The sequence below is a fragment of the Nocardioides sp. NPDC101246 genome (assembly GCF_044767415.1).
Lineage (GTDB): Bacteria > Actinomycetota > Actinomycetes > Propionibacteriales > Nocardioidaceae > Nocardioides.
Map to the genome: position 1 here is coordinate 164,782 of NZ_JBIWNX010000003.1, position 223,043 is coordinate 387,824.

Genomic DNA, 223,043 nt, shown 5'->3' on the forward strand with positions numbered 1-223,043 from the left:
CGAGGAGATCGTCATCGCCCGCGGCGACCATGCCATTGCTCGCCTCGTGCCGATCAACCGGCCGACCAGGCGGATTCTCGGCGGCCTACGGGTGAGTGTCCCCGACGAGTTCTTCGACCCACTCCCCGACGACGAGATCGCCGCCTGGGAGGGCTCGCTCGATGAAGACCTATGAGCGAGTCCTCCTCGATACCCATGCCTACATCTGGCTGGTGAGCGACCCCGACCGGCTCAGCCCCACTGCCTACGAGGCTGTGATCGACATCGACACCGAGGTGTACGTCTCGGCGGCGAGTCTCTGGGAGATCTCGACCAAGGCGCGACTCAGCAAGCTTCCCGGCGGGGGCACCTTGGCCGCCACCTTCGAGGACCGCACGCGCCTCCATGTTCTGGAGCGGCTTCCGATGGACTTCAGTCATTCACGTCTCGCCGGCGAACTCGACTGGGACCATCGCGACCCGTTCGACCGCATGCTCGCCGCCCAGAGCATGCTCGAGAACCTGCCCCTCGTGACGAAGGACTCACGGCTGCGGGACTACGACGAGATCCACACCATCTGGTGACGGGTCCGCCAGCAGGTCCCACAGGTTCCCGAACGGGTCCCTGAAGACCTGAAGATTGCCGTAGGGCTCCTCCCGCACCAGCCCGACGAGCTCGATCCCGGCCTCGACCAGCTTCTCGTACGCCGCGGGGAAGTCGTCGACGCGCAGGAAGAACGTGACCCGGCCGCCGGTCTGGTCGCCCACCCTCGCAGCCTGCGCCGGACCGTCGGCCCGGGCGAGCAGGAAGCCGGTGCCGCCGCCTGGCGGACGTACGACCACCCAGCGCTTCGGGCGGCCGTCGTTCGTGGTCGACGGGGAGTCCTCGGCGACCTCGAAGCCGAGGACGTCGCGGAAGAACTCCACCGCCTCGTCGTAGTCGGGTACGACGATGGTGACCAGGTCGAGGTGCATGGGTGAACCGTAGTCAGGCCACCAGGACGATCCGTCCGAACACCGCGCCGAGGTCCATCTGCCGGTGGGCCTCGACGGCCTGGTCCATGGGGAGCCGGTCGTGAACGACGGCGTGCAGCTCACCCGTGGCCACGCGGGCGAGCAGCTCTGCCCGAACCCCGTTCCGGGCCGGCCCCGGGACGGTGTCGAGACTGAAGGTCGCGAACGAGCGCGACTGCTGGAATGACGCGACGAGGCGACCTGCGACGTCCGCGGACGGCATCCCGGCGACCACCCCGACGACGACCATCCGCCCGTTGGCCGCCAGGCGGTCCACGAACTCTGCGGTCGCCGGACCGGCCACGATGTCGATGATCACGTCATAGCTCTCCGGCGCCGCCGCATCACCTTCGCCGGAGCGGTCGAGCACGTGCGTCGCGCCGAGCTCGCGAAGCCGTTCGCCGCGCTCGGGGGAGGAGGTCGTCACGGCGACGGCGCTCGCGCCGCCTCGGGCGGCTAGCTCGACGACCGAGATGCCGATGCTCCCCGCCGCACCCCGTACGAGCACCGACTCACCTGCCGCGAAGTGGGCGTGGACGAGGGCGAAGTGCGCCACCGTCGCCGAGCTCCCGACCGTCACGGCGTCTACCGCGGTGAGTCCGTCGGGGAGCTCGGTGATGTCATCGAGCCTGGCGACGGCCCGCTCGGCGTAGCCTCCGCCCATCCCCGTGAACGCCCATACGCGGCGCCCTACCCAGGCTGTGTCCACGCCAGCACCGACCGCGGTCACCGCTCCGGCGACCTCGCTGCCCGGAACCATCCCGGTCTCGAACCCGAGCCCGGCGAGCGTCCCGCGACGAATGACCGCGTCGACCCCACCCACGCCGATCGCCTCGGTGGCGATCACCACCTCGCCCGGACCGGGGGTCGGATCGGCGACGTCGGTCACCACCAGGCCGCTCGGGTCGCCGAACCGTTCGATCTTCACTGCTCGCATCATCGTCTCTCTCACGCTGGTTCCTGACGTACGCTGGCGAAGCTAACGGACGCCTGCGTCCACTTCCAGAAAGTGAGAGACATGGTCGAGACGTTGCCTCACAAGCTCCGCTCCGATGCGCGGAGCAACCGGGACCGGATCCTGGAGGCGGCACGATCGCTGTACGCCGAGCACGGTCTCGAGGTCACGATGCGCGAGGTCGCCCGTCGCGCCGGGGTCGGACCGGCGACGCTCTACCGTCGGTTCCCGGCTCGGCAGGTGCTCCTCGACGCCGTCTTCGCCGACGAGCTGCACTCGTGCCGGAGCATCGTGGAGGAGGGATGCGCCGACCCGGATCCGTGGCGTGGGTTCACCTCGGTCATCGAGCGGATCAGCATCCTCAACGTCGGCAACCAGGGTTTCGTCGACGCGTTCATGTCGGAGCATCCGCGCAGCGACTCGTTCGCCGAGCACCGCGCCACGCTCCTCTCCGAGCTCGCGGCCCTAGCGCGTCGAGCCCAGGCCGACGGCCGGCTACGCCGCGACTTCGTGATCGACGACCTCGTCCTCGTGCTCCTGGCCGGACGTGGTCTCGCCGCGACCCCGTCTGCCAGCAGCGTCGCCGCTGCCCGCCGCTTCGCGGCCCTGGCCACCGACGCCTTCCGTGCCGCCGACACCAACGGCGCGCTGCCGCCCGGCGCCGCGGTCGCCGCACGCATGGCCCGGAAGCACCCGCCTGCCCGCTGACCCGGCCGGCCCGTCAGCAGGTCTTCAGCGCTGCGGAGGCGGGGCCTTCGTGGGTGAGCGCGTCGAGGGTGAGAGCGATGGCGGAGGCGCTCATCGGGATGAGCAGGTGTTCGGAGAGGTCGAGGGCGCAGGCGTCCTGGATGCGTACGTTGGTGGTGTTCGGGCCTTCGGCGAGGAAGCCCGAGGTGGAGGGGACGACGACCTCGTCGGTGGCAGAGATGATCTGGGTGTAGGAGACGTCGCCCGGGGTCTCGTCACCGGCGTTCAGGTCGGCGAGGAACTGTGAGCCGGCGGCCTGCTGGGCACAGGACATACAGAGTCCGGTGGCCTCGGTGGCGCCCTCGTCCGGGATGATCGAGGTGCCGTGGTTGGACGGGGCGAGGCCGACGAGGTCCTCGACGTAGGCGGCGCCACCGAGGTTCTTGATGTAGTAGCGCGGCATCATGCCGCCCTGGGAGTGACCGACGAGCGACACCTTCTCGGCGTCGGTGACCTCGCGTACGCGCTCGATGAACTCACCCAGGTGGGCCGCCGACTCCCGGATGTCGCCGGTCGCGCGGTTGCCGTAGTCGAGCGAGTAGACGCAGAAGCCGGCTCGCTTCATGGCCAGCGAGATCGGGTCCAGCAGCGAGCGGCGATCACCGAAGGTGCCGTGCACCAGGATCACCGGCGTCGGGCGCGCCGCCGCCGGAGCGCACGCCCAGTCGTTGGACCCGGCGGGGTCACCGTAGGGCGACCCCGGCAGCGGGATCCCGGTCCGGCCCTCCCCCGCCGCGGCGGGGACCGAGATCGGAGCGAGGACGAGTGCGACAGCAGCGAGAAGACTCAGCAGGAACGGGCGCATGCCCGCTTCAACGAACAGTTGTGATCCACGTCACGGCCACATCGCCGAGTCGGCGCGTCATGACGCGCCGACTCGGCGAGGGTTGGTGTCAGAACGGGCCGACTCGGGTCAGTTGGGGTCCGCGGGCGGCGGCGGCTTCTCCGACTCGTCGGTGCACTCGACCTCGTCCTGCGGGATGTAGGTGGTCTTGAAGGTCTGGGTGTCGACCTTCGAGCCCGATCCGGCGTTGTAGAAGTCGCGCCAGACGTTGATCGAGAAGCCCTGGGCGCCCACGGTGTTCTCGCAGTTGCCGTCGGTGATCTTCTGCTTGCCCGGCGCCTTGAAGTCGTAGCGCTCGCCGGTGCGGGCCTTGATGTCGTAGATCTTGGTGGACCACATCTCGACGGTCACCGAACCCTGGCTGCTGCCGCTGGCGGGGTTGACCCAGGAGCGGATGAGGACGCCGTACTTGGTGTTGTTCTTGAACTTCAGGTCCAGCGAGGGCCAGGCGACGGTCGCCTCCCGACCGATCGGGTAGCGGTCGATGTAGAGCGAGTGCGCCTTGTGCTCGACGTCTTGGAGACCCGCGAAGAACATCGCGTTGAATGTGGTCGTCGCCATCTGCGAGACACCGCCGCCGTAGTCCTCACGGAAGACGCCGTTCTGGATCATCCAGCCCTTGGTGAACCCGTTGGCCGCCGTACGCTCCCCGACGATGCCGTTCATCGAGAAGGTGTCCCCCGGCGCGAGCACGGTGCCGTTGACCAGCTCGGCGGCGCGGCCGATGTTGACGTTGCGGTATTCGGCGTAGGGGAAGTTGGTGGTGAAGGTGGAGACCTTCTCCTTCACGCCCCAGGCCTTGGCCTCTTCGGTGGTGACCTTGGGCTTGGCGACCTTCGACTTCACCTCGACGGTGCGCTCGCCCTGGGGAGCGGTGACGACGTCGAGGAAGACCGCCTCCAGGTCCTTCTGGTTGAAGGTGACCCCGGGCTTGGCGGGGATGACCTTCGGGGCGCCGTTGACCATCTTGACGGTCGCGTCGACCGGCTTGGCGGCGTCGTCGGCGAGGGCCTTCTTGAGCACCTTCTTGAGCTTGCTGGGCGCGACCGAGGCCTGCAGCTCGCCGTCCTTGGGGTCGAACCGGATCGCGTCGCCGAACTCCTTCGGGGACAGCTCCACCGGGGTCTTCTCGAACTTCAGCGTGATCGGCCCGGAGACCGCCGGGGTGGCGACCTTGTCGACCGCCTCCTGGACGTCGGCCTCGTCGACGTCGGGGGTGAGCTCCGCGAGCGGTACGTCGGCCTTGCGGTCGCCCTCGACGAGCAGCTGACCGGCTAGCGCCGTCCGAAGCGCGTCGTCGCTGACGCCCTCGCCGGCCACCGGCTGGGTGGTCTTGACCTTGCCCTTCTTGATGACGACGTCGCCGTCCTTGAAGGGGGTGCCGGCGCGCTTGTTGACCTTGGCCGCGACCTTGGCGATCAGCTTGTCGTCGGCCTTGACGACGGGCTCGATCTCGCCACCGCCGGTGAAGTGCTTCCACAGCTTGACCGGGCTCCAGCTGCGTACGGCATTGGCCTTCTCGATCGTCGCCTCGGCGTCGAAGCTCAGGCCCGCGTCGGCCGGGTTGACCTCGGTCGTGCTGTCTCCGGCGGTCACGTTGATCGGCTGGCTGTGGGCGGGAGCGAACTTCTGGTCCAGCAGCGGCGTCGCCTCGGCGGCCGTCATGCCGCCGATGTCCACGCCCGCGACCGTGGTGCCCTCGGAGATCTTCTCCCCGGCGACGGCGTACGCAGCAGCCCATCCGGCGAAGGCCAGGACGGCGACCCCGCCGGCGACCGCGACCGCGACCTTGGTGCCGGTGCCGAGCGGCTTGCGCTCAGCCGCGACCGGCTGGGCGTAGTCGGGCTGCTCGAAGGCGGAGTGGTCGTAGGCGGCGTGGTCGTAAGGGGCGTGGTCGTAGGCGGGATGGTCGTGAGCAGGGTCGGCAGGGCCCGGCTCGTGCACGACAAACGGCCCAACGCCCATGACGGTCGCCTCGAGCGGCTCGTCATCGAGGTCGGGGGTGTCCTGGGCCTGGTTGTCGAGCGCGATCTCGGTGGCCGCTTCGCTGGCCAGGTCGGGGGCGGCGTCGACCGCGTCCGGCTCCGGGGCGAACTTCCGGTTCTTCGAGACGAACAGGAAGTTGTCCTCCTCGGGCAGCTCCGCACGCTTGGGCAGCTCCGAGCGCAGCATCGTGCTGCGCAGCAGGGTCTCCTCGGCCAGATCCTCGTCGAAGTCGCCGGCAGGGACCACGCGGGTCGCACCGTCGGGCTCGTCATCGGGAACGGTCGGAACCGGCTTGGCACCCGTGGACTCGGCAACACGGGCGTCGATCTCGATCTGAGGAATCATGATCGTCTCGATGGCAGCATCGTCCGCGCCAGCTTGGCTGGCGTTGGACCCGGCCGCGTGAGTTTGCTTCGCGGGCTCGGGGGCCTTGAAGGCCTCGGGCTCAGTGGACATGCGGGAGAGCCTAGGACCTATACCCCCCTAGGCCGAACCCGTAGCCCATCTTGGGACGTTCGTCACTTCCCGGGGAGGTCCTGATCAGCACGGGAAGCGACCCGCGACACGGTCGCGGTGGCCACCACGATCATCAGCACTGCCCAGAAGATCATCAGGTATCCCGCCACGTCGCCCGCGACGGCGTACCCGCCCGTCGGCCTCGGCGTCGCGGCCAGCGCGACCACGATCGCCCAGGCCGCGGCGTACGCGATCCTCGAGACTCCCCGCGGCAGCACGATCAGCAGCGCCGAGGATGCGGCCACGGCGAGCAGCAGACCCCACCACCAGGGGTGGACGGCGACCGCCGCGACCCCGACGAGGAGGCCGAGGAGGAGACCGGCCCCACCACGAGCCAAGCCGCCGAGCAGCCTCACAACCCGGCGAAGAGATCGGTCAGGGTGGTCTCCTCGACGTCTCCCTGGGCGATCCGGAAATGCTCGTGGGACCACGCGGTCGTGCCGAGGCTGTTGGTCATCGCGAACATGCCCTGCTCCATGTCCATCTGGGTGGGGTAGGCACGCATCGCGGCGACCTTCTGGTCGGCGTAGGCGGTGCCGTCGATCGCGGCGGCGATGTCGACGTCGGGCGTGGCCATCGGCAGCGGGCCCTCCGGGTCCATCCCGCCGAGCGCGTCCTCGTCGCCGGCCGCCCGGGCCGCCCGGAGCCCGTCACGGATCCAGCTCTCCGCGATCGCGGTCCAGAAGATCCGGTCGATCTCGTGGGCCTCGCCGAGCTCCTTCTTGTAGGTCGGCACGGCGGCGAGATGGGCGGCGTACGTCGCGACCCGGTGGGCCTGGATGTGGTCGGGGTGGCCGTAGTTGCCGAACTCGTCGTAGGTGACCAGCACCTGCGGGCGCACCTCGCGGATGATCGTGACGAGGTGGTCGGCGGCCTCGTTGAGGTCGGCGTACCAGAAGGCGTTCTCGCGGGCGTCAGGGTCGGGTAGCGCGTGGGTGCGGTCCTCGCTCCAGGTCATCCCGGAGTCGCGGTAGTTGCCGAATCCGCCCAGCCAGCGGTGGTCGATCTCGCGACCGTCGGGCGACTTCAGGGCTGCCATCGCGTCCGCGATCTCGCCGCGGCGGTGCTCGCCCAGGGCGTCGTCCTGGTCGGCGGCGAGGTGGGCCAGGCCGGGAACCAGGATCTCGCCCATCTCCCCTGCCGTGCAGGTCACCAGCGTGACCCGGGCGCCCTCGGCGAGATATCTCGCCATCGTCGCTCCCGTCGCGATCGTCTCGTCGTCGGGGTGGGCGTGCACGAGCAGCAGGCTCTTCTGAGAAGTCACGAACTCGATCCTAGGTCGGGGCGCTTTATCCGCTTCGGGTTGTCGGGGAGGTCGACGGGTTCGGGGGCGATCGAGTCGTCCGGTGCGTCCTCGGGGATGTCGAGCCAGCCGTCGTACTCGTCCACCAGCAGCTCCAGGACCATCTCCGGGGCGTCGGTCTCCACCGACCACGGGTGGTCCTCGTCGTCGTCCTCGCCCTGGTAGCGCTCCCGGCTGACCCGGGCCGTCCAGCCCTCGCGCTCCAGCGTCGCCGCCGCCGACCTGGCGTCCTCCTCCTCGAAGAAGATGCCGCGCACGGTCGAGCCTTCGGGCAGGCCGAGTACGTGGCGGAGCGCGTCGAGGAACGGGCGGTCGGGCTCCAGCCAGTCGACCGAGTCGAGGTCCTCGGCGGCCAGCCAGAGGACCTGGTCGTGCTCGCGCGGCCTCGGCTCCCCCGCGACCACCCGGGCGGTCGCGGCGACCAACCTGGCCTCCTCCCCGATGGGCGACTCGCCCTGCATCCAGTCGAGCACCTCGATCAGGCAGCCGAGCTCCTCACCGATCTCCCGGACGAGCGCCGCCTCGGGCGTCTCGCCCTCCTCGACCTTGCCGCCGGGGAGCTCCCAGCGTCCGGCGGCCTCGGGCGGGGACGTACGCCTCGCGGCCAGCACCTGCTTGCCGTCGGCGCTGAGGATCGCCGCGGCCACTACGGTCTTGGGGCTGTTCACGTGTGAGATTGTTCCCTAGACACCCGGAAAGTGGTGTCTCTTGGGTACGCTCCAACGCCGTGCCCCGCCGTCTTCTGCTCCTCGCCTGCCTGCCCCCGTCCGGGGCCCGATCATGAGCGATCAGCAGTGGCCCCCGCGGCGCCCCGGCGAGCCTCGCCCGCCCTACCGGGGACAGGAGCCCTTCCCCGGCCCACGGCAGCCGTATCCGGCGCGGCCGCAACAGCCGCACCCGGGACAGCAGCAGCCTCATCCCGGCCAGCAGCAGCCCCGACCCGGGCAGCAGCGGCCTCATCCGGGGCAGCACCAGCCCTACCCCGGCGGGCAGCGCTACCCCGAGCAGCGGCCGTACCCGGATCGGCAGCAGCCCTACCCGCCGGCACAGCAGCAGCCGTATCCGGCTGAGCAGCCGCCTTACGGCCAGGAGCCCTACCCCGAGCAGCCCTACCCGGACCAGCCCTATCCCGAGCAGCCCTACCCGGACCAGCCCTACCCCGAGCAGCCGTACGCGGGGCAGCCGCCCCCGGCGTACCCGCAGGGTTTCGGGCCCGGCCGGTTCGGGCCCGAGCCGCCGAAGAAGCGGCGGTGGCCGAAGGTGCTCGCGGGGCTGCTGGTGCTCGCGCTCGTCGGGGTCGGCGGCTACGGGGCGTACGACTTCTACGACCAGATGCAGAAGTGGGAGCAGACCACGACCGACGACCTCAACGGCGTCGGCAGCGACCTGTCGGTGGCCGTCGCGTCGCTGCGCAGCGTCGGCTGGGAGGTCACCGCCGCGGACATCGGCACCTGGCTGGAGCAGCCGGGCGCCTACGGCGACGGCCTGAAGCTGCGTACGCTGCAGGCCGATCCTGCCGGCAACAGCTTCACCGTGGCGGGCTACCGGACCTGGCAGGACACCTACGCCAAGCGCGACCACACCACGGTCGTGTGCGCGAACATCACCCTCGCGGCCGGAACCCAGAAGCCCCTGGGCGAGACGATCGCGACCTGCCCCGAGGACGTCCCGAAGACGGCACCGGACGCCGGCCAGACCGACCCCGACGCGAATGCAGGCGGGGTCACCGGTCACCTCGCCGACCTCGCCGTGAAGGCCTCCGAGCAGCGCGCCGCCGGCGCCACCGAGGGCAAGCTCCTCGAGGTCGCGGCGCCGACGAAGCCGGTAGGCGACGTACGCGCCGACTCGACCGCGCTCGTGTGCTCGCCGGGGACGAAGGACCTCGGCGAGGGCGAGGGGTACGACGAGGGCAAGCTGATCCCGGTGCGGCTCTGTGCAGTCGAAGGCCTGCCCAACACCGGCACCGAGAGCACCAAGGGCGACCCCTACTACATCGACGGCTCCGAGGGTCTGACCGTCGTCAACGCACGCATCTCTGGGGCCGCGGCGGCGCTGGTCAAGAAGGCCTCGAAGCAGGGGGTCGACCTGGTCGCGGGCAGCTCGTTCAGGACCATGAAGAAGCAGAAGGCGCTGTGCCAGACGGACGTCACCGGCGGCTGCCCGGCCGGCGACTACACGCTCACCGCGCAGCCCGGCCACTCCTCCCACCAGCTCGGCATCGCCATCGACTTCGAGCAGCCGAGCGCGACCGGCGGCAAGACCTGCGCGACGCGGGCCTCGGAGCCGGCCAGCGCGGTGTGGCGGTTCCTGAACAAGACCGCGCTGAGTGTCGGGCTGAAGCAGTACGCGCCCGAGGCGTGGCACTGGGACGCGTACGGCGGGAAGGACCGCTGCGCCCCGATGTGACCCTTAATGGCGCCGAGTCGGCGGATCTGACCCCGTGCCTGGCGAAGCGAAGCGAGCCAGAGGGGTCGGATGCGCCGACTCGGCACTCAAATCTGACCCCGTGCCGACCCCCTCAGGCGCGCGGCAGCCGAGCCAGCTGACGCGCCTGCGCGACCAGCTTGCCCTCGGAGTCCCAGACCTCGCAGTCCTCCTCGAACATGCCGCCCGAGAGGTTGCGTGAGAAGTGGGTGACCTTGAGCCAGCCCGGCGCCGGCTTGTGGCGGATGTGGCAGGTGAGCTCGAGGGTCGGCGCCCAGCCCGGCAGCTCGAGCCCGAAGGTCACCGGCGGGAGCGCGTCGAGCACCTGCAGCAGCGAGATCGGGTCGGGCTCGCGGTCGTGGTGCCGGAACCAGCCGGTGAAGACGGCCTCGCCGCTCGGCTTCGCGCCACCCCAGACGAACTGCTCCTTCGGCACGCAGAGCTCGTAGCGGTCCAGCATCGGCACGAACTTCTTCATCTCCTCGGGTGCCGTGGTCGAGGAGAGGCACTCATCGAGCGGCGGCACCTCGGGCTCGGTCGCGGTGACCCGCTCGAAACCACTGCTCTTGGCGTGGAGAACGTCGAGGTCCGCGTACGTCGCCGTGGTGGTGATCCGCAGCTCCTCGCCCTGCCACAGCTCGGCGGTCGCGATGGCCAGCGAGCCCTTGTCACGCTTGGTCTCGATGCGGACCTCCGCCGGCCCCGGGGTGCTCGCGCCGGCGTAGAACGCGCTCAGCACGATCGGGTCCGGGTGGTTCGGCAGGTGCGCCCGCAGCGCGTTGGCGATGACAGCGAGCAGGTAGCCGCCGTTGACGCCGCCGCCGACCACCCAGCCGGGGGCCAGATCGGCTGCGTACGTCTTCCCATCGATCCGGCGGACCGCGATGTCGCGATCGAACTCGGCCTGTTCGCTATTACCCATGGGTAATAATCTAGATCGGGACCCGATGTGGTGGACGATGGGGGCATGACCGACCCCCGACACCCGCACTGGGTCTACGACCACGGCTCCGAGCCGGACCCCCGGTTCACGCTGGCCAACGAGCGTACGTTCCTGGCCTGGGCCCGCACCGTGCTCGGCCTGCTCGCCGGTGCGGTCGCGCTGCACTCGTTCCAGGTGCCCACCGCGGAGGGCGTACGCATCGGGGTGATCGCCCTGCTGGTGCTCACCGCGATCCTGTGCACGGTCCTCGCGACGGTCCGCTGGGCACGGGTCGAGCGTGCGATGCGGGAGCGGCGCCCGCTGCCGGCCTTCGCGACCGGGTTCATCCTCGCCGGGGCGCTGCTGCTCATCGCGGTGCTGCTCGGCGTCGCGCTGGTCTTCTGAACCACCGGCCGATCCGCTCGTCACGAGCCTGAAACATCCGTTCCATACGGTTCGGCCATGACTGCCCCCACCGTGACGGCACTGCAGCCGGGAACCGGACCGATCAGCTCCACGACCTACCTTCCGGCCGAGGTCGACAACCTGCTGTGGGGGCGGCTGCCGTGCGCGACGGACTCCCCCGTGCTGAGCATCGCGCCGGGGACCTCGGTGACCGTGGACACGATCTCCCACGAGGGCATCCTCGAGGACCAGGGACGGAACCCGGAGAAGTTCTTCGCCGCGCACGGCGTCGAGGACGTCCTCTCCGACGCGGTCGCCCTGGCTGCCTCCGGCTACGAGCGGACCTTCGGCGTCGACGGCCCGCACGTCGTCTCGCGGCCGATCGAGGTCGAGGGTGCCGAGGTCGGCGATCTGCTCGCGATCACGGTGCTGGAGACGCTGCCGCGAGTGCCCTACGGGGTCGTGTCGAACCGGCACGGGCGGGGCGCGCTGCCGGGCGAGTTCCCGCGCGGCGACGAGCCGGTGCACAGCGTCTTCACGCCCGTCGTCGACGGGCGCGGGGTGATCGGGCCGGCGTCGTTCGCCCTCGACCCGTTCCTCGGGATCATGGGGGTCGCCGTGCCGGGGTCCGAGCGGCCGCACTCGGTCCCACCCGGCTCGCACGGCGGCAACATCGACATCCGGCTGCTCACGGCCGGGGCGACCCTCTACCTGCCCGTCCAGGTCGCCGGAGCATTGGCGTACGTCGGCGACCCGCACTTCGCGCAGGGTGACGGCGAGGTCTCGCTGACCGCGTTGGAGGCCTCGCTGCGGGCGACGCTCCGCTTCGACCTGGTTGCTCGCGAGGAGGCCGCCGCGCGGTTCGGCGAGCTCGCCGGCCCGCTGGCGGAGACGTCGGAATTTCTCATCCCCACCGGGCTAGACGAGTCCCTCGACGTGGCCGCGCAGAACTGCGTCCGCGCCGCGATCGCCCTGCTCAGCGCGCGGTTCGGGATGTCGCCGGAGGACGCCTACGCCTATCTCTCGGCGGCCACCGACTTCCGGATCTCTCAGGTGGTCGACATCGTCAAAGGCGTACACGCCACGATCCGCAAGGCAGACTTCGCCCTATGACTGAGCTCAAGCCTGTCCCGCACGGGCTGCTGCAGGCCTTCCGGGCGTACGAGAGCGCGCTGATGTCCGACGACGTCGCCGCCCTGGACGCACTCTTCGCCGACTCCCCGACGACGCTGCGCGGCGATGCCGCCGGGCTGCTGGTCGGGCACGAGCAGATCGCTGCCTTCCGGGGATCGCGCGGTGGCGCGCCGAAGCGGCGCATCGTGCAGACCCACGTGCAGGTGATCGACGAGGACCACGCGCTGATCGCGGCCGTCACCGAGCTCGACCGCGGCGGGCGCGGACTGCAGACGCAGCTGTGGGCGCGGGACCCGGTGCGGATCGAGTACGGCGGCTGGCAGGTCACCGCGGCCCACGTCTCGGCGCCCGCGCCGGCCTTCGACACCCGGATCTGGCGGGTCGTCGGCGACCCGCTGGTCTCCTCGCACACCGCCGACGGCGCCCTCTCGGGAGAGACCGTCGCGGTGAAGGACCTCTTCGCGGTCGCCGGCTTCGCGGTCGGCGCCGGGAGCCCGGCATGGCTGGAGCAGGCGCCGACGGCACCGTCGCACGCCGCCGCCGTCGCCGCCCTGCTCGACGCCGGGGCCTCGGTGCGTGGGATCGCGCGCACCGAGGAGTTCGCCTACTCCCTCTCGGGGCTCAACGCCCACTACGGCGCACCGCCGAACCCGAAGGCTCCGGGGCGGATCCCCGGTGGCTCGTCATCGGGATCGGCGACCGCCGTCGCCCTCGGCCAGGCCTCGATCGGCCTCGGCACCGACACCGGCGGCTCGATCCGGGTCCCGTCCGCCTACCAGGGCCTCTACGGGATCCGTACGTCGCACGGGGCCGTCTCGCGCGAGGGGCTGCTTCCGCTCGCCAAGGCCTTCGACACCGTCGGGTGGATGACGCGTTCGGCGTTCCTGCTGCAGGCTGTGGGTGACGTACTGCTGCCGGAGGATCCCGGATCCTCGTCTGTGTCGCTGGACGAGATCCACCTGGTGCCGGCGCTGGTCGGACTCGCCTCGGAGGACGTCGCCACCGCCGTGAGCGAGGCGCTGCCCGAGGCCAAGCCGCTGACCTGGGAGCCGGCCAGGCTCGACGAGTGGCGCCAGGCGTTCGTCACCGGGCAGGCCTACCAGGCGTGGCAGACCCACGGGGCCTGGTTGGAGACCCGGCTCGACACGCTCGGAGAGGCGGTGCGTGGTCGGTTCGAGATGGCCCGGTCGGTGACCCGGGAGCAGGCAGCCGAGGCGCGCGCGGTGCTCGCGCAGGCGCGTACGGAGATCCTCGACGTCGTCGGCGACCGCGTCCTCGCCTACCCCAGCGCCTCCTCGGTGGCACCGACCGCTGCCGAGGCGGCCGCGGTGCGCGACGACACAATGCGCCTCACCTGCATCGCCGGTATCGCCGGCCTCCCCGCCGTCTCGGTCCCGGTCCGCACCCCCACCAACCTCCCGGCAGGGCTCTGCCTGGTCGCCGCACCCGGCCGCGACCGCGACCTCCTCGCCCTGGCCCAGGGCTTCGCGGGGTAGCCGCCCCGGGCGTTACACAACGGCAACCTGCGTTGCGGACGCCGAAACGCTCGTTTCATAGGCTGCTGTGGTGACCATGCCGCTCGCCGAGTTCGATGCCCTGCCCGCCGACGAGGCGGAGGGGGTCGTCGCGCCTTGTGTGGCGATCCCCTCGTGGGCGGCCGGGCTGGTCGCGGGGCGGCCCTATGCGGACGTGGGTGCCCTGCTGGCAACCGCGGAGCGGCTGGCGTCGGCCTGGACCGACGAGGAGGTCGAGGGTGCCCTGGCCGACCACCCCCGGATCGGGGAACGCCACGCCAGCGACGGGGCGAGCGCAGCGCTCTCCGCCCGTGAGCAGGCCGGGGTCGACCCGGCCGACGCCGAGGTGCAGGCGCGGCTGAGGGCGGGGAACGTGGCCTACGAGGAGCAGTTCGGGCGGATCTACCTGGTGCGGGCGGCCGGTCGCAGCGCCGAGGAGATGCTCGCCCTCCTCGAGGAGCGGCTGGAGAACGACCCGGCTACCGAAATCACGGTGACCAGGGGCCAGCTCGCCGAGATCGCGTTGCTCCGGCTGCGAGGCTTGATCACATGACGCAGCCTCACCCGACCACCGTCTCCACGCACGTCCTCGACGCCGCCCTCGGCCGGCCCGCCGCGGGTCTCGACCTGATCCTGGTCCTTCCCGACGACAGCGGGCGCACCGCGACCACCGACGCCGACGGGCGGGTGCGGTTCGAGGGCGAGGTGCTCCCCGGGCCGCACATCCTGACCTTCGCGACCGGGCCGTGGTTCGCCGAGCAGGATCGCGAGACCTTCTTTCCCGAGGTGAGCGTCGGGTTCACCGTCACCGAGGGCGAGCACCACCACGTCGCCCTCCTGCTCAGCCCGTTCTCCTACACGACCTATCGAGGAAGCTGATGTCGATCACTCTTGGCCCCAACCAGCACGGCAAGGCGGAGGTACGCCTGGTCAAGGTCGACCGGGAGGGCGCGCGGCACACGATCCACGACCTGAACGTGTCCACCCAGCTCAGGGGCGACTTCGCGACGGCCTTCACCGAGGGTGACAACGTGCACGTGCACGCCACCGACACCCAGAAGAACGTGGTCTATGCGAAGGCCAAGGAGCTCGGCATCACCTCGCCGGAGGCGTTCCTGCTCGACCTCACCGCCTACTGGGCCGAGCAGCCGTGGGTCACCGGGTCGGTGATGAAGGCGGAGTCCTACTCCTGGGACCGCATCCCGGCGAACGAGCATTCATTCGCACGGCGCGGTCAGGAGACGCGTACGGCCGTGGTCAACCGCTTCGGCGAACGAACCTTCGTCCTCTCCGGCCTGAGCGACCTGGTGGTGCTCAAGTCGACCGGATCGGAGTTCCACGGCTTCCCGCGCGACCGCTACACCACCCTCGCCGAGACGACCGACCGGATCCTGGCGACCGAGGTCACCGCGTGGTGGCGGTGGGAGAGCCATCCGGAGGACTGGAACGAGGCCTACGACCGGATCCGCGCGATCATGCTCGACACGTTCGCGCAGGTGCACTCGCTCGCACTGCAGCAGACCATCCACGAGATGGGCCGGGCGGTGATGGAGGCGTTCGAGGGGATCGCGGAGTTCAGGATCTCCTGCCCCAACAAGCACCACTTCCTCGTCGACCTCTCCCCCTTCGACCTGGAGAACCCGAACGAGGTCTTCTTCGCCGCCGACCGTCCCTACGGACTCATCGAGGCGACCCTGCAGCGCGACGGGTCGACCGAGCCGGACGCCTGGGCGTCAGTGCCCACATGAGCCCGGTGGACCAGCGGATCGACCAGCGGATCGACCGGCGGATCGCCGCGACCTATCAGACGCTCTCGCCCCAGGAGCGCAAGGCGGCCGACACGCTGCTGGAGCATCTCGACGACCTGGCGACCTACCGCGCGGCCGAGCTGGCCTCGCTCGCGGAGGTGTCCAAGGCCACGATGAGCCGGCTCTTCCGGTCGCTGGGGTTCGACGGCTTCGACGAGGTGCGCGACCACCTGCGGGGGCTGCGTACGGCCGGCGAGCCGCGACGGGTCGAGGGCGCCCCGGACCTGAGCGCCCACGCCGAGGGTGAGGCAGCGGCGATCTCGCGGGTCGTGGAGCAGGCCGGCATCACCGAGGCGATCGAGGCCATCGCCGGGGCGAGCGAGGTGATGGTCGCGGGCTGGCGCAACTCCTACTCGGTCGCGCTCCATCTGCGCCAGCAGCTCACCCAGACCCGCGAGCGGGTCACGCTCGCGCCCGCTCCCGGCCAGGTCATCGGCGAGGAGCTGGCCGAGCTCGGCGAGGGATCGGTGGTGGTCGCGGTCGGGCTGCGGCGCCGGCCCGCGGGCTTCGGAGGGTTCGTCGACGCCGCCGCGACCTCCGGGAGCACGGTGATCGTGATCGCCGACCCGACCGGGACGGTTCATCTGGGCCGTGCCGACATCGGGCTGGAGTGCCCGGTCCAGGGCGCCCTCGCCTTCGACTCGCTGGCGGCACCGATGTCGCTGGCGAGCGTGCTCGCCGACGGCGTACTCCACCAGCGTGGACGGGCCGGGCGCGACCGCGTCTCGGCCATCAGCGCCACCTACGATCGCCTCCACGAGGTCGAGTGATGTCGGGGGCAGAATGACAGTGGAAACATCGATCCTCGGGCCTGTGCAAGGGGGAATCGGCATGACTGACACCATGTGGTTGGAGCAGGCGGTCGCACTCGCCGTGCGCAACGTCAACAACGGCGGCGGTCCGTTCGGGGCCATCATCCTCCGCGACGGCATCCTGCTCGGCACCGGCCAGAACCGGGTCACCCGCGACCTGGACCCGAGCGCCCACGCCGAGATCGTCGCGATCCGTTCCGCCTGCAAGGAGGCCGACAGCTTCTCGCTGGCCGGGTGCACCCTCTACACCTCGTGCGAGCCCTGCCCGATGTGCCTGGCGACCGCGCTGTGGGCGCGGCTGGACCGCGTCGTCTACGCCGCCGACCGTGACGACGCGGCCAAGGGCGGGTTCGACGACCTCGCCTTCTACAACCTCTTCGGCACCGGCCGCGCCAACGAGCACCACGACTGGCCGACCAAGGTCGACGAGCTGCGGATCCCGCAGGCGTACGACCCCTTCGACGCCTGGCTCGCCAAGCAGGACCGCACCGACTACTGACCCGCCGAGGCGTCACCTCCGTCGGCCGAGGCGTCACCTCCGTCGGCCGAGGCGTCACCTCCGTCGGCCGAGGCGTCACCCCCGTCGGCCGAGGCGTCACCCCTGTCGGCCGAAAGGTCACTCTCGTCGTCCGAGTGGGCATCTGATTGCCAACTCGGCCGACCTAAGTGACGCCTCGGCCGACGTACGTGACGCCTCGGCGTCAGCGGGACGTCATCCCCATCCGCTCGAGCGCGACGGACTCGAGGAGCTGGACGAGGTTGTAGAGGACCAGGGTGACCACGGTGATGATCGCGACGGCGGCCCACAGGTCGTCGAAGCGGGCGGCGGCGGGGAACTTCTGGATGTTGCCGCCGATGCCCTTGCCGGTCGAGAGCCACTCGGCCAGCAGGGCTCCGGTCACCGCACCGGGCACCGAGACCCGGGCGGCGGCGAAGATCGACGGGAGCGCACCGGGCAGCGACACCTTCCGGATCGCGGTGAGCCGTGAGCCGCCGTAGACGGCGACCAGGTCCAGCGACTGCGGCGAGGCCTGGGAGAGGCCGAACAGGACGGCAGCCAGTGCCGGGAAGAGCACCACGATGATCCCCAGCACCACGACCGACGCGGTCGAGGCACGACCGGTGATCAGCATGACCACCGGAGCGATCGCGACCAGCGGGATCGAGCGCAGCAGCAGAGCCAGCGGCATCACACCGGCCTCGACCGTACGCGACAGGTTGAACAGCACCGCCGCCACCACCGCGATCGCCATCCCGGCGAGGAAGCCGAGCGCGGCGTCCTTCAGGGTCACCCAGGTCAGCGGGAGCAGCTCCGCGCGATGGGCGGCCGCGTCGGGCCCGGTGAAGAGGTGATCGAGCACGTCCAGCGGGCCCTTGGCGACGAAGTCCGAGACGCTGGAGAACGACACGAACGCCTGCCAGAGCACGGCCACGATCGCCAGCGCCGCGATGGTGTGCAGGACGGGACCGAGGACCGCCCGCGACAGAGATCCGGCCCTCATCCGGCCCTCCCCGCGACCCACGGCGTCACCAGACGCGAAACCAGTCCCAGGAGCAGATAGCCGGCCAGGGCGACCAGGGCACAGGCCAGGAAGACGGCCCAGAGCCGCTCCGGGTCGGGCTTGCCCTGCAGGACGATCAGCGTGCGTCCGACGCCGCGGTCGGTGGAGCCCAGATACTCCCCGAGGACGGCGCCGAGGATCGCGGTCGGCACCGCGATCTGGAGCGCGTTGAGGATCGCCGGTACGGCCGCGACGAGGCGTACCTTCACCAGCTGGGTCCACACCGATCCGCCGTAGACCCGCACCACGTCGAGCGAGGCACGGTCAGCGGACTTGAACCCGAGCACGGCCCCGACGACGGTCGTGAAGAAGACCATCAGCGCGGCCAGGAAGATGGACGTACGCGACGGGTCACCGGGCTGCTCGGCGCCGCCGAGGACGACGATCGAGATGCCGCCGACGGCGACCACGGGCAGGCAGTACGTCGTCACCGCGATCTGCATGATCACCGGCTCCAGCCAGGGCACCAGCAGCACCAGCGAGGCCAGCAGCAGGGCGATCAGGTTGCCCCAGAAGAACCCGATCGACGCCTCCGTCAGCGTCTCCCGGAGCACGCCTCCCCAGAACGCCGACGGACCCGCCGCGGCCATCTCGGAGAGGACCGTCCACGGCGGCGGCACCGGCGTGAAACCGGTCCCGGGGTCGGGAGGGAAGCCGAACACCGCCACGAGCGCCCACAGCACGAACAGGACGACCACACCGATCAGACCGGCCACCCAGCCAGGCAGCTGTTGACTCGGTCGCATCAAGACTCCGCCTCAGCGCGCCCGTCGTCACCGAAGAGCAGCTCGGAGGCCCGGTCGGCCAGCGCGTGGAACTCCGGGGTACGCATCATCTCGGGCGTACGCGGTCGGGGAAGGTCGACCTCGATGATCTCCTTGATCCGGCCGGGTCGCGGCGACATCACCGCGACCCGGTCGGAGAGGAAGATCGCCTCGTTGACGCCGTGGGTGACCAGCAGGGTGGTGGCCGGCTTCTCGGTCCAGATCCGCAGCAGCTCCAGGTTGAGGTTCTGCCGGGTCATGTCGTCCAGCGCGCCGAACGGCTCGTCGAGCAGGAGCACCGACGGCTTCAGCGCGAGCGCACGGGCGATCGAGACCCGCTGCCGCATCCCACCGGAGAGCTGCGGGGGGCGGGCCTTCTCGAAGCCCTCGAGCCCCACGAGCTTGATCAGCTCGTGGATGTAGACCATGTCGGGACGCCGCCCGGCGACCTCGAAGACGAGCTTGATGTTGCCGACCACCGAGCGCCACGGCAGCAGCGCGTGATCCTGGAACGCGATCCCCAGCTCGGAGTCGCGCCGCAGCTCGGCGGGAGCCTTGCCGTCGACGTACGCCTCTCCGCTGGTCGGCGTCTCGAGGCCCGCGAGGATCCGCAGGATCGTCGACTTGCCGCAGCCCGACGGCCCCAGCAGGGCCAGGAACGAGCCCTGGTCGGTGTGGAGCTCGGTGTCCTCGAGCGCGGTGACGGCCTTCGACCCGGAGCCGAAGACCTTGCCGATCTTGGAGATGTGGATGCCGGTGCCGCCACCGGTCTCCGTGGGAGCACCGGCATCCATGAGCTTGTTCTCGGCCATGACTACTTCTGGTAGTCCTTCAGCTCGGGGTTCTCCTCGTAGATCTCCTCGATGATCGAGGTGTCGAACAGGTCCTCGACCGAGACCTCCCAGCCGGCGGCGGCGAGCGAGTCGACGGTCTGCTGCTGGAGCTCCTCGGAGATGGTGAAGAGGCCGTTCTTCTCGGTCTCCGGCGTCGAGATCAGCTTCTGCGACTCCTCGAGACCCCGCTTGGTCTTGACCGGGTCGAGCTCGCCGAAGCTGGCCTCGAGACCGTCGGAGTCGCTGGCCGCCTGGTTGTAGTGGGTGGTGACGACCTTCACCACCTCGTCGGTGGGGTTCTTGAAGGTCTCGGTCCAGCCCTTGATCTCGGCGGTCAGCAGCGCCTTGAGGAGGTCGCGGTTCTCGGCGAGGTACTGGTCGGTGACGGTGTAGGTCTCGGCGACGTACGGCACGCCGTTCTCGGCGTAGGGCAGGTTGGTGACCTCGTGGCCGGCGAGCTCGACAGTGATCGACTCGTTGGTCAGGTAGGCCATGAAGCCGTCGACCTGACCCTCCATCAGCGGCGTCGGGTCGAACTCGACCGGGACGACGGTGATGTCGTCCTTCTTCTCCTCCAGGCCGTTGGCCGCGAGGATCGCCTTGAAGACGTTGACGTTGGAGTCCTGGACGCCGATCTTCTTGCCCTTGAGGTCGGCCGGCGTCGCGATGTTGCCGCCGTCCTTCAGCGACAGGATCGTGAACGGGTTCTTCTGGAAGGTGGCGCCGATGATCTTCAGCGGCGCCTCCTGCTCGGCGATCGCGGAGCCGACCGAGGCGGCGTCGTTGATGGCGACCTGGACCTTGCCGGAGAGGAGCTTGGCGACGCCGGTGTCGGGGCCGGAGATGCCGTTGACGGCGTCGAAGCCGGCTTCCTCGTAGTAGCCCTTGTCCTCGGCGTAGAACTCGCCGGCGAACTCCTCGTTCTTGATCCAGGAGTACTGCATCGAGATGGTGCCGAAGCCCTCCTCGCTGCTGCCTTCTTCGGAGTCGGAGCCGCAGGCGGCCAAGGTGGTGGCGGCGACCACGGACAGGAGGGCCGCAGCGGCCCGGCGTTGAACTGACGTACGTCGCGAGGTCCGAGAGGCGGGGGTAGACATCGAAACGAGTTCCCTTCGAGGAGTGTCACGCATAGGTTTCGGGGACCGTAGCGAGCGGAGGTTTCAGGGGCTGGCACCGGCGTTTCGGCGTTGTAACGACCCTTTCAAGACGAACTCTCGAACAGGGCGTACGGTCCCGAGACACGGCGTCCGCTGGACAACAATGCCGTGGCTGTTGTCTAGTTGCCCAACGCCTATCCGCCGCGTCGCATGTGCCGTCGGCCACACCGGAATTGCCGTTATCGGTTCGTGACCAGCCCGAGACCTTTCGGTGATCAACGCTCAGGTCGTACGCCGCAGCAGCGGCGGGTGCAGGTGCTCGGCGGAGCCTCGGCGGAAGAGCTGAGCCGGCCGGCCGCCGTCCCGTGTCGTCGTGGTGCCCGTGGGCTCGAGGAAGGCCTCGGTCTTGGTGACCTTGCGATGGAAGTTGCGGGGGTCCAGGCGCTCGCCCCAGACGATCTCGTAGACCCGGCGCAGCTCGGCGACGGTGAACTCCTCGGCGCAGAACGCCGCACCCAGCGGCGAGTACTCCAGCTTGGAGCGGGCGCGCTCGACGCCGTCGCGCAGGATCGCGGCGTGGTCGAAGGCGAGGCCGCCGCCGGCCAGGAGCGAGTCGACCGGCCACCACTGCGCGTCAGCCGCGTCCGACCCCGCCGCGGGCACCGGCAGGTCGGGCGCGAGCGCGAGATAGGCGACGGTCACGACCCGAGCCCGCGGGTCCCGCCCCGGGGAGCCGTACGTCGCCAGCTGCTCGACATGCACGCTGCCCGGCCGGATGCCGGTCTCCTCGGCGAGCTCGCGCGCCGCCGCCTCCTCGAGGCCCTCGTCGTCGAGGACGAACCCGCCCGGAAGCGCCCAGGCGCCTCGATAAGGCTCGATGCCTCGGCGTACGACCAGCGCGCAGAGCGCCTCGTCACGGACGGTGAGCACGACGAGGTCGACGCTGACCGCGAACTTGGGGCACTCCACGTGGCAGACCCTAGAGGATCCGGCCCTAGATGATCGCGCGGTGCACCCGGGCGTGCCAGGCGCCGACGGCCGTGGCTGCTCCGATGATGATGCCGGCGAGCAGCAGGCCGCCGCCGGTGTGCCACAGCAGCATCCCGGCGCCGGCGGAGGCACCGAGCAGGATCAGCAGGACTGCGATCGCGCGGCGCGCGGTGCCGCCGCCGCGGAAGGACGCCTTGCCGGAGCCGATCGGCGAGTCGGCCGCGAGACCCGTGATCGTGCTGGTCACGACGACGGTGGTGACGTCCTTGACCGCGATGTGACGAGCGGCCGCCGCCTGGGTGCCCATCGCGACCGCGGCCAGGGTGGTGGTCGTGATCATCACCGCGCTCGAGGGCTCGTCCCCGGCGACGAACAGCAGTCCGGCCAGCGCCAGCATCACCACGGCGACCAGGGAGAACAGCAGGGTCGTGCGCCCGCTCCAGGCCTGCTTGTCGGCCTTCAGCACCCGCCCACCGAGCGCGGCGCCGGCCATGAACCCGACCAGCGCCAGCGCCGGTCCGAGGACCGGCAGATCGGTGTCGCCGACCAGCGCCATGCCGAGGATGACCACGTTGCCGGTCATGTTGCCGGTGAACACCTTGTCCAGGCCGAGGTAGCCGACGGCGTCGTTGATGCCGGTGGTGAAGGTGAGCACCAGCATGAGCCACAGGTGCATGCGGTCGGCAGGGATGGTCTTCAGCAGCGAGTTCACTCGCGCATTGTGTCGGACCCGGCTCACGCCGCGGCGATCGCTCCCGCGGCCACGGCGAGATCGGCCACGCCGGCGGCGAGCTCGTCTGGTCGGTCGGTGGCCAGGTCCAGGTGGAAGCCGAACAATGAGGAGTCGACGAGCGTGACGATCCGGCCGGCACGCTCGGGCGGAGCGCCGCAGGTGGTGACGTAGTCGCGCAGCGCGGCGTACCACAGCTCGTTGGTCTCCCGGACGACCGAGCGATAGGGCTCCATCCCGATCAGCCCGGTCGCGGCCGCCTGCAGGTAGATCTGCAGGCAGCCGTGCAGCGGCTCGGTGCGGTAGGCCCGCCACAGTGCCTCCACCCCGGCGCGTACGTCATCGGCCGGCTCGAGCGCCGCGACCGCCGCCACGGAGAGCTCGTTGGTGCGCGCCACCACCGCGGCGACGAGCTCGTCGCGACCGCCGAAGTGGTAGATCAGCATCCGGTCGCTGGTGCCGATCGCGGCGGCCAGCGGACGCAGGGTCAGCCCGATCAACCCGTGCTCGAGCACGTGCTCGACCACCTGCCCGAGGAGCTCTTCCTTGCGGTCCATGAAAAGCATTATGCCCAACATGTAGCGACTGCTACATTTAGCGGGATGTAGCAGTCGCTACACACGCCCCAGGAGGACCCGGAAGATGTACGCCGCCATTCTGCTCGTCGCCGCGATCGCGATCGAGGTCGTCAGCACCGCGCTGCTCCCCCGCACCGAGGGCTTCCGCAACCCGGGCTGGTCGGTCGCCGTCCTGGCCGGCTACGGCGCCTCGATCTGGCTGCTCTCGGTGGTCGTGGAACGGATGCCGGTCTCGGTGGCGTACGCCATCTGGTCGGGCCTCGGCACCGCACTGGTCGCGGGCATCGGCGTGATGTTCCTCGGCGAGCACCTCACCGCCGCCAAGGCCGGCTTCCTGGCGATGATCGTCGTCGGCGTGGTCGGCCTGAACCTCTCCGGCGCCCACTGACCAGGTCTCGACAAGCTCGACCACCGGACGAATCAGATCGCCGCGGCCGCGGCCCGGCCTGCCGTACGTCCCGAGAACAGGCACCCACCGAGGAAGGTGCCCTCGAGCGCGTTGTAGCCCATCATCCCGCCGCCGCCGAAGCCGGAGACCTCGCCGGCCGCGTAGAGCCCGGGCAGCGGGGTGCCGGCCGCGGTCAGGCAGCGGCCGGACAGGTCGGTCTCGAGCCCGCCGAGGGTCTTGCGGGAGAGGATGTGCAGCTTGACCGCGATCAGCGGGCCGGCCTCGGGGTCGAGGATCCGGTGCGGCTTGGCGGTGCGCTGCAGCTTGTCGCCACGGTAGTGGCGAGCGGCGTACAGGGCCGTGATCTGGGCGTCCTTGGTGAAGTTGTTGGCGATCTCGCGGTCGCGCGCCTCGATGATCCTTCGCAGCTCCGGCTCCGAGATCTGCGGGCCGGTCGGGTCCTTGTCGGCGAGGCCGTTCATACCGTGGACCAGCGCGGTGAGGTTCTCGGCGACCACGAAGTCCTCGCCGTGCTCCATGAAGCTCTTCACCGGGCCGGGGCCCTTGCGTGCCCGCTCGGCGAGCAGCTTGATGTCCTTGCCGGTCAGGTCGGGGTTCTGCTCCGAGCCGGAGAGCGCGAACTCCTTCTTGATGATCTTCTCGGTCAGCACGAACCAGGAGTAGTCGTAGCCTGTCCCGCGCAGGTGCTCGAGCGTGCCGAGGGTGTCGAAGCCGGGGAAGAACGGCGCCGGGAGGCGCTTGCCGGTCGCGTCCAGCCACAGGCTCGAGGGGCCGGGGAGGATCCGGATGCCGTGGTTGGCCCAGATCGAGTCCCAGTTGCGGATGCCCTCGACGTAGTGCCACATCCGGTCGTCGTTGATGATCTTGGCGCCGGTCGCGGCGGTGATCTCCAGCATCCGGCCGTCCACGTGCGCGGGCACGCCGGAAACCATCGACTTCGGCGGGGTGCCGAGGCGCTCGGGCCAGTGCTTGCGGACCAGGTCGTGGTTGCCGCCGATGCCGCCGGAGGTGACGATCACGGCCTGGCCGCGGAGCTCGAAGTCCTCCACCTCGGTGCGCGAGGAGGCCTGGCCCCGCTCGATGTCGCTGGGCTCGAGAACCTTGCCGGTGACACCGACGGCCGCGCCGTCCTCGATCAGCACCTGGTCGACGCGGTGCCGGAAGGCGAAGGTGATCCGGCCGGTGTCGGCGTGGGCGCGCACCCGCTTCTCGAACGGCTCGACCACGCCCGGCCCGGTCCCCCAGGTGATGTGGAAGCGCGGCACCGAGTTGCCGTGGCCGTCGGCGCGGCCGTCGCCTCGCTCGGCCCAGCCGACGACCGGGAAGATCCGGTGGCCCATCTGGTGCAGCCAGGACCGCTTCTCCCCGGCCGCGAAGTCGAGGTACGCCTCGGCCCAGCGCCGCGGCCACAGGTCCTCGTCCCGGTCGAACTGAGCGGACCCCATCCAGTCCTGAAGCGCCAGCTCGGGCGAGTCCTTGATCCCCATCCGGCGCTGCTCGGGACTGTCGACGAGGAAGAGCCCGCCGAGGCTCCAGAAGGCCTGGCCGCCCAGCGACTGCTCCGGCTCCTGGTCGACCAGGAGGACGCTCTTTCCCGCGTCCGCGACCTCGGCCGCTGCTGCCAGGCCGGCAAGGCCGGCTCCCACCACGATCACGTCGGCGTGCCGTTGAATCTCCGCAGTCATGTCGGCAGATCCTGCCACCATTACTACCCGCGAGTACATGGAACCTGTCGCCCGACCGTTCCGTCAGGTGGACAGTTGTCGGACTCGCGCCCCGAAGCGACCGCCGATCGGTGCCCGAGCGGATAGATTTTTTGTTCGTGATCGACCCCAAGGTGATGGCCAAGAGGCAGCAGAAGTGGGTCCAACGCGGCATCGACCGCACCGAGACCTGGCTGGGCCGTAGCGGCAGCAGACTCGGTCCGCTGATCCCACACATCGCGACCGCCGGGGTGCTCACCGGGGACGAGGACCACGGCTGGATCCCGCAGGGCCTGGCGTACTCCCCCGAGACCGAGCTGCTCCTGCAGGGCTACCACGGCGACAAGCTCGGTTCCGCGCTCGCCCTGGTCGACAGGCCGTCGGGCGAGCTCATCAACGCCGTCTACCTGGGCGGGCCGAAGGGCAGCGTCAGCGGCCCGGTCAACGCCGGTGGCGTCGCGGTCATCGGCGACGAGGTCTACGTGTGCCGCGAGGGCAACCCGCCCCGGCTCTACCGCTACTCACTGACCCAGATCGTCCACGCCGAACCGATCTCGACGGTCTCGACCGTCTCCCCGCTGGTCGCGCTCGCCGCCGGCTCCTACCTCGCCGCCGCGAAGGACCTGCTCTACGTGGGGTCGCACGCGAACAACCGCCTCTACAAGTACATCCGCAAGGACGACACCTGGCAGATCAAGACCCCGATCGGCGTACGCACCCCCGTCGGCACCCAGGGCGTCGTGGTCCGGGAGGAGGAGTACGTCTTCAGCGTCAACCGCGGCCCGACCCGACGCAGCCAGCTGGTCGTGCAGGACCGGGTCACGATCCGGCCGCGTGCTGTGCAGTCGCTCCCCAACCTGGCCGAGGGCGTCGCCGAGGTCGGCGACGAGTTCTTCGTGACCTATCAGTCGGGCGCCAGGCCCTACTCCCGCGGCTCCACCCGAGGCCAGACCTGGCCCTCGGCCCATATGACCCGCACTCCCCTGGCCAAGCTCGGCCTGGAGCCGCGAAAGTCGGCAGACTCCCTCTGATCTCTGGCTCAGATCTCTCGAGATCAGGCGGGCCAGTCGGTGATGTCGGCGTACTCCTCGCCGTGCCGCTTCAGCCACCCCGCGACGTACGGGCAATGCGGGATGATCCGCTTCCCCTTCGCCTTCACATCGGCCAGCGCGAACGCCACCAGCTTCGAGGCGAGCCCCTGCCCGTTGTAGGCCTCCTTGACCTCGGTGTGCACGAAGTCCACATGCTCGTCGTCGGGCAGCCGGTACGCCGCCAGCCCCGCAACGGTCTCGCCGTCCCGGATCTCGTAGCGGTGCCTGGCCGGATTCTCTACGTACTCGATCTCGCTCACGCGCACATTCTGCTCACACCCGACCAACCTCTCGCCAGGGCCGTCGATCTGGTGGACTCATCGACCGCGTCGCACTGTCGACCGGATCAGGTCTGTTCGCGTCGCTGCACTAGCCGATGACACTTCGCGAACCGCTTCACGACCCCAACCTCAGCCACAGCCAGCCGGCGCAACTGAGCGAGCGAACCGGCGGGCCCGGACGCCCGCAGAGAACACTTCTCGGGACAGACGCGCCGATGCGGCCGTCCCGCCCCCGAGATTCACGCTGATTCGCAAAGGTTCCGACGGGAGAATCACGACGACTGGTCGGTTAACTGGGCGCCGCCACAACCGAGGTGCGCCGACCGAGGCATCCGCGACAGGCACGGTGCCGTACAGGGCAGGCGCGTCGGCGGGATGTTGGCCTGGGCGACCGCGTCGGCTGTGGTGCATGAGGACGGAAGCAGTCGGGACTCGGCGCCGAATCGCAGGGAGTCACGTTGACTCATAGGGTCCACGGGCAGGCTCGCTGACAGGGACGATGACGGTTCGACCACACGGGCTAGGGGGCGGCACGCAGGCGTGAGGCCCGACGGGAGCCGACGCGGGAGTCAGTGGGGCCAACCGCGATCTGGTAGCTGGTCGTACTCCTCCGCTGATCTAGGAGCGGCGGGTGAACCGGATGGTGCCATCCGGTAGTCGTTCATGGACGTACGCCGGGGCGTGCGCCAGGCGGTGATGATGCGAACACAACAACGCCCCGTCCTTGAGGTCGGTCTTCCCGCCCGGCTGCCCACGGATCCAGATGGTGGGCGTCGCACCATTCCGGGGGCATGTCGCAGCCCTCGGCCTGACAGCACTTGGCCCGCAACCGGAGTGCCTTGCGCTGGATCGGTTGGAAGAACCGACTCGCTCGGCCGGCATCGAGGACCTCACCGTCACCGCCCAACACCCAGGGGATGATGGTCGCGTTGCACGCCATCCGTCGGGCCTCGGCTGCGGTGATGGTGGTGCCGTTGGTTTCGTCGTAGCCCAAGGTGGCGATCCCGAGGTCCTTGCGGAGGTCCTCGAGGGAGATGACGACGTTGATGGTGGTGGCATCCCCGCCGTGGCGGGGCAGGCTGGCGGGCTCGAGGGTCTCCAGAAGGCGGGCGAACCCCTGCCCCATGAGCCGTTCCCAGGGCGGCAGCGCTGCGCCCTTCTCGACCAATTGCTGTTTGCGGGGCTGGGCATATGCCTCGACCAGCCGCTTGAACCGCATCCCCATCGAGGCCGGCAGCACACCGTCGAACCCGACGGTGCCGTCGTGGTTGTCCCACACCCGGAGCGCGGTCTTCTGCTGGGCGCGTTCTTCTGCGGCGAGGAGGGCTTTGGCTTCGGCGTCTTCGAACCGGGCGGGGTCGATCTCGGCCAGGATCTTCCTGCCGACGATCGCCAGCTCGTTCGCGGTCAGCCGGGTCGCGTAGTCCACCAGCAGCTTCTCAGCCAAGACCAGGTCTTCGGCGCTGGCGACCGGGTCGGCCTCGATCTTGTCGAGTGCCTTCGTGATGACCCGGGCCTTGTCCGGGGAGACCACACCCTGGGCGAGACCGTCGGCGACGAGCTCGTACTGGGCGATCTTGGTGGCGAGTTTGATCTGGGATCGGGCGACGGCTTTGTCGACCAAGAGCTCGGCGCGCATCCAGGCCGAGGCGTCCTTGTCGCCGGTCTCCTGGGCGATGTCACCGGACGAGGCGAGGACCCGCAACCGCAGGGCGGCCTGCTGGGTCTGGATGGTCTCCAGACGGGCCAGCAGGTCCTTCTTCGTCGCGGTCCGCCAATAGGCAGGATCACTCACCAACAAGTCTTGAAGGGAGGACTCGATGGCGGCAAGAGCGGTGTCGATCGCATCACCGGGGTTGGTGCCCCAGTGGTCGACGTCGTGGTCGAGACTCATCGTGATCCCTCCCTTCAGAGGTGTGTCGTGATGGGTCTGACTCTACGCCGTCGAAGGGATACCTAGCCACCTATAGGTGCAGGTCAGAGGCCATTTTCGCGGCGAGCGAACGACCTCGCCCCTGTGGATGGTAAGTGGCCCGAAGGGCCACCCCTCCACCCCCACAAGCCCCATTAGACCCAGCAGGATTCCTCCGCGCCACACCCGGGCCGCCGCCCCGATAGCCAGCCAAATCTTTTCTCGACGGTCCCCGGCGTCAAGGACCGCGTAGCGGCCGGCGAAGCCGGCGGCCGAAGGCCGTCCTTTACTCCGGGGACCGTCGAGAACACCCTCCAAGCAAGGGTCGGCGGCCCACCCCAACCACGAAGAACATCAAGCAACAAAGATGCAGAAGATGTGCCCCGCAGGATCCGCATAAGCCCGCAACGGCTCCCCAGGATCATCCGCCCGATCGAACCGAAGCGAAGCCCCCAACCCCAGCACCCGAGCATGCTCGGCATCGAGCTCGGCCACGGACCCGACGACGGTGTCGAGATGCATGTGCTTGACCGCCCCAGGCGCAGGCCAGTCGGACGGTGCCATCTCGGACTCGTCGACCAGGTTGAACGCGAGCGCCCGACGCCCGTCGGGCCAGGTGAGCACGAGCCAGTCGTCGTCACCGGGCTCCTCGTCGCCGGGACGGTAGACGAGGCCGAGGAACTGACGGTAGAACTCGGCGAGGCCGCGTACGTCGGTGGTGTCGAGGACCGTGTGGAGGAGCTCAGCCACGCGGACCCCGGGGTGGGCCCAGCCAGCGCGGAGTGGCAGCCCGATAGGAGTCGTACGCCTCCCCGAAGCTCCACGACAGCGCGTGCTCCTCCGCGGGGATCTGGGTGCGGTCGATGACGGCGACGAAAGCGGCGACGGGGACGAGCGGAAGCCAGCCGCCGCGGAGGACGGCGTGGGCGGTGAGGAGGCCGGCCATGCCGACGTACATCGGGTTCCGGGTGTATCGGAACGGCCCGTCGGTGACGACCGCGGTCGCACCCTCGGGCTCGAGCGGGTTGAACGTGGTGTCCTTGTGCATGAACGCCCGGGCAGCACCGCCGGCGAGATAGACCGAGCCGGCCGCGAGGAGTCCGGCCGCGACAGACCTGACGACGGTCGGGCGGCGGCTCGGAGCGAGCAGGTGCTGGGCGACCAGTCCCGCGGCGACGTAGACGGGCGGCGGCACCTTCGGCATGCCCTCCACCGTAGCCCCGTGCCACGGATCCGGCCCCCTTTTTCTTGGGTGAGGACCGATCAGTGCAGCAGCGCGCGCACCAGACGCTCGGCGACGTCCGGAGCAGGCTCGGTGCGCTCGAGGGAGTGGAGCACGAATCCCCCGACCAGGGCGCGTACGAACTCTGTGACCGGCAGGTCGGCGGGCAGCTGGCCGGCCTCGACGGCTGCCTCGATACGGGTGGAGACGGTGGCGGTGATGCCGAGCGCGTCGTTGAGACGGGTGCCGATGTCGGGGTTCTCGCAGGCGGCCGCGACGAGCGAGCGGACGAGGCCGTCGTTGCCGGGCTGGGCGACGAGGTCGATGAGGCTCTGCATCCAGGCGATCAGGTCGGCGCGGATGTCCCCGGTGTCCGGTACGACCGGGTGGTCCGGCAGCAGCAGGTCCTCGATCAGGGCGTCAGCGACGACGGCGCTCTTCGAGGACCACCAGCGGTAGATCGTCTGCTTGGAGACACCTGCTTCGGCCGCGATGCCCTCGATGGTGAGGTGGTCGTAGCCCTGGGTGGCGAAGAGCCGCCCGGTCGCGTCGAGGATCGCCATGCGAGCCTCTTCACTGCGTACGGCACCCCGACGGCGCACTCCTGCTGACGCTGGCATGAACGGCATCCTAAGAGCCCGTGGCATCTCATGGCCACGGCACAGGTGTGACACATCACTCGCTCAGCAACCCTTGTCCGCAGACGTACAGGTGATTAACTGGACGGACCGTTGCGAATTACCGGAGGGATGCCGCCATGGCGGAGCTGTTGTACCGATTGGGCAAGTCGGCCGCGCGCCGCGCCTGGCTCGTGATCCTCGCCTGGGTGCTGGCGCTGTCCGGCGCCGCCGGGGCGTACGTCGCCTGGTCAGGCGAGCTCACCACCAGCTTCGACATCCCTGGGCTGCCCTCGTCCGAGGTGGTCGACGAGCTCCAGGAGGGGCTGCCCGACCTGGCCGGCGGCTCCGGCACGATCGCCTTCCAGACCGAGGACGGCACCCCGCTCAGCGCAACCCAGAAGCGAGAGATCCGGGCGCTGATCACCAGCGCCGAGGACCTCCCCGACGTCGCCGCGGTCACCGACCCGTTCCAGACCGAGGCCCAGCGCACGGCGCAGGCCGAGAAGGTCACCGAGGGCCAGGCCCGGCTCGAGGCCGGCCGCAGCCAGCTCGACGGCGCCCAGGCCAAGCTCGACAAGGCGCAGGCCGACATCGACAAGGCCCGCGCCCAGCTGCAGGCCGCCGGGATGCCGACCACCCAGATCGACGCCCAGCAGGCCGCCCTCGACAAGCAGCAGTCCAAGCTCGACGACAGCGCCGCCGACCTCGAGGCCAACACCGCCAAGGCCGAGAACGGCGCCGAGCTGCTCGAGCTCGCAGACGGGATCCGGATGGTCTCGGCCGACGGCTCGGCCGCCCTGGTCAACGTCGCCTACTCGGTCGGCCGCCTGGAGATGTCCGAGGAGACCAAGAAGGCGACCGTCGACCACTTCACCGACTCGCCCGTAGACGGGGTCGAGATCGGCGTCTCCTCCGACATCTCCCAGGAGACCCCCAACCCGGTGGGACCGGGTGAGATCGTCGGTGTCGGCGTCGCCGCGATCGTCCTCCTGGTCATGCTCGGCACGATCATCGGTGCCGGGGTCCCGCTGGTCACCGCGCTGACCGGAGTCGGCATCGGTGCGCTCGGCGCACTCTCCCTCTCCGGGGTCGTGCAGATGGCCTCGATGACCCCGATCCTGGGTCTGATGCTCGGCCTGGCCGTCGGCATCGACTACTCGCTCTTCATCCTCAACCGGCACCGCAAGCAGCTGCTCCACGGCTCCGAGGTCACCGAGTCGATCGCGCTCGCCAACGGCACCGCCGGCACGGCGGTCGTCTTCGCCGGCTCGACCGTGATCGTCGCGCTGGTGGCCCTCAACATGACCGGGATCCCGTTCCTCGGCCTGATGGGCTCGGTCGGAGCGGCCTGCGTCGCGATCGCGGTCCTGGTCGCGATCACCCTGACCCCGGCGATCCTCGGCCTCGTGGGTGGCCGCATCGTCTCCAAGCGCGCCCGGAAGAAGGTCGCCAAGCAGGACGCCGCCGAGGCCCACGCCAAGCCAATGCCGACCTGGCGCGCGCTGGTCACCGTCGTCGCCTCCGTGGTCGCCCTGCTCGCCCTCGCGGTCCCCGCCCTCGACATGCGCCTCGGCCTCCCCGACGGTGGCTCCGAGCCCGAGGGCTCGCTGGCAAAGACCGCCTACGCGATCACCGAGGACAGCTTCGGTGCCGGCGCCAACGGCCCGCTGCTGGTCGCCGCCGAGCTGCCCGACGGCCTCAACGAGGCCGGTATCCAGCGGTCCCAGCTGACGGTCGCCAAGGCGCTGGCGGACCTCGATGACGTACGCGCGGTGGCTCCGGCCGCCGTCTCCGAGGACGGTCGCACGGCGGCCTTCCAGGTCGTCCCCGAGGAAGGCCCCAACAGCGTCTCGACCAACGAGCTGGTGAACGCGATCCGGGACATGCCGGCGGTCAACGGCGACATCACGCTCGGCGTCGCCGGGGCCACCGCGGTCGCGATCGACGTGTCGCAGGGGCTCAACGACGTACTCCTCCCCTACCTCGCGGTCGTGGTCGGTCTCTCGCTGCTGATCCTGATCCTGGTCTTCCGCTCGATCCTGGTCCCGCTCATCGCGACCGGTGGCTTCGTGCTCTCGCTGCTGGCGACGTACGGCGTCGTGGTCGCGGTCTTCCAGAAGGGCATCGGCGCCGAGTGGATCGGGATCGACAGCACCGGCCCCATCCTGAGCTTCCTGCCGATCCTGCTGGTCGGGATCCTCTTCGGCCTGGCGATGGACTACCAGCTGTTCCTGGCCTCCGGAATGCGGGAGGCGTACGTCCACGGCGCGCCCGCCCGCGTCGCGGTCGCCCAGGGCTTCCGGGCCGGGCGCTCGGTCGTCATCGCGGCCGGCCTGATCATGGTCTCCGTCTTCGGCGGGTTCGTCTTCGCCGAGTCGGTGATGATCCGATCGATGGGCTTCGGGCTCGCGCTCGGGGTGCTGCTGGACGCCTTCATCGTCCGGATGCTGCTGATGCCGGCGCTGATGCACCTGCTCGGCCGCTCCGCGTGGTGGCTGCCGAAGTGGCTCGACCGCATCCTGCCGAACGTGGACGTCGAGGGCGCCGGGCTCGAGCGGGCCCACGGCCCCGCCGCTGCTGACGGGGCCACGGTCAAGCGGGAGAAGATCTCGGTCTGAGGAGGTTGTGAAGCCGAGAGTGACCTATGGACCACTCTCAGCTTCACAACTCCGGATCGTCGGTGGTGGCCGATAGGGTCATCCGCGTGAGTGAGACGAACCGAGCGAGGTCGAGCGGCGAGCTTGCTCGTCCGCGCGTGCCGAGCGAGGAAGTGACCGCGCGAAGCGCGGAGACGACCCCGGAGCTGGATGTACTGCGCCGCGTCTTCGGCTACGACGAGTTCCGCGGCGAGCAGGCGGAGATCATCGCGCACGTCGCCGGCGGCGGCGATGCGCTGGTCCTGATGCCGACCGGCGGCGGGAAGTCGCTGTGCTACCAGATCCCGTCCCTGGTGAGAGCCGGGACCGGGGTGGTCGTCTCGCCGCTGATCGCGCTGATGCAGGACCAGGTCGACGCGCTCTCCGCGCTCGGCGTGCGCGCCGGCTTCCTCAACTCCACCCAGATGCCCCACGAGCGGCAGCAGGTGGAGAAGGCGCTGCTCGCCGGTGAGCTCGACATGCTCTATCTGGCTCCGGAGCGGCTGCGGGTACCCGAGACCGGCCGGCTGCTCGACCAGGCCAAGATCTCGCTCTTCGCGATCGACGAGGCCCACTGTGTCTCCCAGTGGGGTCACGACTTCCGGCCGGACTACCTGCAGCTCTCCCACCTGCACGAGCGCTGGCCGGAGGTGCCGCGGATCGCGCTGACGGCAACCGCCACCGCCGAGACCCGGCGCGAGATCGCCTCCCGGCTCGACCTCGAGGACGCCCGCCACTTCGTGGCCTCCTTCGACCGGCCCAACATCCAGTACCGGATCGCCCCGAAGGACAAACCGGCCAAGCAACTCCTCGACCTGATCCGCACCGAGCACCCCGGCGAAGCCGGGATCGTCTACTGCCTCTCCCGCAACTCGGTCGAGCGGACCGCCGCGACCCTGGTCGGCGCCGGGATCGACGCGCTCCCCTACCACGCCGGTCTCGACGCCAGGACCCGCGCGCAGAACCAGTCCCGCTTCCTGCGCGAGGACGGCATCGTCATGGTCGCCACCATCGCCTTCGGGATGGGGATCGACAAGCCGGACGTACGCTTCGTGGCCCATCTCGACCTGCCCAAGTCGGTCGAGGGCTACTACCAGGAGACCGGCCGCGCCGGGCGTGACGGCCAGCCGTCGACCGCGTGGCTGGCCTACGGCCTGGCCGATGTCGTCCAGCAGCGGCAGATGATCGAGACCTCCGAGGGCGACCGTGCCCACAAGCACCGGCTCGGCCAGCACCTCAACGCGATGCTGGCGCTGTGCGAGACCGTCGACTGCCGGCGGGTGCAGCTGCTGCGCTACTTCGGCCAGGCCGCCGAGCCGTGCGGCAACTGCGACACCTGCCTGGCCACGCCGGAGTCCTGGGACGGCACCGTTCCCGCCCAGAAGGTGCTCTCCACCGTCATCCGGCTCGACCGCGAGCGCAACGGGCAGCGCTTCGGGGCCGGGCAGATCGTCGACATCCTGCGGGGCAAGGAGACCGAGAAGGTCCGCCAGTTCCGCCACCACGAGCTCTCGGTCTTCGGGATCGGCACCGACATCGCCGAGAGCGACTGGCACTCCGTCATCCGGCAGCTGCTGGCCCGCGAGATGCTCGCCGTCGACACCCGCTACGGCGTCTTCTCGGTCGCCGAGGCGGCCGGCCCGGTGCTGCGCTCGGAGCAGCAGCTGATGCTCCGCAAGGAGCCGCCGCGACAGGCTCGCCGCAGCAGCTCCGGGGAGCGGAAGCCGAAGGTGGCCGCCGCCGACCTCTCGCCAGAGGCGGCCGAGGTCTTCGAGCGGCTGCGGGCGTGGCGCGGCGAGGTCGCCAAGGAGCAGGGCGTGCCTGCCTACGTCGTCTTCCACGACGCCACGCTCCGCGAGATCGCCACCCGGTTGCCGGCCAGCCGCGACGAGCTCGGGACGATCAGCGGGATCGGCGAGGCGAAGCTGGAGAAGTACGCCGAGGGAGTGCTCGCCGTCCTCTAGGCAGCGAGCTTCTCGGTCCGCGCCCTCGGTAGGCTGCGCCGCGATGAGCTCCGAGGTCTGGTACGTCAGCTATGGGTCCAACATGTGCCGCGACCGTCTCGGTGCCTATCTCCTCGGTGGCCGGCCGGACGGCGCCCGGCGGTCGTACGTCGGGGCCCGCACACCGGTCATGCCGGTCGAAGACGTCGCCGTCGACCTCCCCGGGCGGCTCTACTTCGCGGGTGAGTCGACGACGTGGACCGGAGGGATGGCTTTCTACGACCACGACGCGACCGGGTCGTGGACTGCTGCCCGGGCCTTCCGGATGAGTGCCGAGCAGTTCGCCGACGTCGCCGCCCAGGAGATGGACCGGCTGCCCAGCCCGGGCGACCCGATCGAGAAGGTCGTCATCGACGGGCTCGAGGAGGGCCGTCACGAAGCAGGCCCGGGACACTACGAGACCCTGATCGAGGTCGGTCGCCGCGACGGCCTCCCGATGCTCACCTTCACCGCGCCGCACGGTTTCGACGCGGTCGCGCACACCCGGCCGTCGGCCGCGTACGTCTCGATGCTCGTTCGCGGGCTCCATGAGGCGCGCGGCTGGGATCGGCAGCGGGCCGACGCGTACGTCAGGGAGCGCTGCTGAGCGCCTCGTGCAGCAGGCCCACGGCCTTGGGCCCGACGCCGTGGAGCCTCAGCAGAGCGTCCAGGTCGTCGGGCAGGTCCGGCAGCGTGCGATAGCCCGCAGCGAGCAGAGCCCCGGTCGCGGGCCGTCCGATCTTCACGCCATCGAAGACCGGCCCCGCGTCGTTCGTCGTCGACATGGCGGACAGGCTACGGCCCAGGCACGGCGCACCGGCGGACATCCGACTAGCCTGCCCGCATGAAGATCGGACAGGCGGACGAGCGCGCGCTTCTCGAGGGAATGGTCGACATCCAGCGCGACGAGATCACCGGCATCCTCGAGGACGTCGACGAGGAGGAGGCACGGCGGAGGCTGGTCCCGTCGCTGACCACACCGTTGGCGCTGGTCAAGCATGCGACCTTCGTGGAGAAGGTGTGGTTCCACGCCCGGGTCGCCGGTGTGCCGCGCAAGGAGATCGGACTGCCCGACACCGTCGAGGAGAGCTTCCTGCTGTACCCCGAGGACACGGTCGACTCCGTCCGTGCGGCCCACCGCGCGGCCTGCGAGCGTTCCCGCGAGGTGGCCGCCGGACATGAGCTCGACGAGGAGTTCGACTGGCACGGGAATCGGGTGAGCCTGCGGTTCGTGTACGTCCACATGATCCAGGAGCTCGCCCGCCACGCCGGGCACGGCGACATACTCGTCGAGCAGATCCAGGCCGCCCGCGCAGTCAAGCTGCCCTAGCCGAGGACCGTCCTCGTCGTCGACTCGTTGACCGCCCGCTTGCGGGAGAAGGCACCGAGATCGATCTTCAGACCGGTGTGCTCACCGGTGTAGGCCACCGGGTCGGCGTCGTGGTCGTGACCCTCCTCGACGGCCGAGACGATGGCGGCGAGGAAGCGGCCGGCGATGGGGGCGTTCTTGAACTGGTTGCCGCTGGTGCCCATCGCGACGTAGAAGCCGTCCGCGTCGGTGCGGTCGTAGATCGGCGTCCAGTCATCGGCCACGTCGTAGACACCGACGACGCCCGAGGGCTGGTTGGGCACCCGGAGCTCGGGCAGCCGCCGGGCCGCGCGGGTCACCTGGGCGTCGTAGCGCTCCCGGGTGACGTGCGGGTTCGCCTCCTCGGGCGAGTCCAGCCACTCGAACGGGTCGCACTCGGGCTCGGTGCCGCCGACGACCCAGGCCCCGGCCGGACCGGGACGCATGTAGGTCCCCAGGTCGATGTCGAGGACCGCCGGCCCCGGTGCGTCGTCGGTGCCGTAGCCGGCGGGCTGAGTGACCTGGTGCACCTCCTGGCGCAGCGGCCGCACCCCGATCGTGAACTCCTCCCCGACCCCGGCGAGGCGGTTGAACCCACCCGACCATGGTCCGGCGGCGTTGACGACGACCGGCGCCTCGGCGCTGCGGCCGTCGGCGAGACCCAGCCTCCAGACCTCGCCCACCCGGTCGGCGGCAACAACCTCGGCGCGATAGACCGTGCGTGCGCCGCGACGCCGGGCAGCCTCGGCCAGGTTGTCCGCAGCCAGGCGCGGGTCGTCCACGTAGCCCGCGTCGGGCGTGTAGATCGCCCCGAGCGAGGCGGTCGCGTCCGCGTAGAAGGCATCCTCGGTGATCGGCTTGTTGGGCCAGTAGGCGCCCACGTCGACGTGCGGGAACCGCGCCGCTATCTCTTCGGGCCCGAGGTAGCTGAAGGGCACGCCCACCGCGGTGAGCCGCTCCAGGCTCGGCTCGAGCGGCACGATCGGAACGTCGAGGTGGAGCGCGCCGGTGCGGTGGAAGCGCGCCAGCGGCACCTCTGCCGGATCGAGGCCCAGGTGCTCGGCCCACCGCTCCCACATGAACTTCGCCTCCCACGACGTCGCGATGGTGTCGTAGGTGGAGTAGAGGAAGCGGATCACCGCGCTCGAGGCGCTGGTCGAGCCGAAGCCGGCGCCGGCCCCCTTGTCGAGGACGAGCACCTCGCGACCACCCCGGGCCAGCTCGTACGCCACGGCGGATCCGATCACACCGGAGCCGACGACGATCGCGTCGGCGGTGAGGGTCTCGGACACGGGTCCTCCTCGGTGATCAGGACGCAAGCGTTCCGGCAGACAAAATGGTTCGTACCCCGCCCCGACCGTATCCGACAATGGGAACGTGCCGTCCCTGAGCCAGTTCGCCGCCTTCGCGCTCGCGTCCGTCATCTTCATCCTGATCCCCGGACCGAGCGTGCTCTTCGCCCTCGGCCGGGCCCTGACCGCGGGCCGCCGCGAGGCGGTGCTCGCCGTCGGCGGCAACGCGCTGGGCCAGTTCGGCCAGGTCCTGGCGGTGGCCGTCGGGCTCGGCGCGCTGGTGGCGGCCTCGGCGACCGCCTTCACCGTCGTGAAGCTGATCGGCGCTGCGTACGTCGTCTATCTGGGCATCCAGGCGATCCGCCACCGTGCCGACGCGCGGGCCGCCCTCGACGGCGAGGACGTCGCGCGGACGACCGCGTGGGGCGCGATCCGCACCGGGATGATCGTCGGCGCGACCAACCCGAAGACGATCGTCTTCCACCTGGCCTTCCTGCCCCAGTTCATCGACACCTCCGCCCCGGCGGTGCCCCAGATCCTGCTGCTCGGGGCGATCTTCTCCGCGATGGCCTTCGCCTGCGACTCGGGCTGGGTCCTGGCCGCCAGCCGCGCCAAGGCCTGGTTCGCCCGCAAGCCCAAGCGCCTCGACGGCCTCGGCGCAGGCGGCGGCGTCATCATGATCGGCCTCGGCGCGACCATGGCCACCGTCTCCCACAGCGCCTGACGAATTCCGAAGACAGGAGCGCCGCGGTCGCAGAGACTGGGACCTATGCGGACTCCACTCTCGGGCCTCATCGCGGCCGCGATCGCCTCACTTGCCATCATCTCGGGGGCCTTGGCGGCTCCCGCCCACGCCGAGGAGGCTGCCCACACTGAGGAGGGGCGGCCGGACCCGCTCCTGGCCTTCAACCACTCCTGGGCGATGGTCGACCGGGAGACGGCTGACGCGATCGAGCACTCCGAGTACCTGGGCGAGTTCGCCGATCGCCGGATCAACACCGGCAACGACGGGACCTCGACCTGGACCGGGCGCTACCTGCTCGGCAAGGAGACCTATCTGGAGTTCTTCGGGCCGGGCGACGCCCCCGACGCGGTAGCCGGGGACACCGGGCTCGCGGTCTCGGCCGACGACGACGGCGACCTGGCCGTAGCCACGGACAACCTGCGCAAACTGGGCGTCGTCGACCCGGTCGAGTTCACCCAGGTGACCGACCTCGGCGACGGCAACCCGATCCCGTGGTTCGACGTCACCTACACGACGACCGACTACGACACCTTCTTCTCCTGGGCGATGGAATACCGCGACGAGTTCCTCACCGACCCGCGGCTCTCCTTCCCGCCGGCCGCCTACGACGGCGACGTCAGCCGCGACCGCTACAACCGCGACCGCTACCTCGACCACCAGATGCGCGACATCATCGGCATCCAGATCGCCACGACCCAGGCCGACATCGACAAGATGGTGCCGTTGTGGCGCGCCGGCGGGATCACCATCCGGGTCCTCAAGGACGGCGGCGTGCTCGCCTTCGACGGCATGACCACGATCCGCCTGCTCCCGGTACCGGCCGAGGAGGCAGGCGTACGCCACGTCATCTTCGCCCTCAACGAGCCGGCCGAGGAGCCTCAGACCGAGACGATCGGCAACTCGACGCTGCACGTCGGCCCGGGGGCGTACGCGCTGTGGACCTTCGACCCGATCGAGCCCGGAGCGACCGCCCGGTCCCAGGGGAAGGGCAAGCCGCTCCACCCGACCTTCGGGGGCTGAGCCCGGCGGTCGGCGTCGCGACCGAAATACGTTGCCCGCGACGCCGGCCTTTGCCAACCTCGACCCGTGACGACGACCACGCAGGCCACCCGAACCACGACGTCCGCACGTGTTGCCCTCGCCCTGGTCGTCTGGCTGGCGGGTTCGATGGTCGCCGCGATCGCGCTGCTCGCGCTCCAGCCGAGGACCGGTCCGGACCTCGAGGTGCTCTCGCTGGTGATGCTGGCGCCGGCGATCGGGGCGGCGGTCGCCTGGCCGCTGATCCGCGGCCGTGAGCCCTGGGCGACCCACCCGGTCTCATCCCCCGACCTGGCCCGGTCGCTCGTGCTGGCCGTGGCGGTGGTCGCCGCGTACTTCGTGGTGATCTCGGTGGCCCGTGGGAGCGCGCCGACCGTGCCGGCGCAGGTCGGCGGGGTCCCGGTCGTGCTCTTCGTCCTCCTGCAGGCGCTCGGCGCGCTCACCGAGGAGATCGGGTTCCGCGGGGTGCTCCTCCACGGCCTGCAGCGCTGGCTGTCCCGCCCCCTGGCGGCGGTGATCACCGGCGTGCTGTTCGGCCTGTGGCACGTCCAGTACTACGCCCTGCCGCCGCTCCAGCTCGCCGCGTTCGTGGTCGGCACGACCGCGCTGACGCTCACCATGGCGTACGTCATGACCGGCTCGTTCTGGCAGCGGATGGCCTCCTGCACCCTCATCCACCTCGGCGCCAATCTCGCCCTGGCGTTCGTCGGCGACGACGCGGTCCCGATGACCACCTTCGCGGCCGCGATCGTGGTGGGCGGCCTGGTCGCAGCGCTCCTCGGGTACGTCCGGCGCCCCTAGGGCAGGCCGCCCTCGCCGAGCGCCGGGTGGAGGTGCTCGGTCTCGATCGCGGTGCGCGCCTGTTCGGCGGCGGCCCGCAGGGCGACGTCGACCGGGGCGGTGCGCAGCCACGCCGCCAGGAAGCCCGCCATGAACGCGTCGCCGGCGCCGTTCGTGTCGACGACGGTGGCCGGCACCGCGGCGACCTCGTGCCGGGTCCCGTCCGCCTCGAGTGCGATCGCGCCCTTCGCGCCGAGGGTGCAGACCGCGAGGCGCGGGCCACGATCGAGGCAGGAGGCCATCAGCTTCCAGGGGTCGTCGGTGCCGTCGTCGTTCATGAACACGCCTGCGGCGGCACGCAGGAAGGGCTCGTGGAACCCGGTCGCTCTGTCGTAGTCGTGCAGGTCCATCCACAGCGGCGGGTGCTGCTCCGGCAGCCCTTCGAGCACCAGCCGGCCGAGCTCGCTCAGGTCGATCACCGCGAGGTCCGCCGCGGCCACGGCTGACCCGGCCGCCTCGACCGCGTCGGTGGACGGGGTCGAGGGGGTCGAGACGTACAACGAGACCCGGCCGCCGTCGGCCATCAGGTTGACGTGCCGCTCGGTCTGCCCGCTGGCGATCGCCTCCACGACGACGCCCGCCCCGGCCAGGCTCTTCCGCAGCCGCAACCCGTCCTCGTCGTCGCCGACCGCGGCCCACAGACGTACGTCGACGCCGAGCCCGGCCAGATGCAGCGCCTTCCCCGCCGACGTGCCGCCGATCGTGTGCCACGAGCGGCGCGCGAACTGCATGTGCGGCACCGGCTCGGGCAGCTGGTCGAGCTCGATCAGATGGTTCCAGGACGCGGGGCCGCAGACGATGACACGGGGAGCAGACGACATCGCCCTATTCCAGCACCATCGCGCTCAGTAGGTGGTGACGTCGACCGATACCGACGACGCATCCCGCAGCGACGCGATGTGCTCCGCCTCCGTGACCAGGGCATCCTGATGGCGCCGGCTCAGCGCCTCGAACGCCTTCAGGTCGACGCGCAACCTCCGCCCGTTCTTGCGTGCACGCCAGGTGCCGACGATCTCGCCGTCGACGAGCATCGTTCCGGGGTCACCGACTGTTCTCCAGACGTCCCGGTGATGCGCCGTCTCCACGATGGTGTCTCGATCGCGCAGCTGGGTGTAGGGATCTCGGGGAGGAAGCAGCCGCACGCCGGTGGGCATCCGTGCCGTTCGCAGTGCATCGAGCTCGGTCTCGAGGACCCAGGCGGTGCCACCGAACTCCACCTCGGCCAGCTCGTTCTCGAGCTGGCTCCACCACGGATCGACGTCCCCCGCTCGCACCCCCAGCCACGTCGCGAAGTCGCCTGGCGTCGACGGCCCGTAGCAACGCAGATAGCGCCGAAGCAGCTCCGCGCGCGAGGCAACCAGGTCCTGCTGAGGCACGGGGTGACCGAGCCACTCCTCGGTCAGGACGAACGGGGCCTTGTTCCCGGCACGTGGCGCGAAGCAGACGGTGCGCTCCAACGCGAGCAGACGGACACAGAAGTGCACCACCGCCTCACCGATGGGCTGGCCTGCGGCGTAGGGCCCCTCCTCGGTCCAGACCTTCCGCTGCTGAGCCGCCAGCACGGGAGCGATCCGCGCGGCCACCTCGGCCCCGAGCTCGTTGATCGCCAGTCGCCGTCCCGGCAGGACCTCGCGTGTCGCCGCCGTGACCATGTCGACCGCTTCCGCCAGGCTCAGCCCGAGACGGTCGACGGCCTGCTGCACGCCCAGCACGAAGTGGCGCCGCGCCTCCTCGGTCACCGGGAGCACCCCGGTCGTGAAGATGTGCGCCTCGGCGGTCGGGACGAAGTAGGGAGCACCCCGCATGCTCCACGTCAGCAACAGGTCCCGGCCTTCGATCGCCTCAGTGAGCGTGTCGGCCGAGACACCATCGACCCGCGCGTGGAACGCCAGCAGCGCCGACCCGGGAGGGGTGTCCTGGACACCGCATCGTCCTGCGGCGGCGACGATGCCCTGCTCTCCGAGCCGGGCATCGAGCTGGTGGGAGGCCAGTCGGGACGCGACCACCCGCTCCCGTTCGACTCGCTCGGCCACCGACCCAGCGTACGTCCGCTCACCCCCAGCCAATTGAGAGATCGCTTGTTACTACTGGTAACGTTACGGTTGGTAACAGCAGTCTGACCGAGGAGTGCACGATGACCGTGGCGACCCGCGTGCCCGCGACGCAGCGTCGGGAGATGCTGGTGACCGCGGGCGTGGAGATCGCGCGCGCCGAGGGCGGGCGAGCCGTCACGCTGGCCCGGGTGGCCGAGGCCTGCGGGGTCTCCAAGCCGATCGCCTACCGGCTCTTCGACTCGCTCGCCGACCTGCTGACCCAGATGGAGCGGCACGTCGTGGCCGGCTACGAGACGGTCGTGGACGATGCGCTTGACGACGCCATGAGGTCAGGAGCGTCACGGGCCGAGCTCCTGGAGGTGCTGACACGGACCTACGTCAGCCACAGCCTCGGCGCAGGTGCCGTCTACGACACCGTCTCCGCCGCGCGCGCCGCGACCGAGGAAGTCGAGGAGCACTTCTTCGAGGTGCCCGAGTCGTTCGCCCGGTTCTGCCGGGACAACCTCGGCCTCCCCGCCGGCGACGAGACCGCGGTGCTGGCCATGTTCCAGGGAGCGGCCGACAACCTCGTCCTCGCGATTCAGGCAGGCGCCGTCGAGCAGGCGGCCGCCGTGGATCATCTGGTCGCGCTCTTCGCGCCACTCACGTCGACCGCACCCGGGAGGCGCTCATGAACCCGTTGGCCGCGATCGGCGGCATCGTCGGGTTCGGCGTGGCCGGACTCGACCCGTTCGGCGCGCTCGTCGTCGTACCCGCCCTGGCCGGCGGCGCCCGGCGCCGCGTCATCCTGCTGTTCTTCGGCACCGCCTGGCTCACTACCGTGCTGACCGGGATCATGCTCGGCGAGTCGGTCCAGCATGTCGTCGCCTGGCTGCGCAACCTGCTCAACGTCCCCGACCCGGTGCGCCTCACGGTGCAGCTGGCCACCGGGACCGGTCTCGGCCTGTGGGCCGCCCGTCGCTGGACGCACCGCAACGACGTGAAGCCGGAGAAGACGAAGAGGTCCATGCTGGCCGGCCCGACCGGGATGAGCCTGATGGGCATCTTCTGGGGCGTGAGCGCCCTGACCGACTCCAGCTTCTACGGAGTCGCGACGATCAGCGCGAGCATGCCGAGCATCCTGGCCGTCGCCGCCGTCTTCACCGGATGGTTCCTGATCAGCCAGGCCCCGCTGTGCCTGGTCGTGCTCGCACTCGCCGCCGGCAAGGACTCCCGGCCGGTCCGGCGCGCGGTCTCGTTCGCCCGCAGGACCGCCAGGCCGGCGTCGTACGTCATGACCGGTCTCCTGGCCGCCACGTCGTTGTTCCTGCTCCTCAACGGCCTGACCCTTCCCGTCACAGGTGCGTTCCGGCCGTTCTGATCGCCGTTGCTCCGGACTCGCCCGGATGCTCAGGTCGAGGAGCGGTCGAGCCCGGCGATCAGCACCAACGCGGCGAACCCGTCCTCGGTGCCCGGCCACTGCGCCCGAACGGCGTCGATCCCGGCTCGACGGACGACGCCGCGCAGGACGGCGGCGACGATGATCGCGTCGTCGGCGTAGCCCAGCACCGGGATGAAGTCGGGCACCAGATCGATCGGCAGCGCGAGATAGACCATCAGCAGCGCCAGCCTGATCCGTACGCCGCGAGGCATCGACCGGTCAGCCGCGAGCCGGCGCAGCAGCCGCACCACGTCGGGCAGGATCCGCAGCGCCTCCCGCAGCAGGTCGCCGCGCGGACGGACGACCAGCAGCGCGACGACGAGGCAGATCCAGGTGAGCAGCAGCGCCGCCGCGATCCCGATCGCGAGGTCCCACCAGAACGAGCCCGTCATCTCCACCACTTCCCTGCCGCACCCAGTGGCGCCGCCCCACAGATTCCAGCACAGCGGGGCTGCGGAAGCCGCCGCCGTCTCCCTGTTCGAGCAGTAGGCTCGACGAACCGACATCGACGTCGGAGCCCACGGAGGCACCCATGCCACTCACCAGAGTCCACAATCTCTCGATCTCGCTCGACGGCTTCGCGACCGGGGAGCCACAGTCGGCCGAGGCGCCGTTCGGACATGCCGGCGAGCGTCTGCACGAGTGGATGTTCGCCACCCGCTACTGGGACGCCTCCGGCGCCGCGGGCGCGGACGACGCCTTCGCCCAGCGACACAGCCAGGGCATCGGCGCCGAGATCATGGGCGCGAACAAGTTCGGCCCTCCGGGCTGGCAGGACGACCCCGATTGGAAGGGCTGGTGGGGTTCCAACCCGCCGTTCCACTCACCGACCTTCGTCCTCACCCATCGGCCGCGGTCGCCGCTGGAGATGGAGGGCGGCACCACGTTCCACTTCCTGGACGCGCCTCCGGCCGAGGCGCTCGCGGCCGCGCTCGAGGCGGCAGACGGTCAGGACGTACGCATCGGGGGCGGCGCCACCGTGGTGCGCGACTTCGTCGCCGCCGGGCTCGTCGACCTGATGCACCTGGTCCAGGTCCCGATCGTCCTCGGCCGCGGCGTACGCATCTGGGACGGCCTCGAGGGCACCGAGAACGACTACGACATCGAGGCCGTCTCGACACCAAGCGGCGTCACCCACCTGACCTTCACCCGCAAGCCGGCCGACTCCTGACAGGCCGACTCCTGACGGGCCGACTCCTGACGGGCCGACTCCTGACCGGCCGACTCCTCACAGGGCGAACGGTCCGTCGAGGGCGGCCCACTGCAGGAGCATGACGGTCTTGCCGTCGATGATCCGGCCGTCCCGGGTCATCGCGAGCGCCTCGGCGAAGTCGAGCTCGAGCACCTCGATGTCCTCACCCTCCTCGGCGACCCCTCCCCCGTCTCCGGTACGGCTCGCCGGCGAGTAGGCCGCCGCGAAGAAATGCAGCCGCTCGGTCACCGAACCGGGACTCATGTAGGCGTCGAAGACGTGGTCGACGTCGGTGAGGCTGAGGCCGAGCTCCTCGGCACTCTCCCGGCGGATCGCGGTCACCGGGTCATCGGCATCCAGCAGCCCCGCGGCCGCCTCGATGAGAAGCCCGTCGGGGTGGTCGTTGACGTAGACCGGATACCTGAACTGCCGGGTCAGCAGGACCGTGCCGCGCTCGGGGTCGTAGGGAAGGAGCACCGCGCCGTTGCCACGGTCGTACGTCTCCCGCTGCTGCCTCTCCCAGCGCCCGTCCCGCCGGCGATAGTCGAGCGTGGTCCGCCTGAGCACGTGCCACCCCTGCGAGGTCAGCTCGACGTCTCGGACCACGACGTCGGGGTTGCGGGTCAGGTCCCGCCCGGCGCGGTCGAGGCCCGTGCGGCCGCGATGGTCAGGGACGTCGACGCCAGGGCGTCGGCTCATGCGCGCTGCACCTCGACCGCCGGGATCTCCGCGACGTCGTAGTAGACCGGAAGCCCGCGGCTCTCGGCGATCGCGACGTCTTGGTCGGCCCCGGTCGAGGCCCCAGGGAGCCTGAGGACGGCGTCGCAGCGCTGCAGCAGCCGCTCCGCGGTCGGGTAGAGCACCTCCTCGGCAAGCGGGTCGGTGGGCCCGGCACCGGCCGAGCTCAACACAGGCAACGCGACCCATTCGCCGATCATCGGGATATGGCCGGCGGCGAAGATCGGCCAGGCCGCCGCCTCGAGGCGGGCCAGGTTGGCAGCCATGGCCTCGGGGTCACCGTCGGTACCGGAGCGATAGGGGCCGGCAATGAGGATGAGCAAGGGCGTCGTTGTCGTCATGGCGCCAGAATACATGCAATAATGTGCAGAAACAGAAAGGAACGTGCATGCTCGTCGGACAGCGCCGCGCTCATCTCCTCCGCCTCCTGGACGAAACCGGCAAGATCGTGGCCAAGGACGTCGCCTCGGACCTCGGCATCTCCGAGGACAGCATCCGCCGCGATCTGCGCGATCTGGCCGCCGAAGGCCTGTGCCAGCGCGTCTACGGTGGCGCCCTCCCCGTCTCCCCCGCGGTCGTCGACTACACCACCCGCCACAGCGTCGAGCCCGGCGGAAAGCGTGCCGTGGCGGCCGCGGCCGCCACCCTCGTACGCCCCGGAAGCACCCTCATCCTCGACGGAGGCACCACGGCCCTCGCCGTCGCGGAGGCACTTCCCAGCGACCTGGAGTGCACCGTCATCACCAACAGCCCGACCGTCGCCTCGGCCCTCCTGCAGCACCCGAGCGCCGACCTGTTCCTCCTCGGCGGCCGCGTCTTCAAGCACTCCGCCGTCGCCTGTGGGGCCGCGGCGGTCGAGGCCGCCCAGAACGTCTCCGCCGACCTCTGCCTCATCGGCGTCACCGGCGTCCACCCCGAGGCCGGCCTCACCACCGGAGACGCCGAGGACGCCGCCATGAAGCGCGCCCTCGCCTCTCGGGCGGCTGAGACGTACGTCCTAGCCTCTTCCGAGAAGGTCGGCACGGCGTCCCCCTACCGGGTTCTCCCCTGGGGCCAGATCGCCGGCATCATCACCGACGCGGACCCGGCCGATGACGTCATCATGCAGCTGTCAGCACTCGACGTCGAGATCCTGCACGCCACCTGACCGCCTCGGTATACGGTCGCTCTTCCGACACGACGGACCCCGGAGACAGTTGTGACGACAGCCGGCATCGACGAGACGATCGAACCCGCGAGCTGGGGCTCGCCAGTTGCCGAGAGCGAGATCGCCGCGGTCGAGGCCTGGCTGCCCGCACCGATTCCGTCTGCCTGGCAGGACTATATGCAGCGCGGCCGGTGGCTCCGGCGCGGCTGGCTTCGGTCGGGCGCGTTCGTCACCCTGGAGCCACCCGCCGAGGCACGGTCACTGATGCAGGCTTGGGACGAGGCGCTCGATCTGCACCCCGGCTTCTACTGGCTGGGCACCGACGGCTCGCGACTGATCTTCTGCGTCGACCTGCGTGACCTCGAACTCGGCGTCATCGTCACCGACATCGCCGCATCGGGATGGGACGACGCCGATCGCCTCGGCATCCCGATCGAGGAGTTCATCCGCCGGATCGACGACGGCACCTTCGAGCCGTATCCCGCGACGGATTCCTGACGGCTCACATGTCCGCAAGGAACCGCTCGACGTCCCGCCGCGAACGGAGACGGACGAACCGGAGATGCCCATGGCCCGGATCGGCCATGGCGGCCTCGTACCGTTCCACCTGGGCGCGTAGGAGTCCCACGCCCAACGGATCACTGAGTCGCCCGGGCCCCAGAGACGAAGCGGGTCGCCTCGCGGACCCGCTCCACGAACACGTCTTGCTCTTCCTCGACCCATCCCGGCTGCCAGTGAATCGAGTCGAGCTCGATGTACGGCACGCCAAGAATGTCCGCCAGTCTCCTGGCGACCGTCGACTTGCCCGAACCAGAGGATCCGACAACCGACACCCGCATCACAATGTCTTCTCCATGAGCACACGACGGTATCCAATCTCGACCAGGTATCCGATCTCCTCATATCCCAGCCGCGCGTAGAGTCGCCGATTCTTGGTCATTGCCTCATGCGTGAAGAGCTCGACGTACGCCGCGCCGCGCCCCACCGCGCGCGCCTCGACATGAGCGACCAGCGCTCGACCGATCCCCCGCCCCTGATGGTCAGGCGCCACCGCGAGGTCCTCCAGCAGCACGCCGTCGTCCCCCGGGTACCTTGTGACCGCGTATCCGGCGACATCGTCGTCGACCATCGCCACCCAGACCTCGGCGGACTCGATCGCCTCCTCGTAGTCCGCCCCCATCGGATCGGGCTCGAGCCAGATCCGCTCGACGTACTTCGCGTACGCCGCACGTGCGATCTCCCTCAGCCGCGGCGCATCCGCCGGCTCCGCCGGTCTGATGCCCGCAGGGTTCGGCCCGATCGGGGTGCGCTCATGTTGGAAACCGTACGTCGCACAGGCGCTCTTGGCTCGGTCGAGTTCGGCCGAGGTCTATGTGCGTCGGGTGAAGCGGATGTCGCCGTTGGGGAGGCGTTCGTGGAGGTATTCCGGGTCGTGGGCGCGGTGGTGGTGATGGGAGCAGAGCAGGGCGGCGTTGTCGAGGTCGGTCGCCCCGCCTTGGGCCCATTCGATCCAGTGGTGGGCCTCGGCCCAGGTCCCGGGGATGTCGCAGCCCTCGGCTTCACAGGTCGCTGACCTGAGCAGCAGGGCTCGGCGTTGGGCGGCGGTGAAGAAGCGTTCCTTGCGACCGAGGTCGAGGACCTCGGAGTCGCTGCCGAGGACGGCGGGGAGGATGCCTGCGGTGCAGGCCAGGCGCCTGGCCTGGGCGGCGGTGATCGGGGACCCGCCGATGATCTGGGCGATGCCGGCTTCCTTGCGGAGCTGGTCGATGTCGATGGTCACGATCACCGTGGTCGCATCCCCGCCGTGGATCGGGAGCCGACCCGGGTCGAGGGTCTCCAGCATCTGACAGAACGCGCGTCCCAGGCGACGGTCGTAGGGCAGGTACTCACCGGTCTCGGCACGGGTCCCGTCCTCGCGCCGGGGTGAGGCGAAGGCCTCCAGGTTGGTGGCCAGACGGTCCGCGGCCGCATCCGGGACCACCGCCGTGATCCGGGTGGTGCCGTCCCCCAGGCGCCGCATGCTCAGGCGGGTCTTCTTCCGGGCGTGGGCCTCCTCGGCCGCGAGCCGGCGACCTTCTTCGGCTTCGGCGACCTCCGGGGCGATCACGTCCAGGATCCGGCGACCCAGGCGGCGGAGCTGGGCGGGGTCAAACCGGGCCGCATAGGCAACGAGCGCTTCTTCGGCCTTCGCCCGGATCTCTGGATCGAGATCGGCGGGGAGGTCGTCGAGGGCGTTGACGATGACGTGGGCTTGGGCCGGGTTGCAGGCACCGGTGCGCATCGCGGCCGCGACCAGGCCGTAGGTCCGGTCGAGGGCCTCAGCAAGCCGGAGGTCGGCACGGAGGGTTTCGGGGCGCTGGTGGGTGTGGTGATGCAGCCAGGCCGCAACATCACGGGCAGCACTCTGGGCAGCGACGTCCTCGGCGGTGGCGAGCACCCGGAGCTCGAGCTCGGCCAGCTGCGCCTTGGCCCGGGCGATCTCGAGCAGCGTGGCGGCCTTCTGCTCGGTGGCCATGAACACCGGGTTCGCTTCCGCCACAGTCTCGAGCGAGGTGGTGACCGCAACCACCGCCCCCAGCACAGGATGGCGTGGGTGTTGCAGCGTGGTCATCGAAACGGTCACCTCCCGACGTACGAACTCTTCACACCCGCGGATGCGGATGTGTTCTGGTTCGCTGGTCTCGGAGGCCCGGCAGTACGGGCTATTACTTACCCTCGCAGCTCAGCGTTCGCGCCCCTGGTTCCCCTGGAATACGTCTCACTCGTTGTGTCTCGAGTGGAACGCACGCCTCTTGAAGAGGTGGTCGGCCATCACGTTTACGCCTGCGCCGAGCCTACCACACAAAGCAAAACCAATGAACCCAATCAGGGACAGGTATCCCCAGCCCAAGCAAGACCGCTGCTGGAAGTCCGCAAGACAGCCAAATGGCACCCAACCCAGACACCCTGCTTCTAAATCTCCCAACCCAAACCCGGTATTGGCCCCACCCACGCTGGAACCCAAGCACGGGTACCCTGCCACCATGAGTGAGCCGCTGGACGACGGGCCGTTCTACCACGGCACCAAGGCCGACCTGCGCGAAGGAGACCTGCTCACCGCCGGGTTCCGGTCGAACTACAAGCCCGAGGTGGTGATGAACCACATCTACTTCACCGCGCTCCCCGACGGCGCAGGCCTCGCAGCCGAGATCACCCCCGGCGACGCGGATCCACGGGTCTACCTCGTCGAGCCGACCGGCGAGTTCGAGAACGACCCCAATGTCACGGACAAGAAGTTTCCCGGCAACCCGACCCGCTCCTACCGCAGCAGGGAGCCGCTTCGGATCGTCTCCGAGGTCCACGACTGGACCCGCCTGACCCCCGAAGCCTTGCAGATGTGGCGAGACCGCCTGGCTGCGATCCGGACCGACGACAGGGCCGAGATCATCAACTAGGCCGCCGGTCAGTGCAGGGCGGCGTCGACCGCGGTCGTGCGCCAGGCGTGGAACGCGATCGTGAGCCCCGCCCGCGTGGGCGCGCAGATGAACGGTCCGGCCTGGGCGACGAGGTCCGGCGCCAAGGGGACCACCCGGACGAGCTGAAGAGAGCCGCCGTCGACCGCGGCTCGGACGGTGAGCGCGTCGCCGGATCGGCTGACCCGCATCAGGACCCTGCGGTCGCGCCAGTCGGGCACCGGCGCCAGCGACCAGTCCGACCTACCGTCGGTGACGACGGCACCGAGCTGCGGACGACCGTCGGCGTACTCGACGCCGGCCTTGACCCAGTGCGTCTCGCTGACACGTACGAAGATCCCGGCCTGGTCGAACTGCTGCGAGAAGGCGGCCGTGAACTCGACCTCGACCGCGGTGTCCTGGTCGAACGGGGCCAGCAGGGCGTGCTCGCTGTCGTGGACGAACCCGTAGGAGGTCGTACGCCATGCGTCGCTCCCCTCCGCAGCGGTGACGAGGAGGTCGGAACCGCGCTCGACAGCAGCGACGGGCGGATGGGTCCAGCGCCCACTCCCCCAGCGGATCAATGCCGCTCCTCGAGCCCCACGGCCTCCCGCAGGATACGCACCGAGTCGGCGAGCTCCTCGTCGTCGCGGGCCCGGGACTCCATCAGGTCGGAGAGGGCCGAGGCGATGACGTTGAGCTTCTCGTGAGAAGCCTCCTCCGAGCGCCGCCCGGCGTTCTGGAGCAGCACCAGCAACAGCAGCGAGAGGACCGACGAGCCGGTGTGGATGGCCAGCTCCCACTTGGTGCTCGAGGACCAGAGGGGGAAGCTCACCGCCCACAGCAGCAGGACGACCACGATCACGTAGAAGAAGGGAGCATGGCTGACCACAGAGGTGACCACCTCCACGAAGTGTTCGAACCCGTTCCGTCCGCCGCCGCGCTGACGAGACTTCCTGGCCTTGTTCTCTCCGGTCATGCGCACACGGTAGTCCTCAGCGCCGCCGTTCAGGCGGCGATGACCGAGACGACCAGGACGTACGCCGCCGTGCCGGCGAAGATGCTCAGCGTCATGCTGCCGCGCCACAGGTGCAGCCCGATCGTGATCGCGAGGGCCAGGGCGGCCGGTCCGACGGAGGTCAGGACGACAGGGTCGGTCTCGCGGAGGGTGTAGGCGGCCAGGATGACCATCACCCCGACGGGCATCCGCTCGCCGATGTAGGCCAGCAGCGCGCTGTGCCGCAGCGGGGCGAGCATCGCGAACGGAGCCGCACGCAGGGTCCAGGTGACGGCCGCGGAGACGAGGACGGCAGAAAGGACGTACCAGTGATCAGCCACGGCTGCTCCTACGGACGGCGAGGACGTACGAGCAGACCAGCGCGGCACAGAACATGCCCATCGCGATCAGCAGCATGTTGTCCCGCGAGATCAGCGCCGCGACGAGCGCGCAGCCCAGCGCAAGAGCTGAGACCGGCACCGATCGACGGACCTTGTACGCCTCGATCCCCAGCACCACGAACAGCGCGGTGACCGCGAAGTCGAGGCCCACGACCTGCGGCGGGATCAGCGAGCCCAGACCGGCGCCGGCGGCCACGCAGAGGACCCACGCCAGGTGGAAGAACGCCTGGATGCCGACGATCCTCGTCCGCGACCACCCGGCCGCCTCCGGGGTCGCGGTGAGCGCGTACGCCTCGTCGGTCAGCGCGAAGGTGCTGTAGGCCCTCCACCCTCGGCCCTGGATCCGGTGCATCGGGAACGAGATCGCGTAGAAGACGTGCCGGAAGTTCACCAGCAGCGTGCTGACGGCGATCTGGGCCAACGGAGCAGCCGCGGCCACCAGACCGACCAGCAGGAACTCCATGGAGCCGGCGAACACGACCGCGCCGAACACCGGGGCCCACCACCAGTCGAGCCCGGACTGGACCACCAGCACGCCGAGCGCGAGCCCGAGCGGGATCACGGCGACGCAGGCGGGCAGCACGATCCGCCAACCCGCGGCCACCTCCTCGCGGGCCGTCGGCGACCCCTGGTACGTCGTCTCGGTCTCCATCACCTGCATGCCGCAAGCCTAGGAAAGTTCGGACGTCCTTGGGTTGCTCATCGCCGATGCTAAAGTGCCGCTGTGCGCAACGATCATGCGATTGACGACCTGGATCGCGCAATCATTGCCGAGCTCGAGGATGACGCCCGACTGAGCAACGCCGAGCTGGCCCGACGGGTCGGCCTCACCCCGGCGCCCTGCCTGCGCCGCGTACAGCGTCTGGAGAGCGACGGGGTGATCAAGGGCTACCACGCCAGGGTCGACCCGAAGAGCGGCGGACGCGGGTTCGAGGTCATCGTCGCGATCGACATCGCCGTCAACGACGGCAAGACCATCGAGGACTTCGAGACCGCCGCGGTCGCCGTCCCCGAGGTCACCGAGATGCGCCGCATGCTCGGCCAGCCCGACTACTACCTGCGCGTCCAGGTCGCCGACCCCGATGCGTACGAAGCGCTCATCGTCGGGACCATCTCCCGCCTGCCCGCGGTGAACCGGGTGCTCTCCCACCAGACGATGCGACTGCTCAAGGGCTGAGCGCCTGTCGCGTCCGATCGTCGGCGGGGACGAACGTCTCCAGGTGGAGGCCGTTGAGCGTGACGTCGGAGGCGCTCTCGATCTGGCTGGCGACGCTGAAGAACCGGAGCACGACGCCGCCGCCATCGATCTCCAGCGGGACGACAGGGTCGGCCGACGGCCGCGCCGACGGCTCGCCACCGGTGGGGTAGGTAGTGACCTCGTCCCGGAGCGCGACCAGGACCGGGTCACCGCCCGTGTGGGTGATGCGCCGGTCGAGCTGGTGAAGCAGGTGGGCACGCCAGACGGGGAGGTTGCGGATGCGCGGGGCGATCCCTCGCGGATGCAGGCAGAGTCGGATCACGTTGAGCGGAGGCTCGAGCAGGCTGCGGTCACAGCCGACGAGCAGCCCGTCGACGGGCTCGTTGGCATCGACGATGTCCCAGTGGTCGTCGAGGAGCAGGGCCGGGTACGGCGCGTGGGCGTCCAGCAGGCTACGGAGGCCGGCCATCACCGGCGCGAGCACGCTGTCGTCGGTCGCGCGGTGCGGATAGCGGGGAGCGAAGCCACCGGCGAGCAGGAGCCGATTCTGCTCGGCCATGGGCACCCGCATCACCTCGGCCAACCGGACGATCATCTCCGGCGTCGGCCGGGAGCGCCCGTTCTCGACGTAGCTCACGTGTCGGGTGCTCACCTCGGCCTGGGTGGCGAGCGCGAGCTGACTCAGGCACCGCAGCTCGCGCCATCGGCGAAGCTCGCTGCCGACCGACGATGACGGTGATGGTGGCATCGCAGTTGTGGTCACGACCCGAGGCTAGCCACGCCCGGATCACGACGGCCATGACCTCGGAGGTTATCGACCGGCGCACCGACCAGCGGCGAACCTTCTCGTGACAACCCGATCCGAGAGAAGGAAGACACCATGAACGACATCGTGACCCGCTACCTCGACACCTGGAACGCCACCGACGAGTCCGTGCTCACCGGGCTGCTGGCGAAGCACTGGTCCGACGACTGCGTCTACGTCGATCCGCTCGCCGAGGTGCAGGGCCGGGAGGCCGTCGGCGCGACCATCCAGGCCGTACGCGCGCAGTTCCCCGACTTCGTCTTCACCCCGGTGGGGACGGTCGACTTCCACCACCAGCAGGCCCGCTTCCAGTGGGGTCTGGGGCCGGACGGGGCGGAGCCGGTCGTGATCGGCTTCGACGTGATCGTGGTCGACGAGGACCAGCGGATCCGTGACGTACGCGGCTTCCTCGACCAGGTCCCCGCCTGAGATCAGGCTCGGGCAGGTGATGGCGCAACACACCTGCCACGCATCGGTTGGCTACTCACCTGAACCGGGGGAGGTATCAGAACCCGCCAGGAGATCAGTGTCTGTGGCAAAACAACCACGCATGGGGGAAGAGATGACCAATCAGTTCAAGGGGATCGTCAATCTCGACGTCCGGGACTCTGTCCCGGACTGGACGCCCTTCCGCGAGCCACCGGCGCCGGAGGGCGCCCCCAACGTACTGCTGGTTCTCTACGACGACACCGGCATGGCCGCGTGGTCGCCGTACGGCGGCCGGATCAACATGCCGACCATGCAACGGCTGGCCGACAACGGCCTGACCTACACCCAGTGGCACACCACGGCGCTCTGCTCGCCGACCCGTTCCTGCCTCCTGACCGGGCGCAACCACCACCAGAACGGGTTCGCCCAGATCGCCGAGGGTGCCCAGGGGTTCCCCGGCCACACCGGGCACATCCCGATGGAGAACGCCACCATCGGCGAGGTGCTGCGCGAGAACGGCTACAACACCTTCTGGGTCGGCAAGAACCACAACGTCCCGCTCGACGAGTGGGCGGTCGGGGCGAGCAAGCGGAACTGGCCGCTGGCACGTGGGTTCGACCGCTTCTACGGGTTCATCGGCGGCGAGACCAACAACTGGTTCCCGACCTTGGTCGAGGACAACCACTACGTCGACCAGCCCTCCCTCCCCGAGGACGGCTACCACCTCTCCAAGGACCTTGCCGACAAGGCGATCTCGTTCATCGCCGACAGCAAGACCTCCGCACCGAAGAAGCCCTGGTACCTGTGGTTCTGCCCCGGGGCCAACCATGCCCCGCACCACGCGCCGCAGGAGTACATCGCGAAGTACGCCGGCCAGTTCGACGACGGCTACGAGGCCTATCGCGAATGGGTGCTGCCGCGGATGGTCGAGCGCGGCATCCTCCCGGAGGGCACCCAGCTCACCGAGATCAACCCGCTGCCCGGGGAGGCCGCGCAGCCCATGGACCACGTACGGCCCTGGGAGAGCCTCAACGACGAGGAGAAGCGGCTCTTCGCGCGGTTCGCCGAGGTCTACGCAGGCTTCTCCGAGTACACCGACGCCCAGGTCGGCCGGATCATCGACTACCTCGAGGAGACGGGTCAGCTCGACAACACGATCGTCATGTACGCCGCCGACAACGGTGCCTCCGGGGAGGGCAGCCCGGACGGCACGGTCAACGAGAACAAGTTCTTCAACGCCTATCCCGAGGACCTCCAGCAGAACCTCTCGATGCTGGACCAGCTGGGCTCGCCGGAGACGTACAACCACTACCCGACCGGATGGGCGACCGCGTTCTCGACGCCGTTCAAGATGTTCAAGCGCTACACCTACCAGGGCGGTGTCGCGGACCCGCTGGTGATCTCCTGGCCGCGAGGGATCGCAGGTCGCGGCGAGGTGCGCAACCAGTACCACCACGCAGTCGACATCGTGCCGACCATCCTCGAGTGCATCGGCCTGGAGATGCCGGAGTCGGTGCAGGGGTACGCACAGAGCGAGCTGCCCGGTGTCTCGATGAGGTACAGCTTCGAGGCGGACGGTCCGTCGCAGAAGGTCGTCCAGTACTACGAGATGATGGGCACGCGCGCGCTGTGGAGCCAGGGCTGGCACGTCGTCGCGCAGCGGGCACCCCAGCAGGGCGGCACCGCCTCCGACCTCCTCAACGACACCTGGGAGCTCTACCACTCCGACGAGGACCGCGCCGAGCACCACGACCTCGCCGCCGAGCATCCCGACAAGGTCAAGGAGCTGGTCAACCTCTGGTACGTCGAGGCCGGCAAGTACGACGTACTGCCGCTCGACAACCGGTCGCTCCAGGACCTGATCAGGGAGATGCCGGTGGCGGAGATCCCCGAGGGCGGTGTCTACCGCTACTACCCGGACACCTCTCCCGTGCCCGAGTTCGCCGCCGCCGAGATCCGCGGCCGGTCGTTCAAGATCCTGGCCCAGGTGAAGCTCGACGACGCCCCGGAGGGCGTGATCATCGCGAACGGGGCGCGCTTCGGCGGGCACACGCTCTTCATCAAGGACCGGAAGCTCTGGTACGTGTCGAACTTCCTCGGCATCCCGCCTGAGCAGGTGCTGGTCTCACCGGACGAGCTGACCCCCGGAGAGCATGTGCTCGGGGTCGAGTTCTCCAAGGAGAGCCACGGCGAGCACCAGGAGGCGGTCGGGACGGCGACTCTCTACGTCGACGACCAGGCTGTTGCCAAGAGCGACTGGAAGACGCAGCCCGGCCACTTCGCGCTGTGCGGCGAAGGGCTGACAGTGGGCAAGGACGGCGCCGACCCGGTCTCGCGGGAGTACTCCTCACCGTTCGCCCTCACCGGCGCCAAGATCACAGTCGTCGAGATCAACATCGGCGACGACGTCTACCTCGACCGGGAGCGCGACTTCCACGCCGCGATGTCTCGCGACTGACGAGTGCGGCGCGGCCGCGGGAGCCGGATCCAGGCATCCCGCGGCCGCGCCGTATGTCATGACACGCGCGTGGCGCTGCTCAGTCGCGGGCCAACGCCGCCAGAGCCTCGGTCTCGAGGTCGAGGTAGCTCTCGTCGCTGACGTCGACGGCGACGCCGAGGATCTTTCCCCCGGTGAACGTGAACGGCGCCCGGTAGCTGCGGCTGACCGCGTCGGCACTGTCGAAGCCGACACAGAGGCCATCGCCGCACAGGGTGAACTTGCCGACCTGGGCACGCATCTCCCCCGTGGCCACGATCTGGTCGTCGACGTAGAGGTTGGTGGTGCCGACCGACTCCTTGTTGGGACCGGCGCCTTCGCGAACGAACTCCATCCCCAGCGCGTGCGGACCCGGGGTCAGCTTCTCGGAGACGAAGGTCTGCTCCGGCGAGATGCCGAGGAAGTTGTAGACGTAGTGCAGCTTGCCGCCCTGGAGGAACAGCGCGTGCCCGCCGAACCGAGAGCCGTGGGCGAAGATCACCCCTTCGGCGCCGTCGCCGAGGTCGACGTCCGCGATGATCTTGTACGAACGGCCGCGTACGTTGACCGCGACGCCCTCCGGGACCGCGCCGCTTCCGGGGTAGTAGAGGTAGCGGCTGCGCGGCGGCTCCGCCTGGGGCCGCTCGACCGTGATCATCTCCAGCGCGGAACGGTCGTCGAGCGGAAGTCCGTGGTACTTCTCGGCCTCCTCGAACCAGGCCGCGACCAGCTCCTGAACCTTCTCCGGAAACTCCTCGGCCAGGTTCTTCGACTCCGAGCGGTCCTCGTCGACGTGGTAGAGCTCCCACCTGTCCTGGTCGAAGTGCCCCTTCCCGGAGATCGGCGCATGGGTTGCCGCCGCCTTCCAGCCCTCCTGCCAGATGCCACGGGTGCCGAGCATGGTGTAGTACTGGCGCTTCTTCGTGGTCGGCGCGTCGGCGCTGTCGAAGCTGTACGCCATCGAAACCCCCGGCAACGGCTCCTGCTCCACCCCGCGGTAGACCTCCGGCATCTCGAGACCGGCGAGCTCCAGGATGGTCGGCACGATGTCGGTGACGTGGTGGTACTGGTGCCGGATCTCGCCCCTGGCCTGGATGCCGGCCGGCCAGTGGATGACCAACGGGTCACACGTACCGCCGGAGTACTGGCTGTAGCGCTTGAACATCTGGAACGGCGTACTGAAGGCCGCCGCCCACCCGGTCGGGTAGTGGTTGTACGTCTCCGGTGAGCCGAGCTTGTCCAGCATGGCGAGGTTCTCGGCGAGCTCGTCAGGATAGCCGTTGAAGAACTTGTTCTCGTTCACCGAGCCGGAGTCCGAACCCTCACCTGACGCGCCGTTGTCGGCGCAGTAGAAGACGATCGTGTTCTCCAGCTGGCCGGTCTCCTCCAGGTAGTCGATGACCCGGCCGATCTGGGCGTCGGTGTACTCGCTGAAGCCGGCGAAGACCTCGGCCATCCGGGCGAAGAGTCGCTTCTCATCGATGCTGAGCTGGTCCCACGGCGTCACGTGGTCGGCCGGGTTGGCCTGGTCCTCGGCCACAGGGTTCCACGGGGTCAGCTCGGTGTCCTCGGGCAGGACGCCCTTCTCGATCATCCGGGCGAGCACCCACTCCCGGTAGGCGTCGTAGCCGTCGTCGAACGCACCCTTGTACTTGTCGATGTACTCCTGCGGCGCGTGGTGCGGCGCGTGGTTGGCACCGGGGCAGAACCACATGTACCAGGGCTTCGACGGGTTGGACGCGTTCTGATCGCGCAACATCTTGATCGCCCGGTCGGCGAGGTCCTTGGAGAGGTGATAGCCCTCTTCAGGCGTGTAGGGCTGGTCGATGTAGTGGTTGTCCTCGGCCAGGTCGGGGTACCAGTTGTTGGTCTCGCCACCGAGGAAGCCGTAGAACCGGTCGAAGCCCTGTTGCAGCGGCCACTGCTGGCGACTGCCACCGGCGGAGTTGTCCTCCTCCGGAACGTTGTGGTTCTTGCCCAGCCAGAACGTGCTGTAGCCGTTGTCCTGCAGGATGTGCCCGATGGTGGCGCACTCCTCAGGAATCCGGCCGGCCTGACCCGGGAACCCGTTGGTTCCCTCCATGATCGAGGCCACCCGGTTGGTGGTGTGGTTGCGGCCGGTCAGCAGACAGGACCGGGTCGGCGAGCACAGCGCCGTGGTGTGCCACTGGGTGTAGGTCAGTCCGTTGTCGGCCAGACGCTGCAGCGTCGGCATGTTCACCCGTCCGCCGTACGGCGACCAGGTGGCCATGCCGGTGTCGTCGTAGAGCACGACGAGCACGTTCGGCGCCCCCTCCTTCGCGGTCGGAAGCTCGTACGGGGACCAGTCCGGGACCGAGTCCCGGACGTCCAGGTTGATGACGCCGTTGAATTCCTTCTCAGCCATGACTCGTCCTCTGCTCAGCGGATCCGGGCAATCACCGACCGTCAGGGGAAGTACGTCAAGGACTGAACCTGCACCCGCGGAGGTCGGCCACTCCACCGTTCGCGCGCGTGGGCGTCACTGCTTCACCCGGTTCGAGTGAGTCACGCACCGAGCCACGGCAGGGCTCAGAGGTTCTCGGCGATCTGCTTGATGGCAGCAAGGCGACGGTCCCACTCGACCCCGATGGCATCGAGGCGACGAGCCACGGTGCTGAGTCCGGAGCCGACGACCCGGTACTGGACCTCGCGCCCGGCCTGGACCGTCTCCACGAGGCCGACCTCGTGCAGGACGGCAAGGTGCTTGGCGATGGCCTGCCGGGTGATGGGCAGGCGCCGGGCGAGGGCGGACGCCGAAGCGTCGCCCTCGCCGAGGGCGGAAAGGATGCTCCATCGGCTCTCGTCGCCGAGTGCGCTGCACACGTTGACCACGACCTGATCGACGAGGTTGTCGTCGCTCATGAGTCCTGCTCGAGGAGGAGGACGAGCTTGTCGAGCTCCTCGTCCCAGCCGCCACGATGATCCGCCATCAGCCCGGTCGGGTCGCTGGTGTGCTCGAAACCCGTCTCCACGACGGTGAGCCGAGTCCCGCCAGGGGTCGGCTCGAGGGTGAAACGGAAGACCGTGGAGCGCTGTTCATCGACCGTCTCGGGCAGCGGGCCTTCCTCGTTGCACCAGCGGTAGGAGACCTCCGAGGGAGGGTCGAAAGTCTCGACCCGGATCGGCACCCGGCGCTCCCCCGGCCAGCCGATCGTGCCGAGGGCGCCGACGCCGGCACCGGTGAGAGTGATCTGACCGAACCACTGCGAGATCAGCTCGGGCTCGGTGACGGTCCGCCAGACCTTCTCCCGGGGCGCGTTGATGTGGATCGTACGGCGCACGCTGAAGGTGTCGGCCTCGACTTCTGCCCTGGGGTTCGGCGTGTTCTCCATGATGATTCCTTTCTCTCGGTATCGGCGGTCACCGCACGGCGGCGGATTCCAGTGCTCGTTCTGGTCGGGTCGAGGGTGAGGGCGCGGGGCGCAGGGAGGGGCTGGCGATCGCGGCTACGACGGCGATGGCGGCGAGGATCGCAGCGGTGAGAAGAGCCGCGTCCATGCCGCCGGCGGTGATCGCCCGCCCTCCGGCGAAGGCGCCGATGGCGTCACCGAGGTTTCCGGCGGATGCGGGCAGCGAGGCCGCGAGGATCGCACCGGGACCGGCGAGGTGTTCGACGCGGTGCTGCCACGGGGTGGTGATGCCTGCGCTGCACATGCCGAGGCAGAGCACCGCGAGAACCGCGACGGCGGTGCTCGTTCCCCACAGGAGCATCGCGACGAGTGAGGCCGATGCGCCGACCGCACCGACGGTCAGGGCGCGTGCGGCACCGATGTCGGCGAACCCTCCACCGGCCAGCGACCCGACAGCGGCGGCGATGCCGTAGCCCATCAGGCAGACTCCGATCCAAGGCCCCGAGACCTCGGCCACGCCGTCCAGGAACGGGACGAGATAGGTCAGGGCCGCAGAGACGCCGGCGAACAGCAGCACGCCGACCGCGAGCACCGCGAGCACGCTCGGCCCGAAGGCGAGCCGCAGCTGCGCGAGCATTCCGACGTCGCCCTCGGCAGGAACCCGCGGCACCACCAGCAACGCCATCACCAGGACGGCCGTGGACGCCACGACGACGGCGAGGAACGATGCCCGCCAGCCGACGGATTCACCGAGGAGCCGGCCCAACGGCATCCCCACCGCGCCGGAGACGGCGAAGCCGGAGATCACGACCGCCATCGCCCGGCCGGCGCGTTCCGGGGGCACCATCGATGTCGCCGTGGTGATGGCGGCTGCGATGAACAGCCCCTCCACGGCGCCGATCACGACCCGGGCGGCGATGAACGCCTCCAGGCCGGCGCCGAGCGCGGGAAGGAGGTTGAGCCCGGTGAACGTCACGATCGCGGCCAGCAGGACCGTCCGCCGGTCGAGGCGAGCGGTCAGGAACGTCAGAAGCGGGCCGCCGACCGCGATCCCGAGCGCATTCGCCGAGACCAGCACACCCACCGCCGGGACCGGGACCGCCAGGCCCTCGGCCATCAGATCGAGCATGCCCATCACGAGCATCTCGGCACACCCCATCACCAGCGTTCCGGCGAACAGTGCGCCCAGAGCGACCGCCGCTCGTGAACCGCGCATTGCTGAACGATCCTGTGGGTAAGACATCGGCACACCCCTTGATCTGCAACTCAATGGTTGCATATCACCGTGGCACACTCGCCATCGAATTGCAACCATTGAGTTGCACTAGCTTGGCCGGGTCCGCGGTCGTACGACCGGTTCAGCCAGGCCAGGTCAGTGGGTCGAGGTGCAGATAGAAGCGCTGACTTCCGGCGTCGAGACGGATTCCGTACAGCTCGGCGAACTCACGATCGGCCTGGCGGGCGGTGGCCTCGTCACGCCACGTCTCACGGGCGTTCGCCAGCAACAGGGCGATGTCGGCGTACGGGTCAGCACGACCGAGCCGCCCCAGGTCGATCAGTCCGGATACGCGCATCGTGTCCGGGTCCACGAGGATGTTCGGAAGACAGAGGTCGCCGTGGCACACGACAGGTGCACTGCGTTCCTGAGCCGTGCGCTGCGGCAGCTCGTCCTCGATTCCGTCGAGAATCATCGCCGGCGGCACCTGCTGCAGCTCTTCCGGCAGGAACTCGGCCTGGACCCGACCGGCGGCCACCACCTCGCGCGCGAGCGGCATCATTGTCCCGAGCCCCCTGTCGAAGGGACACTCCTCCACAGGAAGACCGTGCAGCACCCGAACGATCTCCGCGATGCTCGGCCAGGCGCGTCGAAGCGCAACGGCATCCAGCCGATCGGCCGAGACTCCGGCAACCGCACTGGTGATCAGACACGAGCCATCAGCTGTCACGCGCCAGTCGAGCACGTTCGGGGCTGGAAAACCTGCCTCGCCGAGCCAGGTGATCCGCTCTCGTTCCGCAGCCAGGTCCTGCCCCGCCGCAGCAGGAACGACCTTCGCATAGCGTGCCGCCCCGCGGTCATGAAACACAGTGGCACCAGACTCTCCGCCGCCGACCGACGCCCACGCCGCTCCGTCAGCCGGCAACAGCCCCGCCGCAATCAGACCCTCGATCATCATGACGCGAGTATCTCCACAGAGGCCCGGGCCGGGACATTCACACGTTGACGCGGAACTCCACCAACACCCGACGCCCTTCCGCGGCGAACCGCCTGCGTCATGCGACCTTCAGCGGCGTGATCGCAGCGATCTGCTAGGCCGCGCGGTAAGCGCCGATATCAGCTTCGACGGGGTAGCCCATCTCCCGGAGGCGATCGATGTCGCGACGCACCGTGCGACGCGTGACCTCCAGGCGATCCGCAAGTTCGCTGCCTGACCAGGTACGTGGAGTCTGCAGTAGCGACAGGAGGCTGAGAAGGCGTGAGGTCGGTCCGGCTATGTCCCCATATTCCTCGACAAGTAGGACAAGAACAGACCTACTTCCCATCTAGCGTCGGTCTCGTCAGCACAACCGACGAGACGAGAAGAGACCATGGCAAACACGAACGGCACCGCACCTGCCGGCTACACGAGCGTCGCGCCGTGGGTCGTCACTGACGACACCGGAGCATTGCTCGACTTCATTGCGCAGGTCTTCGATGGCGAGGAACTGGCCCGTGTCGCCACGGAAGACGGCTCGACAGGCCACGGTGAGATTCGAGTCGGAGACACCGTCGTGCTGGCCTTCGATCGGCGCCCGGAATGGCCGGCCATGCCGAGCCTGCTGCGCGTGTGGGTACCGAACGCGGACGAGAGTTTCACGAGGGCACTCGCCGTGGGGGCAACGGTGGTGACCGAACTCAGCGACAGTGCCTTCGGACAGCGCGGCGGACGAATCAAGGATCCGTTCGGCAATATCTGGTGGGTGGTGAGCCACGTCGAGGACGTTTCCGAAGATGTGATGTGGCAGCGTCTGCAGGAGCCTGCATATGCCGAGCAGATGCGCACCGCACAGGAGACGCTCGACGCAGAGCTCAGCGGCCGGACCCAGCGACGCAGCAGCGCACCCACACGCTGAGCGAGCTGATCATCAAAGGCATGCCCGCTCGAACCACAGCTCGTAGCGGCTAGGGAGGTTCTTCCAGATCCCCCGCGACGTCGCGAAAGTGCCGCGCAACTGCTCGGCGGTGTCTGGCGGAAGGACCACACCGACGCCAACCTGAGGCTTGATACACCTCTGAGCTGGCCATCGACGGCCAGATCGTCCGGGGGCCTCAGCAGGAGCAGAAGGTGCCGCGACCTTGACTGGTAAGCAACGTGGGAGCCCTGAGGTCACCAGGTGACTTCGGGACTCCCACGTTGCTGCTGTACGGCCACGGGAGCAGGGTCGCGTACGTCAGAAGAGGCTTCCAAGGACTGTCCTGAAGGCGTCACTCCAGAAACGTCTCAGTCGCTCGAGTCGTGACGCCCCGCATCGCCACTCCTTCTCTCGCTCGAGACTGGCCCTGGTCACGCCTTTCTCTTCGCCGTCCATCGCGACGTCGAGGCGTCCGTTCATCGTGTGGGTAGCGACCCGGAACACCGGCAGGTCGAGCTCTCGTGCCGCCTCGTACTGACCGACAAACTCGCTGGGGGCACGGTGAGTGGGATCCCAATAGCGTGGAAACCTCGTCATGCAGCATCCCTGCGACCTTCTCCGCGGTTCGCTTGCGTCACGCGACCTTCAGCGGCGTGATCGCAGCGATCTGCTCGGCCGCACGGTCCGCCGCAAGATCGAGGTCATAGTGTGCCTGCAGGTTGAGCCAGAACTCCGCCGACGTGCCGAAGTACCGGCCGAGCCGAAGGGCCGTGTCCGCGGTGATCGCCCGCTTACCGTGGACGATCTCGTTGATCCTGCGCGGTGGCACACCGATCGAGACCGCCAGCTTGTTCTGGGTGATCCCGAAGCCCTCGATGAAGTCCGCCATCAGAACCTCACCGGGATGGATCGGCGGGATCTTGTCAGTGGTAGTCGACGAGCTCGACATCCTCCGCACCTCCGTCCTTCCACATGAAGCAGATTCGCCACTGGTCGTTGACCCGGATGCTGTGCTGGCCTTGGCGGTCGCCCTTGAGCGCTTCCAGCCGATTGCCTGGCGGCACCCGCAGGTCGTCGAGGGTCGTCGCCGACCCGACCTGCCGGAGCTTGCGCAGAGCAACCTGCAAGATCCGTTGGTCGTACGAAGGAACACGCTCACGGTTCCACAACCGTTCCGTGTTCTTGTCCCCGAACGACCTGATCACACGACCAGCTTATAACGCGATACGTTAATAACGCTAGACGTTAAATGGGAACTCCATCGAGTCGCGGAGCCGAGCAACCTCGTCGGAGAGCTTTCCGCAGGTTGCCGTGCGGGAGCCGAAGGCCGCGGCCGGATCGTGCAGCCTCGAACGGGCCGGACGACTTCGTGTTCCTGACGAAGCCCGAGCGACCAGTGCCCCGCAGGGCGACCTACGCACCGGCACGAGCGTGCTGAGCGCCGAGCGCTTCGCGAAGCTGTCTCGAGGCGGACCGCGGTGGAGCGCCCGCGCGCCAGATTGCGAGCAGCAGATCCGCCCGCGGCTGACCCGGTTCCGTCCAGCTCGGCCCGAGCCCTGCTTGATGGAGCACGTCGATCAGGACGTCGCCTGCTGCCGTACGCGCTTCGGCCCAGGCCCGCACGTACGCCTCATCGACCTGGTTCAAGGTGGTCTCGCTCTCCACGATCGAAGGCGACGCGACGACCGTGGCACGGGCCTCCTCTCGGTGACGCAGGAACGCGATGAGGAAGTAGACCAGGGCACCAGCCCAGCTGAAGACCAGCACCATCACGATGTCGAGGACGTCCAGCCCGCCGAACCGGCCCCGGGCAGCGATGCTGCGGCCGATCAGGACCAGCGCGACGATCGTCGGCACCCACCACAGCGCTACGACCGCGACGATCCGCATCGCCTCAACCTGGCCAACCATCGCAGCTCCACTTCGTCAGCCGAGACCTCGGCCGAGACTAGCCGCGGTTCGTCAGCCGTCGACGTCGAACGGCGAAACCTCGAGTCGACCCGGAGCGATCACCCCTCAGGACTGGAAGGCATTCTTCAGCCACGCGTTCCGTCGCTCCAACAGCTTCGTCATATAGCGAGTGAGCACGAGAACGTTCGCCAACCGCCCGACTACCCCGGCGGGCGCTACGAACTCCACGACGTCCGTCATCAGGGTGCCGCCTGTGGCCGGCTCGAATCGGTGCTCGTGCCACCACCGCCGGAACGGGCCGGACTGCTGCTCGTCCACGAACCGGTGCGGAGCGTCGTACTCGCTGATCACCGAGGTCATCGTGATCGGGACGCCGAAGTGACGGGCCCTCCAGGTCGTTCACGTATGCGCCACCGACCGGATCGGCAGCCAGTATCGCTGCTCCGACCAGTCCGGCAACGGCGGTTCAAACTGTTGGGTGGCTCTCGGCGAGGTCCTGCGCGGCGGCGATCACGTCGGCAGAGTTGGTGACCATGGGTAGGTGCGCGCTGGCGATCTCGATGATGCCGTGTGCTCCGAGCTGGGCTGCGTAACCCCGCTGAGCACTGGCGGTGAGCTCGGCATCATCGGTGGTGACGACGTACTTCTTGAGCGGCACTGCGCGCATCGCTTCGTACCCCGTCGTGCGGGTGGTGAAGTACTTCACCGGCTCGGGTTCGAGGTCGGCGATCAACCGCTGCACGGTTTCTTCGTCGAGCCCCGCGGCGAGGCCCTTGCGGATCACTGGCTCGGGCGGCCTGGTTCCCGCGACGCGGAGGATCAGAGGGAGCACGCTCTCCTCGAGCAACTGCGATGGCGGCGCGGCGTACCGAAGTCGGCACTCGCCCTGGCCCATGCTCTCGCAGGTGACCGCACCCACCCCCTGGGCGTTTGTCGACAGCCTGGTGAGTGGCGACGACTTGAGGTCGACTGATGCCATCGGCCGCTGAGGGTGGTACGTCGAAGCGCACCCTCCATCCGCGCCGACGGAGAAGCACGCCCGGTGGCTACTGCGAGCCCTTCGGGTCACGCAAGCCGGTCATCGCTTCCAGCAGCGTGTCGTGGATATAGGCGAGCTCGGGCGACTCCCCACCCCATCCCTCGTCGGTGCCCTCGGCCGCCCACTCGCTCTCACCGTCCTGGGTGTCCCAGACCACATCACCGTGCTGCCAGATCCACCACAGGTTCGCGCTCGCGTCCTGCACGCGGGCGAACTGGGTGCCGAAGAAGTCGGTCGGCTTCGTGACCAGACGCGCCCCACGCGCGAGGGCACGCTCGAGGACCGCGTCGAGGTCATCGACATAGACCTGGAGCAGGCTCGGCGTGAAAGGCCAGTCCGGCTTGCGCTCGGCGAGCATGATGGTGGTCGTGCCGACGCGCACCTCCGCCTGCAGCAGCAGCCCGTCCTCGTCGATGGTGCGGGCCTCTGCGCGCTCCTCACCATCAAAGACCTCGATCACGAACCGGGTCAGTTCAACGGCATCTGCCGTGATGATGAAGGGGTTGACCGTGGCATAGCCCTCGGGGGCGGCGGGTGCAGACATCGTTTGCTCCTTGCTGATGGCGGATGCGATGTCTTCAGCCCATCACAGAGCGAAGGTCACGGTATTGAACAATTCCGCCATCGTCAGCCGGACAGCACCTGGCCCGGCGTTTGGCCGTGGAAAGCTCTCAGCGAACGAGTCAGGTGAGCCTGGTCTGCGAACCCGCAGCGTGCGGCGCACTCGATCGGCGGCACGCCCTGCAGCAACAGAGCAAACGCTTCACGCGCACGTGACAGCTGCTCGATCTGCTTGCGCGTGAGCCCTGTTGTTGCGCGGATCCGGCGCTGTTGGTGCCGCTCCGAGTAGCCCGCGTCATCGCCGGAGAGCATCCGCCGGACGTCGTTGTCGTCGCGCACCACGTCGAGCTCCAGAAGACGATAGGCGAACCCCTCGAGGTCCTCGAACTCTGGGAACGGCAATGCGTGCTGCGCAAGCGTGACCCGCCCCGCCTCGACGACGAACTGCTGCTCACCACCGAGCAGGAGCTCCTTGCTCACTCCGGGCAGGACGGCGTGAGCCTTCAGCTGGATGCCCCAGCTGTGCTCTCCGACCGTCGAGCGGATCCAGCGGTGCCCGATGGTCGGGCCCGCCAGTCCAGCAAGCAGTTCTCCGTCTGGCTCGCGGGCGAACCACAGATCCCAGTACTCGACCGCCGGCACGAGGTAGCGCTCATCTCGCGTGGCCCGCGCCTGCCATACGCACTCCAGCACGGGCGAGTCGGAATGACGTTCCTCGTACATGCGCTCCATCCGCGACGCCTACCCTCCGAAGACACGTGGACGCTGGGTGTCGATGAGCCGCCAGAGATCAGTTCGAGAACCTGAACTCCACGACGTCGCCGTCGGCCATGACGTACTCCTTGCCCTCCATACGGACCTTGCCGAGGTCACGGGCCTTGGCGACGGAGCCGGCGGAGATGAGGTCGTCGTAGGAGACGATCTCGGCCTTGATGAAGCCCTTCTGGAAGTCGGTGTGGATGACACCGGCGGCCTCGGGGGCGGTGGCGCCCTGGGGGATCTCCCACGCACGAACCTCCTTGGGGCCGGCGGTGAGGTAGGTCTGCAGGCCGAGGGTGTCGAAGCCGACGCGGGCCAGGATGTCCAGGCCGGGCTCCTCGACGCCGGCGTCGGCCAGGAACTCGCGGGCCTCGTCCTCGTCGAGCTCGACCAGCTCGGACTCGAACTTCGCGTCCAGGAAGATCGCCTCGGCGGGGGCGACCAGCTCGCGCATCGAGTTCTTGAGCGCCTCGTCGGCGAGCTCGTCGGAGTCGCAGTTGAAGACGAAGATGTAGGGCTTGGCGGTGAGCAGCATCAGTTCGCGGATCAGGGCGCGGTCGATCTTCGTGGCGATGATCGGGGTGCCGGCCTCGAGGGCCTCCTTGGCCTCGACCACGGCGGCGAGGTTCGCCTTGAGGTCAGGAGCCTTGCGCGACTCCTTCTCCAGCCGCGGGATCGCCTTCTCGACCGTCTCCAGGTCGGCGAGGATCAGCTCGGTCTGGATGGTGGAGATGTCGTTGGCGGGCTCGACCTTGCCGTCGACGTGGGTGACGTCGTCGTCGCGGAAGACCCGGGTGACCTGGCAGATCGCGTCGGACTCACGGATGTGGGAGAGGAACTTGTTGCCCAGACCCTCACCCTGCGAGGCGCCGCGCACGATGCCGGCGATGTCGACGAACTGCACCGTGGCCGGCAGCAGCTTCTGAGACTCGTAGATCTTCGCCAGCTCGGCCAGCCTCTCGTCGGGGACCCCGACGACACCGACGTTGGGCTCGATGGTGGCGAACGGGTAGTTCGCCGCGAGTACGTCGTTCTTGGTCAGAGCGTTGAAGAGGGTCGACTTGCCCGCGTTGGGAAGTCCCACGATGCCGATGGTGAGTGCCACGATCGACAATCCTAGAGTCGTACGCCGACCACGACCGAAACGCCGGACGGGACCGGGGTGGGCCGGGCACACTCTGCGGTGTGAGCGAGCTTCCCGGCACCAGCCTCCCGACCGGCTTCCGCTTCGGCGCGAGCACCGCCGCGTACCAGATCGAGGGGGCGGCCGACGAGGACGGCCGGGGCCCCTCGGTGTGGGACACCTTCTGTGCCGAACCCGGCCGGATCATCGACCAGTCCAGCGGCGAGGTGGCCTGCGACCACTACCACCGGCTCGACGAGGACCTGGCGCTGATGGCGCGGCTGGGGCTGGATGCGTACCGGTTCTCGATCTCCTGGTCCCGGGTGCTGCCGACCGGCTCGGGCGAGGTCAACAAGCAGGGCCTCGACTTCTACGACCGCCTCGTCGACGGGCTGCTCGAGCGCGGCATCGCCCCGATGGCGACCCTGTTCCACTGGGACACCCCGCAGGTGCTCCAGGACGCCCACGGCGGCTGGCTGAGCCGGAAGACGGCACAGCGGTTCGGGGAGTACGCCGCGGTGGTGGCCGATCGTCTCGCCGACCGCGTCGCCCACTGGTGCCCGGTGAACGAGCCGAACGTGGTGACGGTGCTCGGCCACGCGCTGGGTATCCACGCCCCTGGTCAGGCGCTGGTCTTCGACGCGCTGCCCGCCGGTCACCATCTGTTGCTCGGGCACGGGCTGGCGGTCCAGGCACTGCGCGCGGCGGGCGCGCGCAGCATCGGCACCGCGACCAACCACATGCCGGTCTGGCCGGCGACCGACTCCGAGGAGGATCGGGCCACCGCCGGGCTGCTGGACACCCTGTGGAACCACTCCTTCGCCGACCCGGTCCTGCTGGGCAGCTATCCGGAGGATCTCGCCCCGCTGTTCCCGGTCCAGGACGGCGACCTGGAGGTGATCAGCGCTCCGCTCGACTTCTACGGCCTCAACTACTACAACCCGACCGCGGCGGCCGCCGCTGCCGAAGGCTCGGCGAACCCGATCGAGCAGCCGCCGATCCCCGGCTACCCGACCACCGACTTCGGCTGGCCGGTCATCCCCGACGGGCTCCACGAGCTGCTGACCGCGATGCACCAGCGCTATCCGGAGCACCCGCCGTTCGTGATCACCGAGAACGGCGCCTCCTACAACACCGCCCCCGGCGACGGGGACGCCGACCGGATCGCCTACCTCGACCTCCACCTGACGCAGCTGGAGCGTGCGGTCGCCGACGGCATCGACGTCACCGGCTACTACTGCTGGTCGCTGATGGACAACTTCGAGTGGGCCGAGGGCTACACCCAGCGGTTCGGGCTGGTGCACATCGACTACGACACCCTGGTCCGCACCCCGCGTCCGTCCTTCGACTGGTACGCCTCGGTCATCGCCGCGCACAAGGCGCGACGATGACCGACCAGCAGGTCAGGCGAAGGAGAAGATGAGCGGGAAGGCCACGACCACGACCGCCGCCCACAGGCCGTAGACCGGCAGGTAGCGGGTCTGCCAGCGCTCCACGTCGTGGAACGTGCCGGTGCGGCGTACGAATCCCAGGGTGAGCCACCCGGTCCAGGCCAGATGTGCCAGCAGGATCAGGTTGAGGCCGAGGGCCGCGGTCTTGTTGGCGGTCCAGCCGAACTCCGCGATCCGGGTCAGCATCGCGCTCAGCGCGATCGCGTCGACCGCGAGCGCGGCCACGACCAGCCCGAGCTGGAGCCAGTCGAAGACGCCGGCCGGTTCCATCGGGTTGTGGGCGGAGATGGAGTAGAGCAGCAGGGCCACGACGAGGATCAGGACCGCGTCCATCAGGATCAGCAGGTTGCGGTCGACCGCGTCGAAGGAGTCACCGAGGACCATCACCGCGAACATCGCCACCAGCATCACCAGCGCCAGCGGGGTGAAGACCTTGGTGAGCACCGGCGCGATGTTCTCCACCACGTTCATCTTCACCTCGACCAGCCAGGCGGCGACCATGATCGCGCCGGGGATGCCGAAGGGCAGGATCCAGTCCTCCAGGTAGGGCTCGAGGTCGAAGCCGGCCAGGTTCCACACCCCGACGCTGAGCCCGATCAGCACGCCGGCACCCGCCGCGATGAGAGCCAGGTACATCGCCAGCTCGCCGGTGAACCTCACGAAGTCCATCCGGCGGCCGTGGGAGCGCCAGTCGCCGCCGGCGTACGCCACCGCGGTGAGCATCCACAGCACCACCGGCGTGTGGATGACCACGAGCACGGCGGTCATGCCTGGATCCTCGCCCCCGCCGACCAGGGGGACCATCTCGAACGGGTAGAGGTTGACCACGAGCACGAGCGCGGCCGCCACCGCCGTCAGGACCGCGGCGACCCGCCAGGAGACCCGGCGCTTGTACGCCAGCCAGCCGGCCACGGCCGGGACCAGCACGAACGCCACGTTGCGGACGAGCGCGAACTCGTCCAGGGACTCGACCAGGATCTTGAGCGCGACACCGGCCAGCAGCGCCACACCGATGACCAGGCCGAGGTCGCGCCAGCGCGACCCGACGACGCCGGCACCCGGCTCCGGGATGAGCACGAGCTGGCGCCACAGCCGCTCGGAGTGCTCGCGGGCGAACTCGCGCGAGACGTCGTCGAGGTTGCCCATCCGCTTGACCGCGACCAGGAACGCCTCGTCCTCGGCCAGGCCACCGGCGGCCAGATCGGCGATCTGGTTGCGGAGGTGGTCCTCCATCTCCACGATGTCGTCGGTGGTCATCGCCGGCCGGCGGGCCACGAAGCCCCGCCACTGGTCGATCTGCGCCTCCAGATCCACGCTGCGCCCGCTCATGCCAACCCCTCCGCGACCGGCGGCGTGCCGAAGCTGCGCCACACGTTGTCCAGGGTGTCGGCGACCACCTGCCACTGCCGCTGCCGCTCGGCGAGCGCCTGACGGCCGGCGTCGGTGATCGCGTAGTGCTTGCGCCGGCGGCCGGTCTCCGACCGGCCCCAGGTCGCCTCGACGTGGCCGAGTCGCTCCAGGCGGTGCAGCAACGGGTAGAGCATCCCGTCGGTCCACTCCATCCTGCCTCCGGACAGCTCGGCGACCCGCTTGCCGATGGCATAGCCGTACGACTCGCCCTCGGACAGGATGCCGAGCACGAGCGGGGTCGCCGAGGCGGCGACCAGATCCTTGTCGATGCGCATGCGCACCTCCCTCACATACCTAGTTCTTCTAGGCATGAACCCTAGCTGTTCTAGGGATGAGGTGGCGCCGTCTGCACCGAATCTCCACATATCCGACGGTCGAGACCGACCACCCAATAGGCTCGCCAACCGTGAGCGACCCCGAGGCACCACAGCGACTGCGCGAACCCGCCCATCAGGTCTCCGAGCGCGCGCCGGCCTACTGGCGTACGGCGGAGGCGATCGGCGCCGTGATCTGGCTGGCGCTGGCCGTCGGTGCGGTGATCGCGGCGATCCTGGTCCCGGAGGGCTTCTGGACCTGGATCCTCTGGCTCGTGGCCGTGGTCTTCGTCCTGGCGCCGGTGCCGGGGCTGACCTTCGTGCCCTCGATCCGGTTCCGGATCCACCGCTGGGAGGTGACCGACATCGCCGTCCACGTACGCCACGGGTGGCTCACCGTCATCGACGAGATCGTGCCGCTCTCCCGGGTCCAGACGGTCGACTCGACGCAGGGACCGCTGATGCGGCGGTTCGGGCTGCGTACGGTCAAGGTCTCCACCGCCTCCTCGGCGGGCACCGTCCAGATCGCCTGCCTCGACGACGCGCTCGCTCTCGAGGTCGTCGCGAAGCTGGTCGCGATCACCGCCGCGACACCTGAGGACGCGACGTGAGCACACCCGAGGTCCCTGACGTTCCCGATGTTCCCGAGCTCTCCGAGGCGCCCGTCGTTCCGGACGCTGAGTGGCAGCGGCTGGCCGGCTGGACGGCGGTCGTCAGCCCGCTCTCGACGCTGCGCCAGGCGATCATCCCGGCCGCGATCGGCGCCTTCGGCGCCGGGCAGGCGAACGTGTTCATCGGTCTGCTGGTCGCGGCCGGCATCGCGGTGGTCGCGGCCCTGGCCGGCATGATCCCGTGGCTGACCACGAGCTATCGGGTGACGCCGACACACCTCGAGGTACGCAAGGGCCTGTTCAACCGCACCACCCTGACCGCCCGGCTCGACCGGGTGCGCAGCGTCGACCTGAACTCGACCCTCATCCACCGCGCGCTCGGGGTCACCAAGGTCAACGTCGGCACCGGGGTCGACGAGGGCCAGATCACCCTCGACTCGCTGACCAAGGACTCCGCCGCGCGGCTGCGACGCGAGCTCCTGCACTCGGCCCCCGCGCCGGCGGCGGCCGACGTACCCGCAGCTACCGCGCCCTCGTCACAGGTCGAGCCCGTCGAGGCCACCTCCGAAGGTGAGGTCGTCGCCCGGCTCGACTGGTCCTGGATCAGGTACGCCCCGCTCAACCTCAAGAACCTCGCGATCGCGGTCGGCGGTCTGGGCGCGGTCTTCGGTGCCTTCTCCGACCTCATCCCGTGGGAGTCCTTCGGCGTCCGGGTCACCAATGGCGAGATCAACGGTGTCCCTGTCGAGGAGGTCACCCGCATGCTGTTCATCGCCGTGCCGGTCGCGATCGTCGGCGCGGCCGCGGTGTGGGCGATCGGGTCGTGCGTCGGCTACGCGGTGCGCTGGTGGGACCTCCAGGTGGTGCGCGAGCAAGGCCGGGAAGGCACCACGCTGCGACGCAGCTTCGGCCTGACCAGCACCCGCGCGACGACGGTGGAAGAGGCGAAGGTACGCGGCGCCACCTCGACCGTCGGCCCGCTGATCGGCCTCGCCGGCGGCGCCGATCTCAACCTGCTGACGACCGGGCTCGAGGACAACTTTCCGGCGGTCCTGCCGACGGCCCCGGAGCAGGTCGTCTCCGAGGTCGGCACCGACATCCTCGGCGAGGACGCGTTCTCCGCGGCGCTCACCGGCCACGGGCCGCGGCCGCGCCGGCGCTACTGGTTCCGCGCCGGCGTCGCCACCGTCGTGTGGACGCTCGTCGCGCTCGTCCCGACCGTGCTGATCGGCGTCTTCGGCGACACCTGGATCTGGTGGATCCCCCTCGCCGTGCTGGTGCTGGCACTCGTTCTCGGGCTGCTCGGTGCCGAGCTGCGCCACCGCCACCTCGGCCATGCGCTCACCGACCGCTACCTGGTGGTCCGATCCGGCTCCTACACCGCCGTGCGTACCGCGCTGCAGACCGACGGCATCATCGGCTGGCGGGTGCGGCAGACCTTCTTCGACCGCCGCGTCGGCCTGGCCCAGGTCACCGCGATGACCGCGGCCGGCCAGGAGCACGTCGACATCCCGGACGTACCGCTCGAGACGGCCATCGCCCTCGCGGCGGCGGCCACGCCGCGTACGGTCTCGGAGTTCGTCGAATAACCCGTTCCACTTCGGAGGGGCTTGGGTGGATGATCCGGCCATGAGTATCCAGATCCGCCACCTCACCTTCGACAGCGCCGACCCCCGCAAGCTCGGGGAGTTCTGGTCGGCCGTCACCGGCTGGCACCTCTTCTACGACGAGGACCCCGAGGTGATCGTCGCCCGCAGCTTTCCCTCGAAGGAGCTGATGTTCCTCTTCGTCCCGGTGCCGGAGGCGAAGTCGGCGAAGAACCGGGTCCACATCGACATCAAGCCGGAGGACACCACCCGCGACGAGCTCGTCGAGCGCGCGCTCTCGCTCGGCGCCACGATCTTCGGCGACCACCGCAAGGAGGACGGGACCGGCTTCGTCGCTCTCTGCGACCCCGAGGGCAACGAGTTCTGCATCGAGCGCGGCGAGCACGAGATGACCTCGAGCGGACCGATGACGATCGGGCTCACCATCTGACCCTCAGCGGGCGAGCACTCCGACCCGCCCGCCCGCACCGGCGGCCCAGCAGCTGCCCTGGACGCAGTCGACGGTGTGGAAGCGGGTCTGGGTGGCTCCGAACGGCTTCCACGAGCGGCCGTTGTCGTGGCTGATGTCGCTGCCGTTGGGGCCTACCGCGATCGCGGTGCGACCGCCGACCCAGGCCACCGCCTCGCGGTATCCGCCCAGGTCAGAGCCGGAGTTGATCCACGTGCGGCCGCCGTCGGTGGAGTAGGCGGCGCGGTCGACGCCGTCGTCCTCGAGGCCGAAGTCGCCACCGACCGCGATCCCCTGGCGAGGGTTGCGGAAGCCGAGCCCGAAGACGCCGGCGGCCTCGCCGGTCGCGATCGTGGAGTCGGCGGAGCGCCAGGAGCGACCACCGTCGTGGGTGGCGTAGATCTTCGCGGCCGCGCCGCCACCGCCGATCCAGGCATCGCGTGCCCCCGCGGTGACCAGGCAGGTCCCGCTGGCCGAGTAGCCGAACTCGCCCGGCGCCTCCAGGCCCCGCGTGTCCGCGATCGTCCAGGTGTCACCGCCGTCCGAGGTCGTGATGATGCGCCACTCGCCGTCGACCGGGTCGCTCATCGCGATCCCCCGCTTGCCGCCGGGCCAGAAGTCGACGCAGTTGTAGAACGCGGTCGGCTCCGCGGACCGGAACGTCTCGGTCCAGGTCGCTCCGCCGTCGACGGTCTTGTAGATCCGGCTCGCCTCGCCCTCGCCGATGGAGAGCACCACCGCCTCGCTCGCCGAGCGTGCCTCCACGTCGCGGAAGAGCAGCCCCCCGGATCCCGGTGGCGAGACCTCGTCCCACGTCTTTCCGCCGTCCGTCGTCCGGAACACTCCCCCGCCGTCCCCGCCGACCCACGCGGTCCTCCGGTCGACCGCGTCCAGCGCCCGGAACCCCTGCGTCGTATCGACGTTCACAGACGTCCAGTCGTACGCACCCCCTGACTGCACAGCCTGCGCCGCCGGCGCGAACGTGAGGGTGGTGAGAGCGAGAGTGGCCGCCGCTGCGGCTCCGACAACGATGCGCACGAAGGTTCACCCTGGCCCTGCGGGGCCGTTCTGTCCACCGATCCGGCAAACTCGTCCGCCGAATCGGTGGCTTTGGCAGGCGAATCTGTAGTTGTGGGTGACGAAAGTCGAGTTTCGTCCTCCACAACCGCGGATTCGGCGGGCCAGATGTGCGGACTCGGTAATTTTCTTCCGTGACCGGTTGGTAGCCCCTAGAGTGAATCGCCGTGCCGCGTACCAGCGGTGCAGATCGGGAGGTTGTCATGAGCGGAACGACACTGACCAGACGCGGAAGGTTGGCGGCTGCGGGACTCGCGGCTGCGGTGGCCGTGGCGATGCCGTACGCGGCGACGCACGCCGCAGAGCCGGATCCGCCCGCGACGGCCGCCGCCAAGAAGCCGACGCAGCACGGCAAGATCGTCTCGCTGATGCGCCACATGTCGCTGCAGCAGAAGGTCGGCCAGCTCTTCGTGATCGAGGTCTACGGACGCGACGCCAACAACGTCAGCGACACGGCGAAGGCCGGCAACCAGAAGCTCTACGGGGTGGACACCCCGGCGCAGGCGATCGCCAAGTACCAGCCCGGCGGCGTCATCTACTTCACCACCCGCGGCCCCGACAACATCGGCGACGCGGCCCAGGTGGCGACGCTCTCCAACGGTCTCCAGCACACCGCCCTGCAGCAGCGACCCAAGATCCCGCTCAACATCGCGGTCGACCAGGAGGGCGGCGCGCTGGTGGCCCGCTTCGGTCCGGCCAGCGGCGCCACCCAGATGCCCGGTCAGATGGCGCTGGGCGCCGACGGTTCGCCCGAGGACGCAGCCCGGTCGGCCGAGGTGATCGGCACCGAGCTGGCCGCCGTCGGCATCACCCAGGACTACGCGCCGGTCGCCGACGTCAACCTCAACCCCAACAACCCGGTCATCGGCATCCGCAGCGCCGGGGCCGACTCCGACGCGGTCTCCGACATCGTCGCCGCCGAGGTCGGTGGCTTCGACGACGGCGGCCTCTCCTCCATCGCCAAGCACTTCCCCGGCCACGGCGACACCGGCACCGACAGCCACTACGGTCTGCCCGAGGTGACCCACAGCCGCGAGGAGCTCGAGTCGATCGACCTGCCGCCCTTCGAGGCCGCGATCGACGCAGGGATCGACGCGATCATGACCGCCCACGTGACCGTGCCGGCGATCGACCCGAGCGGCGAGCCGGCCACCATGTCGGAACCGATCCTCACCGGTCTGCTCCGCGAGGAGATGGGCTTCGACGGCCTGATCGTGACCGACGCCCTCGACATGCAGGGTGCGAGCGCGACCTACCCGCCCGACGTCGCCCCGGTCGAGGCATTCCTCGCCGGTGCCGACCAGCTGCTCATCCCGCCGCAGATGGACACGGCGTACGCCGCGGTCCTCGACGCCGTCAAGGACGGCACCATCTCGCGCAAGCGGCTCGACCAGTCGGTCTACCGGATCCTCGAGCACAAGCTCGAGAACAAGATCTTCGAGAGCCCGTACGTCGACGCGGCCGCCGCTCCGGCGGTCTTCGACAACCCGGCGCACAAGGCCGACGCCCAGGCGATCTCCGATCGCACCACCACCCTGGTGAAGAACGACGACGGCCTGCTGCCGCTGGCGACCGGGGCGAAGAACGTCCTGGTCGCGGGCTGGGGCGTGGACACGACGGCGGGCATCGCGGCCGGGCTCCAGAAGCGCGGCGCGACGACCCAGGTCCTGCAGTCGGGCACCACTCCGACCGACGCGCAGATCGACGCCGCCGTCCAAGCCGCCGCGGGCAAGGACCTGGTCGTGGTGCCGACCAACAACGCCTGGCAGATCAACCCGGCGACCGGCCAGCCGACCCCGGCGGCCGTGGCCCAGACCAAGCTGGTCAAGGCGCTGCTCGCCACCGACGTCCCGGTGATCGTGACCGCGATGCGCAACCCCTACGACGTCACGTCCTTCCCCGAGGCCGCGACGGTGCTCGACACCTACGGTTACACCTCCCACCAGCTCGAGTCGCTGGTGCGGGTGCTCTACGGCGAGGTCAACCCGAGCGGCAAGCTGCCGGTCGAGATCCCCGACCTCTACCCGCTGGGCCACGGGCTGTCCTACTAGCAACACACGAAGGCGGCCCTCCCGGATTCCGGGAGGGCCGCCTTCGTGCTGCTGGTGGATCAGGAGCCGTACAGCGCCCGGATCCCGGCCGCGTCGGAGGCCTGGAACTCCAGGTCCGAGGAGGCGCCGTTGCACTGCGGGTAGTGCATGATCGAGGAGGAGTCGTACGGGGTCAGCGCACGCCAGTTGTTGTCCTCGAAGCAGGTCGCCGCCTCCGGGCGGGTGTGCTCGTGGCGGAACCCGAGGGCGTGACCGAGCTCGTGCCCCAAGATGTCACCCGGCTCCCAGTTGCCCGAGGAGAAGATCGAGTCGTCGATCAGCACGTTGCGCGAACGCTTCGAGGTCGACGGGAAGAACGCCCGCGCGATGTACTGCGAGGTGTTCACCGGCTCGACCGAGAAGAGCACGTTGGAGTTGCGGGTGGTACACGAGGCGTCCTGGGCCGGGACGTAGGTGAACTCGACCGCCGAGCTCGCCGCCTCCCACAGGCCGGCACCCTGCGCCATCGCCGAAACGATGCCGGCCTTGTCGGTCCCGAACTTGTCCGAGACACAGTAGGTCAGGTTGAGCGCCTGGGAGGCCGACCACTTGTCGTCCTTGCCGCTGACGGTGTTGACGATGAGGCCGTCCTCAGCGACGTGCTTCGGCGTCGAGACCATCGAGTTGTAGAACTTGTGCAGGTCACCCTGGTTGGACACGACCTCGTCCCCGTTGACGACGTACTGACCGTCGACGTCGACGTACGTGGACGCCTCGAACTCCTGGTAGCTCGGTGCCTCCTCGGCGAATGCGGGAACCATCGACGCAGTCAGCGCCGCGGCACCCGCAGCCGCGGCGATCATCATGGGAATACGAACTCGCATAGCTCTTCCTCCTGGAAATGTGAGCGGCCGCCCGAGATAGGGCACCCCGAGGGCCACAGGAGATTCAAGCGTTACGACCCCGGATACGGGATAGAAACTTCGGTCAAATTCCCATTCGACAGGCAAAAATTGCGACCAGAACTCGTACGTTTGCCACCGGTCGCATCACGGAGCGGGCCAGATCACCTTGTCGTCGTCGTCGACGACGGCCTCGGCGAAGGACGTGTCGAACCAGGAGGCGGCCTGCTCGGGCGTGACCTTCTGCCCCGCGTACGCCGTCACGACCCCGGCCAGCGCCGCGACGTTATCGGGATCGACCGAGCCGAACTTCCCCGGGAGCGGGTTGTCGGCCGCGACCTCGACCTCGGTGCGCCAGATGGCCGTCTCGTGCTTCTTGTCCGATTCGGCGCCGGCCAGGTCGTGCTGGTAGCCGATGCACTCCTCGACATGGTCGGCGGCGGCGCAGTAGGTGTAGGCCTTGAAGACGGCCCGCAGGACGTCCTCGACGGCGGTGGCGTGCTTCTTGGCCCACGCTGGGTTGACCGAGTAGGCGCCGAGAGATCCGGGCACGTCGAAATCGGTCGGCTCCCAGACCGTCACCTTCTCGCCGGCCGCCTTGAGCTGGTTGGGCTCGTTCGAGGCGAAGCCGACGAGCGCGTCGACCTGGCCGCGGGGCAGGACACCGGGGTCGTAGCCGACCTTGACCTGCTTCACCTTCGACATGTCGACCCCGGCCTCGGCGAGCATCGCCTGCACCCCGACCGGCACCCAGCCCTTGTGGCCGAGGGTCTTGCCCTCGAGCTGCTTGAGATCGGTGATCGAGGTGCCGGTCATCAGCACGTCGAGGCCGGCGTTGGAGTAGGACGAGACGCCGAGCACCTTCAGGCCGCTGGCGTTGGAGGTCATGATGTCCTGCTCGGAGAGGGGTCCGACCTGCACCTTCCCGGCCGCGATCAGCTTGGCGTTCTGGGAGACGTCGCCCGAGCCCGGCTGGAGCTCGACGTCGAGGCAGAGATCCTCGAAGTAGCCGAGCCGATCTGCGGCGATGACCTCCATGATCGAGGCCGACGCCTGCCAGTAGTAGCCCGACATGTAGGTGATCCGGCCGGCGTCCTGGTTCTGCTCGCAGCGCTCGGCCGAGACCGCGCTCCCCTGCTCACCGGCGGAGTCCGACGAGGACCCGCAGGCGGTCAGCGCACCCATCAGGACGGCTGCCGCGATGAGGGCAGCGGCGATCGGACGTACGCGAGACATGAAGTGCTCCTTCACTCGAGGATCAGGACTCGTGCCAGTGGAGCACTCGACGCTCGGCGAGCGTCACGAGCCAGAACAGCAACGACCCGAGCGCCGCGAGGACGAAGATCGCTGCCCACACCGTAGCCAGTCTGTTCTGCGAGCTGGCGACCTGTATCACGCTGCCGAGGCCGTCGGCCGACCCCGCTGCGGAGAGCTCAGCCACGACGGCGCCGATCATGGACAGCGGGAAGACGATCCTCAGGGACGCGAAGACGTACGGCAGCGACGCGGGCACCCGCAGGTGGCGCAGCACCTCCAGCCGGCTCGCGGCCACGGTGCGGTAGACCTGCAGCACCGGCGACGGCACCGCCCGCAGCCCGGTCGCCACGTTGATCAGGATCGGGAAGAAGCAGACCAGAGCGGTCAGGACGACCTTCGGCCCCATCCCGAACCCGAGCGCGACCACGAGCAGCGGCGCGATCGCCACCAGCGGCGTCACCGAGAGCACCACCGCCACCGGCATCACCGCACGCCGCACCACCGCGACCTCGCTCACCACGACGGCGAGCGCGAAGGCGGCGACGAACCCGATCCCGAGCCCCACCAGCGCCTCGCTGAGCGTGACCAGGGTGTTGCTCAGGAAGTAGCCCGGGTCCTCGGTCAGCACGCTCGCGATGTCGCCGAGCGGTGCGAACAGGTAGGGCATCCGTCGCGCGCCCACCTCCCAGGCGAGCCCGAGCACCACGACGAGGAGTACGAACGGGAGCCAGTAGCCCGGCCGGAGCAGCCGTGTGCGGCGGCGCAGGCGGCGCGCGGCGAGCTGCTCAGGGGTGGGGACGACCAGATGCGGCCGCTGCGGCGGGGCCGGCTGCGTACCGGAATCGAGGGTCACGAGACGACCTCTGCGTGGCTGAAGGCGTCTCGCAGGCTGTCCCGGAGGGCGAGCTCGTAGGCGTGGAACTCGGGCGAGGTGAGGAGCTCCTGGTGGCGAGGGCGAGGCAGGTCGATGTCGATCACGTCGGTGATCCGCCCCGGTCGCGGAGCCATCACCACGACCTTGTCCGACAGCCTGACCGCCTCGGAGATCGAGTGGGTGACGAAGACGACCGTCGCGTGGGTCTGCTCCCACAGCTCCAGCAGCTGCTCCTGAAGAGCCTCGCGGGTGAACTCGTCGAGCGCACCGAAGGGCTCGTCGAGAAGGAGTACGTCGGGGCGCAGCCCGAAGGCACGTACGATCGCGGTCCGCTGCTTCATGCCGCCCGACAGCTCGGCGGGCAGCTTGTGGAGCGACTCCCCCAGGCCGACCTCGCGGAGCATCGCCTCGAGGTCAGGGCGGTTGCGGCTGCCCCCGCGCCGATTGACCCCGCGCCGATTGACCTTGTGCGGCAGAGTCACGTTGCCGAGCACGCTCAGCCAGGGCAGCAGTGCCGGAGACTGGGGCACGAACCCGAAGGCCTTCGCCTCGGCCGCCTCCTTCGGAGTCAGCCCGCACACGGTGATCCTCCCGGCGTCGGCCGACTCCTGCCCGCTGATCAGCCGCAACAGCGTCGACTTGCCGCACCCCGAGGGCCCGATGATGCTCACGAACGTGCCCGGCTCGATCGTCAGGTCGATGTCGTCGAGCGCGATCAGCTCGGAGAGATCTGCCTGCTCGTAGAGACGACGGACCCCGTGCATCTCGATCGTCGCGCTGCCCACGCCTCAAACGGTAGTCCAAAGCATCTTCTGGATAGTCTGACGGGCGTGCGTATCGCCACCTGGAACATCAACTCCATCCGCTCCCGCATCGACCGGGTCGAGGCCTTCGTCGAGCGACACTCGATCGACGTGCTCGCCGTGCAGGAGACCAAGGCCAAGCCCGACCAGATCCCGACGATGGGGCTGGAGGCCCGTGGCTACGAGGTCGCCTCGGTCGGCTACGACCAGTGGAACGGCGTCGCGCTGATCTCCCGGATCGGGCTGAGCGACATCCAGGTCGGGTTCGAGGGGATGCCGTCGTTCAAGGACGTCGCGGAGGCGCGGGCACTCTCGGCGACGTGCGGCGGGGTCCGGGTGACCTCGGTCTACGTCCCCAACGGCCGCAAGCCCGACGACCCGCACTACGCCTACAAGCTGGAGTGGCTCGCGGCCCTGCAGAAGGCTTCCCAGGCCTGGCACGACGGCCCCGCGGCGATGGTCGGCGACTGGAACGTCTGCCCCTTCGACGAGGACTGCTTCGACCCCAAGCAGTTCGTCGGCAAGACCCACCTCACCCCCGCCGAGCGCGACGCCTTCTTCGCCATCGAGAAGGACTTCAAGGACGTCGTACGCCCCTTCGTGCCCGGTCCTGATGCCTACACCTACTTCGACTACTACCGGCAGCGGTTCGAGCGCAACCGCGGTCTCCGCATCGACTTCGTCCTCGGCTCTCCGCTGTTCGCCGAGCGGGTCACCGGCGCGTTCGTCGATCTGGACGAGCGCAACCCGGCGATCGGCACCGGCGCCCCCTCCGACCACGCCCCGGTGATCGTCGACCTCGCCGACTGAGGCCGAAGGAGCGGGGAACCCGCTGTCACCGCTCCTGCACGAGCCTGGCCAGGGCGGCGGCGTACGGGGCAGGATCGACGTCACCCCGGACCGCGAGCTGCTGGGTGTAGCCCTGGCAGAGGGCGACGAATGCCTCCGCGGTCGCCTCCGCCTCCACCGGCTCGCGTCCGGGCAGCAGGTCGACGACCGCGGCGCGCAGCTCGTCGACCTGCCGCTGGACGATCGCCGCGAGCGGCGCAGAGATCGCCGCTTCGGCGTAGATCTGTGCGATCAGCCGCGCATGGTCCCGCTCGAGAGCAGCCGAGCGGATGACCTCCAAGAAGCTGCGCAGGGATCGCTCCGAGAGATCGTCCGGCAAGTCCGAGGTCGTCTGGTCGCAGATCGCGACGATGAGGTCGTTCTTGCTCTTGAAGTAGCGATAGATCGCCCCGTTCGACATTCCTGACGCCTCGACGAGGTCGGTGGTCGAGGTTCCGGCGAACCCTTGGGTGGCGAAGAGCGAGCGCGCCGCGTCGAGGATCTGCTGGCGACGGGCGTCGAGGTGTTGTTGGCTTACCTTGGGCAAAATAGAGTGACCGTTCGTTTTATTTGATATCGTTCCCGACGATACCCCAGGAAGCCTGCTGACTTTAGGAGTTTCTCGTGCGCTACAAGGTCTTCGGGCGACACAGCGGGTTGCGCGTGTCGGAGTACGTGCTCGGCACCGCCAACTTCGGCTCCGCCCCGTCCGCGACCGGCCTGGCCGGAGCCAAAGAGATCTTCGAGGCGTACCTCGGAGCCGGGGGCACCACCTTCGACGTGTCGAACATCTACCAGGGCGGCGAGGCCGAGACGGTTCTCGGGAACCTGATGGGCCGAGACCGCGACGACTACGTGCTGATCGCGAAGTACGGCGGGAGCAGGCAGGATCACGTCCGCCCCGGGACGACCGGGAACGGCCGCAAGATCATGGTGCGCTCTCTGGAGGAGACCCTCACCCGGCTGGGCACTGACCACGTCGACGTGTTCATGCCGCATCTGCCTGACGGCCTCACCCCGATGACGGAGATCCTGGCGGGTCTCGACGATCTGGTTCGCGCCGGCAAGGTCCGCTACGGCGGTCTCTCGAACTTCCCCGCGTGGCGCGTCGCAGGAGCCGTGGTGCGCTCGGAGCTGAACGGTCGGGACCTGCTCGCGGGCATCCAGACCGAGTTCAGCCTCGCCGAACGGTCCGCCGAGCGCGAGCTGATCCCGATGGCTCGGGCGCACGGTCTCGGCGTCGTTGTCTACTCACCGCTGGCCGGTGGCCTGCTGACCGGCAAGTATCGACGCGGCGAGACAGGTCGGCTCAGCACGCGCCTCGCCGACCACGGCACCGCTGCGGACTCGGCCGACGCGGTGCTCGACGCCGTCACCTCGGTCGCGGCGGACCTGGGGACCGGCCCGGTCCAGGTCGCACTCTCCTGGCTCCGACAGCGCGCAGAGGTCGCCGGCACCACGATGATCCCGATCATCGGACCACGGACCCCCGCCCACCTGACCGGATATCTCGAGGCGCTGGGCGTGGATCTCACCACCGAGCACTATCGGCTGCTGGACGAGGCCAGCACGATCCGGCTCGGCGCCCCGCACGACGCGGTCGCAGACGCCCTGGCCCACGGCACCGACGGCGACCGGAGCCGCCTGGACGCCGCCGGCGCACCGGCCGCATGACCACCATCTCGAACGGAGCCCGCATGAGCGTCGGACACATCGCCTCCATCAATCTCGAATGCACCGACCCGCCGGCGCTCGCCGGTTTCTGGGCCGGCATGCTCGGAGGCGACGTCGTGATCGACACCGCCTCCTTCGCCGCCGTCAAGGTGGGAGAGCTCTACGTCGGCGCGACCCTCACCGAGGGCTACGCTCCACCGACCTGGCCTTCGGCGGAGCGCTCCCAGCAGATCCATCTCGACATCACTGTCGACGATCTCGACGCCGCGGAAAGGGCCGCGATCGACCTCGGCGCCGTCAAGGAACCCGATCAGTTCAACCCGGACCGCGCGCGTGTGCTCCGCGATCCTGCCGGGCACCCGTTCTGCCTACGCGCCTGACGGGGCCGGGCCGATCTACTTCGGTGGCTTCGGCGGCAGCGACTCAGCCACGGCGACCCCGCGGGCGACCCAGTCGGCGAGCGCGTCTCCACCGACCAGGTCGGCGGCGACGTTGACGTAGCCGGACATCGTCCGAGCGCCCATGGTCATCGGCTCGGCGCCCGCGGCGAGGGCGGTCTCGTAGGCCGACCTGCCGGTGCGGACGAGCAGGTCGTCGGCGCCGACCGCGCACGCCATGTTGCCGTTCACCATGAACGCCAGCCCACCGAACATCTTCACCTCGGTGGTGCCGGCGGGCATCAGGTCCCGCACGCGTTCGGCCAGCTCGACGTTGTAGGCCATGCCTCCATGGAACCACGAACCGCCGACCGTGCCCATCGAACGAATTGTCGGTGGTCCCTGGGAGGATCGATGGCATGGAGATCTTGATCCTCGTGCTCGGGCTGGTGATCGGTCTTGCCCTGGGCGCCGTGCTCGGGGTGCTGTGGGCGCGGGCCCGGAGCGTGGGGACGGTCGCGGCGGGGATGGTGGACCAGGCCGAGGTGATGCAGGGGCTGGACCGGCTCAGCGACCAGATGCAGCATCTCGACCGGGAGCGGGCCCGCTGGCAGGGGCAGTTCGAGACAGAGGTCGGACGGCTCCAGACCGAGACCCGATCGCTGTCGACGGCGCTGCGGAAACCCCAGGTCAGAGGCCGCTGGGGCGAGATGCACCTGCGCCGCGCGGTGGAGCTCGCCGGTCTGGTGGACAAGTGCGACTTCTCCGAGCAGGTCCACCTCGAGGACGGGCGCCTGCGCCCCGACCTGGTGGTGCACCTGTCGGGCAACAAGGAGCTGGTCGTCGACTCCAAGGTCCCCCTGGACGCCTACCTCGACGCCGCGGCCGCGGACAACGAGGACGACTATCGCGCTCACCTGCGCAGGCACACCGCCCAGCTGCGTACGCACGTGGACCAGCTGGCCTCGAAGTCCTACTGGCGCTTCCTGGAGGAGTCACCCGAGTTCGTCGTGCTCTTCGTGCCGGCGGAGTCGTTCCTCTCGGCGGCGCTGGAGACCGAACCCGGCCTGATCGAGTACGCCGCGGAGCGCCGGGTCGTGCTGGCCTCACCGACGACGCTGATCGCGCTGCTGCGCACGGTGGCGCACGGATGGTCCCACGAGGCGCTTGCCGAGCAGGCCCGGGAGATCCACCGGCTCGGCCGTGACCTGCACCAGCGCCTCTCCACCATGTCCAGCCACCTGGACGGGATCGGGCGCTCCCTCAACACCGCGGTGACCCGCTACAACCAGGCGATCGGATCCCTCGACAACCGGGTCCTGGTGGCCGCCCGTCGTTTCAATGAATTATCGGTAACCGACGATGAGCTCGAGACGCCGCGTCCGGTGGAGATACGCGCTGTCGAGCGGCTCAATAGTGTAAGGGAGGATGATCGGCGCGCCGCCGAGAATGACGGTGTGCCGGGCCCTACCGTGGGTTCGGATACACAGGCTGCATACGAGAGATCGTGACCCCATGAGTCAGCGCACCATCTGGGAGGAAGGACGCGAGTCCGGCCGCCATGTTGTCGCGCTCGGATCCGCCACGTCGCTGACGGTGACCTTCGTCGATCTGCTCATCGACGACCAGATCGGCCTGTTCTTCGACTTCGCCTTCGTGGCGATCGCGCTGACGCTCGCGCTGATCGTCAGACCCAGTGACTTCTTCGTGGTCGGCGTGCTTCCACCGCTGATCATGCTCGGCATCTTCATCCTGCTGGCCGCCACCCAGCCCGGGTCGATCGCCGACGCCGGAGACGGCTTCGTCCAAGCCGTGGTCAGCGGCCTCGGACACCACGCGATCAGCCTGTTCATCGGCTACGCCCTGTGCCTGGGCTGCCTGGTGATGCGCCGCCGCGTCCTGAAACAGCGCACCGAGACCCGCGACGAGGTCGAGCGCGAGCGCGCCCTCGCCTCCTAGCGCGCTCAGTCCAGCGCCAGGAACCCGGAGACGTCGCCGGCACCCTCACGGATGACCTCGGGCTCACCGTCGGACCAGTCGATGACCGTGGTCGGCTCGGCCGGGGTCTCACCGGCCTCGATCACGATGTCGACCTGATGGTCGAGCGCCTCCTTGACGTTCCACCCGAAGACCTCCGGCTCGGTCTCCCCGGGCAGGATCAGCGTCGAGGACAGCAGCGGCTCACCGAGCTCCTCGAGCAGCGCCTGCACGACGGCGTGCTCGGGGATGCGTACGCCGACGGTCTTCTTCTTCGGGTGCATCAGCCGTCGCGGCACCTCGGGGGTCGCCGGGAGGATGAACGTATAGGGCCCCGGAGTCGCGTGCTTGATCGCCCGGAAGGCGCTGTTGTCGACGTGGACCATCGTGCCCAGCTGGGCGAAGTCCTTGCAGATCAGCGTGAAGTGGTGGCGGTCGTCGAGACCACGGATCCGCAGGATCCGGTCGCGACCGTCCTTGTTGCCGATCCGCGAGCCGAGCGCGTAGCCGGAGTCGGTCGGGTAGGCGATCAGCTGGTCATCACGCAGGGCATCGACGACCTGGCTGATCAGACGGGACTGCGGGTTGTCAGGGTGTACGTCAACGAAGCGAGCCACGGACACGACCCTAGCGCCTCGCGCGGGCCGGTTCCTTCACCGAGGCGCAGAACCTCAGCCGCGCGCTGCGGCCGCCTTCAGGTCCTTGCGGAGCTCGGTGGGCAGCGCGAAGATCAGCGACTCCTCGGCGCTCTTGTGCGCCTTGGCGTCGGGGAAGCCGCGGTCCTTGAGGAACTCGACGACACCCTCGACCAGCTTCTCGGGCACGCTGGCTCCGGAGGTGACCGAGACGCTGCGTACGCCCTCGAGCCAGGACTCGTCGATCTCGCCGGCGTCGTCGACGCGGTAGGCGGCCTTGGCGCCGGCCTCGAGAGCGACCTCGACCAGGCGGACCGAGTTGGAGGAGTTGCCGGAGCCGACGACGATGACCAGGTCGCTGCCGCCGCCGATCTCCTTGACCGCCTGCTGGCGGTTCTGGGTGGCGTAGCAGATGTCGTCGCTGGGCGGGTCGAGCAGCTCGGGGAACTTCGCCCGGAGCGCGGCGACCGTCTCCATGGTCTCGTCGACCGAGAGGGTGGTCTGGGAGAGCCAGACGACCTTGGAGGGGTCGGCGACCTCGACACCGGGTACGTCACCGGGGCCCTCGACGAGCGTGGTCGCCTCCGGCGCCTCACCCATGGTGCCCTCGACCTCCTCGTGACCGGCGTGACCGATCAGCAGGATGCTGTAGCCCTCGCGCGCGAACCGCTTGGCCTCCAGGTGGACCTTGGTGACCAGGGGGCAGGTCGCGTCGATCGTCTTCAGCTCACGCACCGCGGCGTCGGCGTGGACCGCCGGGGAGACGCCGTGGGCGGAGAAGACGACGGTCGCACCCGAGGGCACCTCGTCGAGCTCGTTGACGAACACCGCGCCACGGTTGCGCAGATCGTCGACGACGTGCTTGTTGTGCACGATCTCCTTGCGCACGTAGACCGGCGCACCGTAGAGGTCCAACGCCTCCTCGACGGTGATCACGGCCCGGTCCACCCCCGCGCAATAGCCGCGCGGCTCCGCGAGGAGGACAGCCTTCTCGTCGTCGGAGATCAGGCGTGGGGTGCCGAGGTCGATGCTCATGGCTCCATTCTAGAGACCCGGCCCGAGAACGCCGAGTCGGCTCATCCTGACGCCCGCCCGCGCCGAGTCGGCTCGTCATGACGCGCCGACTCGGCCGGGATCTGGGTCAGGATGAGCCGACTCGGCGGCACTAAGGTGGCTGCCATGGCGTTGGACACCTCCCCCGAGTCGCCCGCTCCGGTGCGGCAGATCGCGAACGCGATCGGCGGCTGGATCGACAAGCTCGGTGCGGTCTGGGTGGAGGGGCAGGTGGCCCAGCTGAGCCGGCGGCCGGGGATGCAGACCGTCTTCCTGACCCTGCGCGACTCGGTGGCCGACATCTCGGTGCCGGTGACGTGCACCAGATTCCTGCTCGACAGCCTCAGTCCGCCGCTGGTCGAGGGCGCCTCGGTGATCATCCACGCGAAGCCTTCCTACTACGCCAACCGCGGCACCCTGTCGCTGCAGGCCCGCGACATCCGTCCGGTCGGGCTCGGTGAGCTGCTCGCCCGGCTCGAGCAGCGCCGGCAGCTGCTGGCCGCCGAGGGGCTCTTCGCCGCCGAGCTCAAGCGGCCGCTCCCCTTCCTGCCGACCAAGGTCGGACTGCTCACCGCGGCCAACTCCGCGGCCGAACGCGACGTGCTCGAGAACGCGAAGCGACGGTGGCCGCAGGTGCGGTTCGAGGTGGCGTACGCCGCGATGCAGGGGGCCCGCAGCGCCGCCGACGTCGTCGAGAAGCTGCAGCGGCTCGACCGCGACCCCGAGGTCGACGTGATCGTCATCGCCCGCGGCGGCGGTTCGGTCGAGGACCTGCTGCCGTTCTCCGACGAGCACCTGATCCGGGCTGTGCACGCCGCTCGCACCCCGGTCGTCTCCGCGATCGGCCACGAACCCGACTCGCCGCTGCTGGACCTGGCGGCCGACGTACGCGCCTCGACTCCGACCGATGCGGCCAAGCTCGTCGTACCCGACGTGGTCGAGGAGCAGCGGATCGTCGCGACCGGACGCGACCGGCTCCGCGGCGGGATCGCCACGCTGATCCACCGCGAGCAGACGCTCCTGGACGCGTTGCGCTCGCGGCCGGTGCTGGCCGACCCGCGCTCGCTGATCGACGCCCGCCGCGACGAGGTCACCTCGCTGCGCGACCGTGCCCGCCGCACCGTCGGCCATGCCCTCGACCGGGCCGCCGACGACATCGGCCACCATCGTGCCCGCGCTCGCGCGCTCTCACCCCTGGAGACGCTGAGACGGGGGTACGCCGTCGCCCAGGATGCCGACGGACACGTCCTGACGAGCGTCGCCGACGCCGCCGAGGGCGCCGCCGTCAGCATCCGCCTCGCCGACGGCCGCCTGACGACAACCATCACCTCGATCGAGAAGACCGACCCCAAGGATGACACCGATGACTGACGACAACAGCGACCTGTCCTACGAGCAGGCCCGCGAGGAGCTGGTCGAGGTCGTCCGCAAGCTCGAGGCCGGCGGCATCACCCTCGAGGAGTCCCTCGCCCTGTGGGAGCGTGGCGAGAAGCTGGCCAACCTGTGCCAGGAGTGGCTCGACGGCGCCAGGAAGAAGATCGACGCCGCCATCAGCGACGACTGACGAGACGTCACTCCCGCCGCCCGAGGCGTCACCCCCGTCGACCGAGTGGTCACGACGCTGCCAACTCGGCCGACGCGGCTGCCAACTCGGCCGACGCGGGTGACGTCTCGCTACTTCAGGGGCTCGGTGGTGATGAGCGCTAGGTAGTCGCGTACGTCGCTGTCCTTGGGGCCCCAGAGCATCAAGGTCTGGCCGTCGACCTCGGCCGAGTAGCCGGTGTCGCCGCCGGAGTCGGACCATTCGGTCCAGGTGTCGGCGAGCTCGGTGTCGATGCTGACCTCGTCGCCCTTCGTGGCCTGGGTGTCGACGTTCTTCTGAGCCAGCGCCTGCGCCGAGCGGGAGGAGAGTTCCAGGCCGACGTAGGAGGTCTCACCCTTGACGAACGACATCGTCCACGCGGGCTCCCCGCCGCCCTGGTAGGACGGGTCGGTGTTGGCGTACCAGCCCGAGGGCAGCTCGCGCGGGTAGACGACGTCGAGGTCGGCGACCTGGGCGCTGCGGACGGCCTCGGCCCAGTCGGCCTTGTAGGTCTCGTTGGCGCCGCTGACCTCGCGCTCGAGGTTGCCGCGCCACTGCACGATCAGCACGATCGGGACGACGAGGACGAGCAGGAAGATCATCGACCCGATCAGGGCACCGAACGTACGCGGGTAGCTGCGTGCCGGGGTCTCCGGCTGCTCGCCCGCCGGCTGACTCGACGGTTGGGCGGGCTGCTGCTGATCGGTGTCGCTCACGCCCTCCATGGTCCCACTCGACCGCGAACGCCGCGAAACCTGGAACCGATGTTCCGCAGATGAGGACATTTGACCCATGATCGCTCCGCAGATGCGATACTCCTCCGGTGACCACGTACCGTATCGCCGAAGCCGCTGGTCTTCTCGGCGTCAGCGACGACACCGTGCGCCGCTGGATCGACGCGGGACGAATCGAGGCGAGCACGGAGAACGGCCGGGCGGTCATCGACGGCATCGTCCTGGCCGAGCTGGCCTCGGAGCTGGCCGATGCCCCCAACCCGGACCGGGCGAAGGCGGTCAGCGCCCGTAACCGAATGCTCGGGATCGTCACCAAGACCACTCTGGACACGGTGATGGCCCAGGTGGAGATGGTCTGCGGTCCCTACCGCATCGTCTCCCTGATGAGCGCGGAGGCCGCCATCGAGCTGGGCCTCGAGCCCGGCGTCAGCGCGGTCGCATCCATCAAGTCAACCAACGTCGTTGTGGAGCGCCCATGATCAAGAACCCTGGAATCAGTGCCGTCGTCGCGGTGGCGGCCGCTGTTGCGCTCGCCGGCTGCGGAAGCTCGAGCGAGGGGTCGGAGGACCGCGAGCTGACCGTCTTCGCGGCGGCTTCGCTGACCGATACGTTCACCGAGCTGGCCGAGGAGTTCGAGAAGGACCACCCCGGCGTGAAGGTGACCACGAGCTTCGGTGGCTCCTCCGACCTGGTGGCCCAGATCGAGGACGGCGCCCCGGCGGACGTCTTCGCCTCGGCCGACACCAAGAACATGGACAAGCTCGGCGACCTGGCCACCGACCCGCAGGACTTCGCCTCCAACACGCTCGAGATCGCCACACCCCCGGGCAACCCGGCCAAGATCACCGCCTTCCAGGATCTCGCCAAGGCCGGGACCAAGGTCGTGGTCTGCGCGGTCGAGGTCCCGTGCGGCAACGCGACCGCCCAGATGGAGGAGAAGACGGGCATCGACATCGAGCCGGTCAGCGAGGAGCAGTCGGTCAGCGACGTACTCGCCAAGGTCACCTCCGGTGACGCCGACGCCGGCCTGGTCTACGTGACCGACGTGACCGCCGCCGGCGACACCGTGACCGGGGTCGAGTTCGAGGAGTCCGACCAGGTCGTGAACACCTACCCGATCAGCACCCTCGACGGCGCGGACGACGCCGACCTCGCCCAGGAGTTCGTCGACCTGGTGCTGAGCGAGGCGGGACAGAAGGTGCTGAGCGATGCCGGCTTCGGCCAGCCCTGATCTTCTCGGGAGGTCCAGACGGACGGACCGGCAGCGGGGGGCCGGTCCGTCCGTCGGTATGCCCCGCTGGCTATGGCTCCCGGCGGCACTCGCCGCGGCGTTCGTCATCGTCCCGCTCGCCGCGATCATCCTCCGCGTCGACCTGGCGAGCTTCCCCGCACTGATCACCTCGCCCTCCGCACTGGAGGCGCTCTGGCTCAGTCTGCGCACCGCCGCCGCCAGCACGGCGTTGTGCATCCTCCTCGGCGTACCTCTCGCGACAGTGCTCGCCCGCACCGACTTCCCGGGTCAGGGTCTGCTGCGCTCCCTGGTGCTTCTCCCGCTCGTGCTGCCGCCGGTCGTCAGCGGCCTGGCCCTGCTCTACACCTTCGGCCGCCGGGGCCTCCTCGGCCAGTCGCTGGACCTGGTCGGCATCCAGATCACGTTCACGACGCTCGCCGTGGTGATGGCGCAGACCTTCGTCGCGCTGCCGTTCCTGGTGATCAGCCTCGAGGGCGCGCTGCGCACCAGCGGCACCCGCTACGAGGCGGTCGCGGCCACGCTCGGCGCCCGCCCGACCACCGTCTTCCGGCGGGTCACCCTCCCTCTGGTCGGCCCCGGCCTGCTCTCCGGTTCGGTCCTGGCCTTCGCCCGCTGCCTGGGCGAGTTCGGCGCCACGATCACCTTCGCCGGCAACCTCCCGGGCGTCACCAGCACCATGCCGCTGCAGGTCTACCTGCTCCGTGTCGACGACCCGGACGCTGCGGTCGCGCTCTCGCTGGTGCTGGTCGTCGTCGCGGTCGCCGTGATCGGCTTCGCCCGCCACGGGAGGGCCCTATGAGTTCGCTACACCTGCGTGCGGTGATCCCCCAGCGCGGCATCGACGTCACCCTCGACGTGGCCGCGGGCGAGACGGTCGCGCTCACCGGACCCAACGGCGCCGGCAAGTCGAGCATCCTCGGCGTGATCGCCGGACTCCTCCGCCCCGACGAGGGAGAGGTACGCCTCGGCGACCGCGTCCTCGACGCCACTCCCCCGCACGCCCGCGGGATCGCGCTCCTGGCCCAGGACCCGCTGCTCTTCCCGCACATGTCCGTGCTCGCCAACGTCGCCTTCGCACCCCGCGCCCGCGGCGTACATCGTCGGCAGGCCAACGAGCTCGCCACCCGCCACCTCACCGAGATCGGCGCCGAGACGCTCGCCGGGCGCAAGCCGTCCCAGATCTCCGGCGGCCAGGCCCAGCGTGTTGCGGTGGCCCGAGCGCTGGCCGCCGACCCCGAGCTGCTCCTGCTCGACGAGCCGATGGCCTCGCTCGACGTCGACGTACGTCCTGCCCTGCGCCAGACGCTCCGCGAAGCCCTCGCGGACCGGACCGCCATCATCGTCACCCACGACGCCGCCGACGCCCGTGCGCTCGCCGACCGTGTGGTGGTGATCGAGCACGGTCACATCGTCGAGGACGGCCCCACCGAGCAGGTTCTGGAGCACCCGCAGTCGGGCTTCGCTGTGAGGCTTGTCTCTGGATCGATCAAGTGACACCGTGACCGCTCCACCGCGCCCGGCCGATAGATTGACTCCTATGAACGACACCCAGCCGCTCGGCGTCGCCCCCACCGCTCCTGACCGCAACCTGGCCCTGGAGCTCGTGCGCGTGACCGAGGCAGCGGCGATGGCCGCCGCTCGCTGGGTGGGTCGTGGCGACAAGAACGGCGCCGACGGGGTCGCGGTCAACGCGATGCGCACGATGATCTCCACGGTCGCCATGAACGGCACCGTCGTCATCGGCGAGGGCGAGAAGGACAACGCCCCGATGCTCTACAACGGCGAGCAGGTCGGCGACGGCACCGGACCCGACTGCGACGTCGCGGTCGACCCGATCGACGGCACCACCCTGACCGCCAAGGGCATGAGCAACGCCGTCGCGGTGATGGCGGTCGCCCCGCGCGGCAGCATGTACGACCCCAGCGCCGTCTTCTACATGGAGAAGCTGGTCACCGGTCCCGAGGCCGCCGACGTCGTCGACATCCGCCTCCCCGTCGCCGAGAACATCGCCGCGGTGGCCAAGGCGAAGGACACCAAGGCCTCCGACATCACCGTGATCGTGCTCGACCGGCCGCGCCACGACAAGATGGTCGAGGAGATCCGCGAGACCGGCGCCCGGATCAAGTTCATCGTCGACGGCGATGTCGCCGGCGCGATCTCGGCCGCCCGTGCCGGCTCCGGGGCCGACCTGCTGATGGGCATCGGCGGCACTCCCGAGGGCATCGTCGCCGCGTGCGCGATGAAGGCGCTCGGCGGCACCATCCAGGGCCGACTGTGGCCCAAGGACGACGAGGAGCGCCAGCGCGCCCTCGACGCCGGCCACAACCTCGACCCCGACTTCGTGCTCCACACCGACGACCTGGTCACCGGCGACGACTGCTTCTTCGTCGCGACCGGCATCACCGACGGCGACCTGATGCGGGGCGTGCAGTACCTCCCCCACGGCGCCATCGTCACCGACTCCCTGGTGATGCGCAGCCGCTCGGGCACGATCCGCAAGGTCACCTCGGAGCACCAGCTCGCCAAGCTCCAGGCCTACAGCGCCATCGACTTCTGAGCTCGCCCGGCGCTTGCGCCGGACCAGAGACGCGGCAAGGACCTCCCGGTCCTTGCCGCGTTTCTCGTTTTCCTTCACGTCTGCGAAGCAACCGCCCGTGGTGCCGATTTGTTGCTATCTTGTGGTGTGACACGAGCATTGATGAGCGTCTCAGGTGTATGTCATTCGGGGAGGCATCGACGTGACGGACCCATTCTTCGCTGCGCTGCGGGCACGTCGCCCGGACGTCGACATCGTGATCCTTCCGCCACAAGACCCTCCCGGGCCCTCCCCCGAGGCGAGAGCCGATGAGCTGAGCCGGTCGGCAGAGGTGGTGGACGCAACCGTCGCGGCGATCGCCGCGCGCCTGCCGGAGCCGACCTCCGACGGGCCGCGATGGGAGACGTACGCCAGCAAGAAGCTGCGCCGCTGGGCCCAGCTCGAGGCTCGAGCGGCTGACGGCGACGCGATCCTGGCCGGCCTCGATCAGAGCTTCCGAGACGCGAGGTGGCACTCCGAGGTGGCGGTGAAGGCGTTCCACCGATGGACCGCCTCACAGTCGGACGCCGAGATCGTCGGCACCTGGTCCGCGAGCCATCACGGACTCGTGGTGACGGTGACCGGCCGGGTTCTACGTCCCGCGGCGGACCTGCTGGAGGCGTTGACATGACGCTGCACGTCGAGCCCGCCAAGGTCCAGTCCACGGCTGCCGCATGGGATACGGAGAACCTTCACCTCACCGCCGCGGCGAAGCAGCTCCACGGTGTCGGCACCGGCGGGTTCACCCCCACCGTGGCGAGCCTGGTCGGACAGTTCGTCGAGGCGTGGGAGGCGATCGCCACGAGGTCCGCGCGCGTCTCCGAGTCCCAGGCCGACGGACTGAGGAGGACGGCGATCGACATCCTCCGGACCGACGCGACGACCGACATCAACGCATCCTTGGTGCTGAGCAGCATCAAGGAGCTCCGGTGACCATCACCATCTCCTTACCGCCGAAGCCCAGCGAGACCCCCGAGTTCACCGCGGACGGGCAGAAGGTCCACGACGCGGGGACCACCCTGCGCACCTCCTCATCGATCTTCGACGACCATGGCTCGTTCGCGGGCGGGAAGGCCAAGGATTCCGGCCTCCTCGACGGCCGGTCGGCCGCCGCGTACGCACAGGCGCTCAGCCCCGTCGGCAAGCACGCAGACGCCTGCTCCCTGGCGCTGCGCGCCGCGGCCAACGCCGTCCTGGGCCACGGCGACGAGCTGGTCGACCTCAAGAAACGTCATCAGCAGCTCGAGGGCGACCGGGAGCACCTGGCCCGCCAGGTCGACGCGCTCATCGCTCGGGCGAATCCGCTACCCACCGACGAGGCCGAGCTGCGGATCCTCAAGTCGGACTGCGAGCGCTGCACCAGCCAGGTCGAGGCGTACGAGTCCGATCTGGTGAGCTGGACCGAGGATCTCGAGGCCAGCGAGGAGAAGGTCGCGGCTGCGCTCCGCGATGCGATGACCGAGCAGCAGGTCGACCAGAAGTACGGCGGGGTGGCCGATCCCGCGGACACCGCCAGAGACTCGATGCCGTCGGGCAACGATCCCAAGTCGGTCAAGGCGTGGTGGGACGGCCTCACCGAGGAGCAGCGAGCGGCCATGACCGCTGCCTATCCCGAGATCGTGGGCAACACAGACGGCATCCCCGCGGCCGCCCGCAGCGATGCGAACACGATCTCGCTCGACCGCGACCTCGCCGAGCTCGGCGCGATCCCCGAGGACCAGCGCACCGACGACGAGCGGACCCGCTACGACAACGCCCGGGCCGCCGAGGAAGCACGGCGGAGGATCTCGAAGAGTATCGACCCGATCACGGGCGAGAACTACGTGCCGCAGATCTACGCCTACGATCCTATGGCGTTCGATGGTGACGGTGCAGTCGCGATGGCAGTCGGTGACCTGGACACGGCCGACAACGTCTCGGTGAACGTCCCCGGCCTCACCACCGACATGGAGGCCGCCGGCGACAACGCCCAGAACGCCATCAACCTCCAGCAGGCGGCGGCGTTCGAAGGCGGAACCAGCACTGCCACGATGTTCTGGATCGGCTATGACGCTCCCAGCGGTGCCGACTCGGTCGGGGTCGCCGCCGAAGGCATGGCCACCGCTGGCGGCGAACGTCTCGCCGACACCCTCGACGGGCTCAACGCCATGCGCTCCGACGACTTCCACCTCACCGCCATCGGCCACAGCTACGGGTCCACCACCGTCGCCCACGCGATGACCGACCATCACCCCGGTGCCGACGACGTCGTCCTGCTGGGCAGTCCTGGCGCGGGCGACGATGCCGACTCTGCCGACGACCTGGGCATCGGGTCGGGACACGTCTTCGTCGGTACGAACAGCGAGGACCTCGTCGGCCGGTTGGGGCAGACCGGATGGGTCAGCCCCGCAGCCATCGGTGCGGGTGTGCTCACCGGCCCCCTCGGCGGCGCCGTCGCCCAGATGGCCGGCGCCGGCCTCGGCCACAACCCGGCCGAGGACGACTTCGGTGCCGTACGCTTCCAGGCCGAGAGCACCAGCAGAGGGTCGATCCCCAACATCGACGACCACGTCAAGTACTACGACCATGACACGGAGTCACTCGCCAACATGGCCCACATCGTCAACGGCCAGTACGACGAGGTCGTGCGCGCCGGACAGGTGCACGACCCGTGGTACCGCGACCCGGTCGACCCCGAGACCGACCGAACGCCAACCAGCCCGAACACGGACGGCAGATGACCGCCCGGGCATCGGTCGCCATGGCGGCGGCACTGACGATCCTGGTTGCCGGAGGATGTGGCGCAGTGAACGACGAGACCTACACGAAGCTGGAACGACAGCGAGACGACGTGCTCGGCTGGGCGCGCGATCTGTCTTCCGTCGCCGAGGCGACCCTTGCCGCGTCCCCGGAGGATGCGACGCAAAGTTACGACGGGGTGGCCAGGTCGGGCGTCTCGGACCGGTTCAAGTCCTATAAGTACGACATCCAGGCGCGGTTCATCACCGAGCAACAAGATCCCCTGGCTGCGTTGAGCGATGACCTCGCTTCGTACGACCCCACGTTGACCACCTCGAACGCACTACGGCTCTCGCACGGCGAGCTGACGGCTTTCTTCCAGACCTATCCGAAAGGTCCCGGAAGGGTCGGCATGTTCGTCGAAGGGCCTGCGATCGAGATCGACCACGACCAGATCCGCGACTGGGACGGCTTCGTCGTCGGTGAACCGGTCGACCTGCAATGACCACCCGGTAAAGTCTGTGTATGACCACCGCCGCCGAGCCGACCGAGTCCACCGCCTTCCTCCCCGGAGGGGTCGAGCTGGCGTACGACACGTTCGGCAGCCCCAGCGCTGATCCGCTGCTGCTGATCATGGGTCTCGGCGGCCCGATGACCTGGTGGAACACCGAGCTGTGCGAGCAGCTGGCCGAGGCCGGGTTCTACGTGGTCCGCTACGACAACCGCGACATCGGCCACTCCTCGCCGCACCCGTCCGAGGAGCGGATCACGCTCGCGAGGCTGGCCCGCGCGTTCGTGGGCCTGCCGACCCCGTCGCCGTACGCGATGAACGACCTCGCCGACGACGCGGCCGCGCTGCTGACCCATCTCGGCATCGACTCCGCGCACGTGTGGGGTGTGTCGATGGGAGGGATGATCGCCCAGACCCTCGCCATCCGCCACCCCGACCGGGTGCGCTCGGTCTGCTCGATGATGTCCACCACCGGGCGTCGCCGCGTCGGCTTCCAGCACCCGACCCTGCTGCCCGCGCTGGTCATCAAGAAGCCCGGCCTGGAGGGCTACATCGAGCGTCAGATCAAGGGCGGCATCCAGATCGGCTCCCCCGGCTTTCCGGAGCCCGAGGACGAGGTACGCCGCCGGGCGATCGACACCTGGAACCGCGGCGTCAGCGGCCCGGCCGTCGCGCGGCAGATGCTCGCCGTGCTCACCCAGCCCGACCGCACCGAGGACCTCGGGCAGATCAAGGTCCCGTTCAGCGTGATCCACGGCCTGACCGACAAGATGGTCCACGTCTCCGGCGGCCGGGCGACCGCCGCGGCCGTCCCCGGCGCGGAGATCACCCTGTTCAAGGGGATGGGTCACGACCTGCCCCGAGAGCTGTGGCCCGCCTTCATCAAGGTCGTCCGCCGCACGGCCGACCGAGCCGCCGCCACCCACACCGTCACCGCTTAGCGGATGCGTGCCACGGTCCCCGAGGGCGAGTCGGGCTCGCTGCTCGCGAGGGCGCTCGCGGACGTCGCCGAGCCCATCGAGGACGAGGCGGTGACCGCGAAGCTCCTCGACGCCGCCGCGGAGCAGTTCCGCCGGATCGGGATCAGGCGGACCACCATGGAGGAGGTCGCGAAGCGCGCCGGGGTCGCCCGGATCACCGTCTACCGCCGCTTCGCCAACAAGGACGCGCTGGTCGAGCAGGTCGTACGCCGCGAGTTCCGGCGTTACTTCGACCAATTCGTGCTCGACATCGCCGATGCGGCCGACGCCGCCGAGCGCGTCGAGATCGGCTTCGCCAGCGCGATGCGGGCGATCCGCGGCAACCCGCTGATCGGGGGCCTGCTCACCGTCGAGGCCGACTCGCTGGTGCACTCGATCCTCGGCGACGGCGGCCGCACCGTGGCCACGGTCGCGCACTTCGTCGCCGGCCAGCTGCGTCGCGAGCAGCGGGCCGGCAACGTACCCGCCGAGGTCGAGGTCGACCTCGTCGCCGAGCTGATGGTCCGCACCTCGACCTCGTTCCTGGTCACTCCGAGCGAGGTCGTCGACATCGACGACGAGGCGCAGCTGCGCGCGCTCGCCCGGCTCTTCCTGGTGCCGCTGATCGCACCCGCCGGCCGCCCGGGATAGGCCCCGCAGAATCGCCCTCGCTCCCGCCCCGGGGATACCGTGAGCACCATGCACGACCACGGCTCCCTGCCCGCGCTCGGTTGGTCCGAGTTCTTCACCACCTGGAGTCTCCAGCCCGGCTGGCTCCTGGCCGTGGTCATCCTCGCCGCGGGCTATCTCACGCTCCGCAACGCCGCCGGTCCGGCCTCGACGGTCAAGGGCTGGCGGGTGGCGTCGTTCCTGACCGGGCTCGGCCTGATGTACGTCGTGGTCGCCTCGGCCATCAACGGCTACGCGATGGCGCTGGCCTGGATGCACATGGTGCTCCACCTGACGCTGATCATGATCGTGCCGACCCTCCTGGTGCTCGGGCACCCGCTCACCGTCATCGCCGAGACCGGCCCGCGGGCCGAGCGGGCGATGCGCTCGCTCCCGGTCACCATCCTGATCCACCCGATCACCGGCACCCTGCTCTACTCGGTGGTCATCATCGGCACCCACCTGTCCGGGTTCATGGACGCGATGGCGCAGAGCGAGCCGCTGATGGTCGGCGAGCAGGTGCTCTACGTCGTCGCCGGCTTCCTCTTCCTCACGGGCGCGATCGGCGAGGAGAAGGTGCGCCCCGACCTGCCCTACCTGGGCCGGGTCGCGCTCCTCGTCGTCGGCATGGTGCCCGACACGATCGTGGGGATCGTGATGCTGCAGACCGAGCGTGTCCTCTACCCGGTCTACTCCGCCGCGCGGCCCGACTGGGCGCCCGACGCGGTGCGCGACATCCAGACCGCCGGCGGCCTGATGTGGGCCGGCGGCGACGGCGGCATGATGCTGCTCGCCATCGGGCTGGTCATCGCCGTCGTCACCTCAGCCGAACGGCGGGCAAAGATGACCGGCCGTTTCCTCGACGGCGTACGCAGCAGCCGGCTCGCCGAGGAGAGCGCCCGGGGCACTGCCAACTATGGGGCTGAGGGCCCCGCCGCGCCGGGATCCGTGGATCCCGACAGCGACGAGGCCCTCGATGCCTACAACGCGATGCTGGCTCGGATGAACCAGCAGCACTGAGTGCGTCGGTCGGCGCTCAGTTGACGCGCAGACCCGACTCGGTGTCGAAGACGTGGACGTCCTCGGGGTCGGTGGTGACGTAGATCGTGTCGCCCTTGCTGACGTGGTCCTTGGACGAGACCCGGACGATCAGGGTCGACGGAACACCCTCGACGTCGCTGGTGCCGTAGACGTAGGAGTCGGAGCCGAGCTCCTCGACGACGGTGACCTGGACCGGCAGCCCGCCCTGGCCCTCGCCGATGACCCGGAAGCTCTCCGGGCGCACGCCGATGGTGATCTCGCGGGGCAGGTCGGAGGCGCCGACGGGGACGACGTACTCCCCGATCTTGGCGCCGCCGTCGGCCGAGGTGGCCTTGATCAGGTTCATCTGCGGCGAGCCGATGAAGCCGGCGACGAAGAGGTTGACCGGCTTGCGGTAGAGGTTGAGCGGGGTGTCGACCTGCTGCAGCTCACCGTTGCTCATCACCGCGACGCGGTCGCCCATCGTCATGGCCTCGACCTGGTCGTGGGTGACGTAGACGGTGGTGATGCCAAGGTCGGCCTGGAGCTTGGCGATGTCGGTGCGGGTCTGCACGCGCATCTTGGCGTCGAGGTTGGAGAGCGGCTCGTCCATGCAGAAGACCTGCGGCTGGCGGACGATCGCGCGGCCCATGGCGACGCGCTGGCGCTGACCACCGGAGAGCGCCTTCGGCTTGCGGTCGAGGTAGTCGGTCAGGCCCAGGGTCTTGGCGGCCTCGGCGACGAGCTTGTCACGCTCGGCCTTCGGGACCTTGGCCATCTTCAGCGAGAACGCCATGTTCTCGGCGACGCTCATGTGCGGGTAGAGCGCGTAGTTCTGGAAGACCATCGCGATGTCGCGGTCCTTGGGCGCCACGTTGGTGACCTCGCGGTCGCCGATCCTGATGGCACCCGAGTTGACCTCCTCCAGCCCGGCGAGCATGCGCAGGGTGGTGGTCTTACCGCATCCGGACGGGCCGACGAGCACCATGAACTCGCCGTCCTTGATCTCGAGGTCGATGCCCTTGACCGCGGGCTCGTTGGCGCCCGCGTACCAACGCTGCGCCTTCTCAAAACTGACTGTTGCCATGATTCCGTTGTCTCCTTCACCGGCAGGTACGTGCCGGACGATCCGTTGTGAAGTGACCGAGGACACATTTCCTCGGCGGAGACACCATAGCCCAGATCGGTTATCAGCGGGTCAAAGCCCGGCACACAGCTGGTGCGCAACCGTCGTAGGAGTTGAGCCGGCGCATCAGGTCACGGGCGTACGGCTTCGCGTGGTCCTCGGCGAAGACGTTGCGGTCCTCCCACGGCCGGTCGTAGCGGTAGAGCTCGTAGGCGTAGTCGGTGCCCTTCCAGGACTTGTCCAGGTCGAACCGGACCAGCAGCCCCTGCGAGCCGCGCACCGCGATGTAGGACGGGATGATGTCGATGGTGCCGCCCGAGCCCTTGTCGAGGTCGACCTCGCCGGGGTGCGACTTGGCGTAGGTGTGCTCGAAGAAGGCGTACCGCCCACCCGGCAGCCGCGGCCGGCTCAGGGTGTCGGCGAAGGAACTGCCGGAGACGTAGGCCGGGGTCGGGGCGCCGGCGATGTCCAGGAACGTCGGCGCGAGGTCGATGTTGTTGACGAACTGGCCGCGCTTGCCGGGCACCACGTCGGGCCCGACGACGACCATCGGGACACGGGTGTCGGAGTCGTACGGCGCGCCCTTGCCGCCGTTGAGCTGGTGCTGGCCGAGGTGGAAGCCGTTGTCGGAGGTCAGCATGATGTAGGTGTCCTCGCCGGCGGCCTCACGCACCTGGGTGATCATCCGGTCGATCGACTGCACCATCCGGGCGCGGTCGCGGTACTGGCTCAGCGCCGTCTCGTCGCTCAGCGAGACCTTGTTGGTGCGCCAGGCCGGCGCCTGCGACGTACGTCCGCCGCGGCCGAGGTAGGTCGGCGCGTTGTCCGAGCGGTCGTCGCCGTAGCCGACCAGGTCCTTCAGGGTCAGGTCGGCGCACGCGACCCGGCCGCAGTTGCCGCCCGCGGGGTCGCCGGCCGGCGCCTGGTCGGCGAACGCGGCCGGGAACCAGGTGTCCAGGCCCGGGTAGTGGTGGCCGAGACGCGAGTGGGGGCCGTAGGCGGCGATCTCGAGGAAGTAGGGCTCCTCGTCCTCACGGTGCGCGTTGATGAAGTCCAGGGCGTAGTCCCGGGTGACGTTCGTGGCGTACGCGGCGTCCTTCTCCTGCACGGAGGCACTCTGCGCGGGCCGCGGATGGTTGTGCAGCTGCACCTCACCGGCGCTGTCGAGGTAGGTGCTCTGGTAGCCCCAGCCGCCGTAGGCGCCGCCGAGCAGCGCGTTGAAGGTGTCCCAGCCGGGCACCGTCGGCGGCGGGGTCCGCTTGCCGTCGGGGCCGATGGTGGCCTCGTAGGCGTTGATGTACTTCCCCACGAACCCGGTCGTGTAGCCGGCCTCCTGGAGCCCGATGCTGAACTGCTTCTCGAGGTTGCCGTAGCGCTGGAACGCCGACCATCCGCCGACCGGGTGCTCGGGGTCGTTCTGGGTGTTGGTGAGGACCTTGGTGTGGTGCGGGGTCTGCCCGGTCAGCAGCGCCGCGCGCGAGGGGCAGCACAGCGAGTCGATGACGAAGGAGTTCTGGTACGTCGCGCCCTCGGCCGCCATCCTGGTCGCCTCCGGCATCGTGCGGAGCAGCTCCAGGGAGAAGTCGTCCATCAGGATCAGGACCATGTTGGGGCGCTCGTCGGTCGTCGCGGCCAGCTCCGCCGCAGGTTCCTCGACCGGCACGGCCGACGGGTCGGCGGCGCCGGCGACGGTCTTCGGCCCGACGACCAGGAGCCCGGCGACGAGGGCAACGACCGCGAGGAGTCCGGCGCCCAGCAGTGCGCTCCACTTCGGATTCATCCCGAGACTCCTTTGTCTATTATTTAACTGCACTATATCTGGTTCAGACGAGGTTAGTGCCTCATTCCCGGGCACGACGAAATGGGTCCGCAGAGCGGACCCGGAGGGGCGTGCGGCCCCGTGGTGTTGCTCAGTGCAGCTCGTGCGGCGGCGGCATCTTCAGCCGCCGGGAGCCCTTCGCTTCCTTCAGCGGCTTGCGGATGACGGTGACGCCACCCATCAGGGCCAGGCCCTTCACCCGCAGCACCGGACCGCCGGTCGGCTCGATCCCGCGCGGACCGACGTAGCCGCCCATGATCCCGACTCCCTGCATCACGACCTGGACGTCGGGGCCGACGGTGATGTTGACCCCGCCCATGATCGCGTTGGCGTAGATCACGGTCTCCTGCGCGGAGAACTGTGCCTGACGCATGTCGAGCTCGGCTCCGCCCATCAGGGCGATCACGTTGCCGGTCGCCGGCACCGTCCAGACCCCGCGCCGGTCGACGCCGCTCATGATCGCGACGTAGAGCTGGCTCTCGATCGGGGTCTGTGCGTAGACCGCAGGGCTGTTCCCGGTGGCGGGCTTGGTCACCGGCACCGGAAGCGACGGGGTCCCCGCCGCGGGCAGGTCGACGGTGATCGGGATCAGGTCGGCGTACGTCTTGGCCTTGAAGGTCGCCTCGAGACGGTCGTCGAGCTCGTCGATCTCCAGGCGTCCCTCGCCCGCGGCCTCGCGCAGGATGTCGGCCACCTTGTGGCGGTCGGCATCGCTGATCCGGAGGTTCGGATCAGGATTCTGGCCGCGGTATGGCTCGGGGGTCGTTCCCATGGGGCGAATGCTAGTGGGGGCTTGCGAGAAGCGCTTCGACAATCCCCCGATGGCCGTCACTCCAGGCCGAGATGCTGCTTCAGCGTGCGCTTCGGCGGACGCGGACCCCGGCGCTTGACGGTCACGTCGCCGAGCACCGCGATACCGCGTACCCGCACGACCGGCGAGTCCGCGGTGAGCGCTTCGGGCACCTTCTCCGACGGCTCCTTGAAGTCACCCAGGACTCCGTTGCCCTCCACGATCACGTGCACGTTCGGTGGCACGGTGACCTTGACGCTGCCCAGGACCGAGGTGGCGCTGATGACCACCTCACGGGCGGAGTAGTGCGCCTCGCGCAGGTCGATGTTGGCGTCGCCCAGCACCGCGTTGACCGAGAAGTGCTGGGGAACCACCCACACACCCTTGCGCTCGACGTTGCTCAGGAACGCGCTGGCACTGTCGTTCGCATCGCCCTCGCCGTAGACGACGGGAACCGCTCCGGCGGCCGGCGCCGCAGGCATCACCGGTGCCCGCCCCGCGACCGGCAGATCCTGCGTGATCGGCTCCAGGTCGGCGTACGTCTTGGCCTTGAAGGTCTCCTCGAGCCGCTCCTCGAGCTCGTCGATGTCCAGCCGGCCCTCGCCCGCGGCCTCGCGCAGGATGTCGGCCACCGCGTGGCGGTCGGCGTCGCTGACCCGGAGGTCGGCGCGGCGGGGCTGGCCGGGGTGTGGTTCAGGGAGTCCCATGATCGTTGATGCTATCGGCGCGCGCCGCATCCGTCTCTCGGGTTCAACCCTGATTCTTTACTCCGAGGACACTTACCGACGGGTGCGTACCCCAGTAAATAGTGCGTACTCCCCCAGTCCGGCGAGGTCCGCCAGCATGGACGTCGTGCCTGAATCGAATCGAAACCCCACCCGCGCGACCGACGTCACCGTGCTCGGCCTCGGCGCGATGGGTAGCGCTCTGGCGGCCGCACTGCTCGACGCCGGCCGCTCCGTGACCGTCTGGAACCGCACCCCCGGCCGTGCCTCGGAGCTGGTGGGTCGCGGCGCCGGTGCCGCGGACACGGTCGCCGAGGCCGTGCTGGCCAGCCCGGTGGTCATCGCCTGCCTGCTCGATCACTCCTCCGTCCAGAAGACCCTTCACCTGGCCGTCGGCGAGCTGCGCGGCCGCACCCTGGTCAACGTCACGACCACGACGCCGAACGAGTCCCGTGCCCTCGCCTCCTGGGCGGCCGAGCACGGCATCGACCACCTCGACGGCGCCATCATGGCCGTGCCCGCCATGATCGGGTCCCGCTCGGGTCAGATCTTCTACAGCGGCTCGCGCGCCGCGTACGACGCTCTCCTGCCGACGCTCGAGGTCTGGGCCACGAGCGAGTTCCACGGCGAGGACGCGGGGCTGGCGTCGCTGGTGGACCTGGCCATGCTGTCGGGGATGTACCAGATGTTCACGGGCTTCTTCCACGGTGCCGCGATGGCGGCCACCATGGGGATGAGCGCGTCGGACTTCGCCGCCCGGCAGGCGCCGTTCCTCGCCGCCATGGCCGAGGAGCTCGCCGGCTACGCGAAGGTCATCGACGGCGGCGACTACACCGTCGCGGGCCAGCAGAGCCTGGAGTTCTCCGACCTCTCGCACATCGTCCGCGCCAGCGAGGAGGAGGGGGTCGCCCCCTCCCCCATCGCTGCCGTCCAGGCACTGATCAGCGGACAGATCGCTGCAGGGCACGGCTCGGAAGGACTCGCGAGGATCTATGAGAGCCTGCGGTCGGACTCGTAGCCGACAGGTCAGTCGGCGAGCGGGAGATACACCCGGCTCCCCGCTGCCGCGAACTCCTTCGACTTCTCCAGCATGCCCGCCTCGATCTCCTCGGGCGAGGCGCCGTTCTCACCGCCGAAGCGGTCGCGTACGTCCTGGCTGATCTTCATCGAGCAGAACTTCGGGCCGCACATGGAGCAGAAGTGAGCGGTCTTGGCGTTCTCGGCCGGCAGGGTCTCGTCGTGGAAGCTCTCCGCGGTGACCGGGTCCAGCGAGAGGGCGAACTGGTCGCGCCAGCGGAACTCGAAGCGGGCCTTGGAGAGCGCGTCGTCGTGGTCGCGGGCGCCGGGGTGGCCCTTGGCGATGTCCGCGGCATGGGCGGCCAGCTTGTAGGTGATCACGCCGGTCTTCACGTCGTCCCGGTCCGGCAGGCCGAGGTGCTCCTTGGGCGTGACGTAGCAGAGCATCGCGGTGCCGTGCATCGCGATCGTGGCCGCACCGATGGCGCTGGTGATGTGGTCGTAGCCGGGCGCGATGTCGGTGGCGAGCGGGCCCAGCGTGTAGAACGGCGCGCCATGGCACCACTCCTGCTGGAGGTCCACGTTCTCCTTCACCAGGTTGAGCGGGACGTGGCCGGGGCCCTCGACCATGACCTGTACGTCGTGCTCCCAGGCCCGCTCGGTCAGCTCGGCGAGCGTCCGGAGCTCGGAGAGCTGGGCCTCGTCGTTGGCGTCGGCGGTGGAGCCCGGGCGGAGGCCGTCACCGAGGGAGAAGGCGACGTCGTACTGCTTGAAGATCTCGCACAGCTCGTCGAAGTGGGTGTAGAGGAAGCTCTCCTGGTGGTGCGCGAGGCACCAGCCGGCCATGATCGAGCCGCCGCGGGACACGATGCCGGTGACGCGGTTGGCGGTGAGCGGGACGTACCTCAGCAGGACTCCGGCGTGGATCGTCATGTAGTCGACGCCCTGCTCGGCCTGCTCGATGACGGTGTCGCGGAACACCTCCCAGGTCAGCTTGTCGGCCTCGCCGTTGACCTTCTCCAGGGCCTGGTAGATCGGGACGGTGCCGATCGGGACCGGGCTGTTGCGCAGGATCCACTCGCGGGTGGTGTGGATGTCGTCGCCGGTGCTCAGGTCCATCACCGTGTCGGCGCCCCAGGTGATCGCGTGGGTGAGCTTGTCGACCTCCTCCGCGATGCTGCTGGTGACCGCGGAGTTGCCGATGTTGGCGTTGATCTTCACCAGGAAGCGCTTGCCGATGATCATCGGCTCGGACTCGGGGTGGTTGACGTTGTTCGGGATGATCGCCCGGCCCGCCGCGACCTCCTCGCGGACCAGCTCGGGGTCGCAGCTCTCGCGGACGGCGACGTAGGCCATCTCCTGGGTGATGATGCCCTTTCTCGCGTAGTGCATCTGGGTGACATTGGTGCCCTTGCGCGGGGCTCGGCGCTCGCCCTGCCACTCCTGGCGGGCCTCTCCACGGCGTACGGCTGCCTTGCCGTTGTCGACCAGCTCGGTCCGTCGGCCCTGGTAGGTCTCGGTGTCCTGGCGCTCCTCGATCCACTCGTCGCGGCGCGGCGGGAGACCCTGCTCCGGCTCGGATCCGGGGCCCTCGGTGCAGTAGCGGTCGAAGGTCTCGCCGTTGGTGAGCTGTACGCGAGTCACCGGGACCTTCAGGTCACCGAGCTCGAGGCGGGTGTGGGCGGGGTGGACGGTCATGCGGTCTCCTTGGTGTGAGCGATCGGTCCCCGGCCACGGCCGAGGGTCCAGTGCTGGCTTCGGGTGAGCTGTCGGGTGACGTACGCAGCGGCCTGCTCCGCCGCTTCGCGCAGCGGGGCGCCGTGGGCGAGGTGGGCGGCCAGGGCCGAGCTGTAGGTGCAGCCGGTGCCGTGGTCGTTCTTCGTCGGGACGGCGGGATGGGTGAGCGGGATCGGCGGTCTCCCCGGCTCGGCGAGCCAGTCGGTGCACGCCCCGGTTGCCTCCGGGTCACCGCCGGTGACGATCACCGCCGGCTTCATCCCGGCCAGCTCCTCGGCCAGCTCCTCGGGCGACCCGTCGTGGCCGGCCAGGGCCCGGGCCTCGTCGAGGTTGGGGGTGAGGACGGTGGCGACGGGGAGGAGGTGGTCGAGGTAGGCGCGGCGTACGTCCTCCCCGCCGAGCACCGCGCCGGAGGTGGCGACCAGGACGGGGTCGACGACGAGCGGCCGGCCGGCGCAGAGGCGGGCGACGAGCTCGACCGCCTCGGCGCTGCCGAGCATGCCGGTCTTGACCGCCGCGACGGGGAGGTCGGCGAAGACGGCGTGGAGCTGGGCCTCGACGGTGGCCACCGGGATGGCGTGGATGTCGCTGACCCCGGTCGTGTCCTGGGCGGTGACGGCGGTGATCACGCAGGCTCCGTGGACCCCGAGCGCGGCGAAGGTGGCCAGATCGGCCGCCGTGCCCGCCGCTCCGCCGGAGTCGGTGCCCGCCACGGTGAGCGCGACAGGCGGGTTCATGAGGTCACCGCCGTCGTGGCGAGAGCGGCGAGGAGGTCGCGCACGACCTGTCCTGGCTCCTCGGCACGCATCACCGCGCCCATCACGGCGACACCGTGGGCACCGGCGGCGACCGCCTCGGCGGCGTTTCCCGGGGTGATCCCGCCCAGGGCGTACGTCGGGAGCGGCAGGTCCCGGAACGGCTCCGGCCCGAGCGGCGGCCCGTAACCGGGCTTGGACTCGGTCAGTGAGTAGGGACTGAGCATCGCGTAGCCGAACCCGTCCTCGGCCGCCTGGGCGACCTCGGCGGGGCTGTGACAGCTGCGGCCGAGGTGTAGTCCTTCGAACGACGTGTTACATCTCCCCGCGGACGGCAGCTGAAGGCCAACCGCTGCCGGGAGAGGGGTGTGGGCGGCGATCACGTCGAGCCCGAGCGCGGCGAGCGCTTCGGCCAGATCTGCGCGCTGCTCCGGCGACTCGTCGAGCTCGCGGAGCACGACGTGGGTCAGGCCGGCCTCCGCGCACTCGGCCAGGGTCGGGAGCAGGCCGCGGCCGAGGCGGAGCCGGGAGCGGTCGGTGAGGACGAGCAGTCGCGGCAGCGCGTTCATGCGATCCGGCCCTCCATCGGCGAGGAGGCCCTGGCGACCGCCTGCCGCGGGATCCGTCCGGCACCGCGAGCGGCCCGGCCGGCCTCGACCGCCAGCCGCAGCGCGCGAGCCATCCCGACCGGGTCGTCGGCACGGGTCACCGCGGTGGCGGCGAGGACCGCGGAGCAGCCGAGCTCCATCGCCAGGGCCGCGTCCGAGGCCGTCCCGACACCGGCGTCGAGCACGACCGGCACGGACACCGCGGCCACGACCGCCTCGATGGCATAGGGGTTCAGCAGCCCCAGCCCCGACCCGATCGGCGAGCCGAGCGGCATCACGGCCGCGCAGCCGGCGTCCTCGAGCCGGCGGGCGAGGACGGGGTCGTCGGTGGCGTACGGAAGGACCGTGAACCCCTTGCGCACGAGCAGCTCGGCGGCCTCGACGAGCTCGACGGCGTCGGGCATCAGCGAGGTCTCGTCGCCGATCACCTCCAGCTTGACCCAGTCGGTCTCCAGCGCCTCGCGGGCGAGCTCGGCGGTCAGCACCGCCTCGCGTGCCGAGAGACAGCCCGCGGTGTTGGGCAGGATCGGCACCTTCGCCGCGCGCAGCGTCTCGAGCAGCCCGCCGGAGGCCGTCGAGGACGTACGCCGCATCGATACCGTCACCAGACCGGGCTCGGCCGCGTCGATGACGTCGGGGAGCAGGGCCAGGTTGGGCAGGCCGCCGGTGCCGAGGAAGAGGCGTGAGGAAAGCTCGCGCCCGGCGATCTTCAGGCTGGTCATCGGTGGGGTGCTCATCCGCCCTGCACCGCCGTCACGATCTCGACGACATGACCGTCCTGGAGCGGCCATCGCGCCCACTCGTCACGCGGCACGATCTCTTCGTCCACGGCGACGGCGATGCCGCTCGGCCGCCGGTCGCCGGTCCTGGCCTCGAGCAGGTCGGCGACGGTGCCGCTGACCTCCACCGGCTCGCTGTTCACGGTGATCCTCATCCGTCCTCCTTCATCCGGAACCGACGCGGATCGACCGCGGGTTCCACTGACCCTGTATCGATGTGATCGGCCACCAGCTGCGCGATGAGCGGCGCCAGCAGGACCCCGTTGCGGTAGGCACCCGCGGCGAGCACGACGCCCGGCTCGTGGGTCGGGCCGACCAGCGGGAGGTTGTCGGCGGTTCCCGGGCGGTCCCGCGAGGTCGCCTCCACCACGCTCGCCCGGTCGAGCGCCGGCACCACCCGGCGGGCGGAGTCGAGCAGCCGCCACACGCCCTCGACGGTCGGCAGCAGCGGACCGTCACGCTCCTCCGTGGTCGCCCCGATGACCACCTCGTCACTGTCGATCCGCGGCACCACGTAGATCTGCTCGCCGTGCGCCCAGGCCCGCACCGTCCGCTCCACCGGCTCCTGCGTCCGCACGCGCACCACGTCTCCGCGCACGCGGCGGATGAGGGAGGAGTACGGGGCGGGCAGATGGGCACCGGTGGCGATGACGGTCACGTCAGCGACTGTGTTGGTTTCGACACCGGCTCGCTGGCGCTCACCGGGCTCAACCAACGGCGGGTTCCCGCTGGTCGAGCCGCCGGAGCCGCTCGGCGGAGGCGTGTCGAGACCAACACGGTCGCCAACCCGATCGAGCAGCGCCGCGACGACCGCACGCGGGTCGACCGAGTGGTCCTCGGCGAGGAAAGCCCCACCGGCGACCCGGCCGAGGCCGGGTTCGCGGGCGAGCAGTTCGCGCCGTAGAAGTCTCTCGTAGGAGACCCCGGCGAGATCGAGCACCGCTAGCTGCCGCTCGACCTGCTGGACGTCCCCGGCGTCGACGCCGACCAGCAGCGTCCCGAGGGTGTGCACCGGCACCCCGAGCCGCTCGGCGAACCCGGGCCAGAGGGCCAGCGACGACAGGCATAGTCGGGTCAGCGACTCCTCGCCGTACCAGGCCTCACCGGCCGGGCTGAGCATGCCGGCCGCGGCGTAGGACGCGCCCGAGCCCGGCGCCGGATCGACCACCGTGACGTCGTGCCCCCGGCGGATCAGCTCGTCGGCCGCTGACAGGCCGACGATCCCGGCACCGAGGATCCGCACCCGCATCAGCCGACGGCTTCCACGAGCTCCTTCGCGGCTTGGCGTGGGTCGGGTTGTCGCCAGAGCCCGCCGATCACGGCGACCCCGTGGGCGCCGGCTGCGCGTACGGCCCCGGCCGACGTCGTCGAGATCCCGCCGATCGCGATCAGCGGCAGCACGCCGGCGGCGGCCCTGACCGCGTCGACGCCCAGCGGGCCGGGAAGCCCGGCCTTGGAGGTGGTGGCGAAGACCGGCCCGAAGCCGGCGTAGTCCGCCCCCGCGGCGGCGGCCGCCTCGACCGCGGCACGGTCCCGGCAGGTCGCGCCGATGACCAGCCCCGGAGCGACCGCGTCGGCGATCCGCCGGGCCTCGGCCGGCGGAAGGTCGGAGGCCCCGAGGTGGACGCCGTGCGCACCGGCCGCGAGCGCCACGTCGAGCCGGTCGTCGACGATCACACAGGCCTCGTACGTCCCGACCCGCTCGATCACGGAGGCCGTCAGCGCGAGCAGCTCACGGGTGGTCGCGGACTTGTCGCGGACCTGGAAACCGGCGACGCCGGCCTCGGCGAAGGCGGGCAGCAGAGCCAGGTCGTCGCTCGATGAGACCAGGGCGAAAATACGTGGGAGAAGCACAACCAATCACTTCCTTCGCCGGCATGATCCGGATCAGGTGTAACGGTCGGAGCGGCCCCAGCTCCCTCTCAGCCCGCTGCCGCGGACTCCCGTGTGGACGTCTCCGACCATAGCGCGCACCCCCGACGGCGCGCAGCCCAGGGCCCGCACAGCGGGATACCCCTAGTAGGTCGAGATCCGCAGGGCCCGCATCCTGGCGTACAGCGTCGTGCGCGAGATCCCGAGCTCGCGGGCGACCGCGGCCTTGTTGCCGTCGTGCTTGATCAGCTCGTGCAGGATGACGTCGCGCTCGGCCTGGTCGAGCGGCCGCACGGCGGCCCGCGGCCCCGGCACGGAGCCGAGCACGGAACCGAGCTTCGGCGGCAGGTCGGCGGGGACGATCGCGCCGAACCGGCGCCGGGCGGCGGCATGGGCGAGCACCGCCCGCAGCTCGCGTACGTTGCCCGGCCAGCGGTGCTCGACCAGGATCCGCTCGACGCCGGGAGTCAGGAAGGCGTCCGGGTTGATCCCGGAGAGCAGCTCGCGGGCCAGCCCCGGGATCTCGTCGCGCCGCGCGGCCAGCGGCAGCTTCTCCTCGACGCGAGAGGCCAGCGCGGCCACCGCCGCGGTGTGCTCGGACAGCTCGGTCAACGGCGCCGAGACCATCACCACGTGGGCACGGGTGGGGCTCTCCAGCGCATCGGCGACGACTCCGAGCAGCGCGTCGGAGAGCAGCTCGAGACCGTCGATGATGACGGTGCCCACTCCGGCCGCCATCCGGCGCCGGAACTGCTTGGCCCAGTTGCCGTCGCCCTCCAGGACCGTCGTGGCGCCGGTCAGCAGCGTGATCGGCGACGACGGCGCGAGCTCCCTGGCCAGCGACGTACGCCCCGACCCCGGCGGGCCGGCCACCAGGATCGTCCCCGGCTCCCGGGCGGTCTCGGTGAGCGCGCTGACCGAGAGCCCGCGGCGTGGCTCGCGGGGCTCGATGCGCACCAGCGCGGCCAGACGGCGGGTGTCGAGCACGTCGGCGCGCACATGGACCGCCTCCCCCGACTCCAGGTTCATGTCCATGACCGTCGCCCCCGGAAGATGTACGTCCTGGAGCAGGATCCGCAGCACGGCGATGTCCGCGCCGGTCAGGGTGTCCTGAGCCGTCTGGTTGGACACGGTCAGGTTCTCGCCGACCGCGACGAGCGCGCCGCGGCACGACACCACGGCCTCGTGGAAGGCCAGCAGCAGCTGCTTGTCGGTGGTGCGGCTGCCGTCCTGGAGGCGTCGCTGGATGTCGGTCACCGCGCGCTGCACCACCGGCCGCAGGAGCGGGTTGGCGTCGCTGGCGAGGGAGGTGATGTCGAGGACGCCCTCGATCCGGTGGGTCACCGGGTGCCGGATCGGCATCGCGAAGCAGCTGAACTCGCGCAGCATCTCGGCGAAGTGCTCCGGGCCGTGCACCTGCACGGGGAGCCTGGTCTCGAGCGCTGTGCCGGGCGCGTTGGTGCCCAGTCGCTCCTCGAGCAGGCTGGCGCCCAGGTCGACCCCGAGGCCGTCGAACGCCCTCGCCACCTGCACCCGGCCGCACCAGCGATGCACGATCCGGCAGTCCCGATCGACCAGCACCGTGGCGTACGTCGTGCCGTCGAGGTTCTCGGCGAGCTCGTTCAGGACCGGTCCGGCCGCCTCGTAGAGGGATCCGCGCGGGTCGATGTCGACCGGAGAGAGCGATCCGTGGGCTCGCACCGGGTCGACCCCGGCGAGCCGTGAGCGGTGCCAGGACGCGGCGATGCGCTCGGGCGCTGACGGTCCAGGCGATGACGTCGAGGTCGGCACAGCATCCCCCCATCGAATGTGGCTTACGTCACATTAACCGGCGGTTCTGTCGACCGGAAGCGAACTGTTCAGGTTCTGAACACCCGATGGCCGACGGCGCTGGGACTGTGGCAACGATCCCCCGCTCCATTCCGGAACACGCTAGGAGTCAGCATGAAGACCAAGGCAGCCGTCGTCTACGAACCCGGCAAACCGATCGTGATCGAGGAGCTCGACCTCGACAAGCCCCAGGCGGGCGAGGTGCTGATCCGCTACACGCATGCGGGCCTGTGCCACTCCGACGTACACATCGCCCACGGCGACCTCGAGGCCCGGCTGCCGATGGTCCTCGGCCACGAGGGCGCCGGCGTCATCGAGGAGGTCGGCCCCGGCGTCACCCGCGTCAAGGCCGGCGACCGCGTGGTGTGCTCCTTCATCCCCAACTGCGGCACCTGCCGCTACTGCTCCAACGGCCAGCAGTCGATCTGCGACATGGGCGCGACCATCCTCGAGGGCTACCTGCCCGGCGAGCGGTTCCCGATCTCCGGGCCCGCCGGCCAGTACGGCGCGATGTGCATGCTCGGCACCTTCAGCCAGTACGGAGTCATCCACCAGAACTCGGTGGTCAAGGTCGACGACGACCTCTCGCTCGAGTCGGCCGTGCTGGTCGGCTGCGGCGTACCCACCGGCTTCGGGTCCGCGGTGAACACCGCGGCGGTCAAGGCAGGCGACACCGTCGTGGTCTACGGCATCGGCGGCATCGGCATCAACGCCGTCCAGGGCGCGCGGCTCGCGGGCGCGAAGTACGTCGTCGCCGTCGACCCGCTGGAGAACAAGCGCGAGGCCGCGCTCCAGCTCGGCGCCACCCACGCCTTCGCCGACGCCGCCTCCGCGCTGGCCGAGGTCACCAACCTGACCCGAGGCCAGCTCGCCGACTCCGCCATCCTCACCCAGGGCCTGGTCACCACCGAGAACGTCACCGACGGCTTCGACGTGATCGGCAAGGGCGGGATCCTGGTCCTCACCGGTCTCAACAAGCTCACCGAGCCGACGATCCAGCTCTCCGGCGCGGTGACCACGCTGTTCCGCAAGACGATCAAGGGCAGCCTGTTCGGCGACTGCAACCCGACGTACGACATCCCGCGGATCCTCGGGCTCTACCAGAAGGGTGACATCAAGCTCGACGAGCTGATCACCCGCACCTACACGCTCGAGCAGGTCAACGAGGGCTACGACGACCTGCTCAACGGCGCCAACATCCGCGGCGTGGTCGTCCACGACCACTCCTGAGGATGCGGTGGCCCCCGGTCTCGGCGTCGGAGCCGAAGCCGGGACCGGGGCCATGGCGGCGTACGATTCCGTTCCGTGGCTGACGTTGAGTTCCGGTACTCCGACCTCCTCCCGACCGGCAAGGACGACACTCCTTACCGGCTGATCACCACCGAGGGGGTGGAAGAGATCGAGGTCGACGGGCGCAAGTTCCTCAAGGTCGACCCCGAGGCGATCCGGCAGCTGAGCGCCGAGGCGATGAAGGACATCAACCAGTACCTCCGCCCGGCCCACCTGAAGCAGCTGCGCAAGATCATCGACGACCCCGAGGCCTCCGGCAACGACCGCTTCGTCGCGCTCGACCTGCTCAAGAACGTCAACATCTCCGCCGGCGGGATCCTGCCGATGTGCCAGGACACCGGCACCGCGATCGTGATGGGCAAGAAGTCCGAGGGTGTGCTGACCGGCTCCGATGACGCCGAGACCGTCAGCCGCGGTGTCTTCGACGCCTACACCAAGCTCAACCTGCGCTACTCGCAGCTGGCGCCGCTGACCACCTACGAGGAGAAGAACACCGGCTCCAACCTCCCCGCGCAGGTCGAGATCTACTCGACCACCGAGGGCGAGAACGGCCCGGAGTACAAGTTCCTCTTCATGGCCAAGGGCGGCGGCTCGGCCAACAAGTCGTTCCTGTTCCAGGAGACCAAGGCGATCTTGCACCCCGACCGGATCCTCACCTTCCTCGACGAGAAGATCCGTTCGCTCGGCACGGCCGCCTGCCCGCCGTACCACCTCGCCGTCGTCATCGGCGGGACGTCCGCGGAGTTCGCGCTGAAGACCGCCAAGTACGCCTCGGCTCACTATCTCGACAACCTCCCCACCGAGGGGTCGATGTCGGCCCACGGCTTCCGCGACACCGACCTGGAGGAGAAGGTCTTCGAGCTGACCCAGTCCTTCGGGATCGGCGCCCAGTTCGGCGGCAAGTACTTCTGCCATGACGTACGCGTCGTCCGCCTGCCCCGCCACGGCGCGAGCTGCCCGGTGGCGATCGCGGTCTCCTGCTCCGCGGACCGTCAGGCACTGGGCAAGATCACCCGCGACGGAGTGTTCCTCGAGCAGCTCGAGACCGACCCGGCGCAGTACATGCCCGACGCCGGCATGGCCGAGGAGATCTCGGCCGGCGAGGTCGTCGACATCGACCTGAACCAGCCGATGGCGCAGATCCTGGAGACGCTGTCGCAGCACCCGATCAAGACCCGGCTCTCCCTGTCCGGTCCGATGGTCGTGGCCCGCGACATCGCGCACGCCAAGATCAAGGAGCGCCTCGACGCCGGCGAGGAGATGCCGCAGTACCTCAAGGACCACCCGGTCTACTACGCCGGGCCGGCCAAGACGCCCGAGGGCATGGCGAGCGGCTCCTTCGGCCCCACCACCGCGGGCCGGATGGACTCCTACGTCGAGCAGTTCCAGGCAGCCGGCGGCTCGATGGTCATGCTCGCCAAGGGCAACCGCTCCAAGGTCGTGGCCGAGGCCTGCGGGACCTACGGCGGCTTCTACCTCGGCTCCATCGGCGGCCCCGCCGCGCGGCTCGCTCAGGACTGCATCAAGTCCGTCGAGGTGCTGGAGTACCCCGAGCTCGGCATGGAGGCGGTCTGGAAGATCGAGGTCGAGAACTTCCCCGCCTTCATCGTCGTCGACGGCGAGGGCAACGACTTCTTCACCGACCCCTCCGGCACCACCACGGTCCCCCTCACCGGGATCCGGGTGCGCTCCAAGGAGCGCTGAGCGGACGTCGGCCGGCGATGGGCCTCGGCGATGCGGGGCGACCGGCTAGGTTGATGGGCGCCGATCCCCGACGACGAGGAGACCCCCATGCAGTGCCCCATCGACGGTGCCACCCTGGTGATGAGCGAGCGCCAAGGCATCGAGATCGACTACTGCCCGCAGTGCCGTGGTGTGTGGCTGGACCGCGGCGAGATCGACAAGATCATCGAACGGTCCGTCGGCGCCCCGCAGCCCGGCGGCTACCAGCAGCCGCGCCAGGAGAAGCGCGACGAGCGACGCTATGAGAAGCGGGAGTACGAGCGGCGCGACTATGACGACGACGACCGCCGCTACGACAAGCGCCGCAGCCACCACAAGGAGTCCTGGTTGGGTGACCTCTTCGGCTGATCCTGCTGGGGGCCACGAACGCACCTGACGGCCCCTGGGACACACCGACATGCGGCGTGTCGCAGGGGCTTCGGCCCGTGGCTCATGTCCCTGCGGTACCCCGTTGCCGGGCGAGCCACTCCCGCCGGAGCAGCCCGAAGACCCACGAGTCCGAGACGTCGCCGTTCACGACGCAGTCCTCTCTCAGCGTCCCCTCGAGCTCGAACCCGAGCTTCTCCAGCACCCGGGCCGAGGCGGCGTTGCGGGTGTCGGCCTCCGCCTGGACCCGGTTGAGGTCGAGAGTGTCGAAGGCCCAGGCCAGCAAGGCACCAGCCGCCTCGGTCGCATACCCCTGACCCCAGGCTGCCTCGCCGAGGCAGTAGCCGAGCGAGGCGCTGCGGAACTCCGGGTTCCACGAGTTGAAGGTGCACCAGCCGAGAAACACGGAGTTCCGTTCGATGACCAGCCGGACGCCGTCCCCCTCCTGCGCCATCTCCTGAGACCTGGCGATGAACTTCCCGGCGCGGGCACGGTCGGTCCACGGCGGTGAGTCCCAGTAGCGCAGAACGTGGGCGTCGCTCTGCAACGCGAAGAGATCATCCGCGTCGGTGTCGGCGAACGGACGCAGCCGCAACCGCGTCGTGACGAGCGTCGGAGTGGACAGCGACATGGCCCGATGCTGTCAGCCCGTGACCGCTCGCCGCACCAGGTTTTCGGTCACCGATGCTGGAGGTCGGTGACCGCGACGCGCGTGACGCGGATGCCCCATTCCTCGCGGGATCGGCGGGTGGCGTCGTACGCGACGTCTGTCAGGCGCTGGGCGGAGGTGAGGAGCTCGTCCCGGTCGACGATTCCGGCGAACTCTCGCAGCTTGTCACGGATGGCGCGTTCGAGCTGCTGCTGAGGCTCGTCGACGCGATAGGCGATCGACGGGTCCTCGACCTCGAAGTAGACCTCCAGCGCCGCCTCGCAGACAAAGTTGTCGCGGCAGACGAGCGGCTCCCGCATCGACAGCACCTGCTCGCGCATGTCGAACCGAGCCACGACCCGGTCCAGCAGCGGCACGACGGGGTGAAGGCCGGGCTGCAGCATCGTCCGGTACCGGCTGCGGCGCTCGACCACGAAGCAGGTCGCCGTCGGCACGACTTTGACGCTCATCAGCATCCCGACGACGACCGCGACGACGACAAGCACGACCACGAGAACCGGCGACATGCCGGTCAGGCTACCGACGTACGTCAGCCGATGATGCGATCCGCCCGGGCCGCCTCCTCGTGGGCCGCCTCGACGGCCTTGGCTGCCTCGTGCTCGGCCTGCTCGATGGCGTCGCGAGGCGAGGGAACCGGCGGCGTACGTCGTGCGTCGCCGTTCTCCGAGACCTTGGCCGACCGCATCGAGGAGGCGTTGTCGGAGAAGGCGCCGGTGACCGTACGCATCGCCTCGGTGAGCTCGCCGGGGATGACCCAGAACGAGTTGCCGTGGGAGGCGAGCGAGGGCAGCATCTCGAGGTACTTGTAGGCCAGGACCTTGGCGTCGGCGTCGTTGGCGTGGACCGCCTGGAAGACCCGCTCCAGCGCCGTGGCCTCACCCTCGGCCTCGAGCACCCGTGCCTGCTGGTTGCCCTCTGCCTCCAGGATCGACCTCTGCCGGGTGCCCTCGGCCTCGAGGATCAGCGAGGCCCGCTTGCCCTCCGCGTGCAGGATGGCGGCGCGCTTGTCACGCTCGGCGCGCATCTGCTTCTCCATCGCCTCCTTGATCGAGGCCGGCGGGTCGATCGCCTTGATCTCGACCCGGTTGACCCGGATCCCCCACTTCCCGGTGGCGTCGTCGAGCACCTCCCGCAGCCGAGCGTTGATCGTCTCGCGCGAGGTCAGCGTCTTCTCCAGGTCCATCGAGCCGATCAGGTTGCGCAGCGTGGTGACGGTGAGCTGGTCGATCGCCTGCAGGTAGTTGGCGACCTCGTAGGCGGCCGCCCTCGGGTCGGTGATCTGGTAGTAGAGCACCGTGTCGATGTTGACCACCAGGTTGTCCTCGGTGATCACCGGACGCGGGTTGGAGGAGTAGACCGTCTCGCGCACGTCCAGCTTGGTGTTGACCCGGTCCACCAGCGGGATCACGAAGTTGAGCCCCGGCTGCAAGGTGATCCGGTAGCGCCCGAAACGCTCGATGTTGTAGCGCCGGGCCTGTGGCACGATCCGCACCGTCGAGGCGACCGCCCCCACCACCAGCGCGACCATGACCAGAACGATCAGCAGAAGTTCCATCTCGTACGCCCTCCTCTAGGGAGACAGCGACAGCGGGTCGCGCGGGTGCACGAGCGCCGTCGCGCCTTCGATCTCGAGTACGTCCACCCGGCATCCGACCGGGATGATCAGGTCCTCGTCATAGGGCCTGGCCGACCATTCCTCACCCGCGAGGCGCACCAGTCCGTGCTCGAAGCTGACCTCCGCGGTGACGACCGCCTGACGACCGATGAGAGCGTCGGTGCCGTCCCGCACCGCCGGCGGCAAGGACATGTGGCGACGCGCGACCGGCCGCACCAGCAGCACGCTGCCGCCGCCCGCGACGACGAAGACGAGCAGCTGCACCAGCACCGGCGCGCCGAGGGCCGCGCTGCCCGCGGCAAGCAGCGCCCCGCCGGCGACGAAAGCGAACGCCAGCGTCATCGTGAACGCCTCGGCCACTCCGAGCAGCACCGCGACGAGGATCCAGAAGAACGACCACATAAGCCCACCAGACTCGGTTTCAGACCAGCGTACTCCCGGTGTGGTGCTGATCACACGGGGTCAGTGAGAGTTGTTCCGCCCGTTGAGCAGCGGCAGCCCCGCCCACAGCGAGACGAACAGGATGAGGACGGCCACGGCGGCGACGACCCCTGCTCCGAAGGAGAGGACGACGTCGAAGACGAGCAGCACGACCAGTGCCGAGACGATGGCGAAGCCCACCAGCCCGGCCCGTGCGCACAGGTGCGAGGCCGTGACCAGCCACCGCCGCTGCCGGCGACGGAACAGCATCCGGTGGAAGGAGACCGGGGCGATGATCAGGGAGGTGGTGATCACCGAACCGACGAGCACGACGAGGTAGATCGCCTGCTGGTGGTCGGTCAGGTCCGCGAAACGGGATGAGAACGGGACCGTCAGCAGGAAACCGGTGAGGATCTGCACGCCCGTCTGCAGCACCCGCAGCTCCTGGAGGAGCTCGTTCCAGTTGCGGGTGATCCGCTCCTCCGGTCCCTCCTCCGGGCCACCACCCTCGACCCCGTCGCTGTGCAAGCCGCTTGCGGGCATCAGAACACCGGCCGTCCCCCAGTCACCCCGAGGACGGTGCCGGAGACGTAGGACGCCTCGGCCGGAGATGCCAGGAACACGAAGGCAGGCGCGACCTCGGCCGGCTGACCGGCGCGTCCCAGCGGCGTGTTGGCCCCGAACCTCTGCACCTTCTCCGGCGCCTGTGTCGCCGGCTGCAGAGGAGTCCAGATCGGGCCCGGTGCCACCGCGTTCACCCTCACCCCGTCGGGCCCGAGCTCGGCGGCGAGATTGACCGTGAAGTTGTTGATGGCTGCCTTGGTCGCGGCGTAGTCGAGCAGGCTGGTCGAGGGTTCGTACGCCTGGATCGAGGCGTTGTTGATGACACAGCCGTTGCTCTTCTGCAGGTGCGGGACGGCTGCCCGGGTCAGCCAGAGCAGGGCGTACAGGTTGGTCTTGAACGTCCGGTCGATCCGCTCGTCGTCCATGTCCGTTAGGCCCTTGTCGCGGGCGAACTGGTAGCCGGCGTTGTTGACCAGGATGTCGAGGCCGCCGAGCTCCTGCACGGTGCGTTCGACGACCTCGTCGCACGCCTCGCGCTCGCGCAGGTCGATCGGCATGGCCAGCGGCGTACGTCCGGCCTCCTCGACCAGCTTCGAGGTCGTCTGCGCGTCCGGCTCCTCCTCCGGGAGGTAGGTGAAGGCCACGTCGGCCCCCTCGCGGGCGTACGCGATGGCGACCGCGCGGCCGATGCCGGAGTCGGCACCGGTGATGAGCGCGACCTTGCCGTCGAGGCGGCCGTGACCCTGGTAGCTGGACTCGCCGTGGTCCGGCTGCGGATCCATCTCGCCGGTGAGCCCTGGAGGCTTCTGCTGCTGGGCTGGGAACTGGGTGTCGTCATCGCTCATGACCGGCCCGGTACCCAGATCCGACACAATGGAACCGTGAGTGGGACTGAATCGGTGATCGTCGAGACGACCGGAGCGAGGTCGGATGGCGAGCTTGCTCGTCCATCCGCGCCGAGCGAGGGAGTAAGCGCGCGCAGCGCGCACGGTGGGCTGGCGCTACGGCATCGAGCGGACGGCCACCTGGAGCTGCGGGCCAACGGGATCTTCGTGATGGACACCCGGGAGACCTCGACCGAGAAGGCGCTGGCCACGCACGCGCTCGACCTGCACCCGGAGCCGAAGCACGTGCTCATCGGTGGCCTCGGGCTCGGCTTCACCCTCGAGGCGGTGCTGGCCGACCCGCGGGTCGAGGCGGTCACGGTCGTCGAGATCGAGCCGCGGCTGGTCGAGTGGATGCGCACCGGGAGGGTCCCGCACGGTCCCGAGCTCCTCGACGACGATCGCGTTCACATCGAGGTCGCCGACGTGGCGGTGGTCCTGCGGGAGAGCCGGCCGGAGGCGTACGACGTCGTGCTGCTGGATGTCGACAACGGCCCCGGCTACCTGGTCCACGACGCCAACGGGGCGCTCTACGAGGCGCCCGCGCTGGCCGATGCGCGGCGGGCGACCGCCCCGGGTGGCACCGTGGTGGTGTGGTCGGCGGCGAAGGCTCCGGCGCTGCTGGAGGTCATGGCACAGGTCTTCGACGACGCCGAGGCGCTCTCCTACCCCGTCGACCTGCAGGGACACTCGGAGACCTACTGGCTCTATGTGGGGACGGTCTCACCGAGGAATGGCACCAACTAGTCAAAGGTTGAACCAGACATGGCCGACATGAAGGACGACATGAGCTTTCGCATCGAGCACGACTCCATGGGAGAGGTCCGGGTCCCGAAGGACGCGCTGTGGCGCGCCCAGACCCAGCGGGCCGTGGAGAACTTCCCCATCTCGGGTACGCCGATCGAGCCGGCGCTGATCCATGCGATCGGCCATGTGAAGGCAGCCGCGGCCAAGGCCAACTTCGACCTCGGCGTCCTGCCCGGCGACAAGGCCGAGGCGATCATCGCCGCCGCGGGCGAGGTCTCCGAGGGCAAGCACGACGACGCGTTCCCGATCGACGTCTTCCAGACCGGATCAGGCACGTCGTCCAACATGAACGCCAACGAGGTGATCGCCTCCTTGGTGGCGCGGTCCGGGGGCGACGTACACCCCAACGACCACGTCAACGCCTCCCAGTCCTCCAACGACACCTTCCCGACCGCGATCCACGTCGCCGCCGCCGTCGCCGTCACCGAGCAGCTGCTGCCCGCGATCGACGTGCTGGCCGGCTCGCTGGAGGCGAAGGCCGAGGAGTTCTCCGGCCTGGTGAAGTCGGGACGTACGCACCTGATGGACGCGACGCCGGTCACCCTGGGCCAGGAGTTCGGAGGGTACGCGGCCACCGTCCGCTACGCGGCCGAGCGGCTCGAGTCCGTGCTCCCCCGGGTGCGCGAGCTGGCGCTCGGCGGCACCGCGGTCGGGACCGGCATCAACACGCCCGCCGGATTCCCGCAGGCCGTGATCGCCGAGCTCGCGGGCCGCACCGGCCAGCCGTTCACCGAGGCCCGCAACCACTTCGAGGCCCAGGGCACCCGCGACTCGCTGGTCGAGCTCTCCGGCGTCCTCAAGACGCTTGCGGTCGGCCTGATCAAGATCAACAACGACCTGCGCTGGATGTCGTCGGGCCCCACCACGGGCCTGGCCGAGATCCACCTGCCCGACCTCCAGCCGGGCTCCTCGATCATGCCCGGCAAGGTCAACCCGGTCGTACCGGAGGCGACCTTGATGGTGGCTTTCCAGGTGATCGGCAACGACGCCGCGGTGACCGCCGCCGGTGCCTCGGGCGCCTTCGAGCTCAACGTCGCGATGCCGGTGATGGCCCGCAACATCCTGGAGTCGATCCGCCTGCTCGCCACCTCGATGACCGTCCTGGCCGAGCGCACCGTCGACGGGATCGTCCCCGTCCCCGAGCGTCTCCGCGCCTACGCCGAGTCCTCCCCCTCGATCGTCACGCCGCTCAACAAGTACATCGGCTACGAGGCCGCCGCCAAGGTCGCCAAGCAGGCCCTCGCCGAGGGCGCCACGATCAAGGAGACCGTGATCAAGCTCGGGTACGTCGCTGACGGCACCCTCACCGAGGCGCAGCTGGACGAGGCCCTGGACGTCGAGTCGATGACCCACCCCTGAATCGCCGAGTCGGCTCATCCTGACCAAGATCCACGCCGAGTCGGCGCGTTATAACGAGCCGACTCGGCGTGATTTGGTGTCAGGATGAGCCGACTCGGCGGTTGCTCAGTACCAGCCGACGGACTGCGAGTGGCTCCAGGCGCCGCAGGGCGAACCGTAGCGGTCGTTGATGTAGCCGAGGCCCCACTCGATCTGGGTGGCGGGGTTGGTCTCCCAGTCGTCGCCGGCGGAGGCCATCTTGGAGCCGGGGAGGGCCTGCGGGATGCCGTAGGCGCTGGAGGACGGGTTGGCGGCGGACGGGTTCCAGCCCGACTCCTTGTCCCAGAGCGGCTCGAGGCAGGAGAACTGGTCCAGACCCCAGCCGAAGTCGCCGAGCATCGACTTGGCGATGTCTCGGGGGTTGCGCAGGTCGATCTCGATCTCTTCGACGCCGGCGATGGCGCGTACGTCGTTGCCGGCCGACAGGGCGGCCTGCTTGCCGGGGTCGGCGACCTCGCGGCGGTCACCGGCCGAGCGCGACAGGGAGGTCTCGCCGCCGCGGGCGGCGGACTCGGCCTCGATCGCGGCGCGCTGGGCGTCGGTCAGCTCGGGGATGTCGGCGGCTGCCGACTCACCCGCGCTGAGCGTCGGGTCGTCGGAGGCGGGGCCGGCGTAGGCCACCCCTCCTGCGACTGCCGCGCCGGTCCCGCCGAGGGCGAGGACGGAGAGGAGGAGGGTTGTCTTGGCGGTCGTACGCGCAGCCTTGTGCGGAACGTCGACAAGCGGATTCGCTGGCGCACCACGATGTCGCGGGGCGCGATGAACAGGCTTGGTCACGGGCTCTCATTCGGGGGCTGAGGCATTACAGACCCGCAAACAATGCATGAGCACCAACCTCGTATCAAACCGGACGCACCGTTTGTGGGTCAGAAATGACCGTCCTGAGCATCACTTCCGTAACATGAGTCACAGAAATCACAACGGCCCCAGACCTTACAGGTCCGGGGCCGTTGACGTGACAATGATTACGGCATCACGGAACCACGTTCTCCAGCATCTCGGTGACGAGCGCGGCGATCGGCGAACGCTCGGAGCGGGTCAGGGTGACGTGGGAGAAGAGCGGGTGACCCTTCAGCTTCTCGATCACCGCGACCACGCCGTCATGGCGACCGACTCGGAGGTTGTCGCGCTGGGCGACGTCGTGGGTGAGCACGACCTTCGAGTTGGCGCCGATACGGGAGAGCACCGTGAGCAGCACGTTGCGCTCCAGCGACTGGGCCTCGTCGACGATCACGAACGAGTCGTGCAGCGACCGGCCGCGGATGTGGGTCAGCGGCAGCACCTCCAGCATGCCCCGGTCGATGATCTCGTCGATCACGTCCTGCGTGGTCACCGCGGAGAGCGTGTCGAAGACCGCCTGGCCCCACGGCGACATCTTCTCGCCCTCGGTGCCGGGCAGGTAGCCGAGCTCCTGGCCGCCGACGGCGAAGAGCGGGCGGAAGATGAGCACCTTCTTGTGCTGGTTGCGCTCCATGACCGCCTCCAGCCCGGCGCACAGCGCCAGCGCGGACTTCCCGGTGCCGGCCCGGCCACCGAGGGAGACGATGCCGACCTCGGGGTCGAGCAGCATCTCCAGCGCGATCCGCTGCTCCGCGGAGCGGCCGTGGATCCCGAAGACCTCCCGGTCACCACGGACGAGGTGGACCTGCTTGTCGGGGCCGACCCGGCCCAGCGCGGTGCCGCGGTCCGACATCAGCACGAGACCGGTGTGGCAGGGCAGGTCGCGGGCCGCGTCGAGCTCGAGGACGCCGTCGTCGTAGAGCTCGTCGAGGGACGCTGAGGTGACGTCCAGCTCGGCCATCCCGGAGTAGCCCGGGTCGGAGTCGTTGATCCGCTCACCGCGGTAGTCCTCGGCCTTCAGCCCGACCGCGGACGCCTTGATCCGCATCGGCAGGTCCTTGGAGACCAGGGTGACGTCGAGCCCGTCACCCTTCAGGTTGCGCGCGACCGCGAGGATCCGGGTGTCGTTGTCCCCGAGCCGGAAGCCGCTCGGCAGCGAGGACGGGTCGGTGTGGTTGAGCTCGACACGGATCGTGCCGCCTTCCTCACCGACCGGAACCGCCGTGTCGAGGCGGCCGTGGGTGACCCGCAGCCCGTCGAGCTGCCGGAGTGCGGAGCGGGCGAAGTAGCCCAGCTCCGGGTGGTGCCGCTTCCCCTCCAGCTCGGTGATGACCACCACCGGGAGGACGACCTGGTGCTCGGCGAAGCGCGTCATGGCCTTCGGGTCCGAGAGCAGGACGCTGGTGTCGAGAACGAACGTCCGCGGGTGCGGCGACTCGCTCTCGGCCGAGGGGGAAGACTCCGACGCCGGTGTCGGAGCGGCCGACGTATCGGCCTCGGTGACGTGCTCGTTCGTGGTTGGGTTGGCCACGCGGATCACCTCTCGCGACCGGCTCATACACCCATGAGTCCGGTCATCTCATCACTAATCAGATGGACCGGACGGTGGACCGTCAGTCGGGGTGCCGACCGCCTCACACCCGTCAGGATCGATGGAATCCTGACACAGGTTCGGTTCGTGACTTCTCACGTAACGGGCCTCCAGGTGCGACGGGAATTTGTTCCCCGCCGTTGGTACAACGCTACGACGCCGGACCAACGGTCCGTGGCAACACGAACGATTTTTCTTTGTGAACTCCTGGTGACACCGCCGAATTGTTCCGGCCAGCGGTCACCTTCCGAGACGACGCTCGCGGTGGGCGTAGGCGCGCAGGGCACGCAGGAAGTCCGTACGCCGGAAGTCGGGCCAGTAGGCCTCGCAGAAGTAGAACTCCGACTTCGCGCTCTGCCACAGCAGGAAGCCGCCCAGGCGCTGCTCCCCCGAGGTACGGATCACCAGGTCGGGGTCGGGCTGGCCCTTGGTGTAGAGGTGGTCGGCGATGTGCTCGACGTCGATGATCTGGGCGAGCTCCTCCAGCGAGGTGCCGCGGGTGGCGTGCTCGTTGAGCAGGGCACGTACGGCATCGGCGATCTCGCGGCGTCCGCCGTAGCCGACCGCGACGTTGACCAGCATCCCGTCGACGTCCCGGGTCGCCTCCTCGGCGGCCTTGAGACGCTGCGAGAGCCAGTCGGGCAGGAGGTCGAGCGCGCCGACGGGGTGCAGCCGCCAGCGGCGTACGTCCGCCAGCGAGTCGACCGCGTCGGCGATGATCTCGAGGAGCGGCGCGAGCTCGTCGGCGGGGCGGTTGAGGTTGTCGGTGGAGAGCAGCCACAGGGTGACCACCTCGATGCCGATCTCGTCGCACCAGGTGAGCAGCGGCTCGATGTTGGCCGCGCCGGCGCGGTGGCCGTGGGCCGTCGACTGGCCGACCTCCTTGGCCCAGCGACGGTTGCCGTCGAGCATCACCCCGACGTGCTTGGGCAGCTTGGAGGAATCGAGCTTGCGGAGCATCCGCGCCTCGTAGGCGGGGTAGAGAACCCGCCGTACGCCTTCCTTCCAGTCTGCCACGGCAGAAGAGTATCGGCGCCGTGCCCACATCTCCCAGCGGGACGGGGTTCATCCCTTCTTCAGGTCGAGCCGATAGCCTTGGCGCTTATGAGCGAGATGACGGACGCGATGCGCCTCAAGGTCGGCACGATCACCGACTCGGTCTCCTCGACCGTTCACGAGGCCCTCCCGAAGCTGCGCGGCTGGATCCATCTGGCCAGCGCTCCGCTCACCCTCGCCGCCGGGATCGTGCTGATCGTGCTCGCTCCCTCGGGGGCGCCACGGCTCGGTGCGGCGGTGTTCACGATGGCCGCGCTGCTGCTCTTCACCGTCTCCGCCGTCTACCACCGCGGCAACGCGATGGGTAAGTGGAGCGCCCGGTCCCACACCATCCTGAAGCGCTGGGACCACGCCAACATCATGCTGATGATCGCGGGCTCCTACACCCCCTTCTCGCTGCTGCTCCTCGACGGCGTCACCCAGGTCGTGCTGCTCTCGGTGGTGTGGACCGGGGCCATCCTGGGCGTCTTCTTCCGGGTCTTCTGGCCCGAGGCCCCGCGCTGGCTGTACGTCCCGAACTACATCGCGCTCGGCTGGGCGGCGATCTTCTTCATCCCGTCGTTCTTCTCCGGCGCGGTCGCGCTCGGCCTCGGCATCGGGATCGCCACCTTCACGCTGATCTGTGTCGGCGGGGCGCTCTACACCGCCGGCGGCGTCATCTACGGCTTCAAGCGGCCCAACCCGTGGCCGCAGTGGTTCGGCTTCCACGAGGTCTTCCACACCTTCACGATCCTGGCGTTCATCGTGCACTACACCGGCGTCTCGCTGGCGACGTACTCGCTGCGCTGAGGCTCCTTCTCCCGAGCTGCCGCCGCGTGCCGGGCGAGCACCGCGGTGAGGATCCCGGTGACGGCGAAGAGCGCACCCAGGACCATCCATCCGCCGGTGCCGTGGTCGATCGCGGTGGCTGTGACCACCAGGGGCGCGAGCATGTGGGCCAGCGCGTAGCCCATCTGACTCACGCCCTGGTAGGCCCCGGCACGCTCTGGGTCGGCGAGCTCGAAGGCCAGGCCCCAGCTGCCCGCCTCACCGCGCGTCTCGGCGGCCGAGGAGGCGAGCGCAGCGAGCAGCAGGAACACGGTGGCGGCCACCGGGCCCAGATAGGCCGCGACGGCGAAGAGCAGGCAGGCGGCGAGCAGCAGGAACCCGGCACCCCTCACGGCCCGACCTGCCGTCGCGATGTCGTGGGTGCCGCGCGAGGCCCGCACCTGGAAGAGCGCCACGTAGACCGTGTTCACCACCAGGAGCACCGAGACCAGGACCGTCGGCGCGTCGGTGTGGTCGGCCACCCACAGCGGCACCCCGATCGAGGTCACCCCGAAGTGGATCGCCATCACCCCGCTGAGCACGGTCGCGGTGACATAGGTGCGGTCCCGCAGCGGTGAGGGCCCCTTGGCCGCCGTCGGACCGGAGCCGGCGTCCATCCTCGCGCCCAGCCCGGTGACCCGGTGCCTGAGACCGAGGAGCGGCACCGCCGCGAGCGTGGTGAGTACGCCGACGAGCACCATCGTGGTGCGGTAGGCCGCTCCGGTGTCCACGGCCAGCGCCGCCGCCGCGAGCAGCGTCCCCACCCCGATCATCACGTTCATGACCACGCGCAGCCGGGCCCGCACCGCCACCCGGTCGGGGCCGTCGAACCAGCGCGCGACCAGTGTCGACTGGGCGCTCGACTGGAAGCCGCGCGAGGCCGAGACCCAGGTCGCGACCAGCACGAACGCCACCACGTCGCGGGCCAGGGCGTAGGCGAGCAGGGCGATGCCGTAGCTCGCCATCGCCCACAGCTGCACCCGGTCGGCACCCCATCGGTCGCTGAGCCGCCCACCTGCGTACGTCGCCACGACGCCGACGGCGCCGGCGACGGTCAGGCCGATGCCGACGGTGACCGCCGAGAGACCGACGGTGCGGGTGAAGTAGAGCGCGCTGACCGCGAAGAACATGCCACGTGCGAGGGAGAGGGCGGCGACGGCGCCGACGAGCGGGCGCTCGACCGGGTCGCTGGGAGGTCGGATCACGGGTCCAGTTGTCGCACCCCGCGCCCGCGCGCGCTAACGATGTAGCGTATTGCTTCATGATCAGGTACGAGCTGGCCGGTCCCGACCTGAGCGAGGTCCGGTTCGCCATCTCGCCGCTCAACGAGCTCACCCTCTCGCTGCGAGCGCTGCGCGACCCCGGCCGGTTCCCGCTCCACCTGCCCTGGCTCCGCACCGTCGGCGCCGCGGACCTGGATCGCGAGACCCTGCTGGCGCTGACCAACGAGCGGCTCTGGACGCCGGACTTCCTCAACCCGCGCCCGCGCAACCCGCTCGCCCGGCTCGAGGACGAGCTCGAGGTGGTCGCCGCGACCCCTCCGCACCGCGTCCGCGGCGATCTCGACGCGGTCCACTTCGAGGGCGGTCCTCCCGCGGTCCTGAGCGGACGCCCGCAGGTGGTGCTGCGCCGCGTCGTCACCGCGCTGCGCGACTACTGGGACGCCTGCTTCGAGCCGCACTGGCAGCGGATGCGAGCGGTGCTGGAGGCCGACATCGTCCATCGCGGCCGGACGATCGTGCACTCGGGCATGGCGGCGATGTTCGCCGACATCTCGCCCCGCGTCACCCTCTCCGACGACGTCCTCGCGATCCGGCTCAACACCTCGAAGGTGGACTACCGGCGTACGACCGCGGGGGTCGGGCTCACCGTGGTGCCCACCCTGTTCACCCGCAACCCGTCGACGCCGATCTCACCCGAGGAGCCGCCGGTCGTCTTCTACCCGGCACGCGGCCTCGGCAACCTGTGGACGAGCGACCGGCCGCAGTCACCGCGGGCGCTGCGCAATCTCATCGGCGAGACCCGCTCCGGGCTCCTCACCCTGCTGGAGGCCCCGGCCTCCTCGACCGAGCTGGCCGTACGCCTCGGGGTGACCGCCACGGCCGTCAACCAGCACCTGCGGGCGATGCGCGCGGCCGGGCTGCTGACCTCGGCCCGACACGGCAGATCGGTCCTCTACCTGCGCTCCGACCTGGGCGACCGGCTTCTGGACGCCGTGAACTGAAAGGGCGCGCGGCCACCGGCCGCGCGCCCTTCCTCACCTACGAGAGCCTCACATGTGCAGCGGCTCGACGGTCTTGTCGTCGCCGCCCTTGCCGACCCGCGAGTTGCGGTAGCCGTAGAGGAAGTAGATCGCGAAGCCGATCGCCATCCACACCAGGAACCGCAGCCAGGTCTCGATGCTCAGGTTGAGCGTGAGGTAGATGCAGATCGCCGCGGCGACGATCGGCAGCACCGGGCTGAACGGCACCTTGAAGGAGCGCGGCAGGTCCGGGCGACGCTTGCGCAGGATCGGCACGGCGATCGAGACCAGCGCGAAGGCGGTCAGGGTGCCGATGTTGACCATCTCCTCGAGCTTGCCGATCGGGGTGAAGGTGGCGACCACCGCGACCAGGGCACCGACGGTGAGGGTGATCCGGATCGGGGTGCCGGTCTTCGGGTTCACGTGCGCGAACCTCACCGGGAACAGACCGTCGCGGCTCATCGCGAAGATGACCCGGATGGCGCCGATCATCAGCGTCATCACCACGGTGGTCAGACCGGCGACCGCGCCGGCGGAGATCAGGGTCGCGAAGCCACTTCGGCCGACGTCGCGGAACGCGGTGGCGAGCGCGGCGGCCTGGTCGATCTCGTCGTACTTCACCATGCCGGTGATGACCAGCGCGACGGCGACGTAGAGGATCGTGCAGATGATCAGCGAGCCGATGATGCCTCGGGGCAGGTCACGCTGGGGGTTCTTGGCCTCCTCCGCGGTCGTGGCGACCACGTCGAAGCCGATGTAGGCGAAGAAGACCACGGACGCGGCCGAGATGATGCCGAGGACGCCGAAGGTCTGCGGCTCGAGACCGAAGGCCCACTGGATCAGCGGCTGGTGGATGCCCTCGCCGCTGACGGAACCGGCGCGCTCGGGGATGAACGGGTCGTAGTTGTCGCCGGAGATGTAGAACATGCCGGCGACGATGACGAACAGGACGATGAAGAGCTTGACGGCCACGAGCGCGAGGTTGACCCGCAGCGACTCCTTGATGCCGATCGTGATCAGGCCGACCAGGACGATCACGAGCAGCAACGCGGCCAGGTTGGGCTGGCCGAAGGAGGCGTTGGCGTCCGGACCGAAGCCTTCGGGCCAGCCGAGGCCGATCTCCTCGAGGAACGTCACCAGATAGCTGCTCCAGCCCTGCGCGACCACGGACGCACCGAGGACCATCTCCAGGATCAGGTCCCAGCCGATGATCCACGCGAGCATCTCGCCGAGGGTGGCGTAGGAGAACGTGTACGCCGACCCCGACACCGGCACGGTCGAGGCGAACTCGGCGTAGCACAGTGCCGCCAAGCCACAACAGATCGCGGCGATGACGAACGAGAAGACCACGCCCGGTCCCGCGTACAGGGCCGCGGCACGACCGGTCAGGGTGAAGATTCCGGCTCCGATGATGACACCGATCCCGAAGACGGTCAGGTCAACCGCGGTGAGTCGCCTTTTGAGCGTGAACTCCGGGGTCTCGGCATCGGCAAGGGATTGCTCGATGGATTTGGTGCGCCAAACAGACATGAGGGATAGGAAACCATCTCGACCGATGGACTGGAAAGGTCGGGGGTGTCACCCGTCACATCTCGCACCTGAAGCTGCTCGCCTCCGAGGCGTCGCCAGCGACGTACGCGGGCCAGGTCGGCCACTCGCACAACGGCCGGGTGCGGTCGGCTCCGGTGTTGCCGTCGGCGACCACCTGGTTCTCGCCCGGAGCGACGCCGCGCTCGGCCCACTTCTCCAGGGCCGTGAGCGAGTCGTAGGAGGCGGAGAAGGCGACCGGGGCGAAGTTGGCGTGGTTGGCCCCGGGCACCAGGTAGAACCGGGAGAACCCCTCGGTCGCCCGCTTGCCCATCACCCGCTGGACGCGCTGGTAGTAGTCGATCGTGGAGCGGTGGCTGACCAGCTCGTCAGCGGCACCGTGGACCAGGATCAGCCTGCCTCCGGAGCGGGCGAACGGGCGCAGGTCGGCGTCGTTGACGTCCTGGAGCGCGGTCAGCTCGCTGATCCGGCGCTGCCACTTCCCCGGGGCGGCCGGGTCGATCGCGAACGGGCTGATCCGCGGGTCGCGAGCGACGAAGTACTTCACCCACTGGTTCCAGAACTGCATGCCGTAGCCTGCGGTCACCGGCATCGGGTCGGCCGGCGCGGAGGTGCCGAAACCGAGCACCGGGGTCGACATCCGTGCCCCGGACAGCAGCGGGAACCCGGGATAGCCCCACTCCCCGCTGGCCACCCGGTAGGGCAGCCGCCAGCTGCTGTCGGCCGCGACCACCGCATCCACCTGCTCGCGCGAGAGGCAGGTGTCGCCGGGCGTCTCGCCCTCGCCGCACAGCAGCGTCTCCGGGTCGAAGTCGCAGCCGGCCTCGTCGGAGATCACCCCGTCCGCGAGCCCGTCTCCGCCGTCGCAGGCGGCCAGGACCCGCTGCGCGACGAGGTCCTGCTGCGCCTTCGACGGGTGCGCGCCGGGCTTGCCGAACTCGTGGGTGATCCGGCCGAAGAAGAGGTCGAGGGTGGCGGCGTTCCAGGCGGGGTAGGCGGAGATCACCCCGTCGAAGTCGCGCGGCCAGCGCTGCGCCACGGCGAGAGCCTCCCGCCCACCGGTCGAGCCGCCGGCGAAGTAGGCGGTGCCGGGGGCGCGGCGGAAGGCCTTCGTGATCACGTACGTCGCGGTGTCGTGCACCTTCTTGAGCGCGTCACCGGAGAAGTTGCGCACGGCCTCGTCGTTCTGGCCGAACCAGCCGTCCAGGCTGGCGACCGGGTGGCGACCGGTGTCGGCCTGGTGGCCGGAGTCGCTGGCGTAGGTGGCGTAGCCACGGCCGAGCGGGGTGCGCTGGTCGACCGGCCCGAACGGCACGTTCTGGGCGAGGTTGGGGACGGTGCCGTTGTAGCCACCACCGCCGAACATCATCGTCCGCCCGTTCCACCCCTGCGGCAGGGCCAGGCCCATCCGGATGTCGGGGGCGGCGGGGTCGACCGGGTGGATCGCGATGTCGACGCGGCAGTAGGCCGGGACCGCGGTCGGGCCGGTCCCGGAGGCCGGCATCGAGGTCGTCGCGGTGACCTCGGCACCGGTGGTCGGCAGGCCGATGCGGTGCGCGGGGATCCTCAGCCCGACCAGCGACGAGCAGTCGGCGGTGCCTGTCGACGGCGCCGCGCTCGCGGGCACCTGGCCGACGACCAGGGCCGCGGCGGCGAGGGCGAGCGACGAGCCGACGGTCAGGAATCTGCGTACGGGGGTGGGGGCCATTGCTCAAGGATCGCGACGCGATGTGACGTGCGCCATGTGGCCTCCGCACACAACTCCGGCGCCCGAGATGTGGGCGACGGCGAGCCGCGCGCCAGCGGACCGGCATGGAGATGAGCCACACAACCGATGGGCCCAGTGTGTCCCGAACCCCTATGGCGTACGTCTCACCACTTCCCTACCGTCGCCCCTGTGACGAGCACCATATCGACCCCGAGGTGCGCACTACGGACCGAGGGTCTCACCAAGGACTTCCGCGGCTTCCGCGCGGTCAGCTCCGTCGACCTGGAGGTCGCCGAGGGCACCGTACACGCGCTCGTCGGCCCCAACGGCGCCGGCAAGACGACCCTGTTCAACCTGCTGACCGGGTTCCTCAAGCCCACCGGCGGGCGGATCTCGGTCTTCGGTGACGACGTCACCGGGATGGCACCGGAGCGGATCACCCGCCACGGGGTGGCCCGCTCCTTCCAGATCACCAGCCTCTTCGAGAACCTCACCCCGCGCGAGCACGTCGAGATCGCGCTCCAGGGGCTGACCAACCAGGGGCTGAGGTTCTGGCGCTCGGAGAAGCTGCTGGGACGGCGCCGCGAGGAGGTCGACCGGCTGCTGGCCGAGGTCGGCCTGACCGAGCTCGCCGACAAGCCGACCGGGCTGATGGCCTACGGCCAGAAGCGGGCGCTCGAGCTCGCTCTCGTGCTCGCCGTCGAACCCAAGCTGCTGCTCCTCGACGAGCCGACGGCGGGGATGGGCATCGAGGACGTCGACCGCACCATCGAGCTCGTCCGGCGCATCGCCGTCGGACGCACCGTGGTCTTCGTCGACCACAACATGCACGTCGTCGGCCAGCTGGCCGACCGGGTCACGGTCCTGCAACAGGGCCAGGTGCTCGCCGAGGGCCCCTACGACGAGGTCCGCGCGGATCCGCACGTCATCACCGCCTACCTCGGAGAGGCTCACAGTGCTTGAGATCGAGAACCTGAGCGCGTGGTACGGCGAGGCGCAGGCCCTGCGCGAGGCCACCCTGAGCGTCGGCGAGGGCGAGGTCGTCACCCTCGTCGGCCGCAACGGCGCCGGCAAGACCACGCTCGTACGCTGCCTGATGGGCCTCCACAAGCACCTGACCGGATCGATCCGGCTCGACGGCCGCGAGATCACCTCGTTGCCCGCGCACAAGCGGGCCCGCGCCGGGCTCGGCTGGGTGCAGGACGACCGCGGCATCTTCGCCAACCTGAGCGTGGAGGAGAACCTCCTGCTGCCTCCGAAGGTCTCCGAGTCGGCGTGGACTCTGGAGCAGGTCTACGACGCCTTTCCGGCTCTCGGCAGCCGCCGGCGAGCGGGTGGGACGACCCTCTCGGGCGGTGAGCAGCAGATGCTCGCCGTCGCCCGGGTGCTCCGCACCGGCGCCCGCCTGCTCCTGCTCGACGAGCCCTCCGAAGGGCTCGCCCCCGTCATCGTCGCCCAGATCGGCGACATCGTGCGGACCGCGAAGCAGTCCGGCATCGGCGTGCTCCTGATCGAGCAGAACGTACGTTTCGCCGCCACCGTCGCCGACCGCCACTACCTGCTCGCCCAGGGCCGCCTGGTCGAGAGCCTCGACAACGACGAGTTCGTCGAACGTCAGGACGAGCTACTCGAACACCTCGGGATCTGACGTACGTCTCCAGAGATCGAGCACAGCCCTACCCCACGAGGAGAGACACGATGAACAAGCGACGCACAGCTGCCGGCGCCTCGATACTGATGGCCGGCGTCCTGGTCACCGCAGGCTGCGGTGCCGGCGGACCGGCTGCTTCCGGAGGCGACTTCACCGACGACAAGGTGGTCCTCGCCCTGCTCAACGACGCCTCCGGCGTCTACAAGGACGTCTCCGGCCCCAACTCGAAGATCGCGATCCAGATGGCGATCGACGACTACCAGGAGAAGTACGGCGACGAGGCCGTCGTCGACGACATCGAGGTGACCTCGGCAGATCACCAGAACGAGCCGGACATCGCCAACACCAAGGCCCAGGAGCTCTACGACCGCGAGGGCGCCGACGTGATCCTGGACGTGCCGACCTCGTCGGCCGCACTGGCCGTCGCGACGCAGGCGAAGAACAAGAAGAAGCTCTACATGAACATCGGCGCCGGGACCACCGAGCTGACCGGTGGACAGTGCAACAAGTACACCTTCCACTACGCGTACGACACCTGGATGCTGGCCAACGGCACCGGCACCGTCGTCACCGAGGAGGGCGACAAGAACTGGCAGCTGATCTACCCCGACTACGCCTTCGGCCAGGACATGGTGAAGTCGTTCACCGGCGCCATCGAGGCCGGCGGCGGCAAGGTCGCGGGCACGATCGCGACGCCATTCCCGAACGACAACTTCGCGACGTACATCACCAAGGCGGGAGCCGCGAAACCGCAGGTCATCGGCACCATGCACGCCGGTGGCGACCTGATCAACCTGGTCAAGCAGTACAACGACTCCGGGCTCAAGGACCAGGGCATCGACCTGGCCGTCGGACTGATGTTCATCTCCGACATCCACTCGCTCGGCGTCGAGGCGTTCGAGGGCACGATCTTCACCGACGCCTGGTACTGGAACCTCGACGAGAAGTCCCGCGAGTGGGCCGACCGCTTCATGGAGGAGACCGGCGACCGGCCGACGTACGCCCACGCGGGCAACTACTCCGCGGCCCTGCAGTACCTCGAGGCGGTCCAGGCGGCCGGCACCGACGACGCCGACAAGGTCGTCGCCGAGCTCGAGGGCAAGAAGGTCGAGGACATGTTCCTGCGCAACGGTGAGATCCGCGCCGAGGACCACCGGGTCGTCCACGACGTCTACCTGGCCCGGGTCAAGGGCCCGGACGACGTCAAGGAGGACTGGGACTACGAGGAGATCATCAAGACGATCCCGGCCGAGGAGGCGTTCCGCCCGGCGGCTGAGTCCGGCTGCTCGATGTAGCTGCTCCCAGAAGGATCGGTCAGAAGGATTCGTATGAACGCGGTTCTGCAGTACACCGTCCAAGGTCTCGCGGCCGGCAGCTTCTACGCGCTGGCCGCGCTCGGCCTGGCGGTCATCTTCGGGGTGCTGGGCGTGGTCAACTTCGCCCACGGCGCCTTCTACATGCTGGGAGCGGTCGCCGCCGCGGTGCTCCTGGACACCGTCGGGATGAGCCTGTGGCTGGCGCTGATCGTGGTGCCGCTGCTGATGCTGGTCTTCGGGATGCTGGTCGAGCGGCTGCTGGTGCAGTGGCTGCTGCCGCTCGACCCGCTCTACAACCTGCTGCTCACCTTCGGGCTGACCCTGCTGCTGGTCGACCTGGTCAAACGCCGCTACGGGGTCTCGGGACTGCCCTACGAGCGCCCCGAGGCGCTCTCCGGTCGGGTGCAGCTGGGCGGCGTCGGGCTGCCGGTCTACCAGCTCTTCGTGATCGGGGTGGCGCTGCTCGTCTGCCTCGGCGTCTGGCTGCTGATGACGCGTACGCGGGTGGGCATGATCGTCCGGGCCGCGACCGAGCGGCCCGAGCTCGCCGGCGCGCTCGGGATCAACGTCGGGCGCTGGGTGACCCCGGTGTTCGGCTTCGGGGTCGCGCTCGCCGGTCTGGCCGGGGTGCTGGCCGCACCGTTCCGGGCGATCACCGCCGAGATGGGCAGCGACTTCATCATCATCCTGTTCGCGGTCGTGGTGATCGGCGGGCTCGGCTCGATCGTGGGCGCCGTCGTCGGCGGGTTCCTGGTCGGGCTCGTGGAGGCCTTCGGGCAGGCGTACGCACCGACGTTCGCGCAGGTGCTCATCTTCGTGCTGATGGCCGTGGTCGTCCTGGCCCGGCCGGCCGGGCTCTTCGGCCGAGAGGAGGCGACGGCATGACCTCGATCGCGACAGCCGGTGCGAGCGTCACCGAGCAGCATGCGGCCATCACGGGCGCACGCCCGTGGCAGCGACTGGTCCTGCTGGCAGTGGGGCTGGTGGCGGCGCTGGCGCTGCCGTGGTTCGTCTACCCGCCGGTGGCGATGGACATCGCCGCGTGGGCGCTCTTCGCCGTGGCCCTCGACCTGCTGCTGGGCTACTGCGGGCTGCTCTCGTTCGGCCACGCCGCGTTCTGGGGCGGGTCCGCCTATGCCACCGGACTGATCGCCATCCATCTCGGTGTGCCGTTCCCCGTGGCGGTCCTCGGAGGGGCCCTGTTCGCGATGATCCTGGCAGTCCCGATCGGCTACCTGTCGGTGAAGCGGTCGGGGATCTACTTCGCGATGGTCACCCTCGCCTTCGCGCAGATGCTCTTCTTCATCGCCAACCAGGCCTCCTCGCTCACCGGCGGGGAGAACGGCCTCCAGGGCGTGCCGCGCTCGTTCTTCGGGATCGAGGCGGTCGAGACCGACTCGTTCTTCTTCTACTACGCAGCGCTGCCGATCATCCTGCTCGGGATGTGGGCCGCCTGGCGGATCGTGCACTCCCCATTCGGGCGGGTGCTGGTCGCGATCCGCGACAACGCGCCCCGCGCACGAGCGCTGGGCTACGACGTGGAGCGCTACAAGCTGATCGTCTTCGTGCTCTCGGCCGGGCTCTCCGGGCTCGCCGGCGGGGTCTTCGCCGTCTCGCACGGGTTCGTGGCGCTGCCCGAGCTCCACTGGGCCACCTCGGGCGAGGTCGTCCTGATGACGGTCCTGGGTGGCATCGGAACGCTGTGGGGTGGGGTCATCGGAGCCGGTCTGATCGTGATCCTCGCCGACAACCTGGCCTCGTCCGGGTTCGACGGGATCGGGATCGTCACCGGCGGCGTGTTCGTGACCGTGGTGCTGCTCTTCCGTCGCGGGATCTGGGGCACCGCCCGTCATCTCTGGCTGAGCCGCCGGCGCCGAGTCGGCTCGAACTGACCGGATCCAGCGCCGAGTCGGCTCGTTATGACGAGCCGACTCGGCGGCGAATTCGGTCAGGATGAGCCGACTCGGCGGGTCTGGGCTCTAGGCGACCAGGTGATGGAGCCGGAGCGCCAGCTGCACTTCGAGCTGGCGCTCCGGCTCCTGCCAGCCCTTGCCCAGCAGCCGGGTGACCCGCTCCAGGCGCTGGGTGACGGTGTTGACGTGCACGTGCAGCGCACCCGCGGTGCGGGTGAGGTTGCGGTCGGCGGCGAAGTAGGCCCGCAGGGTCTCCACCAGCTTCGACCCCTTCGCGGCGTCGTAGTCGATCACCGGACCCAGCCGCGAGGTGACGTACGCCGCCGGGTGGCCGTCGGAGCCGAGCAGCAGCCCCACGAAGCCGAGGTCCTCGGCGGTGACCACCTGACCCTCGCGCCCCAGGGTCATCGCGGCCGCCAGGCAGCGGCGGGCCTCGTCGTAGCCCTTCACCACGGCGTCGGGGCTGCTCAGCGGCCCCGGCACCGGGCCGGCCGCCCCGACCGTCACCGGCGCGGCGGCCGAGAGGCGCAGGCCCTCGACCACCAGCTCGCCGGCGGCCCGGGCGTCGCAGTCGGGGAAGATCAGCACCACCTGCCCCTGGCGCACCGCCGCGAAGCCGTCGTGGGTGGCCGCGACGAACGTCGCCGCCTGGCCGACGCGGGCCCGGTCGCCGGGAACGTCGGCGACCACGACGGCATAGTCCCTGGACAGGTCGGCCTGCAGCAGCCGGCCGCGCTCGCGCAGCGTCTCCGGGCCCGGGGTGGTGCCGGAGAGGAGCTCGTCGAGGAGCTCGCCCCGCACCCGCCCCTCGGCCTCGGCGACGCTGCGGCGGAAGAGCAGCAGCAGCGCCGTCACCAACGCCGCGCGCTCCAGGATCCGCTGGTCGCCGTCGTCCAGATCCCCGTCCTCGCGGTCGACCTCGCGCGGGCCGAGGAGCATCGAGCCGAGCTGCTCGGCACCGGCGAGGACCGGGGTGGCGTATATGTCACCGCTGCCGGCGGTGCGGCTCAGGTCGAGGCTGCGCCTGGTCACGGCCGCCTCGTAGTCGGAGACGGGCTGGTCCGGGGCGCTGCTCGCGATGGCCTCCCCGTCGAGGTCCAGCACGACGACCCGGGCGCCGAGGACCTCGGCGACGCTGCGTACGACGTCGTCGACGCCACCGCCCTCGACGACGATCCGGGTGAGCCGGTCGTGGGCGTCGGCGGCGCGCTCGACCGCCTCGTTGCGCGCCTGCAGCTTGCGGGTCGTGACCTCGAGCTCGGCCACAGCGGCGCGGGTCTCCTCCAGCAGCCGGGCCTTGTCCACGGCGATCGCGGCGTGGGCGGCAAGGGAGACGAGCAGGGCGCTCGCCTCGTCCCCGAAGGGACGTACGGTGCGATTGGCGGCGAAGAGGACGCCGATGACCTGGCTGCCGAGCAGGAGCGGTACGCCGATGATGGCCCGGATCCCCTCCCCGCTGACCGCGGCGTCGATGTCGGGGGCGTGCCGGAAGCGCTCGTCGGGGATGTAGTCGGCGGTCGAGTAGGGACGGGTGGTCTGGGCGACGAGGCCGCCGAGCCCGATCCCGAAGGGGATCCGGGTCGTCCGGAACGCGACCGTCAGGATGCCCTCGGTCACCCGCATGTACTCGCCGCGGCGCTCGTCGTTGAGGGTCAGATAGGCGACGTCGCTGTTGAGCAGCTGCTTGGCCCGGGTCACGATCGCCTGCAGCACCGCCTCCAGGTTGGTCAGCATCGCCAGGTCGTTGGCCGACTCGAACAGCGCTCCCAGCTCGCCCTCACGCCGGCGGCGCGCCTCGAGGGTGTCCCTGACCTGGAGCGCAAGGCTCCTGGCGTATTCGATCCGCTCCTGCTCCTCGGCGCTCGCGCCCGCTGTGCGCGCGGCCTGCGAGGGCCCCTCGAAATCGGCCTCCGCGGCATCCCCGGCCAGCAGCTCCAGGAACGCCACCACATCGACCGTCATGTGACCGAAGTTACACTTCTCCACAGCCACCGACATATGGGATCACCACATAGTTCCCCGGGATCAGGTAGGCGTCGTCGCCAGGCCCCTTCGACAGGCTCAGGACATCGCTTCCGGCGCCGTCACCGGCCGCTCGCAGACGAACCCCCGACAGACGTACGCCGCCGCCCTCCCGTCCACGGGAGTCCGACCGCTCAGCAGCGGGATGTCGTCGCGGGCCTCGTCGGCGACCACCACCACCGCGCCCGGCTTGCGCCGGGCAGCGGTCTCGAGGGCGTCGCGATCGGGTCCCGGCGGGCCGACGACCGCGATCTCGAGCGGCCCGTCCTTCATGGTGGCCGCCGCGGCCAGCGACCAGCCGGCGAACCGGGGCGCCTTGGTCATCAGGTTGCTCGTGGCCGCGAGCGCCTCCTCGGCGGCCGTGCGGTACCGCCCCTCCCCGGTCAGCGCGTGCGCGGTGACGAGCGCATGGACCATCGCGCCGGTGCCACCGGGGCTGGCGTTGTCGGAGGGGTCCCGCGGCCGGGTGACCAGCGCCTCCGCGTCGTCGGCGGTGTCGTAGAAGCCACCATCCTCGGCACGGAAGTGAGCCAGCGCGGTGTCGATCAGGCTCGTCGCCCGGTCCAGCCAGGTGGCATCCCCGGTCGCCTGGGTCAGCGCGAGGAATCCGGACGCGACGCAGCCGTAGTCCTCCAGCACCCCGGCGTGCGCGCCGGCCACGCCGTCGCGGCTGACGCGGAGGAGGCGTACGTCGCTGGTCGAGCCGCCGGAGCCGCTAGGCGGAGGCGTGTCGAGACCAACACAGTGCGTTCCCACCAGCAGCTCGGCCGCCCCGACCGCAGCGTCGAGATATCGCCGCTCCCCCAGCAGCAGCCCGGCGTCGACGAGCCCACTGATCGCCAGCCCGTTCCACGCCGCGACGACCTTGTCGTCGCGGGCCGGACGTACGCGCTCGGCGCGCGCGGCGAGGAGCCGCGCCTTGACCGACTCGAGCCGCTCGGGGTCGTCGGGCCGGTGCCGCAACTGCAGGGTCGAGGCACCTTCTTCGAAGGTGCCGGCCTCGGTCACCTCGAAGACCTCCGCGGCCCAGGCGCCGTCGTCGGCACCGAGGACGTCGACGAGCTCGCCCGGGGTCCATACGTAGAACTTCCCCTCGACCCCCTCGCTGTCGGCGTCGAGCGCGGAGGCGAAACCACCCTCGGCGGTGCCGAGCTCGCGGATCATCCAGTCGGCGCTCTCCCGCGCGACCCGGTCGCCGAGCTCGGTGCCGAGACGGGCGTAGAGACCGATCAGCTGCGCGTTGTCATAGAGCATCTTCTCGAAGTGCGGAACGACCCAGCCGCGGTCGACGGCATAGCGCGCGAACCCGCCCCCGACCTGGTCGTAGATCCCGCCCCCGGCCATCGCGGCGACGGTCCGCGAGAGCATGTGCGGAACCCGCGAGTCGGTCTCCGCGACCCGGCGCAGGAACTCCAGCACCATCGACGGCGGGAACTTCGGGGCACCCCCGAACCCACCCGCCATCGGGTCGAACTCCCCCGCCAGCGTCTCGACCGCGGCACCGACGTCCACCTGCCAGTCCCCCGCCGCTCCGGCCGCCCCGGAGATGGCGGCCAAGTGCTGACGTACGTTCTCCGCCACCGCCCCGATCTCCGAGCGCCGCTGCGTCCACGCCTCCGAGAGCGCCTGCAGCACCTGTGTGAACGCCGGCTGCCCGTGGCGCGGCTGGTCCGGGAAGTAGGTGCCCGCGAAGAACGGGTTGCCGTCGTGGTCGAGCACCACCGTCATCGGCCACCCGCCCGACCCGGTCATCGCCGTCGTCGCCGCCATGTAGACCGCGTCCACATCCGGCCGCTCCTCCCGATCGACCTTGATGTTCACGAAGTGCTCGTTCATGTACGCCGCCGTCGTCTCGTCCTCGAACGACTCGTGCGCCATCACATGGCACCAGTGGCACGCGGCATAGCCGACGCTCAAGAGGACAGGAATCTCCCGCCGCCGCGCCTCGTCGAACGCGTCCGGCCCCCACTCCCACCAGTCCACAGGGTTCTGAGCGTGCTGCAGTAGGTAGGGCGAGGTCGCGGAGGCGAGTCGGTTGGCCACTCCCCCAGCCTTGCACGCACGTGAACAGGCGATGCTGACCCGCCCCAGAACAGTCTGTGACCTGGGCCGATGCCCTGAACCTCGGGCGACTGCGCAGCAGACTCCACCCGGCATCACGGGAGATCCCGACTACTTCTGGGCACCGAATCCTTCAGCGTTTGCTGCAGCGACGCGGCGAGCCCAGTCAGCCGCATGGCGCACGTGCAGCTCGTCGGTGAGCCGGCCCGCGGCCATCAGCAGGACCAGAGTTCCGACGGCGGACAGGGCGATTGCGAACAGCATGTGTCGATCGTGATGGGCAATCGACGCAAACAACAGTGACGAAAAAGGCTACCTTCGATAGATTATCGTCATGCATCGGATCGCGGTCCTCGCCTTCGACGGGGTGCACAGCATGGACCTGGCGATGCCGCTGCAGGTGTTCAGCACCGCGCACTCACGCGACAAGGAACCGGGCGAGCTGTTCGGTGCGCGGTTGTACGACGTCCGGGTCTGTGGCGACGGCAGCGAGCTGGCCGTCTGCGGGGTGGACGACGTCGAGATGTACCGGTTCACGCCGCCGCACCCGCTGGAGGCAGCCCTGGAGGCGGACACGATCGTTGCCACCGGGACGCCGCGGGAGCCGTCCGCCGAGGCCCTGCGCCTGCTGGGCGAGGCCCACCGCAGAGGCATCAGGATCGCATCGCTCGGCACGCGGATCATCGTGGCGTCGGGGTTGCTCGACGGGCGACGTACGGCCACACACTGGTCCCGCGCGCACGACCTCGCCGTGCTCTACCCCCGGGTGAAGGTCGACGCCGATGTGCTCTTCGTCGACCATGGCGACGTCATCACTTCGGCCGGAGCCGCCAGCGGCATCGACATGTGCCTGCACCTGGTCCGGGTCGACCACGGGGCCGCCGTCGCCGCCGATGTCGCCCGCCACATGGTGGTGCCGATGCAGCGCGACGGCGAGCAGCCGCCATACATCCGGCACGACGAGCCCGCGGACGACCACGGGTCTCTCCAGACCACGTTGCTGTGGCTGCGGGAACGGCTGGAGGAGAGGACGACGCTGGCCGAGATCGCCGCCCACGCCGGGATGAGCCTGAGCACCCTCAACCGGAGGTTCAAGGAGCAGACCCGGTCTACTCCGTTGCAGTGGCTGCTGCGAGAACGCGTACGTCACGCCCAGGAGCTGCTGGAGTCGACCGACCTGAGCATCGAGGAGATCGCGCACCATTGCGGCTTCGGCAGCGCCGTGGCGATGCGGCAGCAGTTCGCCAAGATGTTCGGGATCTCACCGTCCGACTGTCGGCGCACCTTCCGGGCGACGCTCAGGCCGGTGATGAATCCGATCTCCTGAGGTCGGTGTACTCGGCGACGTACATCCTCAGGCGTGCCTGCTCGGCGTCGCCCACGGGCTGCCGGCATCGTCGGCGGTCACCAGGACGACGTAGGAGTTCGCGGCGAGGATCGCCCGCGCGGGCACAACTCGTAGAAGACGGGGTTCGGATCCGGAAGGCATGTCGCGCTCCGGGAGGTGCTAGCTCGCTGCCGCTCAGGGTAAGGCGCGAGGACACGTATTCGGGACAGAGCGGGGACTCAGTCCTCGAGCGGGCCCAGGGAGGGCCCGGCGACGAACCGGGCCGTCGGGTCGGCGAGCACTTCCAGCTCCAGTACGACCAGCTCGTTGCGGCCGGGCCGCAGCACCGGGCCCGGGACGAAGAGGGTGTGCTGCGGACCGCGCCGCCAGTAGCGCCCCAGGCAGAAGCCGTTGACCCAGGCGATGCCCTTGCCCCAGGCGGTGGTGTCGAGGAAGAGGTCGACGTGGGGCTCGGTCGAGAAGTGTGCGTGCCACGCGGTGGGCCCGACGCCAGAGCCACCGCGGTCGGGGAGTCCGGTCTCCCACAGGCGCGGCACCCGGTCGAGGTCGACGGCGAGGACCTCCCAGTCCGTGAGGGGCACGCCGTCCATGCACGCGCCGCAGTCGAGCAGAGCCGGCCCGACCAGGCCCTTGTGCTCACCGATGCGGGCGCCGTAGTTGACCCGGCCCTGGTCCTCGACGACCAGCTCCAGCACGCCACGCCCGCGCGGCAGCGCGAGAGCCCGCTCGTGGTGCTCCCGCTCGAGGATGCCGACCGGAGCGCCGTCGAGGAAGACGGCGGCCCGGTCACGGACCTCGCCGAGACTGAGGACGCCGGGGCGGTCGCCCGGCAGCTCGGTCCGGTAGACGGCCAGACGAGTCTCCGTCTCCAGCTCGTCCAGCACCGGCAGCGACGCCCACCTGCTCCAGGAGCCCCAGGCCGCCGGGTCGTCGAGAAGCCGGACCGGATCGCCCAGCGCCACCGTGTGCTCGGGGGCGGGGCCGGTGGCGCCGGGGGTCTCGGTCGGCACCGGGGCGTAGCGGGCGATGACGTCGCGGAACGCGAAGTACTTCGTGGTCGGGTTCCCGGCCTCGTCCAGGGGAGCGTCGTAGTCGTACGAGGTCACCGTCGGCCGGTAGATCCCCTTGTCGTTGGCCCCGCTGGTCAGGCCGAAGTTCGTGCCGCCGTGGAACATGTACACGTTGACCGAGGCTCCTGCGGCGAGAAGGGCATCGAGCTCCTCGGCGGCCTGCTCGACGCCGGTGGTGTGGTGCCGGCCTCCCCAGTGGTCGAACCAGCCGTCCCAGAACTCCATGCACATCAGCGGCCCGGTCGGCTGGTGGTCGCGGAGGGTGCGCAGGCGGTTCGCGCTGTCCGAGCCGAAGGAGCTGGTACGCAGCACCCCGTCGATTCCGCCGGCGGCGAGCATGGCGTCCACGGGCTGGTCCACGGTGACCAGCGGCACGCCGATGCCGGCTCCACGGATCATCTCCACGAGCGCCTGCAGGTAGCTCCGGTCGTCGCCGTACGCGCCGTACTCGTTCTCCACCTGGACCAGCAGCACGGGTCCGCCCAGGTCGACCTGGTGCGGACGGACGAGCGCCAGGACGTGGTGGAGGTACTTCTCGACCTCGTCGAGGAACCGCGGCTCGTGGCGGCGGATCCCGACGCCCGGCTCCCGGAACAGCCAGGGCGGCAGCCCGCCGTTGTCCCACTCCGCACAGATGAACGGACCCGGACGCACGATCGCGTACATGCCGGCCTCGCCCACCAGGCGCAGGAAGCGCGGCAGGTCGAGGATGCCGTCGGTGTCGAAGACGCCCGGGCGGGGACTGTGGGCGTTCCACGGCACGTAGGTCTCGATGGTGTTGAGGCCCATCAGCCTGGCCTTCTCGATCCGGTCCGCCCAGTGGTCGGGGTGGACCCGGAAGTAGTGCAGCGCGCCGGAGAGGATCCGGAACGGCTCACCGTCGAGAAGGAAGTCGGTCTCGCCGATCGTGAACTCGGGCATGCCTACCTCTCGCGAGGGACCGACGGCCGCCGCTCCGTGACGTGCGGCCGTCGGTCCCGTCAGTCGTGGGTCAGTTGACGCTGAAGCCCTGCTCGTCGCCGTACTTCACGAGCGCTTCCTGCCAGGCCCCCAGGCCGTCCTCGAGGGCGGAGTGGGTCTGGTAGGACTTGCCGACGGTGTCGCCGTAAATCGTGTCGGCGTAGAGCTGGTAGGGCAGGTACTGCCAGCCCTCGACCACCTGGGTGGCCGCTTCGGTGAGCACCTGGTTGACCTGCTGGCCGCCGAAGTAGTCGCTCTTCTTGTCGACGAACGCGGGGTCCTGCAGGTCAGCGACCGTCGCCGGGAAGCCACCGCTCTCCAGGAACGGCTCGATGCCCTCGTCGTGGTTGAGCCAGCGCACGAACGCAGCCGCCAGCGCGGGGTTCTTGCTCTGCTCCAGCACGGACTGGGTGCTGCCGCCGTTCTCGGCGGTCACCGGCTGCCCGTCGTACGTCGGCATCGGCGCGACCCGCCACTTGCCCGCGCCGTCGGGCACGGACTGCTCGAACACGCCGGGCGCCCAGGCACCGAGACCGATGGACGCGATGGTCCCGTCCCCCAGCGCCTTGTACCACTCCTCGGTCCAGCCGGGGATCGTGCAGGTCAGCTCGTCCTCGATGAGCTGGTTCCACACGCCCGTCCACTTCTGCGTGCCCTCGTCCTGCAGATCGATCGTGACGCTCTCGCCGTCGGCCTGGAACGGGGTGCCGCCGGCCTGCCAGATCATGCTGGTGGTGAAGCCGGGGTCACCGCTGTCGTTGGTGATGCACTGCGCCGGGTTCTCCTTCTTGATGGTCCGGGCGGCCTCGACGTACTCGTCCCAGGTGGTCGGCACCTCGAGCTTGTGCTCGTCGAAGACCTCCTGGTTGTAGAAGAGCGCCATCGGGCCGGAGTCCTGCGGCAGCCCGTAGAGGCCATCGCCGGCCTGCACCGAGGCCCAGGTCGAGGGCGTGTAGTCCGACTCGAACTCGTCGAAGCCGTACTGGCGCAGGTCGACCAGGTCGCCGGGCAGCGCGAACTGCGGCAGCGCCTTGTACTCGACCTGTGCCACGTCGGGCCCGCCGGAGCCGGCCTTGATCGCGTTCTGCAGCTTCGTGTAGTGATCGTTGCCGGTGCCGGCGTTGACCAGCTTCACCTCGACGTTCGGGTACTGGTCCTCGAACGCCGCCACCTGAGCCTCGGCGGACGGGGTCCACGTCCAGTAGGTGATGGTGCCCCCGTCCTCGAGGGCGGCGTCGAGGTCGGCAGCCGTGCCTTCGCCGCCGCCCCCGCCCCCGCCGTCCGAGCCGCAGCCGACGAGCACGGAGGCGGCCGTGAGAGCTGCCGCGGCAAGGGCGATCCGGCGGGCTCTGCGCCCTTTGGTGATCAACATGGCGTTCCTTTCATTTCACTGTTTGACGCTTCCCGCGCTCAGGCCGGACTGCCAGAACCGCTGGAGGAGGATGAAGGCGATGACGAGCGGGACGATGGTCAGCAGGGACCCCGTGACCACCAGGTTGTAGACGGGCTGCGCGTTCGCGCCCGTCGCCTGGGCGCTCCACTGCGTGAGGCCCACGGTGAGCGGGTAGAGCTTCGGCTCGCTCAGCATGATCAGTGGCAGGAAGTAGTTGTTCCACGTCGAGACCACAGCGAACAGCAGCACCGTGACGATGCCAGGAGCGAGCAGGCGCAGAGTGACCGTGAAGAAGATCCGGATCTCGCCGGCGCCGTCGATGCGCGCCGCCTCGAGCAGCTCGTCCGGCACGGCGTCAGCGGCGTAGACCCACATCAGATACAGGCCGAACGGGCTGATCAGCGAGGGGATGATGATCGCCCAGACCGTGTTGGTGAGCCCCATGTTCGAGAACATCAGGAACGTCGGCACGGCCAGCGCGGTGCCGGGCACGGCCACCGCACCGATGATGACGGCGAAGACCGCCCGCCGTCCGGGGAAGCGGTACTTGGCCAGGCCGTAGCCGGCCGCGGTGGCCAGCAGGGTCGCGCCGCCGGCACCCACCACGACGTAGAGCAGGGTGTTCGCCAGCCAGCGCAGGAAGATGCCGTCGCGGTAGGTCAGCGTGTCGCGGACGTTGCTGAAGAACGCGAACTCGTCACCGACCCACAGCCCCGGGCTCGAGAACAGATCCGCCTGCGTCTTCGTGGCACTCAGGATCAGCCACACCAGCGGCACCAGCGTGTAGACGAGGAACAGCGCCATCAGTCCGGTCAGCAGCGGGGAGCGTCGCGGCGCGAGCGGCGACGTGCTCGCCCGGCGCGTCACTTCATCGCCTCTCGTGAGCCGCGGAGCTGGACGGCGTACGCGATCACCGCGGTCAGCAGGCCCATCACGATCGCGACCGTCGCCGAGTAGTTGTACTGCTGCCCGCCGAAGGACAGGTTGTAGGCGTAGAGGTTCGGGGTGTAGTAGGTCGTGATGACGTTGGGTTCCAGCGTGCGCAGGATGTTCGGCTCGTTGAAGAGCTGGAAGGTCCCGATGATGGAGAAGATCGTGGCGATCAGGATGGCTCCGCGCAGGGCCGGGATCTTGATCGAGAGCACGGTCCGCAGCGCGCCCGCGCCGTCGAGCGCGGCGGCCTCGTAGATCTCGCCGGGCACGGTCCGCAACGCGGAGTAGAAGATCAGCATGTTGTAGCCCACGAACTCCCAGGTCACGATGTTGGCGATAGAGGCGAGCATCCAGTTGCTGCTGAGCGGCACGACCGAGGTGCCGAACAGCTCGTTGAGGTCGGCGGCCAGCCCGAAGTTGGTGCCGTACATGAAGCCCCACATCAGGACGGCCACGACGCCGGGAACGGCGTAGGGCAGGAAGATCACGAGCCGGAAGAAGCTCGTGGCGTGGAGCCGGGCGCTGTCGATGGCCAGCGCGGCCACCAGGGCGAGGCCGAGCATGATCGGCACCTGTACGACGAGGAACAGCAGGACCCGCAACGAGCCGTCCCAGAACTTGTCGTCGGTGAACACGTCGACGTAGTTGTCCAGACCGACGAACTCCGTGGTGCCGAAGAACGCCTGCGCGCGGAAGAGGCTGAGGTAGGCGGCGTAGCCGATCGGCGCCAGGAAGGTCAGCGCGAAGACCGCCAGGAACGGACCGACGAAGATCCAGCCCTTCGTGTCGGTGCGCGACCACCGGCGCCCGGGCACGGGTGGTCGCACACCACCGCGGCTCCCCCGACTTCTCTCCAGCTGAGTCACGCCCTGGGACACGGTCCCACCTCCTTTCACCGCCTCTCCGATGGCGGCCTGTTAACGTCAACAGGTACAGTGACGTACAACACATGTTGACGTCAACAGGTTGGCGGAAGGATTATTCGGCCCATGGCGACAGACAGCACGGCCTCGGGGCCAGTGACACGACGGGGGGCCTCTCAGGCCGACGTTGCCCGGATCGCTGGGGTATCGGGACAGACGGTCTCGCGGGTCGCGAACGGCGCCCGCTACGTCGACTCGGCCACCCGGGAGCGGGTGCTGTCCGCGATGCGCGAGGTCGGGTACCGGCCCAACCGGGCGGCCCGGGCGCTGCGCAGCGGACGGTTCCAGAGCATCGGCGTGATCGCGTTCGAGCTCTCCAGCGTCGGCACCACCCACACGCTCGACGCCATCGCGGCCGCCGCCACCCAGACCGGGTACGCCATCAACCTGCTGCCCGTGCTGGACGCCACCCAGGACGCCGTTCGAGCAGCGTTCGACCAGCTCGGCGAGCAGACGGTGGACGGCATCATCATCCTGGTCGAGACCCACCGGCTCGACGGCGTCGCCGTGCCGGAGGGACTGCCGGTGGTCGTGGTCGACTCCAGCGCGGAGTACGACTACCCGATCGTCGACAACGACCAGGCCCTCGGAGCACGGTTGGCCACCGAGCACCTGCTCGACCTCGGTCACGAGACCGTCTGGCACGTCGCCGGGCCCGAGCTGTCCTACTCCGCGCGGCGCCGCCGGACGTCGTGGCAGAAGACGCTCGAGGCCCACGGCCGAACGGTGCCACCGGTGCTGCCGGGCGACTGGTCGACCAGAGCCGGTTACGAGGCCGGCCTCCGGCTGGCCGACAACGAGGAGGTGACCGCGGTGTTCACCGCGAACGACCAGATGGCCCTGGGAGTTCTCCGAGCCCTGCACGAGCGCGGTCGCCGGGTCCCCGACGACGTCAGCGTCGTCGGCTTCGACGACATGGAGGAGGCGGCGTACTTCTGGCCGCCACTGACCACCGTCCACCAGTCGTTCGACGAGGTCGGCAGGGGCGCGGTCGACGCCCTGATCCGGGAGATCCAGTCCGGCGAGCACGAGCACCAGGAGGCCCTGGTGCGGCCCCGGCTGGTGGTCCGGGCCAGCACCGCCCCGCCCCGCGGGACGACCGCATGAGCCGGCGACCCCACCGCTGGGTGCGATGGCCCGAGTCGCTCGCGGTCGAGAACGCTCGCGGACCGCTCGGCTTCGGGGCCGACTACAACCCCGACCAGTGGGAACGGGAGGTGTGGAACGAGGACGTCCGGCTGATGCGTCAGGCCGGGGTGAACATCGTCTCCGTCGGGATCTTCTCGTGGGCCCGCCTGCAGCCGACCGCGGGCACCTGGGACTTCGCGTGGCTCGACGAGGTGATGGACCTCCTGCACGCCCACGGCATCGCCGTCGACCTCGCCACCGCGACCGCCTCGCCGCCGCCCTGGTTGAGCACCGGGCACCCGGAGATCCTTCCGGTCACACGCACCGGCGAGACCATGTGGCCGGGCGCCCGGCAGCACTGGCGACCGACGTCACCGGTGTTCCGACAGCACGCCCTGGCGCTCGTCGAGAAGATGGCGGGCCGGTACGCCCAGCATCCGGCGCTCGCCGCCTGGCACGTCTCCAACGAGCTCGGTTGCCACAACCTCCACGACTACTCCGACGACGCCGCGGCAGCGTTCCGCACCTGGCTCTCGCAGAGGTACGGCGACCTCGACGGGCTCAACCGCGCCTGGGGCACCGCGTTCTGGTCGCAGCGCTACAGCGACTGGAGCCAGGTGCTGCCGCCGCGGCTGACGCCCACCATTCCCAATCCGACGCACCAGCTCGACTTCAAGAGATTCTCCTCCGACGCTCTCAAGGACTACCTGCGCGCCGAGCGGGAGATCCTCGACCGGCTGACCCCCGAGGTGCCGGTGACCACGAACTTCATGGTGATGGCCCACTTCAACGGCATCGACTACGCCGACTGGGCGGCCGAGGTCGACTTCGTCTCCAACGATCACTACACGCTCGTCGAGGACCACGCCCGCGACGAGCTGTCGTTCTCGGCCAACCTCACCGGCGGCATCGCCGGCGGTGAGCCGTGGTTCCTGATGGAACACTCGACCAGCGCGGTCAACTGGCGCGCGATCAACCCGCCCAAGGCGGAGGGCGCGCTGGTGCGAGACTCGCTCACCCACGTGGCGCACGGTGCGGACGCCGTCTGCTTCTTCCAGTGGCGGCAGTCCCTCGCCGGAGCGGAGAAGTACCACTCGGCGATGGTGCCCCATGCCGGCGAGGACAGCGAGGTCTATCGGACGGTGGTCCGACTGGGCGGGCACCTCGAGCGGCTCGCCTCCGTCGTCGGGGCGCGGCGCCAGCAGGCCCGGGCCGCGATCCTCTTCGACATCGAGTCGTCGTGGACCCTCGACCTGGAGGCCAACCCGAGTTCCTCGGTGAGCCATCGGGCGGAGGCGCTGGACTGGTACGTCGCGTTCCTCGCGCTCGGGGTCCGGGCCGATGTCCTGCCGGTCGGTGCGCCGCTCGACGGGTACGACGTGGTGGTGGCGCCGGTGCTGCACGTGATGCCGGCCGCGACGGCCGACCAGCTGAGGACGTTCGTCGACCGCGGTGGCCACCTGGTCACGACGTACTTCTCCGGCGTCGTGGACGAGAACAACCACGTGTGGCCGGGTGGCTACCCGGGTGCGCTGCGCGATGTGCTCGGCATCCGCATCGAGGAGTTCGGGCCGCTCCTGGACGGGGGCGAGGTTGTTCTCGACGACGGCGGCACCGGGACGCTGTGGACCGACCGGATCACCGCGACGACTCCCGACACGCAGGTCCTCGCGACGTACAAGACCGGGCTGCAGGCGGGCCGCCCGGCGGTGACCCGGCGGGCCCTGGCGCACGGCTCGGCCACCTACGTCTCCACCCGGTTGGGTGCGGATGGCCTCGAGCCGCTGCTGGCCCGACTGCTCGAGGCCGCAGGGGTGGACAGCGAGCTGCCCGCAGGGCTGCGCGGCAGGGTGGAGCTCGCCATCCGCGCAGACGGCGAGAGAGAGTACTGGTTCCTGGTCAACCGGACCGACGACGTGGTCGATCTCGGCGAGCTGGACAACCTGGCCGGTCTCGGCGAGCCGATGTTCTCCTCGGGTGCCGATCGCGGCGTCGCCGAGCTGGCGTGCTCCGGGGTGGCCGTGTTCACCCGCACCGCCCGATGACCGACGAGCGCGCCCGTGGCGTGCACCTCCGGCGCGGCGACACCAGCCTGGTCCTCCGGCTGGACTCCACCGAGCTCCCGTGCGTCCTCCACTGGGGACCGGATCTCGGCGAGACCGCGGTCGAGCACCTTCCCGACCTTCTCGGCTCGCTGGAGATGCCGAGCCTCGACGGGGCGATCTACCAGCACTCGTGGGCATCCGTGCTGCCGCAGCAGACCAGTGGCTGGGTGGGTCGTCCGGGTCTGCTGGGCAGCCGCGCCGGCCAGGCCTGGGCGCTCACCTTCGACTCGGTGGACCACACGGTCACCGAGTCGACCGACTGCACCCGGCTCACCAGCGTCGCGCTGGACAAGCCGGCCGAGGTGGAGGTCACCACCGAGATCGAGCTGTTCGGGAACGGCCTGTTGCGCCTGCGTGCCTGCGTGCGGAACCTCGGGGCGACGCCGTACGAGGTGACGCTGCTCGAACCGGCTCTGCCGGTGCCGGCCGAGGCCGACGAGCTCCTCGACATGGCGGGGCGACACGCCCACGAGCGGACCCCGCAGCGCCACGCGTTCACCCAGGGACAGCATGTCCGCGAGGCCTGGGGCGGTCGTCCCGGCCACGACTCGGCCACCGTGCTGTGTGCCGGCCGGTCCGGGTTCGGCTTCCGTGCCGGTCGGGTCTGGGGCGTTCACCTCGGCTGGAGCGGCAACCAGGTGCTCTGCGCCGAGAGCTCCTTCACGGGCTGGAAGCTGCTGCGCGGAGGCGAGCTGCTCCTGCCCGGCGAGATGGTGCTGGGCCACGACGAGACCTATGCCTCGCCCTGGCTCTACGCCTCCTGGGGCGAGGGGCTCGATGCCTTCTCCGGCCGCTTCCACGAGCACCTCAGAGCGCGGGTCTCGCACCCACGTCGCGCGCGACCCGTACTCCTCAACACCTGGGAGGCGGTCTACTTCGACATGGACCCGCACAAGCTCGTCGAGCTCGCCGAGCGTGCGGCCGACCTGGGCATCGAGCGGTACGTCCTCGATGACGGCTGGTTCAAGGGGCGGCGCGACGCGACGAGCTCCCTGGGTGACTGGGTCGTGGACGAGGACGTGTTTCCCGACGGGCTCACCCAGCTGGTGAAGACCGTGCACGGCCTGGGCATGGAGTTCGGCCTGTGGTTCGAGCCCGAGATGGTCAACCTCGACTCCGACGTGGCACGGGCGCATCCCGAGTGGATTCTCGGCACCCACGCCGGTCCTGGCCTCAGCTCGCGCGACCAGCATGTCCTCGACCTCACCGACGAGGACGCCTGGGACCACGTGTTCGGTCAGATCTCGGCGCTGGTGGACCGCTACGGCATCGCCTACATCAAGTGGGATCACAACCGTGCCCTGACCGGCGCGGGTCGCGGCCGGGACCACCGCCCCGGCGTCCACCTGCAGACCCTTGCGGCCTACCGCATGATCGACGCGCTCCGTGCGCGGCACCCCGGGCTCGAGATCGAGGCCTGCAGCGGCGGCGGCGGTCGCCTCGACCTGGGAGTCCTCGAGAGGACCGACCGAGCCTGGGTCTCCGACTGCATCGACGCACACGAAGGGCACCGTCTGGTCCGGTGGACCGGGCTGACCCTCCCGCCCGAGCTGATGGGCACCCACGTGGGATCGAGCACCGACCACACCACCGGACGCCAGCACACCCTGCGCTTCCGCGCCGGCACCGCCATGTGGGGACACCTCGGCATCGAGTGGGACCTCACCACCATGACGGATGAGGAGCGCGAGGAGCTCCGGGCCTGGATCACGCTGCACAAGCGGTTCCGTGGCCTGCTCCACTCCGGCAGGGTCGTGCGGGCGGACACCGTGCCCGACGGTCTGCAGCTGGACGGCGTGGTCGCCCCTGACGGACGCGAGGCGCTGTTCCGTCTCTCGGCGCTCGACCTCACCCTGGGCCAGCCAGCCGGCCGCATCCGGTTCCCCGGCCTGGCCCCGGAGACGGCGTACCGAGTGACGCCGGTGCCTCTTGCGGTGTCGCCCACGCACCGCCCGCGACCCGCGTGGTACGACGGCGGCGCGGTGATGAGCGGCCGACTGCTCGACGAGGTCGGCGTGGTCGCGCCCCTGTTGGGGGCCGACGACCTGGTCATCGTGCACCTGGTCGCGGAGGTGGCGTCATGACCGTCACCGCGGGCCGCGACACCCGGGATTCGTCGCTCGTTCGCGCCGTGTTGGTCTGGCCACGTTCCACATGACGTACGGGTCCTGTTGAGTGGCTCACGCCTTTCCGCTCGGGCCCGCGTGCCAGCCATCGCCGGGTGCCACCGCCCCCAGCAACAGGATCCCCCATGAACCAGATCAAGTTGGTCGTCGCCGGCGCCGTGGCCCTCCTGGGCGTGATCGCCTTCAGCGGACACTTCTCGGACCCCACACCATCTGCCAGCGGAAAGGCAAGCGCCGCGGTCAGCAGCAGCAACACCCTTCGGATCGGTGTCGACAGCACCGAACCCGTCTACTACCAGAGCGGCGGCGCGACGAAGGGCTTCGACTACGAGATGGCGCACAGCGTCGCCGAGGGCATGGGCGTCGAGCCTGAGTTCGTGGCGATGGACTTCAACGAGCTCTTCCCGGCCCTGCGGGCGGGAGAGATCGACATGATCGGGGCCCAGGTCACGAGCACCTCGGAGCTCGAGCGGGAGTTCGACTTCAGCGCGCCCTACTTCTCGACGTACGTCGCCTTCCTGACCCCCGAGGGATCGACCATCCGGACGCGCGGTGACGTCAACGGGAAGAAGATCGCGGTCGTCGACGGCGCCGTCCAAGGGTCCTACCTCGAAGAGAAGTACCACGACGTCGAGATCGTCAAGGCCCCTGACGTGGGCGCCGCCATCGAGCTGATCGAGCGAGGCGAAGCGGACGCGTTGTTCCATGGCGCTCCCTACGCCCGGTCGATCATCGAAGGCGCACCGATAGCCCTGGAGGAGCCGATCGTCTACCCGGTCAAGGACGCCCCGATCGGTTTCGTGATCCGCTCCGGCGACCAGCGCAAGGAACAGATCGACGAGGTCCTGAAGGACATGGTCCTCGACGGCGAGTGGCTGAGGATCAAGGCCGCCTACTTCGAGGCGGACCCGCTCTCCGACGTGTTCCGCGACAAGGGATCCTGAACCGTGGACGCCCTGCGGATCAGGCCGGCTAGGAGCCGAGGAGCCCGATCGAGATGACCTGCCGGACCGCGTCGCTTCTCGAGGAGACGCCCAGCTTGCGGTAGATCGAGGCGACCTGCGAGCTGACGGTGTTGCGGGAGACGAACAGTCGCTCGCCGATCTCGCCGATCGTGAGGTGGGTCTGGAGGTAGGGCAGCAGGCGCAGCTCGGCCGGGCTCAGGGGCGGCCTTCCCGCGGTGACGCGTTCGGTCGAGCTGATCCTGGCGCGCAGCCCCGCGACCTGGTCGACCAGCGCCCCGAGGTCCGGTCGGCGCTGCAGTACGTCGTCGATCTCGCGCAGCAGGTGCCGGGCCGACGTCGAGTCGCCGCGTGCCCAGAGCACCCCGGCCAGCTGGAGGCGGCCGCGCACGGCCAGGTACGGCAGGACGTACGTGCAGGACGGACGCGCACGCATGGCCCGAGTCAGCTGCCGGTCCGCCTCACCGAGATCCCCGTGGTGCATCCCGAGACGGGCAGCGGCCGCGAACGCGAGGACGCTCACCGCGTAGTCGTAGGTCCGATGCTCCTCGACGACGGCGAGGGCGAGGGCCACCCTCTCGGTGGCCTCGTCCCAGCTCCCACGTTCCATCGCCAACAGCGCGAGCTCCGCGTGAGCGTTGACGATGGTGTCGGTGTTGCCGACCTCGGCTCCGACGGTGGCGCTCTCGGCGAACAGGGCGGCGGCACGATCGACGTCGCCCAGGAGCAGATGCGCCTCAGCGGCGGCGGTCAGGGCCGTGTCGCGCCAGGGGCTCCACGGCGGTTCCTGGGCCATGGCGAAGTCGGCGTCCCGCATCATCGCCGCAGGTCCCGCCGGGCACATGGCGGCCCGCAACATGGCGCGCGCGGACTCGAACGAGGCGGTGCCGTCCATCGGCACCCAGTCGTACTCCGCGGCCTCCGCCACGGCGGCCCATCGTTGCGCCCCCAGCGGGTCGCCACCCAGGACGCCCATCCAGGCGGCGAGCACGGCGAGGGGAGGATGTTCCTCGATCGCCGAGTCACCGAGCGCTGACAGCCACCGCCCCACGGTCGACAGCTGCCCGGCGCTGTAGGTCGGCAGCACCAGCTGCGTCGCGATCTGGACGCACCGATCACGCTCGGGCGTGTTCAACAGGTGCTCGAGGGCCATCGCCGAGGACTCGTTGGCCTCGAACCAGTCGGCGGCCCGCAGGTGCAGCTTCGCGACGACCTCGGGTTCGACCCGACGCAGCTCGCCGAGGAGGAACTCCCGATACAGCGGGTGGTAGCGGTACCACTCCCGCCGCCGGTCGAGCGGGAGCAGGAACGAGTTGGACCCCTCGAGCGCGAGGAGCTGGTCCTGACCGTCGGTGTCCCCCGAGAGCGCATCGCACAGCGAGCCACAGAGCCGGTCGAGCACAGCGGTACGCCGCAGGAACCGCTGCGTCGCCTCGTCCAGCCCGCTCAGCGACTCCCGATAGAGGTAGTCGGCCACGTACCGGTCGTCGCCGGAGATGCTCGACACGTCCTGCCTGGTGTCCCGAGCGATCGTCGCCGCCAGGTACAGGCCGGCCGCCCACCCCTCCGTCCGCTCGGTCACCACCGTCGCCTGGTCACGGGTGAGGGGTACGTGCGCCGCGGCGAAGATCTGCTCGGCGCCCGCCACGTCCAGTGCCAGGTCGGAGGTCAGCACGTCCAGGACCGCGCCGGAGGCACGCAGCCGAGCCAGATGGGGCTGCTCGACCCGGCTCGCCGAGACCAGCTGCGAGCCGACCGGGACACCGGAGATGACGACGCTCAGCACGTCGTGGCAGGCCGAGGAGTGCAGCTCGTGCAGGTCATCCACCATCAGCACGAAGGGTTCCGGACTTCGGCTGAGGGCGGCGGCCAGGCGCGGTGCGGCGCGACCCAACGGCGAGACGGCCAGGCCGCTCACATCCGCGACCACGCCCTGCTGATCCGGCACGGCCCGCGCGTACGCCGAGGCGAGCAGCACGAGGAGAGCGCTGGGATCGTCGTCCAGGCGGTCGAGCGACACCCAGCCGACCGGGCGGTCCTCGGCCTGTGCCCACTGCGCCAGGAGGGTGGACTTTCCGTAGCCGGCGGGCGCGGTGACACCGACCGCCGGGGCACCGCTCCTCCGGGCCGCCTCGATCAGAGGGGCCCTGCTCACCGGTCTGAGCGGCAACTCGGGAACCGAAAGCTTGACGTCCAGCAGAACCTCGTCGAGCCCGGCAGCCGTTCGCGCGGATTCGCCACCGTATTCCACCATTCGAACGCTAGAGATCCGAGCAGCCCGACGTCTCACCCCTGCCGGATGACTTGTGGGCAGGACCGCCTCGGCACCGTCCCCGTTTCACACAATGAGCATGATTCGCCGCGAGGTCCGGCCGACCAGATTGAGAACATCCGTTCACTTCCCGACCCGGGATCGAACCCTCGTGGTCGGCGACAGAGGCAAGGAGCACTCCGTCATGACCGAACAGACCACACCGAACGATGGGACCACCTGGCAGGCGGAGGACCCGCCACCCAGTCGTGCGCAGGAGCCGCCGCCCAGTGGTTGGGCGACCGGCTTCATCATGTTCGCCGGCGTGATGATGATCATGGCCGGCAGCTTCCAGGCCTTCGCCGGCCTGGTCGGCATCTTCGAGGACGAGTTCTACGTCGCGACCCCCAACTACCTGCTCGAGCTCGATGCCACCACCTGGGGCTGGATCCACCTGGTGCTCGGACTGGTCGTGGTGCTGGCGGGCTTCGCCGTGCTCAACGGCATGCTCTGGGGTCGCATCATCGGGGTGATCCTGGCCGTGCTGAGTGCCGGCGCCAACTTCGCGTTCCTCCCCTACTCCCCGTTCTGGTCGACGCTGATCATCGCGGTCGACATCTTCGTCATCTGGGCGCTGACGGTGCACGGTCGCGACATCACCCGCTGATCTGGTCACCGAACGACCGGCTCGGGCGGCGGGACACGGGTTCGTCCGTTCCGGGTGATGTCTGGGACGGACCCGCCGGACAGCCTGGGCACTGGCCTCGTTCGAAGCCACGCCCAAGACCACCGAAGGAGTGCCATGTCAGGCATGTCCGCATCCGACGAACCCGAGACCACCGCGGACCGCCCCTCACGAGGCCGTTCGATCGCGGCGGTGATCTGCTTGGTGCTGGCCGCGTTGTTGACCACGCCGGCCGCGGTGGCCTACTGGGGGCAGCGCACGTTGAACGACGCCGAGCGGTACGTCGAGACCGTCGGCCCTCTGATCGAGTCACCCGAGGTACAGGACGTGATCGCGACCCGGGTCACCGCCGCGATCCAGAAGCAGGTCGACGTCGAGGCGATCCTCAACACCGCGTTCGCCGGCGTGATCGAGGACAGACCGCGCCTGGAGCAGCTCGTGGCGCCCCTCGCCGCGGCCATCAACGGCCTGGTGGAGCGCGAGGTCCGCGCGTTCATCGCCTCCGACGAGTTCGCCGACATCTGGGTCCTGGCCAACACCAGGGCCCAGCAGACCCTCCAGCGGATCCTGAACGGCGACGACACCGGTGCCGTGTCGCTCCAGGGCGAGCAGGTCGTGCTCGACGTCGACGAGGTCATCCAACGAGTCAAGGAGCGACTCGTCGCCCGCGGTCTGACCATCGTCGAGAACGTACCCATCCCCGAGACCGACCGTCAGATCGTGCTGATGGACGCACCGCAGCTCAGGCAGGTACGCACGATCTACGCGTTCTCGAACCCAGTGGCCCAGTGGCTCCTTCCCGTGGTCGGGGTCCTGTTCCTGGCCGCCTTGGTGCTGGCCCGCCGCCGGGCACGGATGGCGGTGTGGATCGGGGCGATCGTGGCCGCCAACGCGCTGCTGCTGGCATGGGTGCTGTCCATCGGAGAGCAGATGTTCGTCAACGCGCTCTCCGGCACCGATTTCGGGCCGGCGAGCCGGATCTTCTTCGACACCCTGCTCACCTACCTCGAGCGCGGCCAGCAGGTGGTGCTGTGGCTCGGTCTGATCATCGTGCTCGCCGGCTGGTTCGCCGGTTCCAACAGGTACGGCACCACGGCACGTACGACCATCGGCGGGGGCCTCGAGAGTCTCGGCGCTCGCTTGGGGGACAGTCCCGTCGGCGCAGCCGGCCGCTGGGTCGCCGCCAACGTGGGCTGGGTGCGAGTCGTCGTGGTTGCGCTGGGCGGTGTGGTCCTGCTCTGGGGCAACAACGTCTCGATGGACCGGCTCTGGTGGTCCCTGGCTCTGGTGGTCGCCCTGCTGGTCGTGCTCCAGGTTCTGGTCGGAGCCGGCCGGCCCAGGGAGACGACTTCCTCCCTGGGCTCCGGACCGGCGACCGGACCGGCGATCTAGCCGGAGATGTGGTGGCCTCGCTCGGTCACCGGTTGCCCCACGTTCGCTCGATGACGTCGATCACCTTGGGCCGCAGGTCGCTCGCCGCGATCACCTCGTCGACCGAGCCGACCTCGACGGCGCGGTGGATGTTGTGCACGTCGTCGAACTCGGCCGCGACCTCGGCGATCTTGTCCGCCCGCAGCTGAGCGCGGAGCTCGGCCAGCTCGACGACGAGCGCGCCGCGCTCCCCGTCCTCGGCGTGGTCGATGCGCTGCTCGAGCGCGGCGACCCGCGGGTCCGCCGCCGCCCGCTTGGAGACCTCCGCGGCGAACACGACGGCGGCCGCGGGAGCGCCACCGAGCACCGAGGCGTACGAGCCCTCGATCGCCAGCACCGTCATCGACGGGTTCAGGTGCTTGGAGAACACCACGAACGCACCCCCGTGGTAGCGGGAGATGACGCAGAAGACGATCGGGCCCTCGAAGTTGACGATCGCGCGGCCGATCTCGGCGCCGTACTCGAGCTGCAGGTTGCGCATCGACTCCGGGGAACCGTCGAAGCCGGACAGGTTGGCGAGCACCACCAGCGGCCGGTTGCCCGACGCGGCGTTGATCGCGCGCGCGACCTTCTTCGACGACCGCGGGAACAGGGTGCCCGCGGTGTAGGTGTCCGGGCCGTCGGTGGGAGGGAAGCCGGCGCGCGGCACCGGCTTGGACTCGATGCCGACCAGGCTGACCGGGTAGCCGCCGATCCGGGTGTCGACGACCACGGCGGTGTCGGCGTCGGCCATGCCGGCCCACCGCTCGAGCATCTCGTGGTCGGCGTCGGCCAGCGCCCGCATCACGGTGCGGATGTCGAAGGGTCGCTTGCGGTCGGGGTTGTGCTCGGCGGAGAAGATCTCCCCGACGGTCGTGAAGTCACCCGCGTGCGGGAACGACGACACGTCGCGGTCGATCGGGTCGGCCGTCGGGGCCCGGCGTGGCCCGGCCTCGCCGGGAACGACGTAGCTGTGCTCGTAGTGCGCCATGAGCACCCGGAAGGCACCGGCCAGGTCGGGCACCCAGTACTGCGCCTGCCCGTTCGGGCCCATCACCCGGTCGTAGCCGCCGATGCCGTGGTTGTCCTCGGCCGAGACACCACCGGAGAAGTCGAGCGACTGCTTGCCGGTCAGCACCATCGCGCTGTCCGGGGTCATCACCAAGATGCCCTTGGTGTGCATCAGCATCGTCGCTTCGGCGTTCCAGTACGGCTGGGCGCCGACGTTGATCCCGGCGACGACGATGTTGATCTCGCCGCCGGCCTGGGTGAACTGGACGATCCGGCGCAGTGCGGCCGCGACCCAGTCCATGTTCTCGGTGCCGCTCTCCATCGAGATCCGGGCACCGGCGGACACCGCGAACCACTCGACCGGAACACCCATCCGATCGGCGAGGTCGATGGCCGCGATCACCCGGGCGCACTCGGGCTCCGAGAGCGCGCCGAGCGACTTGAGGGGGTCACCGCACAGCACGACTCGGGTGATGCCGTCGGGGTAGAGGGTGCTCGGCGTGGTCACGACGGCGACGATGATGCCTGCGCTGTTGAGCCCGGGAGCACGATCGACGGGCACGAGTACGCCGTCGGCGTCGAGGTCGTGCTCGACGACCGTGCCGCTCCCGGCCAGGGCCCGCTGCAGCTCATAGGGGTAGACGAGACCGCGGCGGCGGGCGCGCAGCACCTTGCCGGCGTAGTCGTCCAACGGGGCGAGCGGCTCGGTGGGCGGTTCGATGACGTCGGCCACGACCCCCGAGCCCGGCTTGGCGTAGAAGCGGATCGCCAGCCGGGCCGGGGCGCCTCCACCCGGCGATGCGATCCGACCCTCGGCGAGCACCTCCTCGATCCCGGTGCCCTCGCTGAGCGGGGTGATCTTGCTCTGCAGCGCGGTGATCTGGTCGAGATCCGCCTCGACGACCGGCCACACCGTCACCCAGACGTGGTTGACGTCGAGCTTGGTGCCCTCGCGGCCCCGGGCGGTACGTACGCGGCGGATCGCCTCGAGGCAGTTCTCCACGGCACGCTCGACGTGCGGCAGCGCGATCACGCGGCCCTCGTCGTCGCGGACCACGGCGAGCTGGCGGGCCTGGGCGGCCGCGACGAGCCGGCGGTCGGCCGGGTTCGTCTTGGCGACGCACTCGTAGAGCAGGACGTCGTCGGGCGCGGAGAGCCTGGTGACGTCGAACTCGCTGAGGCGCCACAGGTTGAGCCGGCGACCGACCATGGGGTGCATGCCCCGGACGAGGCCGTCTTCGACGAGCTCGGTCTGCCCCTGGTGGCGGAAGGTGAAGTAGTCGACCGGCTGCGGCGCGGCATGGCAGACCGCGACCGAGACACGACGCGCGCGGCGAGCGAACTCCTGCCCGGCGAGCATCTTGGCGAGCTCGGTCGAGGCGAGGTCCGGGTCGGTGGGCGCGTCCGTCCAGCGCAGGTAGATCTCGACGACGTCATCGTGGTCGGAGGTCAGCGCCGAGCTGATGGCGGCACCGAGCCGGCTGTCGGGCTGGGCGAGCTCGGTCACGTCACCGATGGTGGACACGACCCGGGTCGCGCCCTTGTCGTCGGTGGCGTACTCGGCGTGAGCGACCGGGCGGCCGCCGCCATCGGATGTGCCGGCGCTGGTGACGGTCAGATCGTGCAGGTGGTAGTCGCGGTAGTGCCGGCGGATCAGCACCTCCAGCAGCGGCTCGCTCTCGGGAAGTCCCTCGACCAGCCGGTCGCGCAGGAAGCCGACCAGTGGCTCGGGGACAGCCGCCAGCGCGTCGATCCGGGCAGCCCGGTCGGGCGCGTCCGGGTCGGTCAGGGCGGCGACCTCGGCCGGTACGCCCTCCAGCACCGCGCGGCGCTCGTCATCGACCAGCGGCTGGTCGAACCAGCCGAAACGTACCGAGCGGGCCAGGTCGCCGACCACCGCGAACCGGAGCTGCGTGGCGCGCACCATCCGCTCGAGCAGCGCGCGGACCGCGGCGGTGTCCTCCGTCGCCGGCGGCGGGTCGCCGAGCCAGCGCTGCAGCACCCCGATCGCGACGTCGACGTCGGAGGGATGCTGCTGGGCCAGGAAGATGCGGAACACCGCACGCTCGAGCTCCGGCGTACGTTCGAGGTCGGAGACCCCGTAGTGCGCGAGCACCCGCAGCAGCTTGTCGCGGAAGTGGTCCGGAAGCGCGCCCCGGTCGGGGTCCAGGCTGCGCAGGTAGGTGTGGAAGTACTCCCGCGAGCTGTGCACGCGCAGCTCGGTGGACGGCTCGTCACCGGCCGGGCGGTTGCGGCTGAGCTCGGCGAAGTCGGTGAACAGCGCCAGCAGGTCCATCTCGGTGCGCAGGGTGTCCGCGGGCGCACCGGTGGAGCGGGAGGCCAGGTGGGCGGCGAGCAGCGCCGGACGCTGATCCTCCTCGACGTCGTAGCCGAGCAGCAGGCTGCTCAGGTCGTCGAGCGCACCGTTGCTGCGGCCGGGCTCCGTGGTGGGTGCGGGCAGATCGAGGTCGGCCAGGGTGGCGGTGCTCGCCTGCTCGCCCTCGGCCGCGTCGGTCGGCTCGAGGCGCAGCAGCGGCGCCGCGGTCTCGACCTGGCTCCCGACCCGGACCAGGAGCTCCTTGACCCGGCCGGTGAACGGCGCGGTCAGCGCGGTCTCCATCTTCATCGACTCGAGCACCAGCACGGGGTGACCGGCCGCCACCTCGTCGCCGACGGCGAGCGGGGTGGACACGACCAGCGCCGGCGCGGGGGCGCGGACCATGCCGCCCTCATCGCGGCTGACCCGGTGCATCACGTCGTCGACCTCGACCAGATGGACGGGGCCGTGGGTGGCGCTCACCAGCCGGTAGCGGTGGCCGTCGACCGTGAGCCGGCCGTGCACCTCGTCGATCCGGTCGAGGGTGGCGGTGAGGGTGCGCCGCTCGCCGCCGGCGGTGATGGTGACCTGATAGCGGGCCGGTCCGGACTGCCGCACGGTCAGGGCGTACGTCGCCCCGCGCAGCTTGAGCTCGATGGTGCGGGCAGGGTCGTGCTGGATCTGGGGCCGGCCGCCCTGGGCCGTCTGCAGCATGCGGGCGATCTCGCCGCGTTCGGCCTCGTCGTACCCCTCGATCGCGGCGGCGACGAGCGCGACGCCGGCGTGCCGGGCGGCTTGGAGCCGTCCCTCGCCGCGCACCCGGTCGATCCACCCGGTGTCGGCCCAGGCCGGGCTGCCGGAGGTGACCTCGGGCTGGTCGAGGAGGTCGAGGATGAAGCTCTTGTTGGTCGCACCACCGTCGATGATGACGGTGGTCTCGCCCATCGCCCGGCGCAGTCGCGCCAGCGCCTGCTCGCGGTCGGCGCCCCAGGCGATCACCTTGGCGATCATCGAGTCGAAGTCGGCCGGGATGGTGTCGCCCTCGGCCACGCCGGTGTCGACCCGGATGCCGGGGCCGGCGGGGAACTCGAGGCGGCTGATCCGTCCCGGGGCGGGCGCGAAGTCGCGGTCCGGGTCCTCGGCGTTGAGCCGGGCCTCGACCGCGTGGCCGCGCTCGGCCGGCCGGTCACCGCTCAGCGGCACGCCGGACGCGACCTGGATCTGCAGCGCGACCAGGTCGGTGCCGGTCACGACCTCGGTGATGGGGTGCTCCACCTGGAGGCGGGTGTTGACCTCGAGGAAGGCGAACGTCTTCTCGCCCGGGTGGTAGAGGAACTCGACGGTGCCGGCTCCGGCATAGCCCACCGCCGTGGCGAGCCGCTCGGCGGACGCCTTGAGATCGGCGGCCTGGGCCTCGGACAGCAGCGGGGAGGACGACTCCTCGATGACCTTCTGGTTGCGCCGCTGCACCGAGCAGTCGCGTACGCCGATCGCCCAGGCGGTGCCCTGACCGTCGGCGATCACCTGGACCTCGACGTGGCGGGCGTCGGTGACCAGCTTCTCGAGGAACACCACACCGCTGCCGAACGCCCGCTCCGCCTCGTCCCGGGTTCGCTGGTACGCCTCGGCGAGCTCGGCGCCGGAGGTCACCTTCCGGATGCCGCGACCGCCACCGCCGGCGGTGGCCTTGAGCATCAGCGGATAGCCGATCTCCTCGGCGCTGGCCAGCGCCTCCTCGAGCGTGTCGACACCACCGCGGCTCCACGGAGCCACCGGGACTCCGACCTCCTCGGCGATCAGCTTCGAGCCGATCTTGTCGCCCAGCTTCCGCATGGCCTCGGCGCTGGGGCCGATGAAGGTGACGCCCAGCCGGTCGCAGAGCTCGGCGAAAGCCGGGTCCTCGGCGACGAACCCCCAGCCGACCCAGGCGGCATCGGCACCGGAGGCGACCAGGGCCTGTTCGAGGACGGCGAGATCGAGGTAGGGGCGGTCCGCGGCCGCACCGAGCAGGTGGGCCTCGTCGGCCTCACGTACGAACGCCGCCCCGGCGTCGACGTCGGTGTGCAGCGCGATGGTGCGGATCGTTCCTACGGATGTGTCCCGCGCGTTGAGATCGCGTACGGCGTGGATCAGACGCATGGCGGCTTCGCCGCGGTTGACGATGGCAATTCGAGAGACCTGTGGCACGGTGCAGACTTTTTCATCAGACGCCGCTCCTGTGACCTCTTGACATCGACAGGCTTCTGGAGGATTCCTTGTGGGCCCTCACCTAGCGACATCGCCGAGAACCGCGTACCTACAGCGTGCGACGGGCGCCGTTGACCTTCTGGCGGAGCCAGTCGGGGACGCGCTCCTCGGCGCGCGGAAACGTCTCGAGATCGAGCGCGTACAGGCCCGGATGTGCAGGCCAGCGCCATACCGGCTCGTCGTCGTAGTTGAAGACGATGTTCGTCGAGTTCTTCTCCTCAGCACTCTCGCTGCTCGCGATCGTCCAGCGCGCGGAGAACCAGGCCCCTTTGTCGGGTTCATACATCACCCGCCTGAGCTCGTCGGTCAGCGCGAGGATGGTGTCGGGCGGCCGGGCGTGGGCGAGACCGCCGTCCGGTCGGTGCACATCGACGCGGCCGGTGAAGAACATGGACAGGTTGCGGTGGTTGAAGACCAACGTGGACCAGTCGCCCTCGACCTCGTCAGCGAGGTGGAGGGCGATCTCGTCGATGAGCTGTTCCTGTCTGACCACAGGAGGAACGGTCATGGCCTCAACCTACTACCGCTGTCGACCGCATTCCGAAACTCCGTTTCATGGACGGGTACGACGGAGGTCATCCGGTCAAGCACGGGCGACGGACGATCAACCCGAACCCTGCGAGGGCCGCGAGGATCGAAGGGTGACCACGACGACGCCGGATCCGACCGCCTCCCCGACCACTTCTCCGACCACCTCGCCGACCACCTCCCAGGGCCGAGCGGCGCCGGTGGTCGCGCTCGCCGCCGGGATCGCGATCCTGGTCTCGAGCGAGTTCCTGCCCGCGGGTGTGCTCCCGACGATGGCACGCGACCTCGGGATCAGTGAGGGAACCGCCGGGCTCGCGGTGGCGGCGACGGCGATCGCCGGGGCCCTGACCGCGCCGAGCATCGCCATGGTGTTCCCCCGGATGGATCGGCGAGCCCTGCTGGTCGGCCTGCTGGTCGCCGCGGCGGTCGCCAACCTGGCGGTCGCGATCTCCCCCGGTTTCGTCGTCCTGCTCCTCGGCCGCCTGGTGCTCGGGGCGGCGATCGCGGGCTACTGGTCCTTCGCCTTCGCCGTCGGGACGTACGCCTCACCCGGCCGTGACCACGTCATCTCGACCTCGATCGCGCTCGGTGTCACGGTGGCCACGATCGTCGGTCTGCCGCTGGGTTCGCTGCTCGCCGACGGACCCGGCTGGCGCTGGGGCTTCGCGGCGGCGACCGTGCTGAGCCTGGTCTCCGCCGCCGCGCTCGCGCGGGCGCTTCCGCCCGTTCCGGCTCACCCGGGCGCCGGGCTGACGATGATGCGTCAGGCCCTCCGCAACCCGCTCCTGGTGGCCGGCGTGGTGGTGCTCGTGGTGGTGGTGCTCGGGAACTTCGTGGCGTACCCGTTCATCCGGATCGCCATCGCCGAGACCTCCCCGGGCGCAGGTATGTGGATGCTGGCGCTGTGGGGTGTCGGCGGGCTCTTCGGCAACCTCGCGGCCGGCCGGTTCTCCCACCGCCTGCGTGCGGTCGTGACCGTGGCGCCGCTCCTCCTCGCCGGCGGGCTGGTGCTGACCGTCCTCGCCGAGAGCACACCGGTGATGGCGCTGGCGATCCTCGTGTGGGGGTTCGGGTTCAACATGGTGCCGGTCGGCACGCAGCTGTGGGTCACCCGCGTCGAGCCGGAGCGCACCGAGTCGGCGCTGGCGCTCCAGGTCACCGCCTTCCAGGTGGCGATCGCCCTCGGGGCGGCGCTAGGAGGCGCGGTCCTCGACGAGTACGGCGTCGGGCGCGTGCTCCTCATCGGCGCGGTCGGTGCGGCCGTCGCCGCGGCGGGCTTCGGCGCGATCCGCGTCCCGCGCGGCTGAGCCGTCCCGCCACGCCTGCGGGCCGGTCCCGTGGGCGGCGGTGAAGGCCCGGCTGAACGCCGCGCCCGACCCGTAGCCGACGGCGTACGCCACCTGCTCGACCGGACGGTCACCGCCGGCGAGCAGGTGGCGGGCGGCACGCATCCGGACGTCCCGCAGCGCCTCGCTCGGGCTCAGCGCCAGGCTGCGCCGGAACCGCTCCCCCAGCGCCGACCTGGACAGATGCACCGACTCCGCCATCGCCTCGACCGACCAGGCCCGCGCCGGATCGGCCACCAGCGCGGACATCACCTGTCCCACGGCTGGGTCCAGGACCGGCGCGGGACCGTCCGTCCCACGCCCGGTGTCCTCGAGCCAGGAGGCCGTCATCGCCGCGCCGAGCAGCGAGGCGTAGCCCGAGGCGAACAGCGCCGACGGCCGGCACGGCCCCGCCAGCGGACACCGCCGCACCAGCTCGGCCACCCCGCCGTGGCGACCGACGAAGTCGCGCACGACCAGCGGGTTCGCGAGCGGGTACGCCACCGCGACCGCGCGCAGGTCGGCCCGCGTGAGCGTGGCCCCGTCGCGGGTCGCCAGCCGGTGCCTGACCTGGCCTCCGACCAGAGCCGCGTCCCCCTCACGGAGCAGGTGCGACTGCCCGGCGGCGGTCAGCACGACCGTGCCGTCGTCGACGAGCAACCAGGTGGCGGAGCGTACGTCCTCACCGGCGGAGCCGGCGGCCAGCTCCTCCTGGTAGGCGAGCGTCATCTCCCACGACGGACGGTCATCGTTCACATCTGGCCCAGCACCCGGCCGCCACCGGCCTATTCCCGCCTCCGCGCTCAGCGCTCCTCGAGCGCCTGGTTGCCGACGACCGTCGCCAGCGCGAGGCGCTCGGCGTCCTCGGTGCCGGGCTCGGCGGTGTAGACCATGATCCGCAGGTCCTCGACGGCGACGGTCAGGGTGTCGCAGTCGAGCGCGATGGGGCCGACGGTGGGGTGGTCGATGACCTTGTGCCGGGCCGGTTCGTGGCGCGGGGACGGGTCGGCGCTCTCCCACAGGTCCGCGAAGCGCGGGCTGGCGGCGCGCAGGTCGTCGACGAGCCGGCGCAGCCCATGGTCGGCGGGGTAGCGAGCCGCGGTGAGCCTCAGGTCCGCGACCAGCCCGGCCCGCAGCGCCTCGGTCTCCGCCGCGGTGGCGAGGGCCCGGCTGCCCGGGCCGACGAAGTTGCGCCACACCGCGTTGCGCTCGCGACCCTGCCAGGTGGTGGTCGCCCCCATGAGCGCGTCGTACGCCTCGTTGGCGACCACCAGGGTCCAGGCGGCGTCGTAGACCACGACCGGGGTGTGCGCCAGGCGATCGAGGAGCCGCTGCACGCTCGGCGAGACCCGCGAGGAGATCGCCTCCCGGCCGGGCGCGACGTGCCCGGCGAGGCGGAACAGCAGGTCGCGGTCGGCATCCGGGAGCCGGAGCGCCCGGGCCAGCGCCTCGACGACCTGCGCCGACGGCGAGGTCGCCCGGCCCTGCTCGAGCCGGGTCAGGTAGTCGACCGAGATGCCGGCCAGGTTCGCGACCTCCTCACGCCGCAGCCCGGCGGCCCGGCGTCGGCCACCCGCCGGCAGGCCGACCGCGGCCGGCTCCACGCGATCACGCCGGCGACGCAGCATCCGGCCGAACTCCGATGACTCCACCCCACCAGTCTCCGCCACGACCGAGCCGTTGTCCTGGCCCTGCCAGTCCTACGAAAACCGGACCGCTTCCTGGAGCCGCGTCACCGACGCAGCCTGGAGGCATGACCACCACACTGATCACCGGGGCCAACAAGGGCCTCGGCAAGGAGACCGCCCGCCGCCTGCTCGCCGCGGGACACACCGTCTACCTCGGCGCCCGGGACGAGGCACGCGGCCGGGCCGCGGCCGCCGAGCTCGGCGCCCGGTTCGTCCGCATCGACGTCACCGACGACACCTCCGTCGCCGCGGCGGCCGAGCAGATCGCCGCCGACGGCGGCCTCGACGTACTCGTCAACAACGCCGGCGTCGAGCCCAGGCTGGCCGACAACGCCATCCCCACCGCCGCGGACGAGAGCGTCGAGGACGTACGCGCCACCTTCGAGACCAACTTCTTCGGCGGCCTCCGGGTGACCCACGCCTTCGTCCCGCTGCTGCTGAAGTCACCGGCGCCCGTCGTCGTCAACGTCTCCAGCGGCCTCGCCTCCCTGGGCATGCTCAGCGACCCCGACGGCTTCACCCACTTCTACCGAGGCCTGAGCTATCCGGCCTCCAAGGCCGCCCTCAACGCCGCCACCATCCAGCTCGCCAAGGCCTACCCGACCATCCGGATCAACGCGGTAGAACCCGGCTTCACCGACACCGACCTCAACGGCCACACCGGCACCCAGAGCGTCGAGGAGGGCGCCGAGATCATCGTCCGGATGGCCCGGCTCGACCCCGACGGCCCGACCGGAACGTACGTCTCGGGCCGCGGCCCGCTCCCCTACTGAGCGTCGACCTGGTGCTCGCTCTGACTCTCGATCTGACTCTTGATCTGCCCCTCGAGCAGCGGCAGTACGTCGGCGATCGAGGCGACCGCGCGGGTCGGCCGGAACGGGAAGGTCTCGACCTGCTCGGGCCGGGTCGACCCGGTCTCGACGAGGATGGTGCGCATCCCGGCCTCGAGGCCGCTGATGATGTCGGTGTCCATCCGGTCGCCGATCATCACGGTCGTCTCGGAGTGGGCCTCGAGCTGGTTGAGCGCGCTACGCATCATCAGCGGGTTCGGCTTGCCGACGTAGTAGGGCGCCCGGTTGGTCGCGGCGCTGATCAGCGCGGCGACGGAGCCGGTCGCGGGGAGCGTGCCCTGCGGGCTCGGCCCGCTCGGGTCCGGGTTGGTCGCGATGAACCGGGCGCCGCCCTCGATCAGCCGGATCGCCCGGGTGATCGCCTCGAACGAGTAGGTGCGAGTCTCACCCAGCACGACGTAGTCGGGATCGTTCTCCGTCATCACGTAGCCGACCGCGTGCAGGGCGGTGGTCAGCCCCGCCTCACCGACGACGTACGCGGACCCACCCGGCCGCTGGTCGGCGAGGAACTGCGCGGTGGCGAGCGCCGAGGTCCAGATCGACTTCTCGGGGACGTCGAGCCCGGACCGGAGCAGCCGGACCCGCAGGTCGCGCGGGGTGTAGATCGAGTTGTTGGTCAGCACCATGAACGGCACCTCGGCCTCGGTGAGCCTGGCCAGGAACTCGGCGGCGCCCGGGATCGGCTCCTCCTCGCGCACCAGGACACCGTCCATGTCGGTCAGCCACGTGTTGATGGGGCGCTCGTCGATCACGGTGACATCCTCGCCGATCGCAGCCCAACCGCCAACCGTTGCCACGCGTCACACGCGTATGTGTCTTCAGCAGGGGGATGATCTGCGCCACTAAGACTTTCCCCACCCGTCAATAGTCCTTTGGGCCACCCCGGGAATGGTCTTCGGCTGGATGTATCCGCCCTCCGATCAGCGAAGACTGACACCTCCCAGCGCCATCCTCGGGAGGAAGAAATGAAGCGCATCTCAGTACCGCTCGCAGTCGCTGTCGTCTCACTGGCAGCCACACTGGCCCCAGTGGCCTCGCTGGCCGGTCCGGCCGCGGCAGAGGCCGCGCCGCCGGACAGCATCACGTGGGGCAAGTGCCCCGCCGAGATATCTCCGCTGCCGATCCCGGACGGGATGCAGTGCGGGACCCTGAAGGTCCCTCTGGACTACAGCGACCCGGACGGCAAGACGATCGACATCGCGGTCTCGCGGCTGGCGAGCACGAAGCCCGACAAGCGACGCGGCATCCTGGTGACCAACCCCGGCGGCCCCTCCGCGGGCGAGGGCTACCCGGCGATGCTCGTCGCGATGGGTCTCCCGCAGAGCGTCCGAGACAGCTACGACGTGATCGGCTTCGACCCACGCGGGATCGGCCGCAGCACCCCGGTGACGTGCGATCTCACCGCGGAACAGCAGGTGACCGGGAACATCCCGCCGTACGCGCTCGACGCCGCCGACGTGGCCAGCCAGGCAGCCGTGAGCAAGCAGATCGCCCAGCAGTGCGCGAGGTCCAATACGTCCTGGATGCTGCCGCACGTCACCCCGGCCAACACCGCCCGCGACATGGATCGGATCCGGGCCGCGCTGGGCGAGTCGAAACTGTCCTACGCCGGCGCCTCCTGGGGAACCCACCTGGGCGCGGTCTACACCACGCTGTTCCCGCAGCGCAGCGACCGGATCGTGCTCGACAGCAACATGGGCCCGGGTGGCTGGGACTACGCGAGCAACCGACTGTGGTCGCAGGGCGTCGAGGACACGTTCCCGGCCTTCGCTAAGTTCGCCGCGGCGAACCACCGCGAGTACGGCCTGGGCAAGACGCCGGCACAGGTGCGCGCGAAGTACCTCGAGCTCGCCGAGCGGCTGGAGAAGAAGCCGATCCCGACGCCGGACGGCCCCTTCGACCACGTCGCGTTCCGGCTGATCAACTTCGGGCTGCTGTACGGCCCGACCCAGCTGCCGCTGCTGGCCGACATCTGGCACGCGGTCGACGCGAACCAGCCGCCGCCACCGCTGCCCGGAGGCGACGCTGTGAGCGACGTGGACAACCTCATCTCCGGTCGCTACTACATGATCTGCAACGACGCGCGCTGGCCGTCGTCGGTCGCGACCTACCAGCGCAACGTCACTGTCGACCGGATCCGGTATCCGCTGTTCGGTGCCGCCGGAGCCAACATCACGCCATGCGCCTACTGGCCGGACCCCGAGGAGCCTCAGGTCCGGATCACAGATCAGGGCCCGGCCAACGTACTGATGGTGCAGAACCTGCGCGACCCGGCGACACCGCTCGACGGTGCCCGTGAGATGCGAAGGGCGCTGGGCAAGCGGGCCACCATGGTGACCGCCGACCAGAGCGGCCACGGCGTCTTCCCGGCGGGCAAGAACCGCTGCGCGAACCACGCGGTGACGACGTACCTGACCACGGGTGAGCGGCCGTCACGCGACTACCACTGCGCAGCCGGCGCCGCGCCCCGCTGATCCGTACCCATCCCACGAGGCCCCGCCGACAGCCGGGTCTCCACCCGGCCGACCATATGGTTGGCCGGGTGGAGACCATCGACGGCGAGCCGGTGCTGGACCGCCCGACCGTGGCCGAGGTCGAGGCGTACCTCGAGACGGCCGCCCCTGAGACACGCGCCGTGTGGCTGCGACTGACCCGCAAAGGCGTCGAACCGGCCTCGCTCTCCTCCGACCAGCTGGTCGACGTCGGCCTCTGCTTCGGCTGGATCTCCGCCGTACGCCGCCGAGGCGATGACGAGACCTACCTGCAGCGCTACACCCGCCGGCGCCCTGGTTCGAAGTGGTCCCGGCTCAACATCTCCAAGGTCGAGCGGCTCACCGCCGAGGGCCGGATGCGGCCCAGCGGCTTGGCCGAGGTCCGGGCGGCTCAGGCCGACGGGCGTTGGGACAACCCCTGGACCTGACCCCGCCCGGTCACCGGCGGGGGCGAGCTCCTCAGGCGAGCGCGACCTTCAGCGTGTCGATGGCCAGCTTCATCGCCGCCTTCGCGGCATAGGTGTCGCGCAGCGCGTCGAGCATCACGAAGTCGTGGATGACGCCGCCGAGGCGGACCTGGACGGTCGGCACGCCGGCTTCACGGAGCTTGCCGGCGTACGCCTCGCCCTCGTCACGCAGCACGTCGGCCTCGGCGGTGATCACCAGCGCCGACGGCAGGCCGGTGAGCTGCTCGGTGGTCGCCCGCAGCGGGGAGGCCGTGATCTGGGCGCGCTCGGCCTCGTCGGTCGTGTACTGGTCCCAGAACCACTGCATCCCGTCGCGGCGCAGGAAGTAGCCCTCGGCGAACTGGTGGTAGGACTCGGTCTCGAAGGCGGCGTCGGTGACCGGGTAGAAGAGCACCTGCTGCTTGAGCTCGATCCCGCCGCGCTCCTTGGCCATCAGCGTGAGCGCCGCGGCCATGTTGCCCCCGACGGAGTCGCCGGAGACGGCGATGCGGGAGGCGTCGAGCCCCTTCTCGGCACCTTGGGCGACGACCCACTGGGCGGCCGCGAAGTTCTGCTCGATCGCGATCGGGTACCTCGCCTCGGGCGAGAGGTCGTACTCCGGGAACACCACGGCGGCACCCGCGCCGACCGCGAGCTCGCGGACCAGGCGGTCGTGCGTACCGGCGTTGCCGAACACCCAGCCAGCGCCGTGGATGTAGATGAGGACGGGGAGGGTGCCGGTGACGCCGGCCGGCCTGACGATGCGGACCTTCACCTCACCGGTCGGGCCACCCTCGACGGTGACCCACTCCTCGTCGACATCCGGCTTGGCGACGCCCTCTCCGGACTGGACCTGGTTGACCGCCTCGCGGCCCTCGACGGGGCCGAGGTCGAACAGGTAGGGCGGGTTGGCGGTGGCGGCGGCGAACTCGGCTGCGGCCGGTTCCAGGACGGGCTTGGACATGTCGTCTCACTCCTTGCGGTGAATTACCTTGCGTACAAGGAATCTACGCCGCACTTACCTTGCGCGCAAGGTTTTCCCAGAAAAAGGTTGCGCACAAGGTTGTAGAGTGGGGCGCATGACCGAGACTCGCCACAGCCTGGAGCTGAGCGAGCAGCTGTGCTTCTCGCTCTACACCGCGCAGCGGCTCGTGACCGCGGCCTACCGACCGATCCTGGACGCCCTGGGCCTGACCTACTCGCAGTACGTCGCCATGCTCGTGCTCTGGGAGAGCTCCCCGATCACCATGGGCGAGCTCGGCGAGCGGCTCGGGTTGGACTACGGCACCGTGACACCGCTGGTCAAGCGCCTCGAGGCCGCCGGGCTGATCACCCGCGAGAAGCGCCCCGAGGACCAGCGCAGCGTCCGCCTGATCCTGACCGAGGCCGGACATGAACTGCGCGACCGGGCCGCGGGCGTACCCGACACCATCGCCGACGTGATGGCGCTGCAGCCGGACGAGTTCACCACCCTCAAGGACACCCTGGAGCACCTCAGCGACAACGTCGCCGAGCGGCTTTCCTGAACCGACCGGTCAGGACGAGAGCAGGTCCATCAACGCGTCGGCCTCCTCGGCGCAGGCCCCGCACGCCTTGAGGTGCACCTGCATCGGGACGTCCACATGCGCCGGATTCGCCAGCACCTGCTCGACGTAGGTGTCGATCTGGTCGAAGCAGTCGTCGCAGGACAGATAGGGGTCGGTGTCGAGCAGGAGGCCGTCGAGGGCGGCTGCGGACAGGGGGCGGTTTCGATCGGTCATGGCGCGCTCCGCAGGGACGGTTCGTCGAGGTGGCCGCTGGCCACCAGGGACGCGCGCAGTCGCCGGCGCGCGTCGTGGAGGGTCTTGTACAGCGCGTTGCGGTTGGTGCCGAGACGCTCGGCGAGGACGTCGATAGGGACCTGATCGACCAGCAGCGCCAGCGTGACCCGTCGCTGATGAGGTGTCAGCGCGGTGGCGATCGCGGCGTGGACGGCACGTGAGAGATCGGCCGCCTGCACGACACCCTCGGGCGCGGTGCCGTCGTCCATCACATCGAACGTGTCCGGAAGCGCGACCTCACGATGGCGCCACGCCTGGCGCCGGACGGCGACTCCGGCGTGCAGGACACCGAACTTGTAGACCCAGGTGCTGAACCGGCTCCGCCCCTCGAAGGTCGCGAGCTTCCCGAGCACCGCGACCAAAGCATCGTCGGCGGCCTGTTGGGCGAGGTCCTCCAGATCGGCGGGTCCGGCACCGGGCAGCTGGCCGCGCAGACGCCACACTTGATGCCGGGTCGCTCGCAGCAGCAGGTCGTGGAGGCTGCGTTGGGCGACATGCCCCGGAGGCCCGGGGTCGCTCAGGTCGCTCACCCAGGGCTCGTCCGGCGCGATGCCGATCCCAGCCATGTCGCCCTGCACGATGTTCATCGTCGCACCTCGCCCGGTGACGGATCCACGATCCGGATCGCCAGCTCCGGCGGGCACCCACGATCGACCAGCTGCAGCAGCGCATGCAGATCGAGGCGTACGTCTGCCGCAAGGTCCGAGGCGAGGTCCGCCGGGAACCCGGCACGGAGCAGGCTTCGCCGCCGCCACGCCACCGCCTCTTCGAGGGCCTGTCGCGAGCGCAGCGCGCCGCGGTCTCGCTGGTGCACCTTCATGACTGGTTGGTGTCGCCCGGCCGCGAGGTTCTTACCCGTCGAACCGAAGTCCGGGAACCCGGTAAGACCCGGACCGGTCGACGACACCCACGCAGTGAAGGCACCCGGGAACCTCCCGAGCAGCACCTTCGTCACTTCGTCCGAAAGGGATCACCCATGACCAGCCACACCTCCGAGAGCACCAGGTCGATCACCGGATCCTCCGGCAGCGACCGCGCCTTCTTCCTGCTGCGTACGGTCTTCGTCATCGCCCCGATCGCGTTCGGCCTCGACAAGTTCGCCGAGGTGCTGACCGAGTGGGACCGCTACCTCGCACCGTGGATCAACGACATCGTCCCCGGCAACGCGCACCAGGCGATGCTGGCGGTCGGCGTCATCGAGATCGTGGCCGGCATCGCCGTCGCGGTCATCCCACGCTACGGCGCGCTGCTGGTCGCCGCCTGGCTTGCCGCGATCATCGTCAACCTCGTCTCGATGGGCGAGTACTACGACGTCGCTCTGCGCGACTTCGGCCTGCTGGTCGGTGCGCTCGCTCTGGCCGCTCTCGCCTTCGACCGCAACCGGCGCGCCGCCTGATCGAGCGGAGCGCCCGCACTCAGTCGACCAGGCGCAGGTCGCCCTCGGCGCGGGGCGGAAGGTTGGAGAGGGCGGCCTGGACCAGCGCGACGCGCGCCTTGACCGTGACCGCCCGGCGGAGGCGACCGACGTCGTCACCGATGTTGCGCTCGACGGACTCACGGATCTGCTCCTCCGGGAAGGTCGGGCGACCTCCGACCGGGACCTCGACGTCGGGGAGATCGGTGAGCACCGGGAAGATCTGGGTGCCGATGCTGTCCAGGAGCTTGAAGCGCTGGAAGCGGTCGGTCTCGTCCCAGACCTTGTCGATGTCGGCGCCGCCCTTGCGGAACCTCCTGCCGGAGGCCAGGACGGTCTTGGCCGTCCCGGTCAGGGCAACGGTGAGCTCATGCTCGGTCAATCGCATGAGCCCAAGCATGCCCTCAACCGGTCCGGACATCTGCCCCGGGCTGATCACCGATCGATAACACCTGCCCCGGATATCAGGCGCAGACGATCAGGCAGCGTTGAAGGTCGCCGGGTCCGGGCCGGTGCGGCCCTCGCTCTCCAGGGCGTCGATCACAGCCAGGTCGGCGTCGGTGAGGTCGAAGCCGAAGACGTCGAGGTTCTGCGCGATCCGTGCCGGGGTCACCGACTTGGGGATGACGATCCGGCCCTGCTGGAGGTGCCAGCGCAGGATCACCTGGGCAGGCGTGTGACCGAGGCGGTCGGCGATCTCGGTGATCGCCGGGTTCTGGAGCATCGCGCCCTGGGCGAGCGGGCTCCAGGCCTCGGTGGCGATCCCGAGCCCGTCGTTCGCGGCGACCGTGGCGCGCTGCTGCAGCGCGGGGTGCAGCTCGATCTGGTTGACGGCGGGCACCGTGCCACCGAGCTCGACGATCCGGTCCAGGTGCTCGGGCAGGAAGTTCGAGACGCCGATCGCGCGGACCCGCTTCGCGGCGTACAGCTCCTCGAGGCCCTGCCAGGCACCGACGTACAGATCACGGGCCGGGGTGGGCCAGTGGATCAGGTAGAGGTCGGCCTGGTCGAGGCCGAGGAGCTCGAGGCTCTTCTCGTACGCCTCGACCGGCCGCTCGTGGTCGGCGTTCCAGAGCTTCGTGGTGATGAAGAGCTCCTCGCGGGCGATGCCCGACTTCGCGAGGGCGCGGCCGACGCCGGCCTCGTTGCCGTAGACAGCCGCGGTGTCGATGCTGCGGTAGCCGGCCTCGAGCGCGGCGGTGACGGCCGCCTCGGTCTCGTCGTCCGGCACCTGGAAGACGCCGTAGCCGAGCTGCGGCATCTCGATGCCGTTGTTCAGGGTGATGTTCGGGATGGTCATGAGACTTCTCTTCTCTCTGAGATGGGTGAGGTTCAGGCAGGGACAGGGACGGAGGTACGCCGCTCGCCACCGGGCGCGCGGACGGCGACCAGGAGCACGACGAGGCCGACGGCGGTGACCGCGGCACCGGCCCACAGCGGCGAGGTGTAGCCGAGGCCGGCGGCGAGGGTGATGCCGCCGATCCACGCGCCGAGCGCGTTGCCGACGTTGAAGGCGGCGATGTTGGCGCCGGAGGCGAGGGTGGGCGCCTGGTCGGCGTACCCCATCACCCGCATCTGCAGCGCCGGCACCGTGCCGAAGCCGACGGCGCCCATCAGGACCAGGGCGATGACGGTCAGCACCTGGCTGGTCGCGACGAGGGCGAAGCCGGCGAGGACGACGGTCAGGGCGGTCAGGAGCACGCCGAGGGTCCTGACCAGGTCACGGTCGGCGGCCCGGCCGCCGACGATGTTGCCGACGAAGAGGCCGACACCGAAGAGGACGAGCAGCAGCGGCACCGCCCCGGCGGAGAAGCCGCTGACCTCGGTGAGCGTGAAGGCGATGTAGGTGAACCCGCCGAACATGCCGCCGTAGCCGAGCACGGTCAGGGCGATCGAGAGCCAGACCTGCGGGCTGGTGAAGGCGGCCAGCTCGGTACGTACGGCCGGGGCGGTGGCCTCGCTGCGGCCGGTGTGGGCCGGGACCAGGAGGGCGATGCCGACGAAGGCGATGATGCCGATGACGGTGATCGCCCAGAAGGTCGAACGCCAGCCGGCGGCCTGGCCGAGCAGAGTGCCCAGCGGAACACCGAGGACGTTGGCCAGGGTGAGGCCGCCGAACATGAACGCGATCGCGCTGGCCTTGCGGTCCGGGGCGACCAGCTGCGCGGCGACGACGGAGCCGATGCCGAAGAACGCGCCGTGGCACAGCGCCGCGACGATCCGGCCGACCATCATCGTGGCGTAGTCGGGCGAGACCGCGGAGATCAGGTTGCCGAGGATGAACAACACCATCAGGCCGAGCAGGGCGACCTTGCGGGGCACCCGGGTGAGCAGGAGGGTCAGGCCGACGGCACCGATCGCGACACTGAGGGCGTAGCCGGAGATGAGGTAGCCGGCGGTGGTCTCGCTGACCCCGAAGTCGGTGGAGACCTCCGGCAGCAGACCCATGATGACGAACTCGGTGAGGCCGATGCCGAACCCTCCGATCGCGAGGGCTAGCAGTGCGACGGGCATGGATGACTCCTTGGTGAAGACGGGTTGCGTCTGTCGATAGTCCGCGTGCGCAGTAGTTGCACACGCTTCGTATTTATAGTTGCACACGCGCACTATCCGCGCAATTCGGGTATGCTGGTGACGTCCACGAAGGAGGACCCATGGGAATCGCTGACGACGCCGTCGAGATCCGGGCGCAGGGCTGGCGCACACTGGCGGCCGTGCACGGCCTGATCGAGGCCGCACTCGAGAAGGCGCTGCAGCGCGAGCACGGGCTGTCGGTCGTCGAGTTCACCGTCCTCGACGCGCTCAGCCGCCAGGACGGCTGGCACATGCGCATGCAGCAGCTGGCGCGCGCGGCGGCGCTGTCGTCCTCGGCCACGACCCGGTTGGTCACGCGCCTGGAGAACCGCGACCTCCTCACCCGGATCCTGTGCGCCGACGACCGCCGCGGGATCTACACCGAGCTCACGCCCGCCGGGCGCGCCCTGCTGAAGAAGGCCCGTCCGCTGCACGACGAGGTGCTGCGTACGGCACTGGACGAGGCCGCCGAGATCCCCGAGCTCGCGCCGCTCGTGCACGCACTCGGGTCGTTGTCCCCCGCCTGATCTCTCAGGCGAGCCAGCCGTTGCGGCGAGCGGTGAGAGCCGCCTCGGTCTTGTTGCGGGTGCCGGTCTTGCCGATGGCGGCCGAGAGATAGTTGCGCACCGTGCTCGGCGAGAGGAAGAGCCGCCCGGCGATGTCGGCGACGCTCGACCCGTCCTCGGAGGCCGCGAGCACGTCGCGCTCGCGCGCGGTCAGCGGGTTCGGGGCGGCGCGGAGCGTGGCGGCGGCCAGGGCGGGGTCGAGGACCGTCTCGCCGCGCAGCACCCGCCGGATCGCGTCGGCCAGCTCCTCGACCGGCCCGTCCTTGACCAGGAAGCCGACCGCGCCCGCGGCCATCGCCTGACGCACGTAGCCGGGCCGGGAGAACGTCGTCAGGATCATCACCCGGCACTCCGGGATTGACGCGCGCAGCTCGCGTGCGGCCTCGAGACCGCTGATCCCGGGCAGCTCGATGTCGAGCAGCGCCACATCGGGGCGCACCTCGAGCGCCGTCGGCACGATCTCGGTGCCGGTGCCGACCTGGGCCACCACCTCGAGGTCGTCCTCGAGCCCGAGCAGCACCGCGAGCGCGCCGCGCATCATCGCCTGGTCCTCGGCGAGCAGGATGCGGATCACGATGCCGGCACCCTCGCCTCGAGGCGGAACCCGTCGACCCCAGGACGTACGTCGAGGCGACCGTCGACCGCACGCAGCCGCTGCCGCAGGCCTTCGAGCCCGCCTGACCTCTCGCCCGTGTCCACCGGGCCGCCGACCCCGTCGTCGACGACGGCGAGCCGGAACTCGCCGCCGTCCTCGGAGAGCTCGAAACGGCAGCTGGCCGCACCGGAGTGGCGGATCACGTTGGTCGCCCCCTCGCGTACGACCCAGGCGAGCGCCTGGCCGGCGATGTCGGGCACCTCGGCCTGGGCCGCGGTGATCGACGTACGGATCCCGGCGGCGTCGAGCGCGCGGCGCGCGCCGTCGAGCTCCTCGGCCAGGGAGAGCGTCTTCATCTGGTCGACGGCGGCCCGGACGTCGGCCAGGGCGGCCCGGCCGACCTCCTCGATGTCGGCCGCGTGCGCGGCGGCCGCCTCCGGGTCACGAGCCGCCAGGCGGCGTACGGCCTCGGCCTTGACGACCATCACGCTCAACGTGTGACCGAGCAGGTCGTGGAGGTCGCGGGACATCCGGGCACGCTCCTCGGCCACGGCCACCCGGGCGAGCTCCTCCCGAGTGCGCCTGAGCTGCTCGACCGTATCGATGAGGCGTAGGAACGAGGTGGTCGTCGCTCCGCTGAGGAGTACGCCGCCGACACTGATCAGGTAGGCGTCGCCGATGCCCTCGATCACTGCGATCGAGACCGCGGCCCCGGCGGTTGCCGCGACGATGACCGCGAGCAGGCGCCAGCCGCGCAGCACCGCCGGGGCGACGATGGCCAGCAGCACCCAGACCATCTGCCAGCCCTCGCCCTGCATCGCGGACAGCACGATCAGGGCGACCAGCACCGGCAGCAGGACGAGCACCCGGCCGGTGAGCACGAGGGCGACCGCGGTGGCCGCGACGGCCAGCACCAGAACCACCTGACCGGCGGCCGCCAGCGCGTCGCCGGAGAGGTTGAGCAGTGGGAAGAGCAGCAGCACCGGCAGCCACACCAGCACCGCACCGTGGCGCTGGAGGTGACACCACAGGCCGGACACGGTCGTCACCTTATCGCCGCCGCAGCCCGGCGATGACCACAATTGCGACCACGACGTGCAGGCTCGCGAGCCCCAGGCCGGCGGCCAGGGTGAGCGCGCTGGTCGGCGTGATCAGGGAGACCACGGCGATCCCGACGGCGAGCATCGTCCAGCGCCTGGTCCCGCGCTCGGAACGCCCCTCCCACCAGCGCAGCAGCGCGCCGCCGGCCAGCGCGATGATCAGGCTGCTGACGATCACCGAGCCGACCCCGATCTGCTGGCTGCCGGCGCCCGACTTCACCTCGAGCTCCACTCCCCCGGCCTGGGTCCACAGCAGCCATACGGCCGTCGCGGCCACGGCCGCCGTGGCCGCCACGCCGCCGATCCGCGGCCATCCGACCCGGGTGCGCTGCACGGTCTCGTTCGTCACGGTTGTCATCGCGATTCCTCCGTCTCCACCACCCACCGTGGGTGGTGTCTCCAGACTCGCGTTCCGGGGTGCCCGGGCGTCAGATCTGATTGTCCGGACCCGACGGTGACAATTGTCAGTGGGCCCATGTGCCTATCGTGGAGGCATGCGCATCGCCATCGTCGGCGGCCACGGCAAGGTCGCCCTGCACCTCCATCCGATCCTCGCGGCCGCGGGCCACACCCCGCTCGCGCTCGTACGCAGCGAGAGCTACCGAGCCGAGCTCGAAGCGCTCGGGGCCGAGGTGGGCCTGCTCGACATCGAGAACCAGGACGCCGACGGGTTCGCCGCTGCCTTCGCGGGCAGCGACGCGGTGGTCTTCGCCGCCGGCGGCGGCCCCGACGGCAACAAGGAGCGCAAGCGCACCGTCGACCTGGAGGGCTCGACCAAGTCGATCGCCGGCGCGAAGGCGGCCGGCATCCGGCGCTTCGTGCAGGTCTCGGCGATCAACGTCGACGAGCCGGTCCCGGCCGACGCCGGCGAGGTGTGGACGGCCTACGTCGAGGCCAAGCGCGACGCCGACATCGCCCTGCGCGACAGCGACCTCGAGTGGACCATCCTGCGTCCCGGCGGCCTCACCGACGACCCTGCGACCGGACGGGTGAAGCTGGCCCCGAAGCTCGGCCGCGACACCATCCCGCGCGCCGACGTGGCCGCGGTGATCGCCGCCGTGATCGACGACGACGCCACCATCGGTAAGCAGTGGGAGCTGGTCTCCGGCGACGCCTCGGTCGACGAGGCCATCGCCGCCGTCCTCTAGGGCGTGTCCCTCAAATCCACGCCCGCTACGCGGCCGCCATGTCTTTAAGAGACACGCCCTAGCGCAGACCCAGCAGACCCTTGACGTACGCCGCCTGGCCGATGTGCTGGGCGGCGTCGTCGACGACGCTGACCAGTCGGACCGCGGCGGTGACCGGCGGGTCCCAACGCTCGTCGACGATTCGGGCGAGGTCGTCGTCGCCGAGCGTGTCGACCAGCCCGATCGTCGCCTCGTGGACGGCCTGGTAATAGCCGGTCAGCAGCGTCGGGTCCTCCAGCCGGAACGCCGCGACCTCCGCCGCACTCTGGCCGTAGCCCATCGCCCGAGGCTTGTACGGCAGCCCGAACCGCTCCACCCAGCCGTCCCGCGTCCACACCTCCTCGGTGCCGGCGAGCGGCGCGATCTGGACGTCCTCCATCCGGGCGATGTGCCACAGGGTCCAGGCGATCGAGTTCGCCCCGTCGTACGGCCGCCACAGCAGGTCGTCGACCGAGAGGCCGTCGACGATCGCGGGAAGGCTCTCCGCGATCCGGCCGAAGCCGTCCGCGAGCAGTCGCTGGGACCAGGTTTCGCTCATGTCTTCCGTTCTACACCGTCGCGGTTCCCCGGCGCCGACAGATTCCCGCCATGGCGGGGTTCTGCGCGCGTCTTGCCGAACGCACCGCTCCACTTTTCCGCCATGGCGGGATTCTGCGCACGCCCCGCCGCACGCACCGCTCCACTTTCCCGCCATGGCGGGAAAATGCCCCCGCCCAGGTCACCCGCCCGGCGGCAACAGCGCCTGAGCGTCGCTCCACATCCGGGTGACGACGTCGGCAGCCGGCTCGGCGACGGCGCGACCCGCGGCCTGGCCGGCCCAGTGGTTGGCTCGGTCCAGAGGCACCGCGGCGGCGGGATCCGGGGTCCCCTTGCGCCAGCGGCCGACCAGGGCGCGCTGGTGCGGATAGGGCGCCGGCGACGGCGCGCCCGGCGCCTCCCAGGAGCGCACGTAACCCGTCGGGGCCGCGCGGCCGAGGCGGCCGGAGTAGGCCCGGGTGGCGACCGTGTCCTCTGGCGAGAGGCCGTCGAGCGAGGCCGCCCAGGCCTCGGCGATCCCGGTCTCCGGCGACCGCAGCAGCGCGCTGCCGACCTGGACTGCACTCGCACCGAGGGTCAGCGCAGCGGCGGCCGCACGCCCGTCGGCGATCGCGCCGGTGGCAATGACCGGCACGTCGACCCCGTCGACGATGTGCGGCAGCAGCGCGAACAGTCCCACGGCCGTACGCTCCGCCGTCTCCGGCTCGAAGACACCTCGGTGCCCGCCGGCCTCGAGACCCTGCGCGACGATGGCGTCGGCGCCGGCCTCCTGCGCGGCCAGCGCCTCGGCCAGGGTCGTGGCGCACGCGAACCAGGCGATCCCGGCCTCGTGCAGGCGCTCGACGTACTCCGGCAAGAAGAGCCCCATGATCGAGGAGACGACCCGCGGCCGGGCGGCGAGCATCGCCTCGCACTGCTCCTCGAACGACGGAGCGGGCGGCTGCTCGGGGCCCGGCGTACCGAACCTGCCCAGGAAATCCTCTGCGGCCGAGATCCCGGCCGGGTCGTCGTCGAGAGGGTCGGGGATCCAGATGTTCAGCTGGAACGGCCCGGCCGACAGCGACCGGAACTCCGCCGCCCACTCCGCGATCCGCGCCGGCGAGTCGAGCACCACCCCCGACGCGCCCATGCCGCCCGCGTCGGCGACCGCGGCCCCCAGTGCGGGCGGGCAGGCACCCGCCATCGGCGCCTGAAGGATCGGCATCGTGAGGCCGTACGCCTCGCAGAACTCCTGAGCACGTCGTCGGGCCGTCATGCATTCACGGTAGCGCCCGGAAACTCCTGGCGCCGCTCGCCCCGGCGCGGCAGGATCGGGCGCATGCGCACCCTCATCTACTCAGCGTTCGTGTCCATCGACGGCGTCGTCGACTCCCCCGGCGGCGGCTCCGCCTCCGAGCAGCACCGCAGCGGCGGCTGGACCTTCCAGGACATCGAGTTCCTGCCGGAGGCGTACGCGATCAAGGGCAGCGAGATGGAGGAGGCCGGCGCGATGATGTTCGGCCGGCGCAGCTATGAGGCGTTCGCGCCGATCTGGCCCGACATCGAGGACTTCACGGTGGTGAAGGAGATCCCGAAGTACGTCGTCTCGACCTCCCTCGGCGACGACGCCCTCGTCGAGGGCTGGGGCCCGCAGACCGTGCTCAGGTCGCTCGACGAGGTCGCCGAGCTCAAGCAGGGCGATGGCGGCCCGATCCTGATCGCCGGCAGCGCCGAGCTCGCCCGCAACCTCTCCGACGCCGGCCTGATCGACCGCTACCACCTGCTCGTCTTCCCTGTCGTCCTCGGCGCCGGGAAGTCGATGTGGAGCGAGACCGACAAGGACAAGCAGCGGCTCACCCTGGTCGAGTCGGAGGCCTACGGCAACGGCATCCTCAAGCTCGTCTACGACGTCGTCCGCTGACTCTCGTCGATCAGCCCGTCCCGACCCCACCGCGGCGTCGGACCGGGGTCGCCGAGGTCGGTGCCAGGCGGGTCCTGGGAGACGTCCTTGGCGATCGCCGTGCCCCAGGCGAAGTAGGCCATCAGCGTCTCGTGCAGCTCGGGACGGTCGGCCAGCACCTCCTCGATCGCGGCCTGCATGAGCTCGAGCCAGCGCTGCCGGTGCTCCTCGCGGATCCCGAGCCCGAGGTGGACCCTCAACAGTTCCTGATGGCCGCCGAGGGTGGCGGTGAAGTCAGCCGGCCCACCGAAGATCTCTCCCAGCCAGATCGCCACCCGCTCGACGTGCGTGAGCGTGAAGCTCGCGAACACCGGCGCCAGGAGCTCGTCGGCCAGCACTCGTTCGTAGAACGCATCACTCAGCCGGCGCAGCGCGGGCGCGCCACCGAGGTCGTCGTACAAGGTCATGGTTCACGATGGCGCGCGATCCCGCGACGTGCAACGAAATACCGGAGCGCGGCCGCGAGGACGTCCTACGGGCAGCGGGCGTAGAGACGACGCGACCCGGTTCCGTACGCCGCGGGATCGGTGAACGCGCAGCCGTAGTCAGGTGCGGCGACGGCTGCCCGGTCGAGGACGTCGTCGCCGGCCGGACGGTCGCCGTGCTCGACCCAGTCGACGAGATCGCCCCAGGCGGCCGAGGCCTCGGCGGGGCTGAACTCGCAGTGCCCGGCCGAGCGGATCGCGCGCTGCACGACCAGGCCGCCGCGGTGGTGGCGCTTCACCTCGCGCAGATAGACCTGCTCCATCGAGAACGGCACGAACATGTCGCCGAGGTTGTGCAGGCTCACCACCGGGGCGGTGGGACGGCCGGAGATCCGCGACGGCGCGTTGAGCCGGTGGCTGTAGCGGCCGGCCCGGTCGACGGGGTCGACCCGCTCGATCTCGGCGTCGAGGTCGACCGGCGAGCTCGGCGTGTAGACGGTGCCCCGGTTGGTCGCGACCCGGCCGATGTTGAAGCCCAGCGTGCCACCGTCGTCCACCGACGGCAGCGTGAAGAGGAAGTCCTTCCACTGCCCGAAGGCCGCTTCTGCGCCCGGCCGCGGTCCACCGCTGTGCTCGATGGTCATCGCCCGCAGCTGCTCGCCCTCCGGGGTCAGTGTGCCGCCGAGCCCGAGGCGCTCCTTGATCACCGGGACGTCGACGCTCTGATAGCTCGCGTCGTAGGGGTAGGCGTCGTACCCGGCGAGCGCCTGCGCGCCGAGGTTGTAGTCGACGAAGAAGTCGAACAGCTCCACATCGCCCAGCTGCCCGCACATCGGCAGCGCCCCGTCGTAGAAGCCCGGATACTGCTCCAGCGAGCGCCCGATCACGTGCCCGCCCATCGACACCCCGGTCACGTAGGTGCGGGTCGCCCGGCGCGGCAGCAGCTTCGAGGCGTACGTCGCCAGGTCACGTGTCGAGCGCACCCCGGCGCCCACGTCGTAGCCGTTGGTCGAGTAGCTCGACGCCGCCCAGGCGTAGCCCTGCTCGAGGAACGTACGCCGCAGCCCGAACCCCGGCGTCTCGGGTGTCAGCGTGTAGCTCAGCCCGCGGTAGCCGTGGGCCCACATCACCAGCTCGCCGTTCCAGTTCGCCGGCACCTCCAGGACGTACGCCGCGTGCTCGTGCACTCCCTGACGCACGGTGGTCTCCCTGCCACCAACGGCGATCGGCGCCACCGGCGGGTTGCTGATCGTGTAGCCGGGCAGCGGCTGGTCACCGGGTGGTTCGCGGTCGGCGAGCGCCGGGCCGGTCGAGGCGACCAGAGCGGAGGCGGTCAGGAGCAGGGCGAGGACAGCGGCTGACGCACGGGGCATGTCTCTGAGGGTAGGGCTGGTTGTGACTGGCGTCACACGAACAGTGCACGAGGTGTCTTGGGCACCGTGCACAAGGGATCAGCGGCCGACGGCCTTCCGGATCGCGCCGAACGCCGCCCGGCCGACGCCCTTGATGCCCGCGGCGATGAAGGTGGTCCAGTCGAAGTAGTCGCGCCAGAGCTCGATCTTGCCGTCGCGCACCTCGAAGGTGCCGCACACCCAGAACTCGGCGGAGACCGAGCCGCGGCTGAGCACGTCGATGCGCTCGGTGAGCACCACCGGGCCGTTGGCCGCGATGTTGATCATCCGGACCTCGAAGCCGGTGGTGTACTGCCCCATGACCCGCAGCTGGCGCCCGACCTCGGAGAGGCCGCGCGCCGGCGGAAGCGGGACGTTCTGATAGGTGACGTCGTCGGCGCACAGCGCCAGGGCAGCGTCGACCTCACCGGTCTCGAGCGCGGCCAGGAACTGCTCGACGATCTGGATCTCGGTCATACCGCCACGTTATCGCCGATCAGCGGACGAGAGTGGGACTCAGGACCAGGCAATCCTGGCGGTGCAGGGTCGGGTCCTGGAGAAGCTCCTCGACGGCGACCCGTTCGCCCGGCACCCGCCGCAGCGAGATGGTCTCCTTCTCCTTCACGAACACGTCGCGGGTCCGGGCCAGCTCGGCGAGGTAGCCGCGGTCCATGTGCTCGATCTCGAGCATCAGCGCCCAGTGCTCCGTGTCCGCCAGGGACCTGGCCGCGCCGTCGACCACCTCGCGCTCGAAGCCCTCCACGTCCACCTTCACGCAGAACGGACGCCCGGAGCCGCCGAGCACCTCGTCGAGCGTGGTGACCTCGACCTCGCGCAGCTGCCAGCGCGCCGAGCCGTCATGGCGCTCGTCGAACAGCGACGACGTCCCCGACCAGGTTCGGTCGACCGCGAACCGGGCGGCGCCGGGCTCGCCGGCGACCGCCTGCGCACGCAGGTCGATCGTGATCCCGCGGGTCTCCAGCGTCTTGCGCAGCACCTTGTGGAGCGAGGTGTTCGGCTCGAACCCGATCAGCTCCACCCCCTCGGGGATGTCCACCCCGACGAGCATCTCGCCGTAGTTCACGCCGACGTCGATCACGGTCCGCCACTCGTGCAGGCCGAGCGCCAACCGCCACAGCTCGAGCGAGCCACGGATGATCCGCCCTTTGTTGGCGATCAGGCCAAGAGCCCGCGGATCGGTCGGCTTCACATAGATCCGATGCCCGTCCTCGGTCGTCGCGTACGCCATCTCGAGCACCTTCGCCTAGGGGTCGTCGGCCCAGTCGCCTTTGGCTGTCGCCGAACCCTAGAGCGCCTACGGAAACGCCAGCCGAACCGTGGGCCAACGCGGATCAGGCCGCGCAGCTCGAGGCAGGCTCAGGAGATCTGCTCGACCAGGTTGGCGGCGATGTCGTCGAAGGAGTTGCCGTCCTGGAACTGCTCGCCGTCGAGCAGGATGATCGGAGTGCCACTCACCCCGTCGTCGGCGGCCGCCTTGGTGGCGGCGTCGGCCCAGGCCTTGCCGTCGAGGCTCTCGATGCGGTCCTTGACCGCGGACTCCTCGGCGCCCGCCTCGACGGCGAGGTCGACGAGGTCTGCGGCCTCAGGGAACGGGCCGGACTCGCTGGGCTGGTTCTCGAAGAGCAGGTCGTGGAACTTCTTGGCGACCTCGGAACCGGCCTCCTCCTGGACGACCGCGAAGGCCGAGGTGGCGAGCTCGGAGTACGGACCAAACCGGTCGAGGAGCACGAACGGGCGGTAGTCGACCTGGACCTTGCCGTCAGCGGCGAGCTCGGCGAGGTCCTCACGGGACGCGTTCTCGAACTCACCGCAGTAGGGGCACAGGAAGTCCTCGTAGATGACGACCTTGTGGGGCGCGTCGTCGGGACCGATCACCAGACCGTGCTCGCTGCTGCCGGCCTCGGGCGCGGCGATCTCGCCGTCCGTGGAGCGGTTCAGGCTGAACAGGACCAGACCGCCGACGATCACCGCGATGGCGGCGACGACCGCCGCGACGGTGAGGATCGACTTGCGGGCCTGCTTCTTGCGCAGTGCCTCCAGCTCCGCGGCGGCCTTGGCAGCGCGGGCCTCACGCTTCTCCTTGCGCGAGGGGCTGCTGGCTGAATCCGTGCTCATGGAGCCAACATAGATGCCTCTCCTGAGCGCAGGCTGAGTCCACGCCATGGGAACCGTTATCACATCGTCGCCTATCCCCCCGTAAAGCCGTTGACCAGCGGCGTTATGGTGCTCTGCGTGGCTTCACTGAACGAACGTCTGGTCTGGATCGACTGCGAGATGACCGGGTTGTCCCTCGAGCACGACGCGCTGATCGAGGTGGCGGCCCTCGTCACCGACTTCGATCTCAACGTGCTCGGCGACGGGGTCGACATCATCATCAAGCCCCCTGCCGAGGCGCTGGAGCAGATGGATGACTTCGTACGCGACATGCACACCAAGTCCGGGCTGCTGGTCGAGCTCGAGAACGGTGTGCCGATGCGGGAGGCGGAGGAGCAGGTCCTGGCGTACGTCTGGGAGCACTGTGGCAAGGACTCCCGGCCCCCACTGGGCGGCAACACGGTGGCCACCGACCGCAACTTCCTGGCCCGGGACATGCCCGAGCTGGAGGGGTTCCTGCACTACCGCAACGTCGACGTCTCCTCGATCAAGGAGCTCTCGCGCCGCTGGTTCCCGCGCACCTACTTCTCGGCTCCCCCCAAGCGTGGCAACCACCGCGCCCTGGCCGACATCCAGGAGTCGATCGAGGAGCTTCGCTACTACCGCGAGGCGGTCTTCGTGCCGATGCCCGGCCCCGACTCCGACACGGCCAAGGAGATCGCCGCCCGGCACGGTGCCTCGATCACCGGTCTCGGCGACGCCGATTCCACGGATCAGGCCTGACTCCTCTATGCTTTCTGCTGGCTCGAACATGCGCTGTTCGAGCCGATGGTGGGCGTAGCTCAGCTGGTAGAGCATCGCGTTGTGGTCGCGAGGGTCGCGGGTTCAAGCCCCGTCGCTCACCCCATCAGGGCGAGGTTCGGACTTCGATCGAGGTCCGAACCTCGCCCTTTCTCATGCGCTCGGTTCGTTGCCGGCGGGGGTGATCTGCGCCAGCGTGCCGTGCTCGAGGGCCACCCAGAGTGCGCCGTCGGGGCCGAAGGCGAGTCCATGCGGCTCAGCGTCGGGGGTGGGCAGGCCCACGGGCTCGCCGAGCGTGCCGGCCGTGGTGATCGTGCCGATCCGGTTGGCGCCCCACTCGGAGAACCACAGGGCTCCGTCGGGGCCGGCCGTGATCGCGTGCGGGCGCGCACCACGATCGGCCAGGGGGTACTCGGCGATCTCTCCGTCGACCGTGATCCGGCCGATCTGGCCGGCCGCGATCTCCACGAACCAGAGGGCGCCGTCGGGCCCGAGCGTGATGCCGACCGGCGCCGCGTCGGGCGTGGGGACCTCGTGCACGGTGACCTCGCCGCGCAGGTCGATCCGGCCGATCGCGTTGGCCTGGTTCATCGTGAACCACATCGCCTCGTCCGGACCGGCCACGATCGCGGACGGGAACGCCCCTGCGAGCGGGAGCGGGAACTCGGTCACCGTCCCGTCGACGGTGATGCGCCCGATGCAGTCGGCCGTGGTCTCGGTGAACCACAGCGCCCCGTCCGGACCGGCGGCGATCCCGTACGGCCCGCACTCGCGCAGCGCATGCTCGGTCACCGCTCCGTCGACCGAGATCCGGCCGATCGCGTTCGCGCGGTACTCGGTGAACCACAGCGCGCCGTCCGGCCCGGGCGCGATGATCGTCGGACCGGAGTCGGCCGCCAGCGAGAAGGTGGCCGGTCGCTCCCCCGGGACGAGTCGGCCGATCTCGCCGCTGGCCTCCAGCGTGAACCACAGCGCGCCGTCGGGACCGGCGGTGATGGCGTACGGGCCACGGCCCGGCACGGGGTGCTCGGTGATGCGGCTCGTCTGTTCGGATGTCATGGATGCCTTTCTCTCTCAGGGTCAGTCGGCGCATGCGCTCGCCGGGGCTCCGGCGAGGCGGTCGGCGGTCCAGGCGATGGACTCCAGGATCGCGGGCGACTCGGCTTCGACGAGGTCGAGATGCCCGAGCCCGTCGTAGCCGCGGAAGTCGACGGGTGCTCCCGCCGCGCAGAGGTCCCGCGCATAGGCGGACTGCATGTCGAAGCCGATGAGCTCGTCGGCGGCGCCCTGACCGAGGAGCACGGGGGTCTCGCGAGCGGCAGGTGGGATGTTATGCACCAAGCGCTCGCCGAGCGGGCCGGCCGTCGGATCCGACGACAGGATGTTCGGGTCCTTGGACAGCGCCAGCACGGCGAGGACGGAGGCGAGCATGTCGGGGCTGGCGAGGCAGCGCCGCGACATCTCGCGCACCGTCACGTCGGCGCCGGGACGGATGTAGCGGGCGTAGGAAACGTCGGGGTAGATCCCGGAGTAGGCCGCGATCACGAACGATGCGAAGACGCTGCCGCCCAGCACATCGGGAAGGCGGTCGACCAGCCCGATGAGATCGCTCGCCGGCGCGAGCGCGACGGCGCCGGCGAGAGGCACGTCCGGTGCGTACTCCTCGGCGATCGCCGCCGTCCAGAGCGTTGCGCCTCCGCCCTGCGAGTGTCCCCAGGCGACGGTCTGCTCGCCGAGGGTGACGTCGTCGAGCTGACGGGCGGCACGTACGGCATCGAGCTCGGCGCGGGCACTGTCCTCGCCGATCAGGTACGGGTGCGGGCCCTCGGTCCCGAGTCCGATGTAGTCGGTGGCGACGAGCGCCCAGCTGCGCTCGAGGATCTGGTCGAGCGCGAACAACGCGCCCGACTCGAAGGGCTCCTCGGCGAGGGACGGGGCACAGCGACGGTCGAACCCGGTGGTGCCGTGGTGCCAGGCGACGACGGGATGCCGCTCCCCCGCGTCAGGAACGACCACGATCCCGCTCGCCAGTGCCTCGCTCCCGTCGCCGTGGGTGGTCGTGTAGAGGATGCGCCACCCGGTCGCCCCCTCGGGCACGCGGCGGGTGAACGGCTCGGCGCGGATCAGCTGCCCGGGCTCTCCGGGTACGGTGCGCGGCGCGGCGTAGAAGTCGTCGACGACCGGAGTGCCACCGCGCAACCCGATGCTGACGACCACCGCCCCCGCGGCGAGCGCCACGACGCACGCGGCGCCGATCGTCCGTCTCCAGCGGCGAAGGACGGTGTCTCGACGCGGGCGCCTCTCGAGGGTGCGCCGGCCCCGGAAGGTCAGCCACAGCGCGCCGACACCGCTCAGGGTCAGCGCGCTCCCGAACACGACCGCGACCACGAGCAGCGTGATGTCGGGCCAGAGGATCGCCAGGACGCCGAAGGCGACGCCGGCCGCACCCAGCAGGACCTCGGCGATCCGTCGGTCACGCGGGCGCTCACGACCCCTGACGATGGAGGTCACCCCGATCGCGCCGCGCACGATCAGCGCCACCCCGACGATGACCGCAAGCACACGCACGGTGAGCCCGGGGAGCACGAGCACGGTCACGCCGGTCAGCACGAGGACGGCGGCGAGCAGCACCTGGGTCCGGCGTCCTCGTACGAACGGCAGCATCAGTTCGAGCAGCCCGGCGAGCACGAGCCCGGCACCGATCAGCAGCGCGAGCACGCCGAGTGCGGTGGTGGGGTGCGCGACCAGGACAAGACCCACGACGATGGCCGCGACCGCGAGCGCGACGACGACAGGCTTCTGGGGCACGGCCCCAACCTACTTTCTCGGATGCCTCAGCCCTTGGATTCCCGGAGATACCTGACTAAAGTCAGATATATGACAGTGGACACCTCGGTGATGCGCAAGTTCAACATGAGCTACGTCCGTCGCGTGGGAGCCCTCGAGGACTCCTTCCTCGGCAGCGGACTCCCCTACGGCACCGCCCGCATCCTCTACGAGATCGGGCTCGGCGCGGGCACCGTTCAGGAACTGAGGATCCGCCTCGGCGGCCTCGACTCCGGCTACGTCAGCCGGATGCTCCGGACCCTGGAGACCAAGGGGTACGTCACGGTGAAACCCGATCCTGCCGACGGCCGGCGTCGCCTGGTGGAGCTCACCGAGGACGGCCTCAAGCAGTGGGACGACCTCGAGCGCCGCTCCGAGGAGCGCGCCCATCAGCTGCTCGACCCGCTGACGCCGCGGCAGCGCGACCGTCTCAACGAGGCACTGGCGACGGCCGACCTGCTGGTGCGGGCCGCGTCGATCACCATCGAGCAGGTCGACCCGCGCGACCCGATGGCGCAGGAGGCGATGGGCCACTACTTCGCCGAGATCGGCGACCGCTTCGGCTTCACCGTCGGCGACGAGGGCTTCGGCGACGACCCCTCGCTGCGGGCGCCCCACGGCACCTTCTTCGTGGCCGCCAGCGACGGCGCCCCGGTCGCCTCCGGCGCGGTCCGCGAATTCGAGGGCACCGGCGAGATCAAGCGCATGTGGGTCGATCCCGCCTGGCGCGGCGCGGGTCTCGGCTCACGCCTGCTGCGCCACCTCGAGGCCGAGGCGCTGCGGCTGGGCCACCGGGTCGTACGCCTCGACACCCGCGACGTCCTCAGCGAGGCGATCGGGATGTACGAACGGGCGGGCTATGAGCGCATCGACCGCTACAACGACAACCCCCACGCCACCCACTTCTTCCGCAAGCAGCTGGGCTAGAGGTAGGTCTCCAACCGGTCCAGCGGCGGCTGGGCGCTGGGGTGCGCGACCGCGGCGGCACCGACCGCGCACGCCGTACGCAGCGCCTGCTCGTCGGGGGTGCCGGCCTGGATCGCGAGGGTGAGCGCCGCGGAGAACGCGTCGCCGGCGCCGACGGTGTTGACCACGTCCGGCGCCGGCGCGGCGGGCACGCGAGCCGTCTCGGCACCCTCGGCGAACATGGCCGCGCCCGAGGCGCCGTAGGTCACCGCGACCCTCTTTGCGGCGCGCAGCTCGGGCATCGCGGCGTACTCGGTCTCGTTGACGATGAACAGGTCCACCCGCTCGACGAGATCCGTCGGGAGGGACTGTGCCGGAGCCGCGTTGAGCGCGACGAAGCCCGGCGTCCGCGCGGCGACGGCGCGGACCACCTCCAGGGACAGCTCGAGCTGCATCAGCACGGCCTCGTCCGCCCCGACCGAGATCCCGTCGGCGCCGACCGACGCGTTGGCGCCGGCGCACACCACGATCTGGTTCTCCCCCGCCGCGTCGACGGCGATCAGCGCCGTGCCGGTCGGCGAGTCGGTGATGCGGACGCCTGCGGCGTCGACGCCGGCGGCCCGGATCGTCTCGACCGCCCAGGCACCGTCGGCATCGGAGCCGACCGCGCCGATCATCCTCACCCGCGCCCCCAGTCGGCTCGCCGCGACGGCCTGGTTGGCACCCTTCCCGCCGACGTCTCGACGCAGCCGGCCGCCTCCCACGGTCTCCCCGGCGCCGGGCAGCCGCTCGACGAGCGCAGTCAGGTCGACGTTGATGCTCCCGACGACGACCAGGTCCTGGGGCGATGGCACCGGCATCAGGGACGTACGAGGCCGATGCAGGAGTAGGTCAGGCCGGAGATCCGTTCCACCGGCACCTCGCGCGCCTCGGCGAGCTTCTTGACCTGGCCGAGGTCGGCGTCGCGGGCCGGGTCGACCAGGATCTTGACCGGGTCGCCGTGCAGCAGCAGCCGGACGGTCTGGTCGACACCGGCATGGACCAGGCTGACGTCGCCGTCCGCGAACTTCTCCGCGACCTCCTCGACCGCGTCCCAGCCCGCCCAGGTGGGCGTGTGGTCGCCACCGAGGTGGGCACCGAGGTCGAGCATCACCTTGGTCCGCACGATCGGGAAGCGGGCCGCGACGGTGTCGATGAACTTCTTGGACACGTCGGCCGGAGCGAGGTCGGCGTGGAACACCGCACCGTGGAAGTCGTTGGGGCCGACCCGGTCGTCGTCGATGACGGGACGCGAGACGAGGCCGGAGACGGTCGAGCCGAGGGATGCCGACGGGATGAGGTAGTCCTCGCGGGTGCCGTAGACCGCCACGCTCCGGCCCGGGTCTGCGAGGACCGCGAGCTCCGGGGAGAACGGCGAGGCCAGATGGGCATCGAGCGTCGAGTTGGCCTTCTCGACCGAGGCCGCCAGTTCCCGGGCGATCGCACCCGTGCCGGTCCAGCCGTCCACGAACATCACCCGGGCGGGGTCGTGGTGCGCGGCGAGGTAGGCGAGCGCGGTCTGGTCGATGCCGCGCCCACGGACCATCGAGATGGCGTAGTGGGGCAGGTCGAGCCCGTGCACGCGCTGCGCCCAGCGCCGCATCAGGACCCCTATCGGGATGCCGGCACGCACCAGGGAGACCAGCACGGCGTCCTGCCCGCGCCGGGCCAGCACCTGCTCGGTGACCAGGCCGATGGCGTACGCGACCCGCTGGGCCGATGCGGTCAGGGCCTCGTCGAAGAGCTCGCGGTGTGCCTCCACCTGCTCCTCGGCCACCTCGGCCGTGTCCGCGGACAGGTCCTTGAGCAGCCAGGCGACGTCGTCGCGGTCGTAGGAGCCGAAGGCCGGCCCGTGGAGCGGAGCCGGCAGCTGCCGAGCAGGCTGGTCGTGGCGCGGCTCCGGGGCGTACGCCGGGATGGTCACGACCACGACCCTCGGCGCGAGCCGGGCGAGCTGGTCGACCAGGCCGCCCTCCTCGTGCAGCGCGGGGGTGTCGGCCGGCTCGTCGACCACCAGCACGATCGTCTCGAAGGCACCCTCGTGCAGGTTGTAGGCGAAGCGCGGCCCGTCGCCGTCGGCCGGGTCGTCGTGGGACGGGAAGGTGATCGCGGTGCGGATCGCGTAGCCCGGGTCGTCGACGTCGAGCACCGGCGACCGGGTGGTCGTCGAGTAGGTGATCTCGTGGCGGCGGCCCTCGGCCGCGCGCCGGTCCGCCAGTGCGGAGGCGATCCGCAGCGGTGCGTACATCAGCTCCTCGGTGCCGAGGACGTGCACCGGGCCGTCGGGGATGCGGCCGGCGACGGCCGCGGCGGTCACCGTGACGGCCGACTCGTAGGAGCCGGAGGCGCTGGTCGTGAAGCCGTGACGGCCACCCTCCGGGACGGCGCGTGGCCAGGTCGCGACGACCTGGACGACCTCGCCGCGCGGACGCCGGCTCGTCTCGACGCCGGCCAGCTGACGGAGGCTCTCGACGTTGTCGATGAGCCGGTTGCCGCTCTCGGCGAGATCCTCGGGCAGCTCGATCTCGCCGCTCGCGAGGGAGACCACGTCCAAACTCGCGCGCAGCCGCTTGACCGAGCGCTCCATCCGGCCGCGGTCGTCCTCCGAGCGTAGGTCGACGAGCGCGGCCACGACGTAGTGCTTGTGCGGGAACTTCTTGTGCAGCGCCCGGATGGTGCTGACGACGGTCTTGCCGGTGATGACCTCGTCGTCGACCAGCACCAGGGTGTCGGCGCGGGCGAGGAAGGCAGGGTCGGCCGGCAGCAGCCGGTGGGCGGCCGCGTGCGAGTGCTCCTCGAAGAAGTCGGCGACGGACTCGATGCCGTCGACGACTCGGCGGGTGGAGTGCAGGTAGGGCGCCCCGAGGGCGTCGGCGACGAGATGACCGAGCGCGGTCGCGGTCTCCGCGTAGCCGAGGACCACCGCGTCACCGGTGACCGCGGCGCGTGCCTTGGCCCCCAGGCGCAGCCCGGCGTCGGTCACCAGACGCGGGTCGGTCGGGATGTGCTTGCCGAGGACGGAGGAGACGAGGAGCTGCGCCCGGCGGGGGTTGCGTCGAACCGCCAGTCCGACCAGATCGGTGAGCATCATCCCGCTCGGAGCGTCGGTCGTCCGCAATCGCACACCCAGACGTTCGGCCACCCAGGTGCCTGACCAGCCGCTCGCTTCGTCTCTCACAGGTGACATTCTCCCCCAATGCTCCTCGTCTGACTCAACCGCAGAGAGGCCACCCCTGTCCACTGCGGGTCTCTTCTGAACAGCCCCTACGCCCGTCCTGCCGTCCAGAATGAGAACATGTTCTTGTCGGATGTGATGGAGAGCACTAGGTTCCGCACATGTCACGTCGCTCGGGAAGCTTCGCCATCGTTGCCGCCGCGGCGGCTGTGCTCGCCTTCGGAACCTCGCTGCTGAGCCCCGTCGGTCCGGCCGCCGCCGACCCTTCTGCCGACCCGGCGGAGACGCCACGGCTGTCTCGCGAGGGGCGCTGGCTAGTCGACCAGCACGGCCGGATCGTGCTGGTGCACGGGCAGAACCTGGTCTGGAAGCACGCCCCGTACGTCCCGTCCGACTCCGCAAGCGGGTTCACCGCCGAGGATGCCGAGTGGCTGGCCGAGTACGGGTTCAACGGCGCCCGGATCGGCACCCTGTGGGCCGGGGTCACCCCGGAGGCCCCCGGAGAGGTCGACGAGGACTACCTCGACGACTGGCAGCGGGTCATCGACCTGCTCGCCGACCAGGGCATCTGGATGCAGTTCGACTTCCACCAGGACATGTGGCACGAGACCTACGGCGGCGAGGGCGTGCCCAACTGGGCCGCCAAGCGGCCGGCGCCCTACAACCTGCACCCGCCGATCAAGCTGTCCTTCCCGGCGACGTACATCACACCCGAGCTGGCCACCGTCTACGACAACTTCTGGGCCAACAAGTCCGGCGTCCAGGACGGCTGGGCCGCCGCCTGGGGCGCCGTCGCAGAACGTTGGGCCGACCAGCCCTACACGATGGGGTACGACCTCATCAACGAGCCGTGGGCCGGCAAGGAGTGGCTCTCCTGCCCGATCACCGGGTGCGCGAGCTCGTACGCGAACGAGTTCCAGCCGGCGTACGAGAAGGCGACCGCCGAGATCCGGAGGTCCGACCCGAACGGCATAGTCTGGTACGAGGCGCAGCTGCTCGCCAGCCAGGTGCCCAACTCGAGCTTCGGTCCGGCCGACGACGACCAGGTCGGCTTCTCCTGGCACAGCTACTGCCCCCTCGGTTTCCTCGACTCCCAGGGCATCCCGCTCGGCGTGGACGGCTGCAAGAGCTATGACGACGATCACCACGAGGCGGCGCTCGAGCAGGCCAGGACGATGGGCGCGACCAACCTGATGTCGGAGTTCGGCGCCACCGACAACACCGACCTGCTGGCCATCGACACGGCCTCCGCGGACGACCACTTCGCCTCCTGGATGCACTGGGCCTACAAGCACTGGGACGACCCGACCACCGCCGACGGCCGACAGGGCATGTTCGAGGACGACGGCGACCTGTCCACGGTCAAGGAGGAGAAGCTGCGTACGCTCGTACGGACCTATCCGCAGGCAACGGCCGGCACCCCCGTGGACCTCTCCTTCGACCCGGAGACCGGTGCGTTCAGCTACACCTACGAGCCTTCCGCGGGGATCGAGGAGCCGACCGAGATCTACGTCAGCCCGCTCCACTATCCCGACGGTCCGGACATCACGGTCGAGGGCGGCCGGGTCGCCGGCGAGGCCGAGCACCACCGGATCCTGGTCGAGCCGACCGGAACCGGGCCGGTGACCGTCACGATTGACTAGGCTGGTCGCGTCCACGTCGGTCCAGCCATCGGAGGATCAGTTGTCCGTCTCGCTCGCCAAGGGACAGTCGGTCTCGCTCGCCACAGGTGACGGCAGCAGCATGACGCACGTACGGATAGCGCTGGGGTGGGACGCGGTCCGGAAGGGCCTCTTCGGCGGGTTCCGCGGCGCCGACGTCGACATGGACGCCTCCGCGATCCTCTACGACGCGGCCGGCGCCCACCTCGACCAGGCCTGGTTCCGACAGCTGAGGTCGAGGGACGGCGCCGTCATCCACACCGGCGACAACCGCACCGGCGCCGGCGAGGGCGACGACGAGTCGATCATCGTCCACCTCGACCGCATGCCGGCCGAGGTCGCGCAGATCGTGTTCACGATCAACTCCTTCACCGGACAGAGCTTCGCCCAGATCCAGAACGCGTTCTGCCGCCTGGTCGACGAGAACACCCACACCGAGATCGCCCGCTTCGACGTGAGCCAGACCGGCCCGCACACCGCGGAGATCATGGCCAAGGTCAGCCGCTACGACGGTGGCTGGGCGATGACCGCGCTGGGCGAGATCGGCAACGGGCGGACGTTCCAGGACCTGCTGCCCTCGATCGCCCCGACGCTCTCGGTCCCCGGTCCCCGCTCGTCAGCCGAGTGAGCCGACGCCGACGACGGTGAGGCCGGCGCCGAGGACCGTGACACCGAGCGCCGCCAGGATCGGGGTGACCTTCGCCGCGACCTGCAGGTACGCCTTCGACTCGGCGACCCGGACGACGAGGTTGTTGCCCGCCAGGGCCAGCAGGCCGACGCCGAACAGGATCGTCGCCATGCCCAGGCCGAAGGTGATCACCAGCAGCAGCGCGAACGCCGAGCGGCCGGCGAACAGGCCGGTCACCAGCACCAGGAAGGCGCCCGGCGACGGGGTCAGGCCGCCGGAGATGCCGAGCAGGACGATCCCAGGACGGCGTACGCCTTCCGAGCGACCGTGCCCATGACCGTGCCCATGACCGTGCCCATGACCGTGCCCATGCGCGTGGGAGTGCCCGTGGGAGTGCCCGTGACCGGCGCCTGAGCGCGCGGCGCGCCAGTGCCGGCGCAGCAGCCAGAGCCCGGTGCCGACGACCAGCACCCCGGCGACGATCTGCAGCCCGGCGGTGAGGTTCTCCAGGCGTACGAGATCCGAGAGCGAGAAGAACGCCCACGCCACCGCGATGACCAGCACCGAGAAGGTGTGCATCACCGCCACCGAGCCGCCGAGCCAGGCCGCGTCGCGCACCCGGCCCTCCGCGCCGATCAGGTAGGCCGCCGCCAGCGTCTTGCCGTGGCCCGGCGCGATCGCGTGGGCCGCGCCGGCAGCGAAGGCGAGCACGAAGGCGGCCGCGGCGATGCCGGGCTCGTCCAGATAGCCCTGCACCCGCTCGACCAGAGCCGCCGCGCCGAACCAGTCGCCCATCAAGAAGTCGTCCATGTCAGGCGCAAACGATGGCACAGAGTTTCATCGCCGGATACGGCTGCGGCAAGCGTTTACCCGCCGGACAGACGGGCGTCAACAGTGCTCCGCAGCCACGTTCACCTGGTCTCAGGATCCTTTCAGACTGGCCGGGCACGGGTGCTCCGGCTGTTCGGCACCTCGGGCGATGCCGCACCCCCACTCGGCAATCAGCAGCATGCCCCAGGAACCAAGGAGCATCGTGTTCGCAGTACCGAACGCCAGCCTCGCCAGATTCGGACGGACGCGGCTGATCGCCGCGGTCGCCGGTCTGGCTCTCGCCGGAGGGGTCGTCGCGGCCCTGCCCGGCGACGCCATCACCTCAGCCAGCGCGGCGACCTACACCGCCGTCGGTGCACCGGTCACCGGCGCCCCGCGGGCCGCGCTCGCGACCGTGGACGCGCCGACACCGGACGTACTCGACATCGACTTCGCGGGCGGCGCCCCGCACGAGCGCGCCCGGTCGCTCGAGCCGCGCACCTGGGGTGCGCCGAAGTACGGCACCGACGACGAGCTCGCCGAAGCCCCGGCCGACATCATGACCGTCGACGGCACCGACGACGCGGTCTCCGTCGAGGACGACCCGTGGGCCGGCCTGCAGCAGGGCTTCACCATCGAGTGCGTGTTCCGGGTCGAGACCACGCTGCCGACCAGCAACGAGAAGGACCTCTGCTCCAACAAGGAGGCGGGCGGCTACTCGGTCTACGTGACCGGCTCCAACCTGGGCACGATGGCCCACATCGGCGGCGGCTACAAGACGGTGCTGACCCCGATCACGGCCAACCGCTGGTATCACGTGCTCTCGGTCTGGGACGGCCAGACGCTGAGCCTGTACGTCAACGGCACCAAGGCCGGCTCGACCGCCGCCACCGGCGCGCTGCAGGCCCCGGCCGCGACCTCGCGCCGCTTCGTGGTCGGCGCCGACTCGGCTCCCTCCGGGATCGGCCAGCCGGCCCCGCCGGCCTCCTTCGCCGGTGCCTCGCTCTTCGCCCGCGCGGTGACCGATGCCGAGGCGGCGGCCCTGGCCGGCTCCTACGACACCGCTCCCCCGGTGCCCGCCGCGGACGTGCTCGACGTCGACTTCGAGGATGGCACCCCGGCCGACGACACCGGCCGCGCGGTGACCACGGTCGGCGAGCCGGTGATCTCCCACGACACCGCACTGAAGGCCAAGGTCGCCTCCTTCGACGGGTCCAACGACGCGTACGCCTATGCGATGGGCTCCTCCGCCTGGGACCAGATCGACGAGCAGGTCTCCATCGAGTGCACCTTCAAGGACAACGGCACCTTCCCCAACGGGACCGAGCACTCGATCTGTTCGGAGAAGGAGGGCGGCGGCTACTCGATCGTCGTCTACAGCGGCAAGCTGACCTTCGCGGTCCACGCCGGCGGCGCCTACCGCAACGCCCAGGTCGAGATCGAGACCGGCCGCTGGTACCACGCCGTCGGCACCTGGGACGGTTCGACCGCCCGGCTCTACGTCGACGGCGCCCTCGCCGCCTCGATCGCGGCACCGGCGCCGCTGACCCGTCCCGGTGGCAACGCCCTCAACTCCTTCTATGTCGGTGCCGACTCGGTCAACCAGTTCTGGTCGCCGGTCACCGTGCGCAACGCCCGGATCTTCACCGACGTGCTCACCGCCGACCAGGCGTACGCCCTCAACGTGGCCGCGCTCGGTGACGTACGCGACGCCGGAGTGGTCGTCGACGGCACCACCCCCGCGGCCGGTGCGCACCTCACCACGCCGACCGAGTTCGCCGTCGACATCACCAACCAGGGCAACGCCTCCGGCTGGACCTACACGCTCGACGGCGACCCGATCCGGCCCGGCCAGGAGATCGGCGCCGGACTCTCTCGCGGCGAGCACACCATCGAGGTCACCGCGAAGGACGTCTTCGGACGGCCGGTCGCACACACCTCGACGTTCACCTCCGACGCCATCCCGACCGGCGGCGGCACCGAGACCGGTCAGGGCAAGGGCAAGGTGACGCTCTCGGCGATCGCCAACAGCCCCGACGGCTCGGACGTGACCACCACCTTCAAGGCCGCCTCCGCCTCGGCCGCCGACGGCGGCTTCCAGGGCGTCGTGCCGGTGCTCCCGAGCGCGCTCGAGTTCGACTACTCCTCCCCCGAGACGATCACGGGGCGGCAGCTGCCCGACGGGAAGACCACCGACAGCGCCTCGAGCAAGCTGATCCCGTTCCAGCGCTACGACGTCTCCGTCCCGGCCTCCGACTCGCGTCGCCACGTGGTCTGGACCGGCACGGCCGACCCGGCCCGCTCGGTCTCGCTGCAGGTGTGGAACACGGTCGAGAACCGCTGGGACGAGCTCGCCGAGGGGCGCGGGATCGCCGACGGCGACACCACGCTGCAGGGCCGGGCGTTGGCCGCGCACGTCGACAACGGCGTCGTGCACGTCTTGGTCACCGGCATCGACCCGTTCGCCGACGACCTCGCACCGCGCGACGAGTCGGCCGCCGACGACAAGGACCACTTCGAGAACCCCGAGGACTACGACTTCTCCTTCGCCCACTTCACCGACACCCAGTACATCGCCGAGGGCGCTGCCGGTGGGACGTACGAGAACTTCAACGGGATCGAGGAGCCCTCGGACATCCAGCTGGTCGAGGAGCAGGCGGTCTGGCAGCGCGCCTACCGCGCCGAGACCGAGTGGATCCGCGACAACGCCGACCAGCGCAAGATCGCGTTCACCTCGCACACCGGTGACGTGACCGAGAACGACACCAAGGACCCGCTGGCCACCGACGCCAACGGCAACCTGCTCTACCCGGGCCTCGACGAGCAGATCACCCGCGAGTTCGAGTTCACCTCGGACGCGCAGGCGACCCTCGACGAGGCCGGCGTGGTCAACCAGGTCGTCGCGGGCAACCACGACAACCAGGGCGGCAACGAGACCGGTCCGCAGTCGCGGTTCAGCCGCTATTTCAGCCCGTCGCGCTACTACCAGGCCGCCGAGTCGTGGCCCGAGGGCGCGTCCTACCACGCCTGGGACGAGGAGACCGACGGGTCCGGCAACGTCACCGAGCCGGGCACCGACAACCAGAACAACTACGTGCTCTTCTCCGCCGGCGGGCTCGACTTCGTCGCGGTCGGCCTCTCCTACGGCGTCACCGAGGAGGAGGCGGCCTGGGCGAGCGAGATCTTCGCGCGCTTCCCCGACCGCAACGGCATCCTGAGCACCCACGCCTACCTGGCCCCGTCCACGGCTCCCGACGGGCGCGGGGCGAAGTTCTCCACCGACGGGTCCCGGCTCTATGACCAGGTCGTCGAGGCCAACCCCAACGTGTTCCTGGTCCTCGCCGGCCACGAGCACGGCGTCGGCACCAACCTCAAGCGCGGGATCGGCGCCACCGTCTCGCACAACGTGGTGGAGCTGCTGGCCGACTACCAGTTCTACAAGGTGACCGCCGGCGAGCTCTTCCCCGACTCCGTCGACGCCTCCGGCAACATCGACCTCAACGGCGACGGGACGGTGGACCACAAGTCGACCGACCTGCTCCAGTTCGGCGCCTCCTATCTCCGCCTGCTGCAGTTCGACACCGAGCGCGCGGAGATGTCGATCGACACCTACTCCCCGCACCTCGACGACTTCGGGGCGACGGAGTACGACGACAGGCACCGCTACAACGGCGCCGAGGACAACCTGACGTTGCCTGTGGACCTCTCCACCCGGCGTACGTCCTTCACGACCGACGCGCTGACGGTGGTCACCCCGGCCGACACCGTGATCGGCACCGACACCGCGCGTTCGGGCTGGCCGGCGACGGTGGAGTGGGCCGGGCTGACCGAGGGCGAGGTGTACGCCTGGACCTCGACCTCGCGCACCGGCGAGGCGCAGACGCTCGGCTCGATCGACCAGTTCGGCGGCGTCTTCCTGGCCACCGCGGCCGGCACCGACGCGACCCCGCCCGTACTGACGGTCCCGGCCTCGACGAGGATCGAGGTGGGCGCGGAGTTCGACCCGCTGGACGGGGTCAGCGCGACAGACAACACCGACGGCGACCTGACCGGCAGCATCCAGGTCTCCGGCAGCGTCGATGTGACGAAGGCGGGCGCCTACCCGCTGACCTACACGGTCACCGACACCAACGGCAACCAGGCCGTCGCCTCGCGCGCGGTCGTGGTCGAGGAGGCCGACGTCCCCGAGCTGACCCCGGTCAAGCTCACCGCGAAGGACGTCACGGTCCGCTTCGGCCGGGACCTGACGTTGCGTACGTCGCTCGCGCCGCGCAGCGCGACCGGCACGGTGCAGTTCCTCATCGGCGAGGACGTCCTGTGCGAGGCGCGCGTGCGACGCGGCGTCGCCGAGTGCGAGGTCGACGTGCTGCCTCCGCCTGGCCGTCACCAGGTGCAGGTCCTCTACCCGGGTGACGACACGCATGCACCGGCCACGACGAACCTCACGCTGACGGTCAGGCAGCGTTAGTGGCTCGTCTCCCCCGGGCGCTCGCGGTGGTCGCCGGCTTCGTGCTGGCGGCCACCGCGGCCGTGCCGTCCTCCGCTCATCCGTTCGGAGCCCCGCAGACCGCGACGATCGCCGGCACCGCCGGCGCACCCGAGGTGACGTGGCGGTTCGGGGCCACCGACGACATCGCCTACCTCGCGGTACAGGTCGGCGCGCTGCCGCCGGACCGGATGACGCTCGACGGCGTCGTCCTCTACGAGCCCGGTGATGAGAAGGCGCTGGCGCGGTCGGAGGCCTACGCCGACTACGTGCTCGACCACATCCGGATCGAGGGCTGCGACGGGTCGGTCGACGCGTCCGGTGATCTGGTCGCCGACGGCACCACGGTCACCTTCGACTGCTCCTCACCGGCCTCGGCCACGAAGATCGAGATCGACATGATGACCGACCTGCATCCGGCGTACCAGACCCTCGCCTCGGGGCCGAACGGTCAGAAGGCGGCGTACGCGGGGACCACCCGCTCCCACGGCTGGTCCCTCGACGAGTCCCGAGCCGCGGCGACCGGGCTCAGCGCGCTGCTCCAGATCGGCGGGACCCTCGGCGGGATCGCGCTGCTGGGCGCCGGCGGGTGGTGGCTCGTGCGCCGCCGCTCCGCTAGCGCTTCAGCTTCTTGATCTCGTCCTTGGCGGCCTGCTGGGCGATCGCCTCGGCCTGGGCCTCCTCGCCGAAGACACCCTCGACCTTGGCCTTCTCGACCTTCTTGAACTGACGCAGCATGCTCCAGGCGATCACCGCGACAGCGACGCAGAGCGCGATGAAGATGCCGAAGGCGGTCCAGCCCGCGACCACGTCCTCGTCCTGCGGCGGGGTGGGCTCGGGAGCGGGCTGAGAGGTGTGCAGAGTCTGCGTCGTCATCGGGAGGCCGGACATACCGACATTGTCTCACCTGTGCCTGAGAGAACCTCAGGCGGTGACGACCTTGCCGAAGCTGATCTCGCGACCGACCGCGGCCTTGCCCTCGTCGTCGGCGGTGGAGACGTCGAGGCCGGCGAACAGATCGGTCTCCTCGCGCCTCTCCGCCTCGGGCACCGGCACGTAGGAGGTCGCCAGCTCGTAGTCCTCGGTCGGCCAGGCCTCCTTCTCGATCTCCCGGGGCACCGCGAACCAGGGGCCGTCAGGGTCGATCTGGGTGGCGTGCGCGAGCAGGGCCTGGTCACGTACACCGAAGAACTCGGAGCACTCGACCTTCGTGGTGACCCGCTCGTCCCAGCCCGGATCCGGCTTCCAGGTCTCGAGGCGCTCCTCGTAGGGCGAAGCGAGGCCGTGACTCTTGATCGCCTCGTGCAGCGCGATCATCCGGGGGTAGTTGAAGGTGTGGCTGTAGTAGAGCTTCAGCGGCTGCCACGGCTCACCCGCGTCCGGGTACAGGTCAGGGTCGCCCGCCGCCCGGAACGCCTCCACCGAGACCCGGTGGCACATGATGTGGTCCGGGTGCGGGTAGCCGCCGTTCTCGTCGTACGTCGTGACCACGTGCGGCCGGAAGGAGCGGATGATCTCGACGAGCCGGCGCGTGCTCACCTCGAGCGGCGTCCGGCCGAAGCAGCCCTCGGGGAGCAGCGACCAGTCCTTGGCCGCCATGTCCTTGACCGCCATGAACTCCTCGACCCAACCGGAGTCGACGAAGCCGAGCCAGTCCTGCTTGATACCGAGGATGTCGCGGGCGCGATGCATCTCCTCGCGGCGGATCTCGTGGATGTTCTCCAGGATCCCCGGGCGCTCCATCTTCGGGTTGAGGATGTCGCCCCGCTCACCGCCCGTACACGTCGCGACATGGACGTCGACCCCTTCGGCGACGTACTTCGCGGTGATCCCCGCGCCCTTGCTCGACTCGTCGTCGGGGTGCGCGTGCACGTGCATCAGGCGGAACGCCTGCTGGAGCTGCTCTGGCATGAGTTCAATCCTAACCACGCTCCGTCTCACGGATCGGTTACCCGCTCCCACTCCGCGGACAACTTTGGTGGTACTGGTCCGGGGACGGATGTGCGGTCTGCTTCGGCGGGGTGGGACCATGTTTTCCGTGAGCACGCCGTCAGCCGAAGAGTCCCGCATCGCGACCCGCTACGGCCGAGGCCCGCGCCGTCGCCCGGGCGTACTCATGATCGCCCTGATCCTCACCCTGGTCGCCGTCGTCGGCTGGTTCGGCTGGGCGCTGTGGCTGGCCCTGCACCCCGAGGTCTCCTCCGGTCTGGAGAAGTGGGAGGCCGTCAGCGAGAACGAGGTCGAGGTGACCTTCGTCGTACGCCTCCACGACAAGGACGCGAAGCCGGTCTGCACCGTCGAGGCCGAGGACGACAAGGAGGAGAAGGTCGGCCACCTCGAGTTCACCGCCACCGAGGGGCGCCAGACGATCACCATCCCGACCGAGCGCCGTGCGCTGCGGGTCGAGTGGGGTGACTGCACGGTCGAGTGACCGTGCAGCGCACCCGCACCTGGGGTCAGCCGGTGAAGACCTCGGTCTTCAGGATCTCGACCTTGAGCGGCCCGCGAGGACCCTCGTAGGTCACGGTGTCACCGGCGCTGGCGCCGATGAGGGCAGCACCGATGGGCGAGGCGGCCGAGGAGATCTCGACGCCGCCCGCGTAGTCCTTCATCTCGATCGAGGCGATGAGGCGGGTCTCGGCCTCGTCGTCGTCATCACCCTCGAACTTGAACGTGACCAGCTTGCCGACCGAGACGACACCGTCGTCCTCGGGGACCGTGGTGTCAGCCTTGCGCAGCAGCGCCTCGAGCTGCTGGATCTGACCCTCGAGCTTGCCCTGCTCCTCGCGGGCGGCGTGGTAGCCGCCGTTCTCCTTGAGGTCACCTTCGTCGCGCGCGGAGCTGATCTCGGCAAGGATCTCCTGGCGGCGGGGGCCCTTCAGGTACTCCAACTCCGCGGTGAGCTTGTCGAATGCACCCTTGCTGAGCCAGATAGTGGCAGCCGTGGTCTCGGTCGACTGAGTCATAGCGAGTTACTCCTGATGGGTAGTGAATAGGTAAGGGGCGCCGGTCAACCCCCATTCACCGGCGCCTTTTCTCCCTGCTGTGCGGGCGTGCTTCACCCAGCTGAACGTTCCGCGGGAGATTGTCAGAAGGTTCAGTTTAACAAGGCAACCACACCCGAAGACAGTTCGCGACCGAAACGTTGCGCAATCTGACCACGGGACCGTTCCACGGAACGGCAGGGCGCGGCCTCAGTGCGTGGTCGCGGGATACCCCTTGTTGCGCAGCTGTTCGAGAACTCGCTCGGCGTGGGTCTGACCCCGGGTCTCCAGCTGGAGCTGAACGCCGACCTCGGCGAGCCGTAGGCCGGGGTTGGTGCGCGAGTGCACGACCTCCATGACGTTGGCTCCGGTGTCGCCGATCACCGACAGCAAGGTCGCCAGCGCACCGGGCTGGTCGGGGATCGTCACCGAGACCGGCAGGTAGCGCCCGGCCAACGTCATGCCGTGCTGGATCACCTTGCCGAGCAGGAGCGGGTCGATGTTGCCGCCGGAGAGCACGACCACGACGGGGCCCTCGAAAGCCTCGGGGGCGTCCATCAGGGCGGCCACGCCGACCGCGCCGGCGGGCTCGACGACCAGCTTCGCCCGCTCGGCGAGCGCGAGCAGCGCGCTCGAGATCGCCTCCTCCGAGACCGTACGGATCTCGTCGACGTAGTTCTGGATCATCGGGAAGTTGGTCTCCCCCGGCAGGCCGACGGCGATGCCGTCGGCCATCGTCGGCATCTTGTCGAGCCGGATCGGACGGCCCTCGCGCAGCGAGACCGGGTAGGCGGCGGCCGTCTCGGCCTGCACGCCGATCACCTTCACGTCGGGGTGCTTCGCCTTGATCGCGAGCGCCGCACCGGCGAGCAGGCCACCACCGCCGAGCGGGATGACGACCGTCTTCACCTCCGGTGCCTGCTCGAGGATCTCGAGCCCGATCGTGCCCTGGCCCGCGACGACGTCGGGGTGGTCGAAGGGGTGGATCATCACGGCACCGGTGCGCTCGGCGAAGGCCATCGCGGCCTCGAGGCACTGGTCGACGTACTGCCCCTCGAAGATCACCTCCGCGCCGTAGGCGCGGGTGGCCTTCTCCTTCGGGATCGGCGCGCCCTCGGGCATGAACACGGTCGACGGGATGCCGAGGGTGGTCGCGGCCAGCGCGACGCCCTGGGCGTGGTTGCCCGCGCTGGCGGCCACCACCCCGTGCTTGCGCTCGTCCTCGGAGAGCCGGGCGATGCGTACGAAGGCCCCGCGGGCCTTGAAGGAGCCCGTCCGCTGCAGGTTCTCGCACTTGAGGATCACCGTGTCCCCGATCATGTCGGTGAGCCAGCGAGCCCCCTGGACAGGCGTCTCGGTGATGTGGTCGCGCAGCAGCTCGCGGGCCTCGAGGACGTCGTCGTACGTCGGCTGACCATGCATCTCAGGCACTGCCTGCTCCTGGGCTCGGCGGGGGTGGGGAGGTCGGGCCGTTGGCCGGCACCGCGGGTGGGGGCGACGTCGGCGCCTGGGCCTGCGCCGGGGCGGTGGCGGTCAGGTGGTTGGCCACCGCGTTGAGGGCGGCCACCAGCGGCACGGCCACCAGCGCACCGGCCACGCCGCCGAGCACGATGCCGGTCGCGACCGCGAGGATGACGCCGAGCGGGTGGACCCGGACCCAGCGGCCGAGCAGGAACGGCTGCAGGCCGTGGGCCTCGAGCTGCTGGACCAGGATCACGCCGCCGAGCATCAGCAGCGCGGTCACCGGGCCCTGGGAGACGAGTGCGACGAGCACGGCGACCGCGCCGGCGACAGTCGCACCGATCAGGGGCACGAACGAGCTCAGGAAGACGAGCACGCCGATCGCCACCACGAACGGGACCTGCAGGGCCGCGGCGATGATCATGATGCCGACCGCATCGACCGCGGCGACGATGACCGTCGCCCGGGTGAACTGGGTCAGCGACACCCAGGCGACCCGGCCCGAACTGTCCATCCGGCTGCGCGCGGCCCGCGGCGCGAGCCGGACGAGCCAGCCCCAGATCCGCTCGCCCTCGGCGCAGAAGAAGTAGGTGGAGAAGAGCACGATGAACAGGCCGGCGAAGACGTCGAGGGCGACCCCACCGACCTCACTGACCCGGGAGAACGGGTTGGAGGCGTACGCCGCCGCCCAGTCCTCCACGGTGGTCTGCACCGTGTTGAGCCAGGTGTCGATCTGGCTCTCGCTCGCATGGAACGGACCGTTGATCAGCCAGTCTCGGATCTCGTCGAGCGCCTTGACCGTCTGCCCGGCCAGGTCGGTGAAGCCGTTGGCGACCTGGGTGCCGGCGAAACTCAGCATCGCGATGACCGCCGCGAGCACTCCGATCACCACGAAGAGCGCCGAGATGCTCCGTTTCAGTCCGATCCGAGCCAGGCCGTTGACGATCGGCGAGACGAGTGCGGCGATCAGCAGCGCGATGACCAGCGGGACCACGACGATGCTGACGATGCCGAGGGCACGGACGATCAGATAGCCGGCGGCCACGATGACCAGGAACCGCCAGGCCCACTGGGCGGAGAGCTCGACGCCATAGGGGACGTCGGTGCGGCTCACCGACTTCGGCGCGGTCACCGGCTCGGGCGCGGCCAGCTGCTCCTGGCGCTCTTCGCGCAGGCGCTCGAACTGGTTGACCAGGCGCAGCGCGAAGCTCTCGGCCGACTCACGGGCCTCCGCGGCGGCCTCCTTGGCCACCTCGGCCGATTCCCGAGCGTCGGCCTCCTCCTGGGCATGACGGTGCGCCTCACGCGCCTCGCGGTTGCGTCTGAACGCGCCCGTCACCCGTTCGAAGCTCTCCTTCGCGGTCGACTTCTCGCCACCGGGAACATCCCCCTGATCCGTCACCTGACAGAGGCTACCGGGAGGGTGTGAGGTGATTCGCAAGGTGCCGTGCAGTCGCGGGGTGCGATCGCGCGAGCATGCCCACCGCGGCCAGCACGTAGTCGCCATCGACCGCCCGCAGCGGCTCCTCCGGGAGCTGCCACCCACCGCGGGCCGACCAGCGCATCACCCGCTTCTCGATGCCCGGTCGACCGTGCCTGAGTACGCCGCCGGAGCCGATCACCACGCCGACCCGGCGCAGATCGGTGCCGGTGCGTTCGATGACCTTGCCGCTCGGGGACAGGACGACCCGGGAGCGTCCCGCGTGCCGCTGCAGCGCCGTGGAGATCGCGATCCTCGCCAGGAGCTCGTCGATGTCCTTGTCCTGCTCGGTGCGCGGCAGCCAGCCGGGGTGGTTGCGCCGATGCTCGACCTCACCGGAGAGATCCGACTCGGCCAGGCTCGGGTCGGAGTGGTCGGCCGCCGCGAGCGTCGTGGTCGCCGACCAGCGCATGCCCAGGTCACCTTCGACGGTCCGGGTCACCGGAGTGACGGCGACGACCTCCTCGCGTACGTGCTCCGCCTCTGGGTCGGGGCGGACCACGCTGTGCACGTCGGTGGTGGCGCCGCCGACGTCGACGACGACCACGTCCTCCCCGAGCACCTCGGCCAGCGTCTCGACGCCCTGGAGCACGACATCGGGGGTCGCCCCCTGGACGATCCGCCGGAAGTCGGACCGGCTGCTCAGGTTCTTGCCGCCGATCACGTGCTCGAGGAACATCTCCCGGACCGCCGCGCGGGCGCTCTCGGGCGCCAGCACTCCGATCTTGGGAACGACGTTGTCGCAGGTCACATGGGGAACGTCGGCCAAGATCGCGTCGATCTCGTCGTTCGCGTCGCGGTTGCCCGCGACGACCACCGGCCCCCGCCAGTCGGCAGCGACCAGCCCCCGTGCGGCGGAGACGACGGCGTCCCGGTTGCCGCCATCGGTGCCGCCGGTCAGCAGCACCAGGTCCGGGGTTGTGAAGCTGAGCGTGGCCCCCAGGTCACTCTCGGCTTCACAACCCGCGGTCGCGACCACCGCGACGACCTTGCCGCCGCTGGACAGCGCGACGCGACGTCCCGCCTCGGCCGTCACCAGCTCCTCGTTGCCGACCACGGCGATCCGGAGACCCCCGCCGGCCGAGGAGCAGGCGAGGACCTCGGCGTCGGCTGCCCGGGAGTCCTGCTCGGTGAGCGCGGCCAGGCAGGCGTCGTACGCCTCCATCACCTCGTGCAGCGAGGTCGGCGCGCTCACGGTGCCGAGGATCTCGCCGGAGGCGAGGTCGACGTGGAGCGCCTTGGTCCAGGTGGAGCCGAAGTCGACGCAGACCGCGGTCCGGGGAGCGTCAGCTCTGGTCAAGGGCCTGCTCGAGGTCCGCGACCAGGTCCTCGGCGTTCTCGATCCCGACGGAGAGCCGGACGAGGTCGGCCGGCACCTCGAGGTCGGTGCCCGCGACGCTCGCGTGGGTCATCCGGCCGGGGTGCTCGATCAGGCTCTCGACACCGCCGAGCGACTCGCCCAGCGTGAAGATCTTGGTGCGCTCGCACACCGCGAGCGCAGCGGCCTCGCCGCCGGTGACGCGGAAGGAGATCATGCCGCCGAACCGCTTCATCTGCTTCTGGGCGGTCGTGTGGCCGGGGTGCGTCTCCAGGCCCGGGTAGATGACCTCGCCGACCTTCGGGTGCGAGGTGAGGAAGTCGGCGACGCGCTCGGCGTTGTCGCAGTGGCGGTCCATGCGTACGGCCAGGGTCTTGAGACCACGAAGCGTCAGCCAGGCGCCGAACGGGTCGGCGATCGCGCCGGCGGCGTTCTGGAGGTAGCCGATCTTCTCCGCGAGCCCGAGGTCACGGACGATCACGGCCCCGCCGACGACGTCGGAGTGGCCACCGACGTACTTCGTGGTGGAGTGCACGACGACGTCGGCGCCGAGGGTGAGCGGCTGCTGCAGGTAGGGGCTGGCGAAGGTGTTGTCGACGACCAGCCGCGCGCCGGCCTCGTGGGCGACCGTGGCCAGGGCCGAGATGTCGGCGATGTTGAGCAGCGGGTTGGTCGGGGTCTCGACCCAGACGACCTTGGTCTTGCCGGGCTGGATCGCGGCCGCGACCGCGTCGACGTCGGCGACCTGCGCGGGGGTGTGCTCGATCCCCCACTGGCTCTCGACCTTGTCGATCAGCCGGTGCGTGCCGCCGTAGGCGTCGTCGGGGATGACCATGTGGTCACCGGGCCGCATCAGGCTGCGGATCAGGGTGTCCTCGGCGGCCAGACCGGAGGCGAAGGCGAACCCCTTCTCACCCTCCTCGACCGCCGCCAGCGCACCCTCGAGCGCGGTGCGGGTCGGGTTGGCGGAGCGGCTGTACTCATAGCCGTTGCGCAGGCCGCCGACGCCGTCCTGCTTGTAGGTCGTGGTGGCGTAGATCGGCGGGATCACCGCACCCGTCGTCGGGTCGGGCTCGTAGCCCGCGTGGATCGCCTTGGTCTCGAAACCGGCCTTGCCGAGGTGCTCCTGCTCGCTCACACGACCGAGCCTACGTCCGATCCCACCTCGCGGCCCATCCGGGAACGTTCGCGCGTCGAACTGTGTTGGAGACTGGTAGCAACCCTGACTTTCTGGAGGTCACTCATGTTCGGTCGACCAGCACAGCTCTTCCCCGAGGACCGCACCCTCGCCGGGCGCGACCAGGCCCTCTTCGACCTGCCCGCCAAGCACCGCGTCCTGGGGACTGCGCTGCTCGCCTCCCCCGAGGACGGGACCGCTCCCGAAGGGGCCGAGGTGGCGTACTTCGGTCTCGGCTGTTTCTGGGGCGCCGAGGAGATCTTCTGGCAGACGCCGGGGGTCTACTCGACCGCGGTCGGCTACCAGGGCGGCACCACGGCCAACCCGACCTACGAGGAGGTCTGCAGCGGCCGGACCAACCACACCGAGGCGGTCCGGGTCGTCTTCGATCCCGCCGTGGTCTCCTACGCGGACCTCGTCAAGAAGTTCTTCGAGGTCCACGACCCGACGCAGGGGATGCGGCAGGGCAACGACGTCGGCACGCAGTACCGCTCGGCGCTCTACTACGTCTCCGACGCCCAGCGGCAGACCGCTGAGGAACTGACCAAGATCTACGGCGAGGAGATCACCAAGCGCGGCTACGGCGAGATCACCACCGAGATCCGCGAGGTCCCGACGTTCTTCGCCGCCGAGCCCGCGCACCAGCAGTACCTGGACCGCGTGCCCAACGGCTACCGCTGCCACGCGAACACGGGCATCGCCTTCCCCGCGAACGCCTGAGGTCAGGTCAGCGGCAGATACATCACATGGAGGCCGACCCGGCCGTGCGACCTCGAGTCGAACGCGTCGGGGACGGTCCCGATGATCTGGAAGCCGAGCGACTGCCACAGGCGTACGGCGGTGGTGTTCGTCTCCACGACCGCGTTGAACTGGATCCCGTGGAAGCCGTTGTCCCGGTGCCACTGCACGCAGTAGTCGCCGAGGGTGCGGCCGAGACCCTTGCCGCGGGCGGCCTGGGAGACCATGAACGAGGCGGTGCCGATGTGGCTGCCGCGGCCCGGGCGGTTCGGGCCCATCTTGGCGCTGCCCAGGATCTGATCGCCCTCGACCGCGACGACCACGTGGTCGTACATCCACAGGTCCCTGGCCTCCTCGGAGGTGAGGCCTTCGGGGTAGGCGTAGGTCTCCCCCGCCTCCACGATCTCGGACCAGAACGGGTAGATCTGCGGCCAGTCGTCGGCCGTCGCTTCACGGATCTGCACGTGCCAGACGGTATCCGGCGCGAGTTCGATCGCTGAAACGGTTTCCTTGAACTGAAACACGTTCTAGATTGTGGCCATGCCGCGAACCGATCCGCAGAAGCCGCTCAGAGTCGTCGTCTGGTCCACCGGGACGGTGGGACGTCATGCGATCGCCGGAGTCGATGCCCATCCCGACCTGGAGCTGGTCGGGGTCTGGACCTCGACGCCGGAGAAGGCAGGTCAGGACGCCGGGGAGCTGGCCGGGCTCGGACGTACGCTCGGGGTGGCGGCGACCACGTCGCGAGACGAGCTGCTCGCGCTCGCCCCGGACTGCGTCGTCCACGCCGCGATGACCGACGACCGGGTGTTCGAGTCGATCGAGGATCTGACCGGGCTGATCCGGGACGGGGTCAACGTCGTCTCCTCCGGGCCGGTGATCCTGGTCCACCCGCAGGGCACGCTGCCGGACGAGATGATCGAGGGCATCGACCAGGCGGGGCGAGAGGGCGGTGCGTCGCTGCACGTCAACGGCATCGACCCCGGCTTCGCCAACGACGTCCTGCCGCTCGCGATGACGTCGCTGTCCCAGCGGATCGACCACCTCCGGGTCTCGGAGATCGCCGACTACTCGACGTACTACCAGCCCGTCGTGATGAAGGATCTCTTCGGCTTCGGGGGCTCGCTGGAGGACAAGCCGTTCCTGTGGGAGCCCGGCGTGCTGAGCACCGCCTGGGGCCCTGTCGTCCGGGTCCTCGCCGCCGGTCTCGGGGTGACCCTCGACGAGCCGCTCGTCGAGCACGTCGAGCGCCGCCCGGCGGCCAAGGACACGAAGACCGTGTCGGTCGACATCGCGGAAGGCACTCAGGGCTCCGTACGCTTCACCGTCACCGGCAGCGTCGACGGAGTCCCCCGCATCACCCTCGAGCACGTCACCCGGACCGACGCGGAGTCCGATCCCGACTGGCCCACCCCGGCCACCGGCGACGGCAGCTACCGCATCGAGATCACCGGCGAGCCGTCGATGACCGTCGAGTTCAGCCACCACGGCGAGCACGGCGACCACAACGTCTCCGGGATGATCGTCACCGCCCAGCGCCTGGTCAACGCCATCCCCGCCGTCGTAGCCGCCGCCCCCGGCCTGGTGAGCCCTCTCGACCTCCCCCTGATCACCGGCCGCGGCCTGGTCACCCGATGACCGAGGCGTCAAGCGCGTCGGCCGAGGCGTCACGTAGGACGGCCGAGGCGTCACGTACGTCGCTCGACACGTCACGCACGTCGGTCGACACGTCACGTACGCCGCTCGACACGTCACCTATGCCAATTCGGCCAGCGCAAACGACTCTTCGACCGACCGGAGCGACGCTTCGGCCGACGCGGCTGACGTCTCGTACGACGCAAGCGACGTCTCGGCCGACGTACCTGACGTCTCGGCCGACGTACCTGACGTCTCGGCCGACGTACCTGACGTCTCGGCCGACGTACCTGACGTCTCGGCCGACGTACCTGACGCTTCAACATGGAGGAAGCAGATGAGCATTCTCGAACGATTCAGACTGACCGACCACGTTGCGGTCGTGACGGGGGCGGGGCGCGGGATCGGGGCGGCGACCGCGGTGGCGCTGGCCGAGGCGGGAGCGGACGTGGTGATCGCGTCGCGGACCGAGAAACAGCTGCGCGGGGTCGCCGAGAAGGTGGAGGCCGCGGGGCGGCGGGCACTGGTGGTGCCGGCGGACCTGGCCGACACGGCGGCGACGGCGGCGTTGGCCGAGCAGGCGTACGAGGAGTTCGGGCGGCTCGACATCGTGGTCAACAACGTGGGCGGGACGATCCCGAACACGTTCCTCGACACCGACGAGGGTTACCTCGAAGACGCCTTCCACTTCAACGTGACCACGGCGCACGCGCTGACCCGGGCGGCTGTTCCCTACATGGTGAAGAGCCCGGACGGGCAGCAGTCGGTGGTGTCGATCAGCTCGATGATGGGACGTACCGTGGGCAGGGGCTATCTCGCCTACGGGACCGCGAAGGCGGCGCTGGCGCACTGGACACGGCTGGCCGCGACCGACCTGGCGCCGCGGATCAGGGTGAACGGGATCTTCGTCGGCTCGGTGCGTACGAGCGCCCTCGAGTTCGTGGCGGGCGACGACACCATGCGCGGCGAGATCGAGTCGAAGACCCCGCTCGGACGCATCGGGGAGGCAGAGGACATCGCCGCCGCGGTCGTCTATCTGACCTCCCGGGCCGGGCAGTTCGTCACCGGGAAGATGCTCGAGGTCGACGGCGGCACCGAAGCGCCGACCCTCGACCTCAAGCTCCCCGACGTCGCGCCAGATCGTCAGAACAGCTAGACGGTGACGTCCTTGTGCCAGGACTCGGTGACGTAGTCGGTCACCCAGCCCATCGACTTGTAGAGCCCGTCGGCCCCGGTGGGGCTGTCGGCGTCGACCTCGAGCGAGACCCGGTCACGGCCGCGCTCGATGGCGTCGCCGATGACGGCGTGGAGCAGCCCCTTCGCCACCCCGCGGCCGCGGGCGTTGCGGTTGACCCCGATGTACTCGACGTACGTCCCCTCGACCCCGGCCGCGTTGGCGGGCAGCACCGAGGCGACCAGCGAGCCGGCAGGCAGGACGGTGTCCGGGTCCTCAGGATCGTCCACATAGGCCAGCCACCAGTGGTTCCAGCGATGGCCAGGATCCTCGCGGAGACGCTGCACGAATTCCGGGAAGCTCTCCCGGTAGGAGTTGAAGTGGTCCTGGAAGGACTCCTCCAGCGTCTGGTGGACCGTCTGCAGGTCGGACGCGACGGGCATCCCGTTCTCGTGGGTCTCGACCGGCCGGATGGTGACTCCTGCGCGCAGCGCCGGGACCTCCTCGTCGGGATGCACGGGCCGGCTCATATGGAGCCAGGTGCGTTTGTTGGTGAACTCCGCCGCGGCCAGCCATTCGCGCTGCACGGTGTCGTCGGCGAACGGGCTGGCGTCGAGGTGGGACTCGGTGATGCCGCGCAAAACGGCCATCGATCGGGCCTGGTCCTCGAGCCAGGAGTAGAGCCCGGCCGCGACCTCGGCGGCCTGGGCGATGGTGCGGTCGACATAGAGGTAGACGAGGGTGCGGCCGGCGGCGCGGTCGTGGGCGATGGCCCAGGCGCGGATGTCGCCGCCGGGGTCGACCGCGACGACCTGCTGGCGGGTCCAGGAAGCGGGCCCGGCGACCTCGCCGGTGATGGCGTCGGCGTCGACCTTTCCGGACCCCTCGAAGGGTGTCTTGTCGGCTGCTCGGAGCCTCAGAAGTGCGGGCAGATCGTCGAGGTCTGGAACCTTCGTCGTCCATCCATCAGGGAGTTCCACGGGCGTCTCGCTATGGTCGCTCACCCACCCATTGTCCCAAACGTCAGGGACGGTCGACCCACTGGTCCGTGCCCGGGACCAGCACAGACGCCCCTGCGGTGAGTTCGGCGAGGAGCGCTTCGAGGCGTTTCTCCCCGGTCGGCGGGGCCCCGATCCGCAGGGTCACGGCGGCCCCGTAGGTGATGTCGAGGACGGCCACCCCGGAGGATCGAAGGTCGGTCTCGAGGCGGCCGGAGACGTCGTACGGAACCTCGATCGAATACTCCCGGACGAGCTCTCGCCTCACCGTCCCGACCTCCGCCAACGCGGTCCGGGCGGCGTCCGAGTAGGCCCTCACCAGTCCTCCGGCACCCAACAGCTTCCCGCCGAACCAGCGGGTCACCACGGCGACCGTGTCCGAGACTCCGGCGCCGCGGAGCACCTCGAGCATCGGGGCGCCCGCGGTGCCGGCCGGCTCACCGTCGTCGTTGGAGCGTTCGACGGGCTGGGGCGGTGGGCCGATCCTGAAGGCGGAGCAGGTATGCCTGGCGTCCCAGTGCTGCTTGCGCAGCCGCTCGACCACCGCCCGCGCGTCGGTCTCGTCCTCGACCCGGGCGAGCGTGCACAGGAACCGGGAGCGCTTCTCCTCGATCTCGGCCGCACCGTCGCGGGCGATGGTCAGATAGTCGGTCACCCGATAGCCCCTGTCACCACAGTCCGAGCACGCTGCCGCCGATGCGGATGATGAACGCGGCGACCACGACGATGAAGAAGACGCGTACGAACCCGGCGCCCTTCGCCACCGCTGTCCGCGCCCCGAGGTAACCGCCGATCAGGTTGCACACACCCATCACCAGACCGGTCTTCCACAGCACGGCGCCCTGCGGGATGAAGACCATCAGGGCGGCGAGGTTGGTGGCGACGTTGGCCATCTTCGCCTTCGCGCTCGCCTCCAGGAAGGAGTAGCCCAGGAGACCGACGAGCCCGATCACCAGGAAGCTGCCGGTCCCGGGGCCGAGGGCACCGTCGTAGAAGCCGACCGCGAACCCGACGACCATCGCGCCGATCACGTGCTGGTGGCCCTGGAACTTCAGCTTGGTCGCCGCGCCGAGCTGCGGCTTGAAGACCACCCACGCGCCGACCAGGATGAGCGCGACCAGGACGATCGGCTCGAAGACCTCCTCAGGAAGGTACGAAGCGACCCCCGCACCCAGGGCCGAGCCGATGAAAGCGAGGATCATGAGCGGGACGAAGGTCTTCGGATCGGGCCTCACGCGCCGGTAGTAGGTCGCGGCGCTGACGGAGGTGCCGAAGACCGAGGCCAGCTTGTTGGTCGCCAGGATCTGCACCGGGGCCGCACCGGGCAGGAACAGCATCAGCGCCGGGAGCTGGATCAGGCCACCGCCACCGACCACCGCGTCCACGTACCCGGCGGCCAGGGCCGCGAGAGCGAGAAGGGCAAGTACGTTCAGCGTCTCCTCGGTCACGAGCGCAGGCTACGCGGCCGGATGCTCACCGAGTTAACTCGGTGAACGTTCAGCCGGCCCACCAACCCCGGCCACCGAACGCGTCCGGATAGCCGCCGTAGGTGTTCGACGTACGCCGCGCAGTCCTGTCGCCGAGATAGGAGCCGACGACGGCGGCGCCGAGGTCGTCCAGCTCGGGCGCGACGACGCGGCCCTCGACGCGGCGGGCCATGGAGTCGATGAAGCGGGCGAGACCGGGATCCTCACCGAGGCGGAAGAAGGTCGTCTGGGCGCCGAGGCGACGGGAGTTCTCCAGCTCCTCGACGGACCGCGCGATCGTCACCGGATGCGGCGGGTAGGAGAACCAGACGTCACCGCCCGGCTCCAGGTGGGCGGTGGGCTCGCCGTCGGTCACGATCAGGAGCACCGGCTGGGCGCCGGGGTGCTTGCGGAAGTGCCGGTTGGCCAGCAGCAGCGCGTGGTGCAGGTTGGTGCCCTTGTCCCAGATCGCGTCGAGGGCGGTCAGCTTCTCGATCTCCATCGTCTGGGCATAGCGACCGAACGAGATCAGTTGCAAGTCGTCGTTGCGGAAACGGCTCTTGATCAGGGTGTGCAGGGCCAGCGCGGTGCGCTTCATCGGCACCCACCGGCCGTCCATGGCCATCGAGAAGCTGGTGTCGACCAAGAGCGCGACCGCTGCCTGCGTACGCGCCTCGGTCTCCTGGACCTCGATGTCGTCGACGCTCAGCCGGACGCCGGGTCCACGCCGGCCCTCCCCGACCTCGCGGATGACGGCGTTCGTGATCGTGCGAGGTACGTCCCAGGGTTCGGTGTCACCGAAGGCCCAGGGCCGTGAGGAGCCGGAGAGGTCGCCCGCCGCGCCGGCGCGCTGCAGGTCGCGTTCGCCCTGCCGCCCGGAGAGCCGCTGGGCGACGTCGCGGAGCAGGGCCTTGCCGAGCTGCCGCATCGCCTTGGGGGTCAGCCGGAGGTCGCCGTCCGAGCCCCGCTCGAGCTGGCCGGAGTCACGCAGCGCCTGCTCGAGCTCCTGCAGGGTGCGCGCGTCGACCGCGGCCTGGTCTCCGAGCTGACGGGAGAGGGCGTCGAGGTCGATGTCGTCGAGTCGCGAGCCGGCGTAGGACTGCTGGAGCTGCTCGGAGAGCTGGTCGAGCTCGGCGATGTCCTGCAGCACGCCGGTGCCGTCACCGAGGCCCAGGCCCTCGCCGCCGCCGAACTCCTCGGAGCCGTACCAGTCCTCGCCGGGCCGTGCTGCCTGCAGGTTGGCGTCGAGCTGTGCCATCTGCTCCATCAGCGCCGGCGACCCGAAGGCCTGCTGGGAGAGCTCCATCAGCTCGCGTCGCTGCTCGGCCGACATCGAGTTGAGCATCCGCTGGGCGGCCGCCGAGCGCTGCGCGAGGGTGTCGAGCAGCTCGCCGATGTTCTGCGGGTTCTCGGGGAAGTACTGGCCGTGCTTGGCCATGAACTCGTCGAAGTCCTCGGGGGTGTCCTGCCCGCGGTTGTGCTTGTCGAGGAGCTCGTTGAGATCGCGCAGCATCTGCGCGATCGCCTCGCGGTCCTCGTCGGTGGCCCCTTCGAGGGCCTGCTTCATGCCCTTGAACCGCTGGTCGAGGAGCTCTCGGCCGAGCAGGTCCTTGATCTCCTCGTAGGCCTCGCGGGCCTCGCGTGAGGTCCAGTCGTAGGAGGCGAGCTCGCTGACCGCGGCGGCGGTGTTCGGCGAGAGGTTGTCGATCTGCATCTCCCGGAACGCCCGGTCGCCGTCGTCCATGGTGACGTCGCGGGCCAGCTGCTTGCGCTCCTCCAGGACCGCCTTGTCCAGCAGCTCACGCACCTGCTCGAGGGTGCCGTCGAGGTTGTGCCGCTGTAGCAGCTCGCGACGCCGCTCCGCGACCTGCCGGGCCAGGTCGTCGAGCCCGCGCTGGTCCTGTCCCCCACGCCGCAGGAACTCCCGCATCGCCCGCTCGGGCGAGTAGCCCGACATCACGTCCTCGCCGATCGCGTCCAGCGCCTCGGCGATGTCCACCGGCGGGGCGAGCGGGTCACCCCCGGCGTACTTCTTGTAGCGGCTCATCGTGGCTCCTCTAGGCGTGTAACACGCTGTTCGTAGGTCTATCCGGTCGTTCCCATAGGGCGAGTAGTCCTACGAACGACGTGTTACACCCGGCTGACGCCTCCCAGCTCAGCCATAGATCGTCTCTCCGTCGGCCGTGTCCTTGCCGATCTTTCTCGCTAGGAACAGGCCCTCCAGGGCGAGCTCGATGGCGCTGGCGAGCTGGCCGTCGTTCTTGGGGCCGCCGGTGGCCTCGTAGACGCGGTCGCCGATCTGGTCGTAGAGGTCGGACTCGCCCAGGACCGGCAGGCCCTCCAGGAAGGAGCGGGCGGAGATCTTGGTGCCGGTGGTGACCATCCGGCCGTCCTCGATGGCGTCGATGAGGAGCGCGAAATCGAGGCCGCGGAAGGACTTGCGGACGGTCTCGGCGATGGCCGTTCGCAGCAGGTGGGTGAGGATCTCGGACTCGCGGCCCTCCTCCCCGGACTCGAACTCGATCTTGCCGGAGAGGACCTCGACGGCCGTCTCCAGGTCGACGAGACGAGCGACTGCATCGGGCTCCCCCGCCACGGTGGCGCGGTGCAGCGCGGCGGCCGCAACCGTCTCCGCGCCGGCGATCGAGAAGCGTGCCGAGACCCCGGAACGCTGATCGACAGCGGAGGATGCCCGCAGGTGGCGGGTGAAGACGGCGAGGATCTCGAGCAGGTGGTCGGGTACGTCGGCGACCAGGGCGGCCTCCTGCCGGATGACCGCCATCTCCGCGGCGAGCTCGCGCGGGTAGTGGGTGCGGATCTCGGCGCCGAAGCGGTCCTTGAGCGGCGTGATGATCCGGCCGCGGTTGGTGTAGTCCTCCGGGTTCGCGGAGGCGACCACGAGCAGGTCGAGCGGCAGCCGCAGCACGTAGCCGCGGATCTGGATGTCGCGCTCCTCCATCACGTTGAGCATCGCGACCTGGATCCGCTCGGCGAGGTCGGGCAGCTCGTTGATCGCGACGATGCCACGGTGGGAGCGCGGGATGAGGCCGAAGTGGATCGTCTCCGGGTCGCCGAGCGAGCGTCCCTCGGCGACCTTCATCGGGTCGACGTCGCCGATCAGGTCGGCGACCGAGGTGTCCGGGGTGGCCAGCTTCTCCGAGTAGCGCTCGGAGCGGTGCTTCCACGCGATCGGCAACGCCTCTCCGGCGGTCGCGGCCAACCGCTGGGACCCCACGCTGACGGGCTCATAGGGGTGCTCGCCGAGCTCGGATCCCTCGATGACCGGGGTCCATTCGTCGAGCAGTCCCACCAACGTACGCAGCAGCCTGGTCTTTCCCTGACCACGCTCGCCCAGCAGGACGACGTCGTGGCCGGCGATCAGGGCGCGCTCGAGCTGCGGGATGACGGTCTCCTCCAACCCGTGCAGTCCGGGCCAGGGGTCCTCTCCGGCGGCCAGCTTCGCCAGCAGGTTGTCCCGGATCTCCTCGCGGAGCGACTTGAACACGTGGCCGCTGGCGCGCAGCTGGCCGAGGGTGCTGATCGTGGGTGCGGCAGTCACGGACGCAACGCTACGCCGCTGCTCAACCCCTGGGCGGCCTCGGCGTCGACATCCCGATCCGCGGATGCGGAGGACCCGACGCTGGCGAGGAGATCCTCGACGCGCTCCCGGGTCAGCGCGGTGCGGTCCAGCTCCCCCACCTCGTCCAGGATCGCGACGACCTCGTGGAGCGTCGCCCGGGCCTGCGCGACGCGGTCGGTCTCGCGCTCGATCACGGCACGGCGTACGAGGACGTTGGCCTCACCCCACCGGTTGCGCTCCTCGAGGCGATGGGTCAGCTCCAGCCGCAGATGGGTCTCGGCCTCGGCGTAGCGCCGCAGGCCGATCAGGGCGTCGACCAGGGTCATCCGCGGCGAGGCGGAGGAGTCGACGTCGACGGGATCCTGGCCGATCTCGTCCTCGACCAGCCGCACGGCGTCCTCGTAACGCTCCATCCGGACATAGACCTCGGCCAGCCCGATCAGGCTGCCGCGGGCACGGTCGTCCATCCCGGCCACGTCCGCGACGGCGTACGCCTCCTCGAGGACCGCGACGGCCTCGTCGAGGGAGCCGATCATGCTCAGCGCCTGGCCGCAGTTGGACAGCGCCATCTCCAGACCGGCCGCGATCTTGGCCTCACGGAACACCTCGGCGGCGCCACGGAACTCCGAGATCGCCCGGGTCAGGTCACCGACCCGCGCCCGGCTGATCCCGAACTGGTTGCGGATGTAGGCAGCGTCGACCTTCTGACCGGCGCGCAGGGCGGCGTCGAGGCCGAGCTCCTGAAGGGGGACGGTCTCGGCGGGCGGGTGCCGCATCGAGAGACTGAACATCTTGTTGACCAGCTGGTACGCGGGACCCAGTAGCCCCGCGCGCACAGCGAGACGTACGGCGCTACCCATGGTCAGCCACTCCCGGTCGCCCCAGGCGCGGGCCTGCTGCGAGGTGGCGAAGCTCAATGGCGTCACCCCGTCGACGACGGGGTCGAGGCTCATCAGCCGGAAGGACCGGCCGTCGGCCTCGGAGGCAGCGACCAGGGAGTGGGTGTACCAGCTCACCAACCGCAGCAGCGCCTCGCCGGACTCCTCCTCGGAGCCCATCTCCAGGGCGTAGTCGCGGATCAGGTCGTGGAGCACGAAGCGTCCGGGGCGGTGCTCGCGGACGAGGTTGGCGTCGACCAGCTTGTCGACCAGACGGCGGGCGGCGGCGATGTCGACGGCGAAGAGCGCCCCCATCGCGGGCATCCCGATCTCGTGACCCGGGCGAAGACCCAGGAGGCGGAAGGCACGCCGCGACTCCTCGTCGAGGGAGTCGTAGGACCAGGAGAAGACCGCGCGCAGGTCGGAGATGGGGTCGAGCGGTGCCTCCAGCGCCGCCAGCCGGCTGGTCTCGCCGTCGAGCTCGGCGACCAGGTCGGTCAGCGGGAGATCGGGGTAGCGGCTGCAGCGCTCGGCCGCGACGGCAAGAGCCAGCGGCAGGTGCCCACACCTCTCCGCCAGGGCACGTACGTCCGCGTCGTCGGCTGCCCGGTCGATGAGCCGTTGCCTCAGGAAGGCCGCCGACTCCGCCGGGGCGAGCGTGTCCAGCGCGAGCCGGCGGGCGCCCTCCCTGGTCGCCAGGCCACGCAGCTGGCTCCGGCTGGTCACCAGCACCAGCGAGTCACCACCCGGCAGCAGCGGTCGCACCTGGGTGGAGTCGCGAGCGTTGTCGAGCATGAGCAGCATGCGCCGCTGCGCGAGGGTCGTACGCAGCAGGGCCGATGCCGCGTCCACCTCGGACGGCACCGAGGCGGCGTCGACGCCGAGCCCGATGAGCAGGGTGGTGAGCGCCTGGGCGTGCGAGAGCGGCTCGCCCGGCCCGAATCCGCGCAGGTCGATGAAGAGCTGACCGTCAGGGAAGTGCTCGGTGCGGGCACGAGCCCAGTGCACCGCGAACGCGGTCTTGCCCACCGCACCGATGCCGTGCACGGCGACCACGCTCGGCCAGCCGGCGTCATGGAAGATCGTCACCGCGTCGAGCAGCCGGAGCTCGGCCTCGCGACCGGAGAAGCTGGGGATGTCGGCCGGGAGCTGCCTCGGGACCGTGTCCTCCTCCGAGACGCGCTGCGCGGGCACGGTCGCCTGACCCTGGGAGGCCTCGACGTCCGGGGCCGGCGAGGAGCCGGCCAGCAGCCGGGTGAACGTGGAGCGCAGCTCCGCGCCGGGGTCGGCGCCGAGCTCGTCGGCCAGCCGAGCCCGGACCTCCTCATAGGCCTCCAGCGCCTCGGCCGTACGCCCCGCGGCGTCGAGTGCGTCCAGCATCACGACCCACAGGGACTCGCGCAGCGGATGATCGCCGACCACCCGGCGGATCTCGGCGACCGCCTTCACGGCCCGCCCGGCGGCGATGTCGAGCTCGGCACGGTGTTCCAGCGCCGCGAGGTAGCGGTCGACCAGCCACGGACGGGTGCGCTCGGCCAGCGACTCACCGGCGGGTTCGTCGAACGGCTCGGCGCGCCACAGCTCGATGGCCTCCTCGAGCCGGTCATAGGCTTCGAGGCCCTCGGCCGCGTCGAGCAGGTCGATGAAGGCGAGCGCATCCACCGAGGAACGGGGCAGGTCGAGGATGTAACCGCCGGCGGCGCGGCGTACGACCTCCTTGCCGAGCACACGACGCAGCCGCCCGATGTAGGTGTGCAGGCTGCCACGCGGGTTGTCGGGGAGCTCCTCGCCCCAGATCCGGTCGGCGAGCAGGTCGGCGGAGACCGGGGTGCCGGCCTCCAGAG

Annotated in this window: 229 protein-coding genes, 1 tRNA gene, 1 pseudogene and 1 riboswitch (2 of these 232 only partly in view); of the genes and pseudogenes, 95 read left to right on the forward strand and 136 right to left on the reverse strand. The window is 69.9% G+C overall.

Annotated features, from left to right (window positions below; all coding sequences use genetic code 11):
• Together ACIRON_RS06245 and ACIRON_RS06250 are read left to right on the forward strand one after the other, a co-directional pair.
• A protein-coding gene (locus ACIRON_RS06245) for a type II toxin-antitoxin system Phd/YefM family antitoxin (protein ID WP_402990360.1) crosses the window boundary here: on the forward strand, positions 1–175 show its 3' portion. Its footprint begins 77 nt before the window's first position; only the last 175 of its 252 coding nucleotides appear in the window; the start codon falls outside the window, past its left edge; it ends in the stop codon at positions 173–175.
• The gene (locus tag ACIRON_RS06250) at positions 162–563 is read left to right on the forward strand and encodes a type II toxin-antitoxin system VapC family toxin (protein WP_402990363.1); all 402 of its coding nucleotides are present in this window, start codon (positions 162–164) and stop codon (positions 561–563) included. Before ACIRON_RS06245 ends, ACIRON_RS06250 begins: the two co-directional genes overlap by 14 nt.
• On the opposite strand, the gene ACIRON_RS06255 is transcribed toward ACIRON_RS06250, so the two are convergent.
• The gene (locus ACIRON_RS06255) at positions 522–953 is read right to left on the reverse strand and encodes a VOC family protein (protein WP_402990366.1); all 432 of its coding nucleotides are present in this window, start codon (positions 951–953) and stop codon (positions 522–524) included. The genes ACIRON_RS06250 and ACIRON_RS06255 overlap by 42 nt on opposite strands.
• A gap of 13 nt (positions 954–966) precedes the next feature.
• The gene (locus ACIRON_RS06260) at positions 967–1,944 is read right to left on the reverse strand and encodes a zinc-binding dehydrogenase (RefSeq protein WP_402990369.1); all 978 of its coding nucleotides are present in this window, start codon (positions 1,942–1,944) and stop codon (positions 967–969) included.
• Positions 1,945–2,010: 66 nt separating this feature from the next.
• On the opposite strand from ACIRON_RS06260, the gene ACIRON_RS06265 reads away from it, so the two are divergent.
• The gene (locus ACIRON_RS06265; protein ID WP_402990371.1) at positions 2,011–2,655 is read left to right on the forward strand and encodes a TetR/AcrR family transcriptional regulator; all 645 of its coding nucleotides are present in this window, start codon (positions 2,011–2,013) and stop codon (positions 2,653–2,655) included.
• A 13-nt stretch (positions 2,656–2,668) separates the two neighbouring features.
• Here ACIRON_RS06265 and ACIRON_RS06270 read toward each other — a convergent pair whose 3' ends face one another.
• The 5 genes from ACIRON_RS06270 to ACIRON_RS06290 all read right to left on the reverse strand — a co-directional run bounded on the left by ACIRON_RS06270 (position 2,669) and on the right by ACIRON_RS06290 (position 8,011).
• The gene (locus ACIRON_RS06270; protein ID WP_402990373.1) at positions 2,669–3,499 is read right to left on the reverse strand and encodes an esterase/lipase family protein; all 831 of its coding nucleotides are present in this window, start codon (positions 3,497–3,499) and stop codon (positions 2,669–2,671) included.
• A gap of 108 nt (positions 3,500–3,607) precedes the next feature.
• On the reverse strand, positions 3,608–5,980 hold the full coding sequence (locus ACIRON_RS06275) for a VanW family protein (protein ID WP_402990375.1): 2,373 nt from the start codon (positions 5,978–5,980) through the stop codon (positions 3,608–3,610).
• Positions 5,981–6,042: 62 nt separating this feature from the next.
• Positions 6,043–6,378 carry a hypothetical protein gene (locus ACIRON_RS06280; RefSeq protein WP_402990378.1) on the reverse strand — a complete coding sequence of 112 codons (336 nt, stop codon included), beginning with the start codon at positions 6,376–6,378 and terminating at the stop codon, positions 6,043–6,045.
• Between the two features lie 14 nt (positions 6,379–6,392).
• Complete coding sequence (gene mshB, locus ACIRON_RS06285; RefSeq protein ID WP_402990381.1) at positions 6,393–7,304, reverse strand: N-acetyl-1-D-myo-inositol-2-amino-2-deoxy-alpha-D-glucopyranoside deacetylase; 912 nt, start codon at positions 7,302–7,304, stop codon at positions 6,393–6,395.
• Complete coding sequence (locus ACIRON_RS06290) at positions 7,301–8,011, reverse strand: (deoxy)nucleoside triphosphate pyrophosphohydrolase (RefSeq protein WP_402990384.1); 711 nt, start codon at positions 8,009–8,011, stop codon at positions 7,301–7,303. The genes mshB and ACIRON_RS06290 overlap by 4 nt, the downstream gene beginning before the upstream one ends.
• A 112-nt stretch (positions 8,012–8,123) precedes the next feature.
• On the opposite strand from ACIRON_RS06290, the gene ACIRON_RS06295 reads away from it, so the two are divergent.
• The gene (locus ACIRON_RS06295) at positions 8,124–9,749 is read left to right on the forward strand and encodes a D-alanyl-D-alanine carboxypeptidase family protein (RefSeq protein ID WP_402990387.1); all 1,626 of its coding nucleotides are present in this window, start codon (positions 8,124–8,126) and stop codon (positions 9,747–9,749) included.
• 112 nt (positions 9,750–9,861) lie between these two features.
• Here the strand turns inward: ACIRON_RS06295 and ACIRON_RS06300 are convergent, their stop codons facing one another.
• Positions 9,862–10,689 (reverse strand): thioesterase family protein, encoded by an 828-nt coding sequence (locus tag ACIRON_RS06300; protein WP_402990390.1) that lies wholly within the window; start codon positions 10,687–10,689, stop codon positions 9,862–9,864.
• 45 nt (positions 10,690–10,734) lie between these two features.
• Between ACIRON_RS06300 and ACIRON_RS06305 the strand changes: the two genes are divergently transcribed.
• The 8 genes from ACIRON_RS06305 (at position 10,735) to ACIRON_RS06340 (ending at position 16,861) form a co-directional block, all read left to right on the forward strand.
• Positions 10,735–11,094 carry a YidH family protein gene (locus ACIRON_RS06305; RefSeq protein ID WP_402990393.1) on the forward strand — a complete coding sequence of 120 codons (360 nt, stop codon included), beginning with the start codon at positions 10,735–10,737 and terminating at the stop codon, positions 11,092–11,094.
• Positions 11,095–11,151: 57 nt separating this feature from the next.
• Complete coding sequence (locus ACIRON_RS06310; protein ID WP_402990396.1) at positions 11,152–12,207, forward strand: acetamidase/formamidase family protein; 1,056 nt, start codon at positions 11,152–11,154, stop codon at positions 12,205–12,207.
• Positions 12,204–13,724, forward strand: coding sequence for an AtzH-like domain-containing protein (locus tag ACIRON_RS06315; RefSeq protein ID WP_402990399.1), 1,521 nt, complete (start codon positions 12,204–12,206; stop codon positions 13,722–13,724). Before ACIRON_RS06310 ends, ACIRON_RS06315 begins: the two co-directional genes overlap by 4 nt.
• Before the next feature lie 76 nt (positions 13,725–13,800).
• The gene (uraD, locus tag ACIRON_RS06320; RefSeq protein ID WP_402991186.1) at positions 13,801–14,295 is read left to right on the forward strand and encodes a 2-oxo-4-hydroxy-4-carboxy-5-ureidoimidazoline decarboxylase; all 495 of its coding nucleotides are present in this window, start codon (positions 13,801–13,803) and stop codon (positions 14,293–14,295) included.
• A complete protein-coding gene (gene uraH, locus ACIRON_RS06325) occupies positions 14,292–14,621 on the forward strand; it encodes a hydroxyisourate hydrolase (protein ID WP_402990402.1) in 330 nt (109 codons plus the stop codon). Before uraD ends, uraH begins: the two co-directional genes overlap by 4 nt.
• Positions 14,621–15,490: a factor-independent urate hydroxylase gene (pucL, locus tag ACIRON_RS06330; protein ID WP_402990405.1), complete on the forward strand. Its 870-nt coding sequence runs from the start codon at positions 14,621–14,623 to the stop codon at positions 15,488–15,490. Before uraH ends, pucL begins: the two co-directional genes overlap by 1 nt.
• Positions 15,487–16,320 carry a MurR/RpiR family transcriptional regulator gene (locus ACIRON_RS06335; protein WP_402990408.1) on the forward strand — a complete coding sequence of 278 codons (834 nt, stop codon included), beginning with the start codon at positions 15,487–15,489 and terminating at the stop codon, positions 16,318–16,320. Before pucL ends, ACIRON_RS06335 begins: the two co-directional genes overlap by 4 nt.
• 61 nt (positions 16,321–16,381) lie before the next feature.
• On the forward strand, positions 16,382–16,861 hold the full coding sequence (locus ACIRON_RS06340) for a nucleoside deaminase (protein ID WP_091048963.1): 480 nt from the start codon (positions 16,382–16,384) through the stop codon (positions 16,859–16,861).
• 202 nt (positions 16,862–17,063) lie between these two features.
• On the opposite strand, the gene ACIRON_RS06345 is transcribed toward ACIRON_RS06340, so the two are convergent.
• The 7 genes from ACIRON_RS06345 to ACIRON_RS06375 all read right to left on the reverse strand — a co-directional run bounded on the left by ACIRON_RS06345 (position 17,064) and on the right by ACIRON_RS06375 (position 22,895).
• Entirely contained in the window at positions 17,064–17,864 is an 801-nt protein-coding gene (locus ACIRON_RS06345) for an ABC transporter permease (RefSeq protein WP_402990412.1), read from the reverse strand.
• Positions 17,861–18,670: an ABC transporter permease gene (locus ACIRON_RS06350; RefSeq protein WP_402990415.1), complete on the reverse strand. Its 810-nt coding sequence runs from the start codon at positions 18,668–18,670 to the stop codon at positions 17,861–17,863. Before ACIRON_RS06350 ends, ACIRON_RS06345 begins: the two co-directional genes overlap by 4 nt.
• Positions 18,670–19,500, reverse strand: coding sequence for an ABC transporter ATP-binding protein (locus tag ACIRON_RS06355; protein WP_402990418.1), 831 nt, complete (start codon positions 19,498–19,500; stop codon positions 18,670–18,672). Before ACIRON_RS06355 ends, ACIRON_RS06350 begins: the two co-directional genes overlap by 1 nt.
• 2 nt (positions 19,501–19,502) lie before the next feature.
• Positions 19,503–20,618: an ABC transporter substrate-binding protein gene (locus ACIRON_RS06360; RefSeq protein ID WP_402990421.1), complete on the reverse strand. Its 1,116-nt coding sequence runs from the start codon at positions 20,616–20,618 to the stop codon at positions 19,503–19,505.
• Between the two features lie 282 nt (positions 20,619–20,900).
• A complete protein-coding gene (locus ACIRON_RS06365; protein ID WP_402990424.1) occupies positions 20,901–21,587 on the reverse strand; it encodes an NUDIX hydrolase in 687 nt (228 codons plus the stop codon).
• A 25-nt stretch (positions 21,588–21,612) separates the two neighbouring features.
• On the reverse strand, positions 21,613–22,320 hold the full coding sequence (locus ACIRON_RS06370) for a YoaK family protein (protein WP_256328668.1): 708 nt from the start codon (positions 22,318–22,320) through the stop codon (positions 21,613–21,615).
• A 23-nt stretch (positions 22,321–22,343) separates the two neighbouring features.
• On the reverse strand, positions 22,344–22,895 hold the full coding sequence (locus ACIRON_RS06375) for a TetR/AcrR family transcriptional regulator (protein ID WP_402990427.1): 552 nt from the start codon (positions 22,893–22,895) through the stop codon (positions 22,344–22,346).
• An 85-nt stretch (positions 22,896–22,980) separates the two neighbouring features.
• On the opposite strand from ACIRON_RS06375, the gene ACIRON_RS06380 reads away from it, so the two are divergent.
• Positions 22,981–23,304, forward strand: a complete 324-nt coding sequence (locus tag ACIRON_RS06380; RefSeq protein ID WP_402990429.1) for a DMT family transporter — start codon at positions 22,981–22,983, stop codon at positions 23,302–23,304.
• A gap of 32 nt (positions 23,305–23,336) precedes the next feature.
• Here ACIRON_RS06380 and ACIRON_RS06385 read toward each other — a convergent pair whose 3' ends face one another.
• Positions 23,337–25,010: an FAD-binding dehydrogenase gene (locus ACIRON_RS06385; protein WP_402990432.1), complete on the reverse strand. Its 1,674-nt coding sequence runs from the start codon at positions 25,008–25,010 to the stop codon at positions 23,337–23,339.
• A gap of 137 nt (positions 25,011–25,147) precedes the next feature.
• On the opposite strand from ACIRON_RS06385, the gene ACIRON_RS06390 reads away from it, so the two are divergent.
• Positions 25,148–26,059 (forward strand): hypothetical protein, encoded by a 912-nt coding sequence (locus tag ACIRON_RS06390; RefSeq protein ID WP_402990435.1) that lies wholly within the window; start codon positions 25,148–25,150, stop codon positions 26,057–26,059.
• A 23-nt stretch (positions 26,060–26,082) separates the two neighbouring features.
• Here ACIRON_RS06390 and ACIRON_RS06395 read toward each other — a convergent pair whose 3' ends face one another.
• The 5 genes from ACIRON_RS06395 to ACIRON_RS06415 form a co-directional block, all read right to left on the reverse strand.
• Positions 26,083–26,379 (reverse strand): GNAT family N-acetyltransferase, encoded by a 297-nt coding sequence (locus ACIRON_RS06395; protein WP_402990437.1) that lies wholly within the window; start codon positions 26,377–26,379, stop codon positions 26,083–26,085.
• A gap of 682 nt (positions 26,380–27,061) precedes the next feature.
• A complete protein-coding gene (locus ACIRON_RS06400) occupies positions 27,062–28,294 on the reverse strand; it encodes a DUF222 domain-containing protein (protein WP_402990440.1) in 1,233 nt (410 codons plus the stop codon).
• A 372-nt stretch (positions 28,295–28,666) separates the two neighbouring features.
• Positions 28,667–29,062, reverse strand: coding sequence for a VOC family protein (locus ACIRON_RS06405; protein WP_402990443.1), 396 nt, complete (start codon positions 29,060–29,062; stop codon positions 28,667–28,669).
• Positions 29,055–29,516, reverse strand: a complete 462-nt coding sequence (locus ACIRON_RS06410; RefSeq protein ID WP_402990446.1) for a methyltransferase family protein — start codon at positions 29,514–29,516, stop codon at positions 29,055–29,057. The genes ACIRON_RS06405 and ACIRON_RS06410 overlap by 8 nt, the downstream gene beginning before the upstream one ends.
• A 59-nt stretch (positions 29,517–29,575) precedes the next feature.
• Complete coding sequence (locus ACIRON_RS06415) at positions 29,576–30,154, reverse strand: TetR/AcrR family transcriptional regulator (protein ID WP_091050025.1); 579 nt, start codon at positions 30,152–30,154, stop codon at positions 29,576–29,578.
• Positions 30,155–30,291: 137 nt separating this feature from the next.
• Between ACIRON_RS06415 and ACIRON_RS06420 the strand changes: the two genes are divergently transcribed.
• The 3 genes from ACIRON_RS06420 to ACIRON_RS06430 all read left to right on the forward strand — a co-directional run bounded on the left by ACIRON_RS06420 (position 30,292) and on the right by ACIRON_RS06430 (position 35,379).
• Positions 30,292–32,772: an MMPL family transporter gene (locus ACIRON_RS06420; protein WP_402990449.1), complete on the forward strand. Its 2,481-nt coding sequence runs from the start codon at positions 30,292–30,294 to the stop codon at positions 32,770–32,772.
• 86 nt (positions 32,773–32,858) lie between these two features.
• Positions 32,859–34,754, forward strand: a complete 1,896-nt coding sequence (gene recQ, locus ACIRON_RS06425; protein WP_402990452.1) for a DNA helicase RecQ — start codon at positions 32,859–32,861, stop codon at positions 34,752–34,754.
• A gap of 43 nt (positions 34,755–34,797) precedes the next feature.
• Entirely contained in the window at positions 34,798–35,379 is a 582-nt protein-coding gene (locus tag ACIRON_RS06430) for a histone deacetylase (protein WP_402990455.1), read from the forward strand.
• Here the strand turns inward: ACIRON_RS06430 and ACIRON_RS06435 are convergent.
• Complete coding sequence (locus tag ACIRON_RS06435) at positions 35,363–35,557, reverse strand: hypothetical protein (RefSeq protein WP_091048941.1); 195 nt, start codon at positions 35,555–35,557, stop codon at positions 35,363–35,365. The genes ACIRON_RS06430 and ACIRON_RS06435 overlap by 17 nt on opposite strands.
• Before the next feature lie 59 nt (positions 35,558–35,616).
• Between ACIRON_RS06435 and ACIRON_RS06440 the strand changes: the two genes are divergently transcribed.
• Complete coding sequence (locus tag ACIRON_RS06440) at positions 35,617–36,102, forward strand: DinB family protein (protein WP_402990459.1); 486 nt, start codon at positions 35,617–35,619, stop codon at positions 36,100–36,102.
• On the opposite strand, the gene ACIRON_RS06445 is transcribed toward ACIRON_RS06440, so the two are convergent.
• Positions 36,099–37,412 (reverse strand): NAD(P)/FAD-dependent oxidoreductase, encoded by a 1,314-nt coding sequence (locus tag ACIRON_RS06445; RefSeq protein WP_402990462.1) that lies wholly within the window; start codon positions 37,410–37,412, stop codon positions 36,099–36,101. The two genes, ACIRON_RS06440 and ACIRON_RS06445, sit on opposite strands and share 4 nt — an antisense overlap.
• A gap of 85 nt (positions 37,413–37,497) precedes the next feature.
• Here ACIRON_RS06445 and ACIRON_RS06450 point away from each other — a divergent pair, with 85 nt between their 5' ends.
• The 3 genes from ACIRON_RS06450 to ACIRON_RS06460 all read left to right on the forward strand — a co-directional run bounded on the left by ACIRON_RS06450 (position 37,498) and on the right by ACIRON_RS06460 (position 39,996).
• Positions 37,498–38,136 (forward strand): LysE family translocator, encoded by a 639-nt coding sequence (locus ACIRON_RS06450; RefSeq protein WP_402990465.1) that lies wholly within the window; start codon positions 37,498–37,500, stop codon positions 38,134–38,136.
• 45 nt (positions 38,137–38,181) lie between these two features.
• Complete coding sequence (locus tag ACIRON_RS06455) at positions 38,182–39,177, forward strand: DUF5829 family protein (protein WP_402990468.1); 996 nt, start codon at positions 38,182–38,184, stop codon at positions 39,175–39,177.
• 66 nt (positions 39,178–39,243) lie between these two features.
• Positions 39,244–39,996: a CPBP family intramembrane glutamic endopeptidase gene (locus tag ACIRON_RS06460; RefSeq protein WP_402990471.1), complete on the forward strand. Its 753-nt coding sequence runs from the start codon at positions 39,244–39,246 to the stop codon at positions 39,994–39,996.
• Here ACIRON_RS06460 and ACIRON_RS06465 read toward each other — a convergent pair.
• Together ACIRON_RS06465 and ACIRON_RS06470 are read right to left on the reverse strand one after the other, a co-directional pair.
• Complete coding sequence (locus ACIRON_RS06465) at positions 39,993–40,856, reverse strand: carbohydrate kinase family protein (protein WP_402990473.1); 864 nt, start codon at positions 40,854–40,856, stop codon at positions 39,993–39,995. The two genes, ACIRON_RS06460 and ACIRON_RS06465, sit on opposite strands and share 4 nt — an antisense overlap.
• Positions 40,857–40,880: 24 nt before the next feature.
• A complete protein-coding gene (locus tag ACIRON_RS06470) occupies positions 40,881–42,068 on the reverse strand; it encodes a winged helix DNA-binding domain-containing protein (RefSeq protein WP_402990476.1) in 1,188 nt (395 codons plus the stop codon).
• Positions 42,069–42,169: 101 nt separating this feature from the next.
• Here ACIRON_RS06470 and ACIRON_RS06475 point away from each other — a divergent pair, with 101 nt between their 5' ends.
• Both ACIRON_RS06475 and ACIRON_RS06480 read left to right on the forward strand, forming a co-directional pair.
• Entirely contained in the window at positions 42,170–42,763 is a 594-nt protein-coding gene (locus ACIRON_RS06475; protein WP_402990479.1) for a TetR/AcrR family transcriptional regulator, read from the forward strand.
• A complete protein-coding gene (locus ACIRON_RS06480; RefSeq protein ID WP_402990482.1) occupies positions 42,760–43,449 on the forward strand; it encodes a hypothetical protein in 690 nt (229 codons plus the stop codon). The genes ACIRON_RS06475 and ACIRON_RS06480 overlap by 4 nt, the downstream gene beginning before the upstream one ends.
• A 29-nt stretch (positions 43,450–43,478) precedes the next feature.
• On the opposite strand, the gene ACIRON_RS06485 is transcribed toward ACIRON_RS06480, so the two are convergent.
• Positions 43,479–43,901 carry a YkvA family protein gene (locus tag ACIRON_RS06485; RefSeq protein WP_402990484.1) on the reverse strand — a complete coding sequence of 141 codons (423 nt, stop codon included), beginning with the start codon at positions 43,899–43,901 and terminating at the stop codon, positions 43,479–43,481.
• A gap of 140 nt (positions 43,902–44,041) precedes the next feature.
• Between ACIRON_RS06485 and ACIRON_RS06490 the strand changes: the two genes are divergently transcribed.
• Positions 44,042–44,680: a dihydrofolate reductase family protein gene (locus tag ACIRON_RS06490; RefSeq protein WP_402990487.1), complete on the forward strand. Its 639-nt coding sequence runs from the start codon at positions 44,042–44,044 to the stop codon at positions 44,678–44,680.
• Between the two features lie 57 nt (positions 44,681–44,737).
• Here the strand turns inward: ACIRON_RS06490 and ACIRON_RS06495 are convergent, their stop codons facing one another.
• Both ACIRON_RS06495 and ACIRON_RS06500 read right to left on the reverse strand, forming a co-directional pair.
• Entirely contained in the window at positions 44,738–45,400 is a 663-nt protein-coding gene (locus ACIRON_RS06495) for an NUDIX domain-containing protein (RefSeq protein WP_402990489.1), read from the reverse strand.
• Positions 45,397–45,780, reverse strand: coding sequence for a DUF4406 domain-containing protein (locus ACIRON_RS06500; RefSeq protein WP_402990492.1), 384 nt, complete (start codon positions 45,778–45,780; stop codon positions 45,397–45,399). The genes ACIRON_RS06495 and ACIRON_RS06500 overlap by 4 nt, the downstream gene beginning before the upstream one ends.
• Before the next feature lie 47 nt (positions 45,781–45,827).
• On the opposite strand from ACIRON_RS06500, the gene ACIRON_RS06505 reads away from it, so the two are divergent.
• Both ACIRON_RS06505 and ACIRON_RS06510 read left to right on the forward strand, forming a co-directional pair.
• A complete protein-coding gene (locus tag ACIRON_RS06505) occupies positions 45,828–46,586 on the forward strand; it encodes a DeoR/GlpR family DNA-binding transcription regulator (protein WP_402990495.1) in 759 nt (252 codons plus the stop codon).
• Positions 46,587–46,637: 51 nt separating this feature from the next.
• The gene (locus ACIRON_RS06510; RefSeq protein WP_402990498.1) at positions 46,638–47,084 is read left to right on the forward strand and encodes a hypothetical protein; all 447 of its coding nucleotides are present in this window, start codon (positions 46,638–46,640) and stop codon (positions 47,082–47,084) included.
• 140 nt (positions 47,085–47,224) lie between these two features.
• Here ACIRON_RS06510 and ACIRON_RS06515 read toward each other — a convergent pair whose 3' ends face one another.
• The 3 genes from ACIRON_RS06515 to ACIRON_RS06525 form a co-directional block, all read right to left on the reverse strand.
• On the reverse strand, positions 47,225–47,425 hold the full coding sequence (locus tag ACIRON_RS06515; RefSeq protein WP_402990501.1) for a shikimate kinase: 201 nt from the start codon (positions 47,423–47,425) through the stop codon (positions 47,225–47,227).
• Positions 47,425–47,886 (reverse strand): GNAT family N-acetyltransferase, encoded by a 462-nt coding sequence (locus ACIRON_RS06520; protein WP_402991189.1) that lies wholly within the window; start codon positions 47,884–47,886, stop codon positions 47,425–47,427. Before ACIRON_RS06520 ends, ACIRON_RS06515 begins: the two co-directional genes overlap by 1 nt.
• Positions 47,887–47,955: 69 nt before the next feature.
• On the reverse strand, positions 47,956–49,197 hold the full coding sequence (locus ACIRON_RS06525) for a DUF222 domain-containing protein (protein WP_402990504.1): 1,242 nt from the start codon (positions 49,195–49,197) through the stop codon (positions 47,956–47,958).
• 412 nt (positions 49,198–49,609) lie between these two features.
• Between ACIRON_RS06525 and arr the strand changes: the two genes are divergently transcribed.
• Positions 49,610–50,020, forward strand: a complete 411-nt coding sequence (gene arr / locus ACIRON_RS06530; protein WP_402990507.1) for an NAD(+)--rifampin ADP-ribosyltransferase — start codon at positions 49,610–49,612, stop codon at positions 50,018–50,020.
• A gap of 8 nt (positions 50,021–50,028) precedes the next feature.
• Here the strand turns inward: arr and ACIRON_RS06535 are convergent, their stop codons facing one another.
• From ACIRON_RS06535 to ACIRON_RS06550, 4 genes are read right to left on the reverse strand one after another with little or no spacing between them, the layout of a single operon-like run.
• Positions 50,029–50,601 carry a DUF1349 domain-containing protein gene (locus ACIRON_RS06535; protein ID WP_402990510.1) on the reverse strand — a complete coding sequence of 191 codons (573 nt, stop codon included), beginning with the start codon at positions 50,599–50,601 and terminating at the stop codon, positions 50,029–50,031.
• The gene (locus ACIRON_RS06540) at positions 50,598–50,996 is read right to left on the reverse strand and encodes a low affinity iron permease family protein (protein ID WP_402990513.1); all 399 of its coding nucleotides are present in this window, start codon (positions 50,994–50,996) and stop codon (positions 50,598–50,600) included. Before ACIRON_RS06540 ends, ACIRON_RS06535 begins: the two co-directional genes overlap by 4 nt.
• Before the next feature lie 29 nt (positions 50,997–51,025).
• Positions 51,026–51,355 carry a branched-chain amino acid transporter permease gene (locus tag ACIRON_RS06545; protein ID WP_402990516.1) on the reverse strand — a complete coding sequence of 110 codons (330 nt, stop codon included), beginning with the start codon at positions 51,353–51,355 and terminating at the stop codon, positions 51,026–51,028.
• Entirely contained in the window at positions 51,348–52,076 is a 729-nt protein-coding gene (locus ACIRON_RS06550; RefSeq protein WP_402990519.1) for an AzlC family ABC transporter permease, read from the reverse strand. Before ACIRON_RS06550 ends, ACIRON_RS06545 begins: the two co-directional genes overlap by 8 nt.
• Positions 52,077–52,139: 63 nt before the next feature.
• Between ACIRON_RS06550 and ACIRON_RS06555 the strand changes: the two genes are divergently transcribed.
• Positions 52,140–52,592 carry an Lrp/AsnC family transcriptional regulator gene (locus tag ACIRON_RS06555; protein WP_091050158.1) on the forward strand — a complete coding sequence of 151 codons (453 nt, stop codon included), beginning with the start codon at positions 52,140–52,142 and terminating at the stop codon, positions 52,590–52,592.
• Here the strand turns inward: ACIRON_RS06555 and ACIRON_RS06560 are convergent.
• Positions 52,582–53,376: a helix-turn-helix domain-containing protein gene (locus ACIRON_RS06560; protein ID WP_402990522.1), complete on the reverse strand. Its 795-nt coding sequence runs from the start codon at positions 53,374–53,376 to the stop codon at positions 52,582–52,584. The two genes, ACIRON_RS06555 and ACIRON_RS06560, sit on opposite strands and share 11 nt — an antisense overlap.
• 117 nt (positions 53,377–53,493) lie before the next feature.
• On the opposite strand from ACIRON_RS06560, the gene ACIRON_RS06565 reads away from it, so the two are divergent.
• Positions 53,494–53,847: a nuclear transport factor 2 family protein gene (locus tag ACIRON_RS06565; RefSeq protein ID WP_402990525.1), complete on the forward strand. Its 354-nt coding sequence runs from the start codon at positions 53,494–53,496 to the stop codon at positions 53,845–53,847.
• Positions 53,848–53,980: 133 nt separating this feature from the next.
• Complete coding sequence (locus ACIRON_RS06570) at positions 53,981–56,305, forward strand: arylsulfatase (RefSeq protein ID WP_402990528.1); 2,325 nt, start codon at positions 53,981–53,983, stop codon at positions 56,303–56,305.
• Positions 56,306–56,384: 79 nt separating this feature from the next.
• On the opposite strand, the gene ACIRON_RS06575 is transcribed toward ACIRON_RS06570, so the two are convergent.
• The 6 genes and pseudogenes from ACIRON_RS06575 to ACIRON_RS06600 form a co-directional block, all read right to left on the reverse strand.
• On the reverse strand, positions 56,385–58,709 hold the full coding sequence (locus ACIRON_RS06575) for an arylsulfatase (protein WP_402990531.1): 2,325 nt from the start codon (positions 58,707–58,709) through the stop codon (positions 56,385–56,387).
• Positions 58,710–58,873: 164 nt separating this feature from the next.
• A complete protein-coding gene (locus tag ACIRON_RS06580; protein WP_402990534.1) occupies positions 58,874–59,206 on the reverse strand; it encodes an ArsR/SmtB family transcription factor in 333 nt (110 codons plus the stop codon).
• Positions 59,203–59,676, reverse strand: a complete 474-nt coding sequence (locus tag ACIRON_RS06585; RefSeq protein ID WP_402990537.1) for an SRPBCC domain-containing protein — start codon at positions 59,674–59,676, stop codon at positions 59,203–59,205. Before ACIRON_RS06585 ends, ACIRON_RS06580 begins: the two co-directional genes overlap by 4 nt.
• A 28-nt stretch (positions 59,677–59,704) precedes the next feature.
• Entirely contained in the window at positions 59,705–60,910 is a 1,206-nt protein-coding gene (locus tag ACIRON_RS06590; protein WP_402990540.1) for an MFS transporter, read from the reverse strand.
• A 142-nt stretch (positions 60,911–61,052) separates the two neighbouring features.
• Entirely contained in the window at positions 61,053–61,868 is an 816-nt protein-coding gene (locus ACIRON_RS06595; RefSeq protein ID WP_402990543.1) for an APH(3'') family aminoglycoside O-phosphotransferase, read from the reverse strand.
• Between the two features lie 148 nt (positions 61,869–62,016).
• A pseudogene (locus ACIRON_RS06600) lies at positions 62,017–62,235 on the reverse strand (helix-turn-helix domain-containing protein); the annotation flags it as partial.
• A 45-nt stretch (positions 62,236–62,280) separates the two neighbouring features.
• Here ACIRON_RS06600 and ACIRON_RS06605 point away from each other — a divergent pair.
• Positions 62,281–62,805 (forward strand): VOC family protein, encoded by a 525-nt coding sequence (locus tag ACIRON_RS06605; protein WP_402990546.1) that lies wholly within the window; start codon positions 62,281–62,283, stop codon positions 62,803–62,805.
• A 634-nt stretch (positions 62,806–63,439) separates the two neighbouring features.
• Here ACIRON_RS06605 and ACIRON_RS06610 read toward each other — a convergent pair.
• The 8 genes from ACIRON_RS06610 to ychF form a co-directional block, all read right to left on the reverse strand.
• Positions 63,440–63,754: a HigA family addiction module antitoxin gene (locus ACIRON_RS06610; protein WP_402990549.1), complete on the reverse strand. Its 315-nt coding sequence runs from the start codon at positions 63,752–63,754 to the stop codon at positions 63,440–63,442.
• On the reverse strand, positions 63,729–64,010 hold the full coding sequence (locus ACIRON_RS06615) for a type II toxin-antitoxin system RelE/ParE family toxin (RefSeq protein WP_402990552.1): 282 nt from the start codon (positions 64,008–64,010) through the stop codon (positions 63,729–63,731). The genes ACIRON_RS06610 and ACIRON_RS06615 overlap by 26 nt, the downstream gene beginning before the upstream one ends.
• A 208-nt stretch (positions 64,011–64,218) precedes the next feature.
• A complete protein-coding gene (locus ACIRON_RS06620) occupies positions 64,219–64,716 on the reverse strand; it encodes a hypothetical protein (protein ID WP_402990555.1) in 498 nt (165 codons plus the stop codon).
• Positions 64,717–64,821: 105 nt separating this feature from the next.
• Positions 64,822–65,067: a hypothetical protein gene (locus tag ACIRON_RS06625; protein ID WP_402990558.1), complete on the reverse strand. Its 246-nt coding sequence runs from the start codon at positions 65,065–65,067 to the stop codon at positions 64,822–64,824.
• 115 nt (positions 65,068–65,182) lie between these two features.
• A complete protein-coding gene (locus ACIRON_RS06630; RefSeq protein ID WP_402990561.1) occupies positions 65,183–65,611 on the reverse strand; it encodes a hypothetical protein in 429 nt (142 codons plus the stop codon).
• A gap of 151 nt (positions 65,612–65,762) precedes the next feature.
• Positions 65,763–66,299: a VOC family protein gene (locus ACIRON_RS06635; protein WP_402990564.1), complete on the reverse strand. Its 537-nt coding sequence runs from the start codon at positions 66,297–66,299 to the stop codon at positions 65,763–65,765.
• 83 nt (positions 66,300–66,382) lie between these two features.
• Positions 66,383–67,048 (reverse strand): helix-turn-helix domain-containing protein, encoded by a 666-nt coding sequence (locus tag ACIRON_RS06640; RefSeq protein ID WP_402990567.1) that lies wholly within the window; start codon positions 67,046–67,048, stop codon positions 66,383–66,385.
• A gap of 58 nt (positions 67,049–67,106) precedes the next feature.
• A complete protein-coding gene (gene ychF, locus ACIRON_RS06645) occupies positions 67,107–68,180 on the reverse strand; it encodes a redox-regulated ATPase YchF (RefSeq protein ID WP_402990570.1) in 1,074 nt (357 codons plus the stop codon).
• An 80-nt stretch (positions 68,181–68,260) separates the two neighbouring features.
• On the opposite strand from ychF, the gene ACIRON_RS06650 reads away from it, so the two are divergent.
• Entirely contained in the window at positions 68,261–69,589 is a 1,329-nt protein-coding gene (locus tag ACIRON_RS06650) for a GH1 family beta-glucosidase (protein WP_402990573.1), read from the forward strand.
• Between the two features lie 12 nt (positions 69,590–69,601).
• Here the strand turns inward: ACIRON_RS06650 and ACIRON_RS06655 are convergent, their stop codons facing one another.
• Positions 69,602–70,978 (reverse strand): permease prefix domain 1-containing protein, encoded by a 1,377-nt coding sequence (locus tag ACIRON_RS06655; protein ID WP_402990576.1) that lies wholly within the window; start codon positions 70,976–70,978, stop codon positions 69,602–69,604.
• Positions 70,975–71,334, reverse strand: a complete 360-nt coding sequence (locus ACIRON_RS06660) for a PadR family transcriptional regulator (RefSeq protein WP_402990579.1) — start codon at positions 71,332–71,334, stop codon at positions 70,975–70,977. The genes ACIRON_RS06655 and ACIRON_RS06660 overlap by 4 nt, the downstream gene beginning before the upstream one ends.
• Before the next feature lie 131 nt (positions 71,335–71,465).
• Between ACIRON_RS06660 and ACIRON_RS06665 the strand changes: the two genes are divergently transcribed.
• Genes ACIRON_RS06665 through ACIRON_RS06675 form a run of 3 tightly spaced genes read left to right on the forward strand, consistent with a single transcriptional unit; the run spans position 71,466 to position 74,021 of the window.
• Entirely contained in the window at positions 71,466–71,984 is a 519-nt protein-coding gene (locus ACIRON_RS06665) for a PH domain-containing protein (RefSeq protein WP_402990582.1), read from the forward strand.
• Entirely contained in the window at positions 71,981–73,573 is a 1,593-nt protein-coding gene (locus tag ACIRON_RS06670) for a PH domain-containing protein (protein ID WP_402990585.1), read from the forward strand. The genes ACIRON_RS06665 and ACIRON_RS06670 overlap by 4 nt, the downstream gene beginning before the upstream one ends.
• Before the next feature lie 40 nt (positions 73,574–73,613).
• Entirely contained in the window at positions 73,614–74,021 is a 408-nt protein-coding gene (locus ACIRON_RS06675; RefSeq protein WP_402990588.1) for a VOC family protein, read from the forward strand.
• A gap of 3 nt (positions 74,022–74,024) precedes the next feature.
• On the opposite strand, the gene ACIRON_RS06680 is transcribed toward ACIRON_RS06675, so the two are convergent.
• Entirely contained in the window at positions 74,025–75,077 is a 1,053-nt protein-coding gene (locus ACIRON_RS06680; protein WP_402990591.1) for a WD40/YVTN/BNR-like repeat-containing protein, read from the reverse strand.
• A 242-nt stretch (positions 75,078–75,319) separates the two neighbouring features.
• Between ACIRON_RS06680 and ACIRON_RS06685 the strand changes: the two genes are divergently transcribed.
• Positions 75,320–77,167: a glycoside hydrolase family 3 protein gene (locus tag ACIRON_RS06685; protein WP_402990593.1), complete on the forward strand. Its 1,848-nt coding sequence runs from the start codon at positions 75,320–75,322 to the stop codon at positions 77,165–77,167.
• Positions 77,168–77,226: 59 nt separating this feature from the next.
• On the opposite strand, the gene ACIRON_RS06690 is transcribed toward ACIRON_RS06685, so the two are convergent.
• The 4 genes from ACIRON_RS06690 to ACIRON_RS06705 all read right to left on the reverse strand — a co-directional run bounded on the left by ACIRON_RS06690 (position 77,227) and on the right by ACIRON_RS06705 (position 80,964).
• Positions 77,227–78,030, reverse strand: a complete 804-nt coding sequence (locus ACIRON_RS06690; RefSeq protein WP_402990595.1) for a M57 family metalloprotease — start codon at positions 78,028–78,030, stop codon at positions 77,227–77,229.
• Between the two features lie 165 nt (positions 78,031–78,195).
• A complete protein-coding gene (locus ACIRON_RS06695) occupies positions 78,196–79,284 on the reverse strand; it encodes an ABC transporter substrate-binding protein (protein WP_402990598.1) in 1,089 nt (362 codons plus the stop codon).
• Positions 79,285–79,306: 22 nt separating this feature from the next.
• On the reverse strand, positions 79,307–80,158 hold the full coding sequence (locus ACIRON_RS06700) for an ABC transporter permease (protein ID WP_402990600.1): 852 nt from the start codon (positions 80,156–80,158) through the stop codon (positions 79,307–79,309).
• Entirely contained in the window at positions 80,155–80,964 is an 810-nt protein-coding gene (locus ACIRON_RS06705) for an ABC transporter ATP-binding protein (RefSeq protein ID WP_402990603.1), read from the reverse strand. Before ACIRON_RS06705 ends, ACIRON_RS06700 begins: the two co-directional genes overlap by 4 nt.
• 45 nt (positions 80,965–81,009) lie before the next feature.
• On the opposite strand from ACIRON_RS06705, the gene ACIRON_RS06710 reads away from it, so the two are divergent.
• Positions 81,010–81,792 carry an exodeoxyribonuclease III gene (locus ACIRON_RS06710; protein WP_402990606.1) on the forward strand — a complete coding sequence of 261 codons (783 nt, stop codon included), beginning with the start codon at positions 81,010–81,012 and terminating at the stop codon, positions 81,790–81,792.
• A 25-nt stretch (positions 81,793–81,817) separates the two neighbouring features.
• Here the strand turns inward: ACIRON_RS06710 and ACIRON_RS06715 are convergent, their stop codons facing one another.
• Positions 81,818–82,357, reverse strand: a complete 540-nt coding sequence (locus tag ACIRON_RS06715) for a TetR/AcrR family transcriptional regulator (RefSeq protein WP_402990609.1) — start codon at positions 82,355–82,357, stop codon at positions 81,818–81,820.
• 77 nt (positions 82,358–82,434) lie between these two features.
• On the opposite strand from ACIRON_RS06715, the gene ACIRON_RS06720 reads away from it, so the two are divergent.
• Together ACIRON_RS06720 and ACIRON_RS06725 are read left to right on the forward strand one after the other, a co-directional pair.
• A complete protein-coding gene (locus tag ACIRON_RS06720) occupies positions 82,435–83,484 on the forward strand; it encodes an aldo/keto reductase (protein ID WP_402990612.1) in 1,050 nt (349 codons plus the stop codon).
• A 23-nt stretch (positions 83,485–83,507) separates the two neighbouring features.
• A complete protein-coding gene (locus tag ACIRON_RS06725; protein ID WP_402990615.1) occupies positions 83,508–83,864 on the forward strand; it encodes a VOC family protein in 357 nt (118 codons plus the stop codon).
• Positions 83,865–83,879: 15 nt separating this feature from the next.
• Here the strand turns inward: ACIRON_RS06725 and ACIRON_RS06730 are convergent, their stop codons facing one another.
• The gene (locus tag ACIRON_RS06730) at positions 83,880–84,242 is read right to left on the reverse strand and encodes a TfoX/Sxy family protein (RefSeq protein WP_402990618.1); all 363 of its coding nucleotides are present in this window, start codon (positions 84,240–84,242) and stop codon (positions 83,880–83,882) included.
• A 38-nt stretch (positions 84,243–84,280) separates the two neighbouring features.
• Here ACIRON_RS06730 and ACIRON_RS06735 point away from each other — a divergent pair, with 38 nt between their 5' ends.
• Together ACIRON_RS06735 and ACIRON_RS06740 are read left to right on the forward strand one after the other, a co-directional pair.
• Positions 84,281–85,372, forward strand: coding sequence for a DNA recombination protein RmuC (locus ACIRON_RS06735; RefSeq protein ID WP_091050219.1), 1,092 nt, complete (start codon positions 84,281–84,283; stop codon positions 85,370–85,372).
• 4 nt (positions 85,373–85,376) lie between these two features.
• Entirely contained in the window at positions 85,377–85,820 is a 444-nt protein-coding gene (locus ACIRON_RS06740; protein WP_402990625.1) for a DUF6542 domain-containing protein, read from the forward strand.
• Between the two features lie 5 nt (positions 85,821–85,825).
• Here ACIRON_RS06740 and ACIRON_RS06745 read toward each other — a convergent pair whose 3' ends face one another.
• Both ACIRON_RS06745 and ACIRON_RS06750 read right to left on the reverse strand, forming a co-directional pair.
• On the reverse strand, positions 85,826–86,455 hold the full coding sequence (locus ACIRON_RS06745) for an L-threonylcarbamoyladenylate synthase (protein WP_402990628.1): 630 nt from the start codon (positions 86,453–86,455) through the stop codon (positions 85,826–85,828).
• A gap of 54 nt (positions 86,456–86,509) precedes the next feature.
• Entirely contained in the window at positions 86,510–87,508 is a 999-nt protein-coding gene (locus ACIRON_RS06750; protein WP_091050225.1) for a 4-hydroxy-3-methylbut-2-enyl diphosphate reductase, read from the reverse strand.
• 144 nt (positions 87,509–87,652) lie between these two features.
• Between ACIRON_RS06750 and xseA the strand changes: the two genes are divergently transcribed.
• Entirely contained in the window at positions 87,653–88,897 is a 1,245-nt protein-coding gene (gene xseA / locus ACIRON_RS06755) for an exodeoxyribonuclease VII large subunit (RefSeq protein ID WP_402990633.1), read from the forward strand.
• Positions 88,881–89,090 (forward strand): exodeoxyribonuclease VII small subunit, encoded by a 210-nt coding sequence (locus ACIRON_RS06760; RefSeq protein WP_402990636.1) that lies wholly within the window; start codon positions 88,881–88,883, stop codon positions 89,088–89,090. The genes xseA and ACIRON_RS06760 overlap by 17 nt, the downstream gene beginning before the upstream one ends.
• 110 nt (positions 89,091–89,200) lie before the next feature.
• Here ACIRON_RS06760 and ACIRON_RS06765 read toward each other — a convergent pair whose 3' ends face one another.
• The gene (locus ACIRON_RS06765) at positions 89,201–89,824 is read right to left on the reverse strand and encodes a DUF4245 family protein (RefSeq protein WP_402990639.1); all 624 of its coding nucleotides are present in this window, start codon (positions 89,822–89,824) and stop codon (positions 89,201–89,203) included.
• Positions 89,825–89,931: 107 nt separating this feature from the next.
• Here ACIRON_RS06765 and ACIRON_RS06770 point away from each other — a divergent pair, with 107 nt between their 5' ends.
• The 12 genes from ACIRON_RS06770 (at position 89,932) to ACIRON_RS06825 (ending at position 99,546) form a co-directional block, all read left to right on the forward strand.
• A complete protein-coding gene (locus ACIRON_RS06770) occupies positions 89,932–90,321 on the forward strand; it encodes a molybdopterin-binding protein (RefSeq protein WP_091050235.1) in 390 nt (129 codons plus the stop codon).
• A complete protein-coding gene (gene modA, locus ACIRON_RS06775) occupies positions 90,318–91,073 on the forward strand; it encodes a molybdate ABC transporter substrate-binding protein (protein WP_402990642.1) in 756 nt (251 codons plus the stop codon). The genes ACIRON_RS06770 and modA overlap by 4 nt, the downstream gene beginning before the upstream one ends.
• 58 nt (positions 91,074–91,131) lie before the next feature.
• Complete coding sequence (locus ACIRON_RS06780; protein ID WP_402990645.1) at positions 91,132–91,893, forward strand: ABC transporter permease; 762 nt, start codon at positions 91,132–91,134, stop codon at positions 91,891–91,893.
• The gene (locus ACIRON_RS06785; RefSeq protein WP_402990648.1) at positions 91,890–92,588 is read left to right on the forward strand and encodes a sulfate/molybdate ABC transporter ATP-binding protein; all 699 of its coding nucleotides are present in this window, start codon (positions 91,890–91,892) and stop codon (positions 92,586–92,588) included. Before ACIRON_RS06780 ends, ACIRON_RS06785 begins: the two co-directional genes overlap by 4 nt.
• A gap of 43 nt (positions 92,589–92,631) precedes the next feature.
• A complete protein-coding gene (gene glpX / locus ACIRON_RS06790; RefSeq protein WP_091050246.1) occupies positions 92,632–93,651 on the forward strand; it encodes a class II fructose-bisphosphatase in 1,020 nt (339 codons plus the stop codon).
• A gap of 181 nt (positions 93,652–93,832) precedes the next feature.
• A complete protein-coding gene (locus tag ACIRON_RS06795; RefSeq protein WP_402990653.1) occupies positions 93,833–94,300 on the forward strand; it encodes a hypothetical protein in 468 nt (155 codons plus the stop codon).
• A complete protein-coding gene (locus ACIRON_RS06800; RefSeq protein ID WP_402990655.1) occupies positions 94,297–94,602 on the forward strand; it encodes a hypothetical protein in 306 nt (101 codons plus the stop codon). Before ACIRON_RS06795 ends, ACIRON_RS06800 begins: the two co-directional genes overlap by 4 nt.
• A complete protein-coding gene (locus ACIRON_RS06805; RefSeq protein ID WP_402990658.1) occupies positions 94,599–96,389 on the forward strand; it encodes an alpha/beta hydrolase in 1,791 nt (596 codons plus the stop codon). The genes ACIRON_RS06800 and ACIRON_RS06805 overlap by 4 nt, the downstream gene beginning before the upstream one ends.
• Positions 96,386–96,892 (forward strand): hypothetical protein, encoded by a 507-nt coding sequence (locus ACIRON_RS06810; protein ID WP_402990661.1) that lies wholly within the window; start codon positions 96,386–96,388, stop codon positions 96,890–96,892. The genes ACIRON_RS06805 and ACIRON_RS06810 overlap by 4 nt, the downstream gene beginning before the upstream one ends.
• A gap of 20 nt (positions 96,893–96,912) precedes the next feature.
• Complete coding sequence (locus ACIRON_RS06815; RefSeq protein ID WP_402990664.1) at positions 96,913–97,839, forward strand: alpha/beta fold hydrolase; 927 nt, start codon at positions 96,913–96,915, stop codon at positions 97,837–97,839.
• 3 nt (positions 97,840–97,842) lie between these two features.
• Entirely contained in the window at positions 97,843–98,508 is a 666-nt protein-coding gene (locus tag ACIRON_RS06820; protein ID WP_402990667.1) for a TetR/AcrR family transcriptional regulator, read from the forward strand.
• A gap of 48 nt (positions 98,509–98,556) precedes the next feature.
• The gene (locus ACIRON_RS06825) at positions 98,557–99,546 is read left to right on the forward strand and encodes a cytochrome c oxidase assembly protein (RefSeq protein WP_402990669.1); all 990 of its coding nucleotides are present in this window, start codon (positions 98,557–98,559) and stop codon (positions 99,544–99,546) included.
• A 16-nt stretch (positions 99,547–99,562) separates the two neighbouring features.
• Here the strand turns inward: ACIRON_RS06825 and ACIRON_RS06830 are convergent, their stop codons facing one another.
• The 4 genes from ACIRON_RS06830 to ACIRON_RS06845 all read right to left on the reverse strand — a co-directional run bounded on the left by ACIRON_RS06830 (position 99,563) and on the right by ACIRON_RS06845 (position 103,988).
• A complete protein-coding gene (locus tag ACIRON_RS06830) occupies positions 99,563–100,633 on the reverse strand; it encodes an ABC transporter ATP-binding protein (protein WP_378731206.1) in 1,071 nt (356 codons plus the stop codon).
• A gap of 103 nt (positions 100,634–100,736) precedes the next feature.
• Positions 100,737–102,452, reverse strand: a complete 1,716-nt coding sequence (locus ACIRON_RS06835) for a sulfatase-like hydrolase/transferase (RefSeq protein ID WP_402990672.1) — start codon at positions 102,450–102,452, stop codon at positions 100,737–100,739.
• A gap of 130 nt (positions 102,453–102,582) precedes the next feature.
• A complete protein-coding gene (locus ACIRON_RS06840; RefSeq protein ID WP_402990675.1) occupies positions 102,583–103,263 on the reverse strand; it encodes a DUF1707 domain-containing protein in 681 nt (226 codons plus the stop codon).
• A gap of 56 nt (positions 103,264–103,319) precedes the next feature.
• Entirely contained in the window at positions 103,320–103,988 is a 669-nt protein-coding gene (locus ACIRON_RS06845; RefSeq protein ID WP_402990678.1) for a DUF1707 domain-containing protein, read from the reverse strand.
• A gap of 136 nt (positions 103,989–104,124) precedes the next feature.
• Here ACIRON_RS06845 and ACIRON_RS06850 point away from each other — a divergent pair, with 136 nt between their 5' ends.
• Positions 104,125–105,024 (forward strand): NAD(P)-dependent oxidoreductase, encoded by a 900-nt coding sequence (locus ACIRON_RS06850; RefSeq protein WP_402990681.1) that lies wholly within the window; start codon positions 104,125–104,127, stop codon positions 105,022–105,024.
• An 8-nt stretch (positions 105,025–105,032) separates the two neighbouring features.
• Here ACIRON_RS06850 and thiC read toward each other — a convergent pair whose 3' ends face one another.
• The 8 genes from thiC to ACIRON_RS06890 form a co-directional block, all read right to left on the reverse strand.
• Positions 105,033–106,721, reverse strand: coding sequence for a phosphomethylpyrimidine synthase ThiC (gene thiC, locus ACIRON_RS06855; RefSeq protein WP_402990684.1), 1,689 nt, complete (start codon positions 106,719–106,721; stop codon positions 105,033–105,035).
• Complete coding sequence (gene thiD / locus ACIRON_RS06860; protein WP_402990687.1) at positions 106,718–107,497, reverse strand: bifunctional hydroxymethylpyrimidine kinase/phosphomethylpyrimidine kinase; 780 nt, start codon at positions 107,495–107,497, stop codon at positions 106,718–106,720. The genes thiC and thiD overlap by 4 nt, the downstream gene beginning before the upstream one ends.
• Positions 107,494–108,084 (reverse strand): thiamine phosphate synthase, encoded by a 591-nt coding sequence (locus ACIRON_RS06865; RefSeq protein WP_402990690.1) that lies wholly within the window; start codon positions 108,082–108,084, stop codon positions 107,494–107,496. The genes thiD and ACIRON_RS06865 overlap by 4 nt, the downstream gene beginning before the upstream one ends.
• Entirely contained in the window at positions 108,081–108,860 is a 780-nt protein-coding gene (locus ACIRON_RS06870; protein WP_402990693.1) for a thiazole synthase, read from the reverse strand. The genes ACIRON_RS06865 and ACIRON_RS06870 overlap by 4 nt, the downstream gene beginning before the upstream one ends.
• The gene (thiS, locus tag ACIRON_RS06875) at positions 108,857–109,057 is read right to left on the reverse strand and encodes a sulfur carrier protein ThiS (RefSeq protein WP_402990696.1); all 201 of its coding nucleotides are present in this window, start codon (positions 109,055–109,057) and stop codon (positions 108,857–108,859) included. The genes ACIRON_RS06870 and thiS overlap by 4 nt, the downstream gene beginning before the upstream one ends.
• The gene (gene thiO / locus ACIRON_RS06880; protein WP_402990699.1) at positions 109,054–110,151 is read right to left on the reverse strand and encodes a glycine oxidase ThiO; all 1,098 of its coding nucleotides are present in this window, start codon (positions 110,149–110,151) and stop codon (positions 109,054–109,056) included. Before thiO ends, thiS begins: the two co-directional genes overlap by 4 nt.
• A complete protein-coding gene (thiE, locus tag ACIRON_RS06885) occupies positions 110,151–110,756 on the reverse strand; it encodes a thiamine phosphate synthase (RefSeq protein WP_402990702.1) in 606 nt (201 codons plus the stop codon). Before thiE ends, thiO begins: the two co-directional genes overlap by 1 nt.
• Positions 110,750–110,859: riboswitch (TPP riboswitch) on the reverse strand. It overlaps the preceding gene by 7 nt.
• Positions 110,860–110,918: 59 nt before the next feature.
• Entirely contained in the window at positions 110,919–112,565 is a 1,647-nt protein-coding gene (locus ACIRON_RS06890) for a sigma-54-dependent Fis family transcriptional regulator (protein ID WP_402990705.1), read from the reverse strand.
• A 153-nt stretch (positions 112,566–112,718) separates the two neighbouring features.
• On the opposite strand from ACIRON_RS06890, the gene ACIRON_RS06895 reads away from it, so the two are divergent.
• The 3 genes from ACIRON_RS06895 to ACIRON_RS06905 all read left to right on the forward strand — a co-directional run bounded on the left by ACIRON_RS06895 (position 112,719) and on the right by ACIRON_RS06905 (position 115,985).
• On the forward strand, positions 112,719–113,834 hold the full coding sequence (locus ACIRON_RS06895; protein ID WP_402990708.1) for a Zn-dependent alcohol dehydrogenase: 1,116 nt from the start codon (positions 112,719–112,721) through the stop codon (positions 113,832–113,834).
• A 75-nt stretch (positions 113,835–113,909) separates the two neighbouring features.
• The gene (locus ACIRON_RS06900; protein WP_402990711.1) at positions 113,910–115,598 is read left to right on the forward strand and encodes a fumarate hydratase; all 1,689 of its coding nucleotides are present in this window, start codon (positions 113,910–113,912) and stop codon (positions 115,596–115,598) included.
• A gap of 87 nt (positions 115,599–115,685) precedes the next feature.
• Positions 115,686–115,985, forward strand: a complete 300-nt coding sequence (locus ACIRON_RS06905) for a zf-TFIIB domain-containing protein (protein ID WP_402990714.1) — start codon at positions 115,686–115,688, stop codon at positions 115,983–115,985.
• 82 nt (positions 115,986–116,067) lie between these two features.
• On the opposite strand, the gene ACIRON_RS06910 is transcribed toward ACIRON_RS06905, so the two are convergent.
• From ACIRON_RS06910 to ACIRON_RS06935, 6 genes are read right to left on the reverse strand one after another with little or no spacing between them, the layout of a single operon-like run.
• Positions 116,068–116,634: a GNAT family N-acetyltransferase gene (locus tag ACIRON_RS06910; RefSeq protein ID WP_402990717.1), complete on the reverse strand. Its 567-nt coding sequence runs from the start codon at positions 116,632–116,634 to the stop codon at positions 116,068–116,070.
• 47 nt (positions 116,635–116,681) lie between these two features.
• Positions 116,682–117,179 carry an SPFH domain-containing protein gene (locus ACIRON_RS06915; protein WP_402990720.1) on the reverse strand — a complete coding sequence of 166 codons (498 nt, stop codon included), beginning with the start codon at positions 117,177–117,179 and terminating at the stop codon, positions 116,682–116,684.
• Positions 117,180–117,202: 23 nt separating this feature from the next.
• Entirely contained in the window at positions 117,203–118,228 is a 1,026-nt protein-coding gene (locus ACIRON_RS06920) for an SPFH domain-containing protein (RefSeq protein WP_402990723.1), read from the reverse strand.
• A 15-nt stretch (positions 118,229–118,243) separates the two neighbouring features.
• Entirely contained in the window at positions 118,244–118,690 is a 447-nt protein-coding gene (locus ACIRON_RS06925) for an NfeD family protein (protein WP_091050312.1), read from the reverse strand.
• A 60-nt stretch (positions 118,691–118,750) separates the two neighbouring features.
• Positions 118,751–119,251 carry a DUF6328 family protein gene (locus ACIRON_RS06930; RefSeq protein WP_402990727.1) on the reverse strand — a complete coding sequence of 167 codons (501 nt, stop codon included), beginning with the start codon at positions 119,249–119,251 and terminating at the stop codon, positions 118,751–118,753.
• Positions 119,251–120,117, reverse strand: a complete 867-nt coding sequence (locus ACIRON_RS06935) for a glucose 1-dehydrogenase (RefSeq protein WP_402990730.1) — start codon at positions 120,115–120,117, stop codon at positions 119,251–119,253. Before ACIRON_RS06935 ends, ACIRON_RS06930 begins: the two co-directional genes overlap by 1 nt.
• 36 nt (positions 120,118–120,153) lie before the next feature.
• Between ACIRON_RS06935 and ACIRON_RS06940 the strand changes: the two genes are divergently transcribed.
• Positions 120,154–120,903, forward strand: coding sequence for a spermidine synthase (locus ACIRON_RS06940; protein ID WP_402990733.1), 750 nt, complete (start codon positions 120,154–120,156; stop codon positions 120,901–120,903).
• A 27-nt stretch (positions 120,904–120,930) separates the two neighbouring features.
• On the forward strand, positions 120,931–122,322 hold the full coding sequence (locus ACIRON_RS06945; protein ID WP_402991191.1) for a class II fumarate hydratase: 1,392 nt from the start codon (positions 120,931–120,933) through the stop codon (positions 122,320–122,322).
• A gap of 105 nt (positions 122,323–122,427) precedes the next feature.
• Here ACIRON_RS06945 and ACIRON_RS06950 read toward each other — a convergent pair whose 3' ends face one another.
• From ACIRON_RS06950 to ACIRON_RS06960, 3 genes are all read right to left on the reverse strand, one after another.
• Positions 122,428–123,138: a lytic transglycosylase domain-containing protein gene (locus tag ACIRON_RS06950; RefSeq protein ID WP_402990736.1), complete on the reverse strand. Its 711-nt coding sequence runs from the start codon at positions 123,136–123,138 to the stop codon at positions 122,428–122,430.
• A 196-nt stretch (positions 123,139–123,334) separates the two neighbouring features.
• Positions 123,335–124,732: a PhoH family protein gene (locus tag ACIRON_RS06955; RefSeq protein WP_402990738.1), complete on the reverse strand. Its 1,398-nt coding sequence runs from the start codon at positions 124,730–124,732 to the stop codon at positions 123,335–123,337.
• 300 nt (positions 124,733–125,032) lie between these two features.
• Positions 125,033–125,809: an isoprenyl transferase gene (locus tag ACIRON_RS06960; RefSeq protein ID WP_402990739.1), complete on the reverse strand. Its 777-nt coding sequence runs from the start codon at positions 125,807–125,809 to the stop codon at positions 125,033–125,035.
• Between the two features lie 87 nt (positions 125,810–125,896).
• Here ACIRON_RS06960 and ACIRON_RS06965 point away from each other — a divergent pair, with 87 nt between their 5' ends.
• Complete coding sequence (locus ACIRON_RS06965) at positions 125,897–126,637, forward strand: hemolysin III family protein (RefSeq protein ID WP_402990742.1); 741 nt, start codon at positions 125,897–125,899, stop codon at positions 126,635–126,637.
• Here the strand turns inward: ACIRON_RS06965 and ACIRON_RS06970 are convergent.
• Entirely contained in the window at positions 126,598–127,860 is a 1,263-nt protein-coding gene (locus ACIRON_RS06970; RefSeq protein WP_402990745.1) for an MFS transporter, read from the reverse strand. The two genes, ACIRON_RS06965 and ACIRON_RS06970, sit on opposite strands and share 40 nt — an antisense overlap.
• A gap of 56 nt (positions 127,861–127,916) precedes the next feature.
• Between ACIRON_RS06970 and ACIRON_RS06975 the strand changes: the two genes are divergently transcribed.
• Positions 127,917–128,879, forward strand: a complete 963-nt coding sequence (locus tag ACIRON_RS06975; RefSeq protein WP_402990748.1) for a DUF5937 family protein — start codon at positions 127,917–127,919, stop codon at positions 128,877–128,879.
• Between the two features lie 48 nt (positions 128,880–128,927).
• On the opposite strand, the gene ACIRON_RS06980 is transcribed toward ACIRON_RS06975, so the two are convergent.
• Positions 128,928–130,427, reverse strand: coding sequence for an amino acid permease (locus tag ACIRON_RS06980; protein WP_402990751.1), 1,500 nt, complete (start codon positions 130,425–130,427; stop codon positions 128,928–128,930).
• Positions 130,428–130,482: 55 nt separating this feature from the next.
• The gene (locus ACIRON_RS06985; RefSeq protein WP_402990754.1) at positions 130,483–132,153 is read right to left on the reverse strand and encodes a tannase/feruloyl esterase family alpha/beta hydrolase; all 1,671 of its coding nucleotides are present in this window, start codon (positions 132,151–132,153) and stop codon (positions 130,483–130,485) included.
• Positions 132,154–132,342: 189 nt separating this feature from the next.
• Here ACIRON_RS06985 and ACIRON_RS06990 point away from each other — a divergent pair, with 189 nt between their 5' ends.
• Genes ACIRON_RS06990 through ACIRON_RS07010 form a run of 5 tightly spaced genes read left to right on the forward strand, consistent with a single transcriptional unit; the run spans position 132,343 to position 137,012 of the window.
• Entirely contained in the window at positions 132,343–133,116 is a 774-nt protein-coding gene (locus tag ACIRON_RS06990) for an ABC transporter ATP-binding protein (protein ID WP_402990757.1), read from the forward strand.
• Positions 133,109–133,801, forward strand: a complete 693-nt coding sequence (locus tag ACIRON_RS06995; RefSeq protein WP_402990760.1) for an ABC transporter ATP-binding protein — start codon at positions 133,109–133,111, stop codon at positions 133,799–133,801. Before ACIRON_RS06990 ends, ACIRON_RS06995 begins: the two co-directional genes overlap by 8 nt.
• Before the next feature lie 50 nt (positions 133,802–133,851).
• Positions 133,852–135,099 carry an ABC transporter substrate-binding protein gene (locus tag ACIRON_RS07000; RefSeq protein ID WP_402990764.1) on the forward strand — a complete coding sequence of 416 codons (1,248 nt, stop codon included), beginning with the start codon at positions 133,852–133,854 and terminating at the stop codon, positions 135,097–135,099.
• Between the two features lie 33 nt (positions 135,100–135,132).
• A complete protein-coding gene (locus ACIRON_RS07005; protein ID WP_091050343.1) occupies positions 135,133–136,005 on the forward strand; it encodes a branched-chain amino acid ABC transporter permease in 873 nt (290 codons plus the stop codon).
• Complete coding sequence (locus ACIRON_RS07010; protein ID WP_402990768.1) at positions 136,002–137,012, forward strand: branched-chain amino acid ABC transporter permease; 1,011 nt, start codon at positions 136,002–136,004, stop codon at positions 137,010–137,012. Before ACIRON_RS07005 ends, ACIRON_RS07010 begins: the two co-directional genes overlap by 4 nt.
• Before the next feature lie 87 nt (positions 137,013–137,099).
• Here the strand turns inward: ACIRON_RS07010 and ACIRON_RS07015 are convergent, their stop codons facing one another.
• From ACIRON_RS07015 to ACIRON_RS07025, 3 genes are all read right to left on the reverse strand, one after another.
• Entirely contained in the window at positions 137,100–138,995 is a 1,896-nt protein-coding gene (locus tag ACIRON_RS07015) for a helix-turn-helix domain-containing protein (RefSeq protein ID WP_402990771.1), read from the reverse strand.
• A gap of 99 nt (positions 138,996–139,094) precedes the next feature.
• Positions 139,095–141,098: a thioredoxin domain-containing protein gene (locus ACIRON_RS07020; RefSeq protein WP_402990774.1), complete on the reverse strand. Its 2,004-nt coding sequence runs from the start codon at positions 141,096–141,098 to the stop codon at positions 139,095–139,097.
• Between the two features lie 129 nt (positions 141,099–141,227).
• Entirely contained in the window at positions 141,228–141,380 is a 153-nt protein-coding gene (locus tag ACIRON_RS07025; RefSeq protein ID WP_402990776.1) for a hypothetical protein, read from the reverse strand.
• A gap of 70 nt (positions 141,381–141,450) precedes the next feature.
• Here ACIRON_RS07025 and ACIRON_RS07030 point away from each other — a divergent pair, with 70 nt between their 5' ends.
• Complete coding sequence (locus ACIRON_RS07030; protein ID WP_402990779.1) at positions 141,451–142,443, forward strand: GlxA family transcriptional regulator; 993 nt, start codon at positions 141,451–141,453, stop codon at positions 142,441–142,443.
• 239 nt (positions 142,444–142,682) lie between these two features.
• Here ACIRON_RS07030 and ACIRON_RS07035 read toward each other — a convergent pair whose 3' ends face one another.
• The 4 genes from ACIRON_RS07035 to ACIRON_RS07050 all read right to left on the reverse strand — a co-directional run bounded on the left by ACIRON_RS07035 (position 142,683) and on the right by ACIRON_RS07050 (position 147,635).
• Positions 142,683–144,455 carry a beta-galactosidase family protein gene (locus ACIRON_RS07035; RefSeq protein ID WP_402990782.1) on the reverse strand — a complete coding sequence of 591 codons (1,773 nt, stop codon included), beginning with the start codon at positions 144,453–144,455 and terminating at the stop codon, positions 142,683–142,685.
• 70 nt (positions 144,456–144,525) lie between these two features.
• Entirely contained in the window at positions 144,526–145,866 is a 1,341-nt protein-coding gene (locus tag ACIRON_RS07040; RefSeq protein ID WP_402990784.1) for an ABC transporter substrate-binding protein, read from the reverse strand.
• 15 nt (positions 145,867–145,881) lie between these two features.
• Positions 145,882–146,754, reverse strand: a complete 873-nt coding sequence (locus ACIRON_RS07045; protein WP_402990787.1) for a carbohydrate ABC transporter permease — start codon at positions 146,752–146,754, stop codon at positions 145,882–145,884.
• Positions 146,751–147,635 (reverse strand): carbohydrate ABC transporter permease, encoded by an 885-nt coding sequence (locus ACIRON_RS07050; protein ID WP_402990790.1) that lies wholly within the window; start codon positions 147,633–147,635, stop codon positions 146,751–146,753. The genes ACIRON_RS07045 and ACIRON_RS07050 overlap by 4 nt, the downstream gene beginning before the upstream one ends.
• 204 nt (positions 147,636–147,839) lie before the next feature.
• On the opposite strand from ACIRON_RS07050, the gene ACIRON_RS07055 reads away from it, so the two are divergent.
• The 4 genes from ACIRON_RS07055 to ACIRON_RS07070 all read left to right on the forward strand — a co-directional run bounded on the left by ACIRON_RS07055 (position 147,840) and on the right by ACIRON_RS07070 (position 154,046).
• The gene (locus ACIRON_RS07055) at positions 147,840–148,850 is read left to right on the forward strand and encodes a LacI family DNA-binding transcriptional regulator (RefSeq protein ID WP_402990793.1); all 1,011 of its coding nucleotides are present in this window, start codon (positions 147,840–147,842) and stop codon (positions 148,848–148,850) included.
• Complete coding sequence (locus ACIRON_RS07060; protein ID WP_402990795.1) at positions 148,847–150,916, forward strand: beta-galactosidase; 2,070 nt, start codon at positions 148,847–148,849, stop codon at positions 150,914–150,916. The genes ACIRON_RS07055 and ACIRON_RS07060 overlap by 4 nt, the downstream gene beginning before the upstream one ends.
• Positions 150,913–153,060: an alpha-galactosidase gene (locus ACIRON_RS07065; protein WP_402990798.1), complete on the forward strand. Its 2,148-nt coding sequence runs from the start codon at positions 150,913–150,915 to the stop codon at positions 153,058–153,060. The genes ACIRON_RS07060 and ACIRON_RS07065 overlap by 4 nt, the downstream gene beginning before the upstream one ends.
• 167 nt (positions 153,061–153,227) lie before the next feature.
• Positions 153,228–154,046 carry a substrate-binding periplasmic protein gene (locus ACIRON_RS07070; protein ID WP_402990801.1) on the forward strand — a complete coding sequence of 273 codons (819 nt, stop codon included), beginning with the start codon at positions 153,228–153,230 and terminating at the stop codon, positions 154,044–154,046.
• Positions 154,047–154,074: 28 nt separating this feature from the next.
• On the opposite strand, the gene ACIRON_RS07075 is transcribed toward ACIRON_RS07070, so the two are convergent.
• Positions 154,075–156,219, reverse strand: coding sequence for a LuxR C-terminal-related transcriptional regulator (locus tag ACIRON_RS07075; RefSeq protein ID WP_402990804.1), 2,145 nt, complete (start codon positions 156,217–156,219; stop codon positions 154,075–154,077).
• Positions 156,220–156,520: 301 nt separating this feature from the next.
• On the opposite strand from ACIRON_RS07075, the gene ACIRON_RS07080 reads away from it, so the two are divergent.
• Together ACIRON_RS07080 and ACIRON_RS07085 are read left to right on the forward strand one after the other, a co-directional pair.
• Positions 156,521–156,982: a hypothetical protein gene (locus tag ACIRON_RS07080; protein WP_402990806.1), complete on the forward strand. Its 462-nt coding sequence runs from the start codon at positions 156,521–156,523 to the stop codon at positions 156,980–156,982.
• A 144-nt stretch (positions 156,983–157,126) separates the two neighbouring features.
• On the forward strand, positions 157,127–158,392 hold the full coding sequence (locus ACIRON_RS07085; RefSeq protein ID WP_402990809.1) for a hypothetical protein: 1,266 nt from the start codon (positions 157,127–157,129) through the stop codon (positions 158,390–158,392).
• Positions 158,393–158,417: 25 nt separating this feature from the next.
• Here ACIRON_RS07085 and ACIRON_RS07090 read toward each other — a convergent pair whose 3' ends face one another.
• Both ACIRON_RS07090 and ACIRON_RS07095 read right to left on the reverse strand, forming a co-directional pair.
• The gene (locus tag ACIRON_RS07090; RefSeq protein WP_402990812.1) at positions 158,418–163,925 is read right to left on the reverse strand and encodes a carboxyl transferase domain-containing protein; all 5,508 of its coding nucleotides are present in this window, start codon (positions 163,923–163,925) and stop codon (positions 158,418–158,420) included.
• Positions 163,926–164,034: 109 nt separating this feature from the next.
• Complete coding sequence (locus tag ACIRON_RS07095; RefSeq protein ID WP_402990815.1) at positions 164,035–164,493, reverse strand: agglutinin cell wall attachment protein; 459 nt, start codon at positions 164,491–164,493, stop codon at positions 164,035–164,037.
• Positions 164,494–164,626: 133 nt separating this feature from the next.
• On the opposite strand from ACIRON_RS07095, the gene ACIRON_RS07100 reads away from it, so the two are divergent.
• Positions 164,627–165,820: an MFS transporter gene (locus tag ACIRON_RS07100; protein ID WP_402990817.1), complete on the forward strand. Its 1,194-nt coding sequence runs from the start codon at positions 164,627–164,629 to the stop codon at positions 165,818–165,820.
• On the opposite strand, the gene ACIRON_RS07105 is transcribed toward ACIRON_RS07100, so the two are convergent.
• Positions 165,707–166,594: a helix-turn-helix domain-containing protein gene (locus ACIRON_RS07105; RefSeq protein ID WP_402990820.1), complete on the reverse strand. Its 888-nt coding sequence runs from the start codon at positions 166,592–166,594 to the stop codon at positions 165,707–165,709. The genes ACIRON_RS07100 and ACIRON_RS07105 overlap by 114 nt on opposite strands.
• A 47-nt stretch (positions 166,595–166,641) precedes the next feature.
• Positions 166,642–167,490, reverse strand: a complete 849-nt coding sequence (locus ACIRON_RS07110) for a helix-turn-helix transcriptional regulator (protein ID WP_402990822.1) — start codon at positions 167,488–167,490, stop codon at positions 166,642–166,644.
• 101 nt (positions 167,491–167,591) lie between these two features.
• Between ACIRON_RS07110 and ACIRON_RS07115 the strand changes: the two genes are divergently transcribed.
• Positions 167,592–168,299 carry an SDR family NAD(P)-dependent oxidoreductase gene (locus ACIRON_RS07115; protein WP_402990825.1) on the forward strand — a complete coding sequence of 236 codons (708 nt, stop codon included), beginning with the start codon at positions 167,592–167,594 and terminating at the stop codon, positions 168,297–168,299.
• Here the strand turns inward: ACIRON_RS07115 and ACIRON_RS07120 are convergent.
• Positions 168,293–169,090: an HAD-IIA family hydrolase gene (locus ACIRON_RS07120; protein ID WP_402991193.1), complete on the reverse strand. Its 798-nt coding sequence runs from the start codon at positions 169,088–169,090 to the stop codon at positions 168,293–168,295. The two genes, ACIRON_RS07115 and ACIRON_RS07120, sit on opposite strands and share 7 nt — an antisense overlap.
• A gap of 252 nt (positions 169,091–169,342) precedes the next feature.
• Here ACIRON_RS07120 and ACIRON_RS07125 point away from each other — a divergent pair, with 252 nt between their 5' ends.
• Both ACIRON_RS07125 and ACIRON_RS07130 read left to right on the forward strand, forming a co-directional pair.
• Positions 169,343–170,851 (forward strand): alpha/beta hydrolase, encoded by a 1,509-nt coding sequence (locus tag ACIRON_RS07125; RefSeq protein ID WP_402990827.1) that lies wholly within the window; start codon positions 169,343–169,345, stop codon positions 170,849–170,851.
• Positions 170,852–170,919: 68 nt separating this feature from the next.
• Positions 170,920–171,297: a YdeI family protein gene (locus ACIRON_RS07130; protein ID WP_402990830.1), complete on the forward strand. Its 378-nt coding sequence runs from the start codon at positions 170,920–170,922 to the stop codon at positions 171,295–171,297.
• 31 nt (positions 171,298–171,328) lie between these two features.
• On the opposite strand, the gene ACIRON_RS07135 is transcribed toward ACIRON_RS07130, so the two are convergent.
• Complete coding sequence (locus ACIRON_RS07135) at positions 171,329–172,279, reverse strand: alpha/beta hydrolase (protein ID WP_402990832.1); 951 nt, start codon at positions 172,277–172,279, stop codon at positions 171,329–171,331.
• A 115-nt stretch (positions 172,280–172,394) separates the two neighbouring features.
• Here ACIRON_RS07135 and ACIRON_RS07140 point away from each other — a divergent pair, with 115 nt between their 5' ends.
• On the forward strand, positions 172,395–172,841 hold the full coding sequence (locus tag ACIRON_RS07140; RefSeq protein ID WP_402990835.1) for a MarR family winged helix-turn-helix transcriptional regulator: 447 nt from the start codon (positions 172,395–172,397) through the stop codon (positions 172,839–172,841).
• 9 nt (positions 172,842–172,850) lie between these two features.
• On the opposite strand, the gene ACIRON_RS07145 is transcribed toward ACIRON_RS07140, so the two are convergent.
• The 3 genes from ACIRON_RS07145 to ACIRON_RS07155 are packed head-to-tail and all read right to left on the reverse strand — an operon-like array spanning position 172,851 to position 173,955.
• The gene (locus ACIRON_RS07145) at positions 172,851–173,075 is read right to left on the reverse strand and encodes a hypothetical protein (protein WP_402990838.1); all 225 of its coding nucleotides are present in this window, start codon (positions 173,073–173,075) and stop codon (positions 172,851–172,853) included.
• Entirely contained in the window at positions 173,072–173,722 is a 651-nt protein-coding gene (locus ACIRON_RS07150) for an RNA polymerase sigma factor (protein WP_402990840.1), read from the reverse strand. Before ACIRON_RS07150 ends, ACIRON_RS07145 begins: the two co-directional genes overlap by 4 nt.
• A complete protein-coding gene (locus ACIRON_RS07155) occupies positions 173,719–173,955 on the reverse strand; it encodes a hypothetical protein (protein ID WP_402990843.1) in 237 nt (78 codons plus the stop codon). Before ACIRON_RS07155 ends, ACIRON_RS07150 begins: the two co-directional genes overlap by 4 nt.
• Positions 173,956–174,111: 156 nt before the next feature.
• On the opposite strand from ACIRON_RS07155, the gene ACIRON_RS07160 reads away from it, so the two are divergent.
• Positions 174,112–174,531 carry a hypothetical protein gene (locus ACIRON_RS07160; RefSeq protein ID WP_402990845.1) on the forward strand — a complete coding sequence of 140 codons (420 nt, stop codon included), beginning with the start codon at positions 174,112–174,114 and terminating at the stop codon, positions 174,529–174,531.
• Positions 174,532–174,550: 19 nt separating this feature from the next.
• On the opposite strand, the gene ACIRON_RS07165 is transcribed toward ACIRON_RS07160, so the two are convergent.
• The 3 genes from ACIRON_RS07165 to ACIRON_RS07175 form a co-directional block, all read right to left on the reverse strand.
• Positions 174,551–174,937 (reverse strand): hypothetical protein, encoded by a 387-nt coding sequence (locus ACIRON_RS07165; protein WP_402990847.1) that lies wholly within the window; start codon positions 174,935–174,937, stop codon positions 174,551–174,553.
• A 90-nt stretch (positions 174,938–175,027) separates the two neighbouring features.
• A complete protein-coding gene (locus tag ACIRON_RS07170; protein ID WP_402990850.1) occupies positions 175,028–175,849 on the reverse strand; it encodes an aldo/keto reductase in 822 nt (273 codons plus the stop codon).
• A gap of 32 nt (positions 175,850–175,881) precedes the next feature.
• Positions 175,882–177,063 carry an MFS transporter gene (locus tag ACIRON_RS07175; protein WP_402990853.1) on the reverse strand — a complete coding sequence of 394 codons (1,182 nt, stop codon included), beginning with the start codon at positions 177,061–177,063 and terminating at the stop codon, positions 175,882–175,884.
• 140 nt (positions 177,064–177,203) lie between these two features.
• Between ACIRON_RS07175 and ACIRON_RS07180 the strand changes: the two genes are divergently transcribed.
• Positions 177,204–177,650 carry a MarR family winged helix-turn-helix transcriptional regulator gene (locus ACIRON_RS07180; protein ID WP_091050428.1) on the forward strand — a complete coding sequence of 149 codons (447 nt, stop codon included), beginning with the start codon at positions 177,204–177,206 and terminating at the stop codon, positions 177,648–177,650.
• A 4-nt stretch (positions 177,651–177,654) separates the two neighbouring features.
• Here the strand turns inward: ACIRON_RS07180 and ACIRON_RS07185 are convergent, their stop codons facing one another.
• From ACIRON_RS07185 to ACIRON_RS07195, 3 genes are read right to left on the reverse strand one after another with little or no spacing between them, the layout of a single operon-like run.
• Positions 177,655–178,263 (reverse strand): response regulator, encoded by a 609-nt coding sequence (locus tag ACIRON_RS07185; RefSeq protein ID WP_402990856.1) that lies wholly within the window; start codon positions 178,261–178,263, stop codon positions 177,655–177,657.
• Positions 178,260–179,324, reverse strand: coding sequence for a sensor histidine kinase (locus ACIRON_RS07190; protein WP_402990858.1), 1,065 nt, complete (start codon positions 179,322–179,324; stop codon positions 178,260–178,262). Before ACIRON_RS07190 ends, ACIRON_RS07185 begins: the two co-directional genes overlap by 4 nt.
• Positions 179,325–179,334: 10 nt before the next feature.
• Positions 179,335–179,742 carry a DUF6069 family protein gene (locus ACIRON_RS07195; RefSeq protein WP_402990860.1) on the reverse strand — a complete coding sequence of 136 codons (408 nt, stop codon included), beginning with the start codon at positions 179,740–179,742 and terminating at the stop codon, positions 179,335–179,337.
• 136 nt (positions 179,743–179,878) lie between these two features.
• On the opposite strand from ACIRON_RS07195, the gene ACIRON_RS07200 reads away from it, so the two are divergent.
• A complete protein-coding gene (locus tag ACIRON_RS07200) occupies positions 179,879–180,532 on the forward strand; it encodes an NAD(P)H-binding protein (RefSeq protein WP_402990863.1) in 654 nt (217 codons plus the stop codon).
• A gap of 58 nt (positions 180,533–180,590) precedes the next feature.
• Here the strand turns inward: ACIRON_RS07200 and ACIRON_RS07205 are convergent, their stop codons facing one another.
• Together ACIRON_RS07205 and ACIRON_RS07210 are read right to left on the reverse strand one after the other, a co-directional pair.
• Positions 180,591–181,109: a DinB family protein gene (locus ACIRON_RS07205; protein WP_402990865.1), complete on the reverse strand. Its 519-nt coding sequence runs from the start codon at positions 181,107–181,109 to the stop codon at positions 180,591–180,593.
• A gap of 180 nt (positions 181,110–181,289) precedes the next feature.
• Entirely contained in the window at positions 181,290–182,363 is a 1,074-nt protein-coding gene (locus tag ACIRON_RS07210) for an NAD(P)H-dependent flavin oxidoreductase (RefSeq protein WP_402990868.1), read from the reverse strand.
• Positions 182,364–182,426: 63 nt separating this feature from the next.
• Here ACIRON_RS07210 and ACIRON_RS07215 point away from each other — a divergent pair, with 63 nt between their 5' ends.
• Complete coding sequence (locus tag ACIRON_RS07215) at positions 182,427–183,008, forward strand: dihydrofolate reductase family protein (RefSeq protein ID WP_402990871.1); 582 nt, start codon at positions 182,427–182,429, stop codon at positions 183,006–183,008.
• On the opposite strand, the gene ACIRON_RS07220 is transcribed toward ACIRON_RS07215, so the two are convergent.
• The 5 genes from ACIRON_RS07220 to ACIRON_RS07240 all read right to left on the reverse strand — a co-directional run bounded on the left by ACIRON_RS07220 (position 182,990) and on the right by ACIRON_RS07240 (position 186,999).
• On the reverse strand, positions 182,990–183,454 hold the full coding sequence (locus ACIRON_RS07220) for a group II truncated hemoglobin (protein ID WP_091050446.1): 465 nt from the start codon (positions 183,452–183,454) through the stop codon (positions 182,990–182,992). The two genes, ACIRON_RS07215 and ACIRON_RS07220, sit on opposite strands and share 19 nt — an antisense overlap.
• Before the next feature lie 65 nt (positions 183,455–183,519).
• The gene (locus ACIRON_RS07225; RefSeq protein ID WP_402990874.1) at positions 183,520–184,845 is read right to left on the reverse strand and encodes a hypothetical protein; all 1,326 of its coding nucleotides are present in this window, start codon (positions 184,843–184,845) and stop codon (positions 183,520–183,522) included.
• 78 nt (positions 184,846–184,923) lie between these two features.
• The gene (locus ACIRON_RS07230) at positions 184,924–185,340 is read right to left on the reverse strand and encodes a limonene-1,2-epoxide hydrolase family protein (RefSeq protein ID WP_402990877.1); all 417 of its coding nucleotides are present in this window, start codon (positions 185,338–185,340) and stop codon (positions 184,924–184,926) included.
• Positions 185,341–185,359: 19 nt separating this feature from the next.
• Positions 185,360–186,112: an FkbM family methyltransferase gene (locus ACIRON_RS07235; protein WP_402990880.1), complete on the reverse strand. Its 753-nt coding sequence runs from the start codon at positions 186,110–186,112 to the stop codon at positions 185,360–185,362.
• 128 nt (positions 186,113–186,240) lie between these two features.
• Positions 186,241–186,999: a DsbA family protein gene (locus ACIRON_RS07240; protein ID WP_402990883.1), complete on the reverse strand. Its 759-nt coding sequence runs from the start codon at positions 186,997–186,999 to the stop codon at positions 186,241–186,243.
• A 105-nt stretch (positions 187,000–187,104) separates the two neighbouring features.
• Between ACIRON_RS07240 and orn the strand changes: the two genes are divergently transcribed.
• Both orn and ACIRON_RS07250 read left to right on the forward strand, forming a co-directional pair.
• On the forward strand, positions 187,105–187,761 hold the full coding sequence (gene orn, locus ACIRON_RS07245) for an oligoribonuclease (protein ID WP_402991196.1): 657 nt from the start codon (positions 187,105–187,107) through the stop codon (positions 187,759–187,761).
• Positions 187,762–187,809: 48 nt separating this feature from the next.
• Positions 187,810–187,885 (forward strand) — tRNA-His (locus ACIRON_RS07250).
• A 47-nt stretch (positions 187,886–187,932) separates the two neighbouring features.
• Here ACIRON_RS07250 and ACIRON_RS07255 read toward each other — a convergent pair.
• Positions 187,933–188,838 carry a virginiamycin B lyase gene (locus ACIRON_RS07255; RefSeq protein WP_402990886.1) on the reverse strand — a complete coding sequence of 302 codons (906 nt, stop codon included), beginning with the start codon at positions 188,836–188,838 and terminating at the stop codon, positions 187,933–187,935.
• Positions 188,839–188,859: 21 nt separating this feature from the next.
• Positions 188,860–190,587 carry a lipase family protein gene (locus ACIRON_RS07260; protein WP_402990889.1) on the reverse strand — a complete coding sequence of 576 codons (1,728 nt, stop codon included), beginning with the start codon at positions 190,585–190,587 and terminating at the stop codon, positions 188,860–188,862.
• 69 nt (positions 190,588–190,656) lie between these two features.
• Here ACIRON_RS07260 and ACIRON_RS07265 point away from each other — a divergent pair, with 69 nt between their 5' ends.
• Entirely contained in the window at positions 190,657–191,532 is an 876-nt protein-coding gene (locus ACIRON_RS07265; protein WP_402990892.1) for a GNAT family N-acetyltransferase, read from the forward strand.
• On the opposite strand, the gene ACIRON_RS07270 is transcribed toward ACIRON_RS07265, so the two are convergent.
• Together ACIRON_RS07270 and ACIRON_RS07275 are read right to left on the reverse strand one after the other, a co-directional pair.
• Complete coding sequence (locus tag ACIRON_RS07270; RefSeq protein ID WP_402990895.1) at positions 191,529–192,371, reverse strand: ribokinase; 843 nt, start codon at positions 192,369–192,371, stop codon at positions 191,529–191,531. The genes ACIRON_RS07265 and ACIRON_RS07270 overlap by 4 nt on opposite strands.
• Positions 192,371–194,728: a phosphoribosyltransferase domain-containing protein gene (locus tag ACIRON_RS07275; protein WP_402990897.1), complete on the reverse strand. Its 2,358-nt coding sequence runs from the start codon at positions 194,726–194,728 to the stop codon at positions 192,371–192,373. The genes ACIRON_RS07270 and ACIRON_RS07275 overlap by 1 nt, the downstream gene beginning before the upstream one ends.
• Positions 194,729–194,886: 158 nt before the next feature.
• Here ACIRON_RS07275 and ACIRON_RS07280 point away from each other — a divergent pair, with 158 nt between their 5' ends.
• Positions 194,887–196,368, forward strand: coding sequence for a cellulase family glycosylhydrolase (locus ACIRON_RS07280; RefSeq protein ID WP_402990900.1), 1,482 nt, complete (start codon positions 194,887–194,889; stop codon positions 196,366–196,368).
• A gap of 40 nt (positions 196,369–196,408) precedes the next feature.
• Complete coding sequence (locus ACIRON_RS07285; protein ID WP_402990903.1) at positions 196,409–197,014, forward strand: TerD family protein; 606 nt, start codon at positions 196,409–196,411, stop codon at positions 197,012–197,014.
• On the opposite strand, the gene ACIRON_RS07290 is transcribed toward ACIRON_RS07285, so the two are convergent.
• Positions 197,003–197,824: a cobalt transporter gene (locus ACIRON_RS07290; protein WP_402990906.1), complete on the reverse strand. Its 822-nt coding sequence runs from the start codon at positions 197,822–197,824 to the stop codon at positions 197,003–197,005. The two genes, ACIRON_RS07285 and ACIRON_RS07290, sit on opposite strands and share 12 nt — an antisense overlap.
• Positions 197,825–198,047: 223 nt before the next feature.
• On the opposite strand from ACIRON_RS07290, the gene ACIRON_RS07295 reads away from it, so the two are divergent.
• Both ACIRON_RS07295 and ACIRON_RS07300 read left to right on the forward strand, forming a co-directional pair.
• On the forward strand, positions 198,048–202,292 hold the full coding sequence (locus ACIRON_RS07295) for a LamG-like jellyroll fold domain-containing protein (RefSeq protein WP_402990909.1): 4,245 nt from the start codon (positions 198,048–198,050) through the stop codon (positions 202,290–202,292).
• Entirely contained in the window at positions 202,292–202,945 is a 654-nt protein-coding gene (locus tag ACIRON_RS07300; protein ID WP_402990912.1) for a hypothetical protein, read from the forward strand. Before ACIRON_RS07295 ends, ACIRON_RS07300 begins: the two co-directional genes overlap by 1 nt.
• Here the strand turns inward: ACIRON_RS07300 and ACIRON_RS07305 are convergent.
• On the reverse strand, positions 202,926–203,201 hold the full coding sequence (locus ACIRON_RS07305; protein ID WP_091050473.1) for a hypothetical protein: 276 nt from the start codon (positions 203,199–203,201) through the stop codon (positions 202,926–202,928). The genes ACIRON_RS07300 and ACIRON_RS07305 overlap by 20 nt on opposite strands.
• A gap of 33 nt (positions 203,202–203,234) precedes the next feature.
• On the reverse strand, positions 203,235–204,221 hold the full coding sequence (gene mca, locus ACIRON_RS07310) for a mycothiol conjugate amidase Mca (protein ID WP_402990915.1): 987 nt from the start codon (positions 204,219–204,221) through the stop codon (positions 203,235–203,237).
• A 127-nt stretch (positions 204,222–204,348) separates the two neighbouring features.
• Here mca and ACIRON_RS07315 point away from each other — a divergent pair, with 127 nt between their 5' ends.
• Positions 204,349–204,741, forward strand: a complete 393-nt coding sequence (locus ACIRON_RS07315) for a DUF4307 domain-containing protein (protein WP_176884138.1) — start codon at positions 204,349–204,351, stop codon at positions 204,739–204,741.
• A 25-nt stretch (positions 204,742–204,766) separates the two neighbouring features.
• Here ACIRON_RS07315 and greA read toward each other — a convergent pair whose 3' ends face one another.
• The 5 genes from greA to ACIRON_RS07340 all read right to left on the reverse strand — a co-directional run bounded on the left by greA (position 204,767) and on the right by ACIRON_RS07340 (position 210,691).
• The gene (gene greA / locus ACIRON_RS07320) at positions 204,767–205,276 is read right to left on the reverse strand and encodes a transcription elongation factor GreA (protein WP_141803265.1); all 510 of its coding nucleotides are present in this window, start codon (positions 205,274–205,276) and stop codon (positions 204,767–204,769) included.
• Between the two features lie 228 nt (positions 205,277–205,504).
• The gene (gene ilvA, locus ACIRON_RS07325) at positions 205,505–206,716 is read right to left on the reverse strand and encodes a threonine ammonia-lyase (protein ID WP_402991198.1); all 1,212 of its coding nucleotides are present in this window, start codon (positions 206,714–206,716) and stop codon (positions 205,505–205,507) included.
• 1 nt (position 206,717) lies between these two features.
• Positions 206,718–208,157: an AI-2E family transporter gene (locus ACIRON_RS07330; RefSeq protein ID WP_402990920.1), complete on the reverse strand. Its 1,440-nt coding sequence runs from the start codon at positions 208,155–208,157 to the stop codon at positions 206,718–206,720.
• 10 nt (positions 208,158–208,167) lie between these two features.
• Positions 208,168–209,535, reverse strand: a complete 1,368-nt coding sequence (locus ACIRON_RS07335; protein WP_402990923.1) for a glutamate mutase L — start codon at positions 209,533–209,535, stop codon at positions 208,168–208,170.
• Positions 209,522–210,691, reverse strand: a complete 1,170-nt coding sequence (locus tag ACIRON_RS07340; RefSeq protein ID WP_402990926.1) for a cystathionine gamma-synthase — start codon at positions 210,689–210,691, stop codon at positions 209,522–209,524. Before ACIRON_RS07340 ends, ACIRON_RS07335 begins: the two co-directional genes overlap by 14 nt.
• A gap of 105 nt (positions 210,692–210,796) precedes the next feature.
• Here ACIRON_RS07340 and msrA point away from each other — a divergent pair, with 105 nt between their 5' ends.
• The gene (gene msrA / locus ACIRON_RS07345; protein WP_402990929.1) at positions 210,797–211,450 is read left to right on the forward strand and encodes a peptide-methionine (S)-S-oxide reductase MsrA; all 654 of its coding nucleotides are present in this window, start codon (positions 210,797–210,799) and stop codon (positions 211,448–211,450) included.
• Between the two features lie 2 nt (positions 211,451–211,452).
• On the opposite strand, the gene ACIRON_RS07350 is transcribed toward msrA, so the two are convergent.
• The gene (locus ACIRON_RS07350; RefSeq protein WP_402990930.1) at positions 211,453–211,932 is read right to left on the reverse strand and encodes a GNAT family N-acetyltransferase; all 480 of its coding nucleotides are present in this window, start codon (positions 211,930–211,932) and stop codon (positions 211,453–211,455) included.
• Positions 211,933–212,008: 76 nt separating this feature from the next.
• Here ACIRON_RS07350 and ACIRON_RS07355 point away from each other — a divergent pair, with 76 nt between their 5' ends.
• Complete coding sequence (locus ACIRON_RS07355; RefSeq protein WP_402990933.1) at positions 212,009–213,106, forward strand: diacylglycerol kinase; 1,098 nt, start codon at positions 212,009–212,011, stop codon at positions 213,104–213,106.
• Here the strand turns inward: ACIRON_RS07355 and ACIRON_RS07360 are convergent.
• Positions 213,096–213,218 (reverse strand): hypothetical protein, encoded by a 123-nt coding sequence (locus tag ACIRON_RS07360; RefSeq protein WP_402990935.1) that lies wholly within the window; start codon positions 213,216–213,218, stop codon positions 213,096–213,098. The genes ACIRON_RS07355 and ACIRON_RS07360 overlap by 11 nt on opposite strands.
• Positions 213,219–213,440: 222 nt before the next feature.
• Between ACIRON_RS07360 and ACIRON_RS07365 the strand changes: the two genes are divergently transcribed.
• On the forward strand, positions 213,441–214,259 hold the full coding sequence (locus ACIRON_RS07365) for an SDR family oxidoreductase (RefSeq protein ID WP_402990938.1): 819 nt from the start codon (positions 213,441–213,443) through the stop codon (positions 214,257–214,259).
• Here ACIRON_RS07365 and ACIRON_RS07370 read toward each other — a convergent pair.
• The 6 genes from ACIRON_RS07370 to ACIRON_RS07395 all read right to left on the reverse strand — a co-directional run.
• On the reverse strand, positions 214,256–215,257 hold the full coding sequence (locus ACIRON_RS07370) for a GNAT family N-acetyltransferase (RefSeq protein WP_402990941.1): 1,002 nt from the start codon (positions 215,255–215,257) through the stop codon (positions 214,256–214,258). The two genes, ACIRON_RS07365 and ACIRON_RS07370, sit on opposite strands and share 4 nt — an antisense overlap.
• 43 nt (positions 215,258–215,300) lie before the next feature.
• Positions 215,301–215,930 carry a YigZ family protein gene (locus tag ACIRON_RS07375; RefSeq protein WP_402990944.1) on the reverse strand — a complete coding sequence of 210 codons (630 nt, stop codon included), beginning with the start codon at positions 215,928–215,930 and terminating at the stop codon, positions 215,301–215,303.
• Positions 215,931–215,943: 13 nt separating this feature from the next.
• Complete coding sequence (locus tag ACIRON_RS07380; protein WP_402990947.1) at positions 215,944–216,723, reverse strand: sulfite exporter TauE/SafE family protein; 780 nt, start codon at positions 216,721–216,723, stop codon at positions 215,944–215,946.
• 49 nt (positions 216,724–216,772) lie between these two features.
• The gene (locus ACIRON_RS07385) at positions 216,773–218,788 is read right to left on the reverse strand and encodes a hypothetical protein (protein ID WP_402990949.1); all 2,016 of its coding nucleotides are present in this window, start codon (positions 218,786–218,788) and stop codon (positions 216,773–216,775) included.
• A 108-nt stretch (positions 218,789–218,896) separates the two neighbouring features.
• Entirely contained in the window at positions 218,897–220,300 is a 1,404-nt protein-coding gene (locus ACIRON_RS07390; RefSeq protein ID WP_402990952.1) for a magnesium chelatase, read from the reverse strand.
• Positions 220,297–223,043: the 3' portion of a BTAD domain-containing putative transcriptional regulator gene (locus tag ACIRON_RS07395; protein WP_402990955.1), read on the reverse strand. Its footprint extends 106 nt past the window's final position; 2,747 of the gene's 2,853 nt are visible here — the last part of the coding sequence; the start codon falls outside the window, past its right edge; its stop codon occupies positions 220,297–220,299. The genes ACIRON_RS07390 and ACIRON_RS07395 overlap by 4 nt, the downstream gene beginning before the upstream one ends.

Excerpts from the sequence above, each read along its gene's own strand:
- ACIRON_RS07065 (WP_402990798.1), top strand. The coding sequence starts at position 150,913 with ATGACCGACGAGCGCGCCCGTGGCGTGCACCTCCGGCGCGGCGACACC.
- ACIRON_RS06430 (WP_402990455.1), top strand. The coding sequence starts at position 34,798 with ATGAGCTCCGAGGTCTGGTACGTCAGCTATGGGTCCAACATGTGCCGC.
- ACIRON_RS07145 (WP_402990838.1), bottom strand. The coding sequence starts at position 173,075 with ATGACCGATCGAAACCGCCCCCTGTCCGCAGCCGCCCTCGACGGCCTC.
- ACIRON_RS06355 (WP_402990418.1), bottom strand. The coding sequence starts at position 19,500 with ATGGCCGAGAACAAGCTCATGGATGCCGGTGCTCCCACGGAGACCGGT.
- ACIRON_RS06685 (WP_402990593.1), top strand. The coding sequence starts at position 75,320 with ATGAGCGGAACGACACTGACCAGACGCGGAAGGTTGGCGGCTGCGGGA.
- ACIRON_RS07195 (WP_402990860.1), bottom strand. The coding sequence starts at position 179,742 with ATGACAACCGTGACGAACGAGACCGTGCAGCGCACCCGGGTCGGATGG.
- ACIRON_RS06820 (WP_402990667.1), top strand. The coding sequence starts at position 97,843 with ATGCGTGCCACGGTCCCCGAGGGCGAGTCGGGCTCGCTGCTCGCGAGG.
- ACIRON_RS06435 (WP_091048941.1), bottom strand. The coding sequence starts at position 35,557 with ATGTCGACGACGAACGACGCGGGGCCGGTCTTCGATGGCGTGAAGATC.
- ACIRON_RS07135 (WP_402990832.1), bottom strand. The coding sequence starts at position 172,279 with ATGTCCAAGCCCGTCCTGGAACCGGCCGCAGCCGAGTTCGCCGCCGCC.
- ACIRON_RS06275 (WP_402990375.1), bottom strand. The coding sequence starts at position 5,980 with ATGTCCACTGAGCCCGAGGCCTTCAAGGCCCCCGAGCCCGCGAAGCAA.
- msrA (WP_402990929.1), top strand. The coding sequence starts at position 210,797 with ATGTTCGGTCGACCAGCACAGCTCTTCCCCGAGGACCGCACCCTCGCC.
- ACIRON_RS06605 (WP_402990546.1), top strand. The coding sequence starts at position 62,281 with ATGGCAAACACGAACGGCACCGCACCTGCCGGCTACACGAGCGTCGCG.
- ACIRON_RS07265 (WP_402990892.1), top strand. The coding sequence starts at position 190,657 with ATGACAGTGGACACCTCGGTGATGCGCAAGTTCAACATGAGCTACGTC.
- ACIRON_RS06785 (WP_402990648.1), top strand. The coding sequence starts at position 91,890 with ATGAGTTCGCTACACCTGCGTGCGGTGATCCCCCAGCGCGGCATCGAC.
- ACIRON_RS07095 (WP_402990815.1), bottom strand. The coding sequence starts at position 164,493 with ATGACCGTTCCTCCTGTGGTCAGACAGGAACAGCTCATCGACGAGATC.
- ACIRON_RS06825 (WP_402990669.1), top strand. The coding sequence starts at position 98,557 with ATGCACGACCACGGCTCCCTGCCCGCGCTCGGTTGGTCCGAGTTCTTC.
- uraD (WP_402991186.1), top strand. The coding sequence starts at position 13,801 with ATGCCGCTCGCCGAGTTCGATGCCCTGCCCGCCGACGAGGCGGAGGGG.
- ACIRON_RS07215 (WP_402990871.1), top strand. The coding sequence starts at position 182,427 with ATGCGCACCCTCATCTACTCAGCGTTCGTGTCCATCGACGGCGTCGTC.
- ACIRON_RS06310 (WP_402990396.1), top strand. The coding sequence starts at position 11,152 with ATGACTGCCCCCACCGTGACGGCACTGCAGCCGGGAACCGGACCGATC.
- ACIRON_RS06815 (WP_402990664.1), top strand. The coding sequence starts at position 96,913 with ATGACCACCGCCGCCGAGCCGACCGAGTCCACCGCCTTCCTCCCCGGA.
- ACIRON_RS07175 (WP_402990853.1), bottom strand. The coding sequence starts at position 177,063 with ATGCCCGTCGCACTGCTAGCCCTCGCGATCGGAGGGTTCGGCATCGGC.
- ACIRON_RS07220 (WP_091050446.1), bottom strand. The coding sequence starts at position 183,454 with ATGACCTTGTACGACGACCTCGGTGGCGCGCCCGCGCTGCGCCGGCTG.
- ACIRON_RS07235 (WP_402990880.1), bottom strand. The coding sequence starts at position 186,112 with ATGGCGTACGCGACGACCGAGGACGGGCATCGGATCTATGTGAAGCCG.
- ACIRON_RS06415 (WP_091050025.1), bottom strand. The coding sequence starts at position 30,154 with ATGCCAGCGTCAGCAGGAGTGCGCCGTCGGGGTGCCGTACGCAGTGAA.
- ACIRON_RS06835 (WP_402990672.1), bottom strand. The coding sequence starts at position 102,452 with ATGAATCCGAAGTGGAGCGCACTGCTGGGCGCCGGACTCCTCGCGGTC.
- ACIRON_RS06490 (WP_402990487.1), top strand. The coding sequence starts at position 44,042 with ATGCCACTCACCAGAGTCCACAATCTCTCGATCTCGCTCGACGGCTTC.
- ACIRON_RS07000 (WP_402990764.1), top strand. The coding sequence starts at position 133,852 with ATGAACAAGCGACGCACAGCTGCCGGCGCCTCGATACTGATGGCCGGC.
- ACIRON_RS06570 (WP_402990528.1), top strand. The coding sequence starts at position 53,981 with ATGACCAATCAGTTCAAGGGGATCGTCAATCTCGACGTCCGGGACTCT.
- ACIRON_RS06265 (WP_402990371.1), top strand. The coding sequence starts at position 2,011 with ATGGTCGAGACGTTGCCTCACAAGCTCCGCTCCGATGCGCGGAGCAAC.
- ACIRON_RS07115 (WP_402990825.1), top strand. The coding sequence starts at position 167,592 with ATGACCACCACACTGATCACCGGGGCCAACAAGGGCCTCGGCAAGGAG.
- ACIRON_RS06980 (WP_402990751.1), bottom strand. The coding sequence starts at position 130,427 with ATGTCTGTTTGGCGCACCAAATCCATCGAGCAATCCCTTGCCGATGCC.
- ACIRON_RS06255 (WP_402990366.1), bottom strand. The coding sequence starts at position 953 with ATGCACCTCGACCTGGTCACCATCGTCGTACCCGACTACGACGAGGCG.
- ACIRON_RS07015 (WP_402990771.1), bottom strand. The coding sequence starts at position 138,995 with ATGACGGTCGATGTGGTGGCGTTCCTGGAGCTGCTGGCCGGGGATGCC.
- ACIRON_RS06915 (WP_402990720.1), bottom strand. The coding sequence starts at position 117,179 with ATGTCGCCGGTTCTCGTGGTCGTGCTTGTCGTCGTCGCGGTCGTCGTC.
- ACIRON_RS06735 (WP_091050219.1), top strand. The coding sequence starts at position 84,281 with ATGGAGATCTTGATCCTCGTGCTCGGGCTGGTGATCGGTCTTGCCCTG.
- ACIRON_RS06465 (WP_402990473.1), bottom strand. The coding sequence starts at position 40,856 with ATGTCGTCTGCTCCCCGTGTCATCGTCTGCGGCCCCGCGTCCTGGAAC.
- ACIRON_RS07125 (WP_402990827.1), top strand. The coding sequence starts at position 169,343 with ATGAAGCGCATCTCAGTACCGCTCGCAGTCGCTGTCGTCTCACTGGCA.
- ACIRON_RS07280 (WP_402990900.1), top strand. The coding sequence starts at position 194,887 with ATGTCACGTCGCTCGGGAAGCTTCGCCATCGTTGCCGCCGCGGCGGCT.
- mca (WP_402990915.1), bottom strand. The coding sequence starts at position 204,221 with ATGCCAGAGCAGCTCCAGCAGGCGTTCCGCCTGATGCACGTGCACGCG.
- ACIRON_RS06660 (WP_402990579.1), bottom strand. The coding sequence starts at position 71,334 with ATGCGCATCGACAAGGATCTGGTCGCCGCCTCGGCGACCCCGCTCGTG.
- thiD (WP_402990687.1), bottom strand. The coding sequence starts at position 107,497 with ATGAACCCGCCTGTCGCGCTCACCGTGGCGGGCACCGACTCCGGCGGA.
- ACIRON_RS07365 (WP_402990938.1), top strand. The coding sequence starts at position 213,441 with ATGAGCATTCTCGAACGATTCAGACTGACCGACCACGTTGCGGTCGTG.
- ACIRON_RS06975 (WP_402990748.1), top strand. The coding sequence starts at position 127,917 with ATGATCAGGTACGAGCTGGCCGGTCCCGACCTGAGCGAGGTCCGGTTC.
- ACIRON_RS07035 (WP_402990782.1), bottom strand. The coding sequence starts at position 144,455 with ATGCCCGAGTTCACGATCGGCGAGACCGACTTCCTTCTCGACGGTGAG.
- ACIRON_RS06575 (WP_402990531.1), bottom strand. The coding sequence starts at position 58,709 with ATGGCTGAGAAGGAATTCAACGGCGTCATCAACCTGGACGTCCGGGAC.
- uraH (WP_402990402.1), top strand. The coding sequence starts at position 14,292 with ATGACGCAGCCTCACCCGACCACCGTCTCCACGCACGTCCTCGACGCC.
- ACIRON_RS06590 (WP_402990540.1), bottom strand. The coding sequence starts at position 60,910 with ATGCGCGGTTCACGAGCGGCGGTCGCTCTGGGCGCACTGTTCGCCGGA.
- ACIRON_RS07170 (WP_402990850.1), bottom strand. The coding sequence starts at position 175,849 with ATGACCATCCCGAACATCACCCTGAACAACGGCATCGAGATGCCGCAG.
- pucL (WP_402990405.1), top strand. The coding sequence starts at position 14,621 with ATGTCGATCACTCTTGGCCCCAACCAGCACGGCAAGGCGGAGGTACGC.
- ACIRON_RS07160 (WP_402990845.1), top strand. The coding sequence starts at position 174,112 with ATGACCAGCCACACCTCCGAGAGCACCAGGTCGATCACCGGATCCTCC.
- ACIRON_RS07210 (WP_402990868.1), bottom strand. The coding sequence starts at position 182,363 with ATGACGGCCCGACGACGTGCTCAGGAGTTCTGCGAGGCGTACGGCCTC.
- ACIRON_RS06690 (WP_402990595.1), bottom strand. The coding sequence starts at position 78,030 with ATGCGAGTTCGTATTCCCATGATGATCGCCGCGGCTGCGGGTGCCGCG.
- xseA (WP_402990633.1), top strand. The coding sequence starts at position 87,653 with ATGGCGTTGGACACCTCCCCCGAGTCGCCCGCTCCGGTGCGGCAGATC.
- ACIRON_RS06620 (WP_402990555.1), bottom strand. The coding sequence starts at position 64,716 with ATGGTTGGCCAGGTTGAGGCGATGCGGATCGTCGCGGTCGTAGCGCTG.
- ACIRON_RS06345 (WP_402990412.1), bottom strand. The coding sequence starts at position 17,864 with ATGAGGGCCGGATCTCTGTCGCGGGCGGTCCTCGGTCCCGTCCTGCAC.
- ACIRON_RS06845 (WP_402990678.1), bottom strand. The coding sequence starts at position 103,988 with ATGGGACTCCCTGAACCACACCCCGGCCAGCCCCGCCGCGCCGACCTC.
- ACIRON_RS07155 (WP_402990843.1), bottom strand. The coding sequence starts at position 173,955 with ATGAAGGTGCACCAGCGAGACCGCGGCGCGCTGCGCTCGCGACAGGCC.
- orn (WP_402991196.1), top strand. The coding sequence starts at position 187,105 with ATGGTGCTCTGCGTGGCTTCACTGAACGAACGTCTGGTCTGGATCGAC.
- ACIRON_RS07270 (WP_402990895.1), bottom strand. The coding sequence starts at position 192,371 with ATGCCGGTGCCATCGCCCCAGGACCTGGTCGTCGTCGGGAGCATCAAC.
- ACIRON_RS07305 (WP_091050473.1), bottom strand. The coding sequence starts at position 203,201 with ATGTCCGGCCTCCCGATGACGACGCAGACTCTGCACACCTCTCAGCCC.
- ACIRON_RS06750 (WP_091050225.1), bottom strand. The coding sequence starts at position 87,508 with ATGAGCATCGACCTCGGCACCCCACGCCTGATCTCCGACGACGAGAAG.
- ACIRON_RS06730 (WP_402990618.1), bottom strand. The coding sequence starts at position 84,242 with ATGGGCACGGTCGGCGGTTCGTGGTTCCATGGAGGCATGGCCTACAAC.
- ACIRON_RS06895 (WP_402990708.1), top strand. The coding sequence starts at position 112,719 with ATGAAGACCAAGGCAGCCGTCGTCTACGAACCCGGCAAACCGATCGTG.
- ACIRON_RS06305 (WP_402990393.1), top strand. The coding sequence starts at position 10,735 with ATGACCGACCCCCGACACCCGCACTGGGTCTACGACCACGGCTCCGAG.
- ACIRON_RS06830 (WP_378731206.1), bottom strand. The coding sequence starts at position 100,633 with ATGGCAACAGTCAGTTTTGAGAAGGCGCAGCGTTGGTACGCGGGCGCC.
- ACIRON_RS06380 (WP_402990429.1), top strand. The coding sequence starts at position 22,981 with ATGTACGCCGCCATTCTGCTCGTCGCCGCGATCGCGATCGAGGTCGTC.
- ACIRON_RS07290 (WP_402990906.1), bottom strand. The coding sequence starts at position 197,824 with ATGGACGACTTCTTGATGGGCGACTGGTTCGGCGCGGCGGCTCTGGTC.
- ACIRON_RS07385 (WP_402990949.1), bottom strand. The coding sequence starts at position 218,788 with ATGAGCCGCTACAAGAAGTACGCCGGGGGTGACCCGCTCGCCCCGCCG.
- ACIRON_RS06515 (WP_402990501.1), bottom strand. The coding sequence starts at position 47,425 with ATGCGGGTGTCGGTTGTCGGATCCTCTGGTTCGGGCAAGTCGACGGTC.
- thiO (WP_402990699.1), bottom strand. The coding sequence starts at position 110,151 with ATGCGGGTGCGGATCCTCGGTGCCGGGATCGTCGGCCTGTCAGCGGCC.
- ACIRON_RS06925 (WP_091050312.1), bottom strand. The coding sequence starts at position 118,690 with ATGTGGTCGTTCTTCTGGATCCTCGTCGCGGTGCTGCTCGGAGTGGCC.
- ACIRON_RS06540 (WP_402990513.1), bottom strand. The coding sequence starts at position 50,996 with ATGACCGGAGAGAACAAGGCCAGGAAGTCTCGTCAGCGCGGCGGCGGA.
- ACIRON_RS06965 (WP_402990742.1), top strand. The coding sequence starts at position 125,897 with ATGAGCGAGATGACGGACGCGATGCGCCTCAAGGTCGGCACGATCACC.
- ACIRON_RS06910 (WP_402990717.1), bottom strand. The coding sequence starts at position 116,634 with ATGTCGCTGTCCACTCCGACGCTCGTCACGACGCGGTTGCGGCTGCGT.
- ACIRON_RS06480 (WP_402990482.1), top strand. The coding sequence starts at position 42,760 with ATGAACCCGTTGGCCGCGATCGGCGGCATCGTCGGGTTCGGCGTGGCC.
- ACIRON_RS07140 (WP_402990835.1), top strand. The coding sequence starts at position 172,395 with ATGACCGAGACTCGCCACAGCCTGGAGCTGAGCGAGCAGCTGTGCTTC.
- ACIRON_RS07180 (WP_091050428.1), top strand. The coding sequence starts at position 177,204 with ATGGGAATCGCTGACGACGCCGTCGAGATCCGGGCGCAGGGCTGGCGC.
- ACIRON_RS06525 (WP_402990504.1), bottom strand. The coding sequence starts at position 49,197 with ATGACCACGCTGCAACACCCACGCCATCCTGTGCTGGGGGCGGTGGTT.
- modA (WP_402990642.1), top strand. The coding sequence starts at position 90,318 with ATGATCAAGAACCCTGGAATCAGTGCCGTCGTCGCGGTGGCGGCCGCT.
- ACIRON_RS07010 (WP_402990768.1), top strand. The coding sequence starts at position 136,002 with ATGACCTCGATCGCGACAGCCGGTGCGAGCGTCACCGAGCAGCATGCG.
- ACIRON_RS06840 (WP_402990675.1), bottom strand. The coding sequence starts at position 103,263 with ATGGGAACGACCCCCGAGCCATACCGCGGCCAGAATCCTGATCCGAAC.
- ACIRON_RS06920 (WP_402990723.1), bottom strand. The coding sequence starts at position 118,228 with ATGGAACTTCTGCTGATCGTTCTGGTCATGGTCGCGCTGGTGGTGGGG.
- ACIRON_RS07230 (WP_402990877.1), bottom strand. The coding sequence starts at position 185,340 with ATGACCGAGATCCAGATCGTCGAGCAGTTCCTGGCCGCGCTCGAGACC.
- ACIRON_RS06335 (WP_402990408.1), top strand. The coding sequence starts at position 15,487 with ATGAGCCCGGTGGACCAGCGGATCGACCAGCGGATCGACCGGCGGATC.
- ACIRON_RS06930 (WP_402990727.1), bottom strand. The coding sequence starts at position 119,251 with ATGCCCGCAAGCGGCTTGCACAGCGACGGGGTCGAGGGTGGTGGCCCG.
- ACIRON_RS06695 (WP_402990598.1), bottom strand. The coding sequence starts at position 79,284 with ATGTCTCGCGTACGTCCGATCGCCGCTGCCCTCATCGCGGCAGCCGTC.
- ACIRON_RS06595 (WP_402990543.1), bottom strand. The coding sequence starts at position 61,868 with ATGATGATCGAGGGTCTGATTGCGGCGGGGCTGTTGCCGGCTGACGGA.
- ACIRON_RS06495 (WP_402990489.1), bottom strand. The coding sequence starts at position 45,400 with ATGAGCCGACGCCCTGGCGTCGACGTCCCTGACCATCGCGGCCGCACG.
- ACIRON_RS06610 (WP_402990549.1), bottom strand. The coding sequence starts at position 63,754 with ATGTCGAGCTCGTCGACTACCACTGACAAGATCCCGCCGATCCATCCC.
- ACIRON_RS06640 (WP_402990567.1), bottom strand. The coding sequence starts at position 67,048 with ATGGAGCGCATGTACGAGGAACGTCATTCCGACTCGCCCGTGCTGGAG.
- ACIRON_RS06945 (WP_402991191.1), top strand. The coding sequence starts at position 120,931 with ATGAAGGACGACATGAGCTTTCGCATCGAGCACGACTCCATGGGAGAG.
- ACIRON_RS06400 (WP_402990440.1), bottom strand. The coding sequence starts at position 28,294 with ATGAGTCTCGACCACGACGTCGACCACTGGGGCACCAACCCCGGTGAT.
- ACIRON_RS06350 (WP_402990415.1), bottom strand. The coding sequence starts at position 18,670 with ATGCGACCGAGTCAACAGCTGCCTGGCTGGGTGGCCGGTCTGATCGGT.
- ACIRON_RS06485 (WP_402990484.1), bottom strand. The coding sequence starts at position 43,901 with ATGACGGGCTCGTTCTGGTGGGACCTCGCGATCGGGATCGCGGCGGCG.
- ACIRON_RS06440 (WP_402990459.1), top strand. The coding sequence starts at position 35,617 with ATGAAGATCGGACAGGCGGACGAGCGCGCGCTTCTCGAGGGAATGGTC.
- ACIRON_RS06410 (WP_402990446.1), bottom strand. The coding sequence starts at position 29,516 with ATGCCGAAGGTGCCGCCGCCCGTCTACGTCGCCGCGGGACTGGTCGCC.
- ACIRON_RS06475 (WP_402990479.1), top strand. The coding sequence starts at position 42,170 with ATGACCGTGGCGACCCGCGTGCCCGCGACGCAGCGTCGGGAGATGCTG.
- ACIRON_RS07205 (WP_402990865.1), bottom strand. The coding sequence starts at position 181,109 with ATGAGCGAAACCTGGTCCCAGCGACTGCTCGCGGACGGCTTCGGCCGG.
- ACIRON_RS07200 (WP_402990863.1), top strand. The coding sequence starts at position 179,879 with ATGCGCATCGCCATCGTCGGCGGCCACGGCAAGGTCGCCCTGCACCTC.
- ACIRON_RS06675 (WP_402990588.1), top strand. The coding sequence starts at position 73,614 with ATGAGTATCCAGATCCGCCACCTCACCTTCGACAGCGCCGACCCCCGC.
- ACIRON_RS07150 (WP_402990840.1), bottom strand. The coding sequence starts at position 173,722 with ATGAACATCGTGCAGGGCGACATGGCTGGGATCGGCATCGCGCCGGAC.
- ACIRON_RS06250 (WP_402990363.1), top strand. The coding sequence starts at position 162 with ATGAAGACCTATGAGCGAGTCCTCCTCGATACCCATGCCTACATCTGG.
- ACIRON_RS06850 (WP_402990681.1), top strand. The coding sequence starts at position 104,125 with ATGGACGTCGTGCCTGAATCGAATCGAAACCCCACCCGCGCGACCGAC.
- ACIRON_RS06935 (WP_402990730.1), bottom strand. The coding sequence starts at position 120,117 with ATGAGCGATGACGACACCCAGTTCCCAGCCCAGCAGCAGAAGCCTCCA.
- ACIRON_RS06630 (WP_402990561.1), bottom strand. The coding sequence starts at position 65,611 with ATGGGCCAGGGCGAGTGCCGACTTCGGTACGCCGCGCCGCCATCGCAG.
- ACIRON_RS06870 (WP_402990693.1), bottom strand. The coding sequence starts at position 108,860 with ATGAGCACCCCACCGATGACCAGCCTGAAGATCGCCGGGCGCGAGCTT.
- ACIRON_RS07030 (WP_402990779.1), top strand. The coding sequence starts at position 141,451 with ATGCATCGGATCGCGGTCCTCGCCTTCGACGGGGTGCACAGCATGGAC.
- ACIRON_RS06360 (WP_402990421.1), bottom strand. The coding sequence starts at position 20,618 with ATGTCTACCCCCGCCTCTCGGACCTCGCGACGTACGTCAGTTCAACGC.
- ACIRON_RS06270 (WP_402990373.1), bottom strand. The coding sequence starts at position 3,499 with ATGCGCCCGTTCCTGCTGAGTCTTCTCGCTGCTGTCGCACTCGTCCTC.
- glpX (WP_091050246.1), top strand. The coding sequence starts at position 92,632 with ATGAACGACACCCAGCCGCTCGGCGTCGCCCCCACCGCTCCTGACCGC.
- ACIRON_RS06810 (WP_402990661.1), top strand. The coding sequence starts at position 96,386 with ATGACCGCCCGGGCATCGGTCGCCATGGCGGCGGCACTGACGATCCTG.
- ACIRON_RS07240 (WP_402990883.1), bottom strand. The coding sequence starts at position 186,999 with ATGAGCACGGATTCAGCCAGCAGCCCCTCGCGCAAGGAGAAGCGTGAG.
- ACIRON_RS06725 (WP_402990615.1), top strand. The coding sequence starts at position 83,508 with ATGAGCGTCGGACACATCGCCTCCATCAATCTCGAATGCACCGACCCG.
- ilvA (WP_402991198.1), bottom strand. The coding sequence starts at position 206,716 with ATGCATGGTCAGCCGACGTACGACGACGTCCTCGAGGCCCGCGAGCTG.
- ACIRON_RS06865 (WP_402990690.1), bottom strand. The coding sequence starts at position 108,084 with ATGAACGCGCTGCCGCGACTGCTCGTCCTCACCGACCGCTCCCGGCTC.
- ACIRON_RS06455 (WP_402990468.1), top strand. The coding sequence starts at position 38,182 with ATGCGGACTCCACTCTCGGGCCTCATCGCGGCCGCGATCGCCTCACTT.
- ACIRON_RS06300 (WP_402990390.1), bottom strand. The coding sequence starts at position 10,689 with ATGGGTAATAGCGAACAGGCCGAGTTCGATCGCGACATCGCGGTCCGC.
- ACIRON_RS06780 (WP_402990645.1), top strand. The coding sequence starts at position 91,132 with ATGCCCCGCTGGCTATGGCTCCCGGCGGCACTCGCCGCGGCGTTCGTC.
- ACIRON_RS06635 (WP_402990564.1), bottom strand. The coding sequence starts at position 66,299 with ATGTCTGCACCCGCCGCCCCCGAGGGCTATGCCACGGTCAACCCCTTC.
- ACIRON_RS07255 (WP_402990886.1), bottom strand. The coding sequence starts at position 188,838 with ATGACATCCGAACAGACGAGCCGCATCACCGAGCACCCCGTGCCGGGC.
- thiC (WP_402990684.1), bottom strand. The coding sequence starts at position 106,721 with ATGACCGTCCACCCCGCCCACACCCGCCTCGAGCTCGGTGACCTGAAG.
- ACIRON_RS06740 (WP_402990625.1), top strand. The coding sequence starts at position 85,377 with ATGAGTCAGCGCACCATCTGGGAGGAAGGACGCGAGTCCGGCCGCCAT.
- ACIRON_RS07005 (WP_091050343.1), top strand. The coding sequence starts at position 135,133 with ATGAACGCGGTTCTGCAGTACACCGTCCAAGGTCTCGCGGCCGGCAGC.
- ACIRON_RS06800 (WP_402990655.1), top strand. The coding sequence starts at position 94,297 with ATGACGCTGCACGTCGAGCCCGCCAAGGTCCAGTCCACGGCTGCCGCA.
- ACIRON_RS06340 (WP_091048963.1), top strand. The coding sequence starts at position 16,382 with ATGACTGACACCATGTGGTTGGAGCAGGCGGTCGCACTCGCCGTGCGC.
- arr (WP_402990507.1), top strand. The coding sequence starts at position 49,610 with ATGAGTGAGCCGCTGGACGACGGGCCGTTCTACCACGGCACCAAGGCC.
- ACIRON_RS07225 (WP_402990874.1), bottom strand. The coding sequence starts at position 184,845 with ATGCCCCGTGCGTCAGCCGCTGTCCTCGCCCTGCTCCTGACCGCCTCC.
- ACIRON_RS06585 (WP_402990537.1), bottom strand. The coding sequence starts at position 59,676 with ATGGAGAACACGCCGAACCCCAGGGCAGAAGTCGAGGCCGACACCTTC.
- ACIRON_RS07060 (WP_402990795.1), top strand. The coding sequence starts at position 148,847 with ATGAGCCGGCGACCCCACCGCTGGGTGCGATGGCCCGAGTCGCTCGCG.
- ACIRON_RS06655 (WP_402990576.1), bottom strand. The coding sequence starts at position 70,978 with ATGAGCGGGCGCAGCGTGGATCTGGAGGCGCAGATCGACCAGTGGCGG.
- greA (WP_141803265.1), bottom strand. The coding sequence starts at position 205,276 with ATGACTCAGTCGACCGAGACCACGGCTGCCACTATCTGGCTCAGCAAG.
- ACIRON_RS06295 (WP_402990387.1), top strand. The coding sequence starts at position 8,124 with ATGAGCGATCAGCAGTGGCCCCCGCGGCGCCCCGGCGAGCCTCGCCCG.
- ACIRON_RS06580 (WP_402990534.1), bottom strand. The coding sequence starts at position 59,206 with ATGAGCGACGACAACCTCGTCGATCAGGTCGTGGTCAACGTGTGCAGC.
- ACIRON_RS06550 (WP_402990519.1), bottom strand. The coding sequence starts at position 52,076 with ATGCAGGTGATGGAGACCGAGACGACGTACCAGGGGTCGCCGACGGCC.
- ACIRON_RS07120 (WP_402991193.1), bottom strand. The coding sequence starts at position 169,090 with ATGGACGGTGTCCTGGTGCGCGAGGAGGAGCCGATCCCGGGCGCCGCC.
- ACIRON_RS06315 (WP_402990399.1), top strand. The coding sequence starts at position 12,204 with ATGACTGAGCTCAAGCCTGTCCCGCACGGGCTGCTGCAGGCCTTCCGG.
- ACIRON_RS06375 (WP_402990427.1), bottom strand. The coding sequence starts at position 22,895 with ATGGACCGCAAGGAAGAGCTCCTCGGGCAGGTGGTCGAGCACGTGCTC.
- ACIRON_RS06760 (WP_402990636.1), top strand. The coding sequence starts at position 88,881 with ATGACACCGATGACTGACGACAACAGCGACCTGTCCTACGAGCAGGCC.
- ACIRON_RS07025 (WP_402990776.1), bottom strand. The coding sequence starts at position 141,380 with ATGCTGTTCGCAATCGCCCTGTCCGCCGTCGGAACTCTGGTCCTGCTG.
- ACIRON_RS06905 (WP_402990714.1), top strand. The coding sequence starts at position 115,686 with ATGCAGTGCCCCATCGACGGTGCCACCCTGGTGATGAGCGAGCGCCAA.
- ACIRON_RS07085 (WP_402990809.1), top strand. The coding sequence starts at position 157,127 with ATGTCCGCATCCGACGAACCCGAGACCACCGCGGACCGCCCCTCACGA.
- ACIRON_RS06505 (WP_402990495.1), top strand. The coding sequence starts at position 45,828 with ATGCTCGTCGGACAGCGCCGCGCTCATCTCCTCCGCCTCCTGGACGAA.
- ACIRON_RS06385 (WP_402990432.1), bottom strand. The coding sequence starts at position 25,010 with ATGACTGCGGAGATTCAACGGCACGCCGACGTGATCGTGGTGGGAGCC.
- ACIRON_RS06500 (WP_402990492.1), bottom strand. The coding sequence starts at position 45,780 with ATGACGACAACGACGCCCTTGCTCATCCTCATTGCCGGCCCCTATCGC.
- ACIRON_RS06565 (WP_402990525.1), top strand. The coding sequence starts at position 53,494 with ATGAACGACATCGTGACCCGCTACCTCGACACCTGGAACGCCACCGAC.
- ACIRON_RS07080 (WP_402990806.1), top strand. The coding sequence starts at position 156,521 with ATGACCGAACAGACCACACCGAACGATGGGACCACCTGGCAGGCGGAG.
- ACIRON_RS07165 (WP_402990847.1), bottom strand. The coding sequence starts at position 174,937 with ATGCGATTGACCGAGCATGAGCTCACCGTTGCCCTGACCGGGACGGCC.
- ACIRON_RS07040 (WP_402990784.1), bottom strand. The coding sequence starts at position 145,866 with ATGTTGATCACCAAAGGGCGCAGAGCCCGCCGGATCGCCCTTGCCGCG.
- ACIRON_RS07355 (WP_402990933.1), top strand. The coding sequence starts at position 212,009 with ATGCCGCGAACCGATCCGCAGAAGCCGCTCAGAGTCGTCGTCTGGTCC.
- ACIRON_RS06420 (WP_402990449.1), top strand. The coding sequence starts at position 30,292 with ATGGCGGAGCTGTTGTACCGATTGGGCAAGTCGGCCGCGCGCCGCGCC.
- ACIRON_RS07070 (WP_402990801.1), top strand. The coding sequence starts at position 153,228 with ATGAACCAGATCAAGTTGGTCGTCGCCGGCGCCGTGGCCCTCCTGGGC.
- thiS (WP_402990696.1), bottom strand. The coding sequence starts at position 109,057 with ATGAGGATCACCGTGAACAGCGAGCCGGTGGAGGTCAGCGGCACCGTC.
- ACIRON_RS06985 (WP_402990754.1), bottom strand. The coding sequence starts at position 132,153 with ATGGCCCCCACCCCCGTACGCAGATTCCTGACCGTCGGCTCGTCGCTC.